Genomic DNA, 228745 nt, shown 5'->3' on the forward strand with positions numbered 1-228745 from the left:
ACTCCGCGCACCGCGCCTGGTGCGACCGGGGCGCCGCGTCCCGCTGACGCGGCGCCCCGGTCGCGGGGCTCAGCGCAGCGGCGGGACCGCGAGCTGGGCCAGCTGCAGCGCCTGCTGCGGGAACCAGGCACCCGCAGCCGGGTCGGTGATCCCGCCCCACTCCGGGTCGGTGGTGCTGCCCGGGACACCCCGGTTGCACTCGCCGTCGGACTGTCCCGGCGTCTTCACCCACAGGTAGGCGTCGACGAGCGGGAACGCCGGGTCCGGCACGGCCTTCGGGCGGGCACCCAGGCCCCGGCCGGGCGGGTTGCACCAGGTCTGCGGGTCCGGGTACGCGGCGCCCGGTGCCGGAGCCCACGGTCCCCGGCCGTTGCGGCTGGTGTCGATGACCACGTGGGCCGTGGGCTCAGCGCCGGCCAGCAGCGCCTCGTACCGCTGGGTGATCCCGAGGGTGTTCGCGGCGGGGTCGGTGGCGGTGTCGCTCCACTGCTGGAACGGGTCGAGCGCGACGCCGGTGAAGCCGTTCGCCGGCCCGCCGTTCCAGTACTGGTTGGGGCACGGGTCGGCGTCGACGCCGTGCACGTAGGTCGCCGGCAGGACGGCGAGGCAGGCGGAGATCCAGGTGCCGTAGTGGGACAGGTTCGGCGTGTACTGGTAGTTCGAGGTGTTCAGCGCCAGGCCCTGGAACTCCGCGACGGCGGCGTCCTGCAGCCGGTCGGCGATGCTGCCGACGTTGTGCCAGGCGGTGTGCCCGGCGTCCAGGTAGACCAGCGCGTTCGGGTTGGCCCGCTCGATGGCCCGCCCGGCGTGGGCGATGTCGGCGAGCCGGCCCTCGTCGGTGGGCGCCGTGCCCTCGGGGTAGGTGCCCGCGGGGCAGTCGCCGGGCATCAGCGCCAGGCCGTCGGGCTCGACGACCACCACGACCTGCTGGCCGCGCGTGAGGCCGGCGGCGAAGCCGTCGACCCACGCGCGGTAGGCCGCGTCGTCGGCCGCGCCGCCGGCGGAGTACTGGGAGCAGTCCCGGCCCGGCACGTTGTAGACGACGAACGTCGGCACGCTGCGGGTCGCCGCGGCCAGCGCCGAGGCCCGGCGCACCTCCTGCCGGACCTCCGCGGGCGTGCCGTCGGTGAACCACGACGCCTGCGGGGTGGCGACCTCGCGGGCGATCAGCCCGGCGTCGCCGAAGCGGTGCGCCCGGGTGAGGTCGACGGCCTGCTGGACAGCGCCGGAGTCGGGGACCGGGGTGGTGAAGCGGGTGCCGGGGGCCAGCGGCGGGGCCTGGGTGGTCGGAGGTGCTGCGGCGGCCGGGCTGCTCAGGGTGAGCTGCCCGAGGGTGAGCGCTGCGGTGACCGCCAGCAGTGCCGCGCGTCCGCGGCGAGGAGTCGAGAACATCGTCGTCCTGTCGTCGGTGGGACCCGTGCACGTCGCCGACGCACGGGCGGGAGCGCTCCCTGCGGTGCGCGTGCCGGTCCTCGGCGGCTGGTCGGTGGTGGATGTGAGAGCGCTTACACCGACCCTGCCCGGCGGATGCCGCGTCTGGCAAGACCCGGTCGTTCCGGAACGGCGTGGCGCGCTGGGAAGACAAGGCGTGTCCGGCGGCTTACAGTGCGCACGTAGTTGAGCCCTCAATCGAGATGAGGCAGCCATGCCCGCCGTGACCGTCGAGGACACCACCACCCTGGCCCGGGTCCCGGTGCCCGAGCCCCGCACGGTCCGCCGGCGAACCCGGTCGGTGACCACCGCGCCGGCGGGCTTCGAGGGCGAGGGCTTCCCGGTCCGCCGCGCCTTCGCCGGTGTCGACCTGCGCGACCTCGACCCGTTCATCCACATGGACCAGATGGGTGAGGTCGAGTACGCCCCGGGTGAGCCGAAGGGCACGTCCTGGCACCCGCACCGCGGCTTCGAGACCGTCACCTACATCATCGACGGCACCTTCGAGCACGCCGACAGCCACGGCGGTGGCGGCACGATCAGCAACGGCGACACCCAGTGGATGACCGCCGGCGGGGGCGTGCTGCACATCGAGCGGCCCCCGGAGGCGCTGGTGCTCTCCGGCGGGCTCTTCCACGGCCTGCAGCTGTGGGTGAACCTGCCCCGCGCGCAGAAGTGGGTCGAGCCGCGCTACCAGGACCTGCGGGCCCGCGAGTCGGTGCTGCTGGCCAGCCCGGACGGCGGCGCCCTGCTCCGGGTCATCGCCGGCGACGTCGGCGGACACCGAGGGCCGGGGTCGACGTACACGCCGATGGCGATGGTGCACGCGACCGTCTCCCCCGGCGCGACCCTCGACCTCCCGTGGCGGCCGGACTTCAACGCGCTGGTCTACGTGCTCTCCGGCAGCGGCGCGGTGGGCATCGACGGCTCCCCGGTGCGCACCGGGCAGCTCGCGGTGCTCGGCCCCGGTGACACCGTGACCCTGCGGGGCACCCGGCCCGGCGACCGGCACGCGCAGTCGCGCACCCCCGACCTGGACGTCGTCGTCCTCGGCGGGCTGCCCATCCGGGAGCCGATCGCCATGTACGGGCCGTTCGTGATGAACACCCGGCAGGAGGTGCTGGACGCCCTCACCGACGCCCAGGCCGGCCGGCTCGGCAGCATCCCGGCCAGCTACGTCGGCGCTGCCGCCGCGCACGGTGACCTGCGCGGCGAGAGCGAGTAGGAACACGCCATGAGCAACCTCGAGCCGCGTCCCGACGCGCACGAGCTCGGCGGGCTGGCGGCGGCCTCGGCCCGCCCCGCGCTGGAACTGCTGCCGGGCAAGGAGGTGCTGCTCGGCGAGGGCACCCGGGTCCGCCGGCTGCTGCCCACCCTCGGGCGGCGGCTGGTGGGCGCCTGGGCCTTCGTCGACCACTACGGCCCTGACGACGTCTGGACCTCGGCCGGCATGGAGGTGCTGCCGCACCCGCACACCGGGCTGCAGACGGTCTCCTGGCTGCTCGACGGCGAGGTGCACCACCGCGACTCGCTCGGCAGCGACGTCGTCGTCAAGCCGCGCGAGCTGGCGCTGATGACCGCGGGGCACGCCATCGCGCACGCCGAGCAGTCACCGGCCCAGCACCCGCGCTTCCTGCACGGCGCCCAGCTGTGGGTGGCCCTGCCGGACGCCGTCCGGGACACCGCCCCGGCGTTCGAGCACCACACGGCCCTGCCCGGTTTCAGCTCGGACGGCGTCAGCGCGACCGTGCTGATGGGCTCGCTCGGCGGTGCGACCTCCCCCGGGACGGCGCACACCCCGCTGGTCGGCGTCGACCTGGCGCTGGACGCCGGCGCCGACGTCGAGCTGCCGCTGGAGCCGGACTTCGAGTACGGGCTGCTGACCGCCTCGGGGTCCGCGGACGTCGAGGGCGTGCCGCTGACCCCGGGCGCGATGCTCTACCTGGGGTCGGGCCGGCGCACGGTGCGGCTGCGCACCGAGGCGCCGGCGGAGCTGCTGCTGCTCGGTGGCGAGCCGTTCGAGGAGCGGATCGTCATGTGGTGGAACTTCGTCGGCCGCTCGGGCGAGGAGATCGCCGAGTTCGCCGAGCAGTGGGCCGAGGGCGACCGGTTCGACGACGTCCCCGGGTTCGACGGCTACCGGCTCGGCGCCCCGGCCCTGCCCCCGCTGCCGCTCAAGCCCCGCGGCCGCGTGCGCTGACCCCCCTCACCCCGAAGATGGCCATCTCCGGGGTCCGCAGACCCCCGGAGATGGTCATCTCCGGGGCGAGCGGGGGCCGGCGGGTCAGCGCAGCGCGTTCCACTCCGCGCGGCGGCGGGCCTGCTCGTCGGGGTCGGGCACCGGCAGCGAGGCGAGCAGCCGCTGGGTGTACGGGTGCTGCGGGGCGCCGAGCACCTCCGCCCCGGTGCCCTCCTCGACCAGCTGCCCGCGGTAGAGGACGGCGATCTTGTCGGCCAGCAGGTCGACGACGGCGAGGTCGTGGCTGATGAACAGCGCCGCGAACCCCAGCTCCTTCTGCAGCTCGTCGAACAGCTCCAGCACCCGGGCCTGCACCGACACGTCGAGGGCCGAGGTCGGCTCGTCGGCGATCAGCAGCTCGGGCTGCAGGGCCAGGCCACGGGCCAGGCTGGCCCGCTGGCGCTGCCCACCGGAGAGCTCGTGCGGGTACCGGTCGCCGAAGGTCCTCGGCAGCTGCACCGCCTCGAGCAGCTCGTCGACCCGGGCGCGGGCGGCCTGCGCGTCCTTGGCCCGCTTGTGCACGATCAGCGGTTCGGCGACCGCCTCGGCGATGGTGAGCAGCGGGTTGAAGCTGGACGCCGGGTCCTGGAAGACGAAGCCGATCCGCTCGCGCACCGGGCGGAAGCTGCGCTCCTTGAAACCGTTCATCTCCGCGCCCAGCACCTGCAGCGAGCCGCCGGTGACCTTGGTCAGCCCGGCGATGGCCCGGCCGATGGTCGTCTTGCCGCTTCCGCTCTCCCCCACCAGGCCGAGCACCTCGCCCGGGCGGATCGCGAAGCTCACGCCGTCGACCGCGGTGAAGTCCGGCCGGCGCATCCGCCCGGGGTAGACGATCCGCAGGTCGCGGGCCTCCACCACCGGCGCTGCCTCGGCCCAGCCGGGCGCGCGGCGCGCCGCCCGCTCCCGGGTGAGCTCGACGCCCTGGCCGAGCCGCGGCACCGCCGCGAGCAGCCGCTGGGTGTACGGGTCCTGCGGGGAGCTGAACAGGGTGCGGACGTCGGCCTGCTCGACGATCTCGCCCTGGTACATGACCGCGACCCGGTCGGCCAGGTCGGCGACGACGCCCATGTTGTGGGTGATCAGCACGATGGCGGCGCCGAAGTCGTCGCGGCAGCGCCGCAGCAGCTCCAGGATCTCCGCCTGGACGGTGACGTCGAGGGCCGTCGTCGGCTCGTCGGCGATGATCACGCCGGGGTCGAGCACGAGCGCCTGGGCGATGACGATGCGCTGCTTCTGACCACCGGAGAACTGGTGCGGGTAGTGGTCGATCCGCTCCTCCGGGTCGGGGATGCCGACCCGGCGCAGCACGTCGATCGCCTTGGCCCGCGCCTCCTTGCGGCTGAGCTTCCCGTGCGCCCGGAGCCCCTCGATGATCTGCCAGCCCACCGGGTAGACGGGGTTGAGCGAGGTCGAGGGCTCCTGGAACACCATCGCGGCGTCCTCGCCGCGCACCTCGCGCAGCGCCGAGCCCCGCAGCGGGACGACGTCCTGCGAGCTGCTGCCGTCCTTGCTGGACAGCACCACGGCCCCGCGCACCCGGGCGGTCTCCGGCAGCAGGCCGAGGATGCTGCGGGCGGTGACGGTCTTGCCGCTGCCGCTCTCCCCGACGATGGCCAGCACCTCGCCGGCCTGCACCTGCAGGGTGACCCCGGTGACGGCGTCGACCGTGCCGGCGTCGGTGGCGAAGGAGATCTGCAGGTCGGTGATGTCGACGACGGCGCTCATGCCAGCGTCCCTTCCGTGTGCACGACCGCTCCACCGGGCTCGACGATGCCGGCCGGCGGCGGCGCGGTGTCCGCGGCCTTGCGGCGGCTGCGCAGCCGGGGGTCGGCGAGGTCGTTGAGGCTCTCCCCGACCAGGGTCAGGCCCAGCACCGTTGCCACGATCGCGGCACCCGGGAAGACCGAGGTCCACCAGATCCCGCTGGTCACGTCGGACAGCGAGCGGTTGAGGTCGAAGCCCCACTCCGCAGCCTCGGTCGGCTGGATGCCGAACCCGAGGAACCCGAGCCCGGCGAGGGTGAGGATCGCCTCGGAGGCGTTGAGCGTGAGGATCAACGGCAGCGTGCGGGTGGCGTTGCGCAGCACGTGCTTGCTCATGATCCGCCAGTTGCTGGCACCGATGACCCGGGCGGACTCGACGAAGGCCTCGGACTTGATCCGCAGCGTCTCGGCGCGCACCACCCGGAAGTACTGCGGGATGAAGACCACCGTGATCGAGATGGCCGCGGCGAAGATGCCGCCCCAGAGGCTGGACTGCCCGCCGCTGATGACGATGGCCACGATGATCGCGAGCAGCAGCGTCGGGAAGGCGTAGACGGCGTCGGCGATGACGACCAGCACCCGGTCCAGCCAGCCACCGAAGTAGCCGGACACCAGGCCGAGCAGGACGCCCAGCACGATCGACAGCAGCACCGCCACGACGATCACGTAGAGCGCCGTCCGGGAACCCCAGATGACCCGGGACAGCACGTCGTAACCGCCGACGGTGGTGCCCAGCAGGTGGTTGCCCGACGGGCTGGCCTGCGCACCGAAGGGACCGTTGGCGTCCCGCAGCTGGCCGTACTCGTAGGGCGCGAGCAGCGGCGCGAAGACGGCGGTGAGCACGAAGACGCCCATCAGCACCAGGCCGGCGACGAGCATGCCGCGCTGCAGGCCGACGCTCTGCCGCAGCTGGTTGACGACCGGCAGCTGGCGCCAGGTGCGGCGCCGCCGGGTGGCGGTGGGAGGGGTGGCAGCGGTGGCCATCTCAGTACCTCACCCGGGGGTCGATGAGCGCGGCGATGACGTCGACGATGAAGTTGGTGACGGCCACGATGACGGCGAGCAGGGCGACGATCCCCTGCACCGCCACGAAGTCGCGGGCCTGCAGGTACTCGGACAGCTGGAAGCCCAGGCCCTTCCACTCGAACGTGGTCTCGGTGAGCACGGCGCCGACCAGCAGCAGCGCGATCTGCAGGCCGATGACGGTGATGATCGGGATCAGCGCCGGGCGGTAGGCGTGCTTGCGCAGCAGCCGCGACTCGCTGACCCCGCGGGAGCGGGCGGCCTCGACGTAGCCGGTGCCCAGGGTGCCGATGACGTTGGTGCGCACCAGCCGGAGGAAGACCCCGGCGGTCAGCAGGCCCAGCGCCACGGCGGGCAGGATCGCGTGCTGCAGCACGTCGGAGATGACCCCGCCGTCACCGGTCTGGATCGCGTCGATGATGGCGATGTTGGTCTGGTGGTCGAGCTGCTGGAGCTGGATCTCCGACCCGGTGGACGAGCGGCCGGCCACCGGCAGCCAGTCCAGCCAGACCGAGAAGACCAGCTTGAGCAGCAGCCCGGCGAAGAAGACCGGGGTGGCGTAGCAGAGGATCGCGAAGACCCGCAGCACGGCGTCGGGGGTCCGGTCGCGGAAGTAGGCGGCGACCATGCCCAGCGGGATCCCCACGATGAACGCGACGACCAGCGCGTAGACGCTCAGCTCCAGGGTGGCGGCGCCGTAGGTCTTCAGCACGTCGGTGACCGGCTGCCGGTCGCTGATCGTGGTGCCGAAGTCGCCGCGCACGATGCCGCCGAGGTAGTCCAGGTACTGGCTGATCAGCGGCCGGTCGTAGCCGGCCTCGCGGATCCGCTCGGCCAGCTGGTCGGCCGGCAACCGGCCGCCGAGGGCGGCGGTGATCGGGTCACCGGTGGACCGCATCAGGAAGAAGACGGTCGTCACCAGGATGAAGATCGTCGGGAAGATCAGCAGGAAGCGGACCAGCAGGTAGCTGCCGAGGCCGCCACCGCCGCCGCGCTTCTTGGGCGCCTCGGGGGCGGTGCCCGCGGAGCCGGTGGCGGGCTCCGTCGTCGTCGTGGTGGTCATCGCTCCCAGTCCATCAGTACGGCTCCTGCGCTCCGTGGGCAGGGCCGGACGTGCGGAGCCCCGGGCGACCCGCGTCTCGCGGGCCGCCCGGGGCCGTGTGCCGTGTCGATCAGCCCGTCAGGGACCGATCAGCCCTTGGAGAGGGCGCCGTAGCGGAACTTGAACGAGGCGTCGAGGGTGTCCTCGGCGCCGGAGACGTCGGTGCCGGTGACGGCCACCTGGGCCCCCTGCAGGTAGGGCACCGTCGACAGGTCGTCGGCGACGAGGTCCTGGATCTGCTCGATCAGGGCCTGCCGGGCGGCGGGGTCGGGGGTGCTGGCCTGCTGCAGGATCAGGTCGTTGACCTGCTGGTCCTCGTAGTGGTTGGAGAGGAAGTTCTCCAGCAGGAAGAACGGCGTCAGGTAGTTGTCGGCGTCGGAGTAGTCCGGGAACCAGCCCAGCTGGTAGGCCGGGTACACGTCCGAGGTGCGGTCCTTGGAGTACTGCACCCACTCGGTGGTCTGCAGGTTCACCGTGAACAGGCCGGTGGCCTCCAGCTGGTCCTTGATCAGCGCGTACTCGTCACCCGAGGACGGGCCGTAGTGGTCGTTCGAGTACTGCAGGTTGAGCTCGACGGGGGTCTGCACCCCGGCCGCCTGCAGCCGCTGGGCCGCCTTGTCCGGGTCGGCGCCACCGGAGCCGTCGCCGTACTTCTCCTGCAGCGGCGTGGTCGCGCCGGTCAGGCCGTCGGGGACGTAGGAGTACAGCGGGGTGTAGGTGCCCTTGTAGACCTGGTCGGCGATCTCCTGGCGGTCGATCAGGTCGGCCACCGCCTGGCGGACGGCGAGCGCCTTGGCCGGGTCGGCCTCGGCCGTCGTCGCACCGTAGGGCTGGGTGTCGAAGTTGAACGTGATGTACCGGATCTCGCCACCGGGGCCGTCGACGACCTTGACCTCGTCGTTGCCGCGCAGGTCGTCGATGTCGGTCGAGGTCAGGCTGCGGAAGGCGACGTCGATGTTGCCCTCCTGCACGTCCAGCTTCAGGTTCGAGGCGTCGCTGTAGTACTTGACGTTGACCTCGTCGGTCTTCGGCGCGCCCAGCAGCCCCTGGTACTCGGGGTTGGCCTGGTAGGAGACCAGGTCGTTGAGCTCGTAGCCGGTGATCGTGTACGGGCCGGCGAAGGCCTCGCCGTCGACGATCTCCTGGTCCGGGGTCAGCGCGTCGGCCGCGAAGACGTCCTCGTCGACGATCGGGCCGGCCGGGCTGGACAGGATCTGCGGGAAGACCTGGTCCTCGGGGCTCTTCAGCGTGAAGACGACGGTGGTGTCGTCGGGGGCCGCGACGCTGTCCAGGTTGTAGAGCAGCGACGCCGGGCCGTTCTCGTCGTTGATGGCGACCATGCGGTCGAAGCTGAACTTGACGTCGGAGGAGGTCAGCTCGTTGCCGTTGGCGAAGGTCAGGCCGCTCTTCAGCGTCACCGTGTACTCGGTCGGCGAGGTGAACTCGGCCGACTCGGCGATGTCGGGCTCCACGTCCGGGCTGCCCAGCGGGGTGTTCATCAGGAACGGGTAGACCTGGTTCATGACGGCGAAGGAGCCGTTGTCGTACGAACCGGCCGGGTCGATCGTGGTGATCTTGTCGCTGGTCCCGATGGTCAGCGCACCACCGCCACCGCCGGACGAGCCGCCGTCACCGCTGTCGTCGCTGCCGCCGCACGCCGTCAGCGCGAGCGCCGCCGCCGTGATGCCCGCCGTCGTGACCAGCACGCGCCGGCCACTCCTGGACACGGAGTTCATCCGCTACCTCGTTCTCATGGGTGGCGGCTCGCGGGCGCCCACCGGCGCACCACCGCGGCCGCCTGTGGCCATTGGAGATGCATGACTAACACACCCTTCCCACGGTGTGAGAACCCGCGGGGAGGCTGTGATGGTGTTGTGACCCCAGCCGGCCGGTGGTGTGGCGCGGCCCTCAGAAGCGGCCGCCGCCTCCCCGGCGGCCCCGGCTCCCGGAGCCGCCGAAGCTGCCCCCGCCGCTGCGGCGGCCACCGCCCCCGCCGCGGGAGCCACCGAGCCCGCCGCCGAGGCCCCCGCCGCCGAAGCCGCCCCCGTACCCACCGCCGTACCCGCCGCCGTAGCCGCCGCCGTAGCCGCCGCGCGAGCCACCGCCGAGCAGGATGCCGCCGAGCACCAGGCTGCCGAGGTCGACGCCGGGGCGCCCGCCGTAGCCCGGGCCGCCGTACCCGGGCGCGCCGTAGCCCGGGGCCCCGGGGCCGCCGTAGCCGCTGGACCACTGGTCGACGTCGGCGCGCGCCTGGTCGAGCGCCTGCTGGGCCAGGGCGGCCGCCTGCTGGGCCTCCCGCAGCGCACCGACCGGGTCGGCGCTGCCGGCGGCCACCGCGGCGTCCAGCCGCCGCTGCGCCTCGGCCAGCCGGGTGCGCGCCTCCGGCCCGACGGCTCCCCGGCGGGTGCTGATGAAGTCACCGGCCGCGGCGATCGCCGACCGAGCGGTGAGCACCGTCTGGTCCAGCGCCGCGGCGGCGCGGCGGGCCTGGACGGCGGCGTCCCGGGCGCCGGCGAGCGCCTGGTCCAGCGCGGCGTCGGCCTCCTCGAGCTGCCGCAGGGCGGTCAGCGGGTCGGGTCGCTGCCCGGCCGGGACGGCGTCCGCGGCGGCCAGCGCGGTCTCGGCGCGGGCGACCAGCGGAGCCAGCCCGGCCGGGTCGCCCGGGGTGCCGGTGACCAGCGACCGGGCCTCGGCGAGGTCCTGCTCGGTCTCCGCGCGGACAGCGGCCAGCCGGGCCGGCGCGGCGTCGAGGTCGGCGGCCAGCCGGCCGATCCCGTCCAGCAGCGTGCCGCTCTGCGCCACGGCGTCCTCGGCGACCCGCAGCGAGCCCACGGCCTGCCCGGGCTGACCGCCCTGCAGGTGCCCGCGGGCCTCCTCGACCTCGGCGGCGGCGGCCTCCAGCCGGGCCCGGGCCTGGACGACGTTGTCGGCGACCGGCGCCAGCGCGGAGTCGGCGTACCGCTCGCGCAGCTCGGCCAGCCGCTGCTCCTCCTGCGGCAGCCGCTGCTGCAGCGCCGCCACCTGCGGGGTGAGCCGGTCCAGCGCCTGCGGTGCGGTGCGCTCCAGGTCGCGCAGCTGGTCGAAGGCCTCGGCCTGGGCGTCCAGCCGCTCGTCGGCAGCGCTGGTCAGCCGGAGGATCTCGGCGAGCATCCGGCGCCTGGTCGGCTCGTCCTCGGGGACCTCGTCGTCCAGCTGCTGGCGGAGGGTGAAGGCCTGCTGCAGCTCGGTCTGGGACAGGGCCAGCGCCTCGGCGAACCCGGCCACCGGCTCGTCGCCGTACTGGGCGCGGGCGAAGTCGAGCTCCAGGGAGGAGGTGCGGACCGCCTCGTCCAGCTCCAGCAGCGCGCCGCTGGCCCGGAAGGTGAGCTGCTCGGTGGTCTCGTCGGGGAACGGGTCGGCGGCCCGGGCGGCCGCCACCTGCTGCGCCTCGGTCTGCTTCCGGCGCCGGCGGCTGCGGGCGAGCGCGTACCCGCCCCCGCCCACCACCGCGACGGCCGCGATCACCCCGAGGGCCGCGCCGCCACCCCCAGAACCGCCGTCGTCGGCCAGCCCGTCGGCGAGGGCCACGACGGCACCGTCCCAGTCGTCGGCCGCCAGCTCGGGCTCGACGTCGGAGCTGATCACCTGGTCGATGTCGGAGTCGGAGATGCTCACCGCCTGGCCGGTGGAGACCCCGTAGGCCCGGTCCTCGACGGCGACGGCGAACAGCAGGTCGTTGCCGCCGAGGCCGCTGCGCTCCGCGGTCCGCTGGGCCCAGGCGGTGCCGTCCGCCGCCCCGTCGAACGTGTCGACGTAGACGACGAACAGCTGCACGTCCTGCTCGGTGCGCAGCCGCTCGATCGCCGCCTCGTCGCCCGACTGGTCGTCGAGCACCCCGGCGGTGTCGGTGACCTGGTCGGTGAGGGCGAGCGGCTCGTCGGCGGTCGCGGTGCCGGTGACCAGGAGGGGTGCGGCGAGCACGCCGAGGACGGCGGCCAGTCGGGGGAGGCGGCGCATGGCCCCATCGTCGCCGATCAGGCCGGGGCGGGGGCGGTCGAGCCCTCGGCGGCGTGCAGCCGGCGCTTGGCCAGCGCGATCGGCAGCTGCCCGACCAGGGCCGGGAGCAGCCAGGCGACCGGGTGGCCGGTCTCGGCGATCAGCACCCCGGTGACCAGCGCGATGTAGGAGCCCCCGAGCAGGTGCGGCTGCCAGCTGCGCCAGCCCGGCCAGTCCCGCCGCCGGGCCAGCGCCCCGGTGACCGCGAGCACCTCGGTGGCCACCGCGACCGGCAGCAGCCAGCCCAGCTGCGGGTCGGTGACCGCGAGCACCCCGGCGGACCCGGCGACGCCGGCCACCACGACCTGGTAGCCGGTGGCGAGCCCCACGGCCGGCCGGCCGCGCCGGCGGGCGAGCAGCCAGGCCGGCCCGAGCAGCAGACCGGCGGCGCCCAGCAGGACGTGCAGGAACAGGACGACGTCGCGCACCTGACCGCTCCCTCCGGCAGGCCGGCAGCGCCGGCTCCGGTCACCGGGCCGGCGTCGGCCGGCCCGGTGACCAGCCTGCCCGGCCGCAGGGACCCGGCACAGGTGCCAGATGTCAGGTCCTGCTCAGGCGGGGATCTCCGACATCACCGAGAACGACGCCCCCCAGGGGTCGGCGACCACGGCGAACCGGCCGAACTCGGTGTCCTCCGCGGCCATCAGCACCTTGCCGCCGCCGGACTCCACCGCCGCCACCGCGTCGTCGGTCGAGGCGACCGAGAAGCAGGTCGCCCAGCCGCGGGGCAGCCCCGGTGAGATGCCGCCGAGCCCGCCGAGCGGCTGCTCGCCGGAGCTGAAGACCGCGTAGCCGTCGAGCCCGGGCATCTCCTGCCAGGAGAAGCCGAACACGGCGCGGTAGAAGTCCCGCGCCGCCGCCGGGTCGTCGACGGCCGCCTCGTTCCAGACCAGCCCGCCGGGCTCGTTGTAGATCTCGGCGCCGGTGGTGGTGCCGGCCTGCCACAGGCCGAACGGGTTGCCCTGCGGGTCGGCGGCCATCGCCATCCGCCCGGCCGGGCCCACGTCCATCGGCGGGGCCAGCAACGAGCCGCCGACCTCGGTCACCCGCGCCGCGACGGTGTCGACGTCGTCGGCGGCGAAGTACGTCGTCCAGCGGGGCGGGTCGTCCGGGTCCTGCTGCGGGCCCATCCCGGCGGCCTTGCGGCCGTTGCGCAGGCACATGGTGTAGCCGTAGGACTCCGGCCCGCCGACGTCGTAGGTCCAGTCGAGGACCGTGGCGTAGAAGGCGCGGGCGGCGTCCGGTTCCGGCGTGCCGAGGTCGACCCAGCACGGCGTGCCGTTCGGCCAGGGAGTGGTGCGAGTGGGCATGACTCCTCCTCGGGTCGGGAGGTCGACCGTCCCACCGGGTACCGACAGGACCGCCGTCCCCGGGTACGAGGTCTGCACGTCGCTGCGCGGGGTAGGGCCCCGGGCACCGACCGAGACCAGGAGGCCCACCCGTGCCGAAGAGCGACCGCGTCCCCGCCGCCGACCTGCCCCCGGGTGCGGTGCGCCCCGCCGGGCACTGGGCGGTGGCCAACGACCGCGGCCGGCTGGCCGCGGTGTCCCGGCGCTGCCGGCACCAGCTCGCCGATCTGTCGGCGGGCAGCGTGGACGCCGAGGGCTGCCTGGTCTGCCCGTGGCACCAGGCCCGCTACGACCTGCACACCGGGGAGATGGTGTCCGGGCCGCGCGGCTTCCTCGGCTACCACGGGCCGGCCCCGGGCTACTCCGGCCTGGTCAAGCGGTTCGGCCAGGTGGTGCGCCTCCGCGTCCGCCGCGCCGTGCGCCGCGGAGACGACGTCGTAGTAGCCGACGGCTGAGCGAGCCGCCCGACGTCACCAGCCGCGGCCCCCGTGCAGGGGCCCGGCCGCGAGCCTGCGAGCGGTCGGGGGGCACGGGGGTCCTTGTTCACGCGTCGATGCGGCGGCGGCCCTCGAAGGCGCGGCCCAGGGTGACCTCGTCGGCGTACTCCAGGTCGCCGCCCACCGGCAGGCCGCTGGCCAACCGGGAGACGGCCAGCCCCAGCGGGCCGACCAGCCGGGCCAGGTAGGCCGCGGTGGCCTCGCCCTCCAGGTTCGGGTCGGTGGCGATGATCAGCTCGGTGACCTGGCCGTCCATCAGCCGGGTCATCAGCTCCTTGACCCGCAGGTCGTCGGGGCCGATGCCCTCGATCGGGCTGATCGCACCGCCGAGCACGTGGTAGCGGCCCTTGAACTCGCGGGTGCGCTCGATCGCCACGACGTCCTTGGGCTCCTCGACGACGCAGATGACGTCCAGGGTGCGCCGCGGGTCGCGGCAGATCCGGCACTGCTCGCCCTCGGCGACGTTGTAGCAGGTCACGCAGAAGCGGACCTCCGCCTGCACCCGCTGCAGCGCGGCGACCAGCCGCACGACGTCGGCCGACTCCGCGGCCAGCAGGTGGAAGGCGATGCGCTGCGCGCTCTTGGGACCGACGCCGGGCAGCCGCCCGAGCTCGTCGATGAGGTCCTGGACAGCGCCCTCGTACACGGTTCTCCTTCGAGGTGGGGCGACGGTGCGTCGCCCCGGTGGGTCAGAAGCCGGGCAGGCCGAGCCCGCCGCCGAGGCCCCCGGTCACCGGGCCCATCGTGGTGGCGGCGAGCTCGTTGGCGGCCCGCTGGGCGTCCCGGAAGGCCGCGACGACCAGGTCCTGGAGCGTCTCGACGTCGTCGGGGTCGACGGCGGCGGGGGCGATGGTCAGGCTGACCACGTCGCCGCTGCCGGTCAGCGTGACGGTGACCAGCTCACCGCCGGCCGAGCCGGTCACCTCCGCGTTGGCGAGCTCCTCCTGCGCGGCGGCGAGCGCCTGCTGCATCTGCTGCGCCTGCTTGAGCAACGCGCCCATGTCGGGCTGGCCTCCGGGTCCCATGACCCGAGAGTAGGTGCTGCCACCGACGATCGCGGCCGACGCGGCGTCCGGCCGCCTCGCAGGGTCCCGCGACGCGCGGAGCGTGCCGTGGGGGGCGAGGGGGTCCCTCAGCTGTCGATGGGGCGGGCGCCGAGCTGGGTGCGGAGCAGCTGCAGCGCCGCCGCCTCCGGGTCCAGCGCGGGCGGCGCGTCCGCACCGTCCGTGGAGACGTCGGCGGCCCGCTCGGCCATCAGCTCGTCGGCCTCGGCGGACTCCGCGGCCTGCGCAGCTGCCCGCGCCGCCTCCGGGGTCACCGACGGGCCGGCCGCCGGCTGGCCGGGGGTGTCGACGACCGCCTGCACCTTCCAGCGCACGCCGAGCAGCTCCTCCAGCGCCTGCCGGACGATGTCCTTGTTCAGGTCGTCGCCGAGCATCTTGGCCAGCGCCGGCGAGGTGGCCGCCAGCGTGAGCGTGCCGTTGGTCAGGTCGTGCACCTGCGCGCTCTTCAGCAGCGCCTCGGTGGTGCGCTTGTGCCGCTTGACCACCGAGAGCAGCTCGGGCCAGATCCGCCGGACGTCGGCGGTGGTCAGGGCACCGTCGTCGACGGCCGGCTCGGCCGGGGTCGCCGAGACCAGCGGGGTCGGCTCACCGCCGCGCGGGGCGGGGGCGGACTCCGCCGCGGCCCGCGGCGCGGGTGCGGCGGCCGGTGGCGGGGTGGCCGGGGCGGGGGTCGGGGCGGGACGGGGAGCCGCCGGGGCCGCGGCGCGGGTGGGCTGCGGCCAGTCCTCGTCGTCGGTCGGCTCGGGCGGCAGCGGGACGTCAGGCTCACCGGTGGCCAATGGCGGGCGGGCCCGCTCGGCCGGCGGGCCGGCGGGGGTCGGGGCCGGTGCGGGCTTCGCGGCCATGGCGCCCGGGCGGGCGGTGACCGGCCAGCCGTCGTCGCCCTCCGGTGCGGCGACGGGCGGGGCCGCAGGCGCGGACGCCGCCGGGGCTGCGGCCCGGGCCTGCGAGGGACGCACGTAGGCAGGCCGCGCCGCGGGCGGGACGGCTGCTGCGGCGGGTGCGGGCTCGGGCGCCGGGGCGGCGGCAGGGGCCGGAGCGGGGGCCGGAGCGACGGCCGCCGGTGCAGCGGGGGCGCGGACCACGGCCGGCGGGGCGACCGGCGCTGCGGCGACCGGCGCCTCGGGACGCCCCGCGTGCTCACCGGCGATGGACATCCGCCGCTCGAGCCGCTCCAGCCGCTGCAGCGTGGCCGCGGCCGAGCCGTCGACGCCGGGCAGCAGCATCCGGGCGCAGACCAGCTCCAGCAGCAGCCGGGGCGCCGTCGTCCCGCGCATCTCGGTCAGGCCCTCGTGCACGGTGTCGGCCAGCCGGGACAGCGTCGCGCCGCCCAGGGCCGCGGCCTGCCGGCTCATCAGGTCCAGCCGGTCGGGCGGGCAGTCGAGCAGGCCGTTGCCGCCGGCCTCGGGCACGGCGTCGAGCACGATCAGGTCGCGCAGCCGGTCGAGCAGGTCGGTGGCGAAGCGGCGCGGGTCGTGGCCGGCCTCGACCACCCGGTCGACGGCCTGGAAGACCCCGGGCGCGTCGGAGGCGGCCAGCGCGTCCACGGCCTCGTCGAGCAGCGCCTCGTCGGTGACCCCCAGCAGCCCGACCGCGGACTTGTAGGTGACGCCCTCGGGCCCGGCGCCGGCCAGCAGCTGGTCCAGGATCGACAGCGAGTCGCGGACCGACCCACCGCCGGCCCGCACCACCAGCGGGAAGACGGTCGGCTCGACGGTGACGCCCTCGGCCGTGCAGGTGCGCTCCAGCAGGCCGCGCAGGGTGCTCGGCGGCACCAGCCGGAACGGGTAGTGGTGGGTGCGCGAGCGGATGGTCGGGAGGACCTTCTCCGGCTCGGTCGTGGCGAAGACGAAGACGAGGAACTCCGGCGGCTCCTCGACCACCTTGAGCAGGGCGTTGAAGCCCTGCGTGGTGACCATGTGCGCCTCGTCGACGATGTAGACCTTGTAGCGGCTGTGCACCGGGGCGAAGAACGCCTTCTCGCGCAGGTCGCGGGCGTCGTCGACACCACCGTGGCTGGCCGCGTCGATCTCCATGACGTCGATCGAGCCGGGGCCGTCGGGGGCCAGCGAGATGCACGAGCCGCAGACGCCGCAGGGCGTCGAGGTCGGCCCCTGCTCGCAGTTCAGCGAGCGGGCCAGGATCCGCGCCGACGACGTCTTGCCGCACCCGCGCGGGCCGCTGAACAGGTAGGCGTGGTTGATCCGCCCGCTGTCCACGGCGTTCATCAGGGGCGCGGTGACGTGCTCCTGGCCGACCACCTCGGCGAAGGTCGCCGGGCGGTACTTGCGGTAGAGCGCCAGAGCCACGCCGCGAATCTACGTGCCCGGACCGACGCTCCGGTGCCACGCGGCACCGGAGCGTCCGGGATCACTGGGTGAGGTGCAGGAAGAACTCGACCTCGCCCTGGTCGTCCACCCGGACGAAGCCCAGGTTCGGCGCCTCGATGCCGTAGTCGCCGAAGGTCACCGGCACCGAGCCGGAGGCCTCGACGCCGTCCGCGGTCCGGACGACGGACAGCTGGGTCTGCACCTGCTGGGTCACCCCGGCCAGCGTCAGCTCGCCGGTCACCGGGATCTCGACCGGCGTGCCGGTCAGCTCGGGGAGGTCGGCCGGCTGGGTCACCGAGAAGGTGGCGGTGGGGTTGGCCGCGACGTCCATCACGTTGTCCCGGAAGTAGCCGTCCCGCCGGCCGCTGTCGGTGGTGATCGACGCCACGTCGACGGTCACGTCGGCATCGGCGAGGTCGCCGCCGGTGATGACGACGGTCCCGGTGACCTGGTCGGTCGTGCCGGCGACGGTGACGTCGGCGCCGTTGAGCACCTCGTGCACGCGGTAGCCCGCGGACGAGCCGGTCGTGATGGTCCAGGTGCCGTCGGTGTCGCTGACCAGCGCGGCGTCCGAGGGCTGCGCCTGCACGGTGGGCGCCGGCGGGGCGTCCTCCTCGAGGGCGGCGTAGACGAGCGGCCCCCCGATGGCGCCCGCGGCCACGACGGCCAGCGCTCCACCGGCGATGAACCAGGTACGACGACTCGGCATGTCGGCTCCCTTGTTTGAAGGTTCATGAAGTCAACCGCACGAACCTGGGAGCAGCATGTGAGACCGGGGGAGAAAAAGGGACCCCCCGCACACCCGTCAGAGCCCGCTTATCCTTGCTGCCTTCCGGCCCTGGGGAGGTTCACAGGGTGACGCCGCACGAGGGGTCGACGTCCACTGTAGAGGACGGACCGCCCGCGGAACCCCGGTGCCGCCCCTCCCGCGCACCGCTACGCTCCCCCGCCATGACCGGGCCCACCGTCGTCCTGCCGCCTCCGCGCCCCTGACCGGGGCGCCACCGGGCCGACCCGCCCTCCCCGCGCTCCGGACCGCGTCCCCCCGACCGGACCCACCCAGGAGCGTCATGACCACCCGCACGCCCCCGTCCCGCGGGTTCGCCCTCGTCGTCCTCGCCGCGCTGTGCTGGGGCACCTCCGGCATCACCGGCGACCTGGTCGCCGACCGCACCGGGCTGGACCCGCTGGACATCGCCTGGCACCGGATGGCCGTCGGCGCCGCCGTCCTGGTCGCCGTCCACCTCGCCGCCCACCGGGCACGCGGCCAGGGCCCGCGCGCGCCGCTCGCCCCCGGCCTGCGGTGGCGGCTGGTCACCGTCGGCGCGGGTCTGGCGGTCTACCAGAGCGCCTACTTCGCCGCCGTGGCCACCGCCGGGGTGAGCATCGCCACGCTGGTGTCGCTCGGGCTCGCCCCGCTGCTGGTGGCCGTGGGCTCCGCGGTCCTCGGGCACGGGCGCCCGGACCGGGCGACCGGCCTGGCCCTGGCCGTCGCGCTCGCCGGGCTGGTGCTGCTCGTCGGCGTGTCGGCCGGCGGGGACGACGGGGACGCCGTGCTGCTCGGTGCGGTGGCCGCCGTCGGCTGCGCGGTGGCCTACGCCGGGGTGGTGCTGCTGTCCTCGCGCGTGCCCGACGGCGTGCCGACGACGACGGTCGGTTTCGCCGCGGGCGCCGTGCTGCTGACCCCGGTCGCCCTGGCCGCGGGGCTGGACCTGACCACCGACCCGCTGTCGCTGGCCCTGCTGGTCTACCTGGGGCTGGTGCCGACCGCGCTGGCCTACGGGCTGTTCTTCACCGGGGTGCGGGCCGTCCCGGCCGCGGTGGCCTCGATCGTGACCCTGCTCGAGCCGCTGACCGCGACCGCGCTGGCGGCCGTCGTGCTCGGCGAGCGGCTCGCCCCCACCGCCCTGGTGGGGGGCCTGCTCATGCTCGGCGCCGTGACGGCGCTCTACCTGCGGAGGATGGGAGATTCGAACTCCCGAGGGCTTGCACCCAACCCGCTTTCCAAGCGAGCGCCATAGGCCACTAGGCGAATCCTCCAGTGCGGGGCCACTCTACCGGGCACCCCCTGCGCCGTCAGCCGCTCCCCCTCCACCCGAGCGGCCCGCGCGCCCCGGGGGTGGTTGAGTGATCACACCGGCGAACCCCGCCGGACCGAGGGACCGGAGGACTCCGACGATGAGCGGTACCGATGAGGTGCGCCCCGAGGTCGTCGCGGCGATCGTGACGGCGCTGCAGGAGACGGACCCCAGCAACCTCCCGGCGGACGCGACCCGGGCCGAGAAGGACGCGGCCAAGGACCAGTACCTGTCGGGCATGGTGGCCGACCGCGCGCAGCGTGACCGGCAGACCCGGGCGTGGGAGCTGCTGCTCACCCGCGCCCACGACGAGCCGCCGAGCTGGTCCCAGCTGTTCGACGAGCTGCCCCAGAGCTCGATCACCGAGCTCGGCGAGCTGTACGACGCACTGCCCGAGGGGGCCCAGACGGAGTACGCGCGCCGTTTCGGGGCCCCGGTCTCCGCCTGAGCGGCGGTCGGGCGGGCGTGCGAGCGGGGCAGGGGTGACCGCGCCGGGCTCCCGGGTCGCCGGGCGCTACCTGCTGCGCTCGCGGCTCGGGGGCGGGGCGATGGGCGCGGTCTGGCTGGCCCGCGACGAGCTGCTGGGCCGCGAGGTCGCCGTCAAGCAGGTGCTCATCCCGGTCGGCAGCGACCCCGAGGCGACCGCGGGGCACCGCGAGGCGGCGATGCGCGAGGGGCGGATCGCGGCCCGGCTGACGCACCCGCACGCGGTGTCGGTCTACGACATGGTGGACGACGGCGGCACCCCGTGGCTGGTGATGGAGTACCTGCCCTCCCGGAGCCTGGCCCAGGTGCTCGCCGACCGCGGGACGCTGCCGGTGCAGCAGGTGGCGCAGATCGGCGCGCAGGTCGCCGACGCGCTGATCGCCGTGCACGCGGCCGGCGTCATCCACCGCGACGTCAAGCCCGGCAACATCCTGATCGGCGAGGGCGAGCGCAGCGACGGCCTGGTGAAGATCACCGACTTCGGGATCTCCCGGGCCCGCGGTGACGTGTCGCTGACCCAGACCGGCGTGGTCAAGGGCACGCCGGCCTACCTGGCGCCCGAGGTGGCCCGCGGGCAGGAGCCCGACGAGGCCAGCGACGTCTTCTCCCTCGGTGCCACCGTCTACGCCTGCCTGGAGGGCACCCCGCCGTTCGGGATGACGGAGAACCCGCTGGAGATGCTCTACCGGGTGGCCGGCGGCGACTTCCAGCGGCCGCGCAACGCCGGCACGCTGACCCGGCCGCTGATGCGGATGCTGCACAACGACCCGGCGAAGCGGCCGTCGATGACCGAGGTCCGCGACCAGCTGGCGCAGCTGGCCGCCGGTCGCGACCGGGACGTCACCGAGGTGCTGACCGCCCGGACGCCGATCGCCCCGACGCTGACCGAGGTGCGCCCGGTGGGCGGCCGGGTGCTGCCGGCCGTCCCGCCGACCACCGAGCAGCCGGCGGCGCCGGCCGAGGCACCCGCCGAGGCAGCCGCAGCAGCACCGGCCCGGACCGCGGTCGACCCGGCGGCGGTCGACCCCGTGCCGGTGGTGGCCGCTCCCCCGGTCCTCCCCGCCGAGCCGACGGCCCCGACCCCCGAGGTGCCCGCCGCTCCGCCGCCCCGGGCACCGGCCGGGCGGGAGCCCCGGCCGGCCGCCGTCCGGGAGCCGGTGGCGCCCCCGCCCCCGCCGACGCGGCGCCGCGGCCGGCGGCTCGCGGTGCTGGCCGCGCTGCTCGTCGCCGGGCTGCTGGCCGCGCTCGTCGTCTGGCAGCTGGGCCGGGCCGACGGCCGGACGCCGTCCGCCGGTGCCAGCAGCAGCGCACCGGCCAGCTCGTCCTCGTCGCCCACGCCGACCGCGGAGGAGACCACCTCGGCTCCGCCACCGGCGACGACGCCGTCCACCCCGCCGTCCACGCCGGAGACGACGACCCCGACGACGCCCGCGGGGCCCGCACCGGGGAGCGCGGCCGAGGTGGAGCAGGCGATCACCGGCTACTACGCGCTGCTGCCGGGCAACCCGGAGCAGGCCTGGGCGCTGACCGGCCCCCGGCTGCGGGCCGAGATCGGCAGCCTGGAGGACTACATCGGGTTCTGGCAGGACTTCAGCGCCGTCACGCTCGGCCCGGTGTCGGCGCAGGACGGGTCGCTGGTGGCCACCGCCCCGGTCACCTTCGTCGACACCGACGGCGAGGTCGAGGACGAGCAGCACGAGATCAGCCTGGTCAGGGGTCAGGACGGCCGGCTGCTGATCGACTACGACCTGGCGGTCTGATCCACAGCCCCCGCTACGGTCCTGCCATGCGCAGTCACCGGCTCCGTGCCGCCCTCCTGCCCCTCCTGGTGGCCCCCGCCCTGCTCGCCGGCTGCGGCTCCGGCGACTCGGACACCTCCGCCAGCGACTCCGGCTCGGCCTCCCAGCCGGCTGCGGACGACTCCGCGAGCGAGGACGCCGAGGCATCGGCCGACGCCGACGCCGAGAAGAAGGAGACGTTCTGCACCGAGGTGCCGGCGCTGCTCAGCGACATCACCGACGACCTGCAGGGCTTCCAGAACGACCCGCAGCAGGCGCCGGCGCTGCTGGCCGAGGCCGTGGAGCGGATCTCCGCGGTCGAGCCGCCCTCGGACGCCGCACCGCAGTGGCAGCGGCTGGTGACGGCCTGGACCGGGATGCGCGACCTGCTGAACGAGGCCGACCTGACCAACCCCGCGGCCAACGCCGACCTCGCGCCGCGGCTCCAGGAGCTGCAGACCGAGCTCGTCGACTCCGGCACCGCGGTCGACGAGTACGGCAAGGCCAACTGTTGAGGCCCGGGAACGGCGACGGCGGCGCCTGATCCGGTGAGGATCGGGCGCCGCCGTCGGCACGCGGTGGCGGTGGGATTTGAACCCACGGAGGCTTGCACCTCACACGCTTTCGAGGCGTGCTCCTTCGGCCGCTCGGACACGCCACCGCCGGAGAGACTACAGGCCCCGCTTCGAGCGGAAGAAGGCACGTAGCAGCGCGCCGGACTCCTCGGCGCGCACCCCGGCCACCACCTCGGGCCGGTGGTTGAGCCGGCGGTCCCGGACGACGTCCCACAGCGAGCCGGCGGCCCCGGCCTTCGGGTCGTCGGCCCCGTAGACCACCCGGGCGACCCGGGACAGCACGCTCGCGCCGGCGCACATCGTGCACGGCTCCAGCGTGACGACGAGGGTGGCGCCGGTCAGCCGCCACCCGTCGCCGTGCACCCGGGCGGCCTCGCGCAGCGCCAGCACCTCGGCGTGCGCGGTGGGGTCGCCCCGCTTCTCCCGCTCGTTGGCCGCCTCGGCCAGCACGGCGCCGTCCGCCCCGAGGACGACGGCGCCGATCGGGGTGTCCCCCCACCCCTGCGCGGCGGCGGCCAGCTCGAGCGCCCGGAGCATCGCCTCGTCGTCGGTCACCGGAACACCTCCGCGGTGGGTCGAGCTCTGCCCACACCTGTGGGCAGAGCTCGACCCACGGCGCGGGTCATGCCAGCTCCAGCCCGGTCAGCGCCGACAGCTCGGCCAACGCGGCCGCCGGGTCCACCACCTTGACCGTGTGCATGCCCAGCGCCCGGGCGGGCTTGAGGTTGATGCCGAGGTCGTCCAGGTAGGCGCAGTCGCCGGGCGCCAGGTCACGGCCCACCGCGTCGGCGAGCCGCTGCAGGGCCAGCGCGTAGATCGCCGGCTCGGGCTTGCGCACGCCCTCGACGGAGGACTCGACCACCGCGTCGAACAGCCCGAGCAGCTCCCCCAGCCGCCCGGTGCGCGCCATCGGGGCGACGTTGTTCGACAGCAGCGCCAGCGGCAGCCCGGCGTCCCGCAGCCGCTGGACGGCGGTCACCATCGCCGGGCGCAGGTCGCCGTGCAGCGCGGCGAGCACCCGGCCGGCGTCCACGGTGTGCCCGGCCGCGGCGGCCTCGGCCTCGAACGCCGTCCGGAAGCCGGCCTCGTCGAGCTCCCGGCGCTCGTAGCGCGCCCAGGCGTTGGTGTCCGGGTCGGTGCTGTTGAGCCGGCGGACCAGCCCGTCGGGCAGCCCGGCCTCGCGCTCGTAGGCGGCGAAGGCGGCCATCGGGCTCTCGGTGAGGACGCCGCCCAGGTCGAAGACGACCGCGCGCACCGTCACGGCGCGGCCACCGCGGTCAGCTGGTCGGCGAAGCCCAGCCGCTCGGCGATCCGCAGCACCATCTCGTCGGCCCACAGCTCGTCGGAGTCCAGCAGCCGGGTGAGCTCCTCGGCCGGCAGCCCGGCGTCGGAGAAGACGTCCAGGTCGCCCCCCGGCCAGCCCTGCCCGTCCTCGTCGAACGCGTCGTCCACCGTCGTCCCCGTCGCGACCGGGATGCCGTAGCGCTCGACCACCTCGGCGGCGAGCACCCACTCCTGGAAGGTCGCGTCGGAGATCAGCGCCCGCACCATCCCGCCCGGCCCGAGCCGCAGCACGACGAAGTACAGCCGGCTGTCGACCACGATCACGAACGGGCCCGGCCAGCCCGCCGTCCCCGGGTCGCCCAGGGCGCGCTCCAGCACCGGCAGCTCGTCGTCGGCGTCCGCGGCCAGCAGCTCGCACAGCCAGCGGTCGTCGCTGCGGCTGACCCGCACCGCGAAGCTCTGCCGCAGCGCGGTGCCGTCGTCCGGCGGGGGCGTCATAGCCTCTGATCATGGCCGACGCCCCGGACGACGACAGCACACCCGTCGACCCGGCCCTCTTCGCCGCGCTGGCCGCCGACCCGCTCGCCGCCCACCTGGGCATCGAGCTGACCGACGTCCGGCCCGGCTACGCCCGCGCCACGATGACCGTCGGGCCGCAGCTGCTCAACGCGGTCGGCACCGCGCACGGCGGGGCGACCATGGCGCTGCTGGACGTCGTGCACGGCGCGGTGAGCAACAGCCACGGCACGGTCGCGGTGGCGCAGGACGTGCACACCGAGTTCCTCTCCCCCGGCCGTCCCGGTGACCGGCTGGTCGCCGAGGGCGTCGAGCTGCACCGCACCAGCCGGACGGCGGTCTACCGGATCGACGCCATGACCACCGACGGGCGGCGGGTGGCCACCGCGCTGGCCCGGGTGTTCCGGCTGGGCACGCCGTGGGAGACCGCCCCGTGACCGGCTTCCCGGTGCCGACCATGCCCGCGCCGCCGGTGTCGGTCGTCGGGCTCGGCCAGCTGGGCGGCTCGCTCGCCGCGGCGCTGGCCGCGGCCGGGCGCCCGGTGTCCGGCTGGGACGTCGACCCCGCCGCCCGCGAGGCCGCCGAGGCGCACGGCGTGCGGATCAGCCAGGAGCTCACCGGCGTCGTCGTCCTGGCCGTCCCGCTGCCGGTGATGGGCACCGCCCTGGCCGGGCTGCGGGTCGACCCCGGCGCCACCGTGACCGACCTCGGCTCGGTGAAGGTGCCGGTGCTCGCCGAGCTCGGGGCCGCGCTCGGCGACCGCTTCGTCGGCGGCCACCCGATGTGCGGCACCGAGCGGTCCGGGCACACCGCCGTCGACCCCGACCTGTTCACCGGCGCCCGTTGGGCGCTGTGCCTGGAGCCGGGGACCGACCTGCGCCGCTGGCTGCGGGTCGCCGAGATCGCGCTGGCCGTCGGCGCCGAGGTCGTGCCGGTCACCGCCGCCGAGCACGACGACGCGGTGGCCGCGATCAGCGCCGTCCCGCACCTGCTGGCCGCCGCGCTGGCCGCCGCCGCCGGGCAGGCCGGCCCGCTGGCCCTGTCGCTGGCCGCCGGCAGCTTCCGCGACGGCACCCGGGTGATCGCCAGCGACCCCGCCTTCGTGACCGCACTCGTGGAGGGCAACGCGGGCCCCACGACGGCGGCCCTCGAGCGGGTGCGCGCCCAGCTCGGGCGGCCCTGGGCGGAGCTGGTCGCCGACGGGCACGCCGTCCGGACGGCGACCGCGGGACGGCGTCCGGCACGGGTGCCGCTGGAGCGGGCCGCGCTGCTCGCGCTGGGCCGTTCCGGCGGTGCGGTCACCCGGCGGCTGGCCGCCTTCGTCGAGGGCTGGGTGCCCGGGCCCTGAGCCGCACGCGTGGGAGCCACGCCGAGCGGGCAAGCTGATCACGACGCACGAGGAGAGGGAGACATGGACGACAAGGACATCCGCAGCCAGATCCACGCGCTGGTCGAGGAGGAGCACGCGCTCCGGAACTCCGGCGAGCACACCGAGGAGCAGCGCGCCCGGGTCGCCCAGCTGGAGCAGGACCTCGACCAGCTGTGGGACCTGCTGCGCCAGCGCGACGCCAAGCGGCAGTACGGCAACGACCCCGACGAGGCGCAGCCGCGCCCCGAGCCGCAGGTCGAGAACTACCTGCAGTAAGGGCGTCAGGCCGGCGCCGGCCGCCGGTGGCCCGCCTCCAGCAACGCCAGCTGCCACAGCAGCCGGGAGCGGGGGTCGGCCACCGAGCGGCCGGTGACCTGCTCGATCCGCCGCAGCCGGTGCATCACGGTGTTGCGGTGGCAGTAGAGCTCCTCCGCGGCCCGGGTCGGTGAGCCGTCGGCGGCGAGGAACGCGGTCAGCGTGTCCAGCAGCACGTCGCGCTCGTCGGCGGGCAGCTCCAGCAGCCGGCCCAGCGACTGCTCGACCAGCCGCCGGGTGATCTCCGGCGAGCTGCTCAGCAGCGCCTCGGGCAGCCGGTCGTCGATGCTCACCACCCGGCACTGGCCGCCGGGCAGCGTGCGGGCCGCGGTGTCGGCCAGCCGCCACGCCGTCCCGACCGACGCCGCGCCCTCCACCACCGCGGAGACCCCGACCGGCCCCTCGGCCAGCTCGCCGAGCCAGGCCAGGACGTCGGTCACCCGCCGGCTGCCGAGCGCGACAATGCCGACCTGCGCCCCGCTGCGCCACCCCCAGACCGAGCGCACGCCCCGCTTGAGCAGCCGCGGCCCGGGGTCGGCGAGCGTCGGGCCGCCGTGGTCGTCGGGCGGCGCCACCGCGCACACCAGCCGGCCGTCCAGCGGCAGCGCGAGCAGCTCCGACGCCGTCCGGACGAACACCGGGTCGCCCCCGCGGCCGCCGAGCAGCCCGTCGAGGACCTGCTGCCGGGCCTGGTCGTCGATCCCGGCGAGCCGGCGCTCCTCGTTCCGGTAGGCCTCGGCCAGCGCGGCGCACTGCACGTCGTTGACGTGCCACACCGACCCGGCGACCTCTAGCAGGACGTCGCTGTCCCCGGGCGCCTCGGCCCCCCGCGCCGCCGCCCGCAGCGCCTCCCACGTCACCTGCCCGCCGAGCCGGTAGGCGCGCAGCACCGTCTCCAGCGGCACGCCCTGGACGGCCCGCCGCCGGCCCACCTCGCGCGCGGCGGTGAGCGCCGCGCGACCGCCGTCGTCGGCGTCGCCCATCAGCGTGCGCACCCCGCGCTCCAGGTTGGCCCGGGTCGACTCGAACAGCTCGGCGAGCACGACCGGCCCCTGGTCGGCGTAGGCGCCCTCGCTGCGCTCCAGGATGCTGATCATCCGGGAGGTCATCTCGTCGAGCTGGTCCAGCAGCGGCGGGGCGAGCTCCGCCAGCCGCGCGGACACCTCGGGCCGGAATGGCTGCACCGTGACACCCCCTTGTGACACACCGCACAGTGCACAAGCAACCTGGGTGATCGCTGTGCTCGGCGCCCATTGTGACGGCTCTCACCGCACTCCACGCTCACGGGGTCGGATGAGCCGACCCCCGTGCGCCGCGCCATGGCCGGTGGACGGGGAACCCGAGGCAAAGGAGCCGTGGGCCCGTTGGCGCAGCCGTCCCCGACTGCAGGCAGCACCGCGACCGGTCCGCGCCCGGCCGCACCCACGGCCCCCACCTCCCGGCTGGAGATGACCGGCATCTCGGTCGCCTTCGGCGGGGTGACGGCGCTCTCCGACGTCTCCCTGGTGGTCGAGCCGGGTCAGGTCCACGGGCTGATCGGCCCCAACGGCGCCGGCAAGACGACGCTGTTCAACGTCGCCTGCGGGCTGGTCCGGCCCTCCGCCGGTGAGATGGTCTGGCGCGGCCGCCCGGTGCGCCGGCTGCGCCCGCACCAGCTCGCCGGGCTGGGCATCTCCCGGACCCTGCAGGGCGTCGGGCTCTTCGCCGGGATGACCGTGCTGGAGAACGTGATGGTCGGCGCCCACCGGCACGCCCGGGCCGGCTTCGCCTCGGCGCTGCTGGCCCTGCCGCGGTCGGACGCCGACGAGCGCGCGCTGCGCGCACGGGCCACCGCGGCGCTGGCCGACCTCGGTGCCGAGCGGTACGCCGGCCGGTACCCCGGCGGCCTCCCCTACCCGGTGCAGAAGCGGGTCGCGCTGGCCCGGGCGCTGGTCTCCGAGCCCGACCTGCTGCTGCTCGACGAGCCGGCGAGCGGGCTCGGCGAGGACGAGATGCACGAGCTGGGCGAGCTGATCCGCACGCTGTCCGGGCGGATGAGCGTGCTGCTCGTCGAGCACCACATGGACCTGGTCATGCGGGTCTGCGACCGGATCACCGTGCTCGACTCGGGTCGGCAGATCTCCGCCGGCACCCCGGCCGAGGTGCAGGCCGACCCGGCGGTCACCGAGGCCTACCTGGGCGACGACGTCGACGTCGCGGCGGACGCCGCTGCGCTGTCGGCCACCGAGGGAGGACGCCACCATGGCTGACCCGCGCCCGCACGGCAGCACCGCGGTCACCGCCGCGGGCGGGACGGCGACGGCGCCGGCCCTCCTCGAGGTCGAGGACCTCACCAGCTCCTACGGCCCGGTCCGGGCCCTCGACGGGGTCACGCTGAGCGCCCGGGCCGGTCGGATCACCGCCGTCCTGGGGGCCAACGGCGCGGGCAAGACGACGCTGCTGCGCACGATCAGCGGCCTGGTCCGCAGCTCGTCGGGGCGGGTCCTGCTCGGCGGGGAGGACATCACCGCGGCACCGGTCGAGGCGATGGTCGGCAAGGGCATGGCGCACGTCCCCGAGGGGCGCGGCGTCATCGCCGAGCTGACCGTCGACGAGAACCTGCGGGTCGGCGCGCTGTTCCGCGGGAAGGTCGGCCGCGACGAGTTCGACCGGATCTACGACCTGTTCCCCCGGATCGCCGAGCGCCGCGACCAGCCGGCCCACGTGCTGTCCGGCGGTGAGCGGCAGATGCTCGTCATCGGCCGGGCGCTGCTGGCCAAGCCGCGGATCCTGCTGCTCGACGAGCCCTCGCTGGGCCTCGCGCCGCGGATCGTGGCCCAGATCTTCGGGCTGCTGCGCCAGCTGGTCGACACCGAGGGCCTCTCGGTCCTGCTGGTCGAGCAGAACGCGCGCAGCGCCCTGTCGGTCGCCGACGTCGGCGTCGTCCTGAACCTCGGCCGGGTGGTCGTCACCGACTCCGCCCGCACGCTGATGGACGACGAGGACCTGCGGCACGCCTACCTGGGCTTCTGACGCACCCGCCCCCAGGACTCCGCACCGCCAGGAAGGCACCCTCCCCGTGCAGTACTTCATCAACGTCACCCTCACCGGGCTGACCGAGGGCATGGTCTACGCGGCCTTCGCCCTCGCCCTGGTGCTGATCTGGCGGTCCACCCGGATCGTCAACTTCGCCCAGGGCTCGATGGCCGCCGCGACCACCTTCATCGCGCTGGCGCTGATCCAGAACGGGCAGTCCTACTGGCTCGCCCTGGTCGTGGCGCTGGCCTCCGGGTTCGTCCTCGGCGCCGTCATCGAGCGGGTGGTCATCCGGCCGGTCGAGGGCGGCCCCGAGCTGAACGCGGTGATCGTGGCGCTGGGCCTCTTCGTCGCCATCCAGGCCGCGATCGCGATCATCTTCGGCTCCTCGTTCCAGTCCTTCCCGACGCCGTTCGGGCTGGAGGGCTTCCAGGTCGGCGACAGCCGGATCGCGCTCACCCCGACCAGCCTCTACGTGATCGGCTCGGTGCTGGTCGTCATGGCGCTGCTGGTGGTGCTGTTCCGGTTCACCCGGGTCGGGCTGGCCATGCGGGCGTCGGCCTTCGGCCAGGAGGTGGCACGGCTGCTGGGCGTCAAGGTCGGCCGGATGCTCACCCTCGGCTGGGCGCTGGCCGCCGTCGTCGGCTCGCTGGCCGGGCTGCTCATCGCCGGCGGCGAGTTCGTCTACCCGGCCTACATGGACAGCCTGATCGTCTTCGGCTTCGTCGCCGCGATCCTCGGCGGGCTCGACTCCCCGGTGGGCGCCATCGTCGGCGGCCTGGTCCTGGGCCTCGCGCTCTCCTACGTCAGCGGCTACATCGAGCGCGGCAGCGCGCTGGTCAACGTCGCCGCCCTGGTGATCCTCATGGTGGTGCTGCTCGTCCGCCCCGGTGGGATCTTCGCCAGCAGCACGGCTCGGAGGGCATGACCGTGAGCGACCTGCAGAGCTCGGCACCCGTCGCCGGCCAGGCCACCGAGGAGGCGCCGACGACGGCGACCGCGGCGGCGAACGCGCCGTCCGCAGCCGCCGCCGGTGGCCGCACCTTCCTCCCCCGCTCCACCCTGCTGCGCCACCTGCTGCTGGTGCTCGTCGCCGCGGTGGCCGCAGTGGTGCTGCTGGAGATCACCGACCCGTTCACCAACTCGCAGCTGGCCACCCTGAGCTACTACGCCATCGCGGCCGGCGGGCTCACCGTGCTGACCGGCATGAACGGGCAGATCTCGCTCGGGCACGGCGCGCTGATGGCGGTGGGCGCGTACACGACCGCGCTGTTCCTGTCCGCGGACGAGCCGCTCCCCCTGCCGGCGATCCTGCTCGCCGCGGTCGTCGTGGCCACCGCGGTCGGCGCCCTCGTCGGCGTCGCGGCGGCCCGGCTGCACGGGCCGTACCTGGCCGGCGCCACCCTCGCGCTCGCCGTCGGCCTGCCCGGCCTGGCGATCTACTTCAACGAGTGGCTCGGCGGCGACCAGGGCCTGCGGGTCCGGGCGCCGCGGGCGCCGGAGTGGTTCGAGCAGTTCATCAGCACGGTGTCGGGCAACAGCGCCACCAACACCAAGTGGCTGGCCTACGTCGGCGCCATCTGCCTGCTGATCACCTACTTCCTGCTGGCCAACCTGGTGCGCAGCCGGATCGGCCGCACCTGGCGGGCGGTGCGCGACCAGGAGGTGGCCGCCGAGCTGGCCGGGATCAACCTGGGCGCCTGGCGGGTGCTGGCCTTCGTGGTCAGCGCCGCCGCGGCCGGGCTGGCCGGCGGCGTGCTCGCGCTCGTCGTCCGGCTGGCAGCGCCCAGCGGCTTCACGCTGGTGCTCTCGCTGTCGCTGCTGACCGCGATCGTCATCGGCGGCCTCGGCAGCCTGCTGGGCGCGCTGCTCGGCTCGGCCCTGCTGGTGTTCCTGCCGCCCTTCGTCACCGACCTGGGTGCCGGCTGGGGCCTGGACAACACCGAGGCGGCCCAGCTGGCCCCGTTCGTCTACGGCGTGGTGCTCGTCCTCGCGATGATCTTCGCCCCCGCCGGCTTCGTCGGCACCCTCCGCACGCGGTGGCTCACCAGCCGCGCGAAGCGGTCGGCCGCCCGCACGAGCAGGGGGTGAGGACGACCCGACCGGTACGCCGCTCCCGGCCCCTCGACCCCCCACCGACCCCCGGGCAAAGACGCCCGGGCCGCACCAGAGGAGAACCGTTGTCCACATCCTCCCGACGTCTCGTGACCGTCCTGGCCGCAGCCACCGTCGCCTCCACCCTCGCCGCCTGCGGCGGGGGCAGTGACGACGGCGGCGGTGGCGGTGGCGGTGACGCCGGCGGCGCCAACGAGGCGTCCGACATCGGCATCACCGAGGACTCCATCAAGCTCGGTGCCCACTTCCCCCTGACCGGCGTGGCCGCCCCCGGCTACAGCGAGATCCCGACCGGCGCCCAGGCGTACTACGACTACGTCAACGACGCCGGCGGGGTCAACGGTCGGCAGATCGAGTACATCTACCGCGACGACGCCTACAACCCCACCAACACCAGCCAGGTCGTCAACCAGCTGGTGCTCGAGGACGAGGTCTTCGCCATCGTCGGCGGCCTCGGCACCCCGACGCACAGCGCCGTCCTGGACTTCCTGAACAGCGAGGGCGTGCCCGACCTGTTCGTCTCCTCGGGGTCGCTGCTGTGGGGCGAGGACCCGGAGACCAACCCGTACACGTTCGGCTGGCAGACCGACTACGAGAGCGAGGGGAAGATCATCGGCCAGTACATCGCCGACGAGTTCCCGGACGCCAAGGTCGGTCTCTTCCTCCAGGACGACGACTTCGGCGAGGACGGCGAGTCCGGCATCCGCGAGTACATCGACGACCAGATCGTGGCCGCCGAGCGGTACACCCCGGGCAACACCCAGATCGGTCCGCAGATCGCCGCGCTGCAGGCCGCCGGGGCCGACTTCGTCGTCGGCTTCAACGTGCCCAGCTACACCGCGCTGTCGCAGCTGGCAGCGCTGCAGCTCGGCTACGACCCGCAGTGGTTCTACTCCAACGTCGGGTCCGACCCGACGCTGGTCGGCTCGCTGCTGAACAACTTCTCGCAGGGCAAGGTGACCGACGCCAGCGTCCTCGACGGCACGCTGACCACCGACTACCTCCCGACGGTCGACGAGCCGGACAACCCGTGGGTCCAGCTGTTCCAGGAGGTGTGGGACGCCTCCGGCCAGGAGGGGGAGCTCACCAACTACCGGATCTACGGCATGGCGCAGGCCTACACGACCGTGCAGGCCCTGCAGGCGGCCGGCCAGAACCCGACCCGCGACGGTCTGGTCGAGGCCATCGAGACCGCCGGCGGCGACTGGGAGGGTCCGGTCCTCGCACCGTTCCGCTACTCCGCCGACAGCCACATGGGCACCAGCGGCATGTCGATCAGCCGGATCACCGGCACCAGCACCGAGGAGGTGCTGCCGGTCCAGCTGACCGACATCGGTGACGCCGAGATCACCGAGTCCGACACCGAGGCGGCCACTCCCCCGGAGAGCGGCATCCCCGACGAGGAGCCGGTCGACTGAGAGGACGCTCCACCGGCTGGGCCGCCGGTCTCCGAGGAGACCGGCGGCCCAGCCGCGTTCCACCGTCCGGGGGGAAACTTCAGCTCCGAAGTGTTGGTTGTCGATCTTCCGGGTAGGTGTCCCGTCGGACCGCGGGCAGCGCGCGCGGCAGGGACGACGGGAGCAGGTCATGGCGGTGCACGGAGCGGTGCCCGAGGCGCGGGAGATCAAGCGGGCGGTGGTGACCGGCGGGGCCGGTTTCCTGGGCTCCCACCTCTGCGAGCACCTGCTCGACCGCGGCGTCGAGGTGGTCTGCCTGGACAACTTCCTCACCGGGTCGCCGACCAACGTGCTGCACCTGATGGAGCACCCCGGCTTCCGGCTGGTGCGCTGCGACATCACCGACTACGTGCACGTGCCCGGGCCGGTCGACCTGGTGCTGCACTTCGCCTCCCCCGCCAGCCCGCTCGACTACCTGAAGATGCCGATCGAGACCCTCAAGGTCGGCAGCCTGGGCACCCTGCACGCGCTGGGCCTGGCCAAGGACAAGGGCGCCCGCTTCCTGCTGGCCTCCACCTCCGAGGTCTACGGCGACCCGCTGGAGCACCCGCAGCGGGAGGACTACTGGGGCAACGTGAACCCGGTCGGGCCGCGCGGGGTGTACGACGAGGCGAAGCGGTTCAGCGAGGCGCTGACCACCGCCTACCGCACCTCGCAGGGCACCGACACCGCGATCGTCCGGATCTTCAACACGTACGGCCCGCGGATGCGCCCCGACGACGGGCGCGCGATCCCCGCCTTCGTCGGCCAGGCGCTCGCGGGCCGGCCGCTGACCGTCGCCGGCGACGGCTCGCAGACCCGGTCGATCAGCTACGTCGACGACACCGTGCGCGGCATCCTCGCGCTGGCCTTCTCGACCGAGACCGGTCCGATGAACATCGGCAACCCCGACGAGCTGTCCATGCTGGAGCTGGCCCGCCGGATCGTGGCGCTGACCGGGTCCAGCTCGGAGATCGGCTTCATCGACCTGCCGGTCGACGACCCGAAGGTGCGCCGGCCGGACACCACCCTGGCCGAGCAGGCGCTCGGCTGGCGTCCGACCGTCCCCTCGGAGGAGGGGCTGCGCCGCACCGTGGAGTGGTTCGCCGCGCAGCGGGAGGCAGCCGCCGCACAGGCGAGCTGAGGAGGCCCCACTGCGGCGGAGCGCGCACCGACGGTGACCGGGCCCACATCCGGGCCGGTCACGGCCATCCCCGGCGTGCGATTCTCTGGGTAGAGTTCCGGCCGACCGATGCCCGGTAGCTGCCTCCACGGCGCGCAGGGCACCAGCACGGGGCCTTGCACACAGACGGAGAACCCAGATGGGGCGCCACGCCTCCCAACGCGCGCACCGCCGCGCCCGGACCGGGCTCGCCGGTCGGCCTGCCCTGCTCGGGGGCCTGGCCGTCCTGCTCGTCGCGGTGCTCGCCGCCGGCCTCGTCTGGTGGACGTCGCGGGACGACGACGCGGTGGCCGACGCCCCTGGCTGCGCCGACGAGCAGACGGTCCGGGTGACCGTCGCGCCGGAGGTCGAGTCGCTGGTGCGGGAGCTGCTGGCCGAGCCGCCGTCGCTGGGCGGCGACTCCTGCGCGGTCGCCGAGCTCACCGCCGAGGAGCCGCTGCAGACGCTGGCCGACCTCGGGGCGCTGGGCTCCGACGCGCTCCCCCAGGTGTGGGTGCCCGACTCCTCGCTGTGGGCGGCGCGCGCCGGCGACGCCGGCCTGGTGCCGTCGGGTTCGCTGGCCACCTCCCCGCTCGTGCTGGCCACCAGCCGCGCGGTCGCCGAGGAGCTGGGCTGGCTCGAGACGCCGCCCAGCTGGGGCGAGGCGCTCACCACCGACCGGCCGCTCGCCGTGCCCGACCTGGCCGAGAGCGCCGAGGGGATCTCCGTGCTCGGCGCCGTCCGCCAGTCGCTGGGCGGGGGCGAGGCCGCGGACAACGCCGTGGTCGAGGCCGTGCTGGCCGCCGGCCGCGGCGACGTGCCGACCGTGGGCGACGCGATCACCGCCGGCACCGAGGGCGGCGCCGATGCCCCGCTGGTGCCGCTCAGCGAGCAGGAGGTGCTCACCGCCAACCGCGCGGCGGGCTCGGACTCCCTCGTCGCCGTCTACCCCCGCGACGGCTCGCCCTCGCTGGACTACCCGGTGCTGCGGGTGCCGACCCGCGAGGAGGACCAGGACGCGGCCAGCGCCGTCGCCGAGGTGCTCGTCGGCGCCCAGGTCAACGCCCGGGCGCGGGCGGCGGGGTTCCGCGACCACCAGGGCGCTGCGCCCGACGGGGCGGGCACCGGCACCGGCATCCAGGAGGCGGCCCCGCGCGCGCTGCAGCTGGACGGCGCGGCCGTGCAGGCGCTCCTCGGCCGGCTGTCCAGCCTCGCCACGCCGTCCCGGCTGCTGACCGTCATCGACGTCTCCACCTCGATGAACGCACCCGCCGGCGACGGCACCCGCGCCACGCTGGCCCGCGACGCGACGAAGAGCGCGCTGACCCTGCTGCCGGACTCCTACTCCGGCGGACTGTGGGCCTTCGCCTACCAGCTGGACGGCGAGCGCGACCACGTCGAGCTGGCCCCGATCCGCACCTTCGGCGCCGACGCCGGCGGGAAGAGCCAGCGGCAGCTGCTGAACGAGCAGTTCGACAGCGTGCCGAGCCTGCTGCAGCCGGGCGGCACCGGCCTCTACGACACCACGCTGGCCGCCGTCCGCGCCTCCCGCGACGCGTTCGACGCCCGGTCGGTCAACACCGTCGTGCTGATCACCGACGGCGAGAACGAGGACGACACCGGCATCCAGCTCGACGTCCTGCTCGACACCCTGCGCAGCGAAGCCGACCCGAACCGGCCGGTGAAGGTCGTCGGCATCGCGCTGGGCCCGGACGCCGACCTGGGCGCGCTGGAGGAGATCGCCGGCGCGACCGGCGGGGCGGCCTACCAGGCCCTGGACCCCGAGGACCTGCAGAGCGTGCTCTTCGACGCGATCCGCCGCCGCGGCTAGGCCAGCAGCTCGTCGAGGGCGCCGGTCACCTCGCCGACGGTGATCCTCGCCAGCGCGGGGTCCAGCTCGGTGCCCCACGGGTCGCCGGTGCCGTCGCCGTGCCACAGGACGACGTGCTGCGGGCGCGGCGGTGGCCCCCACAGCGCGGGGGACACCGGGCCGAACAGCACGACCGACGGCCGGCGGTAGGCGCTGGCCAGGTGGGCCACCCCGGTGTCACCGCAGACGACGACCCGGGCTGCGGCGACGACCGCGGCCAGCTCGAGCGACGTCGTCCGGCCGGCCAGCACGGCGTCCTCCCCCAGGCCCGCGCCGGCGGCGACCTCGACCGCGAGATCGCGCTCCGAGGGGCCGCCGGTGACGGCCACCTGCAGGCCGGCGGCGGCCAGGTGCCGGGCGACCGCGGAGAACCGGTCGGGTGGCCAGCGCCGCCCCGGGAACGCCGCCCCCGGGTGCACGACGGCGACCCCGGAGACCGGCGGGGTCACCGACGGCACCGCCAGGTCCAGCGCGTCGGGGTCGCACTCGACCTGCAGCCCCTCGGAGACCAGCCGGCACCAGCGCCGCACCTCGTGCTCGTCGGGGTACCAGGTGGGGCCGGGGTACCCGGGGCTGTCGAAGGTGAGCAGCCGCTGCGGGTGCAGATCGGCGACGACGACGTGCGACAGCGGGCCCTTGCCGTGCAGGTCGACGGCGAGCTCCGGCGGTGGGCCGGTCCAGTCCAGCGGCTCGAGCTCGACGGCGGGCAGCACCTCGTCGACGGCGTCGACCAGCGCCGCCAGCGGCTCGAGCGCCCGGGTGGTGGCGAGCACCAGCCGGTGGCCGGGCACGGCGGCGCGGATGCCGCGGATGGCCGGCACCCCGGTGAGCAGGTCCCCGAGCCCCAGCGGCCGCAGCACCACCGCCGTGGGCTGCCCGTCCTGCCCGGGTCTCGGCGCCGAAACCTGGGGGTGGGGGGCGACGGTCTCCGCCTTCACACGCGGGAGCGCTCGACCAGGGCGGTCGTTGAGTGGCCGTCGAGGTAGGGCAGGACGACGGCCTGGCCGCCCCAGGTCTGCAGCACCGCGGCCTCGGGGAGGTCCGCGCCGGCGTAGTCGCCGCCCTTGGCCCAGACGTCGGGCCGCAGCCGGTCGAGCACCTCCGCCGGGGTGTCCTCCTCGAAGACGACGACGGCGTCGACGAACTCCAGCGCCTCCAGCACCCGGGCGCGGTCCTCGGCGGTGACCAGCGGCCGCGACGGGCCCTTGAGCCGGCGCACCGAGTCGTCGGAGTTGATGCAGACGACCAGGCAGTCGCCGAGCCCGCGGGCGGCCCGCAGGGTGGCGACGTGCCCGGCGTGCAGCAGGTCGAAGCAGCCGCCGGTGGCGACCACGGTGCCGCCGGCGGCCCGCACCCGCGCCAGCAGGGCGTCGACCCCGGGCTCGGCCGTCCCGGCGGTGGGCTCGACGGCGTCCCAGGCGGTCGCCCCGCCGCGGGCCACGAACGCCCCGGCGGCGGCGACGGCAGCGGTGACCGCCTCGCCGGTGACCGCGCCTCCGGCGAGCGCCACGGTCACCGCGGCAGCGAAGGAGTCGCCCGCGCCGCACGGGTCGCCCCCGGTGACCGGGGTGGCGGGCACGACCATCGGCGCGCCCTCCCCGTAGGACAGCAGCGCGCCCCGGGCGCCGAGGGTCACCGCGACCGCGCCGACGCCCCAGTGCCGGATCAGCGCCTCGGCACGCGCGCCGACCGCGGCCAGCCCGGTGCCCGGCACGTCGCCGGCCACCCGCTCGGCCTCGGCGCCGTTGGGCGTGACCAGCCGGGTCGAGGGCACCGGGTCGGCCCCGCGCGGGTGCGGGTCCCAGACCACCGGGCCGCGGGCGGCGGACAGCGCGGCGCGCACGTCGGCGGCCGACGTCGTCCCCCGGCCGTAGTCGGCCACCAGGACGGCGGCGGCGGACTCGATGGCGGCGGCCGCCGCGGCGGGCAGCGCCCCGAACGTCGACACCGCTCCCCCGCTGTCCAGCCGGGCCACGGAGTGGTCGCCGACCCGGATCCGCTGCTTGACCGCGGTGCCGCCGGTCGCCGGGATCGGCAGCAGCGTGACCCGGCCGGCGAGCAGCGCACGCAGCCGCTGGGCACCGTCGTCGTCGGCGAGCGGGGTGACCAGCACGACCTCCCGGCCGCCGGCGAACTGCGCGGCCAGGACGGCGGCCAGCGCGGCACCGCCGGGCCGCTCGCGCCGCTCGACGTCCTCGACCACCGGCACCGGGGCGTCCGGGGTCAGCCGGGACGCCGAGCCGACCAGGTCGACGTCGAGCAGCGCGTCCCCGACGACGACGATCGGCGCCGTCACTGCACGACCTGCACGTGGTTGGTCGTCTGCACCCGGGCCGGCTCGGCGAGCACCGCCGCGTCGAACGACGCGCAGAGCAGGTGCAGGGCGACCAGGTGGCACTCCTGCACGGTCGCCGTCCACGGCGAGTCGATCGCCACCGTGCCGTCGGCGACGGCGGCGAGCGGGTTGGGCGCCGGGCCGGTCATCGCGAGCACGGTGATCCCGCAGTCGCGGGCCCGCCGGGCGGCGGCCACCGCGTTGGGGCTGCGCCCGCTGGTGGACAGCAGCACCAGCACGTCGCCGGGCCGGCCGTGCGCCTCGACCTGGCGGGCGAACAGCTCGTCGGCCGGGTAGTCGTTGGCGATCGCGGTGAGGCTCGAGGTCTCCGCGGTCAGGCAGATCGCGGAGAACGGCGGCCGGTCGGCCCGGTAGCGGCCGACCAGCTCGGCGGTCAGGTGCTGGGCCTGCGCGGCGCTGCCGCCGTTGCCCGCCGCCAGCAGCCGGCCGCGGGCCGGACCGGTCAGCACCTCGGCCAGCAGCCGCCCCCAGCGGTCGAGGGTGTCGACCTGGTCGGTGAGGCTGTGCAGCGCCGCGCTCAGCGAGGCGACGTGGTCCAGGCCGGTGAGGTGCGTGCAGGTGTCGGGCGAGACCACCTCGGTGGCGCGGTTCGGGGCGGTGGTCATCGGGACTCCTCCAGCAGGGCGGCGTTCTCGCGGGCTCGGGCCGCGAGCACCTGGCGGTAGACGGCGTCGGTGTCGGCGACGACACGCGACCAGCGGTAGCGGGTACGGGCGCGCTTGACGCCGGCGGCGCCGTAGGCGGCCCGCCGCTCGTCGTCGGCGAGCAGTGCGGCGAGCGCCTCACCGAGGGCGGCGGGGTCGCGCGGGGGCACCAGGACGCCGGTGCCGCCGTCGACGACGGTGTCGACCAGACCACCGACGGCGGTGGCCACGACCGGGCGCCCGCAGGCCATCGCCTCCAGCGGCGTGATGCCGAACGGCTCGTACCAGGGCACGGCCAGCACGACGTCGGCCGAGCGGATCCAGCCCGGCACGTCGGCCCGGGCGACGGCGCCGGCGAAGACCAGCCGGTCGGCGGCCCCGAGCTCGGCGGCGATCGCGCGCAGCCGCTGCACCTCCGGGTCGTCGTCCAGCTCGCCCGTGGGCGGCCCCCCGACGACGACCAGCTCGGCGTCGGGCACGGCGGCCAGCGCCCGGACGGCGTCCTCCTGGCCCTTGCGCTCGACCAGCCGGCCCAGCACCAGCAGCCGCGGGCGGCCGGAGCGGGCGGCGACCGGGCCGCGCGGGGTGAAGACGCCGGTGTCCACGCCGCACGGCACGATCGAGACCCGATCGCTGGACAGCCCGAGCCGACGCAGCTCGAACACCTCGTCGCTGCAGGTGGCGACGACGTGGTCGACCGAGGCGCAGAGCCCGCGCTCGAGGTCGATGCGCTGCTCGGGCGAGGTGTCGGCGTCGCCCTGGTGGCGGCGCTTGACCGAGCCCAGCGCGTGGAAGGTCTGCAGCACCGGGATGCCGAGACCGGCGGCGGCCTGCACGGAGGCCAGCCCGCTCATCCAGAAGTGGGCGTGCACGACGTCGGGCGGGTCGGCCGCCCACTGCGCGCGCAGCACGTCGGCGAAGGTGCCCATGTGCTGCAGCAGGTCGTCCTTGGGCAGCGCGGCGGCGGGGCCCGCGGTCACGTGGGCGACGTCGTAGCCGTCCGACGTGCGCACCCGGTCGGGCAGGTCGGGGTCGTCGCGGCGGGTGTGCACGGTGACCTCGTGGCCGCGGGTGGCGAGGCCCGCGGCGAGCGCGGCGACGTGCACGTTCTGCCCGCCCGCGTCGACGCCGCCGATCGCGGCGAGCGGCGAGGCGTGCTCGCTGACCAGGTCGATCTTCAGGCGGTACGCACCCAGCTGGTCGTTCGTCATCGGGTCACCTCTCCCAGCAGCCGGTCCCAGTCGGCGAGGAACCTCGCGAGCCCGTAGCGGTCCAGCGCCGCGGCGCGGGCGGCCTTGCCGGCCAGCCGGGCCGCGTCGGGGTCGTGCACGAACTCGCGGACCGCCTCGGCCAGCCGGGCCGGCCGGGTGGAGAGCACGCCGGCCTCGGCCGGCACCGCCTCGACGGCCTCCGTGGTGGCCAGGGCGACCACCGGCATGCCCAGGTGCATGGCCTCCAGCAGCGACAGGCCCAGCGACGTCCAGCGGACCGGGTGCACGTACACCCGGCGGCGGGCCAGCTCGGCGTGCATCGCGGCCTGCGGCGGGTCGTCGTGCAGCCCCACCCGCGACGGGTCGAGGTCGTAGCGCTCGTGGAGCCCGGTCAGGCCCATCCCGAAGACGTCGAGCGGCGCGGCACGGGCGAACAGCGGCAGCAGGTCGCCGCCGGTGTACCGCCCGCGGCGCACGGGCTCGTTGACCACGACGGCGGCGCGGGCCAGCTCGCCGGTGTAGCGCTCACCGGGGTCGACGATGCCGTGCTCGACGACCACCGTGGGCGCGGCGCCGTTGTCGTAGAACAGCTCGTTGAAGTACGTGACGTGGGCGATCGGGATCTCGGACTGGTCGGCCAGCGGGTGCCGGGTGTCCGGCACGGCGCCGTCGGGGGCGTTGTGCTCGAGGAAGACCGCCGGCAGGTCGCGGCCGGGCTCGCGGCCCAGCCACTCCCGGACGAGCTCGAGGTCGCGGGTGCGCTGCAGGACGACGACGTCGACGTCCTCCTCGCGCAGCTGCTCGGGGGTCACCTCCCGCACCGAGGCCGGCCAGTCCCAGGTGCGGGCGCGGCCGAGCCCGTCGGGCCCGCGGTCCGGCGTGACCGGGAGCAGGTACTCGTGCGGCCCCTGGACGAACGACGTCGTCCACGAGCCGTGGACGTGCCAGAGCAGGACCTTCATGCGGTCACCAGCTTCTCGACGGCGGCGACGACGTCGGCCGCGGTGACGGAGGACAGGCAGGGGTGCCCGGGCACGGGGCACTCGCGGGCGCGGGTGTCCCGGCAGGGGGCGGACTGGTCGCCGAGCAGCACGGTCGGGACGCCGTAGGGCGCCCACCGCACGGCCGGGACGACCGGGGAGAACAGCGACACGACCGGGGTGCCGACGGCGGCGGCCAGGTGCGCGGGGCCGGTGTTGCCGACGACGACGGCCGCGGCCCCGTCGAGCAGCGCCGCCATCTCGGCCAGCGACGTCTCCCCGCCGAGGTCGACCCCGCGGCTGCCGGCGACCGCGGCGGTCAGCTGCCGCTCGCCGGGCCCGCCGGTGACCAGCACCCGCCAGCCGGCGTCGGTGAGCTCGTCGACGGCCGCGGCGCAGCGCTCGGCCGGCCAGGCGCGGGCGGGCACCGAGGCGCCGGGGTGCAGCACGACGTAGCCCGGCGGCTGATCGATGGCCGGGAGCGGACGGCGGACGGCGAGCCGGCCGTCGTCGCCCGGCGGCAGCTCGAACCCGGCGGCGCGGGCCAGGGAGAGCGCCCGCTCGGGCTCGGGCAGGTCGTCGTCCACGCGGTGCCGGACGTCGAGCAGCGAGCCGGGGTAGTCGACGCTGATCGCGGAGACCCGGGCCACCCCGGCGGTGCGCAGCACCAGCGCGAGGGGCAGCGGTGACTGGTGGAACGAGGTGCTGATGACCGCCTCGTCGACGCCCTCGGCGCGGACCCGCTCGGTGAGCGCGGCGATGTCGGCGGCGTCGACCGGCTGGGGGGCGCCGTCGATCCAGGGGCAGTGCCAGGTGAGCACGCTGTCGACGCCGGGCAGCAGGCCCGCCGCCGAGGTGCCCTGCGGGCTGGCCAGGAAGACGACCCGCTCGGCCCCCGCCGCGACGGCCCGGACCAGCGGCCCCTGCAGCAGGACGTCGCCGGCGTTGTCCAGCCGGGCGACCAGGACGGTCCGGGTCACCAGGTGCCGGCCAGGACGTCGGCCACCGCCGCGGTGAGGGTGGGCGCGCGGTGCGGGGCGGCCGCGATCTCCTGCGGCCGGGTGACCGGGGTCGGCACGATGATCGAGGCGGCACCGGCGGCGGTGGCGGCACCGACGTCGGCCCCGATGTCGCCGATGACCAGGCAGCGCGCCGGGTCGACGTCGAGTTCGGCGCAGGCGGCCTTCACCATGCCGGGGGCCGGCTTGCGGCAGTCGCAGCCGTCCTCGGGGGTGTGCGGGCAGACCTGGACGGTGTCGAAGGGCCCGAGCAGCTCGGCCAGCCGGGCGTTGACCGCCGTCACCTGGTCGGGCGTGATCAGGCCGCGGCCGACGCCGGACTGGTTGCTCACCAGCCCGACCCGCACGCCCCGGGCGCGCAGCTCGTCGAGCGCCTCGCGAGCGCCGTCGACGGGCCGGACCAGGTCGGGGTCGCCGTTGTAGGGGACGTCGTGGACCAGGGTGCCGTCGCGGTCGAACAGCACCAGGTCGGGCAGCCCGCGCCAGCGGGTGACCCGGCGGTGCTGCACGGCGCCGCGGAGGAAGTGCCAGGTGGCCAGCGGCGGGATCAGGGCGCTGGTGGCGAGCATGGTGGTGACCTCGGCGCGGTCCCGCGGGCCCGGGGCGATCCGCGCCCAGGCGAACTCGGCGGTGCCCGCGGCCCAGCCCAGGGCGGCGAGCGCAGCGGCGCGCGGCCGGCCGGCGGCGAGCAGCCCGACCGCCCCGGCGGCGGCCGCGGTGACGGCGAGGTGGCGGGGACGGCGGCCCACGGCGGCGTCCGCGCGGTCACGCCAGGTCGGGCCGTGCAGCCGGCGCATCAGCACGTCGTCGGCGTTGCCGGCCTGCACGCGCACCGACACCCAGCGGTCGACCGGCCGCACCGGGTGGGTGATCCACCGCTGACCGCGGGTCAGCGTGGAGCCGGTGTCCATCACCCGCAGGGCGAGGTCGGAGTCCTCGCGGAAGGCACGGGGGAAGCGCTCGTCGAACCCGCCGACGGCGGCCAGCGCCGACCGGCGGTAGGCGAGGTCGGCGGTGATCCAGCTGCTGGTGGCCAGCCCGGCGGTGCCGCGCTCCCAGTCGGTGGGCCGGCGGTCCGCGGGCAGCGGGACCCGGACCCGGCCCTGGGTGCCGGCGACGTCGGCCGGCAGCGCGGCGAGGTCCTCGGCGAGCCGGTCGTACCAGTCGGGATCGGGGACGACGTCGTCGTCGAGGAAGGCGATCCAGTCGGTGCGGGCGGTGCGCCAGCCCAGGTTGCGGGCCGCCGCCGGGCCACCGCCGCCGGTGCGCACCACCCGGACCGGCGGCAGGCCCGGGCGGTCGGGCGCCAGCGGGGTGCCGGTGGGTCGGTCGTCGACCAGGACGAGCTCCGCGGGGCGCGGGCCGGTGCTGGCGGCGAGGGCGTCGAGCAGGACGTCGAGCGACGGCCGGCCGATCGTCGGCACGACGACCGTGCAGTTCCGCAGGACATCCGTCATGCCCGCTCCGTTCCCGACCGGCTGTGGCCGAAACACTACGGGCTTGAAGTTCTTCGTCGCCGATCGAGTCCGGTACCCGGACGAGTGACGCTCACGCAGCCCGTCTCACCGTGCGGGAAGGTCGCCCACGACCGATCCCAGGCACCGAGCGTCTCGGCAGAGGGTCGGCCCGTGGCCCTGCTGCAGGGGCCCACCGCGAGCTTGCGAGTGGTGGGGGGCAGCAGGCTCCTTCTTCAGTGCGGGCGGCGAGCCGCGGCGGAGACCCGGGCCAGGGCGTCGGTGACGACGGCGGCGTCGTCCCCGAGCATGGTGAGCAGGTGGGCGACGAGGTCGTCGTGGGTGGCACTGGCGGCCCGGACCCGCTCCCGGCCGACGTCGGTCAGGTTGGCGTGCAGCAGCCGGCGGTCACCGCCGTGCCGCTCGCGGGTGACCAGGCCCTCGTCGACCAGCCGGTTGACCGTGCTGGTGATGCCGGGCCGGCTCAGCCCGACGGCCTCGGCCAGGTCGCCCATCGAGGCGCGCTCGCCCGGCGACTCGGCGATCCGTCGGAGCACCTCGAACCCGGTGAGGGAGAGGCCGTGCTGGCGGTGCAGGGCGGAGTCCACCCGGCGGGTGATCCGGTCGTGCACCTGCACGATCCGCAGCCAGGTCTCCGGCGCGCTCGGTCCGGCCGCGGCGAGCCCCCGAACGTCGCGGGGCACGCCGCGCGGCGGCGCACCGTCGTGCAATCGGTTCACGTGCTGGTCCATGGGGTGTCCTCGTCGCCGGTGCCGTCAGCTGTCGCGCCCGCGTCAGCGGGGCGTGGTGGTGTGGGAGCCGCGCGACCGCCGGGCCGCCGTCAGGCCCAGCACCCCCGCGGCACCGATCAGGGCGACCCCGGCGGCGAGCACCGGGACCGACGTCGTCCGTGCCTCGACCGGGAGCTCCCGGGCGGCGACCTGCAGGTCCAGCCCGGCGGTGGCCGCCGAGCGCCCACCGACGAGCTGCACGGTGGCCGTGCCGAGCGCCGCACCGCGCGGGATCTGCACGACCGCCTCGACGCTGCCGTCACCGCCCGCGGTCACGGTGGTCAGCGGGTCGTCGACACCCAGCAGCGAGACGGTGACCGGCTCGCCGGGGGTGAACCCGGTGGCGCGCACCGTCACGACGCCGCCGGGTGACACCGAGGCAGCGGAGGCGCTGCCGGCCTGCGGCGCGGTGCCCGCGGGCGAGCTGCTGGAGGTGGACGCCGGCGGGGTGGAGCGCGGGGTGCCGGGGGCCGGGGCCGTGCTGCTGGGCTGCTGCGTCGGAGTGCCCGGGGCGGTGGGCGTGCCGGGCCGGCTCGGGGTGGAGCTGGTGGACGACGGGCTGCCGGGCGTCGTCGTCGCGGTGCTGCTCGGCGCCGGGGGCGGGGTCGAGCCGGGGGTCGTCTCCGGCGTGGGTGGCGTCACCGCGGCGCAGTCCTCGGCGCTGGGCCGGGTGTAGGTGCCGAACTCCAGCGGCTCGCCCACCGTCCCGTCGGGCGCGGTGACGGTGAGCGAGACGTCGACCGTCGTCCCCCACTCGACGTCGGCGCTGGTCAGCTCCGCCTGCTCGCCGATGCCCAGGTCGGCGGAGGCCTGCTCCCGGACGTCGTCGAAGACCAGCGCGACCCGGTGCGGCTCGGAGCCGTTGGTGACCGTGACCCGGACGACGCCCGGCCCGCAGCTGGGGCCGTGGGTGAGCTCGGCGGTCGGCCGCCGGGGGTCCTCGATGGCGGCGGCCGGACCGGCCAGCGCGACGGCACCGGTGAGCAGCGCGCACGCGGCGACGAGCACGACGAGGGCAGGGGGGAGCGCGGTGCGGGCAGACCGTGAGGTCGTCAGCACGTCGTTCCCCCGTTCTCGCGCGCCCAGCGGACGGCTGTCCTGCGGCGTCCACGTGCTCTGCCCAGGAACTCCGCCAATCATGTGCCGGGCCGGCCGGCAGATGCGGCTGCGTCACTCCTGCCACTTCCGTGTCGCAGGCGTGTCCGGACCGGCGTGTCGTGACCGGCCACCGGCGAGGAGGGGGTAACGGCAGCGGACCGCGGCGGTGCGGAGGAGAGGCAGGTCACTACGGTGACCGGCGTGAGCTCAGCGGCGGGGACCGGACGGCGGCGGCAGGACGCGATCTACCGGGCCGGCGTGTACGGCCGGCACCCGCGGGTGCCGACGGTCTACCGGGCGCTGGCCAGGGAGGCCCGGCGCCGGCTGGACGCCCGCGCCTACGGGTACGTGGCCGGTGGCGCCGGCGACGAGGACACCCAGCGGGCCGACCGCACCGCCTTCGACCGGTGGGCCGTGGTGCCCCGGGTGCTCCGGGACGTCAGCGCGCGGGACACCTCCGTCGAGCTGTTCGGACGGCGACTGCCGGCCCCGGTGCTGCTGGGCCCGGTGGGCGCCCTGGAGCTGGTGCACCCCGAGGCCGACCTCGCGGTGGCCCGGGCGGCCGCGGCCGTCGGCGTCCCGATGGTGTTCTCCAACCAGGCGTCGGTGCCGATGGAGACCACGGCCGCGGCGATGGGCGACAGCCCGCGCTGGATGCAGCTGTACTGGTCGACGTCCGACGAGCTGGTCGAGAGCCTGCTGGGCCGGGCCGAGGCCAGCGGCTGCGACGCGGTCGTCGTCACCCTGGACACCACGATGCTGGGGTGGCGCCCGCGCGACCTCGACCTGGGCCACCTGCCCTTCGCGCTCGGCAAGGGCATCGCGCAGTACACCTCCGACCCGGTGTTCCGCGGGCTGGTGGCCGAGCGGGCGGCCGCGGCCGCGGCGCCGGCCACCGGGACGGCCGCCGGGCCGGTCGACCGCCAGCCGCGCCCCACGCTGGCCGCGGTGCGGGCGCTGGTCGGGATGGCGCGGGCGTGGCCGGGGCCGCTGGTGGAGAACCTGCGCTCACCGCTGCCCCGCGCCGCGGTCGAGACCTTCCTGTCCATCTACTCCCGGCCCTCGATCACCTGGGCGGACCTGGCCTGGCTGCGCGAGCGCACCCGGCTGCCGATCGTGCTCAAGGGGGTGCTGCACCCCGACGACGCGCGGCGCGCGGTCGACGAGGGCGTCGACGGGCTGGTGGTGAGCACGCACGGTGGGCGCCAGGTGGACCGCTCGATCGCCGCGCTCGACGCGCTCCCGGACGTGGTGGACGCCGTGGCCGACCGGGTGCCGGTGCTCTTCGACAGCGGGGTGCGCAGCGGCGCCGACGTGCTGGTCGCCGTCGCGCTCGGGGCCCGGGCCGTGCTGCTGGGCCGCCCCTACGCGTGGGGGCTGGGGCTCGCCGGCGAGGCGGGGGTGCGCCAGGTGGTCGAGGACGTGCTCGGCGAGTTCGACCTGACGCTCGGGCTGACCGGGCACACCGCGGTCGACCAGCTGTCGCGCGAGGTCCTCCGCCGGCGCTGAGACGGCACGCCGGTGGCCTCTTGACTTCGCGTTGTGAGCGGAGTCACAGTGGATGCGGGCGGGGGAAGCCGGCACGAATGGCCCTCCACTGCTGGAGGGACCGACCAACGCGGCCAGACCGTCAGGGCCGGCCCCCCGCCCGCCAATTGCCCTCTCGTGCGCCGCGCGCGCAGACTCCCGGCATGCCCGAGGTCGAGTTCGACGTGCAGTGGCCCGACGGCAGCCGGCAGTGGGTCTACTCCCCCTCGACCGTCGTCGAGGACGTCTTCACCGTCGGCACGGCGTACCCGCTGGCCGAGTTCGTCGAGCTCACCCGGACGGCGATGACCGAGGCCAGCCGCCGGGTGCAGGAGCGCTACGGGTTCCCGTGCTCGCGGGCCGCCGCGACGCTGGCCGGCATCGAGGGCACCGCTGCCCGCTTCCCGGACGGCCAGGTGCGGGTCGCCGGCTTCCGCCGCTAGCCGCGGGCCAGCGCGACGGCGCGCTCGACCCGTCCGCGCCAGGGCTCGCCGTGCCCGGGCAGCACCAGGTCGGCGTCCAGGCCGGCCAGCGGGCCGAGGGCCGCCGCCGTCGCCGCCTCGTCGTGGTCGAAGAACGCGGGCAGCAGCTGCGGCCCGGTGCGGCGGGAGGTGGGGTGGCCGGTGACCAGACCGTCGCCGGTGAGCACCGCACCGGAGCCCGGCAGCAGGATCGCGCTGTGCCCGACCGTGTGCCCGGGCGTGGCCACCGGCACCGGCCCCCCGGGCAGGTCGAGCGGGCCGGCGCCGGGGAACGGCCGGGCGTGCGGGACGGCGGTGGGCCGGGTGCCGCCCAGCCGCAGCACGCGGACCGCCCAGGGCAGCACGCCCGGCCGCCAGGCGTTGGCCAGCACCTGCACCGGCGTGGCCTGCTGCAGGAACTCGCGGTGGGCGTGCGGCACCTCGGCGGCGCTGCAGTACGCGGGCGTGCCGTACCGCGCGTGCAGCGGACCGGCGGCACCGATGTGGTCCACGTGCGCGTGGGTGACCAGCAGCGCCCGCACGTCACCCGGGTCGTGCCCGAGCAGCCGGATCGAGGACTCGACGTCGTCGGCCTGGCCGGGGTAGCCGGCGTCGACCAGCGTGAGGTCGCGGCCGTCCCGCACCAGGTACCAGTTCACGATGCCGCCGTCGACGCGGAACACGTCGTCGGCGACCTGCTGGACGTCGCTGCGCTGCATGCCCGGCAGTCTGCCCGCGCTCGGGGACGGAGACGGCCCCGCACCCACCAGGGGTGCGGGGCCGCTGCTCGGCCGATCGTCAGTAGTAGCTGCACACCTCGTCACTCACGATCGCGGGCAGGGAACCATCCACGCAGAGCTGGTCCGGGTAGACCCACGTCCACACCCCGTCGACGTCCTCCAGGAGGGTCGGCGCAGCCTCCTCTCCCGCCGGTGCCAGCTCGCCGTGCAGGAGCAGGACGGGGAAGGTCACGGCCCACTGCGCCACGCAGACCGGCGCACGACTCGTGCTCAGGTCGAAGGTGTACCCACCGTCCAGCGGCGGGAGCGCGGCCCTGATCGACTCGTCGTCGAGGCAGGCCGAGACGGCGCTGCTCGTGGCTGACGGGGCGGCGGGGGACGAGGTCGCCGGCGCCTCGACCGGTGGGGTCACCACGACGCTCGGCGGCTGCGCCTGGACGGTCGTGGGGGCGGCCGGCGGAGGGGGGGCCGGGGTGCTGATCGACGGGGTCGGAGCCACCGGGTCGGTGGCCGGGCCGCCGTCGGAGCTGTTCATCAGCGCACCACCCAGCGGGATGCCGGCGGCGATCACCACCACGCCCAGGGTTGCGGCGAGCAGGCCGGCCCGCTGGCGCCGCTGGTGCTCCCGGCGCCTGGTCAGCTGCTCGAGCAGGTGCGGCGACGGGTCGCCGACCAGGTCGGCGTCACGGTGCAGGGCAGCGGTCAGGTCGGTGTCGTTCATCGTGCTCCCTCCGGGGCGGCGACGGTCGTGGTGGGCTGGTCGAGCAGTTGGCGCAGACGAGCGAGGCCGCGGGAGGCCTGGCTCTTCACCGAGCCGACCGAGCACCCGAGGGCCTCGGCGGTCTCGGCCTCGGTGAGGCCCTCGTACCAGCGGAGCACCACCACCGCGCGCATCCGCGGCGGGAGCTCCTCGAGCGCCTGCAGCGCCCGGCCCGCCTCGATCGCGGTCGGCTCGCCGACCGGCTGCTCGGGCAGCTGGTCGCTGAGCACCTCGTGCACGCGCCGCCGCCGTCGCCAGCTGGTGTGGGTGGTCACGAGCACCCGGCGCACGTACGGGTAGGCCGCCTCGCGGTCGACCAGCCGGCCCCAGTGACGGTGCGTCTTGAGCAGTGCCACCTGCAGCAGGTCCTCGGCCTCACCCCGGTCGGAGGTGAGCAGGAAGGCCACCCGCAGCAGCGCGGGTGACCATCGTGTGACGAACTCCGCGAAGTCGTCGTCCAGCTCTCGTGCCACCGCAGTCCCCCTCGAGCGACGGCCCCAGCGGCCTCGCACCACCCATCAACACGCTCGCCGGGTGGGCAGAGGTTGAGAGCGCGGTCGGGAGTCTGCAGCGGGCCCCCCGACCGGGTGAGCAGCGACGCGCGGGGAGGCCTGGGAACACGGACGGCCCCGCTCCTCACGAAGAGGAACGGGGCCGCGCGCTGTCTCAACCAGACGTGCACCCGAAGGGACTCGAACCCCTAACCTTCTGATCCGTAGTCAGATGCTCTATCCGTTGAGCTACGGGTGCGTGGAGCTGTTCAGTTGTGGTGCGCGGAGGCTCCGGGATTTGAACCCGGGATGGGGATTAACCCAAACCGCATTAGCAGTGCGGCGCCATAGACCGGACTAGGCGAAGCCTCCCGGGGACCGGGTTGCCCCGGAACCACCGAGGAAGAAGGTTACCAGCGCCTGTCGGCGGCTCCCAACGGGGGTGTGCCCGGTCGGGAGCCGCCGTCGATCTCAGGCGTGCACGACGTCCCGCTGCGTCGCCGTCGGCAGCGTCGGACGGCGCCCCGGCAGCAGCGTGACCAGCACAGCGAGCGCTCCGGCGGCGGTGGCCAGCACCAGTGCGCCGGCCACCCCGAACGACGTCTCGATCAGGGCCCCGCCGACCGCGGCACCGATCGCGGAAGCGCCGAAGGAGACCGTCGAGAGCCAGGTGAACGCCTCCGTGGTGGCCGACGCCGGGGCGATAGAGCCGACCAGCGAGCTCTGCACCGTCAGGGTCGGCGCGATGGCCGTCCCGCCCAGGAAGAGCAGCACGCCGAGCAGCCACGGGCTGGAGACCACGGCCAGCGGGGCGAGGCCGATGGTGACGCCGAGCAGGCCCCAGCGGTACTGCCGGGGCAGCGTGGTGCTGATCATGCGGGCGCCGAACCAGAGCCCACCGCCGGCCGAGCCCAGCGCCCAGACGGCGAGCAGCAGGCCGCTCATGCCCGGGGAGCCGGCGGCGTCGGCGAACGCGGGCACCGCCACCTCGAGCGCGCCGATGCCGAGCATCAGCGCGGTGCCGCTCAGCAGGATCCGCGGCATGCCAGGCGTGGTCACCGTGGCGAACAGCGGACGCCGTCCGGACGCCGCGGGCACCCAGGAGCGCATCGGGGCGCTGGTGGCCACGCCGAGGGCGCCGGCGACCCCGAGCACCCCGGCGATGGCGAGAGCGATCGACGGGCTGGCGACGAAGGCGAGCAGCGCGACCAGCATCGGCCCGGCGACGAAGACGAGCTCGGTGGCGGTGGCGTCCAGCGCGTACGCGGTCGGGCGCACGCGCGCGTCGACCCGCGACCACAGCGCGCGCACGGTGCCGGCGACCAGCGGGGTGCTGGCGCCCACGGCACCGGCCGCGGCGAGCATGGCCGGGACGGGGGCGTCGGCGATGACGACGGCGGCCACCAGGGCCAGCAGCAGCGGGTAGACCGCGGACTGCGACAGCAGGACGACCCGGGGGCTGCGGCGGTCGGCCAGCCGGCCCAACACGGGGGCGATGATCGCGGTCGCGATGCCGTAGGTGGCCGAGACACCGCCGGCCACCGCGTACGAACCGGTCTGCTCCTGCACCATGAGGAGCAGCGCGAGCGGCACCATGGACGACGGCAGACGGCCGGCGAAGCCGGAGAGCAGGAGCACCGGGGCGGACGGCAACCGCCACACGGTGAGGTACGAACGCATGACTGTGCTCACTTCGGTTGTGCGAGGAGGGAATCTGTAGGCGGTCAACACACGTTGAGTCCCTACAGATTCCGAAGGCTACGGACTGACGGGTAGGGAGTCAAATGAACTACGACACCTACGGGTCGAGTGCTGTCGAGTTGGCGATCGACCTGGCCAACGCCGACCGCGACGACCCGGCGTGGGTGCGGTCGTTCCTCGACTCGCACCACGAGTGGTTCACCGACGGCACCGACCTGTCGCTGACCCCACCGGACGCCGGGCGGGTCGCCGAGACCTCCGGCCTGGTGCGCGACGTCGCGCTGGCCGAGAGCGAGCCCGACGTCATGGCGCGGCTCAACGCCCTGCTCGCGCTGGCCTCACCCCGGCCCTACGCCACCGACCACGACGGTGAGCTGCACCTGCACTACGCCCGCCCGGACGCCGACGCCGTCGAGCAGCTGACGACGACGGTGGCCATGGGCCTGTCCCAGGTCGTCGTGCAGCACGGCTGGCAGCGATTGGGCGTCTGCTCGGCCGAGGGCTGCGGCAACGTCTACGTCGACACCTCGCGCAACGCCAGCCGCCGCTACTGCTCCAACACCTGCGCCAGCCGCTCGACGGTGGCCGCCTACCGGGCCCGCCAGCGCGCCTAGCTCGTCCGGTGGACGCGGTGGAGCCCGCTGCTCCACTAGCGTCCGCACGTGCCCTCCCCCCGTCGCTGGGACGCGATGCTCCTCGAGCGCGTCGGCCGGCTGCCCACGACGCGGGTCGACCGGTGGCTGCGCCGGCTGTCCACCGCCGCCGACCACGGCAAGCTGTGGGTGCTGATCGGCGCCGTCCTGGGGCTGCAGCGCGGCACGTTCCGCCGGGCCGCCGTCCGCGGGGTCGGGTCGCTGGCGGTGTCGAGCGCGCTGGTCAACGTCGTCCTCAAGCGGCTGTTCGGACGGGTCCGGCCCGACCTGGCGGCCGTGCAGAGCTCGCGAGCGCTGCGACGGTCACCGCACACGCTGTCCTTCCCCAGCGGGCACTCGGCGTCGGCCGCGGCGTTCGCGGCCGGGGTGGCGATGGAGAGCCCGGTGGCGGGTGCGCTGATCGCTCCCGTGGCCCTGGGCGTGGGCTACTCGCGGGTGCACGTCGGCGTGCACTACCCGGGGGACGTCGTCGCCGGGATGGCGGTCGGCGGGGCGGTGGCGCTGGCCACCCAGCACTGGTGGCGGGTGCGGCCGACCGACCCGGCGCGGGTGTGGAGCGCCTGGGACGCACCGGCCCTGCCGGACGGCGAGGGCTTGGTGATCGCGGTGAACCCCCGCTCGGGACGGGAGGACTACGACCCCGCCGCGGACATCGCCGAGCTGCTGCCGAAGGCCGAGGTGCTGGAGCTGCGCGAGGGCGCCGGGGTGAGCGAGCTGCTGAGCGAGGCGGCGCAGTCGGGGCGGGCTCGGGCGCTCGGGGTGGCCGGGGGTGACGGGAGCGTGGCAGCGGCCGCGGCGGTGGCGCTGGAGTTCGGGTTGCCGCTGGCCGTCGTCCCCGCCGGGACCCTGAACCACTTCGCGCGCGACCTCGGGGTGGCGACGCCGCCGGAGGCCGCGGACGCCGTCGTCCGCGGGGAGGCCGTGCAGGTCGACGTCGCCGAGGTCAACGGGGTGCCGTTCCTGAACACGGCGAGCATCGGCAGCTACCCGGAGATGGTGGAGCGCCGCGACCGGCTGAGCGGGCGGATGGGCAAGTGGGCGGCGTTGACCGTGGCGGCGGCTCAGGTGCTGCGGCACGGGTCACCGGTGGAGCTCGACCTGAACGGACGGCGCATCTCGGCGTGGATTCTGTTCGTCGGGAACGGCTGCTACGTGCCGCGCGGGTTGTCGCCGGCGTGGCGGCCGCGGCTGGAGGACAGGCTGCTCGACGTCCAGTACCTGCGGGCGGACCTGCGGTTCGGGCGGACCAGGGCGGTCATCGCGACGCTGCTGGGGATCAGCGAGCACAGCCGTTCGTACGTGGGCTTCCAGGCGCCGGCGCTGACCGTGCGGTCGCTGTCGGGGCCGCAGCAGGTGGCCTACGACGGGGAGACCGGGGAGTCGTCGACGGAGTTCGTGTTCGGCAAGCGCGAGCGGCTGACCGTGTACTGCTCTCGGTGACCTAGTGCTCTGCTCCCCACCAGTGAGCAGAGCACTACTGTCCACAGACCCCACTCAGGGGGACGCGGCGAGCCGCTGACCTGCGTAGTCTCCTGAGGACTTTCTGCGCGGGGGCCTCGGGAGGGCAGGCGGATGCGGCTGGTGCGGGTGGCTGCCGGGGCGGTCACGGTGATCGCCGTGCTGGCCGGGTGCTCGGACGGCGGGACGGCCAACGAGACCCTGCCGTCGGTCTCCAGCAGTGCAGCGGAGACCAGCGAGAGCCTCCCACCCCTCGGCCCGCCCGATCTGCCCATGCCGGACGAAGCCCGCAAGCAAACCGAGGCTGGCGCCCTGGCGGCCGGCAAATACTTCGCCCAATTGACTGAGTATTCGTACCAAAGCATGGACCCGTCCGGTCTAACAAATCTGAGCAGCGAGTGCTCCTATTGTCGAGAACTGGCAGCATCGATATCTGAAGATCGGACCGCCGGATACCGGTACGAAGGCGGCGGGATAACCTTTCGAGATGCTGGTCAGGTGGTATTGAGCGGCAGTGGAGCCGAAGTGGCTTTTAGCCTGACGCAAGGCTCTCTGCAGGTGATCGCTGAGGATGGCAACACGCTCGCGGACCGGAGTCAGCCGACGTACGACGTATTCACATCTTTCGTGATGCGCTGGGACGAGGCGTCCGAAGCCTGGCTCATCACGCAAGTCTCCAATTCATGAAGCGCTCAATCGTCGCCACGGTTGCCGCACTGCTCCTCACGCTGATTCCTACCCTCGCAAAGGCCGACTGCATCGGATTTTGCCCAGCGCCGCCTACAACCTCTGTTGGCGATGGCGCTGTATCCGTGGCGTACATGACTGGGGCACCTGGAGACACTGCCAGAACGGCGTTTGCGGCGCAGGCCGCCCCAGTGCCGTACCGGTGGCGGCTATTGACGCCTTGTCAGGTTGATGACACAAACCTTGGCGGCTGCCAGGGTGGTCAACCCATTTGCGCCCAGCTGCCTGGTCGGATCATTGTTCTGTACGAGGTTCAGCGTCAACGCGTAGTTCAACCGGACAGGGCTCCAGTCGACGGGATTGCCCCGGACCCGGCCGCACCGGTCGGCCAGGGGTACGGGGGTTGGGCTAACGAGGGCTCAAGTTGCGTCGATGTCACGGACCTCAATCCCCCGCCATCGCCGGACGAGGTGTTCCGCTACTTCCAGACGCTGCCGCTCCCCCAGCTGACCACCCGCCAGCAGCCACCCGGCGAGGCCCTCGTCGGCCTGCCGGTCATCTTCTTCACCGACAGCCCCACCGCCCAGACCTTCACCGTCGACATCCGCGGCTTCACCGTCGTCATCACCGCCACCGCCACCAGCTACGCCTGGGACACCGGCGACGGCACCGTCCTCACCACCACCGACCCGGGCGCGCCCTACCCCGACCAGACCATCACCCACGACTACTCCTCCGGCACCTACACCGCCTCCCTCACCACCACGTGGGGCGCGACCTACGCCGTCGACGGGGGCGTGCAGGCCGACGTCCCGGGCACCACCACCACCCAGGGCGCACCGGTCACCTTCACCGTCCTGCAGGCCCGCACCGTCCTCACCGACCCCTACGACTGACGCACCGCCGACCGTCCAGGCCGTGCGCGTTCACCACAGGCGCCGTCACGCAGGGTCCTGCCGCGCGGGACGCCACGCCTGGGCCGCGTACGGCAGCCGCCCCCGCTTGTCGGGTCAGCGGGGCGGGAGGACCGTCGGCCCCACCTTCAGCAGGGGGGTGGGGGCGTGTCCTGGTGGGCGTGGCTCGCCGTCTGCTGGGTCGTCCTCGCCACCCTCACCGCCCTGCTCCTCGGCCGGGCCGCCCGGGTCGTCAAGCGCATGGAACGTGGCGCCGCCAGCACCGACGACGACGCCGACGACGGCCACCGGCAGGACGGGAGCCAGACCGGCTGAGCGTCACGGCCGGCGCGGGACCGCCTGCAGCACCGCGGCCAGCAGCACCACCGCCGTCACCGCCTCGCCGCCCTCCTCCAGGTACACCGCGAAGGCCAGCAGCACCGGGTCGCGGAACAGCACGACCACCAGGCTCGTCACCTGGTCCAGCCCCAGCGCCGCCACCGCGTAGGCGGCCAGCGCCCCGGTGACCGGCGCCGCCCCGGCCACCGACCAGCGCAACCCGGCGACCAGCAGCACCGGCAGGCCGACCAGGCCGAGCGCCACCCCCGCCACCAGGGTCAGCACCTGGCTGTCCTGCTCCGCCGAGGAGTGCGCGCTCACCGCCTTCGCGAGCGCGAGCACCACCGCACCGGCAGCCACGGCCGACCACCACAGCTGCACCCGGCCGCCCGTGCGCCGGGCGGCCGCCCAGGCGAGCACCGCCACCAGCACGAACACCGCCGTGGTGAACAGCCGCGGCAGCGAACCGACCGCGTCCAGCCCGAACAGCCGCTGCACCGCGGGCGCGGGGCACCGCCCGACGGCGCACCGCGCCTGGACGAGGAGCCCCAGGGTGAACACCAGCCCGCCGGCCGCGCCCAGCACGACGACCCAGCCGGCCCGCCAGGGGCGGCCGGTGGGCACGGCCGGGGCCACGCCGAACGGTCCTCGCGTCACCCGGCCATCATCCCGTCCCAGCTGTGACAAGCAGATGACCAGACCAGCGCGATCCCTGCATGATCATCCAACGAGCGGGCAGGGGCTTCGTCAGCTTCTGCCCGCCGAAGTCCCAGCTGACACCAGGCCTGTGCCACTAGGAAGGGCACATGCTCGCTGTCGCGCTCCTCGCCGCCTGGATCGTCCTCGCCCTGGGTGTCGCTCTGGTCGTCGGCGCGGGCATCCGGGTCGCCGACCGCCGCGCCCCCTTCACCGACCACCTCGCCGGCCTCCCGGCCGAGCTCACGGTCGATGACGTCCTCGGCGCGCGGGTCACCCAGCCCAGCCGCTGACGAACGGGCACGACCGCTCGTACAGCGGTGATCGACACTTCTCACTACGGTCGCAAGGCAGGGTTGCCCTGGTCCTGACCAGGGCACGTCCCAGCTGACGTCACCGATGGGAAGAGGTCCTCCATGTTGGTCCGCCGGATCGCCCGGCCCATGCTCGCCGGCACGTTCATCTACGGGGGGATCCAGACCCTCCGCAACCCGCAGAGCCGGGTTCCCGGCGCCGCGCCGATCGTCGAGCAGCTCACCGAGATCGCCGAGAAGCAGCTGCCCGTCCACGTGTCGCACGACGTCGAGCAGTGGGTGAAGATCAACGCCGGCGTGCACGTCGGCGCCGGCGCCCTGCTCGCCCTGGGCCGGTTCCCCCGCTTCTCCGCGCTGGCCCTGGCCACCTCGCTGGTGCCCACGACGTTCGCCGGCCACCGCTTCTGGGAGCACACCGACCCCAAGGAGAAGTTCGGCCAGACCAGCAACTTCCTCAAGAACACCTCGATGCTGGGCGGGCTGCTGCTCGCCGCCGTCGACACCGAGGGGAAGCCGTCGGTCGGCTGGCGCGCGAAGAAGACCGCCGGCGCTGCGGCCGCCGCCGCCGAGGCCAGCTACGAGAAGGCCTCGAAGAAGGCCGCCAAGGCGCAGAAGCGGGCCAGCAAGCAGGCCAAGAAGCTCAAGCCCTGACCCGGGCAGCATGACCCCGGCACCACTCACCCCCGCGGGCGCGCTCCGGAGGATCGCCTTCCTCCTGGAGCGCGCCCGCGAGCCGTCGTACCGGGTGAAGGCCTTCCGCACCGCGGCCACGGTGATCAGCGCGCTGGACGACGCCGAGCTCGACCGCCGGGTGCGCACGAAGACGCTGAAGGACCTCAAGGGCGTCGGCGACAAGACCGCGGCCGTGGTCCTGGAGGCCCACCGCGGCGAGGTGCCCGAGTACCTGGTGAAGCTGGAGCAGGCCCACGCCGAGCTCACGCCGCTGGCCGACGACGCGGCCGCGCTGCGCGCCGCGCTGCGGGGTGACCTGCACGCCCACTCCGACTGGTCCGACGGCGGCAGCCCGATCCGGGAGATGGCCGAGGCCGCGATCGGCATCGGCCACGACTACCTGGCGCTCACCGACCACTCCCCCCGCCTGACCGTCGCCAACGGGCTGAGCCCGCAGCGGCTGGAGCAGCAGCTGGACGTGGTGGCCGCGCTGAACGAGGAGCTGGCGCCGTTCCGGATCCTCACCGGCATCGAGTGCGACATCAACGTCGACGGCTCGCTGGACCAGACCGACGAGCTGCTCGGCCGGCTGGACGTCGTCGTCGCCAGCGTGCACTCCGAGCTGCGCGCACCGCGGGCGCAGATGACCGAGCGGATGCTGGCCGCCGTCGAGAACCCGCACACCGACGTCCTCGGGCACTGCACCGGCCGCCTGGTCATCGGCCGGCAGCAGCGCAACGGCACGCAGCGCCCCCGGCCGGAGAGCGAGTTCGACGCCGAGGCGGTGTTCCGCGCCTGCATCGAGCACGGGACGGCGGTCGAGATCAACTCACGCCCGGAGCGGCTCGACCCGCCCCGGCGGCTGCTGGCCCTCGCCGCCGACCTGGGCTGCGACTTCTCCATCGACACCGACGCGCACGCCCCCGGCCAGCTCGACTGGCAGGACGCCGGCTGCGCCCGGGCCGTGGAGTGCGGCGTGCCGGCCGAGCGGGTGGTCAACACGCGGCCGGCCGACGAGCTGCTCGCCCGCACCCGCGGCTGACCGGCCGTCGCCGCCGCGGGGCGCCCCGGTCAGGGCGTCGTGGGCGGGAGCGCGTCCAGCCGGGCGTTGACCGCATCGGCGATCGCCGCGTGCCCGGTCGGGTCCGGGTGGATGCCGTCGTCGATGACCCACTCCGGGTGCTCCTGCAGCGGCTGGCCGACGTCCAGGTAGCTGCCGCCGGCCCCGGTGACACCGACCCGGACCGCCTCAGCGACGAGGGCGAGCTCGTCCGGGGGCGCTCCGTCGGACCACAGCGGTGAGATCGCGATGATCCGGGCAGCGGGCAGCTGCTCGCGGAGCGTGCGGAAGAACGCCGCCACGCCGTCCGCGTAGTCGGCGTCGTCGGCCACGTCGACCTCGTTCCGCCCGCCGGAGACCACGACCACGTCAGGGGCCACGGCCACGGCGTCGTCGATCATCTCGGTGTAGGTGGGGCAGCGGTCGAGCGAGCAGGCCGCCTGGGCGACGTCCCCCTCGAGGGCGGTGACGTACCCGGTGCCGCCGCGGCCGAGGTTCGCCTCCCGCCAGCCCTCGTGCGCGGCCACCCGGGCGGTGAAGGACTGCTCGGGGGCCTCCGTCCCGGCGCCGACCGTGTACGAGTCGCCGATGAAGGCAGCGACCGCCGGCGCGGCTCCGGCCTCCTCGGACGGGCTGGGCGCAGCGGCCGCCGCCAGCCGGGCGCGCTCGGCCTCCGGCAGCGGGTCCTGCAGGCGGCCGGTGGCCATCGGGTAGAGGAAGGCGAGCAGCGCGACCCCCACGAGGATGACACCGAGGGCCCACCAGGGGGCTCCGCCCGGGCCGGACGTCCAGTCGCGCTTCCCCATCCGGGCCATGGCGCGGGACGCTACCGGCGGCTGGGCCCCAGATGGCGGGCTTCTCGCCTTCCATGACTCACCGCGCCCGGTCGACCACGGGGAGCCGCCTCAACCGGCCAGATGGCTCCGGGCCGAGGGGTGCGGCGGCAGCCGCCAGGCCGCACCCAGCCGCTCGTCCAGGACCGGGTCGAAGGCGTCCAGCCCGCCGCCGGGGTAGGGCGTGAGCTCGCTGAACCACACCTCGCCGTCGACGTCGTAGAGGTCGACCCGCACGAAGTCGAACGCGGCGCCGAGCGTCGCGGCCACCTCGAGCATCCGCGGCAGGGACGCCGGCGGCGGCGTGACCGGACCGGCCGGCACCGCCTCGACGACGTCGACCGGCGTCCAGTCCGGGGTGTACAGCCGGCGCCGGTGGTCGCCGAACCGGCCGGTGTCGACCTGCACCAGCTCGACCCGGCCGTCGAAGACCAGGAACTTGTGGTCGGCGGGCGGGTCGCCGGCGCCGAGGAACTCCTCGGCCAGCAGCAGCCGGCGGGCCTGGCTGTAGACCCACTCGCCGCGGGTGCGGAACAGCGGCTCGTCCAGCCAGCCGGCGGTGACCCGGCGCAGCTCGGCGGCGTCGGGCCGGCCGGTGCCGACGTGCACCCGCATCGAGCCGTGGTTGGGCTTGAGCACCCACCTCGCGGGCAGGTCGGGAGCGGCGGCGAACGCCCCGACGTCGGTGCCGCTCCACAGCACGGCCGGGACCCGCAGCGACGGGCACACCGCGGTGGCGTACGCCTTCATCGCCAGCTTGTCGCCGAGCTGGCCGACCAGCGGCCGGCGGTCGTGCACCACCCGCCAGTTCACCTTGTCGGTGAACGTGGTCCGGCCGGGCCAGCGGCCGTGCGCCGCGCGGAAGAGCACGGCGCGCTTGAGCCGGAGCGGCAGCCGGGTCACGACGCCGTCCGGGAGCGACACGGCAGGCACCGGCCCAGTCTGCCGTGCACAACCGAACGGCGGATCGTAGGGTGCTGCGGTGAGCCAGGCGTGACCCCCCAGCCCCTGCCCGCCCGCGTCGGCTTCCTCGCCAAGGACCCCTGGAACCCGGCCATCCGCCGGGAGCACATGATCGCCCGGGAGCTGGTCCGCCGCGGGTCCGAGGTCGACTTCGTGCAGGCGCCGGCCGACGTCCGCCGAGTGCGCACCGACCCGGCCAACTGGGGGCGGCACCTGCGTCGCGCCCGCTTCGAGCCCGTGGCGCCGGGGGTCCGCGTCACCGAGCGGTCCACCCTGCAACCCGGCTTGCGCAACGGGCTCGCCGAGCGCGCCGACGCGGGGCTGCTCCGGTCGTTCCTGCGCCGGTCGGGGTGGGACCCGGCGCTGTCGGTCTTCATGCTGCCCTGGGAGTGGCGCGCCGCCCGGGGGCTGGGCGGCCGGGTGGTCTTCGACTGCACCGACGACTGGGCACGGCTGCTCCCCCAGGCCCGCGGGCTCGGCGACCAGCTCCGCCGGATCGCCGACGAGGCCGACGAGGTGGTCGTCGTCAACCAGGTGCTGGCCGACCTGTTCCCCGGCCGGACGCCGGTCGTCGTCCCCAACGGCGCCGACGAGACGCTGCTCACCGCGCCGCAGACAGTCGAGCGGCGGGCCCGGCACGCGGTCTACGTCGGCAGCATCTCCGACCGGTTCGACGTCGACCTGGTCAGGGCCGTGCTGACCGCGCTGCCGGACTGGACGCTCACCGTGCACGGCCAGCTGGTGTTCCCGCTGCGGGCGCAGGCGGCGCGGGAGCGGTTCCTGGCGTTGGAGCAGGACCTCGGCGGGCGGTTCCGCCACGCGGGGCTGCTGCCGCGCGAACGGCTGGCGGACGTGCTGGACGCCGCCACGGTGGCGCTGGTCCCCGACGTCGCCAGCATCGCGCTGGGCCAGTCGTCGATGAAGACCTACGACTACTGCGCGCGCGGCGTGCCGGTGGTGGCGACCGCCGGGCACCTCGAGCACTCCAGCGACGCTCCCCCGCACGCCACCGTCGTCCGGGGTGCGGCGGAGATGGCCGCGGCGATGGTCGCGGCCGCCGACGAGCCGGTGGGGCACGCCAAGGAGCGCATCGACTGGGCGGCGGAGCGGACCTGGGACCGGCGCACCGACGCCTGGCTGGACGCCGCGCTGGGCGATCGTCCGGTTCCCGTGACAGGAGTGGCTCCGTCGCGAAGTCGTCCGGTGCGCTGACCGTGTGTCGACCGTCCACGCACGGAGAGTGGCCCTAGCGTTCCGGCATGACGACGCGCAGCGCAGCCGCCACGGACTCCGCCGACCCCGCCATCGCCCTCGCCGACGCCCTGCAGTCCGGCTTCGCCGCCCAGCGCTCCGGCTGCCAGCGGGCCCGCACGACGACGGACCGCACCGTCCGCCGCTGACCGGTTCGGCCGGGGGCCGACCCACCGCCTGGCTCGGGGGAGCTGCGACCAGCGAGACTGCAGCCATGGCGCAGAACCGGATGCGGCTCACCCACGCCCAGCTCGCCGACCTGGCGCGGCACGCGTTCGGCCTGACGCCGGGCGCGCCCGACCTCCCGGCCGACACCGAGTTCGAGGACGCCGAGGGCGTCCTGGTCGCCGTGACCTCCGGCGACGGGCTGTCCGTCCGGGAGATCCCCCGCTGGCGCTCGCCGGACAGCGTCCGCGCCGAGCTGGCCCGGCGCGGCTGGGCGCAGCCCGCCACCTGGGTGGGGCAGCCCCCCGACGACGTCTCCGGCCTGCCCGACCGGTTGCTGGTGCTGCTGCCGGTGGCCGGCACCGCACCGGACTCCGTCGCCATCTCGCTGGGCGCCGCGGTCTGGGCCGACCGGGCGGTGGGCCGCGAGCTGGTCATCGTCCCGGTGCCGGTCACCGCCGGCGACCCCGAGCTGCCCTGGCTGGAGCTGGCCGCCGCGTACGGGGCCGGTCCGGTCGCCAGCCACGTCGACCCCCGGCCGCCGACCACCGGCGGGCGCGCGGTGATGTTCACCGGGCTGTCCGGCGCCGGGAAGTCCACCATCGCCAGCCGGCTGGTCGAGCTGCTGCTCGAGGGCGGGCACACCGTGACGCTGCTGGACGGCGACGAGGTGCGCACCCACCTGTCGGCCGGGCTGGGGTTCTCCAAGGCCGACCGGGACACCAACGTGCGGCGGATCGGCTGGGTCGCGGCCCAGATCGCCAAGCACGGCGGGCTGGCCGTCTGCGCACCGATCGCGCCCTACGCCGCGACCCGCGCCGACGCCCGGCGGCTGGTCGAGGAGCAGGCCGGCCCGGGGTCGTTCGTGCTGGTGCACGTGGCCACCCCGCTGGAGGAGTGCGAGGCCCGCGACCGGAAGGGCCTCTACGCGCGGGCCCGCCGCGGCGAGATCGCCGAGTTCACCGGGATCAGCGACCCGTACGAGGAGCCCACGGACGCGGAGCTGACCATCGACACCCGCTCGTCCAGCGTCGACGAGAGCGCCCGGCTGGTGCTGGCGCACCTCGCGGGCGGCTGAGCGCCCGCGCGGGTCAGCGGAACAGGTCGGTGATGCCGGCGGCGCGGTGCGGCCGGGCCGCGGGGGCGTCGATGGTCTCGGCGTCGGCCTGGCGGCGGAGCAGCCACTCGGCCGGGAGCACCAGCCGCGGGGCCACCCCGACCAGCACGGCGACGAGGACGGCGACCGCCCCGAACGCCTCGCCGGTCTCCTCGACGAAGGTCGCGGCCGAGGACCAGTACAGGCTGCCACCGGCCCGGCCGACCAGCGCCGAGACGCCGGACAGGCCGACCGAGGCGACGGCGTAGAGCCCGAGGGCGATGAGCACGCGGCGCCGGTCCCGGCGCTCGGTGCGGCTGAGCCACCACAGCGCGGCGAGCACGACCCCGACGACGGCGGCGCTGGCGGCCGCGGCGGCGAAGGGGTGGTACCGCAGGCCGACGGCGGCGAGCGCGTCGGTGTGCACGGTGCCGCCGGCCTTGACCTGGCCGATGACCACGGCGACCAGGGCGACCGCGGTCCACCACGGCCGCCGCCCGGTGCCGCGGACGGCGCCCATCAGCGCGGTCAGCGCGGCGGCGAGGAACAGCGCGGCGATGAACATCCGCGGGATGCCGAGCGGGGCGTCCATCGACCAGAGCGGGGCGTTGCGCTCGTTGCCCGAGGTGCGGACGACGAAGCCCACGGCCTCCAGCGTCACGCCGGTCAGCAGGAGGGCGACCGCCAGCGGCGGCACCGGGATGCGCCGGCGGCGCACGGCCGGGGTGACCGGCTCCGGGCCCCGGCCCAGCGAGCGGCGCTCGCGGGCGTCGGCCTCACGCAGCGCCAGGCCGAGCAGCGGCGCAGCCACCAGGGCCAGCCCCGTCCACCCGATCAGCGCCCAACCCCACCACGGCATGCAGTTCCCATCGGTCGCCCGGGCCCGGACCTTGAGCCCACCCGGCCAGCAACAGTGCCACGGGGCCCGGCCGGTGCCGGGGAGCGGCCGGGCGAACGGGGACGGTTCGTCCCAACCGTCGCTCCCGCCCCGCTAGGCGAGCGCGCCGATCGCGTCGAGCAGCCGCCCGGCGAGCTCGGGCCGGCAGACCAGCAGGTCGGGCAGGTAGGGGCTGGGCTGGTTGTAGCGCAGCGGGGAGCCGTCGAGCCGGCTGGTGTGCAGCCCGGCCGCCCGGGCGACGGCGACCGGGGCGGCGGAGTCCCACTCGTACTGCCCGCCGCCGTGCACGTAGGCGTCGGTGACGCCGCGGACCACCGACATCGCCTTCACCCCGGCCGACCCCATCGGCAACAGCTCGGCGTCCAGCCGCTGCGCCAGCGCGGTGACCAGCTCCGGCGGGCGGCTGCGGCTCACCGCCAGCCGCATCGGGCCGTCGGACCGGGACGGCGCCGCGTCGACCCCTCCGGTGCCCAGCGTGGTGGCCTCGGCGGGCAGCGCCACCGCGCCGGCGACCAGCTCGCCGCGCTCCCACAGCGCGACGTGCACCGCCCAGTCGGCGCGGTCGAGCTCGGCGAACTCGCGCGTGCCGTCGAGCGGGTCGACGATCCAGACCCGGTCGGCGGTGAGCCGGACCCGGTCGTCGGCGCCCTCCTCGGACAGCACGGCGTCGTCCGGGCGCACCGCGGCGAGCCGGTCCACCAGGAACCGGTGCGCCTCGGCGTCCCCGGCGGCCTTGCGGGCCGCCGCGTCGGGAAACTCGCGGGCGCGCACGCGGAGCAGCAGGTCACCGGCCTCGGTGGCGAGGGCGGCGGCGGTCTCGTGGTCGGAGGGGGTCACCGAGGCTCTTCCGTCGGGGGCGATGTCCCATCCAACCGCGTGGTCGGCGACCGGCGTCAGCCGGCGCGGCGCCCCAGCGCGCGGTACGACCAGCCGGCGGCGACCCAGGCGCTGCGGTCGAGGGCGTTGCGGCCGTCGAGCACCCGCTTCTGCTGCACGATCTCGCCGAAGGCCACCGGGTCGAGCGACCGGTACTGCTGCCACTCGGTGAGCACCAGCACGGCGTCGGCGCGCTCGGCGGCCTCCTCCGCGGTCGCCGCGTAGTCCAGCTGCGGCCACAGCCGCCGGCTGTTCTCCACCGCGGCCGGGTCGGTGACCCGCACGACGGCGCCCTGCAGCTGCAGCTGGGCGGCGACGTTGAGCGCCGGGGAGTCGCGGATGTCGTCGCTGTTGGGCTTGAACGCCGCCCCCAGGACGGCGACCCGCTTGCCGAGCAGCGAGCCGTCGCAGACCTCGCGGGCCAGCTCGACCATCCGGATCCGGCGCCGCATGTTGATGTTGTCGACCTCGCGCAGGAAGGTCAGCGCCTGGTCGGCGCCCAGCTCCCCGGCGCGGGCCATGAACGCGCGGATGTCCTTGGGCAGGCAGCCGCCGCCGAAGCCGAGGCCGGCGTTGAGGAACTTGCGGCCGATCCGGTCGTCGTGCCCGATGGCGTCGGCCAGCTGCTTGACGTCCGCGCCGGTGGCCTCGCAGAGCTCGGCCATCGCGTTGATGAAGGAGATCTTGGTGGCCAGGAACGAGTTGGCGGCGGTCTTGACCATCTCGGCGGTGGCGTAGTCGGTGATGACCTGCGGGGTGCCCACCGCGACGATCGAGGCGTACACCTCGTCGAGCAGCGCCCGCGCCGTCGCGCCGTCCGGGCCGACCGGGAGGCCGTAGACCAGCCGGTCGGGGTGCAGGGTGTCCTCGACGGCGAAGCCCTCGCGGAGGAACTCGGGGTTCCAGGCCAGCATCGCGCCGGGGACCTTGCCGGTGACCAGCTCGGCCAGCCGGGCGGCGGTGCCCACCGGCACGGTCGACTTCCCGGCCACGAGGTCACCGGGCTTGAGGGCCTCGATCAGCGACTCGACGGCCGCCTCGACGTAGCGCAGGTCGGCGGCGTACTCGCCGCGCTTCTGCGGCGTCCCGACGCAGACGAAGTGCACGACGGCCTCGCCGGCGTCGGCCATGTCGGTGCTGAAGCGCAGCCGGCCCGACGCGATGGACTTCCCCAGCAGGTCCTCGAACCCGGGCTCGTAGAATGGTGCCTTGCCGTTCTGCAGCGCCTCGACCTTGGGTGCGTCGACGTCGATGCCGACGACGTCGTGCCCGAGTTCCGCCATGGAGGCGGCGTGCACCGCTCCGAGGTAGCCGCAGCCGATGACCGAGATCTTCATGGACGTCGTTCTCTCCCTGGGTCGGGCAGGTGGGGGCGAACGGCACCGTTCCCGGCCAAACTATGGGAGGCCGGGAGACGGGCGCCAGACCGGGCACGCGACGGTCGTGTGAACAGTGTGGCCACCGGTGCGCAGCTCGCGCGCCGGGCGGCCGGGCTCGCGTGCACCGCCGGTCAGTAGGCGCCGGAACCGCGGAAGACCGCGCCCAGCGTCTTCCACAGGATCATGAAGTCGAAGGCCAGCGACCAGTTCTCCACGTACCGGACGTCGATCCGCACCGAGTCGTCCCAGGAGAGGTCGGACCGGCCGCTGACCTGCCACAGCCCGGTGATGCCGGGCTTGACCAGGAACCGGCGGTGCATGTCGAACCCGTAGCGCTCGACCTCGGTGGGCAGCGGGGGGCGCGGCCCGACCAGGGACATGTCGCCGCGGACCACGTTGAGCAGCTGGGGCAGCTCGTCCAGGGAGTAGCGGCGCAGCACCTTGCCGACCCGGGTGACCCGCGGGTCGCCCTTCATCTTGAACAGCACGCCGTTGCCGTCGGAGTCGCGCTCGAGGGCCTGCACCATCCGGTCGGCGCCGGCGACCATCGAGCGGAACTTCAGCATCCCGAAGGTCTGGCCGTCGCGGCCGACCCGCTCCTGCCGGTAGAAGACGCCGCCCTTGCTGGTCGCGCCGACGGCCAGCGCCAGCCCGAGCAGCACCGGCAGCAGCAGCAGGATGCCGAACGCGGCGGCCGACCGGTCGAAGGTCTCCTTGGTCACCCGGCGCACACCGCGCAGCTCGGGGCGCTCCAGGTGCAGCAGGGGCAGGCCGCACACCGGGCGGATCCGCACCCGCGGCCCGGCGATCTCGGTGACCGCGGGGGCCAGCAGCAGCTCGGCCTGCGTCTTCTCCAGGTCCCAGCCCAGGCGGCGCAGCGCCGGCCCGTCGAGCTCCGGGGAGGGCAGCACCGCGACGGTGTCGACCTCGTAGCGGCGGACGACGTCGACCACCTCGGCGAGGGTGCCGAGCACCGGCAGCCCGTCGAAGTCGGTCACCGACTCCCCGCCCGGGCCGGCCGGCAGGCAGCAGCCGATCACCCGGTAGCCGTGGTAGGCCTCCCGGTCGATCTGCTCGTGCAGCGCGACGACGCCGTTGCGGTGGCCGACGATGATCGCCGTCTGCAGGAACTGCCCGCGCTCCCGGCGGCGGTGCAGCCACTTCCGCTGCCCGTAGCGCTGCACCAGGGTCAGCACGGTGGCCAGCGGCAGCGCGACGACCACGAAGCCGCGGGCGAGCTCGACCCGGAACGCCCAGGAGATGGTGCCGACCGTGGCCAGCAGGGCGATCGCGGCCCCGAACACCCGGTGGAACTCGTCGGCCCCGACCCACAGGAACCGCTCCTCGTAGGACCGGGCCACCAGCATCGCCAGCACCCACAGCGCCGGCAGCACCCCGACCAGCCACGGCGAGACGACCGGGGCCGGCCCCACGCCGCCGTCGAGCCGGTCGAAGCGGACGAGGTAGCCGACGACGGCGGCGACCAGCGCGCACAGGCTGTCACCGAGGGCGATGCGGCGGACGTAGGCGCCGCGCCAGGCGCGCCGGGCCGCGGTGCCCTCCCCGCGGAGCCGGGAGACCGTGGGCAGCCGGCGCCGGCCGGACGTCGGGCGCCGCGGGCGGGCTGCCGCGGAGCGGGGCTCGGTGGTGGTCACAGGAGCACCTCCTGTTGCCGGGATGGGGGCGCGGGTCCGCGCAGCCACTGGGACGTCGCCATGTGTCAGATTCCGATGACCGCACTGTCCGACCGACGTCGGGAACCTAGCGAGATGCGCACCGGAAGAGCACCCACAGTCGCGTGATCGACTCGACACCCAAAGTGACTGAACACCGTGCGCGCGTGCTCAGTGGATCGAGTCGCGCGCACAGAGTCACGAGCAGTCGGCGCGTTGACGTGTCGGAGACTCCATTCGAATTCACCGTGATGTCTGCCACTCAGCGCGGAAAGGCATTTGCGCAACCGATGTGCAGCGGTGGTGTGCGCAGATTTCACATCCGCGTCACCTGCCCGTACGACCGTTCCGACAACGTGTGACAACGGCGCACCGCTGCGCCGGCACCCTCCCGGCCTCGGCGCAGAGCCCGGTCCCGTCCACTCGTCGACCACCGTGGCGTTCCTCCGTCGCCGCCCGACGGAATGCGAGGCCTTCGATGCACCTGCGCCCTCCCGCCGGGCCCCGCCGCGCGCTGCGCGCTGCGGCCGCGGTGGCGGTGCTGGCCGTCACGCTGGGTGCCTGCTCCTCCGGAGGAGAGCCGACCGAGCGGCTGGACGCCCAGTCGGCCGCCGGCACGCTCGAGGAGGGCCTCACGTACTGGTCGGGCGACGGCGTCGACCTGGCCCTGGACGCCTGCCTGCCGGAGGCGGCCGAGGAGCCGACCCGCGCGGTGGTGATCGTGCACGGCGGCGGCTTCACCGACGGCGACCGGGCGAGCGGCGGCAGCCGCGCGCTCTGCGAGGCCACCGCGGCGCTCGGCCAGGCCGCCTTCTCCATCGACTACCGGCTCGCCCCCGAGTTCGTGTACCCCGCGCAGGTCGACGACCTGGCCAACGCGGTGCGGTGGTTGCGCGAACCGGCCCAGGTGCAGCGGTTCGGCATCGACCCGGCGCGGATCGGCGTGCTGGGCAGCTCGGCCGGCGCGATCATCGCGCAGAGCCTGGCCACCCGCGGGCAGGGTCCGCTGGGCACCGGTGAGCGGGTCGCGGCCGTCGTGTCGCTGAGCGGGGTGTCGGTGATGAGCCCGGAGGGCTTCACGCTCGGCGACCCCAGCCCGGCGGCCGCCCAGCTGGTGCTGCGCTACCTCGGCTGCCGCTCGGCGACCGACTGCCCGCAGTCCGTGCCGGCCTCCCCCATCAGCTCGGTCGACGCGTCCGACCCGCCGATGCTGCTGGTGAACGGCACCGGCGAGCTCGTCCCCGCCGAGCAGGCGGAGGCGATGGACGCCGCCCTGACCGGCGCAGGGGTCGACTCCGAGCTCCTCGTCATCGACGCACCCGACCACGGTGCCGCCCTGCTGACCACCGACGTCCGGCAGCGGGCGCTCACCTTCCTGGAGGACCACCTGTGACCACCCTGAGCGAGCGGCCGCCCGCCGGCGCCACCCGATCGGACCAGCACGAGCTCCGCGCCGAGCCCGTCCGCCGGGCCGCGGAGCCGACGCCGCTGCGGGACGTGCTCGGCATCGTCCGGCGGAGCTGGCTGGTGCTGCTGGTCTGCGTGCTGGTCGCGCTGGGCGCCGGCTGGGGTCTGACGGCCGCCAGCCCGGTCAGCTACGAGACCGAGACGAAGGTGCTGGTGACGCCCACCGTCACCGCCGACGCCGGGGTCAACGTCTCGCAGGCCGCCGCGGTCGTCGCCGACCAGATCCCCACCTACGCGGCCCTCGCGGAGACCCCCTCCGTGCTCGACCCGGCGATCGAGGCGTCCGGCGTCGACGTGGCGTCCACCGAGCTGACCGACGACGTCACGGCCGCGCCCATCCCGGACACCTCCATCATCGTGCTGACGGTCACCGCGGACTCCGGCGAGGACGCCGCGGAGCTGGCCAACGCGATCAGCGCCAGCCTGATCGAGCAGATCCAGGGCCAGGGCGGCCCGGTCGGCGCCAGTGCCTCGGTGGTCGAGGCCCCGGAGATCCCCAACGCCCCGTCGTCGCCGCGGCTGCTGGTGAACCTGGGCATCGCCCTCGCCGTCGGTCTGCTGGTGGCCTTCCTGGTGATCGTGTTCCGGCAGGCCCTGTCCGCGGGGAGCAAGGCCCGCCGATGACGGCAGGGACCGCCACGCCGACGGAGACCCCGCCGCCCGGCCCGGGCCGCCCCGCCCGCCGGCCCCGCCGCGGCTCGGAACTCGCCTGGGCCGCGCTGGGGGCGCTGCTCACCGCGGCGCTGACCGGGTCGTCGCTGCTCGGGCCCGAGGTGCCGGTCGCCGTCCTGGGCGGGCTGGTGCTCGTGCTCGTCGCCGCCTCCCGGCCGAAGGCGTTCGCGCTGCTGACGATGGTGGCGATCATCCTGTCGACGCCGCTGCAGAACACCCTCGGCGCCGCCGGCAGCTACGCCGACGAGGGGCTGGTCGCGCTGGCCGCGGTCGCGTTCAGCACCCGCCGGCTGGTCACGGAGGGCCGGCTGGTCTGGCTCCCCGGGTCGGGCTGGTTCCTCGGCTACCTCGCCGCCGGCCTGCTCAGCGCCGCGCTGGCGGAGGTGCCCGCCGGGACCGCGGTGCCTGCGGCCTACATCGCGGTCAAGGGCGTCGTGTTCGCCTTCGCGCTGGCGCAGCTGCGCTGGACCCGCGAGGACCTGGTCTCCCTGGTCCGGGCCGGGATCACCGTGGTGGTCGTGGTCGCGCTGAGCGGCGCGGTGAACCTGGTCGCCCCGGGGCCCTGGGCGCAGCTCACCACCGGCAACCCGCCGATCAGCTTCCTCGGCCCCGTCCCGGCGCTCAACGGGATCTTCCAGCACCCGGCCGCGTTCAGCCGGTTCTGCGGCGTCCTCGCCGTCGGCGGGCTGGTCTACGGCCTGGTCGTGCGCCGCTCGCTGGGCAACACCGTGCTGGTGCTGCTCAGCGGTGGCCTGGCGTTCCTGACGCTGCAGGTGAAGTCGATCGTGGGCCTGCTGGCCACCCTCGGCATCGTCGGGGTGCGGTTCCTCCGTCCGGCCGGGGTCGCCGCGCTGGTCTGCACGCTGCCGCTCGCGGCGATCGTCGCCGTCCCGCCGCTGGTCTCGCTGATCGGTGGCGACCTGGACCTCTACCTCACCCAGGACTCGGCCCGCTCGCTGCTCACCCAGGGCGGGGTCACCGTCGCCGCGCAGTACTTCCCCTTCGGCGCGGGCTTCGGCCGGTACGGCAGCGCCACCGCGGCCACCGACTACAGCCCGCTGTACTACGCCCTGGGCTTCCCCGGCCGGTACGGGCTGGGCCCCGGACCGGACGGCGGTCAGTTCCTCAACGACACCCAGTGGCCGGCCGTCTTCGGCGAGGCCGGCTGGATCGGCGCGGCCTTCTTCGCCGCCGGCCTGGTCTGCCTCGCGGTCTCGCTGTGCCGGCGCACCCGCGCCGACGAGGACGTGCTGGTCCGCTGGCTGAGGGTCACCGGCCTCGGCTGGATGGTGCTGCTGCTGGTCGAGACGACGGCGGCGCCGGTGTTCGTGTCGACGCCGTCGTTCCCGTTCGTCTTCGCCGCCGCCGGGGTGGTCGCGTCCTTCCGGCGCACCGCCCGCGACGAGCAGGTGCCGGCGGTCGGCGTCCTCCCGGTGGAGGACGCCGAGCAGCGGCCCGGCGGGCGCCACCGCTGGACCGCCCCCGAGCCGGCCGGCCCGTCGCCGGAGCACTGACCCCGCAGCACTGACGCCCGCGGCCGGTGGCCGCGGGCGTCAGGTGGGGCGTCGGGGTGGGGTGGTGACCCGCCGTCAGGCCGCCATGTCCGGGTCGGCGGCGAGCCGGTTGACCGCGCAGCCCGCGGCGGCCAGGACCACGGTGCGGTCGAGGTCCTCGACCTCGACCGCGTGGCCGATGGCGGTGTCCCGCATGAGCTGGGCGAGCTGCTGCTGGTGGTCGTCGACGTGCTCGGCCCGCGACCGGCGCCGCACCACCGCGATGGGCGAGATCCCCAGGTCGAGCAGGCACATCACGGTGCCGACGCCGGCGTGCGTGATGACGACGTCGGCCTCGGTGGCGTAGCGCTCGAAGTCGGCGCCGGAGACCTCCCGGTGCACGGTGCCGGGCAGGTCGACGCGCGGCGTGGTGTCACCGAGCTGCCAGACGGTGTCCTCGCCGGCGATGCCGAGCTCGAGGACCCGGTCCAGCAGCGCGTGGAAGCCGTAACCCCGGATCGTGCCCAGGGTGACGAACAACCGCGGCCGCTCCGGCAGGCGCTCGCGGCGGGGGACGCTCTCGTAGGTGGAGAAGACGCTGGGGTGCACCCCCCACCGGCCACCGGACCAGGAGGGGTGCTGGGTCCGGGTCTGCGCCACCCGCAGCCCGGCGATGAGCCGCCCGCTGAGCGAGGGGCCCTGGGTGCGCGACACGCTCTCGATGTAGAGCGGCGGCACACCGGCCAGCCGGGCGGCCGGGAGCGCGGCCAGCGCCAGCGCCGAGCCGGTGCTCACGGCGGCCTCGAACCCCCCGGCGCGGACGGCCGGGACGATCTGCCGGAAGGCCTGCGCGACGGTGCGGGCGTCGCGGGGCTGGATGTAGGGCACGTAGAGCACGTTGCGACCGTCGAGCAGCGACTCGCTCTGGTTGTTGCGGAAGCTGATCCACAGCGAGTCGTCGGTGGCGCCCAGCCCGGGGGCGAGCCGGACCAGCTGCGCGAGGTGCCCTCCGGTGGAGGCGGCCAGCAGGAGCTTGCGGGGGGCGGCCGGTCGGAGGTCGGGCAGCGGCGGGGTCTTCACTCGCGGCTCCTCTCGGGTGGGGTGAACACGGGTGCCTCGGCCGGCGGCGGTGCCAGTGGGGACGGGAGCGGGGTGCCGGTCGGCGGGGCCAGGACGGCCTCCGGCGGTCCGGCGACGGGGGCGGGCACCGGGGCAGGGGTGCTCGGGCGGGCGGTGCCGAGGCGGGAGCGGCGGAGCCAGCCGGGCGGGGCGTAGAGCCAGCGCACCCGGCTGGTGAGCCGGGCGAGCAGGAGGGAGGCCACGAGGGTCGCGGCCGTGAGCGCCACCTGCACGCCGACGGCCACCGACCGCGGCCACGCGGCGGTGTCGGCCAGGCCGATCAGGGCGACCGCCGGCACGATGACGTAGAGGTGCAGCAGGTAGACCTTCAGGCTGTTGGTGCCCAGCGTGCTCAGCCGGGAGAACGCCCGGAAGCGCACCAGCTGGGCGCAGACCAGGATCCCGGTAGCGACGGCGACGGTCTGCCCGGCCAGGACGACGAAGGGCACCGAGCTCAGGCCGAGCACGATCAGCCCGGTCACCACCGCGAGGGCGACGAGCGCCAGCAGCAGGTGCACCGGCCGGGCGGCGGTGACCGCCCGGCGGATCCACTGCGCGCGGACCGCACCCAGGACGAAGAAGAAGAACAGCGCGCCGACGCGGTTCCAGCCGATGTTCCCGGTGTCGACGACCCCGGTGGTGAACAGCGTGGAGACGACGCCGGAGCCCGCCAGCTGGGCCCACACCGGCGCCCGGGCCACCAGGTGGCGCAGCAGGGTGAACAGGAACAGCGCGTAGAGGAACCAGTAGCTGCTGCTGGGCCAGAGCAGGATGAGCGGCAGCGCCAGCGGGTCGGTCGCGTCGATCTCGCCGAGCTCGCCGTTCAGGCCGGGGACGACCAGGTAGAAGACGGTGCGGACGACCGACCACAGCACGTAGAGGTAGAGCAGCGACAGCAGCCGTCGGCGCCAGAGGTCACCGAGCCGGAACTCACCGTGCCGGCCGGCGAAGATGCCGGCGATCAGGAAGAACGCCGGCATCGGGAACAGCTCGAAGACGGCCTTGGCCCGGCCGAGGACGGCGTCCACGTCGGCGCTCTGCAGGTAGAGGGTGACGTGGTAGGCGACGACCATGAACATCGCCAGGCCCTTGGTGGGGTCGGTCCAGCCGCCCCGCGCCGGCGGCGCAGTGCTCCCCGCGGTCATGGCCATCGCAGCGTTCCGTTCCTCGTGCCGACCGCCCGGTCCCGGGCGTCGAGCTCGTCGAGTGGCAGCACCGCCACGACAGGGAGGCCGCACCTCCACCCGCTGCGGACGTTAACGAGCCCCCGTGGGTCCTGTGGGGCAGCCGTGTGAAGTCCCGGTGAACTGACCTCGGCGACCGCCGGCCGGGTGCGTGCCCGTGGCCTCACCCGGGCAGCCGGCGGATCAGCCGGGCCGGCAGACCCCCGTAGACGGCGTCGGGCTCGGTGTCCTCGCTGACCACCGCGCCGGCGGCGACCACGCAGCCGGCACCGACGGTGACCCCGCCCAGCACGGTCACCCCGGCCCCCAGCCACGCGCCGTCGCCGATGGTGATGGGGGCGCTGGTGACCGCGCCGGCCCGCTGGTCGGGACCACCGAGCTCGTGGGTGGTCGGCAGCAGGCTGACGCCGGGCCCCAGGTGCACCCGCTCGCCGAGCACGACGGCCGCGTTGGCGCCGATGGTGACGTTGACGTTGAGGAAGCAGCCGCGGCCCAGCTCGAGGTGGTCGACGCCGCCGGTGAACCGGATCCACGGGTACACCCGCGCGCCGCCGCGCACCCGCACCCCGAGGAGACGGAGCAGCCGGGCCCGGGTCTTCGGCGTCCACACGGGGCTGCCGGCGAGGGAGCTGGCCAGCGCGCCCCGGACGGTGCCGGCCACTACGCGGCACCCCGGCTGAGCTCGACCGCCGGCAGGCCGTCGACGTTGCGCCGGGCGAGCTCGACCACCCGGGGCAGCGCGGCGCGGATCGACGTCCGGACGTCGGAGCCCTCGGGGAGCACCCGGTCGACGACGTCGAGCACGGTGGCGGCGAAGCCGGCGCGGGGGTCGACGCACAGCTCGGGCGCGGCGAACAGCTGCACGAGCCCCTCGACCTTGCCCTGGGTGGCCAGGGTGATCGCCGGGACGCCGTTCAGCAGCGACATGACCGCCAGGTGCATCCGCCCGGTCACGGTGACCGCGGCCCGCTCGGTGAGCCCGCGGACCTGCGCCGGGGTGAGCAGCCGGTGCACCTGGCTCACCCGGTCGGTGCCGACCCGGGCGGCGACGGCGGCGCAGGCGGTGACGTCGTCGCCGGGCCGGCGGGACACGTGCGGCAGCAGGACGACGTGCAGGCCGCGCTGGCGCAGGCCCTCGACGATGCGCACGTAGTCCTCGGTCTGGTCCAGCCGGCCGGCGAGCAGCCCGCTCGCGTTGACCAGCGCGACCGGTCCGGTGACGCCGGCGAGCAGCTCGTCGGCGGCCGACCGGTCGACCGACCGGGCGGCGAACACCACGTCGGCCACCTCCTCCACCGGGGCGATGCCGTCGCGGCGGGCCCGCTCGGCGGAGAGCGGGTCGCGCAGCAGCAGCCGCACGCCGCTGCGACCGGCCCGGGCGAGCGCGCGCCGGGCGGTGGGGCGGGCGCGGTCGCTCCAGCTGAACCCGACGACCCGGGTGGGCACGCCGGCCCGGGCCGCGGCGGTGGCCAGCGTGGACCGCCGCACCGACGCCGGCAGGGAGTACCGGCCGTCCATCACGTCGGCGCCGACCACCGACAGGTCGGTGGCCGACGCCAGCGCGCGGCCGAACCGGGCCACCGCGGCCAGGTGCGCCCGACCGGTGCCGTAGACCAGGTGCGGGATCACCAGGAGCTCGACCCGGTCCGCGAACTCCGCCGGGAGCTGCACCTGCGCGGCGTCGGGGACGACCAGCGACACCGGCCCGGCGGTGTTCTCCAGCAGCGCCTCCAGCAGCGCCTGGTCGCCGATGTTGCCGCCACCGGGGGCGGCGAGGACCAGGTGGGTCCCCGCCCCCGGCGCGCGGGCCGCACCGCGGGCGTTCCGGCTGACGACCAGCCGGTCGGTGCGGGCCGGGACGCCGGAGGCGACCACGGCGCGCCTGCCGACCCGGGCGAGCCGCGAGACGAGCTGCTTCATGCGCCGGCCTCTCGATCGGGCCGGCCGGAGCCGGCGACGGCACCGGCGGACGCGAGCGGCCCACCGGCCTCACGGGTGCTGGTCGGGGCGGCGCCGGCGGCGTGGCGGCCCCGGGCCTCCCCCCGCGCCGGGCGGCCGTGCCGGCCACGGCGGCGACCGAGGTGCTCGCGCAGCGACCACATCCGCCGCGCGTCGCGGCGGTAGGCGGGCCACAGCAGGACGAGGAGGCCGGCCACGGCGACCAGCACCAGCGCACCGACCAGCAGCCGGAGGACGTGCGCGTCGGCGGGCAGCTCCCGCGTGCTCAGCCAGGAGACCGCCGAGGCGGTGCCGAACACGACGAGGGCGCGCAGGCCGTTGCCGAACATCCGGCCGACCGGGGCGTCGGACGCGCGGCGGATCCACAGCAGGGCGGTCGGCCAGGACAGCGCCGCCCCGGCGGCGTAGGCGACCGCCACGCCGCGCAGGCCCCAGACCGACCCCGCGACGACCATGGCGGCCACGACCGGCCGGGTGACCAGGGCGTAGACGAACTGGGTCCGGGTGAGGCCCTTGGCCAGGAAGACCCAGTAGGTGGCGTAGCCGGCCGCCTGGAAGAAGCCGGCCACCAGCAGGATGCGCAGCAGCGGGACGACCTCCGGCCACTGCGGGCCCAGCGCCAGGTGTACGACGTCGGGCGCCTGGGCGACGAGGACGCCGAACACCGTGCCGATCAGGCTCAGCAGCACGACCTGGCCGAAGAGCAGGAAGTCGGCGAACCGCTCGCGCTGGTCCTGCAGCCGGGAGAGCACCGGCAGGGCGACCCGGGTCGAGGGCATCTGCACCTGCAGCAGCGGCATCATCACCAGCTGGAAGGCCCGGTTGTAGAGGCCGGCCGGCACGGCACCGAAGCGCGCGCCGATGGTCAGCGTGTCGACGTTGCTGGCCAGGTGGTTGAGCAGCTGGGCGCCGATGAGCTGGGCGCCGTAGCCGACGAAGGGCCGGATCGACTCGTCCCGGCGCGGGCGGCCGGGCAGCCAGCGGTTGGTGGCGACCAGCAGCACCTGGGTGACCACCAGCTGGCCGAGCTGCAGGACGACGAGCGCCCAGTAGCCGGCACCCAGCGCCGCCGCGGTGATGCCGAGCGCGACCCCGGCCAGCTGACCGGTGATCTCGGACAGGGCGAGCCGGCCGAAGCGGAGGTGGCGGGCGTGCATCGCCCGGTACTGCGTGGAGATGCCGTTGAGCAGGAAGGTGGCCGACAGCGCCATGGCCAGCGGCACCAGCCGGTCGTCGTCGAAGGCGGCGGCCAGCAGCGGCGCGGCCGCGCAGACCAGCACGGCCAGCACCCCGCCGATGCCGGTGTTCAGCCAGAAGAGGTTGTCCCGCTGGCCGTCGGTGAGCACCCGGGCCTGGATCGCGGCGGAGGAGAGCCCGAAGTCCCGGAAGATCTCGCCGAACCCGATGATCGCCGCGACGATCGCGACCAGCCCGTAGTCCTCCGGGGACAGCAGCCGGGCGAGGACGACGATGCCGGCCAGCTGCACCACGACCCGGACCGCCTGGCCGACCAGGGTGACCACGGCCCCGCGGGACGCCGACCCGGCCAGCCCCCTGCCGCCGCTCACGGGTGCACCGCTCACCGGTGGCCGCGGAGCGCCCGCGCCCGGCGGTAGGCCTCGGCGTGGCGCCGGCCGACCTCGTCCCAGTCCCGGTCGTCGAGCCGCGGGCCGCCGGCCGGCAGGTCGGTGGTTCGGTCGATGGCGTCGCGCAGCACCTCCGCGGTGAGCTCGCCCCGGTACTGCAGCACCCACCCCGGCCCGACCTCCTCGGCCAGCGCCTCGTTGGTCGGCGACGCCGGCACCAGCACCGGGCGGTCCAGGGACAGCGCGGCCAGCAGCGACCCCGAGTTGTGCATGACCCCGCGGTAGGGCAGCACGACCAGCTGCGCCCGGCGGATCTCCTCGACCAGGACGTCGTCGTCGACGTACCGGAGCAGGCTGCTGACCCGGGGGTCGCGGGCGGTGCCGGCCTCCACCATCTCCGCCTGGCCCTCGTGCGGCTTGCCGACCACGCGCAGCCGCAGGTCCTCCCCCGGCACCTCGGCGAAGGCGTCGATGAGGGTGTCGATGCCCTTGTAGGGCCGGATGATCCCGAAGTAGAGGACCCGGCCGGGCTCGGCGTCGGGCAGCGGGTACCGGGAGAACCGCTGGCGGTAGTGGCCGTGCGGGATGGTCACGTCGTCCCGCCCGGCGGTCACCGGGCTGGCCGGGTTGAGCCGCACCACCAGGTCGATCGCCCGGGTGAACCGGCGCAGCGACCGCTGCTCGGCCGCGGTGCCCGCCTCGTGCGGGTGCACGTTGTGCGCCGTCCAGACCAGCGGGATCCGCTGCAGCCGGAGCCGCAGCAGCAGCACGTCGAGCAGCCGTCGCCGGACCACCCGCAGGTAGGGCCGCCGGCTGTCCCGGATGAGCAGCTCGGGCCAGTGCACGTGCAGCACGTCGTAGCGCTCGCGCAGCGCGGTCCGCCAGGAGAAGAACCGGACGTCGACCTCCGGCGCGGCGCCGTCCACCATCTGGTCGACGTACTTGGTGGTGCCGTCCGGCGGCCGCAGCGAGTGCAGCACGACCAGCCGGGGCGCCGTCCCCGTCCGGCCGGCGTCCGGGCCGCCGGTCACAGCCAGGAGGCGAAGGTGGAGATCATGTCCTGCTGCGTCCAGCTCGGCACCACGTGCCCCTGGTCGTGCTGCTGGACGCGGACGTCGGTCGCCACCGGGCGCGCCAGGTCGGCCATCGCCAGCCCGTGCCGGGTGGGCGGGACGACGGGGTCGACCAGCGAGACGACGGCCTTGAACCGCTTGCCGGTCCAGGAGGCCTGCGGCAGCCGCGCCGGGTTGGTGGCCGCGATCAGCGCCGGGTCGTCGCCGTAGGGCGGGCCGATGCGACCGGGGTCGCGGGAGTACAGCTCCTCCATGTCGTAGGTGCCGTTGGCCAGGTAGATGCCCTTGAGCGCCGGCACCAGGTTCGTGGCGTAGGCGTAGGTCATCAGCGCGGCGCCCCCGGAGTTGGCCCGGGCGAACGCGACGCCGACGGTGAACACGCCGCTCACGTACTTCGACCAGTTCACCTGGTGGGTCAGCGCGGCCTGCGTCGTCCAGGTGCTGGGCCCGCCGAACAACGGGCAGATGCACACCGCGCCCTGGTCGACCGCCATCATCGCGCCGTAGTTGTAGGCGCCGTCCAGCGCGGTGTGGGTGCTGCCGTTGGAGTGGTAGAACCACACGACCCCGCCCTTGGCCCTCGCCTTCGGCGGCGTCGCCCACGGCACGTAGAGCCGGGCGGTGTCGGTGCCCCAGACGACGTCGATCGTCTCGAACGGCTTCTTGCCGAGCCGGGTCGTCCGGGTGTCGGTGCGGGACACCTCGCCGGGCAGCTTCGGGATCGGGGTGTACACCGGCGCGGCCTGCGCGGGCTGGGAGCCGATCGCGACGGCGGCCAGACCGGCGGCGGCGCCGGTCAGCACGGTCCGGCGGCTGAAGCCGGGCCGGGACGTCGGGGGCTCGTCGGCCTCGGGGCGCCAGGTGTTCACGTGTGTCCTCCCCGGCGGGGGCCACGACGGGGTGGACGCCCGCCCGTCGACCTCGTCGAGTGATGCGGTCGAAAGCTAACCGCGCGACCAGGCGGTGACAACGCAGGTCGCGCAACGTTCACCTGCCCGGTCACGGCCCGTAACACGCGCTGGCCCGGGGCCCGGGAACGCGCCGCCGGGGGCTTTGACAGGCCCCGGCGGCTCGCGCATCATCGGCCGCACCGGCCCCCACCGCGGCCACCCCGGACCCCCTCCGGTGGCCCCCGCGGACCGGCGGAGACTCCGACGACGCAGTCCCGGCACCCGCCCGATCCCGTCGCCCGAGCCCGTCGTGCCCAGAGGAGACCCGTGGCCTCCATCGCCGTGACCTCGCCGTCGGACGGCGACCGCGTCAGCGGCACGGTCGACGTCACCGTCCGGGTGTCCGGCGGCAGCGAGGTGGGCGAGGTGACCGTCGTCATCGGGCTCCCCGAGGCCGGCACCCGGACGGCCACCCGGGTGCGGGACCGGGAGTACCGGGTGCGCTGGGACACCACCCGCAAGCTCGTCGACCCCGACGTGGCGGCGCCCTCGGACGCGCTGTTCTGGATCACCGCGCGGGCCGAGGTGGACGGCGTCCAGGTCGACGCCCCCCACGTCGCGGTGACCACGGCGAACCGCTCGTCCGCCGCGGGCAGCCGGGCCGCGGCCGGTGGCTGGCGGCCGGAGCTGGCCTGGGCCGCGGACTACAGCGGGTCGACCGAGCGCTGGCGGGAGAGCCACGCCGTCGTGGTCGGCAGCGCCTACGCCGAGGTGCAGGACGACCCCGTGCTCGGCGCGGCCCGTCGGGTGGTCGCGGTCTCGGTGCCGAACTCCGCGAAGCGCGACGAGGACCAGCCGACGGACACCACGGTCCGCTTCCAGTCCTCCAGCCCGCGCACGGTCGTCGAGGGCGACGAGTTCTGCGTCGGTTTCGCCTTCCTGCCCCCGCCGGACTTCCCCACCGTCTTCCCCGACGACGACCCGACGAACCCGGGCGACCGGGCGACCGGCTACATCGCCCTGTTCCAGTTCTACGGCCCGCCCTACGAGCAGGGGTCGCCGTTCGTGCTGCACGCGAACCGGCGCACGGTCGACGACCCGGTCGACGAGTTCGCCGTCCGGGGCAACGAGCTCAACCCCGGCGACCCGGTGGCGTTCCTGGCGCTGCCCTACCGGCGTGGCCGGTGGACCGACGTGGTGTTCCGGGTGCGGGCGTCGTCGTCGATCGAGGAGGGCTGGGTCGAGACGTACGTCAACCAGGGCGAGTCGACCGCCGTGCGCCCGGTGCAGCTGACCACCGGCACGGTCCGGCTGCCCCGGGTGCTGCTGCGACCGGACTCCGAGCCGTTCCGCACCGACCTGCAGCTGTACCGGGTCAACGACCGGTTCGACCGGGTGTCGGTGCTCTTCACCGGTCACCGGATCGCGGAGACCGTCGAGGAGGCCGACCCGCGCTCCTACCGGGACGGCGTGCTCGCGTGACCCAGGACCTGACCGTCGAGGAGGCCGACCCGCGCTCCTACCGGGACGGCGTGCTCGCGTGACCCAGGACCTGACCGTCGAGGCCCGGGACGACGAGCTGCCCGCGGAGCCGCCGCACCGCCGGCCGCCGCTGTCCCGGCGGGCCTTCCTCGCGGCCGGCGCCGCGGCGCTGGCCGCCGGCGGCGCGGGGCTCGTCGTCGCGACCCGGACCGGAACCCCGACGTCGGGGCCGGCCGGCAGCACACCGCTGCCCCCGGCCGCTCCGCCCCCGGCACCGCCCGTCGTGGCGGGGACGCTGGACGCGGTCCTCGCGGCGGTGGAGCAGAGCACCGGCGGGCGGCTGCTCGGCAGCCCGTGGAGCGCCTGGTCCGGCGTGACCTCCGCCGCCTGGAGCAGCAGCTACGTGTGCTGGCTGCTGCGCGACAACGGCGTCCCGCCGACCGCCGACCCCGCCACCCTGCACGCCGCCCTCGCGCAGGCCGGCCGGGTCGGCCCGACCCCGCAACCCGGCGCGCTGGTCTTCTACCACCGCGGCGACGAGACCCGGCCGGTGCACGTCGGCCTCGTCACCTCGGTCACCGCCGGCGTGCCCCAGACCGTGGAGGGCGACCACCCGATGAACCTGCCCCACGCCGAGCGGTTCGTCCGCCGGTTCGCCCGGCCCTGGGACGAGCGGGTCACCTTCGCCCTCCCGGTGTACGCGTGACCGCGCTGGTCAGCGTCGTCCTGCCGGTGTTCGACGACGAGGCGCACCTCGAGGACGCGGTCGAGCGGGTGCTCGCCCAGCGGGGCGTCGACGTCGAGCTGGTGATCGTCGACGACGGCTCGTCCGACGGCTCCCGGGTTATCGCCCAGGCCGCCGCCGACCGCGACCCGCGGGTGGTCTTCCGGCCGCTCGCCGAGAACGGCGGCGTCGCGCGCGCCCGCCGGCACGGCGTCGAGGCGGCCAGCGGGACCTGGGTCTGGTTCGTCGACTCCGACGACGCCTGGCCCTCCGATGCCGCCGCCCGGCTGGTCGCCGCGGCCGCGCAGGGCGCCGACACCGACGTCGTGGTGGCCGCTGCCGACGTCACCCACGCGAGCGGCAGGGCCCCGAGCCGGCACCTCGCGCCCAGCAGCCCGCCGGTCGACGGGCGGGAGGCGTTCCGGCTGCTGCTCACCGGCGACGTCACCGGACACCTGTGGAACAAGCTGTTCCGCCGGGAGCTGCTGCTGGGCATCGAGTTCACGCCGGCCCGGGTGCAGTCCGACCTCGCGATGACCGCCCAGTCGCTGGCCGCCGCCCGACGGGTCGCCTTCCTGCCCGAGACCGTCTACGAGTACCGCATCCGCAGCAGCTCGATCATCACCTCGAGGTCGCGCCGGGCCGAGTCGCTGGAGCTCATCGCCGGCGTCGTCGACCGGGTGGCGGCCACCGTGCAGCCGCCGCTGACCGGGACCGACGAGCACCGCTACTTCGTCGTCCGCTACCTGACGCTGTCCGGCATCAAGGACGCCGTCACCGGCGCCTGGTCCGACGAGGAGCGGGCCGGGCTCCTGCGCCGGCTGCGGCCCCGGCTGGGCCCGCGCGAGTTCGCGCTGCTGGCCCGCCGGCGCGACGCGAAGCGGCTGGCGCTGGCCGCGACGGCCCGGACGTCGCTGCGCGCCTACCGGAAGGTGCTCGCCGCCGGGAACAGGTGAGCGGGCTCACCGCCGGCGTCCGCCCTGGTGAACGGTCGGTTACGTCTCCGGTCCAGCCGTGGGACGACGGCGTCCGCGCCCCTAGGGTCGGTCGCAGGATCGGCGAGACGGTGCTGAACGGCCAGCGCGTGCTCCCGCGACGTCCCATCCCCGACCCGAGAGGCGCTGCGGTGAAGGTGTTCGCGATCGGCCGTGGTCAGTACGAGAACATCGGCGACATCGTCCTGCGCCGCCAGCTGCTGGACTGGGTCCGGCCGGCCGGCGAGCTGCACGTCTACGTCGGCCCCTCCCCCGCCGGTTACGACGAGGGCCTGGGCCTGGGTCCCGACGACCGGGTCTACCGCTCGCTCGGGGAGTGGTACCGGGAGGCGCTGTCGGCCGCGCTGCGCGGCCGGGCCGCCTACGTGTTCAAGCCCGGCGAGATCCAGCTGACGCTGGTCGGGATGAAGGAGCACCTGTCGATGCTGCCGCTGCTGGTGGCCCTGCGGCTGCGTGGCGGCCGGGCCGTCCGGGCCGGGGTCGGCACCCGCAACTACGCCGCGGTCCCGCGGGCGCTGATGCGCCCGTCGATCGCGCTGTCCGACGTCACGCTGTGGCGCGACCTGACGACCGGCGAGTACATGGGCAGCGGGGCGGTGATGCCCGACCTCGCCTTCGGGGAGGGCGCGGACGACGCCGCGGTGGCCCGGTTCGCCACTGATGCCGCGACCCGCAGGGTGCTCGTCGTGTCGATGCGCGGCGACCAGCCCGACCGCCCGTACCCGAGCCCGGCGTGGATCGAGGGGGTGCGCCGCTACGCGGAACTGCACGGCCTGCAGGTCTGGGCGGTCACCCAGGTGGAGACCGACGACGCCCGCACCCGGCAGCTGGCCGCCGACCTCGGTGGGCAGGCGCTCACCTGGGACGGCACCGGGCACCTGGCGCAGGAGCAGCGGCTGCGCGAGCTCTACGCCCGCACCGCGATGGCGCTGTCGGACCGGCTGCACGTGGTCATCGGCGCCTTCACCGAGGGCGCGGTGCCGGTGGGCTCGCTGGTCGCGCCGTCGGACAAGATCGACCGGCACTTCCGCACCATCGGGATCGACGACGTGACGGTCGACGCCTCGGGCACCTCCCTCGATGCGCTGGTCGCCCGGCTCGAGGCGCTGGCAGCACGGCGGGCGGAGGTGTTCGGCAGCCTGCTCGAGGCGCGGGCCCGGCTGCGCGGCCACCGGGACGACGTGCTGCAGGTGCTCACCGGCCAGGCCCCACCGACGGCGCCGCGGCCGGTCGCCGACCCGATCGCGAGCTGACGGTGGGCGCCTCTCGGCCGACCGTGCACCACCTGGGCCGGGTCGGGGACATCGCCGGCGGGATGACCCAGGTGGTGAACGGCTACCTGGCGTGGCCGTTCCCCCGGGTCGACGTCGCGGTGATCACCTCGCGCGGCGACCCCGGCGACCACCGGGCCGCGGCGGGGAAGGCGGCCGGCGCGCTGCTGCGGGTGCTGCGGCTGCCGCGCGGGTCGTCGGTGGTGGTGGCGCACCTGTCCGAGCGCGGGTCGTTCTACCGCGAGGGGCTGCTGATGCGGATCGCGCACGCCCGCGGCGTCGCGACCGTCGCCCACCTGCACGGCAGCTCCTTCGCCCGGTTCGCCGCGGCGCACCCGCGGGTGACCGGGTGGACGCTGCGCGGTGCCGACCGGGTCATCACGCTCTCCGACGAGTCGACCGAGGTGGCCACCCGCTTCGTGCCGGCCGAGCGGGTGGTGCTGGTCCCGAACGCGATCCCGTCCAGCCGGCCGGCAGAGAAGCAGGACCTGGTGGTGTTCGGCGGCGTCGTGTCGCACCGCAAGGGCATCGACGTGCTCCAGGACGCCTGGGAGCAGGCGTCCGCCCCGGGCTGGGAGCTCGTGGTGGCCGGGCCCGTGCGGGACGAGCAGCTGGTGCGTGCCGGGATCCCCGGGGTGCGGATGGCCGGCTCGCTGGCGCACGAGGAGCTGATGGCGCTGCTGGACCGGTCCCGGATCGCGGTGCTGCCCTCGCGCGACGAGGCGATGCCGATGTTCATCCTGGAGGCGATGGCCCGGGGGAACTGCGTCATCTCCACCGACGTCGGGGGGATCGCCGCGGTGCTCGAGGGCGGCCGCGGGATCGTCGTCCCGCCGTCGGACGTCGAGGCCTTCCGGACGGCGCTGCAGTCGGTGCTCGACGACCCGGGACGGCGCGCGGAGCTGGCCGCCGCGGCGCTGACCACGTTCGAGCAGCGGTACAGCGCGGACGCCGTCTTCCCCCGGGTCGAGGACCTCTGGCTGGCCGCCCTCGCCGCCCGCCACCCGGGGACCGCGACCGCCCACCCGGCGGATCGGCGTGTCGTTGGCGACACGCCGTGAGTGTCTAGGCACTCACTGCCATACGAATTACCTTCCGGTAAGTCGGTTCGGGGACCGGCGCACACGGGGGGACACACAGTGCACAGCGCACAGCACGGCCCGGAGACAGCGGGCCGCCATCGCCGCGTCGAGGCATCGGCCGCGCTCACCGAGACCGGGCGCCACCGCGCCGTCGCCGCGCGCCCGGAGCCCGTCGCAGCACCTGCCGTCGTCGAACCGGTGCGCCGCCGGCACGCGGCCGACGCCGCGCCCGCCACCCATCCGGACGCCCGGGTGCGCACCCGCAGCCGCACCCCGCAGCGACTGGTCGCCGGCACGGCCCTCCTCGCCATCGCGATGGCCCCGGTGCTCGCCCGCTCCAGCAGCGCGCTCGGCCTGCACGACGCCGTCGCCGCGGAGGTCGCCGCCAACCCCGACCAGGCCGAGGACACCCTCGAGGCACTGAGCCGCGGCGGCGTCCTGGCCGCGTCCATCACGCCCAGCCCGACCGCGGAGCCCGATTCCGTCACGGCGGGAACCGGCGGCCCGAGCACCCCGTCCGGGAGCACCTCCGCCGGCACCGGCACCGCGGGCCCGGCCACGGCCGGCTCCGCCCCGTCCGGCTCCACCTCGTCCGGCTCCACCCCGTCCGGCTCCACCCCGTCCGGCTCGACCTCCTCCGGTCCCACCCCGGACGGCGGCACGCCGGGCGCCGGACCGTCGTCCACCGCGAGCGCCCCGCCGGTTGTCGGTGGGCAGAGCGCCCCGGGCGCACCACTGACGCCCGACGGCGGGTCGACCGTGCCCACCGCCGCCGGGAGCGCACCGAGCCCCGCCCCGGGCACCGGCCCGACCACCGATCCGACGACGCAGGCCGGCGGCTCTCCCACCGCCGGCACGCCGGAGGCGAGCGTGCCCGAGGACCAGGCCGCGCCCACTCGGACCACGGCGGAGCAGGAGGTCGCGCCGGTGACCACCGACGCGACCACCCCGACCAGCCGGGCCGCCGAGCCGACCGGCGACCCGATCGAGTCCGTGATCGCCAGCATCACCGCCGTCCTCGGCGGCTGAGCCGCCGGGCCTCAAACGTCGGGCGGTCCCGCTCTCCCCCGGGCGAGGGAGGGGATGGTCGCGGAGGTCAACCGATCCGCTGCCCGGGTCGACAACTCCTCCATGCCGACCGCCACCACCACGGTCGACCACGGGGACCTGCCACAGCTCACCTCCGCGGTCGTCACCGACGCCGTCACCCTGCTCCCCACCCGGGCCACGCTGCTCGACCACCTCGCCGAGCGTTCCCCGTCCTCGGACGTCGCACCTGCCGCGCTGGTCCTCGTCGGCCTGCTGCACCGCGACACCGGCTGGCCGATGCCGGGCAGCCACCTCGACCGGGTCGCGGGCGCGCTCTCCGCGGACCTGCGCAGCGACGACTGGATCGCCCGCTCGGGCCCCACGGAGTTCGCCGTCGTGCTCAACGGCGCCGCCCCGGACGCCGAGACCGCTGCCAACCGCCTGATCCGCACCGTGCTCGGGGTGGAGATCCCGGGCCTGACGGCCTGCGCCGGCATCGCCGGGCTCTCCCCTGACACGTCGGCCAGCGAGGTCCACCGCCGGGCCACGCTCTGCCTCGCCACCGCGCGCAGCGTCGGCAGCGGGCAGGTCATCCGCTACAGCGGCACCCGCCACTGAGGACCGCAGCGACGCGGCGCCCGGTGATCGGCGCGCCCGTCGCTGCCCCGCCCGGTGACGCCGGGTGGTCGCGCGCCCGGTCGAGGGCCGTCACCACCTCGCGGCCGGCGCGGGTTCCCGCTGCTCGAACGGGTGAGCCGACCTTCGCAGCCCGACAGACCGCGACCGCGCGCGCTTACTCTGCGTGTACTGCACCTGGAGCCCGGAGGACGACATGAGCGACCCCACCCCGGCCGACCCGGCCGACGTCGCCGTCGATCCCGCGCCCGGTGACCCGGCGTCGGACGAGACCGGCACGGACGAGCCCCGGCCCGGTCGCCGGCGGTGGCTGCGACGCACGCTGATCACCCTGGGCGCCCTGTCGCTGGTGCTCACGCTGGTCATCGGCGGCGGCCTCTGGTACCTGACCAACCGCTACGGCGGGAACATCGAGCGCGTCACCGACGTGTTCGACGGCCTGGACGACGCCTCCCGCCCCGCAGCCCCCTCCCCGACCGCCGTGAACGCGCCGGCGGCCGAGCCCGTCACCTTCCTGCTGGTCGGCTCGGACACCCGGGAGGACCTCGCCCCCGGCGAGCTGCCCGACGCCCGCTCCGACGCGATCATGATCGCGCGCTTCTCCGGCGACCGGCAGCACGCCCAGGTCATCTCCATCCCCCGCGACTCCTGGGTCGACATCCCCGGCCGCGGCCAGGCCAAGATCAACGCGGCGTACGCCTACGGCGGCCCGACGCTGCTGATCCAGACCGTCGAGCAGCTGACCGGCGTCCGCATCGACCACTACGCCGCGATCGACTTCGACGGGCTCACCCAGGTCACCGACGCCCTCGGCGGGCTGGACGTCGTCGTCCCGGAGACCACCACCTGGGGCCCGTACACCTTCACCGCCGGGGTCAACCACCTGGACGGCGAGGCGGCGCGCTGGTACGTCGGGCAGCGGCACGGCCTGCCCGGTGGCGACTTCGACCGGGTCAAGCGGCAGCAGAACTACCTGCGCGCCATGTTCACCCAGCTGTTCAGCCAGGACGTCTTCACCTCGCCCGGCAAGCTCGACGAGACGCTGCTGGCCGTCACGAGCGCCGTCGCGGTCGACGACGGCCTGAGCAACGCCGACCTGCTCTCCCTGGCCTACTCGCTGCGGGGGCTCACCCCGTCGACCGTCCAGTTCTTCACCGCGCCCGTGCTCGGCACCGGCACGGAGGGCACGGCCAGCGTGGTGTACCTGGACCGGACGACCGGCGAGCGCATGTGGGGCTACCTCAACACCGACTCGCTGAGCCAGAACGCCGACGAGTTCGCCGACGAGGCCCTGCCCGCCGTCACGAACTGACCGCTCGGCCTGCGGCCCGGCACTGCTCCGGCGGTGCCGGGCCGCGCGCACGTCCGCTGCCGTCACGGCCCTGCGGCGCGCACCCGTCGCGCGCCGTCGTCCGGCACGGCCCGGGGGACGACGGCGGGCGGCTGCCCTCCGGGGCACGGCCGGCGATCCGGGCCGCTCCCGGTGCCCGGTCGGCTGCCCCGTGCCCCCGCGGGGGCTCCCCCAGGACGGCGTGGGGACGAGGGCGCCGGCTCCCGGGCGGGCGCGTGCCCGGCCGGAGCGGTCCGGCGCAGGGCGTCCTGGCCCGGGCTCCTGACGCCCGGGACAGCTGCGCACCTCGCTCACCGCCGCCACCCGCGACAGCCGAGGTCACCGTGCGCGGGGAGGGCAGCCGGTGGCTCTCCACCCGCCGGCCACCGACAGCAGAGAGCACCGGCGACGGGTCGCCGGTGCTCTCTGCTGTCTGGCTCGGCCGTCCGAGCGGGGGGGTGCGTCGGGTCAGGACCGCGCGCTGGCGGGGCTCCGCTCCGCCGGCACCTCGTCCGTGGCGGACTCGTCCGTCTCGGCAGCCGCCTCCGCGTCCGCCGGCTCCTCGGCCTGGGCCGGAGCCTGGGCCTGGGCCTGGGCCTGGGCCGGAGCCTGGGCCGGAGCCTGGGCCGGAGCCTGGGCCGGAGCCTGGGCCGGGGCCGGAGCAGCCGGGGCCTGCGCCGGAGCTGAGTCCTGGGCAGCCACCGGGACAGCGGTCGCCCCGGCGGGCTCGTCACCCACCGGCTCCGGGTCGGCCGTGGCCTCCGCCGACGGCGCGGGGTCCGCGTCGTCGGTGTCGGTGGCGTCGTCAGTGGCGGCGTCGTCGGTGGCGGTGTCGTCGGTGGCGGTGTCGTCGGTGGCGGTGTCGGCGTCGTCGGTGGCGGCGTCGTCAGTGGCGGTCTCATCGACGGCCGCATCCGCAGTGGCCGTGTCGTCGGTGGCTGCGTCAGCACCGGCGGCGTCGTCCGCCACGTCGGCGGCGGCCACGTCCCTGGCCTCCACCGCGGGCACCGGGACCGGCGTCGGCACCGGCATCGCGACCGGCTCGTCGTCGCGCTCGACGGCGTCCGGACGTGCCGTGCCGGCCGGCTCCGCGCGGCGCTTGGCCGACCGGCGGCGCTTCGACGACTGCGCACCGGCGGGGGTGCGCCCGTAGGACGACACCAGGTCGGACTTGGCCGGGACCACGGTGAGCACGACGCCCAGCGTCGTGGCGCCCACCCGGTCGAGCAGGACGCCGGCCTGGTGCAGCTGCTCCTTGCTCGTGGTGCCGTAGCGCACCACGAGGAGCACCCCGTCGACCAGGACCGCGAGGTCGGTGGCGTCGGCGGAGGCGAGCACCGGCGGCGCGTCGATGATCACGAAGTCGTTGCGGTCGCGCAGCTCCTGAAGCAGCGTCCCCATCCGGGTGGACTCGAAGAGCTCGGTGTCCCCGCTCGGCACCGGTCCGGCGGGGAGCACCGACAGGTGGTCGCTGCCCCACGGCTGGAGCGCGGCGGCCAGGGCGACCTGGCCGCTGAGGACCGTGCTGAGACCGTCCTGCTCGCCCAGGCCCAGCTGGCCGGCCAGCCGCGGGCGGCCGAGGTCGGCCTCCACCACGGTGACCCGGCGACCGGCCTCGGCCAGCGCGCGACCGAGCTCGACGGCGACGCTGCTCGCGCCCTGCGCGGGGACCGGGCTGGCGACCATGAGCACGGTGGTCGGCCCGGTGCTCGGCAGCGACTGCACGATCGAGCGCAGCTGCCGGTAGCCCTCGGGCACCCGGCCGGGGGCCTGCTCGAGCACGTGGTCGGCGTCGCCGGCCGGCAGCCGCGGGATCACGCCGAGGACGGGAGCCCCGGTCAGCGCCGTGGCGACGTCCGCGTCGCTGACCGACCGGTCCCAGCTGGCCCGGGCGAGCGTCACGGCCAGCCCGAGCACCAGCCCGAGCAGGCCACCGAGGACGACGTTGCGGCTGGTCTGCGGCGAGCTGGGCGCGGTGGGCAGCTGGGGCGACTGCACGACGGTCACCTGGATCGGTGAGCCGGTGTCCTCGTCGTCGGCCTCCAGCTCGGCCACCATCTGGGGGAACTGGACGCCCAGCCCGTTGGCGATCTGCTGCGCCCGGGCGGGCGAGGGGTCGGTGACGGAGACGTCGATCAGGACGGTGTCGGTGACCGCGGTCGCCGTCACCTCCGCGGCCAGCTCGCCCGGCGTCATGTCCAGGTCCAGCTGGTCGATCACCCGCCCGGCGACCTCCTCACCGGTGAGGAGCTGGGTGTAGGAGCTCACCCGCTGCTGGGACAGCTGGCTGCCCTGCAGGGCGTCGGTGGCCGACTCCGACCCGGTGGTCGAGACGAACAGCTGCGACGTCGCGGTGTAGACGGGGGTGGTGGCCAGGCTCAGCCCCAGCGCCGCCATGGCGCCGAGCACGAGGCCGATGACGACGAGCCACCAGCCTGATCGCACTGCGGCCACGGCACTTCTGAGCTCCAACGTCGTCCTCCACCGGTTCTGCGGTCACGTTCGGTCACACGCGACGCGCGATGCAGATGACCATAGGAGCGGCCGACGGGGAATGGGACGGCCCCAACCCAAAAGGATGGGACCGGGGCGCCGACACCCACCCGGCGGGTGGACAGTGCTCGTGACGCACCGCTGTCGCGTGCATCATGGCCACCGTCCGCCCTGCTCCGAGTCCCCGAAGGCGAGGTCCTGCCGCCGTGCCCCGATCGATGGCCCGCGTGGCGGGAGCGCTGAGCGCCTCGCGGGTCGCCCGGACGACGGGTTCCAGGGCTCCGGCGAGCCGGCACTACGTGATCCTGCCGGGCGCCGTGCTGGCCCTCGCCCTCCCGTGGCTGTGGATGTTCGACAGCCTGCTGCAGGCGACGATCCTGACCGCGCAGCTGCTGCTGTGCGCCTGCGGGATCGTGAGCAGCTACGTGACCGGGCTGCGCCCGATGCGCATGGTGTTCTTCGTCTTCACGCTGTCCTGGCTGGGTGTCGGCCCGCTCTACCAGATCTCCCACCGCGCGCTCGCGTGGAACGACTCCGGTCTGCTGAACGACACCGACCGGGTCACCGCCGCGCTGGCCCTCACGCTGCTGGCGACGACGTCGACCGCGCTGGCCATGTGGCTCGGCGGCCGGCGCCGGGCGCGCCGCGCCGACCTCCCGGAGCCGGCCCCGGTCCGCTCCGTCCGGCCCCGCTCGTGGACGCCGTGGGGCTACCTCGGCCTCCTCGGCGTGCTCACCCCCTACGTCGTGCTCACCAACGGCGGGGTGGGCACCTTCTTCAGCTCCCGCGCCGACCGGGTGGAGGACCTGACGCAGGCCGGCGTCACGCTGGAGAGCAGCGGCGGGCTGCAGGTCGCGGTCGCCTCGATCCTGCCGGCGGCCCTGGCCGTGGTGGCCGCGCACCTGTTCATCTGGCGGATCCGCGAGGCGCGCGCCGCCGGTGGCTGGATGCACGCCAGCCTGTCCGACGCCGCCGGGCTGGTCGTGTCGCTCGGCGCGGTCGTGCTGTACGCCAACCCGATCAGCAACACCCGCTTCCTGAGCCTGGCCGCCTTCGGTTCCATCGCGCTGGCCATGGTGCGGCCCCGCGGTCGGACCGCCGGCCGCGGGCTCACCCTGGGCCTGCTCGTGGCGACCCTCGGCATCTACCCGCTGAGCAACGCCCTCGCCTCGGACACCGGCACCCAGCTGGGCGGGAGCGCCTCACCGCTGACGGTGTTCGCCAGCAAGGACTTCGACGGCTTCCAGCAGGTCGTCAACACCTTCATCTACGTCGAGGACCACGGCTACAGCCTCGGGTCCTACATCTCGTCGGCGCTGTTCTTCTTCGTCCCCCGGTCGCTCTGGACGACGAAGGCCACGCCTGCCTCGATCGACGTGGCGGAGAACCGCGACTACTGGTTCACCAACCTCTCCCTGCCGGTGCACGCCGAGTTCTACCTCGAGTTCGGCATCATCGGCATGCTGCTGCTGACCTTCGCCATGGGCCTGCTGTGGTCGCGCATCGACGAGGCGTGGCTGCGCCACCCCGGCAGCATGGGCGCCTGGCTCGCCCCGTTCCTCTGCCTGGCCCAGCTCGGCCTCATCCGCGGCCCGCTCGGCTCGCTGTCACCCATCTGGCTGACGGTCACCGTGCTGCTGCTGGTCGGGGTGACCCGCCAGGCCGCCTCGGTCACCGGCAATCGACCCGATGTGATGACGCAGCGTGATGGGTCCCCCGGGCTTGCGTCACCCGTTCCGGTGAACAGCTCCGCCACCTGACCGCACGGCGCGCCGAAAGTCCCCCGGAGGGGTGTCGCCGGTCGCCAAAGCGGTCCGCTTTCCGGTCCGGCGCCGTTACGCTCCGGTCTCGCCGATCTCCGGGACGGCTGAAAGCGCAGGTCCCGGCCCTGTTCCGAGGAGAGCTGTGCCCGCCAGCGAGTTGCATGTCCTGCACCTCCTGCCGCACGTCCAGGAGATCGGGAACGGCATCGTCGACGTCACCGTCGACCTGGCCATCGCCCAGGCCGCCGCAGGCTGCACGGTCACCGTGGCCTCGGCCGGCGGCGAGTACGTCGACCTGCTCACCCAACACAGCGTCACCTGCGTCCCGCTCACCCTGCGCCCGGGGAGCGTGCCGGCGGCCCGTCGCCTCGTCCGGCAGCTGCGCCCGTCGGTGGTGCACACCCACACCTTGAAGGGCCTGGCCGTGGCCCGGCTCGCGCGCCCGGGCGTGCCGGTGCTGAACAGCGCCCACCGCGACCTGGGGCGCTGGTCGCCCGGCCTGCGGATGGCCGACCGGGTGATCGCCGTCAGCGAGGGCATCGCCGGCATCCTCAGCTCGTCGGTCGACCCCCGCCGGATCGGCGTGGTCCGCAACGGCGTGCTCGGCGGTCCCCGCCGGCGCCCGCTGCTCGACCTGCCGCCGGCCGACCTCGCGCACCCGGCCGTCGTCTACGTCGGTGGCATGTACGAGCACAAGGGCGTGGCGGTGCTGCTGCGCGCCTTCGCCCGGCTCGTCAGCGAGCACCCCGAGCTCCCCGCGACCCTCCACCTGGTCGGCGACGGCCCCGACCGGCCGGCCCTCGAGGGCCTCGCCGCCGAGCTCGGCCTGGCCGGGCGGGCGGAGTGGGCCGGGTTCCGGCGCGACGCCTACGCGTACATGCGCAGCGCCGACGTCTTCGTCCTGCCGTCCCTGTCGGAGACCTTCGGCCTGGTGCTCGCCGAGGCCCGCGAGGCCGGGGCGGCCATCGTCGGCGCAGCCACCGGGGGCATCCCCGAGGTGCTCGAGGGCGGCGCCGCCGGCGTGCTGGTGCCGCCCGGGGACGACGCCGAGCTGGCGGCGGCCCTGCACCGCGTGCTCACCACCCCCGGCGAGCAGGCCCGGCTGCGGGCCGCTGCCGCGAGCGGCCTGGACTGGCTGACGGTGGAGCGGATGAGCGCCGACGTGCTCGGGGAGTACGACGCCCTGCTCTCCGCCGGTGCCCGGTCCGGTCGGGCCGCCCGATGACCCGCTGGCTGCAGCGCATCCCGGTGCCGCTCCGGCGGATGAGCGCCTTCGCCCTGCTGCCGGTGCTCTCGACGCTGTCCAACCTCGTCCTGCTCCCCACCGTCAGCAGCCTCTTCGGCCAGCCCGGGTGGACCAGCGTCGTGCTGGGGCAGGGCATCGGCGCCGCGGCGTCGGTCGTCTGCTCGCTGCAGTGGCCGACCGAGGGCCCGGCGCTGGTCGCGACCTCCCCGGCCGACCGGCGCCCGGCGATCCTGCGGGCGAGCATGCGCAGCCGGGGCGTCGTGGTGGCCGCCTGCCTCCCGCTCACCGCGCTGGTGGTCTGGCTGGTCCAGCCCGCCGACCCGCTCGTCTGCGTGCTCAGCGCCTTCTCGGTCACCGCGATCGGCCTCTCCCCCGCCTGGTACTTCATCGGCATCGGCCGCCCGGGTGCGCTCGTCTGGCTGGAGGGCGTGCCCCGGCTGGTCGGCAACGCCGTCTCCCTGGGCCTGCTGCTGCTCCTCGACGCGCCGCTGTGGACCTTCCCGCTGGTCATGCTGGTCGTCTCCTGCGGGACGGCGCTGGTGAGCTGGTCGGTGGTCGCGGGGCGCACGCGGCGCGGCCCGCACGTCTGGCGCAACCCGCAGGGCCGCCGCTCGCTGGGCTTCGCCACCTTCGCCCGCACGCTGGACGCCGGGTACAGCTTCATCGCCGGCCCGGTCGTCGCGCTGCTCGCCCCGGCGGCCTACCCGCTGTTCGGTGCCTGCGACCGGCTGGCCAAGGTGGTGCTCGGCGGCCTGGCCATCGTCCCGCAGGGCGCCGCGGGCTGGGTGTCCGAGCCGCCCACCGACCGCGAGCGCGCCCAGCGCGCCCGGCGGGCCAGCGTGCTGGTGCTGCCCCTCGCGCTGCTGGTCGCGGCCTTCCTGGCCGTCGCCACCCCCACGCTCGTCCGGCTGCTGTTCGCCGGCACCGTCTCGGTGGGACACCTCACCAGCGCCCTCGCCGGCGCGGTGGTGGCCCTCGCCTTCCTCGGCCACGCCCTCTTCCTCACCGGCCTGGCGCCGATCGGCTCGGCGTCCCAGGGCTACCGCTACCTGATCGCCGCCTTCACCGTCGGGCTGCCCGCGCTGGTGGTCGGCGCCCTGGTCGAAGGTGCCAACGGGGCGCTGATCGGCTCGATCTGCTCCGGCCTGGTGCTGACCACGCTCTCGCTCCGGCGCATCTGGTCGGTCACCGCGGCGACCGTGGCCGCAGCACCGGCACCCGCCCCCGTGCTCTGCACCACCGCTGTCCCCGGGCAGTCGGACAGGAAGGCCAGCTGATGCCCACCGTCATGTTCCTCGGACACTCCGCGGCCGCCTCCGGCGGGGAGATCGCCCTGCTCCGGCTCATCCCCGCGCTGCAGCCCGCCGTGCACCCGGTCGTCGTGCTCGGCGAGGACGGCGCGCTGGTCGAGCGGCTCACCGCGCTGGGCGTCGACGTCCGGGTGATGCCGCTGCCGGGCAGCACCAAGGACCTGCGGAAGGACACCCTGCGCAACCCGCTCGTCGCGCTCGGCCGGATCACCTCGGTCCTCCGCTACGCCGTGCAGCTGCGGCGGGTCATCCGCGAGCTGGACGTCGACCTGGTGCACACCAACTCGCTCAAGGCCGGCTTCTACGGCACCCTCGCCGCCCGGCTGGCCGGCGTGCCCAGCGTCTGGCACGTCCGCGACCGGATCGCCCCCGACTACCTGCCGGGAGCCGCCGTCGCCGCGACGCGCCTGGCCACCGCCGTGCTGCCCAGCCGGGTCATCAGCAACAGCCGCGCGACGGCGGGCACCCTGTCCCCCCGCCTCGCGGCGCTGCTGGGCCGCCGGGCCGCGCTGTCCCCCGCCCCGATCGGCGACCCGATCGACACCGCGCTGGTCCAGCGCGCGTCCCCGCGGACCGGCGACGGCCCGCTGCGGATCGGCATGGTCGGCCGGTTCTCGCCGTGGAAGGGCCAGCTGGTCGCGATCCGCGCCTTCGCGCAGGCCCACCTCGGCGACGACGCCCGCCTGGTGCTCATCGGCGCGGCGATGTTCGGCGAGCAGGACTACGAGCGCCAGGTGCACGAGGAGATCGACCGGCTGGGCCTGCGCGACCGGGTCGAGCTCACCGGCTTCGTGACGGACGTCTTCGGCGTGCTGTCCGGCCTCGACGTCCTGGTGCACGCCTCGACCATCCCCGAGCCCTTCGGCCAGGTCGTCCTCGAGGGCCTGGCCGCCGGCGTGCCCGTCGTCGCCACCCGCGAGGGCGGTCCCGGCGAGATCCTCACCGACCACGTCGACGGGCTCCTGCACGACGCCGGCGACGTCGACCAGCTGGCGGCGGCCCTGCGCGAGCTGCAGGCCGACCCGGCACTCCGAGCACGACTCACCCAGGCCGGCCTCGCACGCGTCCTCGACTTCTCTCCGCAGTCGATCGGCGCGCAGGTGCTCGCGGTCTACGCGGAGCTCATCAGCACGACCCGAGAGGTGCAGACGGCATGAAGACCACGATCGTCCACGACTACCTGACCCAGCGGGGCGGCGCCGAGCGCGTCGTGCTGGAGATGGCCCGCGCGTACTCCTCGGACGTCGTCCTCACGTCGGTGTACGACCCGGAGCGGACCTACCCCCAGTTCTCCGACATGCAGGTGTCCACCCTGCCGCTGAACCGGGTGCCGCTGCTCCGCCAGGACCCGCGGCTGGCCCTGCCGTTCCTGAGCGACTCCTTCAGCCACCACCGGATCACCGATGCCGACCTGGTGCTGGTCTCGTCGTCGGGCTTCGCCCACCAGGTCACGGCCGACGCGCCGAAGATCGTCTACTGCCACAACCCCCCGCGGTGGCTGCACCAGACGGCGGACTACCTCAAGGGCTCCGGGCCGCTGGTCAAGCTGGCGATCGCCATGCTGCGCCCGCACCTCACCACGCTGGACCGCCGCGGGGCGCTCTCCGCCGACGGCTACATCGCCAACTCGCGCAACGTGGCCAACCGGATCCGCCGCGTCTACGGGATCGAGGCCCAGGTCGTGCACCCGCCGCGCGGGCTGGAGCCGTTCGGCCCGGAGGAGCCGGTGCCCGGTCTGGACGCCGGCTTCCTGGTCACCGTCGGCCGGGCCCGCGGGTACAAGCGCACCGACCTGCTCATGTCGGCCGTCGCCGGGATGCCCGACCAGCGGCTGGTCGTCGTCGGCGGGCGGTCCGACGAGCCGTGGCCGGACAACATCGTGCAGCTCACCAACGTCTCCGACGCCCAGCTCCGGTGGCTCTACAAGAACGCCGCCGGGCTGCTGGCCTGCTCGTGGGAGGACTTCGGCCTGACCCCGGTCGAGGCCTTCGGCTTCGGCACGCCGGTCGGCGCCATCCAGGAGGGCGGCTACCTGGAGACCTGCGTCGACGGGCTGACCGGCACCTGGCTGGACGCCACCACAGACGACTCGCTGCGCGCGTCGATCCGCCGGCTGCTGTCCGGCACCTGGGACCGTGCCGCCATCCGCAGGCACGGCGCCCAGTGGTCGCCCGCGGCCTTCCACCGCCAGCTCATCGGGACCGTCGACGACGTTCTCGGCCACCGTTCCGCGACCAAGGCAGCGTGATGACCCGGATGACCACCACCGACGCCGAGACGACGACCGCCTCGGCCCTCCCTGACATCCCGGCGCTCGTCGTCCCCGGGCCGCACACCTCCGTGGGCGAGCGGCTGACCGAGCTGGCCCGCGCCGTCCCGGACCACCCGGCGCTGGTCGCCGCCGACGGCCGGGTCACCTACGCCGAGCTGGCCGACCGCGCCTGGGCCCTCGCGGCCGTGCTGCGGGAGACCGCCGCCCAGCTGCCGGACGCCGACGCCGAGCACCCGTGCCCGATCGGGGTGTTCGCCGAGCAGGGCGTCGACAGCGTGGTGGCGATGGTCGCCGTCATGGTCGCCGGCCACCCCTGCGTGGTGCTGGACGTGCAGCTGCCGGAGGCCCGGATCGCGCTGATCGCCGAGCGCGCCGGCATCCGCGTGGTCCTGGCCGACGCCGAGCGCCACCCGCTGGCCCTCGACGTCCCCGGGGTGACCGCCGTGCTCGGCGTGCACCAGGACCCCGCCGCCCCCGGGCCCGTCGAGCCGTGGCCGGCCCCCACGCTGGACACCCCCGCGTCGCTGATCTTCACCTCGGGCACGACGGGGCAGCCGAAGGGCGTCGTCTACACCCACCGCACGGTCCTGGCCTCGGGGTACACGACCGGCCGCTCGATGCGCTTCACGGCGGCCGACCGGGTCACCCTGGTCCTGCCCCAGGCATTCGCGGCGGGGCAGATCATCATCTTCGGCGCGCTGTTCAACGGCTCGACGCTGCACGTCCGCGACCCGCGGCAGCACGGCATGGCCGACCTGGTGCGCTGGCTGGACGAGGTGCAGGCGACCACGCTGCACCTCACGCCGTCGCTGCTGCGCGCCATCAAGGCGGCCCTGCCGTCCGGGGCGGTCCTCTCCTCCGTGCGCGTGGTCACCACCGCCGGGGAGAAGGTGTACGGCCGCGACGTGCACGACATCCGGCCGCACCTCGGCGCGCACGCCTCGTTCGTGAACTGGCTGGGCTCCTCGGAGACCGAGGCCATCTCGGCCTACGAGATCACCGCGACCGACCCCGTCCCCGAGGGGATCATCCCGGCCGGGCGCCCGGTGGAGCTGCGCGAGGTGTCCGTGCGCGACGACGAGGGCAGCGAGGTGCCGCGCGGCGAGGTCGGCGTCATGCACGTCATCTCGGCGTACATGTCGGCGGGCTACTGGCGCGACCCCGCCGAGACCGCCCGGGTGTTCACCGCGCTGCCCGACGGGCGCACGCTCTTCCGGAGCGGCGACCGGGCGCGCTTCGACGAGGCCGGCGACCTGCACGTGCTGGGCCGGACCGACGACGCGGTCAAGATCCGCGGCTACCTCGTCGCCCCCGAGGAGGTGGAGACGGCGCTGCGCCGGTACCCGGAGATCGCCGACGCCGCCGTCCGGGCCATCCCGGGCGCCGACGGGGAGCTGCGGCTCGTCGCCTGGGTCACCCCGGACCCCCAGCACCGGACGCCCTCGGCGGCCAGCGTGCGCACCGCGCTCACCCGCGTGCTGCCGGCCTGGATGGTGCCCAGCGACGTCGTGGTGCTGGGCCGCATCCCGCGCAACGAGCGCGGCAAGGTGGCGGCAGCCGAGCTCCCGGCTCCTCCGCCGCGCCCCGAGCCGGTGCCCCCGGCGACCGACGGGGAGGCCTCGATCGAGGCCATCTGGGCCCGGATCCTGCGGCTGGACCACGTCAGCCGGGACGAGAGCTTCACCGCGCTGGGCGGTGACTCGTTGGCGGTCGAGGAGATGCTGACCACCGTCGGCACCTCCTGCGGGGTGCAGGTCAGCACCGCGGACCTGGCCGAGCACCCGACGCTCGCCGAGTTCGCCGAGCTGGTCGGCGAGGCGCAGCGCGGGACGGCCGTGCGGCGCACCGGACCGCTGGTGCGGCTGCACCCGGGCGGCACCCGGCCGCCGGTGTTCTGCTTCGCCGGCGCGGGCGGCCATGCGGCGTTCTTCGAGCCCCTGGCCACGGCCCTCGGTGCCGACCAGCCGGTCTACGCCTTCCAGGTCAACGGCTTCGAGAACCCGGGCGTGCCGGACTGGACGGTCGGGCAGGCCGCCCGCCGGTACGTGCGGATGATCGAGGAGATCGCCCCGACCGGTCCCGTGGTCCTCGCCGGGCACTCCCTCGGGGGCCTGTTCGCCCTGCGGGTGGCCCAGCTGCTGGGTGCAGCCGGCCGGCAGGTGCCGCTGGTGACGCTGCTGGACACGGTGCTGCCGCCGGCCGCACGGGTCTCCGAGCAGGAGGGGTCGCCGCTGGCAGCGCTGCGCCGGTCGCGGGTCCGGATCGCCGCCTCGGTGCTGCTGGACTTCCTGACCCCGACGAGCGTCCGCCGCCGGCGACGCGAGCCCGGTGTCGAGACCGACCAAGCCGCTCGCCCGGAACGGGCGTACCTGCGCACGCGGCTGCGCATCCTGACCGCGGGCCTGGGCACGACCACCGACCTGGCCGCGCGCAAGGACATCTTCAACCTGCACGGCATCGGCATCGCCCAGGTGCACCGTCCCCGCCCGTGGCACGGCCGCACCATCGTGGTGCTCACCGACGAGAACCAGGACGACGCCCGCTGGTGGGGCCCGCTGCTGCGCGGCGAGCACGAGATCGTGCAGGTGCACTGCACGCACACGGCCGTGCTCCGGTGGCCGTACGTGACCGACATCGCGGCGCGGATGTCCGCGGTGATCGACGGTCTGCCGGGGCAGCAGCGAGACTGAGCCCACCATGCCGACCACCCGCCCCCGCCGCGGGGACCGACACCGGCCGCCCCGCCGGCTGCTCGTCCTCGCGGCGGCGGTGGTCGCCGTGCTGGTGGCCGTCGTGATCGTGGTCGTCGCGGGGGGCGACGACCGCGTCGAGCGCCCCGGGGACCACCCGCTGGCCTTCGACCTGCCGTCGGCCGGGGAGCTGGCCGGCTCGCCCCGCAAGGTCTTCGCGCACTACTTCCCGCCGTACCCGATCTCGCTGGACGACGAGCCGGCCGCCACCGACTACTACACCCGCGAGTACCTGGACCCCGACGGCGAGGGCGGGGTGCACGCCGCCTACGGCGGGTTCTTCCGCGACCGGCCGCTGCCCCGCGACCCCCACCGGTCGGGCGACTGGGAGCTGGCCGACATGGCCACCGACGTCCGCAACGCCTCGGCGGCCGGCATCGACGGGTTCACCGTCGACCTGCTGGGCCTGGCCGGCAGCGACTACTGGCCGACCGTGCTCCTGCTGCTGCAGGCGGCCGAGCAGGCCGACCCGGACTTCACCATCGTGCTCATGCCCGACGCCACCTCGCCGGCGGTCGACGACGTCGACGCCCTCGCCGACGCCGTGGCCGGGCTGGCCGCCGAGTTCACGTCGCTGTACCGCCTCGACGACGGCCGGCTGGTCGTCTCCCCGTTCTTCGCGGAGCGGGTCGGTGCGCCGTGGTGGACGCGGTGGCTGGAGGTGATGTCCACCGAGCACGACCTGGACGTCGCCCTGGTGCCCTGCTTCCTCACCTACGACGCCGGGACGGCGGACGCGTTCGCCCCGATCAGCCACGGGTTCTCCAACTGGGGCGACCGCAGCCCCGGCGCGCAGGGCGACCTGGTCGTGGCCGCCGCCGAGGCGCACGCCCGCGGGAAGATCTGGATGCAGCCGGTCTCGATGCAGGACCAGCGCCCCGCCCAGGGCCTCTACGACGAGGCGCTGAACACCGAGAACCTGCGGCTGACCTGGCAGGCGGCGGTCGACGCGGCCGACTGGGTGCAGCTGACGACGTGGAACGACTACTCGGAGGGCACCGAGTTCGCGCCGTCCACCAACATCGGCTGGGGCCCGCTGGACATCGGCGCCTGGTACCTGGCGCAGTTCAAGACCGGAGCGGAGCCCGACCTCGTCCGCGACGTCGTGTACGTGTCCCACCGCGTGCAGTTCGCCGGCGCCGTGCCGTCGGGGCAGACGCAGCTGATGCAGCTGCGGGAGGGCAGCAGCCCGCCGCGCGACGCGGTCGAGGTGCTGTCCTTCCTCACCGCGCCGGCGACCGTGCGGGTGGAGGTCGGCGACGAGGTGCACCGCTACGAGGCACCGGCCGGCGTGCACGCCGAGCTGCTGCCGCTCGCCGTCGGCCGGGTGGCCGCCGAGGTGGAGCGGGACGGCGACGTCGTCACCGAGGTCGCGTCACCGTTCGAGGTGCAGGCCGACCCGGTGGTCCAGGACGTGCAGTACCGCGTGGTGAGCAGCGGCCGCGGGACCGCCGATCAGCTCCCGTAGGCCAGCAGCTCGGCCAGCCCGACGCTCTCGGTGGTGCCGCTCACCGAGGTGATGGTGACCCGCAGCGTGCTGGTGGACCGGGCCGGGAAGGTCACCGTGACCGCTCCCCCGGCGTTGTCCAGCACCGGCACGGTGACCGAGGTGCCGTCGGAGAAGGTGATCGTGGCCCCGGTGACCTGGTCGTTGGGGTTCGGCCGGTCGTGCAGCACGACCCGGCCGACCCGCACCGGGGACGCCCAGCCGAGCTGCAGCCAGCTCCCGGCGCCGATGCCCTGGGTGGCCCACTCCGCGGTGTGCACGCCGGGGTACCCGTCCACGACACCGTCGACCGCCTTGCTGGCGAGCTGACCGGTCGCGGAGTTCTGCGAGGAGGCCGTCACCGTCGCCGACCGGGCCACGTTGGTGGTCGCGGGCACCGAGGTGGTGGGCGCCGTCGTGGTGGGCGGTGTCGTGGTGGTGGGCGCCGTCGTCGTGGGAGGCGTCGTGGTCGGCGGTGCGCTGGTCGTGGGCGCGGTGGTCGTCGGCGGTGCCGAGGTGGTGGGCGCCGTCGTCGTGGGAGCCGTGGTGGTCGGCGGTGCGCTGGTCGTCGGCGCGGTGGTCGTGGGTGCGCTGGTCGTCGGCGTACCGGCCACCGTCCACGCCTGCAGCTCGGCCAGGCCCACGTTCGACGTGGTCGTGCTGACCGCGGTGACGTCCAGGCGCAGCGACGTGGTGGAGCGTGCTGCGAAGGTGACGGTCAGGGCGGTGCCGTTGTCGGGCAGCGAGGGCACCGCGACGGTCGACCCGTCGGAGAAGGTCAGTCTGCCCCCGGTGATCCGGTCACTGGTGTTCGGCCGGTCGTGGAGCACGACGCGGTCCAGCGACCGGGGCTGCGCCCAGGCGAGCTGGAGCCAGCTCCCGGAGCCACCACCCTGGGTCGCCCACTCGGCGGTGTAGGTGCCGGGCCACCCGTCGACCACCCCGTCGACGGCCTTGCTCGCCAGCTGGCCGGTCTCGGTGTTCTGCGACGAGGCCGTCACCGTCGCCGCGCCGGCCACGTTGGCGGACGGGGTCGAGGTCGGCGGGGTCGTTGTCGGCGGGGTCGTGGTGGGCGGCGTGGTGGTGGGAGGCGTCGTGGTGGGGGGCGTGGTCGTCGGGGGCGGGGTCGTCGACCCGCCGCCGGTCCAGGCCTGGATCTCGGCGAGCCCCACGTTGGACGTGGTCGAGCTGACCGAGGTGATCGTCAACCGCACCGACGTCGTCGTGCGGGGCGTGAAGGTGACGGTGACCGCGGAGCCGTCGTCGGCCAGCGCGGGCACGGCGACGGTCGACCCGTCGGAGAAGGTGAGCGTGCCGCCGGTGATCCGGTCGCTGGTGTTCGGCCGGTCGAAGAGGGTGACGTGGTCGAGACCGATGCCCTCGCCCCAGTTCAGCTCCAGCCAGCTGCCCGCGCCGCCGCCCTGGGTCGCCCACTCGGCGGTGTGGTCACCCGGCCAGCCGTCGACGGTGCCGTCGACGGCCTTGGCCGCCAGCTGCCCGGTCTCGGTGTTCTGCGAGGACGCCGTCACCCGCGCCGCCGCGGCCGCGTTGCCGTCCTCGGTGCCCGGGTCGGGGGTGGTGTCGCTGCCGCCGTCGGTCAGGTAGCTGCGCAGCAGCCAGAGCGCGTCCGGCCGGCCGGCGGCCCGGCACTCCTCGAGGGTGGGGCACATCGCCGAGTCGTAGGGCGCGTACGCCTCGAAGGCGCTGAGCTTGGCCGCCCGGTCGGTGCCGGTGACGTTCTCCGGGAGGTAGCCACCGGGGTAGCCGAGGTAGCCGTTGAACCGGACGGAGGGCAGGTACTGCGCGCGGGCCTCCGCGGTGAGCCGGGCCACCGTGTAGTGGTCGCTGTGGTCGCCGTCGCCGTAGTCGTGGACGTCGTCCATGGTCCGGATCGCGGTGGGCGAGGCGGCGGTGAGCGCCGCGCCGAGCGTGGCCACCAGCGCCGACCGGGTGTAGGTCTGCTGCGGGGCGTCGATCGTCGACAGGCTGCTGACCTGGTTGCGGTACAGCTTCTCCAGGCTGCCGTAGCCGGCGCTGGCGAAGCCGCTGCCGTCGATGTTGCCGTCGGGCAGCCGGAGGTAGACCAGCTGCACGGTCGGCCGCGCGGTCAGGGTCATGACCGTGACGGCCTTGCCGGCGAAGGTCGGACGCGCCGCCGTCCAGGAGTTCGCGACGCCGGCCATGTCGGCGTAGGCCGCCTGCAGGCCCAGCTCGCGGCCCTGGGAGTACCCCGCACGGTCGCCACCGTCGCCCGAGGTGGCGAAGACGGTGGTGCTGCACCGGCCGGCGGTGACGTCCCGCGCGATCGCCGGGTTGATGAAGAAGAGGTCGTCGTCGGGGTGGGCCACGACGTTGACCGTGCTGCCGAGCGGGCAGTCCGCGGCCGAGGCAGCGGGTGCCAGCGCCAGCGCACCGGTGCCGAGCAGCACCGCCGACACGACCGCGACGGAGACGCGCCTGGCCGCCCGGCCGGGCACCGCCGACGACGACTGCAGGAGCCGCTGCGCGAGGCGCTGGCGGCGGGACGACGGAGAGGGGGCGCGCACGGTCGCACCGTAACCGCCCGACCCCCTCCCTGGCTACTCCCTGTGATGGCCAGATCGGTTGCCCTCGGCACCGACCGGTCCTGGACCTGCGGTTCCACCAGCACGGTCGCTCGACCGCCGCGGAGGTTCACCCGGGTGGGTGACCACCGGACAGTCCAGTTCCGATCACTGGCGGTGACATACCGGCGACGGGCCACGGACGACGCCGTCCCGGCCCACCGCGTGGTGGACCGGGACGGCGTCGCCGAGGACCGAGCGGGTCAGCCGGCGTAGACCTTCAGCGACGCGGTCGCGTAGTTGCGCAGCGTCCCGTCGACCCCGGTCACCGTGACCCGCAGCGAGGTCGTCGCCCGCGGGGCGAACACGAGGCTCGCCGTGCCGGCGGCGTCCACGGTCACCGTGCCGTCGATCGTCGTCCCGTCGGAGAGGGTCACCACGGCGCCGGTGATCCCGAGGCCCGCCCGGGAGCCGTCCACGAGGACGACCCGCCCGACCTGGACGCTCTTCGCCCAGCCGAGCTGGATCCAGGACCCGACGCCGTTGGCCTGCGGACCGACCGCCCCGGTGACCGTGGCGCCGGGCGCCAGGTCGGGGCCGACCGGGGTGCTCGGCACCGTGGTGGCGGGGGTGGTCGGCGACGACGGCGTCGTCGGCGTCGTCGTCGTCGTCGGGGCGGCCGGCGGCGTCGTCGTCGGGGCGGCCGGCGGCGTCGTCGTCGGGGCGGCCGGCGGCGTCGTCGGGGTCGCCGGGGTCGACGGCGTCGTCGGGGTGCTCGGCGTCGTCGGGGTGCTCGGCGTCGTCGGGGTGGACGGCGTCGTCGGGGTGGACGGCGTCGTCGGGGTGGACGGCGTCGTCGGGGTGGACGGCGTCGTCGGCGTCGGCGTCGCCGAGGTGCCCGTGGACGGTGTCCACGCCTCGATCTCGGCCAGCCCCACGTTGCCGGTCGTCGAGCTCACGCCGGTCACGGTCAGCCGCACGCTGCCGGTCACCCGGCTGCTGAAGTCGACCCGGGTGGCGCTGCCGTCGTTGGCCAGCGCGCCCACCGGGACGGTCGAGCCGTCGGAGAACGTCAGCGTGCCGGAGGTGATCTGGTCCGAGCCGTTGGGCCGGTCGTGCAGCACGACGTGGTCCAGGGTCACCCGCTCGGCCCAGGTCAGCTGCAGCCACGTGCCGGCTCCCCCGCCCGGCGCGGCCCACTCGGCCGTGTGGTTGCCGGGGTAGCCGTCGACGGTGCCGTCGACGGTCTTGACCGCGGTCTGCCCGTCCGCGGGGTTCTCCGCGGAGGCGGTGACCGTCGCGGTGGCGGCGACGTCGGTGGCGACGGCCGGGACCGGGGCCACCGGGACCGCGGTCCAGGCCTGCAGCTCGGCCAGGCCGACGTTGCCGGTGTCCGGGCCCACGCCGGTGACCGTGAAGCGCAGGCTGGTGGTGGCGCGGGCCGTGAAGGGCACCGCCACCGCCCCGCCGGCGTTCGCGAGTGCCGGGACCGCCACGGTGGAACCGTCGGAGAAGGTCAGCGTGCCACCGGTCACCCAGTCGCTGCCGTTGGGCCGGTCGTGCAGGACGACGTGGTCCAGCGTGGTCGGGGTGGTCCAGTCCAGCTGCACCCAGGTGCCCGTGCCGCCGGCGGCGGCCCACTCGGCGGTGTGGTTGCCGGGGTAGCCGTCGACCACGCCGTCCACCACCTTGCCGGCGGTCTGCCCGTCGGCGCGGTTCTCGGCGGAGGCGGTCACCGAGGCGGCGACGGCCACGTTGCCCGTGGTCACGGTCGGGTCGACCGGCGTGGTCGGCGTCGTGCCCGTCGGGGCGGTCGGCGTCGTCGGCGTCGTCGGCGTCGGCGTCGTCGGCGTGGTGGGGGTCGTCGGCGTCGTCGGGGTGGCCGGCGTGGTGGTCACCGGGGCGTCGGGGGTGGTCGGGACGGAGCCCGACGTCCACACCTGCATCTCGGCCAGGCCGACGCTCGTGGTGGCCGGGCCGACGGCGGTCACGGTGAACCGCACGCTGGTGACGGCCCGGGCGGGGAAGGTGACGACGGTGGCCGGGCCACCGTTGTCCAGCGCCGGCACCGCGACGGTCGACCCGTCGGAGAAGGTCAGCGTGCCGCCGGACACCCAGTCGTTGGCGTTGGGCCGGTCGTACAGGGTGACCGTGTCGATCTGGACCGGCTCGAGCCAGTTCAGCTGCAGCCAGCTGCCGGCCCCCTTGCCGTCGGTCGCCCACTCGGCGCTCGAGTCACCGGGGAAGCCGTCGATGACGCCGTCGACGGCGTTGTCGTCCTCCTGCCCGAGGAACCAGGCGTTCGACGACGAGGTCACGGCGGCCATCCGCGCGACGTTGCCCGGCACGATGGGCTTCTCGGTGTGCACCTCGGTCGCCAGGTGCTGGCGGGCCAGCCACGCGCTGTCGCCGCGGGCGGCGCAGGCGGCCAGCGTCTTGCACATCGAGGCGTCGAACGGGGCGTAGGCGAGGAAGGCGTTCTGCTTCGCGGTCAGGTCCTTGCCGGTGACGTTCGCGCTCAGCGCGGTGCCCGGGTAGCCGAGGTAGCCCACCAGGGTGGCCTTCGGCGCGTAGGTGGCGCGGGCGATCGAGGTGAAGCGGGCGACGCTGATGTGGTCGCTGTGGTCGCCCTGGTCGTAGTCGCCCAGGTGGTCCAGGGTGCGCACGGTGGCCGCGTTCGCCGAGCTCATGAGCGCGCCCAGGGTCGCGACCAGGCTCGAGGCGGTGTACGTCTGGCGGGGGGTGTCGACCGTGGTGAGCGACGTGACCTCGCCGGTGTAGAGCTTCTGCAGGCTGGTGCCGCCCGAGGTCGTCGTGCCGGCGCCGTCCGGATTGCCGTCCGGCAGCCGCAGGAACGTGAGGGTGATCTTCGACAGGAAGAGGCTGGACCGGGTCACGCTCTTGCCGTTCACCGTGGTGGTCGTCGTCACCCACAAGTTGGGGAGGCCGGCCATCGTGGCGTAGGCGGCCCGGACGCCCTTCTCCCGGTCGCGGGAGTAGGTGGTGCCCATGCCGGCGTCGCCGGAGGTGACGTACACGGTGCTGACGCACTTCCCGGCCTTGATGTCGGCGAGGATGGCGGGGTTCTGGAAGAACAGGTCGTCGTCCGGGTGCGCGACGACGACGACGGTGCACGCGGGGGCGGTGGCGGCCGCGGCCGGCGTCGCGCTGAGGCCGAAGCCGGCGAGCACGGCGACGACGGCGAGCACGCACACGGCGGCGGCGCTGCGCAGCGCACGGGGCGCGCGTCCGATGCCACGGGGCTCGGTCGGCGGCGGGGTCAAGGCCAGCTGGGTCACACGGTCCTCCATCTGCGAGACCGGACGTCCGGTCATCACTGACGGTAAGGAAGTTGGCCGCCGGTCGACAGCTCCTCCACCTGATGTGGTGAACGCCCAGGTCACCCGTCCGAGGACCCAGTGGAGCGAACCCCCCGGCGATCACCCTCCGTAGGGTGAGGCGGGGTCCGGAGTGGCGCCCACGGGTGCCCGAGAGCGGGGTCGAACCGGCCCGGGACCCCCGGACGCGCAGCGGGGCCGGGGGTCGTCTCCGACCACCGGCCCCGCCCTACGGACGCGTCAGCCCAGCAGCGCCGTGGCCAGCTGGGGCGCCAGCTTCGTCGAGTACTGCCGGGTCAGGTGCACGCCCTCGCTGAACACCGGGGTGCTGCCCACCACGGCCGGGCACCGGTTTCGGTAGCAGAACCACGGCGTGGGGTCGACGTAGGTCGCCCCGGCAGCGGTGGTCGCCGCCTCCTCCACCCGCATGCGGTCCTTCCACTCGTCCGACGGCGGCCCGGTGCAGTCGCTGGGGTCGCTGAGCGCGGTGACGCACTCCTGCAGGCTCTCGCCGCTCGGCGGCATGCCCAGGACGGCGGCCGCGGCCCCGGTGGCGGTGACCTGCCCGATGACCTGCTCGAGGCCGTCCCGCCACGCGGTGTCCACGTCGGCGTCCTCGTCCAGCAGCTGGGCGCCGTAGGAGTTGCTGAGGATCACCAGGTCGGGGCCGAGCTCGGCGATCCGCTCCAGGGCCCAGCTGCGGTGGTCGGTGCACTCGGGGTAGGCCGAGCTGCTCGTGCCGTGCCGCACCTCGGCGGTGATGTTCGGGCACTCCTCGTAGGTGAGCGACTGGATGGACCAGCCCAGCGGCGCCATGGCCGCGCGGAGCCCGGGCAGCCAGCTGATCGCCACCGAGTCGCCGAGCAGCACGGCGGTGCTCGCCGCCTCCTCGTCGCCGTACAGGCAGGACTCCTCGTTGTCGGGGGTGACGTTGAGGCACTGGTCCTCGACCCACTCGGGCGCGCGGGCCTGGTCGAGCTGGTCGAGCGCCGGGTCGAGGGCCGGCCAGATGTCGGCGCCGATCGACCGGCGGATCTCGGTGGTCAGCGGGTCCTCGGCCGGTGCGTCGGTCGTGGCGCCCACGGGCGCGACCTCCGCGGCCAGCTCGGCCGCGGCGATCTGCTCGGGGCTCAGCCGGCCCGGGGGGTTCAGCACGCCGAGGGTGATCGCCGGCACGCTGACCGCCAGCAGCGACCCGAAGGCCACCACCCGGGCCCGCCGGAACACCTGCTGCGACCCCCGGATCGGCTTCGCGCGCTCGGGGCCGGCCAGCAACCAGCGAGAGTGCAGCACCGGCTGCTCGATGACGTGGTGGGAGACGCTCGCCAGGAAGAGGGCGCCACCGATCGCCGCCAGGTGGTAGGCGGCCGTCGAGTCGTCCATGAGGTCGCGGAGCACGACCGACAGCGGCCAGTGCCACAGGTACAGCGAGTAGGAGATGCGGCCGAGGTAGCGCATGACGCCGCTGCCCAGAGCCCATCGGGTACCGGGACCCTGCCGCACGTGGCCGAAGGCGATGACGAGCGCGGTGGCCAGCACCGGGAGCCCGGCGGCCGAGCCCGGGAAGGGTGTGCTCTCGTCGATGACGAAGGCGGAAGCGACGACCCCGGCCAGGCCGACCCAGGCGCCGACCACCTGCGCCGCCCGCGGCAGCCGGTGCAGCCGGGTCGCAGCCAGGGCCACGGCGGCCCCGACCGCCAGCTCCCAGGCGCGGGCGAAGGTGGAGAAGTAGGCCGTGGTGGCCGAGACGTCGGTGGCGTGGACCGACCAGGCGAAGGAGACCGCGGCCGCGACGAGCACCACGCCACCGAGCAGCCGGGTGGCCGAGCGCCGGCGGCGGTCGGCGACCGCGAAGACGGCCAGGATCAGCAGCGGCCAGACGAGGTAGAACTGCTCCTCGACGGCCAGCGACCAGAAGTGCTGCACCGGCGACGGCGGCGACGTCGTCTGGAAGTAGTCGGTCCCCGCCTGCGCGAAGCGGATGTTGGCACCGAACAGCAGCGCCCAGATCGAGTCCTCGGTGACCTGGGCGGCGCGGAAGTGCAGGAACAGCGCCCACATCGTCAGGTTCGTGACGACCAGGGTCGCCACGGCGGCCGGCATCAGGCGGCGGGCGCGGCGTCGGTAGAAGTCGCGGAAGGAGATGCCGCCGGTGCGGCGGCGCTCGCGCACGAGCAGACCGGTGATCAGGAAGCCGGAGATGACGAAGAAGACGTCGACCCCGATGAAGCCGCCGGTCGGCCAGCCCAGCACGTGGTCGAGGACCACCAGGCCGACCGCCACGGCACGCAGGCCCTCGATGTCACCGCGGAAGTGGCTCGGTCGCCGTGCCGCGGGGGCATCCGGGGCGCGGCCCTGCGACTCGGCGACAGACGTGGTCCTCACGCGGCTCCTCCGTAGGTCCTCCTGCCCGCCCGGCCGTCGGGGCGCGTCGAGCAGCGCGGCGACGCGGCGACCGACGGCGGCCAGGGCCGCCGGATCGTCGCTCGCGTCGTGCTCGGAGGAGTCTCCGGTCGGTCGGCGCGCTTGTCGTCACCCGGAAGAGTTGGCAGGCCACCCCACGTCGCGGCCCCGGCCGGGCTCGGCCGGCGCCCGGGACGACGTCGACCCGGTGCAGGTCAGCCCGGCGGATCCGGACGAGCGGGCCGCCCGGTTCCGGTCGAACGCCGGTCCGAGGGGCGTGCAGGCGCGCGGGGTGCCGTCAGCGGACGACGGACCTGGCCACGTGCGGGTCGCCCTCGGCCGCCGCGGCCGCCGCCTGGCGGGCCTCCAGCCGCTCGCGCTGCGGGACGACGGTGTACTTCGGGTCCTTGGCGCTCTGCATGCCCGCCTCGAAGACGCCCATCCGGGTCAGCAGCGACCCGGCGGCCAGCAGCACGCCGCCGGCCACGGCACCGGCCCGGGTGCGGCCGGCCAGCGCGGTGAGCCCGGCGCCGGTGACGGTCGCCGTCTTGGCCGCCCGCAGCAGCTTCCCGGCCTTGCCCAGGTGGTAGGGCTCGCTGACGATCCCGTGCCCGTTCTCCACCCGGTGCATCGCCGCCAGCTCGACGGCCACGCCGGTCAGCGCGACCTTGCGGGACGGCCCGGCCTCGTCGACCGGCGTCAGCGCCATGGTGATCCCGCCGCCGGCGGCCATCGCCGAACCCGCGAAGACGAACGGCAGCTCGTCGTGCGGTGCGTGCCACGAGGGGACGGCGGTGTTGGCGATCAGCACCGCGGTGTAGGTGGCCATCGGCCCGCCGAAGGCAGCGGCGCCCACGGCCGACGTCCGGCGCAGCGCCGGGAACGCCCCGGCCATCCGCGGCAGGAAGGGCAGCACCCTGCTCGCCAGGCCGAGCACCGGCTTCAGCTCGAGCAGGCGCACCGCGGCGGCCGCCGAGGCGAGCGCGCTGAACGGCGACAGGATGTAGGAGCCGACCGACAGCGGCGAGGTCACCTTGAACACCCGCAGCATGTGCAGGAAGCGCTCCGGGCGCCCGAGGTCGTCGATCAGCAGCACGACCGAGGCGAGCGCGCCGACGCCGGCGGCGTACTCGGCGTTGCGGGCGAGCTTCGGCCGGCCGGTGAACTCGGCCAGCGCGGCGATGACCGACGAGGTGCCGGCCGCCCCGCCCATGAAGAAGTAGATCGGGACCTCGGGGTTCTTCCAGGTCGGCGACTTGATGATCTGCCGGCCGTAGTAGGAGCTGAACTCCGCCTCCGGCACCATCGCGGCCTCGCGGTTGCCGCTCCCCCAGCCACCGCCGCCACCGCGCCGGCGCTTGCGCCGGGGCTTGGTGAGGTCGGCTCCCCCGGCCCGGTGCCAGCCGGCGCCGGGGACGACGGGGGCCTCGCCCGCGGGCTGGTCGGTGCCGGTACCCGCCTCGGTCACGAGCGCCTCCTCCCCGCGAACGCCGACGCCACGACGCCCACGATCAGCGCCGCACCCGTGGCGGCCGCCTTCCACATCGAGGGCAGGTCGCGGGTGGTGACGATCGGGTCCGGCGGCAGGCCGTAGACCTCCGGCTCGTCGAGCAGCAGGAAGAAGGCGCCGTTGCCGCCCACGCCGTCGTCCTCGTCGCGGCCGTAGAGCCGGGCCGTCTCCACGCCCTGCGACTTCAGCGTCGCCAGCCGGGCGTCGGCCCGGGCCTGCAGCTCGTCGAGGTCACCGAACTGGATGGACTGCGTCGGGCAGGCGGTCGCGCACGCCGGCTGCAGCCCGTCGGTGAGCCGGTCGTAGCACATCGTGCACTTGAAGACCCGGCCGTCGTCCTCGCGCTTGTCGATGACGCCGTAGGGGCAGGCGGGCACGCAGTAGCCGCAGCCGTTGCAGATGTCCTGCTGCACCACGACGGTGCCGAACTCGGTGCGGAACAGCGCGCCGGTCGGGCAGACGTCCAGGCAGCCGGCGTGCGTGCAGTGCTTGCAGACGTCGGAGGACATCAGCCAGCGGATCTGCTTGTCCGCGCCGCTCTGACCGGTCTGCGGGTCGAACTCGCTGAGCGCCTCGGCGTTGAGCACGCTGGTCTGCGCGTTCAGCGAGCTGTCGGCCTGCGGGCTGATCGGGTTGACCGGCAGCCCGGAGTCCCGGCGGTCGTCGCCGGGGCGCCCGAAGGAGGGCATCGGCAGGTCGACGGCGCGGCTCTGCTCGATGAACGCCACGTGCCGCCACGAGTTGGCGCCGAGCATCCCGGTGTTGTCGTAGGACATGCCGGACAGGCCCAGGGCGTCGCGCTTGCCGTTCGAGTCGTCCATCGGGAGCGTGTTCCACTCCTTGCAGGCCACCTCGCACGCCTTGCAGCCGATGCAGACCGAGGTGTCGGTGAAGAAGCCCACCCGCGCCGGGTGGTCCTCCTCGTAGCCGGCCTCGCCCTGCACGTCGGGCAGCGGCCCGTAGAGCCGGTTCTTGGCCCCCGGCCCGTCCAGCCCCGGGCTCGCCGAGCTGACGGTGGTCATCGCGTTCTCCGCTCCGAGTGGGTCACGCGCCGCTCGCCTCCATCTTGCTGGGGTCCTCGTCCGGTGCCCGGCCGTTCACGCCGACCCGGCCGGACTCGACGCCTGCACGCATCCGGTAGGACTCGACGAACTCCAGCAGCTCCGGGCCGCGCGGACGGCGCCCGGGCCGGATGTCTGCGGTGCTGACCTTGTCCTCCTGGATGTGCGTGTTCGCGTCGAGCACGATGCCCAGCAGGTCGTTGGCCGAGTCGCCGGTGGACAGGCCCGCGTAGGACCAGTGGTAGGGCATGCCGATCTGGTGGACGACCTGCCCGTCGCGCAGCTTGATCGGGCGCACCCGCTCGGTCACCAGCACCTTGGCCTCGATCGCCGACCGGGCGCTGACCAGCGTGGCGAACTCGCCGTTGACCAGGCCGCGGAGCTCGGCGAGCTCCGGGCTCACCTCGACGAAGAACTCCGGCTGCAGCTCGGCGAGGTAGGGCAGCGTGCGGCTCATCCCGCCGGCGGTGTGGTGCTCGGTCAGCCGGTAGGTCGTCACCTGGAACGGGAAGACCTCGCTCAGCGATGGGTTCTCCCGGTTCCACGGCCCGGCGATCCGCTCGATCGTCGGGCTGGACTGCTGGTCGTAGAGGAAGTTCTCCACGACCGACTCGGACGGCTCGTAGTGCGTCGGCAGCGGGCCGTCGACCAGCCCGGCCGGCGCGTACAGCCAGGCCTTGCCGTCGCCCTGCATGACGAACGGGTCAGCGCCGCCGATGGCGTCCTGCGCCCGCGCGCCCTCCGGCGGCACGTAGTCCGGCCGCTTGGTGCCCTCGAAGTCCGGGACGTCGTTGCCGGTCCACCTCCCGGCCTCCTCGTCCCACCACACGTAGGCCTTGCGCTCGCTCCACGGCCTGCCCTCGGGGTCGGCCGAGGCGCGGTTGTAGAGCATCCGCCGGTTGAGCGGCCAGGCCCAGCCCCACTCGAGGGCCACCGGGCCCTGCTCGCGGCCGGGCTTGCGCCGGTCGGCCTGGTTGACCTCGTCGGCGAAGACGCCGCAGTAGATCCAGCAGCCACCGCTGGTCGAGCCGTCGTCCTTCATCTCCATGTAGGACGACAGCGCCCGGCCGTCGGGGCCCACGCCGTTGATCTCGCGCAGCACCGCCTCGGCGTCCGGGTCGGCGGTCTCGCCGATCGTCGGGTAGTCCCAGGTCATGTGCAGCAGCGCCTGGTCGCGGGGGTCGGTCGACCCGGCCAGCCGCTGCCGGAGGATCCGGCCCAGGTGGAAGTAGAACCACAGGTCGCTGCGGGCGTCGACCGGCGGCTCGACCGCCTTGTGCCGCCACTGCAGCAGCCGCTGCGTCTGGGTGAAGGTGCCTTCCTTCTCCGTGTGCGTGGCGGCCGGCATGAAGAAGACCTCGGTGCCGATCGTCTCCGGCGCCATCTCGCCGGACTCGATCTCCGGCCCTTCCTTCCAGAAGGTCGCCGACTCGATCATCTGCAGGTCGCGGACGACCAGCCAGTCGAGGTTGGCCAGCCCGAACCGGTTCATCTTCCCGTTGGGGTGCCCGACCGAGGGGTTCTCGCCGACCAGGAAGTAGCCGTGCACCTTGCCGGCGATCATGTCGGCGATCGTCCGGTAGGAGCTGTGGTCGCCGTTGATCTTCGGGATCCAGTCGAAGCGGAAGTCGTTCTCCGGCTGGGCGGCGTCGCCGAACCACGCCTTGAGCAGGCTGACGGTGTAGGCGCGCTTGTTCCCCCAGAAGCCGGCCTTGCCCGCGGCGTCGGCGACGTAGTCGTCCAGGGTCTGGTGCTGTGCCGCGTGCGGCATCGGCAGGTAGCCCGGGAGCAGGTTGTACAGCGTCGGGACGTCGGTCGAGCCCTGGATGCTGGCGTGCCCGCGCAGCGCCATGATCCCGCCGCCGGGCCGGCCGATGTTGCCCAGCAGCGTCTGCAGGATCGACGCGCTGCGGATGTACTGCGCGCCGACGCTGTGCTGCGTCCAGCCCACCGAGTACACCCACGCCGTCGTCCGGTCGCGACCGCTGTTGGCGGTGACCCACTTCGCGACCTGCTCGAACACCTCGGGCTCGATGCCGCAGACGTCGGCGACCATCTGCGGGGTGTAGCGGGCGAAGTGCCGCTTGAGCACCTGGAACACCGAGCGCGGGTGCTGCAGCGTCTCGTCGCGCAGCGGCTTCGCCGGGATCGGCGGGCCGCCGCTGCCCAGGGACTGCCCCTTGTCGACGGCCTTGATCTCGTGGTGGTCGTCGACGGCGTCCTGCGCGGCGGCCCCCGCGGGGTCGTCGGCGCCGGAGTGCGGCGCCTCCTCGAACTCGTACTTCCAGGTGTCGGTGTCGTACTGGCCGTGCTCCGGGTCGAACCCGGAGAACAGGCCGTCGAGCTCCTCGGTGTCGACGAAGTCCTCACCGACCAGCGCCGCCGCGTTGGTGTAGGCGACGACGTACTCCTTGAAGTACAGCTCGTTGTCCAGGACGTACTTGATCAGCCCACCGAGGAACGCGATGTCGGTGCCGATGCGCAGCGGGACGTGCAGGTCGGCGATCGCACTCGTCCGCGTGAACCGCGGGTCGATGTGGATGATCTTGGCGCCCTTGGCCTTCGCCTCGGACACCCACTGGAACCCGACCGGGTGGCACTCGGCCATGTTCGAACCCTCGATGACGATGCAGTCGGAGTTCGCCAGGTCTTCCAGGAAGTTGGTCGCGCCACCACGGCCGAACGAGGCTCCCAGACCGGGAACCGTCGAAGAGTGCTATATGCGGGCCTGGTTCTCGATCTGCACAGCGCCCAGCGCGCTGTACAGCTTCTTCATCAGGTAGTTCTCTTCGTTGTCCAGCGTCGCCCCGCCGAGGCTGGCCAGCCCCATCGTGCGGTTGACCCGCTTGCCGCCGTCGGACTCCTGCCAGCCCTTCTCGCGGGCCTCCAGGACGCGGTCGGCGATCATCTCCATCGCCGTGTCGAGGTCGAGGTCCTCCCAGTCCGTGGCGTACGGACGGCGGTACTTGACCGTCGTCACCCGGCTCGGGCTGGTGACCAGCGACTTGCTGGCGCTGCCCTTGGGGCAGAGCCGGCCGCGGCTGATCGGCGAGTCGGGGTCGCCCTCGATCTGGACGATCTTCTCGTCCTTGACGAACACCCGCTGGCCGCAGCCGACGGCGCAGTACGGGCACACCGACTTCACGACCTTGTCGGCCGTGGCGGTGCGGCTGACCGTCTGCTCCGTCGCCTTGCTGCGCGCGGCATGGCCGCGGCCGAGCGGATCGGAGCCAGTGAGCTGCCGGAACACCGGCCACGCGTCGAGCCACGTCTTCACATCCGGAACTCTGCCACCCGATTGCGCACCACGCGCGTCCAGCCCGCCGGCGGGTCGCCTTCCGCGCCTTGTCCGTGCCCGTGTCAGGGCACGCCCCAGGGACACTGGGCGCGTCGCTGCCGACCTGACTGGCTCCGGTCGGGGGCGCCAGCCGATGCGCGAGGACTGACGAACAGTCACGGCACCGGTCAACTGTCTCCACAGGGCCGCTTCATCACGGCCTTCACCACCGCCAGCACTGCGCAGCGGGCATCGATGGTCACATGGCAGCAGCCGATCGCGAGTAACCGACCACCGCTCCGGCGGGCGATGGCGGCTTGGGCATGTGAGGCCTCAGGCAAAGCTGGGCCGGACATGGCCGGACTCCAGCACTGCGAACGACCGGTAGGCGGTGTCGAGCGTCGCCCCCGACCTGCCGCACCACGAGCACCAGGCAGCAGAGCAAGCCGACGACCAGCACCTCAGCGAGGCCACCGGTGGAGCCAGCTCCGCGGCTCAACCGGCCGACGTCACCCCGAGCTCGTCGAGCACCTTCTCCGCGATCGCGGCGTGACCGGCGTCGTTGGGGTGGAACTCGTCGGTGACCCACCCGTCGGACCTCGTCACGCCGGCCGGGCCGTGCAGCGAGAGGTCCCGGTACAGCGCAGAGAGTGCTGTGAAGGAACCGTCCCGCTCGGCGCACTCCTGCGCCATGATCGCGTCCAGCTGCGCTGTGATGGCCGTGTCGTTCCAGTCTCCCAGGCACACCAGGACAGCGGACGGCGACTGGGCCCGGACCGCGTTGAGGAAGGCGGGGAAGTCGACGGCGAACTGGGCAGCGGTGCTCCGCAGCTCGTCGTTGGTGCCCACCTCCACCACGACGACGTCGGCCGGGCCCGCACCCGGCACCTCGGGCATCACCTGGGCGGCGGTCAGGCCAGGACCGCCGATGATGGTCGAGTCCACCGGGCCGTCCTGCTCGAGGCGCTCCGTGATCAGCGCGGGGAACGCGCCGGTGCCGGGCTCGATCGCGAACGCACCGTCGGTGATCGAGTCCCCGGCGAACAGCACCCTCAGCGGACGGCCGGCCGGCCGGGTCAGGGGCGGGTCCGCCGCGGTGAGGGAGGCCGGCGTTTCGCCCGCCGAGGCGCCGCCGGAGGAGCCGGGACCGCCCGACGACGTCACCACCAGGACCACCACGAGGACAAGACCGGCCACCACCGCGGCCGCCCACACCAGCGGATGGGACAGACGCCCAGACATGGCTGCCGACGATACCGGCGTCAGGACCGGGCCTCGGTCGGGACCCGCTGGACCACGGGCACCGGCACCTGGGGCAGCGGGCGCTCGGCGCGGCGGATGACCACGGTCGCGGGCTCGCGCACCGTCGGACGACGTGCCTCCGCGTGCCGAGGCCGCTCGATGCCGGCAGCAGCGGTGGACGAGCTACTCAGCCTGGCCGCGAGCTGCAGTGCGGGCCGCTCAACCCAGGCGTGGGTCAGCGGCACGAGCACTGACAGAGCCACGACCTGGACCGACAGCCAGACGAGCCGGTCACCCGGGAACAGCGCGGTGGCGAGGTAGAGGACGACGTAGTGCCAGAGGTACATGCCGTAGGAGTACCGCCTGCCGAAGGTGCTCACCGGCCGCCAGGCCAGCAGCCGGGCGGCCACCGACGTCCGATCCAGCGTCAGGCAGGCCAGCACGACCGCCGAGAGCAGGCTGATCGCGAGGAAGCCGCCGGTGTAGTACCAGCGGGACGTCCAGTGGTCTGCCCGCCCCATGGGGAGCCCGACAGCAATCAGCGCCAGAGCGGCGACAGCCGGCCAGAGCAGCGGCCGGGCGAAGCGCAGCACCGCTGCGGCCGGCACCCGGTTGAGCAGCAGGGCCAGCGCGGCGCCGATCAGCAACTCGTCGTACCGGGTCCACGGGGTGTTGTAGATCTGGAACGCCTCGGACGGCGCCCACTGCCGCACCCGGAGCACGGTCGGGAGGAGCAGGATCGCGGCGAACAGCGGCCACGCGATCCGGGGGCGCAACGACAGAGCGATCAGCAGCAGCGGCCAGAGCAGGTAGAACTGCTCTTCCATGCCCAGAGACCAGGCATGCCCCATGACGTCGAGCGAGCCCGGCGCCGCCCAGTCGTAGCTGCGGGCGAGGTTCATCGTGTAGCTGACCGCGGCGAGCGCGCCCGGTCCCTGCCCGACGAACAGGCCACGGGGCGTCAGGAGGGACAGCACGAGCACGGTGCCGCCGACCAACGCTAGGGCGGGCATCAGGCGCCACCACCGGCGGGCGTAGAAGGCCCTCAGCCGGATCCGCCCGGTCGCCGCCCGTTCCTGCAGGAGCGTCGTGGTGATGACCAGACCGCTGATCACGAAGAAGACGTCGACACCGACGGCACCGCCGACGAGCCGCTGCGGGAACATGTGGAACACCACGACCAGCGCGACGGCGACCGTGCGCAGCCCGTCGATCGCCGGGGAACGTTCATGCCCGGCCGCCGGAGCCGCGACGCCCCGCCCCGGTGTGCTCATCCTCGCGAGTATGTCCAGCGGGGTCCGACCGCGCGTGACGCCTGTGACCACGGGTGCCTCAGATCCCCCAGAGCACAGAAGAGGCGTGCCGGCCGAACCGTCCCCGCTGACCTGGAGCGGCGACCCGGGTCAGCCGGCGTCAGGGAACAGCCGGCGTGCGGGAGGTCAGCGGGTGGCGAGGACCCCGCGGACGAACTGCGCGGACCGCTCGCGCAGGCCCGTCGTCCGCTCGGCGACGAGCTGGTCGGCGATCGCCTCGGCGCCGGTGCCGGCCTCCGAGCTCGTCGGCGGCCGGCGCACGTGCTGGGAGCAGGTGAAGTCCTGGCAGATCAGCGTGCCCACGGTGTTGCCCGCGCGCCCGGAGGCGCCGGCGCGCCGCGCGACGTACAGGCTGGCCTCCACCGAGGAGAGGTCACGGCACCAGGAGCACAGCGCCTTGCGGTGCCGCCCGCTCGCGGCGGGCGTGCCGGCGCGCAGCAGGACGCCGGTGGGCTCGCCGTCCAGCTCGAGCACCACGTAGGCGGCCAACGGGGCCCGCCGGTCGCGCCAGCCCAGGTAGTCCAGGCGGTCCCACGGCACGTCGGTGAGGTCGGGCAGGGTCGCCGAGGCGACCTCGCGGCGGGTGGCGTTCACGAAGGACGCGCGGATCTGCTTCTCGGTCAGGGGGTTCACGAGGGGCTCTGCTTCCGGTCAGGGGAGGAGCCACCCGCCGGTGCGCGGGCCCGGGCAGGGCACGGCGCGTCACCTCGAGGGCGGGCAGCGGGGTCGGGACGTGCTGCGTCCACCCGCCACCCACCCGTGCCGGCGCGCACGCTCCCGCCGAGGCGGGGCGTGTGCTCAGTGCGGAGAGGTCAGGGGCGCCGGACGCGGGTCCGGCGCACGGTGATGCAGGCCTGCACGGCCACCTCGCATCCCGCGGCGGTGCTGCGCACCTGCCCGCTCCTCGTCACCCGTCGTCCGACCTCGCCGATGCTACGACGCCCTGTCCCCGCGGCGCCGACGACCGCTACCGCGTGCCGCGCTCGCGCAGCCGCACCCGCAGCTCGACCAGCCTCCGCCGGGCGTCCCAGAGCACCCGCCGGCGCAGCGTCCAGCACCGGCACTCGTCCTGCGGCTGCAGGCACCTCTCACACCACATCGAACCCCCCGTGAAGTGCGGAGATCATGAGCCGGTGCCCTGGGGTGCGCAAGGAATCGCCGCCCCGACCGGCGAGTCCACGGAAAACCGGTAGGTCACGATTGCGTCCGGTGACGGTCGGGGGCTGGTGCTGCTGAGTAGCGTCATGGGCAACACCCCAGGAGGCGCGCCATCGCGACTGACACCGCACGCTGCACCGAGTCCCACCTCGGCTGCCCCTGCGCCGGCGACCCCGCCGCGCACGCCGCCCGCGCCCAGCTGGTCGAGAGCACCCAGGCCGAGGCCACCGTCGACTGCCCGGAGTGCGGTGAGCCCAGCAGCCCGCTGCGCATCGTGACCTGGGGCCACTGCCGCGCCTGCCGCACCGCCGACTCCCGCGCGAAGAGCCCGCTGCGCTGGTGAGCCGACCCCTCCCCATGGGGTGAGGGCCGCACCGCACAGGTGCAGCGCGGACGGCGACGTCCCGACAACTGAGGCGTGACCTCCGGAACCCCCGCCGCACGGGCGCGGGCCGTGACCGCCCCAGCACCGGGCGGAACGGCCGTCCCTGCCCTGCGCCGCCCCCTGCTGCTGGCGGTCCTCGCCACCCTGGTCACCCTCGCCGTCGGGCTGCTGCCCGGCTCGGTCGCCGTCGGCACCATCGTCACGGTCAACTTCCTCGCGGTCGGCGCCGTCCTCGTCCTGCTGGCCCGCAGTGGCCGGAGCAGCGCGCACCCGAGCGGCTGGCGCTGGTACACGCTCTCCGTCGCCGTCGGTGCCGTCGGTGCCCTGGTCGCCGGCGCCGTGCTGCCCTGGGGGCAGACCGCGCTGGGCAGCGTGCCGGGTCAGCTGCTGGTCGTCGTCGCGATCGGCCGGATGATCGACCCGGCGCGGCTGCGTGCCGCCCGCGCCCAGGTGGCGACCATGTTCACGTTGTTCGTCGTCGCCGACCTGCTCACCGTGCACACCATCTACCGGCTGACCATCGGCGACGACGGCCTGCTGACCACCACCCAGACGGTCGCGCTCTTCGCCCTGCTGCTCAGCATCGCGCTGGGCACCGGTCTCTCCCTCGTCTTCATCGCCGTCGCCGGCGTGCACCAGCGCGCGGTCGGCTGGCTGCTCTTCGCCGCCCAGGTCGCCACCGCGCTGGCGGCCGCGTTCTCCTCCATCGCGACCGGGCCCGGTCCGGTCCAGTACCTGGCGTGCGCAGCCAGCGTGCTCGGCGTCGCCCTGCTCGCCGTCGCCTGCCGGCACGACCGCCCCGGCACCCGCACCGCGGCCACCGGCGATGACCAGCAGGGCTCGAACCTCGGCGCGATGCTGCCGCACGCCGTCGCGTTCGTCGGCGGTTCCCTGCTGCTGCTCAGCGTCCCGATCACCGGGCACCTGACCATCTTCGGGACGGCGCTCGGCGTGCTCGGCCTCGGCGCGCTGGTGGCCCACCAGTCGGCGTCCTGGAGCACCCAGCTGCAGCTCACCCGCGACCTGCAGCGCAGCGAGGCCTACTTCCGCACCCTGGTGCGCGGCAGCGCCGACCCGGTGCTGATCCTCGACGACCAGCTGCGCGTGGGGTGGGTCTCCCCGGCCATCACCGAGCTGCTCGGCCTGGACCCGCAGCGGATCATCGGCCTGCCCATCGCCGCCGCCGTCCACCCCGACGACGCCCCCGGCCTGGTGGCCGCGCTCAGCGCACCGCACGACGACGAGACCAAGACCCGGACCGCCCGGGTACGCCACCTCGACGGCCGCTGGCGGCTCATCCAGTCCCAGGTGCGCGACCTGCGCAGCGACCCCGACGTCGGCGCCCTGGTGCTCTACTGCCGCGACGTCACCGCCGCGGCGCCGCAGCCCGCCGGGCCCGAGGACCTCACCTTCAGCACCACCGACCCGGCCACCGGCCTGCCCAACCGCTCCGCGCTCACCCAGCGGCTGGCCGCCACCCTGCGCGGCCCGGCCGCGCACACCAGCTCGCTGGTCGTGCTGGGGGTCGACGGCCTGTCCGACGGCGACGACGCCGCGGTGCTCCGCGAGCTGACCACCCGCTTCAGCCGGGCGCTGCGCGGCGACGACTGGCTGGCCCGGGCCGGGGTGTGCGAGTTCGCCGTGGTCGTCGACGGCACGATCGCCGACGCCGAGGTGGTCGCCGCCCGGCTGGTCGCCGCGGTCGAGCCGGTCGCCACCGGCGCCGGCGCCACGTTCCGGCTCACCGCCGCGGCCGGCGTCACCGTGCTCGACCACGACGTCGACGCCGGGGAGGCGCTGCGCTGGGGCGACCTCGCGCTGCGCAGCGCCCGCGCCGCCGGTCCGGGCCGGGTGCGCCGGCACTCCGACGCGCTGCGGATCACCCAGGACCGCGAGGAGGCGCTGCGCGCCGACCTCGCCGAGGCCCTGCGCGCCGACCAGCTGCACCTGGTCTACCAGCCGGTCGTCGACCTGGCCCTGCACCGCACCGTCTCGGTCGAGGCCCTGCTGCGCTGGCAGCACCCGGTCTACGGCGCCGTCTCCCCGGTGGAGTTCATCCCGCTGGCCGAGGAGTCCTCGCTGATCACCGAGATCGGCCGCTGGGTGCTGGTGCACGCCACCGCGACCGTCGTGGCGCTGCCGCACCCCGACCTCGGTGTCGCGGTCAACGTCTCCGCCCGCCACGTGCGCAGCGGCGAGCTCGTCGACGACGTGCTGTCGGCGCTGGAGGCCAGCGGGCTGCCCGCCTCCCGGCTGGTCCTGGAGATCACCGAGTCGGTCCTGCTCGACGACGAGCACGTGGTCGCCGACCTGGAGCTGCTGCGCCGGCTGGGCGTGCGGATCGCCGTCGACGACTTCGGCACCGGCTGGTCCTCCCTCGCCTACCTGGTCGGCCTGCCGATCGACGTGCTCAAGATGGACCGGCAGTTCCTCGCCGACGTCGAGACCGACCCGCAGCGCCGGGCCCTGTGCGCCTCGGTTCTGCACCTGGGCAACAGCCTGGGGCTGGCCGTCGTCGTCGAGGGCGTCGAGACCCAGGCCGAGCTGCACCTGCTTCGCGACATGGGCCACCGGTTCATCCAGGGCTACCTGCTGGCCCGGCCGCTGGACGCCGCGGTGCTGAGCCGCCGGCTGCCCGGCATCGGCGAGGACGGCGTGCCGACCACCGCCGCCGGGCTCCCCTCCCCGCGGCTGGGCGACGCGGACGGCGACGTGCGCGAGGTCCCGGCATGACCGGCCCCGGGCGACGCCCGCTGCTGGTGCTCGTGCTGGCCGGGCTCGCCGGGCTGGCCGTCACCGTGCCGCTCAGCCCCGAGGGCACCTTCCCGCAGTGGGACAACCTGGTGCTCGCCGCCGTGGCGCTGACCTGCTCCTGGCGGGTCAGCCGCCGGGTGCGCCTGCTGGCTCCCGGCGACCGCCGTCCCTGGCAGGTGCTGGGCACCAGCGGCCTGGTGTTCGCCCTCGCCAGCCTGCTCACCGGCACCGGCCTCGGCGGCTCCTTCGGCGACCTCTCCCTCGGCGACGCGCTGCTGGTCGTCTCGGTGCTCGGCCCGACCGTCTCCTGCGCCCTGCTCGCCGGCCGGTCGCACGGCACCCGCTGGCCGGTGCTGGCCCTCGACGGCCTGGCGGTGACCGTCGCGCTGGTGGTCATCACCGACGTCCTGGTGCTCCACCGGGCGGTGGCCAGCGGCGCCGTCTCCGGGCCCCGCCAGCCCCTCGTGCTGGCCTACGGCCTGTACCCCGCGGTTGCCGTCGGTCTCGCCGGCGCGCTGTGCACCGTCTCCACCGTCGCGCTGCGCCGGTCGGCGAGCGCCATGCTGGTGATGACGACGCTGCTCGGGTCCGCCTCCGCGCTGCTCGCCGTCCTGATGGTCGTGCCCGACCCGCGGTGGGAGGCGGCGGCCGACGTCGCCACCGTGCTCGCGATGGTCGCCGGCGCCCTCGCCGTCGAGCTCGCCCCGACCCGCGACCGGCCCGGCCGGACGGAGACCGCCCCGGCGATCAACGCCGCCGGGCTGGCCATCACCCTCGGCGCCGTGTTCGGCGTGCCGGTCACCCTGGTCGTGGCCCTGCTGCTGGACGTGCGCGTGCCCGACGGCGCCATCGCCCTGTGCGCCCTGCTCCTGGTGCTGCTGCTGCTCCGCATGCTCGACCGGATCAAGGTCAGCGGCCGGATCCGGGAGGACCTGCTGCGCAGCGAGGAGGACTTCCGCGGCCTGGTCGAGGCCAGCTCCGACGGCGTCGCGATCGTGGACGCCGCCCTGCGGCTGGAGTTCACCTCCCCCGCGGCCCGCAGCCTGCTCGGCGTCCTGGACAGCCACCCCCACCCGGTGCTGCTGGACCTGTTGCACGAGGAGGACCGCCCCCGGGTGCGCCTGGAGCTCACCGGTGCCGTCGGCGAGGTCACCCCGGCCCTGCACCTGCGGGTGCCGAGCGCCGAGGGCGGCGACCCGCGCGAGCTGGAGGTCACCCACCACGAGCGGCCCGGCAGCGGCCGGCGGGTGCTGCACCTGCGCGACGTCACCACCCGCCGCCGCCGCGAGCGCGAGCTCGAGCGGATGGCCTTCACCGACCACCTGACCCGGTTGCCCAACCGGGCCATGCTCTTCCAGGAGATGGCCGCGCTCACCGCCGCCACCGGCGACCGCTGCCTGCTGGTGCTCGACCTCGACGGGTTCAAGGCGGTCAACGACTCCGCCGGGCACGAGGCCGGCGACCTGCTGCTGGTCGAGGTCGCCCGCCGGCTGCAGGGCCTGCTGCGCACCGACGACCTGGTCGCCCGCCTCGGCGGCGACGAGTTCGCCGTGCTGATGGCCGGCGACGAGGAGTCCGCGGTCGAGGCCGCGCAGCGCGTCGTCGAGGTGCTCGCCCAGCCCTACCGGGTCGGCGACCGCACGTTCTCCGTCGGCGCCAGCGTCGGCCTGTGCCGGGTGCACCCCGGCGGTGGCCAGCTCGCCTTCCGGCAGGCCGACGCCGCCCTCGGCTCGGCCAAGCAGGCCGGCAAGGGCTGCTGGCGGGTGCACACCGACGACCGGGTCGCCCAGGCCGCCGCGACCAGCGACGTCGCGGCCGCGATGGCCAGCGGCGAGGTGCAGCTGCGCTTCGACCTCATCGCCAACGGCGACACCGGCATCCTGTCCGCGGTGCACGCCGAGCCGGTGTGGGTGCACGGCGACCTGGGGGTGCTCCCGGCCCCCGAGCTCTGGGCCGCCGCCGAGCGCCAGGGGCAGACCTCCGCGCTGCAGCAGTGGCTGATCACCCAGGCCTGCACCGACGTCGCGGCCATCGACGACCGGCTGCTCGTCGCGGTCGACCTGCCCGCCGGGCTCGTGCACGCCGACGAGCTGCCCGGTGAGGTGGCCGCCGCGCTGGCCACCGCGGGCCTGGCTCCCCACCGGCTCACCCTCTGCTTCACCGAGGAGGTGCTGCAGACCTCGTCGGCGGCGCTCATCCCCGCGCTGCAGACGGTGCACGAGGCCGGCATCCGACTGGGCCTGGACGACTACGGCATGGGCTCGACCATGTGGTCGGTGCTCGCCCGGCTGCCCCTGGACGTCGTGATGGTCGACGTCCGCAACCTCGCCTCGCGGGGCACCACCGACCGCACCCTGCAGCTGCTGGGTGCCATCGCCCGCAGCGCGCGCACCTTCGACGTCGACACGGTGGCCAAGCAGGTGTCCAGCCAGGAGGTGCTCACCGAGCTGCGCACCCAGGGGCTGGTCGCCGTCTCCGGCCCGGTGCTTCCCACCGGGCTCGTCGCACCGCAGGTCGCCGCGCTGCTCCGGCACCCCTCCTCGGCCGTCGTGGCCCCGATCACGGTGCCACGCCCGCGCGCCGGAGTGTGATGACCGGGGCGGTGATCGGCACCGATACTGGGGCGGTGAGCTCCCCGTCCCTCCAGTTCCTCGGTCACTCGACGGTCCGGTTGGAACTGGCCGGGCGGACGGTGCTCACCGACCCGCTGCTCACCCCCCGGCTCGGCCCGCTCCGGCGGGTGGTCGCCCCGCTGGCGCCGGCCAGCTGGGCGGGGGTGGACCTGGTGGTCGTCTCGCACCTGCACAACGACCACCTGCACCTGCGCTCGCTGCGGCTGCTCGGCCGCAGCACGCCGATCGTCGTCCCGCGCGGGGCCGGCCGGTGGCTCACCCGGCAGGGCTTCAGCGCCGTCGAGGAGCTGGCCCCCGGGGACAGCCTCACCGACGGCGGGCTCACCGTCACCGCCACGCACGCCGACCACGCCGCGCACCGCTGGGGCCCGCGCCTCACCCACGGCCCGCACGCCCCCGCCGTCGGCCACCTGCTCTCCGGCGGGGGGACGACGGTCTACGCCGCCGGCGACACCGACCTGTTCCCCGGCATGGCCGACCTGGGCGCCGACGGCATCGACGTCGCGCTGGTGCCGGTGTGGGGCTGGGGCCCGTCGCTCGGCCCCGGGCACCTGGACCCGGACGGCGCCGCCGCCGCGGTGCAGCAGCTGCGGCCCTCGGTCGCCGTCCCGGTGCACTGGGGCACCTACGCCGTCGCCGGGCTCACCTCGCTGCCCAGCCCGTGGCGGGCCCGGATGCGCGCGCTGCTGAGCGAGCCACCGCGCCGGTTCGCCGAGGCCGTCGCGGCAGCCGGCTCGGGCACCCGCGTCGCCCTCACCGCCCCCGGCGCCCCCGTGGTGCTCCCGGTCGAGGTGGAGGAGCCGCCGTGAGCGCCGCGGTCGACGTGCTGGCCACCAGCTGGACCGACGGCAGCTCGCTGGGCTACCCGGTGCTGTTCGGCGGGGTGCTGCTGGGCTCCGTCGTCCCGGTCGTGCCCACCGGCGCGGTCGTCGGCGCCGCCGCGGCCGTCGCGCTCACCACCGACCACCTCGAGCTGCCGCTGGTGGTGCTGCTGGCCACCCTGGGCGCGTTCCTCGGCGACGTCGTCACCTTCACCCTCTGCCGGTTCGGCGGCCCCGCCGCGGTGCGCTGGGTCGCCCGCGGGCAGCACGCCGACCGCATCGACGAGGTGCGCGAGCAGTTCCGGGCGCACGGCTGGCAGATCGTCGTCATCGGCCGGCTGCTGCCCGCCGGCCGCATCCCGGTGCTGCTCGCCGCCGGCGCGCTGGCCTACCCGTGGCGCCGGCTGCTGCCCGCGTCGTTCGCCGCCGCGCTGGTCTGGGCGGTCGCGTACGCGCTGCTCGGCGTGGTCAGCGGCGGCGTCTTCGACTCCCCGCTGATCGCCACCCTCATCGCGACCCTGCTGGTGCTGCTGGTCGGGATCGTGCTGAACCTGGTCTCCTCGCACCGCCGCAAGCGCCAAGGCGCGTCGGCGCCGGACCCGGTCCAGCACTCGGCGCCGAGAGCCGGAGATGGCGATCCACTTCCCGCGCCGAGGGCCAAGGGCGAGGGCTCCCTCTCGGCGCCGAAGGTGAGCCCGGCGCCGTGCGAGCGGCCGTGAGCGAGGGCCACTCCCCCGGCCGGGTGCTGCGCACCGGGCGCACGCTGGCCCGGCTGCTGCTGGTCTGGGCGTTCGTCACCGGCGCGCTGATCGTGCTCGACGGCTGGCTGTCCGGGTTCGCCATGCGCTCGTGGTGGCAGCCGCCGGTCGCCGCCCTGCTGCTCGGCGTGCTCGCCGCGGTGGGCTGGCCGCTGGTCATGCGGATCGCGCTGCCGATCGCCTTCTTCACCTTCGGCCTGGGCAGCTTCCTGCTGATGGGCGCCGGGGTGCTCGCCGTCTTCTACGCGATCCCCGGGGTCGAGGTCACCTCGTTCCGCACCAGCGTCGTCGTCGCGGTCGCGATGTCCGGCATAGCGGCGGTGATCAGCAGCGTCCTGGCCATCAACGAGGACGAGGTGTTCTTCCGCCGCGTCCGCCGCCGCAGCGGGGGCGGGGACGCCGGTGACCGCCCGCCCGGGGTGCTGTTCCTGCAGATCGACGGGCTGGGGCACGCGGTCGCCCGGCGCGCCGTCCGCGACGGCTCGATGCCGACCCTGGCCGCCTGGCTCCGCTCGGGCAGCCACGTGCTGCGCTCCTGGCACACCGACTGGAGCTCGCAGACCGGCGCCAGCCAGTGCGGCATCCTGCAGGGCTCCAACGACGGCGTCGTCGGCTTCCGCTGGTACGACAAGGAGCGCGACCGGGTCGTCACCGTCTCCCGCCCCGAGGACGCCGCGGAGGTCGAGCGCCAGCACTCCGACGGGCGCGGCCTGCTGGCCGGCGACGGCGCCGGGCGCGGCAACCTGTTCACCGGGGACGCCGCGCACGTGTCGCTGACCATGAGCTCGCTGGCCGTCGTCGTCGCCCGCGGCTCGCGCCGCGAGCGCCGCAGCCGCGACCGGATCGGCGCCGGCTACTACGCCTACTTCGCCAACCCGGTGAACGCGCTGCGCACCCTCGCCGTCTCGCTGGTCGACGTGTACCGCGAGCTCACCGCCGCGGCCGCGCAGCGCCGGGCCGACGTGCGGCCGCGGGTGAAGCGCGGCGGGCTGTACCCGCTCGCGCGGCCGGGGACGACGGTGATCATCCGGGACGTCGTCGTCAACGCCCTGCTCGAGGACATGCTGGCCGGCCGGCCGGTGGTCTACGCCGACTTCGTGGGCTACGACGAGGTCGCCCACCACTCCGGCATCGAGCGGTTCGACACCCTCGAGGTGCTGCGCACCATCGACCAGCAGATCGGCCGGCTGTGGCGGGCGGCCCAGCTCGCGCCGCGGCAGTACCACCTGGTGTGCCTCTCCGACCACGGTCAGACCCAGGGGCAGACCTTCGCCGACCGGTTCGGTGAGACCGTCGAGCAGCTCATCGGCCGGCTCTGCGGCGGCCCGGTCGTCGCCGCGCCGCGCCGCCGGCTGCTCGGGCTGCTGCCACCGGCCCGGGTCGACGACAGCCGCCGCGCGGCCGAGCCCTGGCAGGTCACCTCCGCGCTGGCCGAGGGCAGCGGGCCCATCGCCCGGCGGCTGCGCGACCGGGTCGCCCGGGCCGGCGCCGACGAGCACGTGACCCCCGTCGGTGAGGCCGGGGCGGTCACCCGGGTCGCCCCCGGCGTCGTCGTCTCGGTGTCCGGGCACATGGCGCACGTGTCCTTCCCCGACGTGCCCGGCCGGGCGCCGCTGGAGACGATCGAGCGCCGCTGGCCGGACCTGCTGCCCTCGCTGGTCGACCACGGCGGCGTCGGGTTCCTGCTGGTGCACTCCGAGGAGTTCGGCCCGGTGGTGCTCGGCCGCGACGGGCTGCACCGGCTGCGCACCGGCCTGGTGATCGGCACCGACCCGCTCGTGCCCTACGGCCCGCACGCGGCGGCGCTGGTGGCCCGGGTGTCGGCGTTCCCCAACTGCCCGGACGTCGTGGTCAACAGCCGCTACGACCCGGAGACCGACGAGGCCTCCCCCTTCGAGCCGCACGTCGGGTCGCACGGCGGGCTGGGCGGACCCCAGCAGCACGGGTTCCTGGTGCACCCCCGGGGCTTCGGCGACCCGGGCGAGGTCGTCGGCGCCGAGCAGCTGCACCGGGTGTTCCGCGGCTGGCTGACCGACCTGGGCCACCCCGAGCCGACCGGCGAGCAGCCCACCACGGCCACGGTGCTCACCGCGCAGGCCTGACCAGGCAGCATGCGGCCGATCGGCCGTCCGACCGGACGGATCGTTGCCCGGTGCACCCTCGGGCTGACTTCCTCCGGCGGTTGCCTGCCGGAGCCGCAGACGTCACCCTGGCCCCGGGGGAACGTGAAGTTCATGTGAACGACGCCCCGCCGACGTGCAGGGGGTGGCTGGTGTGCTCGACAGTGGGCGGATGCGACCTGACGCCCGCGCCTGGTTCGAGCACCGCACCACGTCGGCCACCTCGCTGGCCGAGATCGACGTCGACGCCCTCCTGACGGCCAAGCGCCGCGGCGGGCACCGGATCAGCGTCGTCCTGCCCGCCCGGGACGAGGAGGCCACCGTCGGCATCCTGGTCCGGGACCTCGTCGACCGCTGGGTCGAGGGCGTCCCGCTCGTCGACGAGCTGGTCGTCATCGACTCCAACTCCAGCGACCGCACCGCCGAGGTGGCCCGCGCCGCCGGCGCCGAGGTCGTCGCCGCCGCCGACGTGCTGCCCACCCACGGTGACCGCCCCGGCAAGGGCGAGGCGCTGTGGAAGTCGCTGGCCGCCACCACCGGCGACCTGGTCGTGTTCATGGACTCCGACCTGCTCGGCGACGTGAGCCACTACGTACCGGGCCTGCTGACCCCGCTGCTGACCGACCCGCGGGTCGACTACGTCAAGGGCTGCTACACCCGCCCGCTCACCGTCGACGGCGTGCACCGCCCCGCCGGCGGTGGCCGGGTCACCGAGCTGACCGCCCGGCCGCTGCTCAACGCGCTGTGGCCCGAGCTCGCCGGGTTCGTCCAGCCGCTGGGCGGGGAGTACGCCGGCCGCCGCTCCGCGCTGGAGCAGGTGCCGTTCGTCTCCTCCTACGGCGTGGAGGTCGGGCTGCTCATCGACCTGCTGCAGGTCTGCGGGCTGCAGGGCCTCGCACAGGTCGACCTGGGCACCCGCACGCACTCCCACCAGACCGACGAGGCGCTGGGCAAGATGGCCGGCCAGATCGTGAACACCCTGCTGGCGCGTGCCGAGCGCGGCCGGCACGGCCGGCGGCTGGAGCCGGGTGGGCTGCTCACCCAGTTCAGCCACGACGGCGCCCGGTTCGTACCGACCAGCCACACGGTCGCGGTCGACCAGCGCCCGCCGATGGCGACGGTGGCGGAGTACGCCTCGCTCCGGGCCGGCGTCGTCGGCTGACGCCGCCGTTCACCTGGCCGGGTGGACCACGCGCCGTCGACTCCGGTGCGGTCGCCGCCCTGCTGGCGCCCCAGCCCGCCCGAGCCGGGGCGCCGGGCAGGCGCTCAGCCCGCGGGCAGCTCCACCCGGCGCAGGGCCTCGGAGAGCTGGGCGGCCAGCGTGACGGCGTGCTCGCGGCTGAGCATGTCGTGGTGCGCACCGGGGCTGTCCACGACGGTCAGGTCCGGGGCGACCCGCCGCCACGCGTACATGAAGTGCTCGAACACCGGGATGCGCTTGGCGACCCGGTAGAAGGTGACCGGCCCGGCGTACGGACCCCACCGGTACTGCTCGTAGCTGCCGGCCGCGGCCGCCTCCTCCGCCGCCTCGGCCGAGCGCGGCGTGTGCCGGAACAGGTCGGCGATGGCCTGCGCCGGGGTGCGCACCCGCAGGCCCGGGGTCAGCGTCGCGGCGACCGCCGCCAGCCGCTTGACCCGCTGCTCGGCCCGGGTCAGGCCGGGCGTGGGCGGCCGGACGTCCAGCAGGCCCAGGAACGCCACCTGCCGGCCCATCGCCGTGAGCTGGCGCGCCATCTCGTAGGCGACCAGCCCACCGAAGGAGAAGCCGGCCAGGCTCACCGGACCCGTCGGGTGGGCGGCCACGATCTCGGCGACGTGGTCGGCGGCGACCTCGGTGACCGGCCGCCGGGAGCCGTCCGGCGCGGCCAGCGACCCGCTCACCCCGTACACCCGGCAGCTCACGTCCAGGTGCTCGACGAGGTACTGGAAGCTGTCGACGTCGCCGAACGCGCCGTGCACGAGGTGCAGCGGCGGCTGGTCGGCGCGCCCCGGGCGCAGCGTGGTGATCGCCTGCTGCGGGGCGGCCGGCCGGGACAGGGCGACGAGCACCCCGGAGACGGTCGGGTCGGCCAGGAAGTCCTCCATCGGCAGCGGACGGCCCAGCTCCAGCCGCAGCCGGCGGAGCAGCGTCATCGACTGCCGGGAGGTGCCGCCGGCGTCGAAGAAGTGCTGGGAGTCGGAGACGGCGCTGCCGAGCACCTCCGCGAACACCCGGCGCACGACGTCCGCCGGCTCGTCGGAGCCGGCCGGCCGCGCCGCAGCGGTGGCCCGCTGCTGGGCCGCGGCCGCGATGGCCGCCAGCGAGCCCGGGTTGCGGAGGGCCGCGAGGTTCCGCGGGGCCACCCCGTTCAGGGCGTCGCGGGCGGCCCGCTCGGAGAACTTGCCGTTGTGGGTGGTCGGCAGCTCGTCGACGGCCAGGACGACGGACGGGACGTGCGCCGCCGAGCCCTCCCGCCGCAGCTCCGACCGGATCCGCTGCGCCAGGGCGTCGTCCATCACCGCACCGGGCTGCAGCACGACGAGCAGCACCAGGCGCGTGGAGCCCCGGTCGGCCGGGTCCTGCTGCTCTACCGCGAGGGCGCCCTGGACCTCGGGCAGCCGCCGCACGATCGTGTAGATCTCCGAGGGCCCGATCCGCACGCCGTCGATGTTCAGCACGCCGTCCGAGCGGCCCATCAGCCGCGCGGACCCGTCGTCGTCGATCTCGATCATGTCCCCGTGCGTCCAGACGCCGGGGTGCTGGCTGAAGTACGCCTCGCCGAACCGGGCGCCGTCCTCGTCGTCGAGGAAGCCGAGCGGGCGGGACGGGAAGGGGCGGCGGCACACCAGCTCACCGGGCTCGCCGAGGACGGCCGCGCCGTCCTCGTCCAGAGCCGCCACGTCGAGCCCCAGCCCCAGGGACTGCGAGCGACCGCGGCGGACGGGCTGCTCGGGGTGCCCGAGCACGAAGCAGCCGATGATGTCGGTGCCGCCGGAGATCGACTGGACGGGCAGCGGCCCCACCGCGTCGGCGAGCCAGTCGAACTGCCAGTCGTGCAGCACCGCCCCGGTGGACAGCACCGACCGCAGCGCCGGCAGCGCCACCGCGTCGCGGGGGCGGTAGCCCTCGTCCTGGCACAGCTGGAGGTAGGCGGGGCTGGTGCCGAAGACCGTCACGCCGTGCTCGGCGACCAGCTCCCACAGCGTCTCCGGCCCGGCCACCGGGCCGTCGTAGACGACGACGTGCGCTCCGACGGCGAGCGCCGAGAGCTGCCAGTTCCACATCATCCAGGCGGTCGTGGTGTGGAAGTACAGGACGTCGCCGGCGTGCAGGTCGCCGTGCAGGCGGTGCTCCTTCACGTGCTCCAACAGCGCGCCACCGGCGCCGTGCACGATGGCCTTCGGCGGACCGGTCGTGCCCGACGAGAACATCGTCCACAGCGGGTGGTCGAACGCCAGCCGCGGCCACTCCGGCACCTCGACCGGCTCGGCGAGGGCCGCCAGCAGCTCGGCCAGCCGGACGGCGGTGACGCCGGGGAACGCGGGGAGGGCGTCGCCGTCCAGCACGACCAGCAGCTCGACCTGCGGCAGCCCGGCCACCAGGGTGCGCAGGGCCTCCTCGGCTGGCACCCCGTCGCGGGCCATGCCGACGCGGTCGACGAGCAGCACCCGCGGCCGCACCTGGCCGAAGCGGCCGAGCAGCGCCGTGGGGCCCATGTCCGGGGTCGCGGTGGACAGGGTGGCGCCCAGCGCGGCGACCGCGAGGGCGGCGACCGCCACGCCGGCGTGGTTCGGCGCGATGGCGACGACCCGGTCGCCGACGCGCACGCCCAGCCCGTGCAGCACCGCGCTCGTGCGCTCGACGGCCGCCCGCAGCTCCCCGCGGGTGTACCGGTCCGCCGTCCCGTCGGCGTGGACGGAGGTCAGCGCGGCGGCGCAGTCGCCCGCGTCCGGGAGGGGGCGCAGCAGGTTCTCGGCGTAGTTCAGCCGCACCTCGGGGAAGAAGCGCGCGGTGCGGACGTCGTCGTCGGTGCAGACCGGGTTCGACCGGCCCGTCCACGCCAGCCCGGACCAGTCCAGGAAGGCACCCCAGAAGTCGCGGTACCGCTCGACGGAGAACGCGTGCAGCGCCGTCGCCGTCGGCAGCGGGTGCCCGGCGACGGCCTCGCACCGCTCGCGGAACGCCGCCAGCTGGTGGCCCGGGCCGCCGGCGCGGGCCTCCGGCAGGAGCAGGGCGGGGTCGGCGGTCATCGGGAACCTCCGGGGGTGAGCTGCAGGACGGGCAGGTCGGTGAGGGGGGTGGCCGACTCGACCGCGAGGGTGGCGGCGTAGCCGGCGGGGACGGGGACGGGTGCCAGCCACCAGGCGCCGGAGCGCCCGGTGGGGGTGCCCGGGACGACGACCGTGTCGGGGGCGACGTGCAGACCCACGCCCCGCCCCTTGAGCACGGCCTCCTTCTGGGTCCAGGACCGGGTGACGGCGGGCAGCCGGTCGGCCACCGGCAGCCGGGCGAGCGCCCGCTGCTCGGCGGCGGCCAGCCACCCCTCGTCCCAGGCCTGCCGGGCTTCGTCGTCCCGGTGGCGCTGCACGTCGACGCCGATGCGGAGGTCGGCCGCTGCGGCGATCAGACCGACGCCGTCGCTGGCCGAGCAGGAGATGCCCAGCGACCGGTCGGTGCCGGTCAGCACGTGCGGCCGCCCCGCGTCGGTCCGGATGGGCGCGGCCTCGGGCGGCACGCCCAGGATCCCGCCGACGACGGCGCGCAGCCCGGCCCGCAACAGGAGTCGCCGCCGGCGCACCGCGGGCACCGCGGACGCTGCGTGCGCCAGCTCAGGGGCGGTCAGGCAGCCGGCGGCCGCGGCGAGGTCCCAGCCGGGGTCGGTGAGGTCCAGGACCCACACGGCGGGGCCGGCCTGCCCCAGACGCGCCAGCAGACCCGTCGAGGACGCGGAGGTGACCGGCACGACAGCACCATAGGGACGCCGGGGGCCCTCGCCGGGGTGTCGCCTCGCCGGTGTCACCCGAAGGTGCTGTGCCCCGGCGGGGCGACCACAGCGCGCCGCCGGGCACCGGTGCGCGCGGGCGGGCTCAGGCGAGCGGGGTCTCGTCCAGCGCCGCCGCCAGGTCACCCGGGGTGTCGTGGATGCCGATCGCGCCGGCGTCCCGGAGCTCGTCGTCCCCGAACCCGCCCGACCGGACGCAGATGGCCGGCATCCCGGCGTTCTTCGCCGCCTCGACGTCCCACACCGAGTCGCCGACCATCACGCTGGACGTACCCGGGGCGGCCCCGAGCTTCGCCAGCGCCACCTGCAGCAGGTCCGGCGCCGGCTTGGTCTGCTCGGCGTCCTCGCTGGAGGTGATCGCGTCCGCGATGTCCCGGGCGTCGAGCAGGTCGACGGCGATGTCGACGTGCCGCGGCTGCCCGGAGCTGGCCAGCACCAGCCGGTGACCGCGCTCCTTGACCGCCAGCAGCAGGTCGCGGGCACCGGGCAGCGGGGCGACCTCGCCGATCAGCGCGTCGACCTCCTCGCCCTGCCGCTTGCGGGCCTCCTCGCCGACCCGGTCCTCCAGCTCCTGCCCGCCGAGGGAGAGCACCAGCTGGTCGCCGCCCATCCCGATCAGCCGGTGCAGCCGCCAGACCGGGAACGTCTCGCCCATCGAGCGCAGGGCCCGGTACCAGGCCAGGGCGTGCTGGTAGTTCGAGTCGATCAGGGTGCCGTCGACGTCCAGGACGGCGATCGTGGGTTCGGGCATGCGCAGGGCACTGCCCCGCAGCGCACCCGCTCACCCCTCCCGCCCCGAAGATCGGCCATCTCCGGGGTGCTCCCGGCCCCGGAGATGGCCATCGCCGGGGTCGGGGGCGGTCAGTGCTGGTGCTCGAGGACCCCGCGGATGATCGTGCCGTCGCGCTGGTCCTGGTAGCCCTCGTTGACCTGCTCCAGCGAGTACCGCTTGGTGATCAGCGAGTCGAGCTCGAGCTTGCCGTCCTCGTACAGGCGCAGCAGCCGCGGGACGTCGCGGTGGGCGTTGCACATGCCGTAGAGCGCGCCCTGCACCCGCTGCTCGTAGACCGTGGTGATGTTGCCCGGCAGCGCCACCGTGGTCTCCATCGTGTGGTCGCTCAGCCCGGTGAGCACCAGCGTGCCGCCCTTGCCCAGGCAGCTGTACGCGCCACCGGTGATCTCCGGGCTGGTGACGCCGGTGGTCAGGATGACGACGTCGGCCCCGGTGCCGCGGGACAGCTCCCGGGCCAGGCCCTGCGCCTCCGCGGCGGTCGCCACCGCGTGGGTGGCCCCGACCGTGCGGGCGAACTCGCGGCGGAACTCGACCGGGTCGACGGCGACCACGTGCCCGGCGCCGGCCATCGCCGCGCCCTGGACGGCGTTGCAGCCCACCCCGCCGGTGCCGACGACGACCACGACGTCCCCCTGGCGCACGGGGCCGGCGTTGACCGCCGAGCCCCAGCCGGTGGGGACGCTGCAGGCCATCAGCGCGGCCACCTCGAGCGGGTGGTGGGCGTCGATCTTCACGCACGAGTACCGGGAGACCAGCGTGGTCTGCGCGAACGCCCCGACGATGCAGAACCCGCCCAGCGGCTCGCCGTCGAGGGTGAAGGGGAACTGGCCGCCGGGCAGCAGCCCGCTGGTGATCGTGGCGCCGAGGTCGCAGAGGTTGGAGCGCCCGGAGGCGCACCAGCGGCAGTGCCCGCAGGCCGGCAGGAAGGTGGTGACGACGTGGTCGCCGGGGGCCAGGTCGCTGACGCCCTCCCCCACCGCCCGGACGACGCCCGCACCCTCGTGACCGCCGACGATCGGGTACCGCGCGCTCTCCACCCGCAGGTGCTCGTCGGAGTGGCAGAGCCCGGCGAAGGCCATGTCGACCAGCACCTCGCCCGGGCCGGGGTCGCGGACGTCGAGCTCCACGACCTCCCAGTCGCCAGGACCTCGCAGCACAGCACCGTGCGTCTTCATCGACAGCCTCCAGTCCAAGGGGTGACGCAGCACACGCTAGGTGGTCCCGCGCCGCGGGTGGCACCCGGTGCCAGCGGCCGGGACGGCGGCCCCCGCCCGGCACCCGACGGGCCCGTGCGGCACGATCGGCGTCCGTGGGACCCGTCGACGCCGCCCTGGAACCGGTCCCCGAGACCACCGTCTGCCCCGGCTGCGGCGCCGTGCTCGTCGTCGTCCCCGGGCTGGCGAGCACCCACCCCGGCGCCTCACCCAGCTGCGCGGGGCTGTTCGCGGTCACCGTGCGCGGGCTCCGCGAGGACGCCGACCAGGACGCGCGGACGGCGTCGCTGCTGCAGCTGGCATCCGACGCCTACGACGCCCAGCACCTGCGGGACGGCGACCAGGCCGGCGCCGCCGTCCGGCTGTGCCTGTGGCTGGAGCGAGACGTCGACCCGTCCCGGGCGGCCGGGCTGGCCGACCGGGTGGACGCCGCGGCGCCCCGGCTGACGACCCGACCGCACCGCTGGACGACGACCGTCGCCGACCTGGCCGCGGACCTGGACGTCGTCGACCTGCCCGCGCTGGTGCGCTCCTGGGCCGACGCGGTGTGGACCGACTGGGCCCCGGCCCACCCGGCGCTGCGCTCCGCCGCCGGTACCGCGCTGACCAGCTGAGCCGCAGCCCACGGGTGCGCCACTAGATTGACCACCGTGAGCGAGGCCACGGCGGGCCGGCGGGAGCTGCGCAAGGCGCGGACGAGAGCCGAGGTACGGGAGACCGCGCAGCGGCTGTTCGCCGAGCGCGGGTTCGACGCGGTCACCATCGCCGACGTCGCGGCCGCCGCCGACGTCGCCGTCCAGACGGTGTTCAACCACTTCGAGACCAAGGAGGCGCTGTTCTTCGACGGGCGCACCCCCTGGGTCGAGGGAGCGGCCGCCTCCGTCACCGAGCGCGCCTCCGGCAGCGACCCGGTGGCCGCGCTGCGCCGCTACCTGGAGGCCGACCTCACCCAGCTGCTGGTCGCGGAGTCCCGGCCGGAGAACCGCAGCTACCTGGAGGCACTGCACCGGACGACCGCCCTGCAGTCCCGCGAGCGGATGCTGGTCGAGCAGGCCGGGGAGAAGGTCGCCGCGGTGCTCGGCGTGGCCATCGCCGACGGCGCGTGGCCGGCCGCACCGGCGGCGGACCTGGCCACCGCGCAGCTGCTCAGCCGGATGATCGCCGACCTGTTCCTGGTCGCCGGCCGCGTGCTGGTGCTGGAGAACCGGCGGCTGGTCCTCGCCCCCGAGCCGGACGAGCGACGCCGGCTGTCGGTGCAGGCGACGACGGCGGCGACGCTGTCGGAGCTGGAGCAGTGCATGCGCGGGTTGGCCGCGCAGCTGCTCGGCCAGCCCGGCTGACTCAGCGACCGGGGCGCACGCCCCCCGGGTCGATGATGGGCAGCAGCACGTCGGAGACCAGCTGCTCGACCTGCGGGGTCGTCATCGGCGCGGTCGCGAAGGACGTGTACCGCTGCCACCACAGCGCCTGCAGCACCTGGCCGAGCAGGGCGACCCGCTCGTGCGGCAGCTCCCGGCCCCGGCCGGCCTCGCGGGCGGCGAGCTCGCGCACGGCGCCGGCCAGCGGGCGCACCAGCGACTCCTCCAGCCCGGCGCGCAGCTCCTCGTCGTGCCGAGCGGCGCCGACCAGGCTGGCGGCCGCGCGCTCGGCTCGGTCCAGCGGACGGGTCCAGGGCAGCAGCAGGGCGCAGAGGTCGGTGCTCAGCGAGCCCTGGTCCTCGGGCACCTGGACCAGGGTGGTGGTGCTGAGCGCGTGCCGGGCGAGCGCGGCCATGGTGGGCCACCGGCGGTAGATGCCCGCCTTGCCGGCCCGGGCCCGGGCGGCCACCCGGTCACTGTTGAGCCGGCCCCAGCCCTCGTCGGCCAGGATGTCCATCGCCACCGCCACCAGTTGCCCGGAGAGCTCGGTGGAGAGCGGCCGGCCAGGGGGGCGGGCACCGGCAGGGCGCGGCGGCAGATCCGTGGTGGTCACCGTGCAATCGTTCCCTAGAAAGTGGAGTGACCACAACAACCTGACGCATCCACAGTGCTTTCACATCACTCCGGTACCGCTTCCACGGCGTTTCGGAACAGATCAGGCAGATGCAGCGGGCTCCACGTGTACGTGGAGTGACGCCCCGTCGTCCGCGGTCCACCCGTCGGCCTCCGCCTGGGTGATCATCGCGTCGAACCGCTCCGCCCAGTCAGCGGCCGTGGCACGCGGCTCGGCGGCGGCCCGCAGCGCCGCGACGTCGACCAGCCCGGTGTCCGCGTCGAGCAGCCGGCCCATCCCGGCCTGGCGCAGCGCACCGTCGACGTCCTCGTCGGTCAGCGCCCCGACGGCCAGGTGCAGCCTCGTCAGGTCGTCGACGCCCTCGACCCGGACCTCCGGCACCTCGTCGGCGCCACCCACCACCTCGACGATCACGAAGGACCCCCTTCTCCCCAGCACTCGCAAGCTCGCGCCGGGGCCCTGAAGGGGGCCGCGACGTCGGTGCGGGCTGCTCGAACGCGCCGGTCGTCAAACATGCCAGGGGAAGCGGGAGAAGTCGGCGGGGCGCTTCTCCAGGAAGGAGTCGCGCCCCTCGACGGCCTCCTCGGCCATGTACGCCAACCGGGTCGTCTCCCCGGCGAAGAGCTGCTGGCCCACCAGGCCGTCGTCGATCAGGTTGAACGAGTACTTCAGCATCCGCTGGGCGGTGGGGCTCTTGGCCACGATCCGGCGCCCCCAGTCCAGCGCGGTCGCCTCCAGCTCGGCGTGCGGCACCACCCGGTTGACCATGCCCATCCGGTGCGCGTCCTCGGCGGAGTACTCCTCACCCAGGAAGAAGATCTCCCGGGCGAACTTCTGGCCGACCTGGCGGGCGAGGTAGGCCGACCCGAACCCGCCGTCGAAGCTGCCCACGTCGGCGTCGGTCTGCTTGAACCGGGCGTGCTCGGCGCTGGCCAGGGTGAGGTCGGCGACGACGTGCAGGCTGTGCCCGCCACCGGCCGCCCAGCCGGGGACGACGCAGACGACGACCTTCGGCATGAACCGGATGAGCCGCTGCACCTCCAGGATGTGCAGGCGCCCCTTGACCCCGTCGCCGGCCTCGTACCCGTACTTCCCGCGCACCCGCTGGTCGCCGCCGGAGCAGAAGGCCCAGCCGCCGTCCTTCTCGCTGGGCCCGTTGCCGGTGAGCAGCACGCAGCCGACGTCGGTGGACAGCCGCGCGTGCTCGAACACCGCGAGCAGCTGGTCGACCGTCTGCGGCCGGAAGGCGTTGCGCACCTCGGGCCGGTCCAGCGCGATCCGCACCACCCCGGCGTCCACGGCCCGGTGGTAGGTGACGTCGGTGAGCTGCTCGAAGCCCTCGACCGGCTCCCAGGCAGCGGGGTCGAAGATCTCCGAGACGTCGGCGCGCGCACTCACGTCCCCGAACCTAGTGCTCTGCTGCCCACCGGGCAGCAGAGCACGAGTGCCGGCGGACTGGTCTGATGGCGACGTGGAGCTCCGGGTCGGCACGCTGAACCTCGCCTCCGGCCGGGACGGCGGTGGTCGCTCGGTCGACGCCGCCGGGTTGCGCGCCGCCCTGGCCGACGTGGACGCCGACGTCCTCGCCGTCCAGGAGGTCGACGTGGGGCAGCCGCGGTCGCACGGGGTCGACCAGCCGGCCGAGGTGGCGGCCGCGCTGGGTGCGAGCGACTGGCGCTTCGCCGCCGCGGTCACCGGCACCCCCGACCCGTTCCGCAGCTGGACGCCGGTCGACCCGCCGGTGCTGCGCGCGTCCTGGGAGACGCTGACCGGTCCGCACTACGGGATCGCGCTGGTCAGCCGGCTGCCGGTGCGGCGCTGGTCGGTGCTCCCGCTGGGCGCCGGGCGGGCGAAGCTGCCCCTGCAGGCGCCGGACCCGCGGACCGGGGAGACCCGCTGGTGGTGGTTCCCCGACGAGCCGCGGCTGGCGATCGCCGCCGAGCTGGAGCACGCCACCGTGGTCTCCACCCACCTCTCCTTCGCCCCGCACACCGCGCTGCGCCAGCTGACCCGGCTGCGCCGCTGGTGCGCGCGGTTGCCCGGCCCGGTCGTGCTGGCCGGCGACCTGAACCTGGTCGGCCCGGTGCCGGCCCGGGTGTTCGGCGCCCCGCGGCTGGTCAGCGAGCCGAGCTACCCGGCACCCGGGCCGCGGGTGCAGTTCGACCACCTGCTCGGCCGGGTCGCCGCCAGCCGCCCGGAGGTGCGCCGGCTGACGATCGGCGACCACCGGCTGGTCACCGTGTCGGTGCACCCCGGGTGACCGGCGCCCGGGCAGGTGGCAGTGGACCCCGGCCCAGAGGTCACGCCAGCAGCGGGCGGAGCACCGGCAGCGAGGCCGCGAAGCCGGGGTGCAGGTCGGGGAGCCCGTCGAGGGGGAACCAGCCGACGCCGGTGCTCTCCTCGTTCAACGCCAGGTCGGCCGGCTCCAACGGACCGGCCGGGGTGGCGAGCACGGTGGTGTAGCTCCAGCCGCCGTGGTCGTCGACGGACTCCTCGCCCAGGACGACGTCGGACCGGGTGAGCCCGAGCTCCTCCCCCGCCTCCCGCAGCGCGCCGTCGGCCGCGGACTCCGCGGGGTGCAGCGCGCCGCCGGGCGTGCCCCAGGTGCCGCCGTGGTGCGACCACCCGACCCGCAGCTGCAGCAGCACCTCGACGCCGGCGGCCCCGGCCCGGTGCAGCAGCAGGCCCGCCGCGCCGGCCAGCCCCCAGTGGCGGTGGCCCAGCGCGCAGGTGGTCCAGCCGTCGGTCGGTGAGCGGTGCATCAGGCGGTGGGCAGACCGCGGGTGCGGCGGGAGGTGATCACCCCGGTGTCGAAGCCGGCCCAGTGCAGGCCGCCGGCGAACCGGGCGTGCTCGATCTTCAGGCAGCGGTCCATGACCACCTCGAGCCCGGCGTCCTGCGCGCGGCGGGCGACGTCCTCGTCCCACAGCCCGAGCTGCAGCCAGAGCGTCCGCGCGCCGGCGGCCAGCGTCTCGTCGAGCACCTCGGGGAGGTCGCTGGGCCGGCGGAAGACGTCGACGACGTCCGGGGTGCCCGGGACGTCGGCCAGCGACGGGTAGACCGGCCGGCCGAGGATCTCCGTGGCCCGCGGGTTGACGAACCACAGCTCGTACGGCGACGTCGACAGCAGGTAGGTGGCGACGAAGTAGCTGGCCCGGGACGGGTTGTCCGAGGCACCGACGATCGCGACCGTCTTCGTCCGCCGCAGCACCTCCTGCCGCTCACGGGCGCTCGGCCCCTCCCAGGTGCGGGTCACCTCAGGCCTCCTTCACGGCGGCGGCGAGCGCCTGGTCGAGGTCCCAGAGCACGTCCTCGACGTCCTCCAGGCCGACGGAGATGCGGATCAGGTCCGGCGAGACGCCACCGGTCTCCAGCTGCTCGACCGACAGCTGCCCGTGGGTGGTCGAGCCGGGGTGGATGACCAGGGTGCGGGCGTCGCCGATGTTGGCCAGGTGGCTGCACAGCTCGACCGACTCGATGAACCGCCGCCCGGCGTCCCGGCCGCCGACCACGCCGAAGCTGAACACCGCCCCGGGCCCCTCCGGCAGGTACCTCTCGGCCAGCGCGTGGTCGCGGTGGCCGGGCAGACCGGAGTACCGCACCCAGGCGACCCGGTCGTCGGCGTCCAGCCACTCGGCGACCTGCCGGGCGTTGGCGACGTGCTCGCGCATCCGCTGCGGCAGCGTCTCCACCCCGAGCAGGAGCAGGAAGGCGCTGTGCGGGGAGAGCGTGGCGCCGACGTCGCGCAGCTGCTCGCTGCGCAGCTTGGTCAGGAAGCCGTACTCGCCGAAGTTGTCCCACCAGCGGATCCCGCCGTAGGACTCGCTGGGCTCGGTCATCCCGGGGAACCGGCCGTTGCCCCAGTCGAAGGTGCCCGCGTCGACGACCACGCCGCCGACCGTCGTCCCGTGGCCGCCGATGAACTTCGTGGCCGAGTGGATGACGATGTCGGCGCCGTGCTCGATCGGCCGGCACAGGTACGGCGTCGCGGTGGTCGCGTCGACCACCAGCGGGACGCCGGCCGCGTGCGCCACCTCGGCCAGGCCGGCGATGTCGGCGACGTCGCTGCCCGGGTTGGCCACCACCTCGGCGAACACCAGCTTGGTGCGGTCGGTGATCGCCGCGGCGAAGTCGGCCGGGTCGTTGCCGCGCACGAACGTCGTGGTCACCCCGAACCGGCGCAGGGTGACGTCGAGCTGGGTGATCGTGCCGCCGTAGAGCGAGGCCGCCGCCACGATGTGGTCGCCCTGCCCGGCCAGGGCGGCGAAGGTGAGGAACTCCGCGGACTGCCCGGACGACGTGGCCACCGCCCCCAGGCCGCCCTCCAGGGAGGCCATCCGCTCCTCGAACGCGGCCACCGTCGGGTTGCCGATGCGGCTGTAGACGTTGCCGTACTTCTGCAGCGCGAAGAGGTTCGCCGCGTCGTCGGCGGACTCGAAGACGAAGGACGTCGTCTGGTAGATCGGCACCGCCCGCGCACCCGTGGTCGGGTCGGGAGCGCCACCGGCGTGCAGCGCTCGGGTGCGGAACCCCCAGGTGCGGTCGGCCATCGTGGTCCTCTCCTCGGTCGTGCTGCCGGGAGCGAGTGTGCCCTCCTCCGCCCACGGTCGCTCGGCCCGGAACCGCGGTTGCCCGGAGCGGTCGCTGGGCACGGGTGGTGCACAACCGGATGCGATGGAGGGACGACGACGTGGCGAGTGGCGTGGCGAGTGTGTGGGTGCCGGTCGAGGACATGGACCGGGCCCGGGCGTTCTACCGGGACACCCTGGGCCTGACCGAGCAGAAGACCACCGAGGACTGGAGCGAGTTCGACGCGAACGGCCTGATGATCGGGCTGAACGCGCGGGAGAGCGCCCAGCCCACCGACGGCGGCGCGGTCATCACCTTCCAGCCCGAGGGCGGCATCGAGGCCGAGGTCGAGGAGCTGAAGGGCAAGGGCGTGGAGTTCACCGGCGGGATCAGCGACCACCCGTGGGGCCGGATCGCGCCGTTCAAGGACTCCGAGGGCAACGACCTGCAGTTCTACGCACCGCCGTCCTGACCTCCCTTCCGTCCTGAGGTCACTGCCGGGTCCGGGGCACCCGGGCCCGGCAGGATGGCCGGATGGAGACCGTGCAGCTGCGCCGCTACGTGCTGGAGCCGGGCCGGATGGCCGACTTCACCGCCTGGTTCACCACCCTCGTGCCGCTGCGCGAGCAGTTCGGCTTCCGGGTGCTGTTCGCCCTCGCCGAGCACGAGCACCAGACGTTCACCTGGGCGGTCGCCCACGACGGTGACGAGGCCGCCTTCCTGGCCGCGGAGAAGGCCTGCAACGACAGCCCCGAGCGGGCGGCGGTGTTCGCGACCTTCCCGGCGGTCATCACCTCGTTCGAGGTCGGCTTCGCCCAGCCGGCGGTGTGACACCCGCTCCTCCCGCCGCCCGGGGGCGGCGGGAGGAGCGGGTCAGGTCAGTGGCCGCCGCAGCACAGGTGCGGGAACTCCACCTCGAACGGCTGGAAGACCCCGCCCGCGGCCTGCTCGACCACCAGCCGCAGCCGGCCGCCCTCCCACGTGGGCCGCAGGAAGCCGCCGGTCTCGATGACGGCGTCACCGGCGACCGGCCCGCCCAGCGCGGCGACCTCGTCGATCGCGGTGCCCGCCACCAGCTCAGCGGCGGTCACCCGGCCCTGGACGCCGTCCTGACCGGGGAACCGGACGCAGCGGCCGGCCAGCCCGCTGCTGGCCTGGCTCAGTGCGAGCAGCGCCGGCGCCGGGCCCTCGTCGGAGCCCGCCGTGACCACCGGGCTCCCGAGCGCGCCGGCGAGCGCCGCCCGGGTGGCGGCCGCGTCGGCCGGCTCGGCGGTCAGCCGCAGCGCCACGCCGGTGCGCGGTTCCGCGGCGGAGCGGTCCACCGTGGTGCAGACCAGCTCCGCCGCGGCACCGGACCCGGCCAGCGCCGAGTCGACCGCCGCCAGCAGGTGGGCGTCCGGGGCGAGGTCGGGCCCCGGGACGCCCGCCCACCAGCGGGCCGTCACGCGACGACGTCGACGAAGACCGGGTTGGCGTAGAACCAGAGGTCCTGCCACGGGTCGGCGTCGGTGACCACGTCGATGAGCGGGTTGCCGGCGGAGTCGAGCTGCTTGCCGTCGCTGCCGCGCACGCGCACGTAGAAGGGCTGCTGCACGTTCTTGAACGTGTGGGTGAAGGTCGCCAGGTTCCGCGCGTTCCGGCTGACCTCGAAGGTCTTGACGACCTTCGTCTGCGGCGCGGTGAAGGTGTCCTTGTCGCCCGCGGCACCGGTCACCGGCCCGCTGATCAGGTCGACCTTGGCCACCCGGGGGCGGTCGCCGACCGCGTTCTCGCCACCGGCGAGCTGCACGACCATCTGCACCTCGACGTCACCGCCGCGGCGCACCCAGGTGCGACCACCGAGGGTCACGCCGCGGGCGTCGCCGTTCTTGCTCCCGCGCACCCGGAGGAACAGGCCGTCGATGAGCCGGCCGTGCACCGCGATGACCTTGCCCGACTGCAGGGCCTTCATCAGGTCGACGTAGGTGCGGCCCAGCGACGCGACCAGGGTGGAGCTGTACTGACCGGGCCAGAAGTCGCCGTAGGTGCTGATCGGTGCGCCGGACTCGACCGCCGGGCCGCGGGTGCCGTTGGTCTCGTAGTCCAGCGGGCCCTGCACCCGGGTGTCCTGGAACACCTGGTGCGCGTCGGACGTGGCGGTGACCCACCACGGCCGGCCCTCGGCCAGCAGGGAGTCCCAGAGGCCGCCGACGGTCGCGGTCATCCAGTCGAACCCGCCGTAGGTGCGGTAGGACTCAAGCGGGTAGCCGGGGAAGCTGGCCTCGCCCGGGGCGCGGTCGTAGTAGCCGCGGGCCCGGCCGGGGCCACCGGAGGCCAGCGGGATGCCGGCGGCCTGGTGGCCCGGGGCGCCCTCCATGCCGACCGCGACGCGGGGGGCGGTGTCGCGCCAGTTGCGGATCTCGTGCGGGGAGTCGATGCCCTGGCGGCTCGGGTGGTTGGCGAACATCAGCGCGATCTCGGTGCGCTTGTTGCGGACCTGGCCGTCCAGGTAGCGCAGCGCCTCGATGGCGTAGGGCTCGTAGTCGCCGGTGACGCCGCGGTCGCGGAGCACCGAGCCGTCGTAGCCGGCCTCGAACGCCTTCAGGATGTCGACGGTCGACCGGCCCGGGGGCATGAACACCGTGGCGTGCTCGGCGCCCGGGATGTTCCACTCCAGGCCCTGGTAGATCAGCATGTCCTTGTGGGCCTTGCGGGAGGCCTCGATCTCCGGCGTGATCTTGTCGATCGAGAGCTTCTGGTGCGCGGTGCCGCCGTGGTCGGTGATGACCATCCAGTCCAGGCCGTACTTCTTGCCGTTGGCGACCTGCGTCTCGACCTCGTACTGCGCGTCGGGCGAGTACTGGGTGTGGATGTGGTGGTCGCCGGCGAGGAAGATCGACCGCCCGTCGTAGGGGTTGATCGACTCCAGCGGGTTGCCCGCCGCCGCGACGCCCTGGCCCAGGCCGGAGGCCGCGCCGCCGAGGCCGGCCGCGGCACCCGCGACGACGGCCGCGGTGGCCAGGAACCCGCGCCGGGACACCGACAACGGGTCGTCGGCCTCCGGGTCGGTCCAGCTGCCCTCGACGCCCTCGGGGGCGTGGTGGTGGTCGTGCCCGTGGCCGTGCCCGTGGTGGTGGTGCTCGTGGCTCATCGATAGCTCCCACATCGTCCGCGCTGCATCCGTCACAGGGACTCTGCTTCGACGGCGCCGACGTGCGGGTGACCCGCAGGAGAGCATCGGGCGAACAACGGGCTGACGCACCGGCGGCGCACAGCCGCCGCTCAGCCGGTCAGGTCCTGGCTGATCGTGCGGGCGGCGGCCAGCACCCCGGGGGCCATCGGCCGGACGGCGGCCGGGGAGTCGCCGGGGACGACGACGGACAGCGCGGCGACGACCGTGCCGGCGGCGGTGATCGGGGCGGCCAGCGAGACGGCGCCGTCGGTGACCTGCTGGTCGCTGACCGCCAGCCCGCTGCGCCGCACCTCGGCCAGCACCCGGCGCAGCCGCCCCGGGTCGGTGATCGTGTGGTGCGTGTACCGGTGCAGCGGGGCGGCGAGCACCTGCTCCTGGACCGCGGCCGGGGCGTGCGCGAGCAGCACCAGCCCGACGCCGGTGGGCGGCATCGCGAACCGGCCGCCGACCTCGGTGAGCACCGCCACGGCGTCCCGGGAGGACAGCCGTTCGACGAAGACCAGCTCGGCGCCGTCCCGCACCGCCAGCTGCACGTTCTGGTGGGTGGCCTCGTAGAGGTCCTCCATCGACGGCAGCGCAGCCTCCCGGAGCCCCGGGCCGCGCGGCGCCAGCGCACCGAGCTCCCACAACCGCAGCCCGACCCGGTAGCGCCCGTCGGCGTCGCGCTCGAGCCCGCCCCAGGTGCCCAGCTCGGCGATCAGCCGGTGGGCGGTCGACAGCGGGACGTCGATCTCGCGGGCGATCTCCGACAGCGTGAGGGCCCGGCGCTCGCGGGTGAAGGCGTCCAGCACCGCGAGCAGCTTGCTGCCCGCCGTCCGCCTGGCCGGCCTGCTGCGCGCCGCCGTCGGTGCCGGTGGTCGACCGTCCGCTCCAGGGCCCCCGTGTCGCACGCCAGCACTCCCCTCGCCGGACGAGGAGAGGACGACGGTGCCCGCTCCTCGCCGGCCAGCGTTCCACGTGCAACCTCCCCGACGGGACCCCGCGGGCACCGATTCCGGTGGGCCGGAGGACCGGGAGCGGCCTGGCCCGGCGGGCTGCCTAGGGTCGGCGGCGTGCGCATCGCCGTCTTCACCGGCTCCCAGGCCGGGCCGCCCTCCCACCAGGCCGCCGCCGCCACCTTCGCCACCGACCTGGCCCGTGCCGGGGTCGGCATCGTCTACGGCGGCGGCGACGTCGGCCTGATGGGCGTCGTCGCCGACGCGGCGCTGGCCGCCGGTGGCGAGGTGGTCGGCGTGATCCCGCAGCACCTGGTCGACGACGAGGTGGCGCACCGCGGCCTCCCCCGGCTCGAGGTCGTGCAGACGATGCACGAGCGCAAGGCGGTGATGGCCGACCTCGCCGACGCCTTCGTCGCCCTGCCCGGCGCCGCCGGCACGCTGGAGGAGCTCTTCGAGGCCTGGACCTGGGGGATGCTCGGGCTGCACGCCAAGCCGACGGCGTTCCTGGACGTCGAGGGCTTCTGGCAGCCGCAGCTCGACCAGCTGCGCCGGATGGTCGACGACGGCTACCTGGCCGCCAACCGGCTCGAGGCGCTCGGCGTGGTGCACGACGCCGCGGAGCTGCTCGCCTTCGTCGACGGCTATCAGCACCCGGCCCGGAAGTGGACGCCACCGGCCGCCTGATTGCCGGGCACCAGAGGTGGGCACCGGGTCCGCATGCGACTGAAGACCACCCTCGCCGCTCTCGCCATCGCCGGCACGACCGCGCTCACCGGCTGCGCCGGCAGCAACACCGACCTGCAGCGCGGCGAGACCAACTGCGACGGCGGCGACACCAACTCGCAGGACCAGAACTGCAGCCAGGACGGCGGCAGCAGCCCGGACCCGGCCGAGAACACCTGACCCGCCTACCGTTCGCGGCGTGGAGCACGCGGACGTCGTCGTGGTGGGTGGTGGCCCGGCGGGTGCCGCCTGCGCGGCCGCGGTCCGCCGGGCGCGGCCGGACGCCGACGTCCTGGTGCTCGACCGCGCCGGATTCCCGCGCGACAAGGTGTGCGGCGACGGCATCGCCCCCGAGGCGCTCGACGTCCTGGGCGGCCTGGGGATCGACGTCCCGGCGCTGACCGACGGCTTCCCGGCCGTGCCGCGGCTGCGCCTGCAGGGCCCGCGCGGGACGACGGTCGAGCGGACGACCCACCGGCCCTCCGTGGTGGTGCCCCGGGCGGTGCTGGACGGGCGGTTGCTGGCGCAGGTGCTGGCCGGCGGGGTGCGGTTCCAGCGGCACACCGTGCGCTCGATCGCCGTCCACCCCACGCACGTCGAGGTCGACGGCCGGTTCACGGCGCCGGTGCTGGTGGGTGCGGACGGCGCGGAGTCCGTCGTCCGGCGCGCGCTGGGCATCGCGCCCAACGCGCCGGACCGGCTGGCCGTCGCGATCCGCGGCTACGCGCCGGTGCCGGCGGGTGCCGAGGGCGTGCAGGTGGTGACGACGACCGAGCAGCGCTGGCCGGCCTACGCCTGGTCGTTCCCGCTGGGCGACGGCCGGGCCAACGTGGGCTACGGCGAGCTGGTGTCCGCCGGGGTGACTCGTGCGGAACTGGTCGCCGGGCTGCACCGGCTGCTGCCCGGCGTCGAGCCGGGCGATCTGCGGGCGCACCGGCTGCCGTTGTCGACCGGGCGGCCGAGGCTGCCCGACGGGCGGGTGCTGCTGGCCGGGGACGCGCAGTCGCTGATCAACCCGCTGACCGGCGAGGGCATCTTCTACGCCGTGCTGTCCGGCGCGCTGGCCGGTGCCGCGTCGGCGCACGGTGCGCAGGCCGGGCAGGTGCACCGGCGGCTGCTGCGCCGGCGCCTCGGGGCGCACCTGCGGTCGTCGGGGCTCGCCTCGCAGCTGAGCCGGTGGCCGGTGCTGATGGACGCCGCCGTCCGCGCGGCGACCGAGGACCAGCGGGTCTTCGACGACGTCGTGGCGCTGGGCCTGGCCGACGGCCGGCTGACCGCCCGCACGCTGGCTGCCACGGTGCGCCGGGTCCGCTAGGGCACGCGGGCGACCTCGACGCGGCCCCGGCCGGCGCGCTTGGCGGTGTAGAGGGCGGCGTCGGCCGCGGCGTACAGCTCCTCCAGGCCGACGGCGTGCGACGGGGCGTGCGCGACCCCGAGGCTGACCGAGATCGCCAGCAGGCTGCCGTCGGGCAGCACGAGCGGGGAGGACCGGACGGCGTCCAGCACCTCGGTGGCGCGCCGGACGGCGACGTCGGACGGGCAGTCGGGCAGCAGGACGGCGAGCTCGTCGCCGCCCATCCGGCTGAGCACGGCGTCCCCGGCGCGGACCACGGCGCGCAGCACGCCGGCGATGTGCGCCAGGGCGTCGTCGCCGACGGGGTGGCCGTGCTGGTCGTTGATGGCCTTGAAGGAGTCGACGTCCACCAGCACCAGGGCGGTGCCCAGCGGTGCGAGCTGGGTGGTGAGCGCCCGGCCCATCGCCTCGTCGAGCACCCGGCGGTTGACCAGGCCGGTGAGCGAGTCGGTGGTGGCCTGGGTCTGCAGCAGGACCACGAGGCGGTCGTGGGTCTCGGCGGAGCGGACCAGCATCACCGCCATGACGGCGAGCACGGCGCCGAAGAAGCTGAGGTCGCTGATCGCGTGGCCCAGGGGCTCGAGGTGGAACAGCACCACGGCGTCACCGGTGATCGCGACGGCGGTGACCAGCGCGACCGCGGACCGGCGGAGGTTCACCCCGGCCCAGAGCACGGGGAAGGCGAGGAACGCCTGGGCGCCGGCCGAGGGGTCCTCGGTGATCCAGTTCATCAGGCAGCACAGGAGCGCGCCGATGACGGCGATCAGCACGTAGCCGCCGCGGCGGTCGATCGTCTCCGGGGTGGACAGCTGGTAGGCCAGCGCGAGGAAGCCGAGCACGACGGCGGTGACCCAGGAGGCGATCGTGCCCGTCGTGGTGACGGCGTTCGGGCCGAACAGCGAGAAGACCAGCATCGTGACGGCGCAGACCAGCAGCACCAGGACGGCGGTCCTGGCTGCTGCTCGAGGGTCACGCGCCCTCATCGACCCGGTGATCTGCACCCACTGGTCTTCGGCATCCCCGGGAGATTGCTGGGGCGCAACCGAATCCGGACCGACCCCTACGGGTGAGACCCGGTCGATCGACTGCGGAGGGCGTGGGATTCGAACCCACGAGGAGCTGTGAACCCCTAGCGGTTTTCAAGACCGCCGCCATCGGCCACTAGGCGAGCCCTCCTGGCGCCCGAAAGGCTAGCGCCCCACGGGCCACCTGCTCCCCAGGACGGGGCACGAGGCCCAGACCACAGCGCCCCGAGGCCCCACTAGGGCATGATGGGGGCGCTGGCGGTGTTCCAACCGAGCGATGGTCCGCGCACGCGCGCGTCGACCTCCCACCGCCTGATCCCTCAGCGAAGGACACCCCCTGTCTGTGACAGTCCCGCAGCAAGGCCCCGCACGTCGCCGTGAGCGCAGCGCCGCACGCCAGACCGCCGCCCGCGACGCCGACCGGACCGCCGCCCGCGACGAGAAGCGCGCCCAGCAGATCTGGGTCGACGGCGCCGCCCCCGAGCTGCCCACCCGGGCGACCCGCCCCGAGAAGGTCTTCTTTCACCTCGGCCCCACCAACTCCGGCAAGACCTACGACTCGCTGCAGGCGCTGGCCGCCACCGGCTCGGGCGTCTACGCCGCGCCGCTGCGCCAGCTGGCGCACGAGGCCTACGCCAAGCTCTCCGCCCAGCTCCCGGCGGGCACCGTCGGCCTGTCGACCGGCGAGGAGGAGATCGACCCGTTCGCGCCGATCGTCTGCTGCACCGTCGAGAAGGCCCCCGACCGCGGCGAGCTGCTGGTCCTGGACGAGTCGCACTGGGTCACCGACCCCGACCGCGGCCACCACTGGGCCCGGCTGCTGCTCACCGGCGAGTACCGCGAGATGCACCTGATCTCGGCGGCCGAGGCCTACCTGGTGCTCCGGCCGCTGGTCGCCGACGCCGAGCACATCGAGGTCGTCAACCACAAGCGGCTGTCCCGGCTCGACGTCCTCAAGGGCCCGGTCCGGCCCGACGGCGTCCGCCCGCAGACCCTGGTCGTCGCGTTCTCCCGCAAGTCGGTCTACGCCGTCGCCGCCGAGCTCGACCAGCACCGCCCCGGCAAGGTCGGCGTCCTGTACGGCGCCCTGCCGCCGGCCACCCGCCGCGACGTGATCGAGCGGTTCACCACCGGTGAGCTCGACGTGCTGGTCACCACCGACGTCATCGGCCACGGCATCAACGTGCCGGCCACCACCGTGCTGTTCGCCGACACCACCAAGTTCGACGGCCAGGAGCTGCGGCCGCTGCGCACCTGGGAGGTCGCCCAGATCGCCGGCCGCGCCGGCCGGTACGGCCTCACCGGGCACGGCCAGGTCGGCATCCTCATCGGCATCAGCGGGATGAAGCCGGTCGGTGCGCTGGTCGGCGCCGGTGCCGCGGTGGCCCGCGGCGACGAGATGAGCGACCTGCCCAAGCGCGCGCCCCGGCTCCGCCCCGAGCTCGAGGACCTGGGTGCCCACGAGGCGGTCGACCTGCCCGAGGCGCTCACCCGCTGGATGGCGTGGGCCCGGGCCGCGACCCGCGACCAGGCGATGACCGCCGACGACGTCACCAGCCTCGTGCTGCGGGTGCACGCCCTGCTGCCGCTGCTGAAGGGCCCGCTCGGCGCGGCCGGCGACCTGGACACCGTCTGGCGGCTGGTCAACCTGGCCATCGACTACAACCCGCCGCGGCGCACCCGCTGGCTGGTGCTGGCCAAGGCCGCGCTGCAGCACGCGGTCGGCATCCCGGTGCCGCCGGAGACGGTCCTGCCCGACCTGCCGGTGGGCGGGAGCGTCGAGGAGTTCGAGCAGACCGCCGCCGCCGCGCGCGACGCGCAGACCCTGCTCCGCCAGTTCCCCGGCGTCGCCGGGCTGACCAGCGACGACGCCGCCTGGGTCGAGGAGGAGTGCTCCGAGACCATCACCGAGATGTTGCCGGGCGCGATCTCGCTCGGCCGGTCCGGCAAGTGCACCGACTGCGGGACGGCGATCGCCCCGTGGTTCACCACCTGCCGGCCGTGCAGCACCCGTGGCCCCGGCCGCGGCGCCGCACCGCGGGACGCCGCCGGCCGCGGCTCCCGGCGTCCGGGCTCCCGCTCCGGCGCCCGCCAGGGGCGCCGCCCCAGCCGCAGCGGTCGCTGACCGCGCACGCCCCGTCGAACGGCCCCGCTGCCCGGCGGCGGGGTCTCCTACTGGTCGACCGTCACGTCGTTGAACGGCAGCCGCGGCTCGACCCACGGGAAGACGACGAACAGCAGCAGCGCCACGACGGCGAGCACCAGCACGAGGGCCAGCGCGGCCCGGCTCGCGGTGTTGCCGGGCAGGTGCCGCCAGATCCAGCCGTACACGGGTCAGTCCTCCTGGAGTGCGGGCGGGCCGTCGGGCGCGTCGGCCTTGCTGACCGGTCCGCCCTCCAGGACGGCGTGCACGATGAGCCGCTGCCGGGCGGAGTACCGCGGGTGGCAGGTGGTCAGGGTCAGGTACGCGGTGCCGTCGGACACGGTCTCGGGGGCACCCGGCACCGGAGCGATGACCGAGACGTCGGTCGGCGTGACGATCTGCTGCCCCGGCACCCCGCTCGGGTCGGTCGTGTAGTCGCCGGTGGCCGGGTCGCCCAGCACCCGGTAGACGAACCAGCTGTCGGCGGTCTCGACCACGATCGGGTCACCGGGCACCAGGTCGTCGGCGTCCAGGAACGGTGAGCCCTTGCCCACCCGGTGCCCGGCGATCGCCAGGTTGCCCGGCTGGCCGGGCAGCGCCGTCCCGACGTAGTGCCCCGGGCCCTCGCGGAGCTGGCCCTCGTCGGTGCCCTCCAGCACGACCTTCGCGTAGTCGTCGCCCAGCCGCGGGATGTGCAGGACGGCGAGCGGCTCACCCACCGGCGGTGCGACCGGCGGGGGCAGCGGCTCGCCCACCGGTGCCGGCTCGGTGTCGGCCCACTGCTCCTGGATCTGGTCGGCGAGCTGGTCCTGCTTGCGGTCGTTGAGCAGGTCGGTGACGTAGAGCTCGTAGACGACGAACAGCAGCAGGATCAGCCCCGCGGTGACCATCAGCTCGCCGAGACCGCGCACCACCACCTGCCAGGCGGGGTCGCGCGGGCGCGCGGCCGGCTCCTGCACCGTCGGCGGTTCGTCCACCGCCACCTCCGCGGCCCGGTGGGCACCGGCCGGCCGCGGCGGCGGCACCTCGTCGGCCGGCACCCGCGCCCAGCGCTGGGTGGAGTCGGCGTCGTCCGGGTTGGTCATGCGCTCCCCCGGTGTCCTCGTGCCGCGCAGCCCCGCGCGGCGCTCCCGGCGATGCTAGGCGAGGGACGTGGGCGGCTGCGTGAGGTCAGCCGCGACGGACCGTGCCGACCAGGTGCTCGGTCGCGGTGCGCAGGTTGCGGACGGCGAGGTCCCAACCGTCCGGCCGGACCTCCGCGGTCGACAGGGTCACCGTCGAGGGCAGGAACAGCGGCTTGCGGAAGGCGACGTCCACGGTGACCGCGTCGGGCAGCCGGCCGGACAGCGCCGCCAGCGCGCGCGCCTTCACCCACATGCCGTGCGCGATGGCCCGCTTGAACCCGAACGCCTTGGCGGTCAGCCCGGACAGGTGGATCGGGTTCACGTCGCCGGAGACCTTGGCGTACCGGCGGCCGGCGTCGTCGGGCACCCGCCACTCCGCCGACACCCGGTCCACCTCGCCGACCCGCACGTCGACGTCGGACTCGGGGGCGCCGTCGGGGGCCTGGGCGCCGCGGGCCAGGTAGGTCGACCGGCCGCGCCACACCTCGGCGCCACCGGTGGAGACCGTTGCGCACAGGTCGACGGTGGCGCCGCTCCGGTGGGTCGCGAAGCGCTCGGCCCAGACCTCCAGGTCCAGCGCCTCGCCCGCCCCGATCGGCCGCTCCACCTCGATGCGGTTGCGCACGTGCACCAGCCCGGGCAGGGCGAGCGGGAACGAGCGGTCGGTCATCAGCGCGACCTGCAGCGGGAACGCCAGCACGTGCGGGAAGGTGACCGGCAGCGCATCGGTGAGCGGGAACCGGCAGACCCGGGCGTACCCGGCGAGGTCGGCCGGGTCGACCGCCACGGCCTCGCGGGCCAGCCGGGTGTCCGGCAGCGCACCACCCCGGCCGCGCGCGGTGAGCGCGGCCCGAGCGAACAGCGCCGGCATGGCCGGCGGCTCGGTGAGCACCGTCCTGGTCATCACGCCCCCAGCATCGACTGGCCGCACACCCGCACGACCTGGCCGTTCACGCCGCCGCTGCCCGGCTGGGAGAGCCAGGCGATCGTCTCGGCGACGTCGACCGGCAGCCCGCCCTGCTGCAGCGAGTTGATCCGGGAGCCCACCTCGCGGGTGCCGAACGGCATCTTCGCCGTCATCTCGGTGACGATGAACCCCGGGGCGACGGCGTTGATCGTGGCGCCGCGACCGGCGAACTCCGGCGCCCAGGAACGCACCATGCCGATGATCCCGGCCTTGGACGCCGCGTAGTTGGTCTGCCCGCGGTTGCCGGCGATCCCGGACTGCGAGCTCACGCAGACCACCCGGGCGTCGGCGTTCAGCACGCCGTCGGCGGCCAGCAGCGCCGCGGTGATGTCCAGCTGCGCCTGCAGGTTCACCGCCATCACCGAGTTCCAGCGGGCGGCGTCCATGTTGACCAGCAGCTTGTCCCGGGTGATGCCGGCGTTGTGCACCACGACGTCCACCCCGCCGTGCCGCTCGCGCAGGTGCGTGACCAGCCGCTGCGGCGCGTCGGCGGCGGTGATGTCCAGCTGCAGCGCCGTCCCGCCGACCTCGTTGGCGACCTCGGCCAGCGACTGACCGGCGGCCGGGACGTCGACGGCCACCACGTGGGCGCCGTCGCGGGCCAGCACCCGGGCGATGGCCGCGCCGATGCCGCGGGCCGCGCCGGTGACGACGGCGACCTTGCCGGCCAGCGGGCGGTCGACGTCCTCACCGCCGGGAAGGTCGGCCGGGGCGAGGGTGAGCACCTGGCCGTCGACGTAGGCCGAGCGGCCGGACAGGAAGAAGCGCAGCGGGCCGGCCAGCGAGCCCTCGGCGCCGACCGGCACGAGCACCAGGTTCGCCGTCGACCCGTCGAGCAGCTCCTTGCCGAGCGAGCGGACCAGTCCGTCCACCGCCTGGCGGGCGGCGGCCTGGGCCGGGGACGACGCCTCGGCGGGCGGGTCGGCCAGCACCAGCACCCGGCCGGAGGGCCGCAGCCGCTTGACCGCCGGGGCGAGGAAGTCGTGCGCGCTGGCCAGGTCGGCCGGGCCGGTGAGCCCGGTGGCGTCCAGCACCACGGCGCCGAACCGCTCGCCGTCGCCTCCCCCGTCGGCGGCCACCGGCGAGACCACGGTGACCCCGGCGTCGGAGAGCAGCTCGGTGACCTCGGTGCGCAACCGGCCCTCGCCCGCCGAGCCGACCACGACCGGGCCGGGCAGCAGCGGCTGGCCGGGCTCGTAGCGGCGCAGCACCGCGGGCCGGGGCAGGCCGAGGTTCTTGGTGATCGTCGTGCCGACGCCGGAGTTGGCGAAGTCGCGGTACCAGTCGCTCATGGGTGTCCTTCCAGGTGCACTTTCGCGCGCGAAACCGCGGGGGGTTGTGCGCGCGAAACCGCGGGGGGTTGTGCGCGGAGAAGTGCCGGGGGGTGGGTGGGGTCAGGACTCGAGGACGGCGACGACGCCCTGGCCGCCGGCGGCGCAGATGGAGATCAGCCCGCGCTTGCCCGGGCCCGCGGCGTGCAGCTGCTTGGCCAGGCTCGCCACGATCCGGCCGCCGGTCGCGGCGAACGGGTGGCCGGCCGCCAGCGACGAGCCGTTGACGTTGAGCTTCGACCGGTCGATCGAGCCCAGCGGCGCGTCCAGGCCCAGCTTCTCCTTGCAGTACGCGGCGTCCTCCCAGGCCTTCAACGTCGCGAGCACCGTGGAGGCGAAGGCCTCGTGGACCTCGTAGTAGTCGAAGTCCTGCAGGGTCAGGCCGTTGCGGGCCAGCAGCACCGGGACGGCGTAGACCGGGGCCATCAGCAGGCCCTCGCCGCCGTGCACGTAGTCGACGGCGGCGGTCTGCGCGTCGACGAGGTGGGCGAGCACCGGCAGGTCGTGCTCGGCGGCCCACTCGTCGGAGGCCAGCAGCACCGCGGAGGCGCCGTCGGTCAGCGGGGTGGAGTTGCCCGCCGTCATCGTGGCCCCCTCCCCCGTGCCGAACACCGGCTTGAGCTTCGCGAGCTTCTCCAGCGAGGAGTCCGGCCGCAGGTTGTTGTCCCGGGCCAGGCCCAGGTAGGGGGTGACCAGGTCGTCGAAGAAGCCCCGGTCGTAGGCGGCGGCCAGGTTCTGGTGCGAGCGGACGGCGAGCTCGTCCTGCTCCTCGCGGCCGATCTCCCACTCCTGCGCGGTGATCGCGGCGTGGTCGCCCATCGCCAGGCCGGTGCGCGGCTCGGCGTTGCGCGGGATCTCCGGCACCAGCTGGCCGGGGCGGATGCCGGCCAGCGCCTTGAGCCGCTGCTGCAGGGTCTTCGCGCCGTTCAGGCTGATCAGCACGCGCCGCAGGTCCTCGTTCACCGCGAGCGGGGCGTCGGAGGTGGTGTCGACGCCGCCGGCGATGCCCGACTCGATCTGGCCCAGCGCGATCTTGTTCGCGACCAGGACGGCGGCCTCCAGCCCGGTGCCGCAGGCCTGCTGGACGTCGTAGGCCGGCGTGCTGGCCGACAGCCGGGAGCCCAGCACGCTCTCCCGGGTCAGGTTGAAGTCGCGGGAGTGCTTGAGGACGGCGCCGGCCACGACCTCGCCGACCGCCTGGCCCTGCAGCCCGAAGCGGGCGACGAGCCCGTCGAGCGTGGCGGTGAGCATGTCCTGGTTGCTCGCGCGGGCGTAGGCGGTGCCGCTGCGGGCGAAGGGGATGCGGTTGCCGCCGACGATCGCGGCCTTGCGGGTCTGCGGTGCCATCGGGGTCCTCCGGTGGGGGTGGTCGCGTTGCTCGGTACTGAGAGTATCAGGTACCGTCGGTCACGTGAAAGCCGAGACGGTGACCCCGCGCGACCGGCGGGACTCCCGGTGGGACGAGCACCGCCGCGTCCGCCGGGAGCAGCTGGTCGACGCCACCCTCGCCGCGGTCGGCAAGCACGGGGCCGGGGTCGGGATGGAGGAGATCGCCGCCGAGGCCGGCACCAGCAAGACCGTCGTCTACCGGCACTTCGCCGACCGCAGCGAGCTCTACGTCGCCGTCTGCTCCCGGGTGGCCGAGCAGCTCACCCGCAAGCTCCGCGAGGCGATGGGCAGCAGCTCCGACCCGCGGCAGATGGTGGCGGCCGCCGTCGACACCTACCTGGCCTTCCTGGAGGCCGACCCGGCGGTCTACCGCTTCGTCGTCACCCACTCCCCCGCCGGTGACGACGGCAGCGACCCGATCAGCAGCCTGTCCGACCTGGTGGGCGCCGAGGTGGGCAGCCTGGTCGCCGGGTTCCTCACCCGCGCCGGGCAGGACCCCGCGCCGGCCGCCCCGTGGGGCCACGGCGTGATCGGCCTCGTCCGCGCCGCCGCCGACTGGTGGTTGCGGGCCGACCGCCCGATGCCGCGCGCCCAGCTCGCCACCCACCTCACCGACCTCGCCTGGGCAGGCCTGTCCGGCGTCGTGACCCCGGCACCACCGACCACCCCGGAGGAGAAGTCATGACCAGCACCCCCACGCCCCTGGGCCCGGTCGACCCCGCGCGCATCCAGGAGGTCCTCGACGGCCGCTGGGCGCACGTGCGCCGCGACGCCCGCGAGCAGCTCGGCGACCCGGAGTACGCCCCGGTCTACGGCGAGTCGGTGGCCGAGGCCCGCGAGCGGGTCACCGCGCTGTCGGCCAAGCTCGCCGCCACCGGCCGGGTGGCCCTCGGCTTCCCCGAGCAGTACGGCGGCTCCGCGGACGCCGGCGGGTCGGTCACCGCGATCGAGATGCTGGCGTTCGGCGACCTGTCGCTGATGGTGAAGGCCGGCGTCCAGTGGGGCCTGTTCGGCGGTGCGGTGCAGGCGCTGGGCAGCGAGCGGCAGCACGACGCCTACCTGCCCGACATCATGAGCTTCGCCCTGCCCGGCTGCTTCGCGATGACCGAGACCGGCCACGGTTCCGACGTCCAGCAGCTGCGCACGACGTGCACCTACGACCCGGCCACCGAGACCTTCGACCTGCACACCCCGCACCAGGCCGCCCGCAAGGACTACATCGGCAACGCGGCCAAGGACGGCCGGATGGCGGTCGTCTTCGCCCAGCTGGTCACCCAGGGCGAGGGCCGCGGCGTGCACGCCTTCCTGGTGCCGATCCGCGACGAGCAGGGGCGCCCGGTGCCCGGCGTCACCATCGGCGACGACGGCCCCAAGGCGGGGCTCAACGGCGTCGACAACGGCCGGCTGACCTTCGACCACGTCACCGTGCCGCGGGACATGCTGCTGGACCGCTACGGCCAGGTCGCCCCCGACGGCACGTACACCTCGTCCATCGAGAACGAGACCCGCCGCTTCTTCACCATGCTCGGCACGCTGGTCCGCGGCCGGGTGAGCGTCGGCGGCTCGGCCGGCTCGGCGACCAAGCTCGCGCTGGAGATCGCCGTCCGGTACGGCGACACCCGCCGCCAGTTCGCCGCCCCCGGTGAGGACCGGGAGATCGTGATCAACGACTACCTGGTGCACCAGCGCAAGCTGCTGCCCGCGTTGGCCAAGACCTACGCCCTGCACTTCGCGCAGGAGGAGCTTGTCTCGACCATGCACGACGTGCAGAGCACCGGGGACGTCGACGAGGCCGCGCAGCGCGAGCTGGAGTCCCGCGCCGCCGGGCTGAAGGTGGCCAACACCTGGCACGCCACCCGGACCATCCAGCTGGCCCGCGAGGCCTGCGGCGGGGCCGGCTACCTGGCGGAGAACCGGCTGCCCGCGCTCAAGGCCGACACCGACGTCTTCACCACCTTCGAGGGCGACAACACGGTGCTGCTGCAGCTGGTCGCCAAGGGCCTGCTCACCGGCTACCGCGACGCGTTCGGCTCGCTCGACGGCTGGGGCAAGGCCGCGTTCGTCGCCGAGCAGGTGCGGGAGACCGTGCTCGAGCGCACCGCCGCCCGCGGCCTGATCCAGCGGCTGGTCGACGCCGTCCCGGGCCGGGACGACGACGTCGCGTTCACCGACCGCGGCTGGCAGCTGAAGGCCTTCGAGGACCGCGAGAAGCACGTGCTGGACGGCGCGATCAAGCGGCTCCGCCGGGGCGCGGCGACCAAGGGCATCAAGCCGTTCGACATCTTCAACGACGTCCAGGACCACGTGCTCGCGACCGCCGAGGCGCACATCGACCGGATCGTGCTGGAGGCCTTCGTCGCCGGCATCGAGCGCACCACCGACCCGGCCGCCCGGGCGCTGCTGGGCCGGGTGTGCGACCTGTACGCGCTGTCGACGATCGAGGAGCACAAGGGCTGGTTCCTCGAGCACGGCCGGCTCACCCCGACCCGGGCCAAGGCGCTGACCGGTGCGGTGAACGACCTGCTCAAGGAGCTGCGCCCGCACATGCGCACGCTGGTCGACGCCTTCGCCATCCCGGAGGCGTGGCTGAACTGCGCGATCGTCGCCGAGGAGCCGGCCCGCCAGGAGGCCATGGCGGCGCACGACGCGACGCTGCGCGCCCGCGGCGCCGAGCCGCAGGCAACCGCGACCGCGACGGCCCTGGAGATGGCTCCCGCCCAGTAGTCGAAGGACCCCGTCCTCCTCACCCCTCGCAGGCTCGGGGCGAGCCTCTGGACGGGGCCGGGCGTCGGGCCCCTGCAGCAGGGCCGTTCCAGCACGTCACCAGGGTCCGGGATGATCTGCGGTCGTGGACGTCGTGGCGGTGGGCGAGGCGCTGAGGGTGCCCGGCGCGGTCGACCTGACCGCGATCGTGATCGGTGCGCTCACCGGTGGGCTGCTCGCCGCCCGGGAGGGCTTCGCCGTCTCCGGCGTGCTGCTGCTGGCGGTGAGCACCGGGCTGGGCGGCGGGCTGATCCGCGACGTGCTGCTCGCCGACGGCCCGCCGGTCGCGCTGACCAACCCCGCCTACCTGCCCACCGTGGCGGTGACCGCGGCGGTCACCTTCTACTTCTCCGGCTGGCTGTCCCGGCTGACCGGCCTGCTCGTGGTGCTGGACGCCGTCACCCTCGGCTTCTTCACCGTCATCGGCGCGCAGAAGGCCCAGCTGGCCGGGCTGCCCAGCGCCTCGGTCGTCTTCATCGGCACCCTGACCGCGGTCGGCGGCGCGGTGATCCGCGACGTGCTGCTCGCCCAGCGGGCCGACATCGTGCAGCCCGGGCCCTACAACGCGGTCGCCGCGCTGATCGGTGCGACGGTGCTCAGCGTCCTCGCCGGGCCGCTGGGCATGCCCCCGCTGCCGGTCGCGGCGATCACGATCGTGCTGGTCTCCGCGCTGCGGGTGCTGTCGGTGTGGCGCGGGTGGGAGGCCCCGGTCGCCGTCGACCTGCCGCAGCGGGCGCGCAGCCGGCTGGTGTCCCGCACCGTGCGGCGCCGCCGGCGGCGCTGACCGGCGTCAGGCCAGGTCGCGCCCGGCCCCGGGCACGACGTCGGGAGCCGGCTCGATGCCCGGCGGGACCCGCTGCGGCCCGGCCTCGGCGGGGCGGGGCAGGTCCTGCGGGTGCAGCCGCACGGCCAGCAGTGCGACGTCGTCCTCGGTGTCGGGCAGGTACATCAGCTCGAGCAGGCGGTCGCAGAGCTGCTGCAGGGGCAGGTCGGTGAGCCCGGCGAGCACCCGGCACAGCTCGGAGATCCCGGCGTCCAGGTCGCGGTCGCGCCGCTCGACCAGGCCGTCGGTGTAGAGCAGCAGCGTGCCGCCCCGCTCGATGGTGGCCACCCGGTCGGTGCGCGGGCGGTCGGGCTCCACGCCCAGCAGCAGGTCCGGCTCACCGCAGTCGAGCAGGGTGACCCGGCCGTGGCCGTCGATCAGCACCGGCGGGGGGTGACCAGCGCTCGACCAGCGCACCCGTGCCTCGGCGAGGGCCAGCCCCGGCTCGTCCTGCTCCAGGCGCGCCACCAGCGCGGTGGCCATGGTGTCCAGGTCCAGGCCGGCGCTGGCCCGGTCCAGCCCGCAGAGCACCTCCGCGGGCGTGCCGCCGGTGTGGTGCCCGATGCCGCGCAGCAGCCCGCGCAGCTGGCCCATCGCCGCGGCAGCACCGCTGTCGTGCCCCACGACGTCGCCGATCACCAGCATCGTGGCGCCGTCGGGCTGGACGAACGCGTCGTACCAGTCGCCGCCGACCTCCGCGCCGGCCGCCGCCGGGACGTAGCGGACGGCGATCTCGCAGTGGTCCGGCGCCGGCGGGGCGGTGAGCATGCTGCGCTGCAGCGTCTCCGCGAGCTGGCGCTGCTGCCCGAACAGCCGGGCCTGCTGCAGCGCCACCCCGGCCCGCCGGCCCAGCTCGAGGGCGGTGTCCAGCTCCACCTCGGTGTGCCGGCCGCGGTCGCCGGTCGTGTACAGGCCCAGCGCGCCCAGCGTCTGCCCGCGGGCGACCAGCGGGACGACGATGCCCGAGCGCGGGTCCAGCCGGGCCAGCGCGGCGCGGGCGTCCGGGTCGGGCAGCGCGCGCTCGACGTACCCGGCGTCCACCTCGGGGAGCACCAGCGGCCGCCCGGTGCGGGTGACCACCCGGGCTGCGGCGTGCTCGGTCATGCCGGCGGTCATGGCGCGGACGTAGTCGTCCAGCTGCCCCTCGCGCGCCGGGTCGCGGTGCGCGGACGCCAGCTGCCGCAGCCGGCCGCGCTCGTCGGCCACCACGACCCAGCACCAGTCGCCCAGCGCCGGGACGACGAGCTGCGTCAGCGCACCGATCTGCTCGGTGATGTCCAGCGACCCGGACAGCACCCGGCCCGTCTCCGCGAGCAGCTCGAGCCGGGCGTTGGCGGCAGCCATCTCGGCGACCGCGGCGTCGCGCGCCGCGTCGGCCTGCAGCCGGGACACGCTCAGCGCGATCTGCGCGGTGAGCGCCTCCAGCACCTCGACGTCGTCGTCGTCGAACCGGTGCTCGGTGCTCCACACCGCGACGAAGGAGCCGAGCAGGCGGCCCTCGACGCGCAGCGGCAGGGCGGCCAGCGCGTGCGCCTCGAGCACCCGGGTCAGCTCGGCCATCGCGGGGAAGCGGGCGGCCGCCTCCACGGGGTCGCCCAGCAGCACCCGCTCGCCGTGCCGGGCCACCCACTGCGTCGGGAGCTGGTCGTCCAGCGGGATCTCCAGGCCGTCGGGCGGTGGCGCGTCGACGCCCGCCTCGGCCGCGGCCACCTGGACGACGTCCATCAAGCGGCGGCCCATGTGCAGCTGCAGGGCGCCCGAACCGGGGTCGAAGACGGCCAGCGCGCCGGTCGAGGCCCCGAGCACCTCGGCGCCGCGGAGCGTGATGTGGGCGAGCTGGTCGATCCGGGTGGCAGCGGACAGCGCGGCGGCGACCTCCGCGATCGCCGTGGTGCGCTGCAGCGAGGCCAACCGCCGGTCGGCGGCGTGCCGGGCGTCGGTGACGTCGACCGTCGTGCCGAGGAACCGGACCGGCTCACCCGCCGGGTCGCGCACCACCCGGCCGCGGGAGACCGCCCAGCGCACCTCGCCGTCGGCCCGCAGCACCCGCATCTCGGTGACGAACTCGCCGGTGCCCTCGACGGCTGCGCGCATCGCCGCGGCGACGGTCGCGTGGTCGTCGGGGTGGATCTGGGCCATCAGCTCGATGTCGTCGCCGGCGTGCTCGACCGGGCCCTCCACGCCGAAGATGGCCGCGTTGCGCTCGTCCCAGTAGACGGTCCCGGTGCGCAGGTCCCGCTCCCACGTGCCGATGTCGCTGGCCTCCAGCGCGATGTCCAGCCGGGCCAGCGAGGCCCCGACCGCCGACCGCGCCGCCGACAGCTCGAGCTCGGCGACGACCGAGGCGGACAGCTGCTCCAGCAGCTCGGCGGCGTCGTCCGACCAGTCCCGCGGCCGGGCGTCGTAGACGGCGAGCACCCCGACGACGTGCCCGGAGGCGGCCACCAGCGGCGCACCCAGGTAGGCCCGGACCTGGCCCGACGTGACGGCGGGCAGGTCGACCAGACGCTCGTCCAGGCCGGCGTCGGGGACGTTGAGCGGGCCGCCCAGGCGCACGGTGAGCGCGGAGAGCGCGCCGGTGAGCAGCGCGGGGCCGCCGACGGTGCCCGCCGGCAGACCGTGCCCGCCCACGACGACGTCGTGGTCGGTGAACATGGTGACCTTCGCGTGGCCGGCGCCGACCAGCCGGGCCGCCAGGGCGGAGAGCCGGTCGAAGGCCGCGTGGCCGCCGACCTCGTCGAGGAGGCGGCGCGCCGCGGTCACCCGGTGCGGGTCGGTGAGCGGGTCGGGGGCGGCACCCGTGGCGTGCGTGGACACAGCCGACCGACCTCCCCCTGGCCCTGGCCCGGTGCGCACCGGACCCCGAACCGGCCGCCTGCAGCCGGGGCCCGCCGTCAGCGGACGCACCATGCTGGCACGTCCCGGGCCCGTGAACCGGCAGCCCGGGGCCCACGGGTGTCCCCCCTCGGGGTGGGGTGCTCAAGCCCGGGCCGGTCGCGACCGATCAGGAGGAGGTGACGTCGACCCTCCCCGACCGCTGGGACTGCCGCCCGCTGCTGGCCGGCGAGGACGACCTGACGGTCGTCTTCCAGCCGATCGTCGACCTGGCCTCGGCCGCGGTCGCCGGCTACGAGGCGCTGGCCCGGTTCCCCGGCACCGCCTCCCCCGAGGTCTGGTTCGCCGCCGCCCACGAGGCCGGCCTGGGCGCCGAGCTGGAGGCCCTGGCGCTGCGCAAGGCGCTGGCCGCGCTGCCCGACCTGCCGCCGAACACCTTCCTGACCGTCAACGTCAGCCCGCACCTGCTGGGCAGCGCCCCGGTCGCCGCCGCCCTCGCCGCCCCGGCGACGCTGCGCCGGGTCGTCGTCGAGCTCACCGAGCACATGCCCGCACCGGACCTGGCGGCGCTGCGCGCGCAGACCGCCGCGCTGCGCGGCCGCGGTGCCCTGATCGCCATCGACGACGCCGGCTCCGGGTACGCCGGGCTGCAGCAGCTCGCCGAGGTGCGCCCGCAGCTGGTCAAGCTCGACCGGGCGCTGGTCGCCGGCGCCGACACCGACCCGGTGAAGCTCGCGCTGGCCGAGATGGTCGGCACCTTCACCAGCCGGATCGACGCCTGGCTGCTCGCCGAGGGCATCGAGACCCCGGGCGAGCTGGCCGCGTTCGCCCGGCTCGGCGTCCCGCTCGCCCAGGGCTGGCTGTTCGGCCGTCCGTCACCGCACTTCGCCCCGCTGACCCCCGAGGTCACCCAGCTGGTGCGCACCCAGGTCGCCCGCGCCCAGCTGTCGGAGAGCGTGGCCAGCCTGCTCCGCCCCATCCGGCAGCGCGAGGCCTTCGACGGCGACGACGGCCCGCCGCCCTACGTCGTCCTCGACCCCGCCGAGGTGCCGGTCGAGCTGGTGCTCGCCGACCTCCGCACCGGCGCCCCCTACCGGGCTCCGGTGACCCTGCGGGTCCCGCCGTCGGCCGGCGTCACCGAGACCCTGCAGCGGGCGCTGACCCGCCCGCCCGTGCACCGCTTCGACCCCGTGCTCTGCACCGACCGCACCGGCGCCGTCCTCGGCCTGCTCCGCATCGAGGACCTCGCGTCGGCGGCAGCGGCCGGCACCTGACCCCCGGGGCGCCCTGACCCGCGCCCCGGTGCACCACCCGCCCGCACCACCGACCGAGCAATGGAGCCCGCGTGAAGACCTTCGCCTGCGGGGACGTCGTCCCCGGCTGCACCACCACGTTCACCGGCCCGGACGACGACGCCGTCCTCGCCCAGGTCGCGGCGCACGCCGCGGCCGACCACGGGCTGGGCACGGTCCCGCCCGAGCTGGTCGACCAGGTCCGGGCCTCGATCGTCCTGGTCTAGCGCCGCAAGGGCTCCCCGCGCGTGCCCAGCCGATGGCCCCCTCCAGGGCACCGCCCCGAGCGTGCGAGGGGTGGGGAGGAGGGGGTCCTTGCTCAGGCGCTGGCGTCGGTGAGCCGCTGGCGCTCGTCGTCGGTGAGCACCAGGTCCAGCATCGGCAGCAGGTCGGCGAGCTGCTCGACCGAGCGGCCGCTGGCGATCGGTGCGGTCACGGTCGGCTGGTCGGCCAGCCAGCGCAGCGCCACCGCGGCACCGGTGACGGCGTGGGCCTCGGCGACCTCCTGCAGCGCGGCGAGCACCCGGTCGCCCTTCTCCCCCACGTACTGCGAAGCGCCCTTGGCGCGCGGCGAGTCGATGGTCTCGCCGGCCCGGTACTTGCCGGTGAGGAAGCCGCGGGCGAGCCCGAAGTAGGGCATCGAGCCCAGGCCGTGCTCGGCGACGACGTCGCGCAGCTCGGCCTCGTAGGCCGGGCGCTCCATCAGGTTGTAGTGCGGCTGCAGCGCCACGTAGCTGGCGATGCCCAGCCGCTCCGAGGTCTCCAGCGCCTCCGTGAGCCGCTTGGCCGAGTAGTTGGACGCAGCGACGTGGCGCACCTTGCCCGAGGTCACCAGCTCGTCGAAGGCGGTGAGCGTCTCCTCCAGCGGCGTCGTCTCGTCGTCGTAGTGCGCGTAGTAGAGGTCGATGACGTCGGTCTGCAGGTTGCGCAGCGAGCGCTCCGCCGCGGCCCGGATCTCCGGCGCCGACAGCGGGTGCTCCTTCTCCCCCGGGCTGGCCTTGGTGGCCACGACGATCCGGTCGCGCAGCCCGCGCTCGGCCATCCAGTTGCCCAGGATCGTCTCGGAGACGCCGTTGCCGTACATCTCGGCGGTGTCGACGAAGGGCCGCTGGGTGCTGGGGACGGCGTCGTGGAAGCGGTCGAGCAGCGCGAAGGACGTCGGCTCGTCGGCCGTCCACCCGAACACGTTCCCGCCCAGGCAGAGGTCGCTGACGGTGAGGTCGGTCCCGGGGAGCTGTGGCATGACCGCCACGCTAGATGAAGGACCCTCCTGCCCCCCACCGCTCGCGAGCTCGCGGTGGGCCCCTGCAGGAGGGCCGTGAGGTGGCCGAACGCCCCGGAATACGTGACGGTTGTGACCTACGAGCAGGAAAACCCCGGAAATCCGGGGTCACGGCTGGCCAGGAACGATCTCGGCATGGCAACGTGCCCGCCGTTGCTGGTCGACGACGTGGTCGGCCAGATCCGCCCGCCGGACCCCCGCTGCGCACCTGGTGCACGGCGGGGAGGCACGGTGGAGGGCCCCGGAGTCCGCCTGGACGGCCGGGGGACGCGTCCGGTCCGACCGGACGCGACGCAGACTGCGTCCGCCCCGAACGGGGGCGGGCCGCTGAGACAACAGCGAGAGGAACACGATGAACAAGGCAGAACTCGTCTCCGCCATCGCCAAGCGCGCCGAGGTCCCCGCCTCGACCGTCGACTCCGTCATCAACGGGCTCCAGGAGGAGCTCGTCGAGGCGATCACCCGGGGCGAGAAGGTCGCCGTCCCCGGCCTGCTGACCGTCGAGCGCTCGCAGCGCTCCGCCCGCACCGGCCGCAACCCGCAGACCGGTGAGTCGATCGAGATCGCCGCGGCGCACACCGCCAAGGTGACCGCCGGCTCCAACCTCAAGAAGGCCGCTGCCGCCGTCCCGGTCAAGTAGCCGACCGAGGCCGACCGCCTCACGCACCACCCGACGCCCCCGTCGGGCTCCCGGCACCCCGTGCCAGGATGCCCGGCGGGGGCGTCGCTCATCGGGGAGCGGTCCACCGGCGAGCGGAGTCCGATGACCGCGGTGCAGACCGACCTGGAGATCACCACCGACCCCGCCGAGGTCGGCCTGGACGCCGCCCGGCTGCAGCGGGTCGACCGGCGGCTGGCCCGCTGGGTCGACGAGGGGCAGCTGCCCGGCTTCCTGGTGACGGTGGCCCGGCACGGGCGGCTCGTGCACGTCGGCCGGTACGGGCACCGCGACGTCGAGGCCGGGCTGCCGGTCACCGACGACACCCGCTGGCGGGTCTACTCGATGACCAAGCCGGTGACCTCGGTGGCGGCGATGTCGCTGTACGAGGAGGGCGCCTTCGAGCTGCGCGACCCGATCAGCCGCTGGCTGCCGGAGTTCGCCGAGACCCGGGTCTACGCCGCCGGGCCGGCCCAGAAGCCGGTGACCGTGCCGCTGATGGAGCCGATCCGGGTGCACCACCTGCTCTCGCACACCTCCGGGCTCACCTACGGCTTCCACCACGCCCACCCGGTCGACGCGCTCTACCGGCTGCGCGGCCACGAGTGGGGCACCCCGCCCGGCGCCGACTCCGCCGAGGTCACCCGCCAGTGGGCCGAGATGCCGCTGCTCTTCCAGCCGGGCAGCGAGTGGAACTACGGCGTCTCCACCGACGTGCTGGGCCGGCTGGTCGAGGTGGTCGCGGGCAAGCCGCTGGACGAGGTGTTCGCCGAGCGGGTGTTCGGGCCGCTGGGCATGACCGAGACGTCGTTCGGCCTGCGCCCGGACGACGACCCGGCGTCGCTGGCGCAGCTGTACGGCCCCGGCGTCGTCCCGATGCCCGCGCCGTTCGCGGACGCCGCGAAGCGCACCCCCGCGTTCCTGTCCGGCGGCGGCGGGCTGGTGTCCACGGCCGGTGACTACCTGCGGTTCGTCGAGATGCTGCGGGCCGGCGGGGTGGCACCGTCCGGCGAGCGGGTCCTCGGTTCGCGCACGCTGGCGCACATGGTGCGCAACCACCTGCCCGGGAACGCCGACCTGGAGACGTTCGGCCGCCCGCTCTACGCCGAGACCCCGCTGCGCGGCGTGGGCTTCGGGCTCGGCTTCTCGATGGTGCTCGACCCGGTGCGGTACGGCGGGGTGGCGAGCCCCGGCACGTTCAACTGGGGCGGCGCGGCGTCCACCGAGTTCTACGTCGACCCGGTCGAAGACCTCACGGTCAGCTTCTACACGCAGCTGCTGCCCTCGAGCAGCCTGCCGATGCGCACCTTCCTCCGCCCCCTGGTGCAGCAGGCGCTGATCTGAGGAAGGGCCCCGCCCTTCACCTCCCGCGCGGAAAGTGAAGATGGGGGCATGGAACCGAGCCACGTCCTGCTGCCCGACGAGCGCACCCTGCACGGGCACTGGGACCCGTCGCTGCCCCCGGCGCTGACGGTCGAGCCGGGGACGACGGTGCGCATCGGCACCCTGGACTCCGGCTGGTCGACCGGGCCCTACACCGGCGGCAACGACGCGGCCGACCTCGCCGCCCGGCCGCGGCACCCGGCGCACGACCCCGCGTACGGGCACGCGCTCACCGGGCCGGTCGCCGTCGCCGGGGCGCAGCCCGGTCAGGTGCTCAGCGTGCGGATCGACGACGTCGTCCCCGGGGCCTTCGGGACGACGTACTGCGGGCTGCGCTCGACCGCGCTGAACGAGCGGCTGGGCGTCACCGCGGACCCCGTCGTCCACCGCTGGGAGCTGGACGCGGTCGCCGGGACCGGCCGCAACCAGGCCGGGCACTCGGTGGCCCTGCGCCCGTTCCTCGGCGTGATGGGCGTGCCGCCGGCCGAGCCGGGCGAGCACTCCACCATCCCGCCGTACTGGCACGGCGGGAACATCGACTGCCGCGAGCTGGTGGCCGGCGCGACGCTCTACCTACCGGTGACCGTGCCCGGCGGGCTCCTGTCGGTCGGCGACGGGCACGCCGCGCAGGGTGACGGCGAGGTGAGCGGCACCGCCATCGAGTGCCCGATGGACCGCGTCGACCTGACCCTGGACGTGCTGCCCGACCTGTTCGGCGCCCCGCTGACCACGCCGGTCGCCCGGACCCCGGCCGGCTGGGTGACCATGGGCGTCGCCGACGACCTGGACGAGGCGATGGCGATCGCCCTGGACGCGATGCTCGACGTGATGGCCGCGCTGCACGGCATCGGCCGGTCCGACGCCCTCGCGCTGGCCAGCGTGGTGGTCGACCTGCGGGTCACCCAGGTGGTCAACCAGGTGGTCGGCGTGCACGCCGTCCTCCCCTGGGGCGCACTCCGCTGAGGCCCTCCGGGGCCTCAGCGGGTACGGCCCCGTCGCAGGGGCCCGCCGCGAGCTCGCGAGCGGTGGGGGGCGACGGGGTCCTTCTTCAGTCGCCGGTGGCGCCGTCGATGCGCTCGCGGAGCAGGTCGGCATGGCCGTTGTGCCGGGCGTACTCCTCGATCATGTGCAGGTAGATCCACCGCAGGGACACCTGCTGGCCGTGCCGCAGCCCGGCGCCGACGTCGTCCAGCGAGTCGTGCTCGGCGGCCAGCGCGCGGCTGGAGTCGCACTCGGCGGTGAAGGCCGCCAGCTCGCGGGTTACGGCGGTCTCGGTGTCGGGGTGGTCGGTGTCGCGGCCGATCGCGTCGAAGTCGCCGTCCTCGTCGTCCGGGCCGTAGTAGAGCGGGGCGGTCTGCTGCCCGGCGAGCACCCGGCGGAACCAGCTGCGCTCGACCTCCGTCATGTGCCGCAGCAGGCCGCGCAGGCTGAGCGACGACGGCGGGACCGACCGCTCGCCGAGCTGCTCGGGCGTCAGCCCGGCGCACTTGACCAGCAGGGTGGCCCGGTGGAACTCCAGCCACGCCTCCACGGCGGCGCGCTCGCCGTCTCGGTAGGGCGGGTCGGTGCGCTCGGGGGCGGGCGGGAACTCGGGCATGCGCCCCAGCATGCTTGGCTGGTCCAGTGCTGCGACTAGGGGCCCTCGACGTGCCGGACGGCGGGCTGGCCGTCATGGCGATCGTCAACCGGACGCCGGACTCCTTCTACGACCGCGGGTCGACCTACCAGCTCGACGCCGCGCTGGCCCGGGTCGAGCAGGTGGTGGCCGAGGGCGCGGACATGGTCGACGTCGGCGGGGTGAAGGCGGCCCCGGGGGCCGAGGTCTCCGCGACGGAAGAGGTCCGCCGGACGGTCGACCTGGTCGCGGCGATCCGGGCCGCCCACCCGCTGCTGCCGATCTCCATCGACACCTACCGGTCGGAGGTCGCGCGGGAGGCGCTGGCGGCCGGGGCGGACGTCGTCAACGACGCCTGGGGTGGCGTCGACCCGGAGCTGGCGGCCGTCGCCGCCGGGGCCGGTGCGGGGATCGTGTGCACGCACGCCGGCGGGCTCCCGCCGCGCACCCGCCCGCACCGGGTCAGCTACGACGACGTGGTGGCCGACATCGTGCGGCGGACGACGGCGCTGGCGGAGGCCGCCGTGCAGGCCGGCGTGGACCGGGAGCGCGTGCTGGTCGACCCCGGGCACGACTTCGGCAAGAACACCCGGCACTCGCTCGAGGCCACCCGCCGCCTCGACGAGCTGGTGGCCACCGGCTGGCCGGTGCTGGTGGCGCTGTCGAACAAGGACTTCGTCGGGGAGACCCTCGACGTGCCGGTCGAGGACCGGCTGACCGGCACCCTCGCGGCGACCGCGGTCAGCGCCTGGCTCGGGGCCCGGGTGTTCCGGGTGCACGACGTCGCGGCGACCCGGCAGACGCTGGACATGGTGGCCTCGATCCGCGGCGACCGGCAGCCGACCCGCACCACCCGCGGCCTGGCCTAGTAGAGGGGCCGCTCAGCTGGCTGCCTCCGCGGCGGCCTGCACCCGGGCGCGGTGGGCGGCCCACTGGGCGGGGTCCTCGGAGCCCATGTTGGACATCCCCTCCCGGGCACCCACCGCGCCGTCGACCAGCTCGCGGACGATGTCGGCGTGCCCGGCGTGCCGGTGGGTCTCCGCGGTCAGGTGCACCAGCACCCGGAACAGCGTCGGGCGTCGCCGCTCCTCCGGCCACCACGGCCCCAGGCCGGTCGCGTCCAGTTCGAGGGCGGCGACCGTCGCGTCGCCGTGCGCCCACACCCGCCGGTAGAGGGCGACCAGCTCGTCCCGGGACTCCTCGGCGGTGGCCCACATGTCCGAGTCGGGCTCGGCGTCCAGCTCGGCCCACGGCATCGGCTCCGGGAACGGCCGGCCGAAGACCTCGCCCAGGTACCCGGAGTCGACCGCGGCGAGGTGCTTCACCAGGCCGAGCAGGTTGGTGCCGGTGGGGGTCAGCGGCCGGCGGACGTCGAGCTCCGAGGCGCCCTCCAGCTTCCAGACCACCGCCTCGCGCGCCCGCTGCAGGTAGCCGAGCAGGTCGTCCTTGTGCTGGTCCACGCGGGGAGCATGCCGCGTCCGGCGGCGGGACGGGCACTGGATAGCTTTCCCGGCATGGCCGACACCGGGTTCCTCACCGCCGACGAGCTCAACGCGATGCTGCCGGGCACGCTGCCGGGGCTGCTCGGCATCGTCGTCGACAGCCACGAGCCGGGCCGGCTGACCAGCCACCTCGACGTCCGCCCCGACCTGCTCGCCCCCAACGGCTACCTGCACGCCGGCACGGTGGTGACGCTGGCCGACACCAGCTGCGGCCTGCCCACCCGGGCGCTGCTGCCCGAGGGCGCCAGCGGGTTCACCACCATCGAGCTCAAGAGCAACCACCTGGGCACCGCGCGGGAGGGCCGCATCGACGCCGTCGCCACCAACGTGCACGCCGGGCGGACGACGCAGGTCTGGGACGCCGTGGTCACGAACGCGGCGACCGGGCGGACGATCGCGCTGTTCCGCTGCACCCAGTCGGTGCTCTGGCCGCGCTGACCGCGGTCCTCACAGCTCGATCGAGCCCTCGCGGCGGAGCACGCACGCACCGTGCAGGTGCACCCGGTCCCCGACGAGCCGGCAGGTCAGCTCACCGCCGCGCGGTGACGCCTGGTGCGCGAGGAAGGTGTCCCGCCCGGTCCGGGCAGCCCAGAACGGCACCAGGGCGCAGTGCGCTCCCCCGGTCACCGGGTCCTCGGGGATGCCCTTCGCCGGGGCGAAGTACCGGCTGACGAAGTCGTGCTCCCCGTCGCCGGCGGCGGTGACCACCACCCCGGTCCGGTCGAGGCGGGCGATGGCGGCGAGGTCCGGCGCCAGGGCCCGGACGTCGGCGGCCCTGGGCAGCAGGGCGAGGTGGTTGCCGCCGTCGACGAAGGTCTCCAGCGGGGTGACGCCGAGTGCGGCAGCCAGCGCCGGCTGCAGCGGCACGGGTCGGACCGTGCGGACCGGCAGGTCGATCCGGTACCCGGCGCCCTCCCGGTCGACGGTCAACGGTCCGCTGGCGGTGTCGAAGACGACGCGTCGCCGTCCGGGCTCCAGCCGTTCGCAGACGACGGCGCCGGCGGCCAGCGTGGCGTGCCCGCACAGCGGCACCTCCACCGTGGGCGTGAACCAGCGCAGCCGGTACCGGTCGCCTGAGGGGACGACGAACGCCGTCTCGGGCAGCGCGTTCGCCGCGGCGACGGCCTGCAGCACCGCGTCGTCGGGGAACGCGGGGAGCACCACCACGGCGGCCGGGTTGCCCGCGAAACGGCTCGTGGCGAAGGCGTCGAGCTGGAGGACCGGGACCTGCACCGGCGCAGCGTAGGGGTCTGCCGCGCGGCCGGGAACGCGCAGGTCACGGTCCGCTTTTCGGACCTACTCGCTGGTAACCCGGGTGTGTCGCGCGCCACGCCTGGTGTGAGACTGGCGTCACCGCACCTGAGTCGAGGAGGACCCCGTGGCGCTGTCCAGCCGCTATCCCGATGTCGAGATCCCGGAGCTGTCGGTCCCGCAGTTCGTGCTGGCCGGCGCCGCCGAGCGGGCCGATCGCCCCGCCCTGGTCGACGGCCTCTCCGGCGAGACCATCACCCACGGCGAGCTGGCCTTCTACGTCGAGCGCCTCGCCGCCGCGCTGCACGCCCGCGGTCTGCGCAAGGGCGACGTCGTCGCCGTCTTCAGCCCGAACACGATCTGGTACCCGGTCGTCTTCCACGGCATCGCCGCCGCCGGCTGCGTCATCAGCCCGGTGAACGCCCTCTACACACCCGAGGAGATCGCCTTCCAGCTGAAGGACTCCGGGGCCAAGGTGCTGGTCACCGTCTCGCCGTTCCTCGACCGGGCACTGGCCGCGGTGGAGAAGGCGCCGGTCGACGAGGTCATCGTGATGGACGGCGCCGAGGGCCACGCCTCGCTGCGCGACCTGCTCACCGCCGACGCGCCCGCCGTCCAGGTGGACATCGACCCGGCCACCGACCTGATCACGCTGCCCTACTCCAGCGGCACCACCGGGCTGCCCAAGGGCGTCATGCTCACCCACCGCAACCTGGTGGCCAACGTCAGCCAGTCCCGCCCGCTGGCCGGTGTCGACGAGGGCAACGAGCGGATCATCGCCGTCCTGCCGTTCTTCCACATCTACGGGCTGACCGTGCTGATGAACCAGGGCCTGCAGTGGGGCGGCGCCGTCGTCACGCTCCCCCGGTTCGACCTCGAGCAGTTCCTCCGGGTCATCCAGGAGCACAAGATCACCCGGGCCTTCGTGGCGCCGCCGATCGTGCTCGCGCTGGCCAAGCACCCGCTGGTCGACTCCTTCGACCTCTCCTCGCTGCGCAGCGTCACCTCCGGGGCGGCCCCGCTCGACGAGTCGCTGGCCCAGCTCGCGCAGGACCGGCTGCGCAAGGGCGCGGCCGAGGGCACCTCGGTGGGCCAGGGCTACGGGATGACCGAGCTGTCACCGGTCTCGCACACCACCCCCGAGGTCGGCCTGGAGCCGGCCGGCGCCGGCCCGACCCCCAAGGGCACGGTCGGGTTCGCGCTGCCCAACACCGAGTGCCGGCTCATCGACCCGGCCACCGGTGAGGACGCCGCCCCGGGCGAGCGCGGCGAGCTGTGGGTGCGCGGGCCGCAGGTGATGAAGGGCTACCTGAACAACCCGCAGGCCACCGCCGAGACCCTGGACGACGAAGGCTGGCTGCACACCGGCGACGTGGCGGTCGTCGACGACGAGGGCCGCTACACCGTCGTCGACCGGGTCAAGGAGCTGATCAAGTACAAGGGCTACCAGGTGGCCCCGGCCGAGCTGGAGGCCGTGCTGCTGGGCAACCCGGAGATCGCCGACGCCGCGGTCATCGGCGTGCTGGACAAGGAGAGCGGCGAGGAGCTGCCCAAGGCCTTCGTCGTCCGGGCGCCCGGCTCGGAGATCACCGCCGAGGCCGTGCAGGCCTACGCCGCCGAGCACCTGGCCCCGCACAAGAAGATCCGGCTGGTCGAGTTCATCGACGCCGTGCCCAAGTCGATGGCCGGCAAGATCCTGCGCAAGGACCTCAAGAACCGCGCCTGACGGGCAGGGCCGCCCCTCGCGACGATCATGGGCTCAGCGCGCCGACACGCCGCTCGCCGGCGGTGTGTCCGCGCCCCAGCTCCATGATCGTCGGGGGCGTCGCCCTGGGGCCATAAGGTCGAGCACATGCGTGCGGTGACGATCAGCGAGCCCGGCGGTCCCGAGGTCCTCGGCTGGGGCGAGGTGCCCGACCCGGTCTGCGGGCCGGGCGAGGTGCTGGTCGACGTCGTGGCCGCGGCGGTGAACCGGGCGGACCTGCTGCAGCGCCAGGGCCACTACCCGCCGCCACCGGGGGCCAGCGAGGTGCTGGGCCTGGAGTGCAGCGGGGTGGTCAGCGAGGTGGGCGAGGGGGTCACCGGCTGGTCGGTCGGCGACGAGGTGTGCGCGCTGCTGTCCGGCGGCGGGTACGCCGAGCGGGTCGCCGTCCCGGCCGGGCAGGTGCTGCCCCGCCCCGCCGGCGTGGAGCTGGCCAGCGCGGCCGCACTCCCGGAGGTCACCTGCACCGTCTGGTCCAACGTCTTCATGCTCGCCGGGCTGCGCGCCGGTGAGGTGTTCCTGGTGCACGGCGGCGGCAGCGGGATCGGCACGATGGCCGTCCAGCTCGCGGTCCGCGCCGGCGCCCGGGTCGCGACCACGGCCGGCAGCGCCGAGAAGCTGGCGTTCTGCCGCGAGCTGGGCGCCGAGATCCTGGTCGACTACCGCGAGCAGGACTTCGTCGAGGTGGTGAAGGAGGCCACCGGCGGGCACGGCGCGGACGTCGTCCTGGACATCATGGGCGCTGCGTACCTGGCCCGGAACGTCGACGTGCTGGCCACCGGCGGACGGCTGGTCGGCATCGGCATGCAGGGCGGCACCAAGGCCGAGCTGGACCTCGGGAAGCTGATGCGCAAGCGGGCCTCGATCACCGCGACCACGCTGCGCTCCCGCCCGGCGACCGGACCGGGCGGCAAGGCCGAGATCGTCGCCGCGGTGCGGCACGACGTCTGGCCCGACGTCGAGCGGGGCACGGTCCGCCCGGTCATCGACCGCCGGCTGCCGATGTCCCGGGCCGGCGAGGCGCACGCCCTGCTGGAGGCCAGCGGCCACATCGGCAAGGTGCTGCTGGTGAGGTGACCCGCTGGAACGGCCTGGTCGCAGGGGCCCGCGACGAGCTGGCGAGTCGTGGGGGGCGATCAGGTCCTTCTTCATCGCAGGGCGGAGACGTGGTCGATCAGGTGGCCGACCTCCTCGGGCGTGTTGTAGTGCATCAGCCCGAGCCGCACCGCGCCGCCGTCCTCGTTCGCGCCGATCGCGTCGAACAGCTCGCGGGAGTAGAAGTCGCCGTCCCAGGCGCAGACGCCGCGGCGGGCCAGCTCCCGGGCGACCTGCCGCGGCCGCATCCGCGAGACGGTGAAGGAGATCGTCGGCGTCCGGTAGTGCGGTGAGCCGAGGACCTGCACGTGGGCCATCGAGCGCAGCGCGTCGTCCAGCCAGTCGAACAGCCGCGACTCGTAGTGGCTCACCGCCTCCATGGAGGTGACCAGCCGGTCCCGCCGCGTGCCGGTGGCCTCGGCGCAGAGCGCCGCCAGGTGGTCGACCGAGGCGGCCACCCCGGCGTAGAGCTCGAACGGCGGGGCGCCCTGCTCGAACCGGTCGGGCACCCGGTCGGGCGCGGGCACCAGCTTGTCCGGGCGCAGCTCCTCGAGCAGCCCGGGGTGCGCGACCACGGCGCCGACGTGCGGACCGCCCCACTTGTAGGCGCTCAGCGCGAGGAAGTCGGCCTCCAGCGTGGTCACGTCCAGCGGCATGTGCGCGGCGGCGTGCGCCGCGTCGACGTAGACCAGGGCACCCACCCGGTGCGCGCGCTCGCCGATGGCGGTGACGTCGGGGCAGGTGCCGATGGCGTTGCTGGCCGCGGTGACGGCCACCAGCCGGGTGCGGTCGGTCAGCAGTTCGTCGTACTGCCAGTCCGGCAGCTCACCGGTCTCGATGTCCACCTCGGCCCACTTGACGACCATCCCCAGCTCGTCGGCGACCTGCAGCCACGGCCGCACGTTCGCGTCGTGGTCCAGCCGGCTCACCACGAGCTCGTCGCCCCGGCGCCAGTGCTTGCCCAGCGCCCGCGCGAACGCGTACGTCAGCGACGTCGTGCTGGGGCCCAGCACCACCCCGCTCGGCACCCCGCCCACCAGGTCGGCGACCGCGGACCGCGCGCCGGAGACCAGCTGCTCGGCCCGCGCGGAGGAGGCGAAGACCCCGCCCCGGTTGGCGATCGGCACCCGCATGGCCTGGGAGACCGCGCGGACGACGCTCTCCGGCATCAGGGCACCGCCCGGGCCGTCGGCGTGCAGCAGCCCGTCGGACAGCCCGGGGAACAGCCCGCGGACGCGGGCGACGTCCAGCAGGCGCGCCCCCGACGACATGCGGCGAGCGTAGCCAGTCGTCCACCGGGAGCCCGGGGCGTGAGCGTGCGACCGGGCACCCCGGCGGCAGGTCGCGGGAGCGGGGCAGGATGGGGGCATGACTGCACCCGGACACGGTGAGCCGCACGCCCAGCAGGTCCTCGTCGTCGGTCCCGACGGGACGCCGGTCGGCGCGCTCGCGATGCCCCAGGACGGCGACGACGACGGCGCGGGCACGGCCGGTGTCGGCGACCTCGTCGAGCAGCCGGCCAAGGTGATGCGGATCGGCACGATGATCAAGCAGCTGCTGGAGGAGGTCCGGGCCGCGCCGCTGGACGACGCCAGCCGCAACCGGCTGCGCGACATCCACGCCTCGTCGATCCGCGAGCTCGAGCAGGGCCTGGCCCCCGAGCTGCGCGAGGAGCTCGAGCGGATCACGCTGCCGTTCAACGAGCAGGAGACGCCCTCGGACGCCGAGCTGCGGATCGCCCAGGCCCAGCTGGTGGGCTGGCTGGAGGGCGTCTTCCACGGCATCCAGACCGCGCTGTTCGCCCAGCAGATGGCCGCCCGGGCCCAGCTGGAGGAGATGCGCCGCAAGGCCCTCCCCGGCGGCGCCCCGGCGCACGAGCAGCGCCCGGGCGGCGGTCAGTACCTCTGACCCCGCCGGCCTGACCCGGGGCACCGGCCGGGCCCCGTGCCCCGGCCGGTGCCCCGGGTCAGGCCCCGACCAGCGGCCGGGCCGACTGCCCGGCCACCAGCGCCACGGCCGGGGCCCCGGCGGGCGGGCGCAGCCGCTGCGCCACCGCCCGCAGGTCCAGGTCCGGCAGGAGCCGGGAGTCCTCCCCCACGCGCACCAGCGGCGCCGAGCGCAGCGTGGCGCCCCGATCGCCCGCCGCACCCCGCACCGCCTGGTCGGCGTCGGTCCAGGTGAGCGGTGCGATGCTGCGCAGGGCGTCGACGGCGAAGGCGACCACCCCGTCGTCCACCTCGACCAGCAGCAGGCAGGTCGAGGGCCCGACCTCCCGCTGCTCGCGGCCGAGCAGGGTCGACAGGCACAGCACCGGCACCACGGCCCGCCGGTGCGAGACCAGCCCGAGCAGACCGGGCACCGACGTCCGGGTGAGGGTCTCCGGGTACGGCAGGATCTCGCTGACCTGCTCCAGCCGCGTCGCGAGGTCCAGCCCGACCGAGTACGTCAGGTAGGACGGCGCCCCGCTGGCCGCCGCGGCCGCGGCCGACACCGTGGACGGGTCACCGCTGCGGGTGGTCTCCAGCGCGGTGTTCACCGCCGCGAAGCCCGACAGCTGCGGGTCGGTGAGCAACGTCGACCCGTCCAGCAGCAGGCAGTCACCGACGCCCGCCACGGTCACCATCCCGGCCAGCAGGTCCGGCCGCGGGAGGGCGAAGGATGGGGTTGGCAGGACGTCGTCCGGGTCGACGTGGGCCAGCTCCAGCAGCTCGCTGAGCGCCAGCACCACGTAGCCCGACCCGAGGTCCAGGACGAGGCCGGCGCCGGTGTCCGCGCGCGGCAGGTCGCCCAGCCCGAGCAGGACCAGCGGGTCGACGACCGGCACCTCCCGGTCGTCGTACACGACGGTGCCGGGGCAGAGCCGGCTGGTCAGCACCGAGGCACCGAGCTCCGGGGTCGGGATGGTGGTGTGCACGTGCTCGGCGTCGATCGCCAGCCGGTAGGCCCCGCAGCGGAGCACGGTCAGCGTGCGCCGGCTGCGCCCCGGGACGCCGCCCCGCACCGCGGCGGCGTCCCGGGTGACGTCGGTGACGGTGGGCACGCCGGGCAGCTGCAGCACCGCCGCGGCATCCAGCACGCTGTACGCCCGGCCCGTGGCGGGGTGGCGGAAGGTGTGCGAGAAGAGCAGCCCGCCGCCCTCCGCGTGCGCGGCCACCAGGCTGTCGGCCGGGACCTCGCAGATGCCCTGCACCTGGTCGGCCAGCAGCCCGAGCACCCGGTTGCCCGAGGCCACGACTACGACGACCTGGTCCGCGCGCCGGTCCTCCGAGCGCCCGGTCACGGCCTGCAGGTCCAGCACCGGGAGGACCAGCCGGCGCAGCTCGACGGCACCGAGCAGACCCGGCGCCGTCGCGGGCAGCCCGGCCAGCTCGGCCGGGCACGGCACGACCTCGCGCAGCGCCGACAGCGGCAGGGCGACGTCCATCCCGGCCAGCCGCAGCAGGCCGTAGACGACGTCGGCGTCGGCGTCCACGGGCGGCAGCTCCTCCAGCGCGGTGGTCACGACCGTCAGTCCCCGGACGCGAGCTGGGAGATCAGCTCGTCGACCTCGCGGGAGGCCGCCTGCTGCAGCTGGGTGGACTCGGAGATGCCGCGGATCGTCTCGTTGGTGCGGGTGACGCTGTCGACGATCCGCTCGAACGCGTTCTCGGCCCGCTTGGAGACCTCCGAGCCCTGGGCGACCCGCTCGGCCGACTCCTCGATGAGCGTGCCGATCTGCTGCGAGGCCTCGAACGAGCGCTCGGCCAGCTTGCGCACCTCGCCGGCGACGATGGAGAACCCGACGCCGTGCTCGCCGGCCCGGGCGGCCTCGATCGAGGCGTTGAACGCCAGCAGGTTGGTCTGGTTGGCGATCTCGCCCATGACCCGGACGATCTGGGTGATCGAGTTCGACGACTTCTGGATCAGCGCGATGGCCTCCAGCGAGGCCCGCAGCGCCTCCACGCCCTGGCGCGCGTTGTCCTGGGTCTCGGCGGCCAGGCCGGTGGCGGTCTGGGAGCTGCGGGCGATGTCCTCGATGGAGACGGCCAGGTTCCGCACGGACGCGGTCATGTCCTTGGTGCCCAGCGCGATCCGCTGCTCCCGCTCCACCTCGGCGGTGACGTCGTAGGCGAACTTGACCACCTTGAACGGCGTGCCGGTCAGGTCGAGGATCGGGTTGTAGGTGGCCTGGATGTGCACGTCCCGGCCGTACTTGCCCTTGCGGTGGAACCGGCCGGCCAGCACCTCCCCCTCGCCGAGCCTGATCCAGAAGTCCCGGTACTCCGGGGAACGGATGTAGTCGTCGTCGCAGAACTCGCTGTGGTGGTGGCCGATGACCTCGCGCCGCGAGTAGCCCATGGTGCGCAGGAAGTTGTCGTTGGCGGCGAGCACGTTGCCCTCGAGGTCGAACTCGATGACCGCCTGCGCCCGGTCCACGGCGTTGACCCGTGCCTCGATCTCGGCGTTGCGGAGCTTGGCCCGGGTGACGTCGCTGGCGAACTTGACCACCTTGAACGGCCGGCCGGCGTCGTCCAGGATCGGGTTGTAGGTCGCCTGGATCCAGACGTCCTGACCGCCCTTGTGGATGCGCCGGTACTCCCCGGTGTGGAAGTCGCCGCTGGCCAGCTTCTCCCAGAACTCCCGGTACTCCTGGCCGGCCGTGTACTCCGGGTCGCAGAAGATCCGGTGGTGCTTGCCCTGCACCTCGGCGAGCGTGTAGCCCAGCGCCTGCAGGAAGTTCTGGTTCGCGGTGATGATCGTGCCGTCGAGGTCGAACTCGATCACCGCCTGGGCCCGGTCGATCGCCGTGACCTTGCCGGTGAACTCGGCGTTCTCGCGCTTGGCCCGGGTGACGTCGGTGGCGAACTTGACCACCCTCAGCACCCGGCCGGACTCGTCCAGGATCGGGTTGTAGGTGGCCTGCAGCCAGACCTCGCGCCCCTCCCTGTCCCGGCGCTTGAACTCCCCGCTGTCGTAGTGGCCCTGACCGAGGCGCTGCCAGAACTCGGCGTACTCGTCGGACGCGGCGTAGACGGGGTCGCAGAACATCCGGTGGTGCTTGCCGCGGATCTCGGCGAGCGGCCAGCCCATCGTGTCCACGAAGTTCTGGTTGGCCGTGAGCACCCGGCCGGTCAGGTCGAACTCGATCACCGCCTGGGCGCGCTCGATCGCCGCCACCTTGCCGCGTGCCTCCGCACCGGCGAACTTGGCCTCGGTGATGTCGCTGGCGAACTTGACGATCTTGAGGGGCTTGCCGGTGTCGTCGAGGATGGGGTTGTAGGTGGCCTGCAGCCACACCTCGCGCCCGTCCTTGGCCACCCGCTTGAACTCGCCCGCCTCGTAGCCGCCGCTGCTCAGCCGGACCCAGAACTCCTCGTACTCGGGGCTGCTCGCCACGCCTGGCTCGCAGAAGATGCGGTGGTGCTTGCCCTGGATCTCGTGCAGGGCGTAGCCCATCGTCTCCAGGAAGTTGGCGTTCGCGCCGATCACGGTGCCGTCGGTCCGGAACTCGACCACCGCCTGGGCCCGGTCGATGGCGGCGACCTTGCCGCGCGACTCGGCGTCGGCCAGGCGCGCGACGGTGATGTCGCTGGCGAACTTGACGACCTTGAGCGGCTTGCCCTCGTCGTCCAGGATCGGGTTGTAGGTGGCCTGCAGCCAGACCTCGCGGCCGCCCTTGGCCAGCCGCTTGTAGACCCCACCCTCGAACTGGCCGGTGCCCAGCCGCTGCCAGAAGTCGGCGTACTCGGCGCTGGCCGCGGTACCGGGCTCGACGAACATCCGGTGGTGCTTCCCGCGCACCTCGGCCAGCGTGTAGCCCATCGCGTCCAGGAAGTTGCGGTTGGCGGTCATGATCGTGCCGTCGAGGGCGAACTCGATGACGGCCTGCGAGCGGTCCAGGGCGACGGCCTGGCTCTGCCGCTCGAGGGCGGCGACCTTCCCCTCGGTGATGTCGGTGGCCAGCACGACCACCTTCACCGGCCGGCCGGAGGCGTCCGGGACGGGGATGTAGGTCGACCGCAGCCACACCTCCCGGCCGCCCTTGGCCAGCCGCTTGACCGCGATCCCGGCCTCGACCACCCCGTCGGCGAGCCCCGCCCAGAGGGCGGCGTACTCGTCGGACGCGGCGTAGGCGGGGTCGCAGAAGAGGCGGTGGTGCTGCCCGCGCACCTCGTCGAGGGAGTACCCGGTGACGTCCAGGAAGTTCTGGTTCGCGGTCACCAGGTGCCCGGTCAGGTCGAACTCGGCGACCGCCTGGGAGCGGTCCAGCGCGGCGATGATGCTGGCGTGCTCGAGCGGCTGGTCGGTGAGCGCGGCGGCGGGCTTGCTGGGGGCGGCGGGCATCGATGCCTCCGGGTGGTGACGTCCAGGACGTCGAGGACGGCCGACTGTTCGACCGGGTCGGTCCTGTCATCGGCAGGAACCGGTTGCGCTGGACCCGATGGCCCGCCATTCGGCAGGGTGAGACCAGAAAGGCCCCGGCGCACCGCACCGGGGCCCCTCAGCGAGGTGCGGTCGTCACACGGTGAAGCGCCGGACGGCGTCCTGCAGCTCGTCGCTCATCCGGGCCAGGTCCGCCGCCGAGCGCTGCGCCTCCGCGACGCCCTCGTTGGTCTGCTGGGTGCCGGCGGCCAGGCCGGCGATGGCCGTGGCGATGCTGCGCGAGCTGCCGGCCGCCTCGGCGACGTTCCGGTTCATCTCGTTGGTCGTGGCGGTCTGCTCCTCGACCGCGGCGGCGATCGTGGCCTGGTAGTCGTTGATCTGCCCGATCACCGAGCTGATCTCACCGATCGCGTCCACCGCGCCGGCGGTGTCGGCCTGGATGGCCTCGACCCGCTTGGAGATGTCCTCGGTCGCCCGCGCCGTCTCCTGCGCCAGCTCCTTCACCTCGCTGGCCACCACCGCGAAGCCCTTGCCCGCCTCACCGGCCCGCGCCGCCTCGATGGTCGCGTTGAGCGCCAGCAGGTTGGTCTGCTCGGCGATGCCGTTGATCAGCTTCACCACCGTGGCGATCTCCTGCGAGGAGTCACCCAGCTTGCCCACCGTCCGGGTGGTGTTCTCCGCGACCGCCACCGCCTGACCCGCCACCCGGCTGGCCTCGCTGGCGTTCTGGCTGATCTCCCGGATCGCCGCCTCCATCTGCTGCGAACCCGTCGCCACCGTGTCCACCGAGGACGCGACCTCACCGGCCGAGGCGACGACCACGTCGGCCTGCCCGGTCGCCGTCCGGGCGCTCTCGGCCATGCCCGCGGCGCCGGTGTTCAGCGCCTGGGAGGCCACGGCCAGCCGGCCGGCCGAGTCGTTGACCAGCCGGAGCACGGCGCTCAGGGCCTCCAGGGTGGTGTCCAGGGACTGCGCCACCTGGCCGAGCTCGGCGCCACCGGTCTCACCGGCCCGCACGCTGAGGTCACCGCCGGCGACCTGGTCCAGCACCTCCCGGATCCGGTCGACCGGCCGGGTCACCGAGCGGACGATCAGCAGCGCGAGGACGACGGAGACGACCAGGCCGATGACGATGATGACCAGCGTCAGCGTCCGCGCGGAGGTGTAGGCGTCGCCCGCCTCGGCCGCGGTCGCCCGGGCAGCCGCCGCGGCGGCACCCGTGGCGTCGGCGATGGAGCTCTCGATGACCGCCTCGGAGCTGTTCATCGTGGCCAGCAGCGCCTGGGTGTTGGCACCGCCGCCCTGCTGCAGCTGCCCGAGCGCGGTGAGGTAGGTGGCCACGGCGTCGGAGAACTGCCCGAAGGACTCGGCCGCGGCCGGGGACAGCGTCATGGCGGCGACGGCGGCCTGGTCCTCGGTCAGCTTCGCGGCCGCCGCGGCGGCGGACTGCTGCGCCTCCGCGATGGAGGCCGGCGGCAGGGCGGCGATCGCGGCGCGGGCGGTGTGGGCGCTGAGGGTCCACCAGTCGGCCTGCAGCGTGCGGAGCCCGTCCAGGGGGACGGCGCCCTCGGTGTACACCGCATCGGCCTGGTCGCTCAGCGCCGACATCCGCGAGATGCCGACCGCACCGACCGTCAGCGTGGTGAGCGCGACGATCACGATGGCGCCGAGCAGCCGGCCGCGGAGCCCGATCCGGCCGGCGACGCTGGTGAGCGGGTTGCCGCTGCTCTCGGGGGCGGTGCCGGCTACGACGTCCATGTGGGCCTCTCCTGGGAACGGGTCCCTGCGACCCACTGTGCTCAGTCATCGGCAGGGGGCGGCGGTGATCGACCCGAACCCCTCGGGGCCGGCACGACGGCGGGCCCCGGCGCAGCTGCGCCGGGGCCCGCCGTGGTGCGGTGCCGCCTCCTACACGGTGAAGCGGCTGACGGCGTGCTGCAGCTCGTCGCTCATCCGGGCCAGCTCGGCGGCGGACCGCTGGGCGTCCTCGACCCGCTGGTTGGTCTCCGCCGTGCCAGCGGCCAGGCCGGAGATGGCGGTGGCGATGCTGCGCGAGCTGCCGGCCGCCTCGGCGACGTTCCGGTTCATCTCGTTGGTCGTGGCGGTCTGCTCCTCCACGGCCGCGGCGATGGTCGCCTGGAAGTCGTTGATCTCGCCGATCACCGAGCTGATCTGGCCGATGGCCTCGACGGCCCCCGCCGTGTCGCCCTGGATGGCCTCCACCCGGCGGGAGATGTCCTCGGTCGCCCGGGCGGTCTCCTGGGCCAGCTCCTTGACCTCGCTGGCCACCACGGCGAAGCCCTTGCCCGCCTCGCCGGCCCGAGCCGCCTCGATCGTGGCGTTCAGCGCCAGCAGGTTCGTCTGCTCGGCGATGCCGTTGATCAGCTTCACCACCGTGGCGATCTCGGCCGAGGACTCGCCGAGCTTGCCCACCGTCCGGGTGGTGTTCTCCGCGACGTTGACGGCCTGGCCGGCGACCCGGCTGGCCTCGCTGGCGTTCTGGCTGATCTCCCGGATCGCCGCCTCCATCTGCTGCGAACCCGTCGCCACCGTGTCCACCGAGGAGGCCACCTCACCGGCCGAGGCCACGACCACGTCGGCCTGCCCGGCGGCGTTGTGGGCGTTCTGCGCCATCGACTCCGCGCCCGCGCTGAGCTGCAGCGAGGCGGTGGCCAGCCGGCCGGCCGAGTCGTTGACCAGGGTCAGCACCCCGCCGAGCGCGTCGAGGGTCTCGTCCAGCGAGGCCGCGACCTGGTCGAGCTCGGCGCCACCGGTCCGCCCGGCGCGCACCCGCAGGTCGCCGGCGGTGACCTGGCCCAGCACCTCGCGGATCCGCTCCACCGGCCGGGTGACGCTGCGGGCCATCAGGACGGCGAGGGCGACGGAGACCAGCAGCCCGAGGACGACGCCGGCGATGGTCAGCGTGCGGGCACTGGCGTAGGCGTCCCGGGCGTCCTGGACCGTGCTCTCGGCGACCGCGATCTGCGCGGCGGTGGCCTCGTTGAGCGCGTCGACGGCGTCGTTCTCCGCCTGGATGAGCGTCGGCAGCAACGAGAACGAGTCGCCACCGGAGGCGCCGATCGCGGCCATCTGGGCGCTGGTGTCGTCGTAGAGCTGGATGGCGGTCTGGAAGTCCGCGAAGCCCGCCGCGGTGCCCGGGGACAGCTCCGCCCCGGCCAGGCCGGCGCGCAGACCGTCGAGCGCCTCCCGGTCCTCGGCCGTCTGCTCCTGCAGCGACTGGATGAGCTCCGGCGTGAGGCCCACGCTCCGGCCACGGGAGATGTCGGCCTGCAGCTCCCAGTAGGTGGAGCGCAGCAGGAGGATGTCCCGCAGCGGGACGGCGCCCTGCTCGTAGACCGCCTCGGCCTGGTGGCTGAGCTCGCCCATCCGCGTCACGCCGAGCGTGCCGACCGCCAGCGTGGCGAGGGCGACGGTCAGGAAGGCGGCCAGCAGCCGGCTGCGCAGCCCGAACCGAGCCGCCCGGTCGTGCGCCGCGGCGTCGCCGACGTCGGTGGTGGGTGTCGCGTCGTCCATGAGCGTGCCTCTCTGCGCGGGCGCTCGCTGCGCCGTCTCGAGAGGGGTGATCGGCAGCACACCCGGGGACTCCAGGCGAGGACGTCAATCGAAACGAGATGGTCCGTTCCGACTGCTCAGCGCGGCAGCGAGGCCAGGAAGACCGCCACGCCGTCGGCGTCGTTGTCGTCGGTGACGTCGGTCGCCGCGGCCAGCACGTCGGGGTGCGCGTTGGCCATCGCCACAGCCCGGCCACCGCCCTCGCGGACCCAGTCGAAGGCGGCCAGGTCGTTGGGCATGTCGCCGAAGTAGACGACGTCGCCGGCCACCAGCCCCCGGTCGGCGGCGACGCGGGCCAGCCCGGTGGCCTTGGTGACCCCGCGCGCGGAGATCTCGGCCAGGGCGTCGGAGGAGGAGTTGGTGACCGTGGCGGTGTCCCCGACCACCTCGGCGACCAGGTCGACGAACTCGTCCCGCGGCAGGTCCTCGTGCCGCGCCAGCAGCTTGGCCACCGGCTGGGCCACCATCTCGGCCAGCGTCGCCACCTCGACGCCGGGCGCGTCGACGTCCCAGCGCGGCTGGTAGATCGGCTCGTGGCGGAACTGGTCGCCGTACTCGACGGCGAACCAGGTGCCCGGCTGGCGGCGGCGCAGCTCGCCGGTGATCGCCTGCAGGACGTCGGGGGTCAGCGGGTCCTCGTCGAGCACGGTGAAGGGACCGAGGTCCATCAGCACCGCGCCGTTGCAGCAGATGGCGGTGCCGCCACCGAGCCGCTCCCGGACGCCGAGCATCCAGCGCGGCGGGCGGCCGGTGGCGATGACCAGCGGGACGCCGACGCCGGCCCAGCGGCCCAGCTCGGCCAGGGTGGCGTCGCTGATGGTCTCGTCGCTGCGCAGCAGCGTGCCGTCCAGGTCGCTGACGATGAGCTTCGGGCGCCAGTCAGACACCGGCGCTCCCGAGTGCGAGCACGGCCTCGAGGTACCGGGCGACCCCGTCGGCGTCCGAGCCGCTGGTGCGGTCGGCGGCCGCGGCCAGCACCTCGGGGTGCGCGTTGGCCATCGCCACGGCGCGCCCACCGGCGGCGGTGACCGCCTGGATCATCGGCAGGTCGTTGGGCATGTCGCCGAAGACCAGCACGCGACCTAGGTCGACCCCGTGGTGCTCCAGCGCGACGGCGAGGCCGGTGGCCTTGGTGACCCCCGGGGGCAGCACCTCGATGAACCCGAGCCCGGCGTGGGTCAGCTCGGCGACCGCCGGGTCGACCACGTCGCGGGCCAGCCGCAGCAGCTCGTCCTCACCGTGCCGGGCCGAGCGGAGGAACACCTTGAGCACCGCGCCGACCGGGAGCACCTCGTGCCGGGGGAGCAGGTGCGCGGGCTCGGGGTAGGGCCAGTCGAAGCCGTGCTGCACCCGCAGCGGGCGGAGCGCCTCGGCCTGCTCGGCGGCGTCCTCCACCGCCACGATCAGCTCGCCGGCGACCCCCTCGATGGCGCCGATCACCGCGGTGGCGTCCTCGTTGGACATGCCCACGGTGCGCAGCACCTCGGTCCGGTCCAGGTCGACGACGTACCCGCCCTGGGCGAGCACCGCGATCCCGGTGCCGCCCAGCGCCGCGCGGACGCTGTCGAGCAGCCGGGGCCCGCGGCCGGTCACGCCGACGACCGGGATGCCCGCGGCCCGGCAGGCGTCGATCGCGGCGCGGGTGCGCGGGCTGACCACGCCGTCCGAGGTGAGCAGCGTGCCGTCGAGGTCGCTGGCGACCAGGGCCGGCCGCCAGCTGCCCAGCGACACCGCCAGGTCGGGCAGCTCGACGACGGTCCCGGCCCCCGACTCCGGCACGAACGCCGGCCGGACCGGGTGCGAGGACGTCATGCCGGGGGCCCGGCCACGGCGGCCAGCGACATGCCGGGGGTGAGCTCGGCGTGGCCGCCGAGCCAGGGGCGCAGCGCCGCCGGCACGTGCACCGAGCCGTCGGCCCGCTGGTGCACCTCGAGCAGGCAGGCGATCGTGCGGGCGATCGCGCAGAGCGTGCCGTTGAGGGTGGCGGCCGGCTGCGGCTTCCCGTCGGCGTCCCGGGTGCGGATCTGCAACCGGCGGGCCTGGAAGGTGGTGCAGTCCGAGGTGCTGGTCAGCTCGCGGAAGGTGCCCTGGCTGGGGAACCACGCCTCGATGTCGAACTTGCGCGCGGCGCTGGTGCCCAGGTCGCCGGCGGCGATGTCGACCACCCGGTAGGGCAGCTCGAGGGCCTGGAGGAACTCCTCCTCCCACTGCAGCAGCCGGCGGTGCTCGGCGGCGGCCTCCTCGGGGGCGCAGAAGCTGAACATCTCGACCTTGTCGAACCAGTGCACCCGGATGATGCCGCGGGTGTCCTTGCCGTAGGAGCCGGCCTCGCGGCGGAAGCAGGACGACCAGCCGGCGTAGCGGCGCGGACCCGCGGACAGGTCGAGCACCTCACGCGCGTGCATGCCGGCCAGCGCCACCTCCGACGTCCCGACGAGGTAGAGGTCGTCGCGCTCGATCCGGTACACCTCCTCGTCGTGCTCGCCGAGGAAGCCGGTGCCCTCCATCGCCTCCGGCTTGACCAGCGCCGGCGCGACCACCGGGGTGAAGCCGGCGGCCACCGCCCGGGTGATGGCCAGCTGGGCCAGCGCGAACTCGAGCATCGCGCCGGGGCCGGTGAGGAAGTAGAAGCGGGCACCGGAGACCTTGGCGCCGCGCTCCATGTCGATCGCGCCGAGCGCCTCGCCGATCTGCAGGTGGTCCTTGACCTCGAAGTCGTAGCTCGGCACCTCGCCGACGGTGCGCAGGGTCACCGCGTCGTCCTCGCCGCCCGGGGGCACGTCGGGGTGGACGACGTTCGGGATCCGCAGGTGCAGGGCGTGCAGCGTGGCGTCGGCGGCGCGCTCGGCCTCCTCGGCCTCCTTCACCGCGGCGGCGAGGGCCTTGGCCCGCTCCAGCACGGCGGGGCGCTCCTCGGGGCTGGCGCCGCGCACCGCCTGGGAGGCCGCCTTCTGCTCCCCGCGCAGGTCGTCGGCGGTCTTCACCGCGGCCCGCCGGTCGGCGTCCGCCGAGAGCAGGGCGTCGACCAGGGACTCGTCGGCACCCCGGGCACGCTGGCTGGCGCGGACGAGGTCGGGGTTCTCGCGGACGAGGCGCAGGTCGATCACGCCCTGATCGTAGGTGCCGCGCTGCGGGGCGCCCGGCAGTTCCCGCGGACGGGGCACCGCCGGCGACGATCATGGAGCTGCAGCAGCGCCACGCCCCGGGCCGCCCTCGTGTCGCGGCGCCCGCTCCATGATCGTCGGAGAGGGGGTCCGGGCACGAGGGGGCGAGGACACCCCGCCGTCACCGGAGCCTGGGACCATGGGCCCATGCGCTTCCTCGGCGACCGCCGCCCGGACCACGACCTGACCTACGCCGACGTCTTCATGGTGCCGGCTCACTCGACGGTCGGCTCCCGGCTCGAGGTCGACCTGACCACGCCGGACCGGGTCGGCACGACCATCCCGGTCGTCGTCGCCAACATGACCGCGATCTCCGGACGGCGGATGGCCGAGACCATCGCCCGGCGCGGCGGGCTGGCCGTGCTGCCGCAGGACATCCCGATCGACGTGATCGGCGAGGTGGTCCGCTGGGTCAAGTCCCGGCACCCGGTCTACGACACCCCGATCACCCTCTCCCCCACCTCGACGGTCTCCGAGGCGCTGTCGCTGATGGGCAAGCGGGCGCACGGCATCGTCGTGGTGGTCGAGAACGGCGCGCCCGTCGGCGTGGTCACCGACGGCGCCTGCCAGGACGTCGACCGGTTCACCCAGCTCGCCCAGGTCATGACCCCCGACCCGCTCACCATCCAGGCCGGCACCGACCTGCCCAAGGTGTTCGACGTCCTCTCCGACGAGCGGGTGAACGCCGCCCCCGTGGTCGAGGGCGACCGGCTGGTCGGCGTGATCACCCGCAAGGGCGCGCTGCGCTCGTCGATGTACCTGCCGGCGGTCAACGACTCCGGCCAGCTGCTCACCTCCGCCGCGGTCGGCATCAACGGGGACGTGGCCGGCAAGGCGGGCGCACTGCTGGCCCACGGCGTCGACGTGCTGGTCGTCGACACCGCGCACGGGCACCAGGAGAAGGCGATCGAGGCGGTCCGCGCCGTCCGCGCCGTCGCCGGCTCGACGCCGGTGGTGGCCGGCAACGTGGTCACCGCCGAGGGCACCCGCGACCTGGTCGAGGCCGGTGCGGACGTCGTCAAGGTCGGCGTCGGCCCCGGTGCCATGTGCACCACCCGGATGATGACCGGCGTCGGGCGCCCGCAGTTCTCCGCGGTCGAGGACTGCGCCGCGGCCGCCCGGTCGCTGGGCAAGCACGTCTGGGCCGACGGCGGGGTGCGCCACCCCCGCGACGTCGCGCTGGCGCTGGCCGCCGGCGCCGCCAACGTGATGGTCGGCTCCTGGTTCGCCGGCACCTACGAGAGCGCCGGTGACCTGTACGACGACGGCACCGGCCGCCGGTACAAGGAGAGCTTCGGGATGGCGTCGGCGCGCGCGGTCAAGGCCCGCACCGCGGCGCAGAGCGGGTTCGACCGGGCCCGCGCCGGGCTGTTCGAGGAGGGCATCAGCTCCTCGCGGATGTACCTCGACCCGGCCCGCCCGGGTGTCGAGGACCTGGTCGACGGGATCGTGGCCGGGGTGCGCTCCTCGTGCACCTACGCCGGCGCCCGCACGGTCGACGAGCTGCACGAGCGCGCGGTGCTGGGGGTGCAGAGCGCGGCCGGTTACGAGGAGGGCCGCCCGCTGCCGACCAGCTGGTGAGGCCCGTCCCGGTCCAGCGGTTCGAGGAGCTCGTCGCCGACGCGCTGGACGAGGTGCCGCCGGAGCTGATGGCGCTGCTGGACAACGTCGTCGTGCTGGTGGAGGACCGGAACCCCGACGAACCGGACCTGCTCGGGCTCTACGAGGGCTACGCGCTCACCGAGCGGGGCTGGGACCACTCGGGCGCCCTGCCGGACCGGATCATGATCTACCGCGAGGCGATCTGCGACGTCTGCGAGGACGAGGACCAGGTCGCCGAGGAGGTCACGGTCACCGTCGTCCACGAGATCGCGCACCACTTCGGCATCGACGACGACAAGCTGCACGCCCTCGGCTGGGGGTAGGTCTCCACTTTCAGCGCCGGAAGTGAAGCCCCGGGTAGCGTTGGCGGACGTGTCCGAGGACGTCCCCACCGGCGGTCTGCCGATCAAGATGCTGCACGACCGCCTGCTGGTGTCCCTGCGCAAGGAGGACGGCGACCGGCGGTCCAGCGGCGGCATCCTGATCCCGGCGACCGCGCAGGTGGCCAAGCGGCTGGTCTGGGGCGAGGCCCGCGGTGTCGGGCCCAGCGTGCGCCAGGTCAAGGTCGGCGACCAGGTGCTCTTCAGCCCCGAGGACCAGCACGAGGTCGAGGTGCACGGCGAGGACCTGATCATCCTGCGCGAGCGCGACGTGCACGCCGTCGCCGCCGAGCGGATCGAGGAGTCGACCGGCCTCTACCTCTGAGCAAGGACCCCCTCGCCCCCCGGCGAGGGGGCCGGGACAGCAGGGAGCGTCCTGGCCAGCAGCTCGTCGGTGCGCAGCTGGTCGAGCAGGTCGTCGGGCAGGTCGTCCTCGCAGTCGGCACCGCGGGCGATGAGCGCGCGGTAGGTCGCGATCTTGGCCTGGACGACGGCCAGGTCGTCCTGCAGCTCGAGCACCCGCTGCTCGATCGCGGCGCACTGCTGCTCCAGCAGGGCCATCCGCTCCGGGTGGTTGGCCAGCTCCCCGCCGCCGAGCTCGATGAACTGCCGGACGTCGGCCACCGGCATCCCGGTGCGGCGCAGCGCCTGCACCAGCCGGATGAACCGGAGCGCGGCGGGCGGGTACCGCCGCCGGCCGTCGGCGGTGCGCTCCACCAGCGGGAGCAGGCCCTCCCGCTCGTACCAGCGCAGCGTGTCGATGCTCAGCCCGGTCTCCTCGGAGACCTGGCGGATCCCGGGGGCCGGCTGACGGTTCGGGGCTGCCACCTGGTCCATGACGTCGAGGCTAGGCGCGCGCGCCACTGCTCGTCCCCGGCTCGATCACGGCCCGTCGGGTGATCGCGGCCATCGCCAGCACCGCGCGCCGGCGGGTCAGCAGGCGGACCCCGGTTGCCGCGACCCGGTTGCGCCGGCCGACCGCCACGCTCGGCGGGGGTGTGCGGCGGTCCAGGGCCCGCAGCGCGGTGGTCACCACCTGCTGCGGCGTCTGCCGGCCCCGGCCGCCGTCGGCGGCGTCGTTGCCCAGCACGTCGAAGAACTCGGTGTCGGTGGCGCCGGGCGACAGGGCGAGCACCCGCAACCCGCTGCCCAGCGACTCCTGCCACAGCGCCTCCGTGAAGCTGAGCACGAACGCCTTGCCCGCTGCGTAGACGGCCATGTTCGGGCTGGGCGTGTAGGCGGCCATGCTGGCCACGTTCACCAGCACCCCGGTGCCGGCCACCCGAAGCCGGTCGATGAAGGCGCGGCTGACGTCGACCAGCGCGGTGACGTCGACCGCGATCTCCTCGGCCAGCCGGTCGGCGTCCTCGCGGTGGAACGGGCCGTGCGTGCCGAAGCCGGCGCAGTTGACCACGCTGGTGACCTCGATCCCCCGCCGGTCGACCTCGGCGGCGAGCGCCCGCCCGGCCGCGGGCCGGCCCAGGTCCAGCGGGACGACGGCCACCGCGACGCCGTGCGCGGCGGTCAGCTCGGCGGCCAGCTCGGCCAGCCGGTCGGCGCGCCGGGCCACCAGCACCAGGTCCGAGCCGCGCGCCGCCAGCTGCCGGGCGAACTCCGCGCCGATGCCCGCGCTGGCGCCGGTGACCAGCGCCGTCCGCCCCTGGAACCCCACCCGGCTCACCCGGCCACCGCCAGCACGAACCGGTAGCGGACGTCGTTGCGGGCCAGCCGCTCGAACGCCGTGTTCACCTCGGCGAAGGGCAGCACCTCGACGTCGGCGGTGATCCCGTGCTCGCCGCAGAACTCCAGCATCTCCTGCGTCTCCGCGGTGCCCCCGGACCCGGAGACGGTCAGCGTGCGGCCGAGCAGGGCCATCGGTGAGACCTCGTACTTCTCGGGCAGGCCGAGCACGCACAGCGTGCCGTCCAGGCGGAGCGCCCCGAGGTAGGGAGCGAGGTCGTGGGCACCCGATGCGGTGTCCAGCACGAAGTCCAGCCGGCCGGCCACGGCGGCCATGGCCGCGGCGTCGGTGGAGACCACGACGTCGTGCGCGCCGAGGGCCCGGGCGTCGTCCGCCTTGGCCGCCGACGTGGTGAACACGGTGACCCGGGCACCGAGCGCGACGGCGAACTTCACCGCGAGGTGGCCCAGCCCGCCGAGGCCGACGACCCCGACGGACTGCCCCGGGCCCACGCCGGCGCGGCGGAGCGGTGCCCAGGTGGTCACCCCGGCGCACATCAGCGGTGCGACCGCTGCCGGGTCGAGCCCGGCGGGGAGGGCGTAGACGAAGGCGTCCCGGGCGACGTACTCGGTGGAGTAGGCGCCCTGGGTCGGGCTGCCGTCGTGCAGGTCGCGCCCGCCGTAGGTCGTCGAGGGGAACTCCCGGCAGTAGGGCTCCCGGTGGGCGAGGCAGTTGTCGCACCGGCCGCACGAGTCGACGATGTTGCCCACGGCGACCGGGTCACCGACCCGGAAGCGGGTCACCTCGGCCCCCACCGCGGTGACCTCGCCGGTGAACTCGTGGCCGGGCACCAGCGGCGGGCTCCCGGCGGCCAGTGCCTCGACGGCGTGCAGGTCGCTGTGGCAGACGCCGACGTGGGTCACCCGCACGGCGACGTCGTCCGGGCGCAGGTCCCGGCGGGTGAACTCCAGCGGCCGCAGCTGCTCGTGCGGCCCGTACGCCGCGTACCCGGTCACTGTTCTCATGCCGGCGACGCTAGGAGCTGGAGTGCACTCCAGGGCAAGTGCCGCACGACGTGGGTGTGACGGAACGGTTCGGCGCCAGGGGTTTGCACTGCGTCCCCGAAGCCGCACACTGGGTCACCATGGCGGAGAGCTCGGGGTGGACGGCGGCGTCAGACCGCCGACCCCTCCCGCACCCGGGCCAGCCAGGCCTGCGCGCCGGCGAACGCCGCGTCGCCGACCTTCTCCTCCACCGGCTTCCCGGCACCCGCGTCGGCACGGGGGTAGGAGCCCAGGAACCGGACCTCCTCGCACAGCCGGTGCAGCGCCGCCAGCGCGTCGCCCACCCGCGCGTCGGCCACGTGCCCCTCGCAGTCGATGGAGAACGAGTAGACGCCCAGCCGCTCCCGGGTCGGGCGCGACTCGATCCGGGTCAGGCTGATGCCGCGGACCGCGAACTCGGCGAGCAGGTCCAGCAGGGCGCCGGTGCGGTCGGTGATGACCGCGGTGATCGTGGTCTTGTCCGCACCGGTGGGCCCGGCCGGCGGCCCGGGGCGCTGCACCAGCACGAACCGGGTGACGGCGCCAGGGTGGTCGGCCAGGTCGGTGACGAGCGCGTCCAGCCCGTAGCGCTCGGCGGCGATGGCCGCGCAGACCGCGGCGTCGTACCCGCCCTCGGCGACCCGGCGGGCGGCGTCGGCCGTCGAGGCGGTCGGCACCACGTCGGCGGCGGGCAGCAGCTCGGCGATCCGCCCGCGGCACTGGGCGAGCGCGTGCGGGTGGCTGGCCACCGTGCGCACCCCGGCCGCGGTCGTGCCGGGGCGGACGGCGAGCACGAAGCCCACCTCGAGGAAAACCTCGCGGGTGATGACCAGCGGGTCGCCGACCACGAGCCCGTCCATGGTCGCGGGCACCGAGCCCTCGACGGAGTTCTCCATCGGCACCAGCGCCGCCTCGCGCTCACCGGCCCGGACCGCGGCCAGGGCGGTGGCGATGCTCGCCTCGGGGTGGGCGGAGACCCCGGGCGTCGTCCCCAGGGACCCGACGAGCCTGACGAGAGCGGCCTCGGCGAAGGTACCCTCGGGCCCCAGATAGGCGAACCTCGTCGGCGCTGCGCTGTGTCCTGCACTCGGCATCCGGTGAGGGTAGTGCGGCCGTCCCGGGCACCGGCTCCAGTCGGGCCCCCGGGGCGGGGGGAGCTGCCTCGTCACCGGCCGGGCACGCGCGCGTCGCGTCCCCCGACAGCTGAGTGGAGGGATGCGTGAGTCCCGGGACCATCGACGTCCAGCAGCTGGAGACCGCCCGGTGGCGGTTGCTGGCCGCCAGCGACGCCGCCGACTCCCGGGTCTTCTCCGCCGAGCTCGCCCTCGTCGCCGGTGACCTGAGCGGCACCGGCGAGCCGTGCTGGGACGCCTGGGCCGCGGCCTTCACCGCCCGCGCCGCGCTGCTGGACGGCGACGTCGACGCCGCGGCGGCCGCCGTCGCCACCGCCCGGGCCGCGCTCGAGCGCTGCCACCCCACCTCCGAGCGCGCGCTGACGCTGGCCTACCTGGCGCACGTCGAGGTCGCCGCCGACCGGTTCGACGCCGCCCTGCACCTCGCCGTCGACGCCAGCCTGCTCGCCGACCAGGTCGCCGCCGAGGACCCGAGCCGGCCGCTGCACCAGGCCCACCACTGGCTGTCCCTCGCGCTGACCCGGCTCGACCTCGAGGAGCTCGCGGTCGCCCAGGCGCTGCGCGGGGTGCAGGTCGCCGCCGCGCTCCCCGACCTCGGCGACCAGTGGCAGCTGCTCCGGCTGTGCGCCCAGCAGCACGCCGAGCTGGCCCAGACCGTGCACCGCCGCGGCGAGCACCGGCGCTGCGCCGAGCTGGCCGACGTGGCCGTGCGCTGCGCGACCGCCGCGCGCGAGCTGCCCTGGGAGCCCACCGACGCCGACAGCGACCTGCTCGACGTCGTCCAGGCCTGGGCGATGACGCTGCGCGGCGAGCTCGACGACGCCCTGCCGCCGCTGCGCCGGGTGCGCCGGCACCTGGGGTCCGGCGGAGCCGCGCTGTGGCTGGTCGGCTACGCGGACCTGGCGCTGGCCCGGCTGCTCGGCCGGCTGTGCGCCCGCGACGCGCTGCCCGGCCGCCCGCACGGCGAGGAGGCCGTCGAGCTGCTGGTCGCCGCCTCGGGCGCCTTCGCCGCAGCCGGCGACCGGCGCCGGTACCGGCAGTGCCTGCTGGAGCTGGGCCAGGCGACGGCGGCGATGGGGCTGACCACCGAGGCGCTGCACTGGCTGGAGGCCTACCGGTCGGAGACCACCTCGGCGCACCTGCGCCACCGCGAGCTGTGGGCGGAGATGTTCGTCCGCCGCAGCCGGCTGCGGGAGGCCGAGCGGCAGACGGCGGTGCTCCGCCGCCACGCGCTGGAGGACACCCTCACCGGGCTGGGCAACCGGCGCAGCGCCGAGCGCCGGATGGGCGACCTGCGGATGGACCGCGAGGCGGTCTCGGTGGCGGTCGTGGACGTCGACGGCTTCAAGTCGGTCAACGACGCGAACTCGCACCTGCACGGTGACGCGGTCCTGCGCCGGGTCGCCGAGCTGCTCCGCCAGCACAGCCGCACCGGCGACGAGGTGTTCCGCTGGGCCGGCGACGAGTTCGTGGTGGTGCTGCCGAACACCGGCGAGGCGCAGGCGGTCGTCGCCATGGAGCGGCTGCGCAGCGCGGTCGCCGACGCCGACTGGGCGGCCCTCGACGTGCCGGTCCCGGTCACCGTGAGCATCGGCGTCGCCACCGCCGGGCCCCCCGGCACGCCGGGCCCGCGGTCGTGGCGGGAGCTGTTCGACAGCGCCGACCTGCACCTGTTCGGGGCCAAGCGCAGCGGCCGCAACCGGGTGCGCGCCGCGGGCGGGCAGCTGCCCGCACCGCCGAACCGGACCGCCGTGCTGCCCGCCGCCTCGGTCGACGAGCTGGTGGCCGAGGTGCTGGGCGGCGCCCGCCGCCGTCCGGGCTGGGCGTTCGACGACGGCGAGGTCGCCTCGTGAGCCGGTCCAGGACGACCCCGAGCGCCGGCGAGGCCGCCTCGTGAGCCTCCGGCGCGCGCGGGGTTCCGGTGAACCGCCCGCGCTGCTCCGGCGTGCCAGCCCCCCGGTGCGTGACACGTCCGCGCCCACGGGGCAGAGTGCCCTCGTGCCACCCGGGGTCCTGCACCAGCAGGTGAGCTCCGCCCTGGCGAACTGGCAGCTCGACGCCGCCGAGGCGCTGCTCCAGCAGATCGACGGCGACCTGCCGGCGACCCCGCAGGCCGAGCGCGGCCCCGCCCCGCTCACCTCCCTCGCCCGGGCCTGGGCCGACACGCTCCGCGCGGAGCTGCTCGTCCGCCGGCTGCGGCTGGCCGGCTACTCCCTGCTCGGCGACCCGCTCGTCGAGGGAGGTCCGGAGCAGGACGGCCCGCTGGACCTCAACCCGGCACCCCGCACCGGCGAGGACCCGAGCGGCACGGGCGCCCCCGTGGACCGCGACTCGCGCACCCGGTCGGCCACCCACGCCGCGCACGCGATCGCCCTGGTCCGCTCGGCGCGGGCGGCCTTCGACGCCCAGGACGACGACCTGCAGCGCGCCGCCGGGCTGGCCCGGCACGCCCGGATCGAGCTGCTCTCCCGGCGGGTCGACGCGGCGATGGACGAGGCGGTCGAGGCGGCCAGCCTGCTGGACCCGGGTCTCCCGCCCAGCCCGCTGCTGGTGCACACGCTGAGCTCGCTGGCCGCCGTCCTCGCCGACCTGGAGCTCATGCCGCTCGCGCTGGACTACCAGCAGCGGGCCGCGGACGCCGCCGAGCACCTGGCCGGCGTCCCGGGCGAGCGGGCCACCGACGTCGACCGCGACGCCGCGCGCCGGCTCGCCGCCGAGGCCGGCACCCGGCTGGCCGCGCTCTGCGCCGAGCTGGGCGAGGGCCTGCTCGACGACGGCAGCGTCGAGGCCGCCGCACCGCACTTCGCGCAGGCCCGCGAGCTCTCCGAGCGCGCGCTGGACCAGCTGCCGGCCGGCGACCGCGGCGTGCTCGACGCCCAGGTGGTGCGCGGCTGGTCGCTGGTCGGGGCCGGGCAGCACGCCCCCGCGGCCGCCCTGCTCCGCAGCGTGGTCGCCGCCCCCGCCGCCGCCGACGACCGCGCCCTCCTCGCCTCGGCCGAGCTCGGCCTGGGCCGCGCGCTGCGCCGCTCCGGCGAGCCCCGCGCCGCCGACGACCACCTGGCCGCCGGGCTGGCGCTGGCCACCGAGCACGGCCTCTCCCGGCTGCGCCGGGCCGCCCTGCGCGAGCTCTGCACGCTGCACGCCGAGCTGGACGACGCCGCCCGCGCGCTGCCGTACCTGCAGGCCTACCTGGCCGACGAGCTGGACCGGGTCGACGAGCGGCGCACCCGCTGGGTCGAGCTGTTCGGCCGGCGCAAGAGCCTGCTGGAGACCGAGCGGGCCGCCGGGCAGCTGCGCCGGCAGGCCTACGAGGACCCGCTCACCCACCTGCCCAACCGCCGCTACGCCGAGGCGCGCCTGGACGGGCTGCTGTCCGCGGGCGCGGTGCCGGCGCTGGCGGTGGTCGACATCGACCGGTTCAAGGCGATCAACGACGCCGCCGGGCACCCCGGTGGCGACGCCGTGCTGCGCGCCGTCGGGCAGCTGCTGGTCGACGGCTGCCGGGACACCGACGAGGTGTGCCGCTGGGCCGGCGACGAGTTCGTCATCCTGCTGCCGGACACCACCGCCGAGCAGGCCGAGCGGGCGATGGAGCGGATCCGCCGCTCGATCTCCGCCCACGACTGGTCTGCGCTCGGCGTCGAGGTGCCGGTGCGGATCAGCGTCGGCATCGCCCAGGCCGCCCGGGGCGACGACCGGCGCACGCTGTTCGCCGCCGCCGACGGCGTCCTGTACGACGCCAAGCGGGCCGGCCGCGACCGGGTCGTGCGGCTGTCCGGCGTGACCCAGACCCGGGACGCCGACCCGGTCGACGGCGAGGCGCTCGACACGACCTCCGCCGAGGTCCCGGAGCCGACCTCCCCGGCGTTTATGGTCGGCGGCGTGAGCCCCTCCCCGCTGGACGACCTGCCCGACGACCAGCGCGACGCCGACCCGGCCGACGCCGCCGGCGGCTTCGCCGGCCTGCTGGTGGAGCCCGCCGAGGAGCCGGCCGACGAGCCCGCGCCCGAGCCCGTCGTCGAGGCCGTCCTGCCGGACGAGGACGAGGACCCCGACGAAGGCCCCGCCCCGGCCTACTCGCGCAGCCCGCTCGACGAGCTGTTCGGCGGCCCGGTGCGCCGGCCCAGCGGTCGCCGGATCGGACCGGCCCAGCCGGCTCCCGAGCCGATCGCGCCGCCCGCTCCCCCGGTCGCCCCGCCCGTCGCACCGGCGGCCACGATCAGCACCCCCGTCACCGGCACCCCGGTGCCCCGGGAGCCCGTGCTCGCCACCGGTCCTGACGTCATCTGGGGCACCGGCCGCAGCACCGAGCAGGTGCTCGCGCTGGTCCGCGAGGCGCGGCGCGAGCACCCCGACCACCCGGCGGTCGTCGTCCGGGCCAGCGCGGACACCCTGGTCGCCCTGGCCAGCGAGCACGACGCGTACACGACGATGGACCACGCGGCGATGTCCGCGGCGGTCGGTCCGATCCCCGAGCCGGTCGGCCGGGTGGGGGTGCTCTGCGCCAGCAGCGGCGACACCCCGATCGCCGCCGAGGCCGCGTTCGTCGCCCGGGTCGCCGGCACCGAGGTGGTCCGCGTCGACGACGTCGGGGGCAGCCGCATCCGCCCGCTGATCACCGACCGCTCGCTGCTCACCGACGTCGACTGCCTGGTCGTCGTCGCCGGCCTGGACGCCGCGCTGGCCAGCGTGGTGAGCGGGCTGACCGAGGTGCCGGTGGTCGCCGTCCCGACCTCGGCCGGGCAGGGCGCCAGCTCCTTCGGCGGGTTCAGCGCGCTGCTCACCATGCTGAACTCGGCCGCCCCGGGGGTCGTGGTCAGCAACATCGACAACGGCTGGTCGGCCGGCGTCTTCGCCGCCCGGATCGCCCGCCGCACCGCACGCTGACGCCGCGCGACCTGCAGCCCACGGGGCCGGCCTACAGGTTGTAGCCGCCGGAGACCTCGATGTCCTGGGCGGTGATCCAGCCGGCCTCGTCGGAGAGCAGGAAGGCGATCACCTGGCCGATGTCGTCGGGCTCCCCGACACGGCCCAGCGCCGTCCTCGCGGCCAGCGGCGCGATCACCTCGGGGTGCTTGGTGAAGGCGTCGTCACCCAGCCGGGTGCGGGTGGAGCCGGGCGAGACGGAGTTGACCCGGATGCCGCGCACGCTGAGCTCCTTGGCCAGGTACCGGGTGAGCACCACCAGACCGCCCTTCAGCGTCCCGTAGGCCGAGAAGCCGGGCTCCATCCCGGAGAACAGCGCCGCGTTGCTCGTAGTGCTGACGATCGCCCCGCCGTCGGCGAGCAGCGGCAGCAGCGCCTGGGTGAGGAAGTACGGCCCGCGCAGCACCACCCGCTCGATCTCGTCGAACACCTCCTCGGTGGTGTCGGCGTACATCGCCATCCGGGCGATGCCGGCGTTGTTCACCAGCCCGGTGATCTGCTCGGCCTGCCAGGTGTCGGCGAGGACACCGCGCAGCTCGTCCCGGAAGGCCGGGAAGGTCTCGCTGCGACCGACGTCCAGCGGCAGTGCGACCGCGGTCCCGCCGAGTGCCTGGATCCGGGCCACGGTCTCGTGGGCACCGTCCGCGTTCGCGTTGTAGGTCAGGACGACGCCCTGACCGCGGGCGGCGAGCTGGACGGCGGCGCTCTGGCCGATGCCGGAGCTGGCACCGGTGACGACGGCGATGTTCACGGGGTCTCCTCGGGGTGGCGGGGCGCGGCGACCGGTGGGCCCGGAGTGCCTGATCGCGCCCTCGCTGCCACCGAGCCAACCAGCGGGCGCAGGCTCAACCGAGCCCGTTCCTGGCCCGCTCTTGCCTGATCCTGCTCGGGGTCGCCGCCACCTCCCTCCCAGGGTGGTTGACTCACCGCGTGCTCCTGGACGAGTTGCGCACCCTGGTCACCCGGTACGCCCGCGACGGGGCGACCGCGGCGCTGGACGGCGTCCTGGTCTCCGCCGTGACCGAGCCGGGCCCACCGACCGTGTCCTCGACCTGCACGGTCATGGCGCTGATCGCCCAGGGTGCCAAGACGCTGGTGCTCGGCGACCGGGTGCACGAGTACCGGGCCGGGCAGTACCTGGTGGCCTCGCTGGACCTGCCGGTCACCGGCCAGTTCACCGCGGCGAGCCCGGCGGCCCCTGCACTCGGGGTCGGGCTGGCCCTCCGGCCGGAGGTGATCGCCGAGCTGCTGCTGCACCCCGCGGCCGGCCGGCTCCCGCGCACCGCTGCCGCCCCGCCTGCCGTCGCGGTCAGCGACGCCTCCCGCGAGCTGCTGGACGCCGTCGTGCGGATGCTGCGGCTGCTCGACCGCCCGCGCGACCTGCCGGTGCTCGCGCCGATGATCGAGCGGGAGGTGCTGTGGTTGCTGATGAGCGGCGAGCAGGGCGCCACGGTGCGCCAGCTGGGCCTGGCCGACAGCAGCCTGAGCCGGGTGGGCACCGCCGTCCGCTGGATCCGCGACCACCACGCCGAGCCGATCCGGGTGGAGGACCTCGCGTCGATGACGCACCTGAGCCCCTCGGCGTTCCACCGCAGCTTCCAGGCGGTGACCGCGATGAGCCCCATCCAGTTCCAGAAGCAGATCCGGCTGCAGGAGGCCCGGATGCTGCTGATGGCCCGGCCGGGCGACGTCGCCGGGGCCGGGCACGCGGTGGGCTACGAGAGCGCCTCCCAGTTCAGCCGTGAGTACCGCCGCCAGTTCGGCACCTCCCCCGGCCGGGACGCCGCGCGGCTGCGGGAGATGATCGCCCGGTGACGATCGGGTGGCTGGACCTCGCGGCCGGGGCCAGCGGCGACATGCTGCTCGGCGCGCTGGTCGACGCCGGGGTGCCGCTGGAGGTGCTGGCCGGCGCGGTGTCCGCGCTGCCGGTGGAGGCGGTCACCCTCTCCACCGAGGCGGTCACCCGGCACGGGCTGGGGGCCACCCGGGTGCACGTGCACGCACCGCCCAGCGAGGTGCACCGCACCTGGTCCGACGTCCGCGCCCTGCTGGCCACGGCGGCGCTGCCCGGCGCCGTCCGGGACGGTGCGCTGGCGGTCTTCGAGCGGCTGGCGGTCGCCGAGGGCCGGGTGCACCGGGTGCCCGCCGACGAGGTCCACTTCCACGAGGTGGGTGCGCTGGACGCCCTCGCCGACGTGGTGGGCGTCGTCGCCGGCTTCGAGCACCTCGGGCTGGAGCGGCTCAGCGCCTCCCCGGTCGCCCTGGGCAGCGGTTCCGCCCGCGGGGCCCACGGCGTCGTCCCGGTGCCCGGGCCCGCCGTGCTCGAGCTGCTGGCCGGCGTCCCCGTCCTCGCCGGGCCGGTGCCCGCCGAGACCTGCACCCCGACCGGCGCCGCCCTGCTGGCCGCCCGCGTGCAGGAGTGGACGACGCTGCCGCCGATGCGGGTGCGCCGGGTCGGCAGCGGCGCGGGCGGGCGCGACCCGGTCGAGCTGCCCAACGTCGTCCGGCTGGTGCTCGGCGACCCGGTCGAGGTGGACCCGGCGGCCGGGCTGCTGCTGGAGACCAACGTCGACGACCTCGACCCGCGGCTGTGGCCCGGCGTGCTCGGCGAGCTGCTCGCCGCCGGGGCGTCGGACGCCTGGCTGACGCCGGTCCTGATGAAGAAGGGCCGGCCCGCGCACACCCTGTCGGTGCTGTGCTCCCCCGCGTCCCGGGCCGCCGTGCAGGCGGTCGTGGTGTCGGCGACGTCCACGATCGGCATGCGGGTGCAGCCGGTGCAGAAGGTCGCCCTCGACCGCACGCAGGGCAGCGTCGAGGTGCTGGGCGGCCGGGTCGGGGTGAAGGTGGCCAGCTCCGGCGGGCAGGTGGTGAACGTCAGCGTCGAGTTCGAGGACGTCGCGGCGCTGGCCCGGTCGCTGGGGCTGCCGGTCAAGGAGGTGCTGCGCGCCGCCACGGCCGCGGCGCACCGGGAGCACCCGGGGGCGTCGGCTACCCTGGCCCCCGTAGAAGGGGAGTAGCCCCCCGACCGCTGGTCGACATGCTGGCGCGCTCGCGCGCCCGGTCAGCGGGCCCGCGTCGCCGCGGGTGGGCGAGACCTTCCGCCCAGCAGTCCACCCGATGGTGCGCTGCCGGTCGGAGGCGTCTGCACACCCGGCCGGTCGCGCGAGCGAGAAAGAGAAACCGTGGTCCTCTCCGTCGTCCTGGCCGCCTTCGTGCTGATCCTCCCCGTGGAGCTGCCGGACAAGACCCTCTTCGCGACCCTGGTGCTGGCCACCCGGTTCCCGCCGCTGCCGGTGTTCGTCGGCGTCGGCGCGGCGTTCGGCCTGCAGGTGGCGATCGCGGTCACCGCCGGCTCGCTGCTGTCGCTGCTGCCCGAGGCGGTGGTCAGCGCGGTGGTGGCGGTGCTGTTCCTGGCCGGCGCCGTCCTGCTGTGGCGGGAGGCCCGCAAGGGAGCCGAGGACGACGAGGCGGCGGCGGCCAAGCGGGAGAACACCTCCTTCGTCCGGGCTGCGGCGATCTCGTTCGGCGTGCTGTTCGCCGCCGAGTGGGGCGACCTCTCCCAGCTGGCCACCGCCGGCCTGGCCGCCCGCTACGCCGAGCCGCTGTCGGTCTTCGTCGGCGCCTGGGCGGCGCTGCTGGTCATCTCCGGCCTCGCCGCCTTCCTCGGCCGCAAGCTGGCCGACCGGCTGCCGATCGCGCTGCTGCACCGGATCGCCGCCGGGCTGTTCCTGGTCTTCGCCGTCGTGGCGGTCGTGGAGACCGTCCGCGCGCTGACCTGACCGCCGCCCCCCGTTCGGGGCAGGCCGCTCAAGCCGCCGCCCCGCGGTGCCGACTCCCTTCCCACGGCCGGGAGTCGGCCAGAGCGGGAGCGGAGAGGTCATGGACACGATCAGGCTCGAGGAGTCGCAGGACGTCTTGGTGCAGACGGCGGCGGTCATCGCCGCCCAGCGTCAGTTCGCGCAGCGGCTGCGGCAGCGGACCGTCCCCGACCCGCTGACCGGTCTGCCGGTGCGCAGCCTGCTCATCGACCGGCTCGAGCTCGCCCTCGCGGCGGCCGGCCCGGACAGCGGCCGGCTCGCCGTCGTCTGCTGCAACCTCGACGGCATCACCACGCTGGAGGAGCTGCACGGCGTCGCCGTCGCCGACTCGGCCCGCGCCGAGGCTGCCGGCCGGCTGGTCACCGCGGTGCGCCAGGGCGACGTCGTCGCCCGGATCAGCGCCCAGACCTTCGTCCTGCTGTGCCCCGGCATCCACTCGGTCGAGGACGCCCAGGGCATCGCCCAGCGGATCGACGCGGCGTTCGACGAGCCGCTGCACCCCCGTCCCGACGTCGACCACAAGGTCCGGCTCAGCGCCGGGGTGGCCCTGTCCGGGCGCGCCTCGACCCCCGAGTCGCTCATCGCGTCGGCCAACGAGGCGATGACCCAGATCCGGCACGAGCGCCAGGGCAGCGGCCGGCACGGCTGAGCCCGTTCAGCCCAGGGTCGGCAGCCAGTCCGCCAGGGCGCGGCCGATCTCGTCGGGCGCGTCCTCCGGCACGAAGTGCGCCGCCGGCACCGTGACCTCGGTGAGGGCCGGCCAGCGGCGCACCACGTTCCGCTGCCGACCGACCAGGATCGACCCGGGGTCGGCGTTCACGAACAGCTTCGGCACCGGCGAGTGCGCCAGCCACTGGCCGTAGCGGTCGACGACGTCGTGCACGTCCGGCGGCACGTGCTCCAGCGGGATCTGCCGGGGCCACTCCAGGGTGGGCCAGCGGTCCTCCCGCTCGCGGAACGGCGCCCGGTACCGCTCGTGCGCCTCCGCGGACAGCCCGCGCAGCACCGACGCCGGCAGCACCTTCTCGACGAACACGTTCTCGTCGAGCACCTTGCGCTCGCCGTCCGGGCCGCGCATGGCCTGGAACACCCGCTTGGCGTCCCGCGGCCAGTCGGCCCAGATCATCGGGGTGACGATCGCCTCCATGAAGGCGATGCCGCGCACCGCGCCCGGGTTGCGGGCCGCCCAGTCGAAGCCGAGGCCCGAGCCCCAGTCGTGCAGCACGAACGTGACCCGCCGGTCGGCCTCGACGTGCGCCAGGAACCGGGACAGGTACCCGGCGTGGGTGGCGAAGGAGTACGTGCCGCGCTCGGCGCCTGGCAGCTTCGACGACTCCCCCATGCCGATCAGGTCCGGGGCGATGCACCGGCCGAGGTGCTGCACGTGCGGGATGACGTTGCGCCACAGGTAGGACGACGTCGGGTTGCCGTGCAGGAAGACGATCGGGTCGCCGGTGCCGACGTCGACGTAGGCCATCTCCGCCTCGCCGATCCGCACGCGCGAGCGGGGGAAGGCATCGTCGGCGGGCACGGGGGAGGACATGCCCGGGGAGTGCCCGGTCCGGTCGGCGTCCGAAACGGCTTGACCCTGACGCGACGTCAGGCTGTTCCGTGGACCTCGTCAGAGAGGAGGGGCGATGAGCTGGACGGTGGGTGAGCTGGCCCGGCTGGCCGGTGTCACGGTGCGCACGCTGCACCACTACTCGAAGGACCCCGCTGCCCCCCACCACTCGCAGGCTCGCGGCGGGCCCCTGCAGCGGGGCCGACAAAGGGCGTGCCGCATCCGGGCGAGGCTGGTGTACTTGCGGCCCGCCTGCAGGGGCCCGAGCCGAGCCTGCGAGGCGCGGGGGGCAGTCGGGTCCTTTCGCTGCGCCGGCAGCACCGGCTGCTGCGGGACCGGCTCGAGCGCACCCAGGAGATGGTCGCGGCCGTCGAGGAGGAGATGGAGGCACGGCAGATGGGGATCTCCCTGACGCCCGAGGAACGGTTCGAGGTGTTCGGCGACTGGCTCCCGGAGGAGTACGCCGCCGAGGCCGAGGAGAGGTGGGGCGACACCGAGGCGTGGACCCAGTCCCAGCGGCGCACCGCGGCGATGTCCAAGGAGGACTGGCTGCGGGTCAAGGCCGAGTCGGACGACGTCGAGCGGCGGTTCGCCACCGCGATGGCGGCCGGGGTGGCGCCCGACTCGGCGCACGCGATGGACGTCGCCGAGGAGCACCGGCAGCACATCACCCGGTGGTCCTACGACTGCCCGCCGGCGATGCACGCCGGGCTCGGGCAGCTGTACGTCGACGACCCGCGGTTCACCGCCTACTACGAGCGGATCGCGCCGGGCCTGGCGCAGTACCTGAGCACCGCGGTCCAGGCCAACGCCGCCCGGCAGGGCTGACCACCCGGGTGCGGGCTCCGGCCGCGGAGCCCGCATCCTGGCGGGGTGCGGTGGGCGATCGGACGGCTGCAGCAGCCGTGGGTGCAGCGCGGGATCCGGGCGGCGCTGGCCGCGGGGCTGGCCTGGCAGGCGGCGCTGCTCCTGCCGCCCACGCTCTCCGACTACGCCTACTACGCCCCGCTCGGCGCGATCATCGCCGTCTCCCCCACCGTCGCCGACTCCGCCTCGGCCGCCTGGCGCACCGTGCTGGCGATCCTGCTCGGCTTCGCCCTCGCGGTGGTCGTCTACGAGGCCACCCGCGGGGTGCCGGACACCCTGACCATCGCGCTGATCGTGGCGCTGGCGATCGGCCTGGAGCAGTGGCCGCTGCTCCGGGAGCAGGCCAGCTGGGTGAGCTTCGCCGCCGTCCTGATGGTCACGGTGGGCACCAGCGACCCGGCCGAGTACGCGCTGCGGTACGCCGGGCTGACACTGCTCGGCGCGGCCGTCGGCGTGCTGGTGACGACGCTGCTGTTCCCGCCGCTGCAGCTGACCACCGCGGTGCGCCGGGTGGCCCTCGCCCGCGAGCTGCTGGCCGCGCACCTGGAGGAGATCGCCGGCGGGCTGCGCACCGGGCAGGTGCCCGAGCCAGGCGAGTGGACAGCGCGCACCGCGGTGCTCGGCCGGGCGCTGGACGGGATGCGCAGCGCCGAGGCCCAGGTCGAGCGGGCCCGGCGGGCCAACCCGCGGGCGCACCGGTGGCAGGGCACGGCCGGCAGCATCCGGGAGCAGTCCCGCGCGCTGGACCGGGTCGCCGTCCTGGTCGACGACCTGACCACGCTGGTGGTCGAGTTCCAGCCGCACCGCCGCGGGCTGGACCGGGTGGACGGCGCGACCGGGTGGGTGCTCGCCGACGCCCTCGAGGGGCTGGCCCGCGTCGTCCGCATCCCGTACCACGCGACCGACACCGAACCGGACGAGCGGGACGCCGCCATCGACGCCGCGGTCGCCGCGCTGGAGCGGCTGACCACGCTGCTGCGGACGTCGGCCATCGCCGACGACGAGGGCTTCTTCGCCCTGGGCGCGGTCACGGTCGGGATGCACCGCTCCCTGCAGACGCTGGAGGCGCACGTGCGCTTCCCCGCCACCGCCTGACGACGTTGCACGTGGAACCACGCCGTCAGCGAAACCGGACGACCCCGGTCCGGAGCCCGGCTAAGGTCCTGTCCTCGTGAGCCGCATCGCTGAGACCCTCGTCCCGGCGCGGCTGGGCACCGGCTTCCGGTGGCTGCTGGCGTCGTCCTGGATCTCCCAGCTCGGCGACGGGATCGCGCTGGCCGCCGGGCCGCTGCTGGTGGCCTCGCTGACCGGCGACGCCCTGCTGGTCGCCCTCGCCGCGACCGTGCAGTGGCTGCCGCCGCTGCTGTTCGGGCTGCTCGCCGGCGCGCTCACCGACCGGCTGGACCGGCGGCTGATCGTTGTCACCGTGGACGTCGCGCGCGCCGTCGTCCTGGCCGTGCTGACCCTCGCGGTGGCGACCGACCGGGTGTCCATCGTCGCCGTGCTGGCCGCGCTGTTCCTGCTGGCCACCGCCGAGGTGTTCGCCGACAACAGCTCGCAGACCCTGGTGCCGATGCTGGTGGCCCGGGACGACCTGGCGATCGCCAACTCCCGGCTGCAGACCGGCTTCATCACGGTCAACCAGCTCGCCGGGCCACCGCTCGGGGCGGCCCTGTTCACCGTCGGCGCCGCCTGGGCGCTGGGGGTGCAGGCGGTGGTCATCGCGCTCGGGGCGGTGCTGGTCACCCGGATCGTGCTGCCCGCCCGCGCGCCCAGCACCGGCCCGCGGCGCGCGCTGCGGCACGACATCGCCGAGGGGCTGCGCTGGGCGGTCGCGCACCCCGCCGTCCGCACCCTGGTGCTGACCATCACGATCTTCAACGTCACCTTCGGCGCGGCCTGGTCGGTGCTGGTGCTCTACGCCACCGAGCGGCTCGGCCTGGGCGAGGTCGGCTTCGGGCTGGTGACCACGGTCGGCGCCGTCGGGGGCATCGCCGGGAGCCTCGCCTACGGCTGGATCACCCGCCGGATCAGCCTCAGCGACCTGATGCGGGTCGGCCTGGTCGTCGAGACCCTCACCCACCTGGCGCTGGCGCTCACCTCCAGCCCGTGGGTCGCGCTGCCGGTCTTCTTCGTGTTCGGCGCGCACGCCTTCATCTGGGGGACGACGTCGGTCGCCGTCCGGCAGCGCGCCGTGCCGCAGGAGCTGCAGGGCCGGGTGGGCAGCGTCAACGTCGTCGGCGTCTACGGCGGCCTGGTCGTCGGGTCGGGCATCGGCGGGGTGCTGGCCCAGCACAGCGGGGTGACGGCGCCGTTCTGGTTCGCCTTCGCCGGCTCGGCGGTGTTCGTCGTGCTCATCTGGCGGTCGCTGCGGCACATCGCGCACGCCGACGAGCAGCCGGTGGCCGCCTGACCCTTGCCGACGGCGGAGGGATCGCGGGACGCTGCCGCATGGCCTACGACCAGGAGCTCGCCGACCGGCTGCGCGCCGCCCTCTCCACCGAGCCGGGCGTGACGGAGAAGGCGATGTTCGGCGGGCTGGCGTTCCTGGTCGGCGGTTCGATGGCGGTGGCCGTGAGCGGCAAGGGCGGGCTGATGGTGCGCTGCGACCGGGGCGCGACCGAGGAGCTGGTCGCCGCCGACGGGGTCGAGCGGATGGTCATGCGCGGCCGGGAGATGGACGGCTGGCTGCGGGTCTCCGCCGACGTCGTGGACGACGAGGACGCGCTGCGCCGCTGGGTCGCGATCGGCCGCGACGTCGCCCGGAGCCTCCCCGCCCGCTGATCGGCCGCCTGCTTCCCGCGTTGCACGCTCTCCGTCCGCATCGCACGTGCTGCTGCACGGGCAACGCGCACGGGGAGCGTGCACTGCACGCCCCGAAGATGGGCATCTTCGGGGCCCGGAGCACCCCAGAGATGGCCGTCTTCGGGCAGGAGCGGCGTCACACCTGGATGAGCAGCTCGCCGTGCAGCATGCCGAGCCAGCCGTCGTCCGCGGCGGCCCACTCCAGCCAGGCCGCGGCGATCGCGTCCAGCTCGGCCGCCGACGCCAGCCCGTAGGCCACCGCCTGCTCGGCGAACGCCGACCCGGTCGCCCGGCCGGCCCAGGAGGTGCCCCACCACTCGCGCTCGGCCGGGGAGGCGTAGCACCAGGCCGACGTCGTGGCGGTGAGGTCGCGCAGCCCGGCGGCGTGCGCCCAGGACACCAGCCGCCGGCCGGCGTCGGGCTCGGCGTCGTTGCGCCGGGCGACGCGGCCGTAGAGGTCCAGCCACCGGTCCAGGCCCGGGGACGTGGGGAACCAGGTGGTCGCGGCGTAGTCGACGTCGCGGACGGCGACCAGGCCACCGGGACGGCAGACCCGGGCCATCTCGCGCAGCGCGGCCACCGGGTCGGTCAGGTGCTGCAGCACCTGGTGGGCGTGCACGACGTCGAAGGAGTCGTCCGGGGCGTCCAGGGCGTAGACGTCACCCACGCCGAACTCGACGGCGACGCCCGAGCGCTCGGCCAGCTCGCGGGCCTCACCCAGCGGGGCCGCCGAGACATCCAGCCCGACGATCCGCCCGGGGGCTACCCGCGCCGCCAGGTCGACGGTGAGCGTGCCCGGCCCACAGCCCACGTCGAGCAGGTCGAGGCCGGGGCGCAGCTGCGGAGCCAGGTACCCGGCGGAGTTGGCGACGGTGCGCCAGCGGTGCGACTGCAGGACGGCGTCGGTGTGGCCGTGCGTGTAGGTGTCCACACCGACGATCATGGCCGACGAGTCCACTCAGTGGGAAGTCAGTCCCAAGCAGTGAGACCAGGGGTGTCGTCCGCGCCGCGCACGACGTGCCCGGAGGCCTCACCGAACGGCTCGACCAGGAAGCCGAACGCGGTGAGCACGCCGGCCACCGCGTGGTTCATCACCTGCTGGGCGGCCAGGTCGGCGGCGTGCCCGCGCACCCGGCCGAGCGCCATCCGGTCGTGCTGGGTCCAGGTGACGAGCACCCCCTGCTCGCCCGGCGCGGGTGTCAGGCAGACCCCGCCGAGCTGGCGGCTCGGGGTGCGCCCGGCGCAGTCGTGCAGCGGCAGCCCGGCCTCGGCCACCGCGGCGGCGATCTCGCAGACCAGCCCGGTGAGCGGGTCGGCGTCGTCGATCAGCGCGTCCCAGTCGTCGGCGAGCCGGTCCAGCTGCTCGGACAGGTGGGCCAGCCAGGCCCGGTCGTCCGGGGAGAAGCGCGGCGCCAGCGTGCCGTCGTCCCGGCGGGTGCCGTGCGCGGGGACGAGCACGTCCAGCTCGTCCCGCGGGGAGGAGGAGAGCTCGGCCAGGGCGGCGTCCACCCGGCTGCCGAAGGGCCCCGCCACCACGCGCGAGTCCACGTCGACCAGCCACCACGCCGTGCCGGCCGCCGCCGTCGCCGGGGCCGGTCCGTGCCCGCTCGGCAGGCTCATGCCGCCACCTCCCGCCCTCGTCCGGCAGCGGGTCATCGCCTTCGTCCCGCCGCCCAACTGTCTTCGGCAGCGGGGGCCGAAGGTCAACCCGGAACGCTCAGCCCCGGTGGGCGAGGACGGCCTCCGCGAGGCCGGTGGCGGCGGCCCGCTCGGCCGTCACCAGGCCGATCCTGGTCCGCCGGTCCAGCAGGTCGGCCACCGACCTCGCCCCCTCGGCGAGCACCGCGAACCTCAGCTCCCCCACCGTCTCCGGACGACCCTCGACCACCGGCTCCCCCCCGAGCCCCGCGACCACCGGCGCCTCCGTCCCGTACCGGTGCACCAGCCGCGCGGGGGCGTCGACCCGGGCCAGCGCGCGGGCCGGGGCGGCACCCACCAGCGGCAACCGGTCGGTGGGGGAACGGCGCGCGCCCCGGCCCAGCCGCGCGACGACGGCGTCCCCGGCCTCGGCGGCCATCGCCCGGTAGGTGGTCAGCTTCCCGCCGACCAGGGTCAGCACCGGCCCGTCCCAGCGGAGCAGGTGCCGGCGGGACAGGTCGGCGGTCGCGTCGCCGGGGACGGTGCCCGCCGACTCCGGCAGCACCAGCGGCCGCAGCCCGGCGTAGGCGCCGACCAGGTCACCCGGCACCAGCGGGACGCCGAGCACCTGGTTGACCGTGGCCAGCAGCTGCTCGACCTCCGCCGGGCTGGGCACCGGGTCGTCGTCGGGCACCGGCCCGGTCACCGGCTCGTCGGTGATGCCCAGGTACACCAGCCCGCGCCCCTGCGGCAGCGCGAAGACGTAGCGCGACCGCGACCCCGGCAGCGGCACGGTGAGCGCCGCGGCCGGCGACCCCAGCAGGGCGGCCGGCACCACCAGGTGCGACCCGCGGGAGGGCACCAGCCGGACGCCGGGCGCGAGCTGCTGCGCCCACACCCCGGCCGCGTTGACCACCACCCCCGCCCGCACGGTCACCGCGGCGCCGTCGACGTGCAGCGACACCTGCTCCCCGTCGACCCCGGTCACCGTCGCCCCGGTGAGCACCCGGGCACCGAAGGCGGCGGCGGTGCGCGCGAGGGTGACCACCAGCCGGGCGTCGTCCACCAGCTGGCCGTCCCAGAAGACGACGCCGCCCCGGCCCGGCCGCACGGCCGGCACCAGCCGGGACACCGTCTCCGCCGTGACCCGCGCCGTGCCCGGCAGCGACCGGCGCCCGCCCGGCACGGAGACCCGGACGGCGTCGCCCAGCCGGCCACCGAGCTCGGCCAGCGCGGTGACGTCGCGGCCGGCGACGTCCGGTACCAGGAACGGCAGCGGGCGGACCAGGTGCGGCGCGGTGACGCCCATCAGGACGGCGCGCTCGCGGGCGCTCTCCCGGGCCAGCCCGATCTCGCCGTGGGCGAGGTAGCGCAGCCCGCCGTGCACCAGCTTCGACGACCAGCGGCTGGTGCCGGCCGCGAGGTCGGTGCGCTCGCACAGCGCCACGGTCAGCCCGCGCGCGGCGGCGTCCAGCGCGACCCCGGCGCCGGTGACGCCCCCGCCGACGACCAGCACGTCGACGCCGTGCGCGGCGAGTGCCTCGAGGTCCCGGGCCCGCCGGCCGGCGTCGAGCACCCCGGGCAGGCGGAGGTCCGTCGAGCGGCGCTCGGGCACCGGCAGACTGTAGCCGTGGCAGAGCTCCCAGAACTCACGGTCCAGGGCTGGGGCCCCTCAGCGGCCCGGGTCGCGCGGGTGACCGCCGGGGAGGGCGGCGAGGACGGCGTCCTCGAGCTGACCCCCGACCCCGACCTGCGCGCGGTGCTGCCCAAGGCCGCCCGCAGGCACCTGGCGCGCGAGCTGGGCTGGACCCCCCGCGCGACCCCGCCGGTCCCGGTCCGGGAGATCCGGCTGGCGCCCTCCCGGCTGCCGGCGCTGACCCGCGCCCGGTTCGTCGCGCTGCTGGGCGAGGACGCGGTCGCCGACGACCGGCAGACCCGGCTCGCCCACGCCGGCGGCAAGAGCTACCTGGACCTGCTCCGCCGCCGGTCCGGGGACGCCAGCGACGCACCGGACGCCGTGCTCAGCCCGGGCAGCACCGAGGACGTCGTCGCCGTGCTGCGCACCTGCAGCGAGCACGGCGTGGTCGTCGTCCCGTTCGGCGGGGGCACCAGCGTGGTCGGCGGGCTGGCCGGCACCGACGTCGACGACCGCCCGGTGGTCGCGGTCGACCTCCGGCGGATGAGCGCCGTGCACGCGATCGACGTGCCGTCCTCGCTGGTCACCGTGGGGCCGGGGCTGCGCGGCCCGGCGCTGGAGGAGGCGCTGGCCGCCGAGGGCCTGACCTTCGGCCACCTGCCGCAGAGCTGGGAGTTCGCGACCATGGGCGGCTACGCGGCCACCCGCTCGGCCGGGCAGTCCTCGACCGGCGTCGGCCGCTTCGACGACCTGGTCGCCGGGCTCACGCTCGCCACGCCGTCCGGCGTGCTGGAGCTGGGGTCGCCGCCGGCGTCCGCGGCCGGTCCGGACCTGCTGGGCCTGGCGCTGGGCTCGGAGGGGACCCTCGGGGTGATCACCGAGCTGCGGCTCCGGGTACGGCCCGCCCCGCGCACGACGCGCTACGAGGGCTGGTCGTTCCGCAGCTGGGCCGGCGGGCTCGCCACCCTGCAGCGGCTGGCCCGGCACGACCTGCTGCCCGACGTCGTCCGGCTGTCCGACCCCGACGAGACCCGGGCCAACCTGCGCAACGCCGCCGGGGTGGGGGCCCGGGCGCTGCGCGGCTCGCTGCGGGCCCGCCGGCACGGTGACGGCTGCCTGCTGGTGGTCGGCTGGGAGGGCCTGCCCACGATCGTGCGCGCCCGCCGGTCGGCGGCCTACTCGGTGCTCCGCGACGGCGGTGCCGTGCGGCTGGGGCGGCGGGTCGGCGAGTCCTGGGTGCACCACCGGTTCGCCGCGCCCTACCTGCGCGACCGGCTGCTGGACACCGGCCTGCTGGTGGAGACGCTGGAGACCGCGGCCACCTGGACGGCGCTGCCCGCGGTGTACGACGCCGTCCGCAAGGCGCTGCGCGGGGCGCTCACCGCCCCCGGACGCCGGCCGCTGGTGATGACCCACGTCTCGCACGGCTACCCGACCGGCGCCTCGCTGTACGTCACGGTGCTGGCCGACCGGGACGACGACCTGCCCATCCAGCAGTGGCTGACCGCGAAGCGGGCGGCGACCGACGCGCTGCTGGCCGCGGGGGGCACGCTCACCCACCACCACGCCGTCGGCGTCGACCACCGGCCGTGGCTCGCCCAGGAGGTCGGGCCCCTCGGCGTGGACGTGCTGCGCACCGTCAAGCAGCGCCTGGACCCGCAGGGCATCTGCAACCCCGGGGTGCTGCTGCCCGACTGACCGGCGTTTCGGCAGCTCAGCTCGGGTACGGAAGTACCCATGTCCACCGGCACCGATCCTGCAGCCGGGGGCGCGATCGTCCGGGCGGAGGACGCCGACGGGCCGGTGCTCCGGTTCCACGGGTCCATCGACCGCGAGGCGGTCCGCCGCTTCCGGCGGCTCGTCCCACCGGCCTCCTGGCCGCCGCGGGCCGACCTGGGCGCGGTCACCACCCTGGACGCCGCCGGGCTCGAGCTGCTGGTGCACCTGGCCCGCAAGCCGCGCCGCCAGGGCGGTGAGCTCGCGCTGGTGGCCCTGCCCGAGCACCTGCGGCCGGTGCTGGTCCGCGCCGGGCTGTCCCAGCTGCTGCCCCGACCGGACGGCACGCCCACCACCGCCTGAGCCGGCGCCCCCGGGTCAGGCCCGCGGCGGCCGGCGCACGGCCGGCAACCGGGGGGCGAGCAGCCGCACCAGCCAGCCGCCGACCAGCGCCGCCACCACCAGGACGACGACGAACACCACCCCGTTGATCCGGTCCACCCCGACCACGCCCAGCAGCAGCACCAGCAGCGCCGCGACCAGCAGCGACAGCCCGGCGGCCAGCATCACGAGCAGCCAGCGCGGCGGACCGGCCGGGGTGTCGGGGCTCGGGGTGGGGTCAGGACGGCTCACGGCCGTAGTGGACCACGGGCGGCCGCAGCGGCCTGCCCCGCACCGGCCAGCCGGGCCGGCGTGGTGCTGCGGATCCAGTCGACGGTCCCGGCCAGCCCGTCGGCCAGCCCGATCGCCGGCGCCCAGCCCAGCAGCTGCCGGGCCAGGCCGGCGTCCAGCGCCGAGCGGTGCAGCTCACCGGCCCGCGCGGGCGCGGTGCGGGGCTGGTCCGGTGCGCCGCAGAGGCCGGCCAGCACCGTGTGCAGCTCGCGCACCGTCGTCTCCACGCCGGTGCCGATGTTGATCCGGCGGTCGTCGCCGACCGGGCCGCAGGCCACGCGGAAGGCCGCCGCCACGTCGGCGGCGTGCACGAAGTCGCGGGTCTGGCTGCCGTCGCCGTAGATCGTGGTCGGCTCCCCGGCGAGCAGCCGGTCGGCGAACAGCGAGATCACGCCGGCCTCCCCGGCCGGGTCCTGCCGCGGGCCGTAGACGTTGGCCAGCGCGAGCGCCGTCCAGCGCAGCCCGTGCAGCCGCCGGAAGGTGGCGAACCAGAGCTCGGCCGCCGCCTTGCTCGCCGCGTAGGGCGACTCCGGCGCGAGCGGGGCCGTCTCCGGCACCGGCGGCGGGGTCGCCGACCCGTAGACCGACCCGCCGGAGGAGGCGAACACGACCTTGCCGACCCCGGCGTCGACCGCCGCCTGCAGCACCGCCACGGTGCCCACCACGTTGCGCTGCGCGTCGGTGACCGGGTCGGCGACCGAGGCGCGGACGTCGATCGCGGCGGCCAGGTGGCAGACCACGGTCGCGCCGAACGCGCGCAGCTGCCGGGACAGGCCCGGGTCGGCGACGTCGGCCTCCAGCAGCTCCACCTCGTCGCGCACCCCGGCGAGGTTGGCCGCCCGCCCGGTGGACAGGTCGTCGACCACGAGCACCGGGTGGCCGGCGGCCACCAGGGCGGTGGTGACGTGCGAGCCGATGAAGCCCGCGCCGCCGGTGACCGCGACCGGCGGGCGCCCGCTCACGCCGCCACCTCGCCGACGAGCACGTGGTGCGGGTGGGCCCGGCCGCGGTCCAGCCGCCGGGCGCGCACACCGGTCAGGCCGGCGGCTCGCATCCAACGGGCCCGCTCGTCCGGCTCGACGAAGGCGAACTCCGCCGACCCGGCGGTGATCCGCAGCACCCGCACCGACACCGTCTCCTGCAGGCGGTTGACCCGCGCCTTCCACCGCGGTCGGGTGGACATGTCCTTGACCACGAGCACACCTCCGGGGGCCAGCAGCGCCGCGCACGACTCGAGCAGGGCCCGTTGGCCCGGTTCGTCCAGCAGGTACAGCACGTCGACCAGGACGACGGCGTCCCACGGCCCGGCCGGCAGCACGCCGGACTCGGCGACCGCGAACCCCAGCCGCGGCGAGGACCCGGCCGCGGCCGCCGCGACCGCCACCTTCTCCGCGTCGATGTCCACGCCGTGCACCGTCACGCCGGGCAGGCACTGGGCGGCGTAGGCGCTGAACAGCCCGTGCCCGCAGCCGACCTCCAGCACCCGGCCGGTCCGCGGCAGCACGTCGACGACCGGCGGGAAGGGGCAGCTCAGCCAGCGGACCAGCACGTGCAGCCGGTCGGCGGGCGGCGCGCCGCGGTAGCTCGCGAGCGCGGCGCGCGCGGCGCGGTCGGGCCAGCGGCTCACCGGGCACCCGCCAGGTCGGCGAAGGAGCCCAGCCGGTAGCCCAGCGCGGCGATCAGCTCGCGGGTGGCCGGCGCGGTCAGCATGGCCAGCTCGTCGCCCCACCGGAAGCCCCAGCCGAACCGCTCCAGCGCCGTCTCGCCGGGCTCGCCCGGGTGCGTGTTGACCTCGGCCGACGCGGCGCCGCTCGCCGCCAGCCGGCGCAGGGTCGCACCGAACCGGGCCTGGTCCAGCGCGCCGGACTCGTCGAGCCCGGCGTAGTCGGCGGTGGTGCCGAGCCCGGCCCGGCGCAACCGGGCCCCCAGCCGGCGGGAGAGCAGCCGCACGCCGACGCCCACCGGCCCCCGGCTGCGGCTGGTGGGCAGCCGCACGGCGGGCACCCCGGCCGCGGTGGCCAGCTCGACGACGACCTCGGCCACCGCCGGCCAGAGGTGCGTGTGCTGGTGGGTGTCCAGGTGGGTGACCGGGACACCGATCCCGCGCACCGCCTCCAGCTGGGCGGTGAACTCGCGGCGGACGTCGTCGGGGTCGATCCGGCCGGCCGCGCCGCGGGCCACGACCGTGCGGTAGCTGAGCGGGAAGTGCCCGGACCGGTCGACCAGCGTGGGCACCTCGGCGGCCGACAGCAGCGGCCGGTCCTCCCCCACGATCGCCAGGTGGGCACCGACGGCGAGCCCGGGGGCGTCGCGGAGCCGGGCCGCGGCGTCGTCGAAGGCGGCGCCCACGGCGAGCACCGACGTCGACGTCACGACCCCCTCGGTGTGCCCGCGCAGCACCGCGCGGCAGACGCCGGGGGTCAACCCCATGTCGTCGGCGTTGACCACCAGCAGCCGGCTCATCGCTCGGCCGGCCCCAGCGCGGCCAGGTCGGACCGCAGCTCCCGCATCTCGGTGAGCATCCGGCGGATGACCGCCGGGGAGGAGAGGGTGGAGATGCCGCGGGTGCGCGGGAAGTAGTCGACCCCGATCTGCACGATGTGGAACCCCATCCGCTGCGCCCGGATCACCAGCTCGGCGTCGATGAACGAGCCCTCGCTGACCGGCCGGGCCGCCTCCAGCACCTTCCGGCGGACCAGCTTGAAGGCGAAGTTGATGTCCCGCACCCGGGTGCCGAAGAGCACCTGCACCAGCGAGTTGTAGACGAAGGAGTACACCGCGCGGCGCGGCCCCTCGCCCGTCCGGTCCAGCCGGTAGGCGCTGACCATGTCCGCCTCGTAGTGGCGCAGCACGCGCAGCGCCCGGCCCAGCTCGAGCATCTCGAAGGGCAGGTCGGCGTCGGTGTAGAGCACGACGTCGCCGCGCACGGAGTCGAAGCCGGTCTTGATGCTGCCGCCCAGGCCCCGGTTGACCGGGTGGTGCACCACCCGCACGTGCGGGTCGGCGGCGGCGATGGCGTCGGCGATCTCCGGCGTCCGGTCGGTGGAGCAGTCGTCGACGATGACCAGCTCGTAGTCGGCGATCTCGCCGAGCCCGACGAGCCGCTGGCACTCGTCCTCCGCGGCCCGGATGGCGCGCTCGACGTAGTCCTCCTCGTTCCACATCGGGAAGAAGATCGACAGCAGCTCCACCTGCGGCGACACGTTCACGAGACCTCCACTCCACGGGCGAAGGCGATGGTCGCCACGCACAGACCGATCGATAGCACCACGAGGACGACCGGCAGCAGCCAGCGGGGGCGGCGGCCCTCGACCAGCACCACGGCGGCCGCCGCGACCACCGGGAAGGCCGACAGCACGTACCGGCCGGCGCCCATGAAGTCCTTGGTCCCGATGATGGGGATGGCCAGGGTGACCACGGCGAACGCCGCGTAGCCCCAGCCGAAGCGGCGCCACACCGTGCGCAGCAGCAGCACGGCGACCAGGCAGGCCAGGGCCTGGGGCACCAGCAGCGCGATGTTGGCCCACAGTCCCTTCACCAGCGTGCCCAGGAAGACCACCTTGAACCAGGTGTAAGGGCCGCTCCCCTGGTTCCAGCCCGGGGCCTCCTGGACGGCGACGAACGCCAGCGGGTCGCCGAAGCGCACCCCGAGGTAGACCATCCAGCCGGCCAGGCCCGCGCCGGACACCAGCAGCGCCGCCTGCCGCCAGCGCACGAAGGGCACCGCGGCCACCATGTCCCGCCACGGCACCGGTCCGCTCGGCCGGGTCTCGGCGGGCGGCCCGGACGCCGACCCGCCGGTGGCCAGCACCAGCGGCCGCTCGGCGCGGGCGGCGCGCTCCTCGGCGATCATCTCGACGGCACGGACGACGAGCCCGACCAGCACCGCGATCCCCACCGGCCGGCCACCGGTGGCCAGGATCCCCACCAGGCCGGCGAGCACGTAGTGCCGGCGCTCCAGCAGGGCGAACGAGCCGAGCGCGCTCAGCATGAACAGGGCGTCGCTGTAGCCGGTGCCGTAGAGGAAGAAGCTGTAGGGGTAGACCAGCAGCAGGACGACGGCGACCACGGCCGTGCGGGCCGGCAGCCGGGTGCGCACCCAGGCCGCGAACAGCGCCACCATCGCCGCGGCGGAGGCCAGCGTGACCAGCCCGGCGGCGGTGGACCAGTCCTCGCCCAGTAGCTGGCCGACCCCGTAGACCACGAGCGGGTACGCCGGGAAGAAGGCGATCGGCGACTGCGAGCCCGGGTCGTACCAGTAGCCGTCCGCAGCGATGCCGTAGTACCAGCCGGAGTCGCCGTGGAACCAGGCGTCCAGCCACCCCGGCCCGTCCAGAAACGGGAAGTCCGGCTCGGGCGAGTACGAGTGGAACGCCACCCAGGCGATCACCGAGGTCAGCAGGACCATCACGGCGAAGGCACCCACCGCGACGAGGGGCAGCCGACGCTGCACCGCGTCCCACCGCCCGGTGGTAGTCGACGTCACAGTGGCGCACCCTAGGGCGTCGAGGTGACCAGGAGGCCGGGGCCGGTCCCGTTCCGGTACACCTGGGGTTGGTGGTGCTCACGGCACCGGAGTGGTCGGCCGCGACTCCGAGCCGGCCCGCCGACCCCCCTGCCCGGGCCCTCCGTGGGGCACCATCGCCCGACGGACCGGCTGTCGGAGGAGGACCACGTGGTGCTCGCAGTGCTCGCCGTGGCAGGGGCTGCGCTCTGCTACGGCACCGCCGCGGTGCTGCAGGCCGCCGCGGTGGCCCGGGCCGCGCGCACCGGCCTCACCGGGCTGCTCGGCGGCCTGGCCCGCGACCCGCGCTACGTCGGCGGGCTCGCCCTGGTCGGCGGCGGGTTCCTGCTCTCCCTGGTCGCCGTCCGGGCGCTGCCGCTCTTCGTCGTCCAGGCCGGCCGCGCCTCGAGCCTCGGGGTCACGGCGGTGCTCGCCGCCGTCCTGCTCGGCACCCGGCTGCGCCGCCACGAGGTCGGCGCGCTCGGCGGGGTCGCCGTCGGGCTGGTCGCGGTGGCGCTCGCCGCCGCACCCCAGGGCCCGGCCGAGGTCCCCGACGGGGTGCGGTGGGCGGTGCTGGGCGCCGCCGTGCTGCTGGCCGCGGTCACCCTCGCCCTCGCCCGGTCCGGGACGGCGCCGACCGGCGCCGCCCTGGCCGTCCTCGCCGGCTGCGGGTTCGGGCTGCTGTCGCTGGGCGCGCGCGTGCTGCGCCCGATCACCGTGCCCGGCGTGCTGTCCGACCCCAGCGCCTACGCGATCGGCCTCGCCGGGGTGGTCGGCCTGGTGGCCGGGGCCCTGGCGCTGCAGCACGGGAGCGTGGTGACCGTCTCGACCACGATGGTCGCCACCGAGGCGGTGCTCGGCTCGCTGCTCGGCGTGGCCGTCGGCGACCGGCCGGCCGACGGCCTCGGCGGGCTGGCCGTCGCCGGGTTCGTGGTGACCGTGGGGAGCGCGCTGCTGCTCGCCCGCTTCGCCACACCCGAGGCCGTGGCCGCCGCGGAGGAGCCGGAGCCCGCGCTGCACGGCTGACCCCGGGCTGGCCGGTCCGGCCCGGATCCAGCAGGCTCGGTCCATGATCACCCCGACCGCCTGTGGCGTGACGAGCGAGGTCGGCCGGCTGCGGACGGTGCTGCTGCACCGCCCCGGCGCCGAGCTGCGCCGCCTCACCCCGCGCAACAACGACGAGCTGCTCTTCGACGGCGTGCCGTGGGTGGCCCGCGCGCAGGAGGAGCACGACGCGTTCGCCGCGGCGCTGACCGAGCGCGGCGTCGAGGTGCTGCACCTGGACCGGCTGCTCGCCGAGGTGATGGCCGTGCCGGCCGCGCGGGCCGAGGTGATCGCCGAGGCCGTCGACGACCCGCGGCTGGGCGCCACGCTCCGGCACGCCACGAGCGCGCACCTCGAGGGGCTCGCACCCGACGACCTCGCCGCGGCCCTGATCGCCGGGGTGGCCCACGACGAGCTGCGCGGCGGCCGCGGGCTGGCCTACGAGCTGATGGCCCGCGGGGAGTTCGTCGTCCCGCCACTGCCCAACCTGATGTTCACCCGGGACTCCTCGGTGTGGGTCGGTGGGCAGGTCGCCGTCACGTCGCTGGCCATGCCCGCCCGCGACCGGGAGAGCGCGCTGACCGCTGCCCTGTACGCCCACCACCCGCGATTCGCCGGGGTGGAGCAGCTGTACGGCGCGCACCTGGAGCACCTCGAGGGCGGCGACGTGCTGCTGCTCGCACCGGGTGTGCTGGCCGTCGGGGTCGGCGAGCGGACGACGGCCGGCGGTGCCGAGCGGCTGGCCCGGCGGGTCTTCGCCCGCGGCCTGGCGCACACGGTGCTCGTCGTCCCGATCGCCCAGGAGCGGGCCACCATGCACCTGGACACGATCTGCACGATGGTCGACGTCGACGCCCTGGTCATGTACCCCGCGGTCGCCGACCACCTGCAGGCCTGGACGGTGACCGCCGGCCCGGAGCTGCCCGACGCCGCCGACACCACCGAGCTGTCGGTGCAGGGGCCGCAGCCCTTCCTGATCGCGGCCGCCGCGGCGATGGGCATCGACCGGCTGCGGGTGATCGACACCGGGCTGGACCCGGTGACCGCGGAGCGGGAGCAGTGGGACGACGGCAACAACACCCTGGCCCTGGCCCCCCGGCTGGCCGTCGCCTACGAGCGGAACACCGTGACCAACGCCGCGCTGGAGGCCGCGGGGATCGAGGTCGTCGCGATCGCCGGCTCGGAGCTGGGCAGCGGGCGCGGCGGCCCGCGGTGCATGTCGTGCCCGGTGCTGCGGGACCCGCTGCCGACCGCGTGACGAAACGGTCCGGCCCTCGTTCTACCCGTCGGTAGGAGTGCACTCGCGCACCGTCGACGCCACTGGGGGCGCCATGTCCGGACCCACGAGAACATGTCTCACCCTGCTCGCCACGCTGGGGGTGCTGCTCGTCTGGTCCGGCCCGGCGGGCGCCGACCCGATCAGCGACGCGATCGGCGGGGTGACCGGCGGGGTGACCGACGCGCTCCCGCTGGAGCTGCCGCTCCCCCAGGACACCGCCGCACCGGCACCGGCCCCAGTGCAGACCCCCGCCGACCTGGTGCCGCCGCTCGTCGAGGGCCTCGCGGTCGTCCCGGTGCCGCAGCCGGGCTCCTCGCCGCAGCCGGCAGCGGAGCCCGAGCAGCCCGCGGACGGGCCGGCGGCCGCCGCTCCTCCGGCACTGGACCCGGTCACGCTCGGGGAGGCGTGCGGGGACGCTCTGGAGAAGGCCGGGCTGCCGGGCGGGGACGAGTGCCTGGCCATCGCGGAGTGCTTCACCCTGCTCCCGCAGCCCGAGGTGCCGGGGCTCCCGGACCTGACCGAGCTGGCATCGCTCGACCCCGGCCTGGTCACCGGCCTGCTCGACCCCACGGCGCTGCAGGGACTGCTCGACCCGGCGGTGCTGCCGGCCTTCCTGGCCTGCCTGGGGAACGCCATCGGCCTCCCGGCGCCGGGCGTCGGCCCGACGCCGGTCCCGACGCCGGGGACCCAGCCGGCGCTCCAGCCGGTCGGCTACCAGAACTGCGACGCCGCCCGCGCCGCCGGTGCGGCACCGGTGTACGCCGGCCAGCCGGGGTACCGGCCGGAGCTCGACGCGGACGGCGACGGCATCGGCTGCGAGGACGCCGCCGCGGTGGCGCTGGTGGACACGGCGACGTCGCCCACCGGCACCGGCGCCGGGCAGCTGGCCTACACCGGCGTCGAGCTGACCCCGCTGCTCGCCGGCGGGGCCGCGCTGCTCGCCGCCGGGAGCGGTCTGCTGCGGGCCGGACGCCGGCGCAGCTGAGTCAGGCGGCCGCGCGCTCCTCGGGCGCCTCGGCGCGCAGCACGGGCGGGACGGCGGTGGACCACTGCCGTCCCGCCGCGGCCGGACCGGCACCGGCCCGGTCCCGGACCGCCGTCCACCAGGCGCCCGGCGACTGCAGGCGCCCCCGGACAGGCCCGGTGCGGGGTGCCCGGTTGCGCAGCGCCAGCGCGCTGACCAGCAGCGCACCGCCGAGCAGCAGCAGGTGGCCCACGGCGCGGTCGGCGTGCACGTGCCCGGCGCCCAGGTCGCGCAGGGTGACCCAGCTGAGCACCGCGGTGAAGGAGAGCAGGAACGGCAGCGCGCCGGCCGCCAGCCGCGGCAGCACCGCCACCCCGAGGAAGCACGCGGCCAGCCCGAGGTTCCAGGCGCCGGTCTCGTGCGCGAGGTGCACCGGCGCGGGCATGCTGCCGCCGGCGAAGGCCGGCAGGCTCACCGCGAGCTGCCCGGCACCGACGGCCAGCAGCGCGACGCGCAGAACGGCGTCGACCCAGTGCCGGCGGCCGCGCACCTGGACCGCCGGCAGCCGGCCGAGCACGGCGGCCGTGACGTCGGGCACCTGCTGCGCCACCACCAGGCGGGCCCGCCGGGTCACCTCGGCCGCGGCCTCCGCCCAGCCGCGGCAGGCGAGGCACCCGTCGAGGTGCTCGTCGACCCAGCGCTGCGGCACCCCGGGCGACTCGCCGTCCAGGGTCGCCGAGACGGCCTCACGACATGTTGCACAGCCCACGCTGGCATAGTCGCCGCCGACAGACGCCGAGTTCCCGGAGGTTGGACGTGGGACAGCTGGAACGTCTCGCGGCCCGGGCAGCCGAGGGCGACCCCGCAGCGCAGGCCGCGCTGATCCGGGAGACGCAGACCGACGTCTGGCGGTTGTGCGCGCACCTGGCCGACCGGCAGGTCGCCGAGGACCTCACCCAGGAGACCTACCTGCGGGCGCTGCCGGCGCTGGCGGGGTTCGAGGGCCGGTCCTCGCTGCGCACCTGGCTGCTCTCCATCGCCCGCCGGGTCTGCGCCGACCACCTGCGCAGCCGCAAGCGCCGCGGCCTGGTGCTGGTGGGCGACGACAGCGAGCTGGGCGACCTGGTCCGCGACGTCCCGGCCGACGAGGTGGGGGGCACCGTCGCCGCGCAGGACGTGCTCGACCGGCTCGAGCCCGAGCGTCGGGAGGCGTTCGTGCTGACCCAGCTCATCGGGCTGCCGTACGCCGAGGCCGCGGAGGTGGTGGGCTGCCCGATCGGCACGATCCGCTCGCGCGTCGCCCGGGCCCGCGCCGACCTCGTCGAGGCGCTGGTGGCCGCCGACCACCCGAGGACCCGCCGCCCGTCGTCCCACCCCTGACCCCTGCTCCCAGCCCAGCCATCTCCGGGGTGGGTCAGCGGTTCTGGGCCGCCAGGCGGCGCAGCCGCTCGTTGTAGGCGGTCAGCTCCGGGTCCTCGCCGCTCTCGCCGCGGGCCACGGCCCGGTCGTGCGCGCGGTCGGCCGCCCGGTTGGCGCGCTCCTCGGAGCGGGTCCAGGAGAAGAACACCACCGCCAGCACCAGCACGGTCGGGAACTCCCCGAACGACCACGCGATGCCGCCGGCCGCGCCCTGGTCGTAGAGCGGGTCGATGCCCCAGGACTCCGGCGGGTTCGCGTAGCTGGTCAGCAGCACGGTGTTGCTCATCATCACGATCACGCCGAAGAAGGCGTGGAACGGCGCCGGCAGCAGCAGCTCGAGCATCCGGCCACCGTGCGTGGACTTCCGCGGCCAGGGGTCGACGGCGAGGATCGGGCCGAAGAACAGCAGCCCGGTGACCAGGAAGTGCAGCAGCATGAAGGTGTGCCCGGGCGTCGTCGACATCAGGTCGTCGAAGAGCGGGGTGAAGTAGACGCCGTACAGGCTGGCGATGAACAGCGGCACGGTGAACAGCGGCGAGGCCACCGCCTGGGCGAGCCGGCTGTGCAGCGCGCCGAGCAGCACCCGGCGCGGCATCCCGGCCGGGCCGGGGTCGGCGGGCAGCCCGCGCAGCGCCAGCGTGACCGGCGCACCCATGAGCAGCAGCAGCGGCGTGATCATGGTCAGCACCATGTGCTGGATCATGTGCAGGCTGAACAGGGCCATGCCGTAGGTCTGCAGACCGCTGGCGGTCACGTAGAACAGGCTCGCGCAGCCGGCCAGCCAGGCGATGGTGCGCCCGGTCGACCACCGCACACCGCGCTGGTGGAGCCGCCACAGGCCCAGCCCGTAGCCGACCGCCAGGACGACGCCGAGCCAGGCCACCGGCGAGGCGGCACCCAGGTCGAGCGCCAGCACCCGCCCGAGGGTCGGCGGCAGCTCCGGGAGGTGGTGCATGGAGCCCATGCCGCCGTGCTCGTGGTCCACCCGTCGTCCTCCCTCAGCCCAGCCGTGCGCCGTCCACGGTAGGCCGCTTCAGCGCAGCGTGACCTGGCGGGACAGCAGGCCGGCCCGGGCCCGGCGCTCGTCGGCGGTCAGCGGGTCGGTGACGGCCAGCGCGGCCTCCAGCCGCGACTGCAGCCCGGCCGACGGGCCGGCCCACTCCTCGCCGGCGGGCTCGGCCGGGACGTCCCACACCGGGACGACGAGGCCGTGGGCCCGGAAGGCGCCGGCGTAGCGGGTGCCCTCGCCCAGGGTGAGCTGCTCGGCGGCCGAGAGCCGGGCAAGCGCGTCCAGCAGCGGCTCCTCCGGCTCCGGGCGCACCCAGCGCACGTGCGCGCGCTCGGGGCTCGGCCGGCACCAGTAGGCGGCCTCCAGGCCCTCGAGGCGCACGGTCGGCATGACCATCTCGTTGGCGTGCTGCAGGCCGGCCCGCGCGGCCGGGTCGACGGCGGCGCCCTCCAGCCAGAAGTCGAAGTCGTCGTGCACCGTGACCTCGAACGGCGCGCTGGGGTCCAGCAGCTCCTGCAGCCGGGGCCCGGCGGACCCGGCGCCACCGATCGGGCCCGGGTCGACGGGCGCGCCGGCCGGGGCCTCGAGCGCGGCGGCCAGCGCCGTCCCCAGGTCGCGGCTCACGTCGTCGGAGGAGGTGGCGAGCTGCAGGCCGAGCAGGATCTCGCCGCTGGCGCGGACCAGGGCGGGGGTGCCGCCGGGGAGCACGCTGGCCAGCGTGACCTCCGTCCCGTCGGTGGTGCGCAGCGGCACCGTCGCCGCCGGCACCAGCTCGCGCAGCGCCACCCAGTCGGCCTCCGCCGTCAGACCCTCGAACGGCCGGCGCACCGGCGGGGCGTAGCCGGAGCCGTGGCAGTGCTTGTAGCGGCGGCCGGAGCCGCACGGGCACGGCGCCTTGGGGTTGACCTCCCCCGCGGCGGGAGTGGCGACGGCGGAGCGCTTGCGGGAGGCCATGCCCGCCAGCGTATGTGGCGGGCCGGCGGTGGCCGTCCACGAGGGCCGGGAGCGGGGTGGGGCGCTCAGTAGGCTGCTGCGGGTGACGCTGGCCGCCGTTCCGCTCGACCTGACCGACCCCGCCGTGGTCGCCGACCCCTACCCGGCCTTCTCGGCCGCCCGTGCGCAGGCGCCGGTGCAGTGGCACGAGGGGATGGGCATGTGGCTGGCCTTCAGCCACACCGAGGCGAACGCCGTGCTGCGGGACCGCCGGCTGGGCCGGATCTGGTCGGACAAGACCCCCGAGGAGCGGTTCGAGAGCTTCAACCTCATCCACCGCAACGCCATCCTGGAGATGGAGCCGCCGACCCACACGCGGCTGCGCCGGCTGATCAGCGCCGCGTTCGCCCGCGGCCACGTGGAGCGGCTGCGGCCGTGGGTGCAGGAGCTGGCCGACTCGCTGGTCGACGGGCTGGTCGAGCGCTCCGGCGGGCACGCTCCGGTCGACGTCCTGGCGGGCATGTCGGAAGAGCTGCCGGTGGCGGTCATCGCCGAGCTGCTGGGCGTGCCCGCTGCCGACCGGCCGCTGCTGCGGCCCTGGTCGAACGCGATCGTGAAGATGTACGAGTACGGCCGGACGGCGCAGGTCGAGGACGACGCCGAGCGGGCCGCCGACGAGTTCGTCGCCTACCTGCGCGAGCTGGCCGCCGAGCGCCGCCGCGCACCGGGCGAGGACCTGCTGACCCACCTGGTCACGGTCCGGGACTCCGAGGGCGACCGGCTCACCGAGGACGAGCTGGTCACCACCTGCATCCTGCTGCTCAACGCCGGCCACGAGGCGACGGTGAACGTCAGCGGCAACGGCCTGCTGGCGCTGCTGGAGCACCCCGACCAGCTCGCCCGGCTGCGGCAGGACCCCGCGCTGCTGCCCACCGCGATCGAGGAGCTCATGCGCTTCGACTCCCCGCTGCAGCTGTTCGAGCGCACCGCCACCGAGGACGTCGCGATCGGCGGGGTCACCGTCGAGCGGGGGCAGAAGATCGCCGCCCTGCTGGGCAGCGCGAACCGCGACCCGGGGGTCTTCGCCGACGCCGACACCCTGGACGTCGGCCGCACCGAGAACCCGCACATCTCCTTCGGGGCCGGGGTCCACTTCTGCATCGGGGCACCGCTCGCCCGGGTCGAGCTGCAGGCCTCGTTCGGCGCGCTGCTGTCCCGCACGTCCGGGCTGGAGCTCGGCGCACCCGCCCGCCGCCGTCCGGAGTTCGTCATGCGCGGCCTCTACGACCTGCCGGTGGTGCTGACCGCCCCCTGACCGGCCCGTTGCGCGCAGGAGCCCCCGTCCGCGGGGCGGACGGGGCTCCTGGGCGCAGTCGCCGGGCTAGAGGCGCTGGTTGAGCCGGTGGTAGGCCGCGCTCCAGCGCAGCTCCTTGGCCAGGCTGCGCCGCGTGGTGTCGGCGTCGATCAACACCAGCTCGGTGTCGAAGACCTCGGCGAGGTCGGTGAGCTCCTCGGCGCCCAGCTGGGTGGAGAGGACAGTGTGGTGCGGCCCGCCGGCGGTGAGCCAGCCCTCGGTCGCCGTCTCGAAGTCCGGCCGGGGCTCCCAGACAGCCCGGGCCACCGGCAGGTTCGGCAGCGGCTCGGAGGGCTCCACGACGTCGATCTCGTTGGCCACCCAGCGGAACCGGTCGCCCAGGTCGCACCAGCCGAGCGTGATGCCGGCGCCCGGGGCGGCGTTGAACACCAGCCGGGCCGGGTCCTCGCGGCCGCCGATGCCGAGCGGGTGCACCTCCAGCCGCGGCTTCTCCCCCGCGATCGTCGGGCACACCTCGAGCATGTGGGCGCCGAGGATCTTCGGGGTGTCCGACGCCAGGTCGTAGGTGTAGTCCTCCATGAAGGAGGTGCCACCCGGCAGGCCCTGGGCCGCGACCTTGAGCGTGTGCAGCAGCGCGGAGGTCTTCCAGTCGCCCTCGCCGCCGAAGCCGTAGCCGTCGGCCATCAGCCGCTGGACGGCGAGACCGGGCAGCTGCCGCAGGCCGCCGAGGTCCTCGAAGTTGGTGGTGAACGCGCCGAACCCGCCGTCGGTGAGGAACTGGCGCAGCGCCACCTCGATGCGGGCCTGGTAGCGGACGCTGTGGTGCCGGTCGCCGCCCGGTCGCAGGTCGGCGTCCATGTCGTAGAGGTCGCCGTACTCGGCGACGACGGCGTCGACCGCGGAGTCGGGCACCCGCTCGACGACGGCGACGAGGTCGTTGACGCCCCAGGTGTTGACCGACATGCCGAAGCGGATCTCCGCCTCGACCTTGTCGCTCTCGGTCACCGCGACGTTCCGCATGTTGTCGCCGAAGCGGGCGAGCTTCAGACCGCGGGCCGCGGCGGCACCGGCCGCGGCGCGGGCCCACGAGCCGACCCGGGCCTGCACCCGCGGGTTCGACGCGTGCCCGGACACGGTGGTCCGCGGGGTGCGCAGCCGGGTGAGGATGAACCCGTACTCCCGGTCGCCGTGGGCGGCCTGGTTGAGGTTCATGAAGTCCATGTCGATCGTCGCCCACGGGAGGGCGGCATCGGCCTGGGTGTGCAGGTGCAGCAGCGGCTTGCGCAGCGCGTCCAGCCCGGAGATCCACATCTTCGCCGGGGAGAAGGTGTGCATCCAGGTGATCACGCCGAGGCACGCCGGGTCCTCGTTGGCCTCGCCCATCACCCGGCGGATGGCGCCGGCGTCGGTGAGCACCGGCTTCCACACGACGCGCACCGGCACGTCCGCGGCGCCGTCCAGCGTCGCCGCGACCCGCTGCGACTGCTCGGCGACCTGCTGGAGGGTCTCCTCGCCGTACAGCCCCTGGCTGCCGGTGAGGAACCAGATCTCCTGACCTTCGAATGCCACCTGCTGCTCCTTCATCGCTGTCCGTAGACGTTCTGGTAGCGCGCGTACAGCGAGTCGATGTCCGCCTGCGCGATCGGGATGGGCTCACCCAGCTGGCGGGAGAGGTGCACGGTGCGGGCGACGTCCTCGGTCATGACGGCGGCCTTGACCGCGGCCTTCGCCGAGGGCCCGATGGTGAAGACGCCGTGGTTCTTCATGAGCACCGCCGGGGAGCGGTGGCCCTTCAGCGTCTCGACGATGCCCTGGCCGATCGAGTCGTCGCCGATCAGCGCGAACGGCCCGACCGGGATGGGGCCGCCGAACTCGTCGGCCATCGCCGTCAGCACGCAGGGGATCTCCTCGTGCCGGGCGGCCCAGGCCGCGGCGTAGGTGCTGTGCGTGTGCACCTGGCCGTTGACCTCGGGCATGTTCCGGTAGACGTAGGCGTGCGCCGCCGTGTCCGACGATGGCGCCCGGACGCCGTCGACGGGGTTCCCGTCCAGGTCGCAGACGGTGATGCCCTCCCAGGTCAGCTGGTCGTACTCGACCCCGCTGCCCTTGATGACGAACAGGTCCTCGCCGGGCACCCGCTCGGAGACGTTGCCCGAGGTCCAGGTGACCAGCTCGTAGCGGGTGAGGTGGGCGTGCAGCGCCGCGACGTGCTCGCGCTGCGGGCGGTGGGTGCCCTGCTCGGTGGTCATGCCGGCTCCTCGCTCGGTGCGACGGGGGTGATCTGGGGGTGGGCGGCCCGCTGCTGGCCGACCCGCACGTGCTCCACGGCGGCCCGCTCGACCGGCAGGCCGGCGACGTAGCGCTCCATGAACGCGTCGAAGCCGGCGACGTCGGCCGGGTCGGGCCGGTGGGTCCGCAGGCTCGCTGCGGCGAAGACCGCGGTCTCCAGGTAGTCGGCCAGGCCCTGCTCCGGTGTGCGCCGGGTGGCGAAGGCGGCCAGGACGGCGATGCCCCAGGCGCCGCCCTCCGCGGCGACGTCCCCGACGGCGACCGGGGTGTCGATCGCGGCGGCCAGGTAGCGCTGCGCCACGCCCTCGGTCTTGAACAGGCCGCCGTGGGCGAACATCCGGTCCAGCCGCACGCCCTCGGCCTTCTGCAGCACGTCCATGCCGATGCGCAGGGTGGCCAGCGAGGAGTACAGCTGCGTGCGCATGAAGGAGCCCAGGTCCAGCGGGCTGTCCGGGGAGCGCAGGAACAGCGGCCGCCCCTCCTCGAGCCCGGTGATCGGCTCGCCGGAGAGGTAGTTGTAGGCCAGCATCCCGCCGCCGTCGCCCGCGCCGTCCAGGGCGGCGGTGAAGAGCGTCTCGAAGACCCGCGCGGAGTCGGCCTCGGCGCCCAGCGCCCGGGCGAACTGGCCGAAGAGACCGGCCCAGGCGTCGAGCTCGCTGGCGCCGTTGTTGCAGTGCACCATCGCCACCGGGTCGCCGGCCGGGGTGGTCACCAGGTCCAGCTCGCGGTGCACCGCGCCGAGCGCCCGCTCGAGCACGACCATCGCGAAGATGCTGGTGCCCGCGGACACGTTGCCGGTGCGCGGGGCGACCGAGTTGGTGGCGACCATCCCCGTGCCCGCGTCGCCCTCCGGCGGGCAGAGCGGGGCGCCCGGGCGCACCCGGCCGCTCGGGTCGAGCAGCGCCGCGCCCGCCTCGGTCAGCGTGCCGGCCGGCTGGCCGGCGACGGCGACGGCCGGCAGCAGCCCGGCCAGGTGCAGGTCGGCCCCGGCCTCGGCGGCGAGCTGGTCGAACCGGGCCAGCATGGTGGCGTCGTACCCGCCGGTGGCGCTGTCGATGGGGAACATGCCGCTGGCGTCGCCGACGCCGAGCACCTGCTCGCCGGTGAGCCGCCAGTGCACGTAGCCGGCCAGCGTGGTCAGGTGCGCGATCCGGCCGACGTGCTCCTCGCCGTCCAGCACGGCCTGGTACAGGTGCGCGACGCTCCAGCGGTGCGGGATGTTGCAGCCGAACTCGGCGCTGAGCCGCTCGGCGGCGCGGCCGGTGTTCGTGTTGCGCCAGGTGCGGAAGGGCGCGAGCAGCTCGCCGTCGGCGTCGAGGGCCAGGTAGCCGTGCATCATCGCCGACACACCGAGCGCGCCGACCGTGGTCAGCTCCACGCCGTGCCGGCGGCGCACGTCCTCGGCGAGGGCGGCGACGCTCTGCTGCACCCCGGCCCAGACCGCCTCCAGCGAGTACGTCCACAGCCGGTCCACGAGCTGGTTCTCCCAGTCGTGGGTGCCGACGGCGAGCGGCGCGTGGTCCGAGCCGATGAGCACGGCCTTGATCCGGGTCGAGCCGAACTCGATCCCGACGGCCGTGCGGCCTGCGGTGATGTCTGCGACGGCGTCCGTCGTCATGCCGGGAGCTCCTTCCGCCCACCGATGACGGGCCTGGGTCGAGCGGGCCTGCGCACCGCAGGACGCGGAGCAGGCGCGGATGTTAACGCTAACAAGGGCCGGGTCAGGCCGCCGGTGGCGGGCCGGTGCTGGCCCGCACGACGAGCTGCGGCATGACCGGCTCGGCGTGGAAGGCCTCGCCGCGGAGCCGGGCGAGCACCGACTGCACGCCCCGCCGCCCCAGCTCGGCGAAGTCCTGCCGCACCGTGGTCAGCGGTGGCGTGTAGTACGCGGCCTCCGGGACGTCGTCGAAGCCGACGACGCTCACGTCGCCGGGCACCGAGAGCCCCTCGTCGTGCAGGGCGTTGATGACCCCGAGGGCCATCTGGTCGTTGGCGACGAAGACCGCCGTGACCGGTTCGCCACTGCGGCGCCCGGCCCGCACCCGGGCGGCCAGCTGCCGGCCGGCCGCGTGCCCGGACGACGGCCACCAGTTGCCGTAGGCGACGTCCGGGACCGGGGCGCCGGCGGAGACGAGCTCGCGGCGCCAGCCCACCACGCGGCCGCGGGCCTCGAGCGAGTCGCCCGGCCCGGTCACGTGCTGCACCGTGCGGTGCCCCAGCCCGAGCAGGTGCCGGGTGGCCAGCGCGGCACCGACCTCCTGGTCGACCCAGACCGTGGGGTGCACCGGGTCGTGGCCCACCTGCACGGCGATCAGCGGGACCGGCGCCCGGAAGCGACCGAGCGCCTCGACCGCCTGCCCGTAGGTGGACAGCGCCACGACGGCGTCGACCGACTGCGCGACGAACCGGTCGACGGCCTCGCGCATCGCCCCCTCGCTGTCGTCGTCGAGGATGGCGACACCGAGGGAGTAGCCGGCCGCCCGCGCGGCCTTCTCCAACCCGAGCAGGGTCTGCGCCGGGCCGTACTGGTTGATGTGCGAGGTGACCAGGCCGATCGTCCGGGTCGAGCCGGTGACCAGGGCGCGGGCCGCCGTGTTGGGCCGGTAGCCCAGCTCGGCGATCGACCGCAGGACCCGCTCCCTGGTCGTCGGTGCGACGTTGGGGTGGCCGTTGACCACCCGTGACACGGTCTGGTGCGAGACGCCCGCGTGTGCCGCGACGTCGGACATGCCCAGTGCGCGCGGCGCCCCCTCGGGCAGCACGGTCACTCCTCACTGGGGGCGGCCTCTTTGCCGCCCCCCGTCAGTGGCCCTGCGGGACCGTCAGCGCGAGGAG

Annotated in this window: 205 protein-coding genes, 5 tRNA genes, 1 other RNA gene and 2 pseudogenes (2 of these 213 only partly in view); 97 read left to right on the plus strand and 116 right to left on the minus strand. The window is 75.0% G+C overall.

The window, feature by feature from the left end; translation table 11 throughout:
- On the plus strand, positions 1-47 hold the end of the coding sequence (locus FHX36_RS13250) for a glycoside hydrolase family 88 protein (protein WP_183513812.1). 916 nt of this gene lie to the left of the window's left edge; 47 of the gene's 963 nt are visible here — the last part of the coding sequence; its start codon lies off the left edge, out of view; its stop codon occupies positions 45-47.
- A gap of 22 nt (positions 48-69) precedes the next feature.
- On the opposite strand, the gene FHX36_RS13255 is transcribed toward FHX36_RS13250, so the two are convergent.
- Positions 70-1392 (minus strand): glycoside hydrolase family 6 protein, encoded by a 1323-nt coding sequence (locus FHX36_RS13255; protein ID WP_110552885.1) that lies wholly within the window; start codon positions 1390-1392, stop codon positions 70-72.
- A 253-nt stretch (positions 1393-1645) separates the two neighbouring features.
- Between FHX36_RS13255 and FHX36_RS13260 the strand changes: the two genes are divergently transcribed.
- Positions 1646-2656, plus strand: coding sequence for a pirin family protein (locus FHX36_RS13260; RefSeq protein WP_110552886.1), 1011 nt, complete (start codon positions 1646-1648; stop codon positions 2654-2656).
- Between the two features lie 9 nt (positions 2657-2665).
- Entirely contained in the window at positions 2666-3631 is a 966-nt protein-coding gene (locus FHX36_RS13265; protein WP_110552887.1) for a pirin family protein, read from the plus strand.
- 84 nt (positions 3632-3715) lie between these two features.
- Here the strand turns inward: FHX36_RS13265 and FHX36_RS13270 are convergent, their stop codons facing one another.
- The 7 genes from FHX36_RS13270 to FHX36_RS13300 all read right to left on the minus strand — a co-directional run bounded on the left by FHX36_RS13270 (position 3716) and on the right by FHX36_RS13300 (position 12903).
- Positions 3716-5395 carry a dipeptide ABC transporter ATP-binding protein gene (locus FHX36_RS13270; RefSeq protein WP_110552888.1) on the minus strand — a complete coding sequence of 560 codons (1680 nt, stop codon included), beginning with the start codon at positions 5393-5395 and terminating at the stop codon, positions 3716-3718.
- Positions 5392-6417, minus strand: a complete 1026-nt coding sequence (locus tag FHX36_RS13275) for an ABC transporter permease (protein WP_110552889.1) — start codon at positions 6415-6417, stop codon at positions 5392-5394. The genes FHX36_RS13270 and FHX36_RS13275 overlap by 4 nt, the downstream gene beginning before the upstream one ends.
- 1 nt (position 6418) lies before the next feature.
- Positions 6419-7519, minus strand: coding sequence for an ABC transporter permease (locus FHX36_RS13280; protein ID WP_110552890.1), 1101 nt, complete (start codon positions 7517-7519; stop codon positions 6419-6421).
- A 128-nt stretch (positions 7520-7647) separates the two neighbouring features.
- The gene (locus FHX36_RS13285) at positions 7648-9264 is read right to left on the minus strand and encodes an ABC transporter substrate-binding protein (protein ID WP_343056612.1); all 1617 of its coding nucleotides are present in this window, start codon (positions 9262-9264) and stop codon (positions 7648-7650) included.
- Between the two features lie 202 nt (positions 9265-9466).
- Positions 9467-11554: a TPM domain-containing protein gene (locus FHX36_RS13290; RefSeq protein ID WP_183513813.1), complete on the minus strand. Its 2088-nt coding sequence runs from the start codon at positions 11552-11554 to the stop codon at positions 9467-9469.
- 17 nt (positions 11555-11571) lie between these two features.
- Positions 11572-12021 (minus strand): hypothetical protein, encoded by a 450-nt coding sequence (locus FHX36_RS13295; RefSeq protein ID WP_258373059.1) that lies wholly within the window; start codon positions 12019-12021, stop codon positions 11572-11574.
- 123 nt (positions 12022-12144) lie between these two features.
- A complete protein-coding gene (locus FHX36_RS13300) occupies positions 12145-12903 on the minus strand; it encodes a VOC family protein (RefSeq protein WP_110554237.1) in 759 nt (252 codons plus the stop codon).
- Positions 12904-13034: 131 nt separating this feature from the next.
- Between FHX36_RS13300 and FHX36_RS13305 the strand changes: the two genes are divergently transcribed.
- The gene (locus tag FHX36_RS13305; RefSeq protein ID WP_183513814.1) at positions 13035-13397 is read left to right on the plus strand and encodes a Rieske 2Fe-2S domain-containing protein; all 363 of its coding nucleotides are present in this window, start codon (positions 13035-13037) and stop codon (positions 13395-13397) included.
- A gap of 88 nt (positions 13398-13485) precedes the next feature.
- On the opposite strand, the gene recR is transcribed toward FHX36_RS13305, so the two are convergent.
- The 5 genes from recR to ffs form a co-directional block, all read right to left on the minus strand.
- Positions 13486-14085 (minus strand): recombination mediator RecR, encoded by a 600-nt coding sequence (recR, locus tag FHX36_RS13310; RefSeq protein ID WP_110550319.1) that lies wholly within the window; start codon positions 14083-14085, stop codon positions 13486-13488.
- 43 nt (positions 14086-14128) lie between these two features.
- Positions 14129-14464, minus strand: a complete 336-nt coding sequence (locus tag FHX36_RS13315; protein WP_110550318.1) for a YbaB/EbfC family nucleoid-associated protein — start codon at positions 14462-14464, stop codon at positions 14129-14131.
- A gap of 107 nt (positions 14465-14571) precedes the next feature.
- Positions 14572-16812, minus strand: a complete 2241-nt coding sequence (locus tag FHX36_RS13320) for a DNA polymerase III subunit gamma and tau (RefSeq protein ID WP_183513815.1) — start codon at positions 16810-16812, stop codon at positions 14572-14574.
- A gap of 61 nt (positions 16813-16873) precedes the next feature.
- The gene (locus FHX36_RS13325) at positions 16874-17542 is read right to left on the minus strand and encodes a YceI family protein (RefSeq protein WP_110553983.1); all 669 of its coding nucleotides are present in this window, start codon (positions 17540-17542) and stop codon (positions 16874-16876) included.
- A 73-nt stretch (positions 17543-17615) separates the two neighbouring features.
- Positions 17616-17711, minus strand: an RNA gene (gene ffs / locus FHX36_RS13330) — signal recognition particle sRNA small type.
- Positions 17712-17903: 192 nt separating this feature from the next.
- Between ffs and FHX36_RS13335 the strand changes: the two are divergent.
- Positions 17904-18722: pseudogene (locus FHX36_RS13335) on the plus strand (DMT family transporter); the annotation flags it as partial.
- A gap of 66 nt (positions 18723-18788) precedes the next feature.
- Here the strand turns inward: FHX36_RS13335 and FHX36_RS13340 are convergent.
- A tRNA-Ser gene (locus FHX36_RS13340) sits at positions 18789-18873 on the minus strand.
- Between the two features lie 138 nt (positions 18874-19011).
- Between FHX36_RS13340 and FHX36_RS13345 the strand changes: the two genes are divergently transcribed.
- From FHX36_RS13345 to FHX36_RS13355, 3 genes are read left to right on the plus strand one after another with little or no spacing between them, the layout of a single operon-like run.
- A complete protein-coding gene (locus tag FHX36_RS13345; protein ID WP_110553984.1) occupies positions 19012-19359 on the plus strand; it encodes a hypothetical protein in 348 nt (115 codons plus the stop codon).
- Between the two features lie 34 nt (positions 19360-19393).
- The gene (locus FHX36_RS23565; protein WP_183513816.1) at positions 19394-21157 is read left to right on the plus strand and encodes a protein kinase domain-containing protein; all 1764 of its coding nucleotides are present in this window, start codon (positions 19394-19396) and stop codon (positions 21155-21157) included.
- A 26-nt stretch (positions 21158-21183) separates the two neighbouring features.
- Entirely contained in the window at positions 21184-21690 is a 507-nt protein-coding gene (locus FHX36_RS13355) for a hypothetical protein (RefSeq protein WP_110554171.1), read from the plus strand.
- Positions 21691-21751: 61 nt separating this feature from the next.
- Here FHX36_RS13355 and FHX36_RS13360 read toward each other — a convergent pair.
- The 4 genes from FHX36_RS13360 to FHX36_RS13375 all read right to left on the minus strand — a co-directional run bounded on the left by FHX36_RS13360 (position 21752) and on the right by FHX36_RS13375 (position 23532).
- Positions 21752-21836: transfer RNA gene (locus tag FHX36_RS13360), tRNA-Ser, on the minus strand.
- Positions 21837-21846: 10 nt separating this feature from the next.
- Positions 21847-22305 carry a nucleoside deaminase gene (locus FHX36_RS13365; RefSeq protein ID WP_220036091.1) on the minus strand — a complete coding sequence of 153 codons (459 nt, stop codon included), beginning with the start codon at positions 22303-22305 and terminating at the stop codon, positions 21847-21849.
- A gap of 67 nt (positions 22306-22372) precedes the next feature.
- A complete protein-coding gene (locus tag FHX36_RS13370) occupies positions 22373-23011 on the minus strand; it encodes an HAD-IA family hydrolase (protein WP_110554170.1) in 639 nt (212 codons plus the stop codon).
- Positions 23008-23532, minus strand: coding sequence for a tRNA adenosine deaminase-associated protein (locus FHX36_RS13375; RefSeq protein WP_110554169.1), 525 nt, complete (start codon positions 23530-23532; stop codon positions 23008-23010). The genes FHX36_RS13370 and FHX36_RS13375 overlap by 4 nt, the downstream gene beginning before the upstream one ends.
- Before the next feature lie 11 nt (positions 23533-23543).
- On the opposite strand from FHX36_RS13375, the gene FHX36_RS13380 reads away from it, so the two are divergent.
- The 3 genes from FHX36_RS13380 to FHX36_RS13390 all read left to right on the plus strand — a co-directional run bounded on the left by FHX36_RS13380 (position 23544) and on the right by FHX36_RS13390 (position 25195).
- A complete protein-coding gene (locus FHX36_RS13380) occupies positions 23544-23987 on the plus strand; it encodes a PaaI family thioesterase (protein ID WP_110554168.1) in 444 nt (147 codons plus the stop codon).
- On the plus strand, positions 23984-24898 hold the full coding sequence (locus FHX36_RS13385; RefSeq protein WP_183513817.1) for a prephenate dehydrogenase/arogenate dehydrogenase family protein: 915 nt from the start codon (positions 23984-23986) through the stop codon (positions 24896-24898). The genes FHX36_RS13380 and FHX36_RS13385 overlap by 4 nt, the downstream gene beginning before the upstream one ends.
- Before the next feature lie 63 nt (positions 24899-24961).
- Positions 24962-25195, plus strand: coding sequence for a DUF2630 family protein (locus tag FHX36_RS13390; RefSeq protein ID WP_110552601.1), 234 nt, complete (start codon positions 24962-24964; stop codon positions 25193-25195).
- A 5-nt stretch (positions 25196-25200) separates the two neighbouring features.
- On the opposite strand, the gene FHX36_RS13395 is transcribed toward FHX36_RS13390, so the two are convergent.
- On the minus strand, positions 25201-26418 hold the full coding sequence (locus tag FHX36_RS13395) for a PucR family transcriptional regulator (RefSeq protein WP_110552600.1): 1218 nt from the start codon (positions 26416-26418) through the stop codon (positions 25201-25203).
- A 171-nt stretch (positions 26419-26589) separates the two neighbouring features.
- On the opposite strand from FHX36_RS13395, the gene FHX36_RS13400 reads away from it, so the two are divergent.
- From FHX36_RS13400 to FHX36_RS13430, 7 genes are all read left to right on the plus strand, one after another.
- Positions 26590-27483 (plus strand): ABC transporter ATP-binding protein, encoded by an 894-nt coding sequence (locus tag FHX36_RS13400; protein WP_220035969.1) that lies wholly within the window; start codon positions 26590-26592, stop codon positions 27481-27483.
- Positions 27476-28246 carry an ABC transporter ATP-binding protein gene (locus FHX36_RS13405; protein WP_110552599.1) on the plus strand — a complete coding sequence of 257 codons (771 nt, stop codon included), beginning with the start codon at positions 27476-27478 and terminating at the stop codon, positions 28244-28246. Before FHX36_RS13400 ends, FHX36_RS13405 begins: the two co-directional genes overlap by 8 nt.
- 46 nt (positions 28247-28292) lie before the next feature.
- Entirely contained in the window at positions 28293-29177 is an 885-nt protein-coding gene (locus FHX36_RS13410) for a branched-chain amino acid ABC transporter permease (protein WP_110552598.1), read from the plus strand.
- Positions 29174-30340 carry a branched-chain amino acid ABC transporter permease gene (locus FHX36_RS13415; protein ID WP_110552597.1) on the plus strand — a complete coding sequence of 389 codons (1167 nt, stop codon included), beginning with the start codon at positions 29174-29176 and terminating at the stop codon, positions 30338-30340. Before FHX36_RS13410 ends, FHX36_RS13415 begins: the two co-directional genes overlap by 4 nt.
- Positions 30341-30429: 89 nt before the next feature.
- A complete protein-coding gene (locus FHX36_RS13420) occupies positions 30430-31782 on the plus strand; it encodes an ABC transporter substrate-binding protein (protein WP_110552596.1) in 1353 nt (450 codons plus the stop codon).
- A 169-nt stretch (positions 31783-31951) separates the two neighbouring features.
- Positions 31952-32944 carry a UDP-glucuronic acid decarboxylase family protein gene (locus FHX36_RS13425; protein WP_110552595.1) on the plus strand — a complete coding sequence of 331 codons (993 nt, stop codon included), beginning with the start codon at positions 31952-31954 and terminating at the stop codon, positions 32942-32944.
- A 178-nt stretch (positions 32945-33122) separates the two neighbouring features.
- Positions 33123-34793 carry a substrate-binding domain-containing protein gene (locus FHX36_RS13430; protein WP_110552594.1) on the plus strand — a complete coding sequence of 557 codons (1671 nt, stop codon included), beginning with the start codon at positions 33123-33125 and terminating at the stop codon, positions 34791-34793.
- On the opposite strand, the gene FHX36_RS13435 is transcribed toward FHX36_RS13430, so the two are convergent.
- The 9 genes from FHX36_RS13435 to FHX36_RS13475 all read right to left on the minus strand — a co-directional run bounded on the left by FHX36_RS13435 (position 34790) and on the right by FHX36_RS13475 (position 44346).
- Positions 34790-35695, minus strand: a complete 906-nt coding sequence (locus FHX36_RS13435) for a glycosyltransferase family 9 protein (RefSeq protein ID WP_183513818.1) — start codon at positions 35693-35695, stop codon at positions 34790-34792. The genes FHX36_RS13430 and FHX36_RS13435 overlap by 4 nt on opposite strands.
- A 71-nt stretch (positions 35696-35766) precedes the next feature.
- On the minus strand, positions 35767-37128 hold the full coding sequence (gene rfaE2, locus FHX36_RS13440) for a D-glycero-beta-D-manno-heptose 1-phosphate adenylyltransferase (RefSeq protein WP_183513820.1): 1362 nt from the start codon (positions 37126-37128) through the stop codon (positions 35767-35769).
- Positions 37125-37793, minus strand: coding sequence for a D-sedoheptulose-7-phosphate isomerase (locus FHX36_RS13445; RefSeq protein ID WP_181428900.1), 669 nt, complete (start codon positions 37791-37793; stop codon positions 37125-37127). The genes rfaE2 and FHX36_RS13445 overlap by 4 nt, the downstream gene beginning before the upstream one ends.
- Positions 37790-39043 carry a glycosyltransferase gene (locus FHX36_RS13450; RefSeq protein ID WP_110553773.1) on the minus strand — a complete coding sequence of 418 codons (1254 nt, stop codon included), beginning with the start codon at positions 39041-39043 and terminating at the stop codon, positions 37790-37792. The genes FHX36_RS13445 and FHX36_RS13450 overlap by 4 nt, the downstream gene beginning before the upstream one ends.
- Positions 39040-40005 carry a glycosyltransferase gene (locus tag FHX36_RS13455; RefSeq protein ID WP_110553771.1) on the minus strand — a complete coding sequence of 322 codons (966 nt, stop codon included), beginning with the start codon at positions 40003-40005 and terminating at the stop codon, positions 39040-39042. Before FHX36_RS13455 ends, FHX36_RS13450 begins: the two co-directional genes overlap by 4 nt.
- Positions 40002-41003, minus strand: a complete 1002-nt coding sequence (locus FHX36_RS13460; protein ID WP_183513821.1) for a glycosyltransferase family 9 protein — start codon at positions 41001-41003, stop codon at positions 40002-40004. The genes FHX36_RS13455 and FHX36_RS13460 overlap by 4 nt, the downstream gene beginning before the upstream one ends.
- Positions 41000-42499, minus strand: coding sequence for an HAD-IIIA family hydrolase (locus FHX36_RS13465; protein WP_183513822.1), 1500 nt, complete (start codon positions 42497-42499; stop codon positions 41000-41002). The genes FHX36_RS13460 and FHX36_RS13465 overlap by 4 nt, the downstream gene beginning before the upstream one ends.
- Before the next feature lie 233 nt (positions 42500-42732).
- Positions 42733-43248 (minus strand): MarR family winged helix-turn-helix transcriptional regulator, encoded by a 516-nt coding sequence (locus FHX36_RS13470; RefSeq protein WP_221202883.1) that lies wholly within the window; start codon positions 43246-43248, stop codon positions 42733-42735.
- A gap of 42 nt (positions 43249-43290) precedes the next feature.
- A complete protein-coding gene (locus FHX36_RS13475; protein ID WP_183513823.1) occupies positions 43291-44346 on the minus strand; it encodes a hypothetical protein in 1056 nt (351 codons plus the stop codon).
- 240 nt (positions 44347-44586) lie between these two features.
- Here FHX36_RS13475 and FHX36_RS13480 point away from each other — a divergent pair, with 240 nt between their 5' ends.
- Positions 44587-45894 (plus strand): alpha-hydroxy-acid oxidizing protein, encoded by a 1308-nt coding sequence (locus tag FHX36_RS13480; RefSeq protein WP_110550840.1) that lies wholly within the window; start codon positions 44587-44589, stop codon positions 45892-45894.
- Between the two features lie 182 nt (positions 45895-46076).
- The gene (locus tag FHX36_RS13485; protein WP_110550806.1) at positions 46077-46355 is read left to right on the plus strand and encodes an MSMEG_0570 family nitrogen starvation response protein; all 279 of its coding nucleotides are present in this window, start codon (positions 46077-46079) and stop codon (positions 46353-46355) included.
- Here the strand turns inward: FHX36_RS13485 and FHX36_RS13490 are convergent.
- From FHX36_RS13490 to FHX36_RS13515, 6 genes are all read right to left on the minus strand, one after another.
- Positions 46352-47092 (minus strand): MBL fold metallo-hydrolase, encoded by a 741-nt coding sequence (locus tag FHX36_RS13490; RefSeq protein ID WP_110550807.1) that lies wholly within the window; start codon positions 47090-47092, stop codon positions 46352-46354. The genes FHX36_RS13485 and FHX36_RS13490 overlap by 4 nt on opposite strands.
- Positions 47093-47171: 79 nt before the next feature.
- Complete coding sequence (locus FHX36_RS13495; RefSeq protein ID WP_110550808.1) at positions 47172-47834, minus strand: hypothetical protein; 663 nt, start codon at positions 47832-47834, stop codon at positions 47172-47174.
- The gene (locus FHX36_RS13500) at positions 47831-48346 is read right to left on the minus strand and encodes a SigE family RNA polymerase sigma factor (RefSeq protein WP_110550809.1); all 516 of its coding nucleotides are present in this window, start codon (positions 48344-48346) and stop codon (positions 47831-47833) included. Before FHX36_RS13500 ends, FHX36_RS13495 begins: the two co-directional genes overlap by 4 nt.
- Positions 48347-48550: 204 nt before the next feature.
- A tRNA-Arg gene (locus FHX36_RS13505) sits at positions 48551-48623 on the minus strand.
- Positions 48624-48647: 24 nt separating this feature from the next.
- Positions 48648-48736 (minus strand) — tRNA-Ser (locus tag FHX36_RS13510).
- Positions 48737-48835: 99 nt separating this feature from the next.
- Positions 48836-50044, minus strand: a complete 1209-nt coding sequence (locus FHX36_RS13515) for an MFS transporter (protein ID WP_181428626.1) — start codon at positions 50042-50044, stop codon at positions 48836-48838.
- A gap of 104 nt (positions 50045-50148) precedes the next feature.
- Between FHX36_RS13515 and FHX36_RS13520 the strand changes: the two genes are divergently transcribed.
- The 5 genes from FHX36_RS13520 (at position 50149) to FHX36_RS13540 (ending at position 54092) form a co-directional block, all read left to right on the plus strand.
- Entirely contained in the window at positions 50149-50679 is a 531-nt protein-coding gene (locus tag FHX36_RS13520) for a CGNR zinc finger domain-containing protein (protein ID WP_110550811.1), read from the plus strand.
- Positions 50680-50727: 48 nt separating this feature from the next.
- The gene (locus FHX36_RS13525; protein WP_146251511.1) at positions 50728-52158 is read left to right on the plus strand and encodes a bifunctional phosphatase PAP2/diacylglycerol kinase family protein; all 1431 of its coding nucleotides are present in this window, start codon (positions 50728-50730) and stop codon (positions 52156-52158) included.
- A 132-nt stretch (positions 52159-52290) separates the two neighbouring features.
- Positions 52291-52863 (plus strand): DUF6318 family protein, encoded by a 573-nt coding sequence (locus FHX36_RS13530; RefSeq protein WP_110550813.1) that lies wholly within the window; start codon positions 52291-52293, stop codon positions 52861-52863.
- Between the two features lie 470 nt (positions 52864-53333).
- Positions 53334-53759 carry a hypothetical protein gene (locus tag FHX36_RS23005; protein ID WP_246405474.1) on the plus strand — a complete coding sequence of 142 codons (426 nt, stop codon included), beginning with the start codon at positions 53334-53336 and terminating at the stop codon, positions 53757-53759.
- Positions 53760-53924: 165 nt separating this feature from the next.
- Complete coding sequence (locus FHX36_RS13540; RefSeq protein WP_181428627.1) at positions 53925-54092, plus strand: hypothetical protein; 168 nt, start codon at positions 53925-53927, stop codon at positions 54090-54092.
- Between the two features lie 3 nt (positions 54093-54095).
- Here the strand turns inward: FHX36_RS13540 and FHX36_RS13545 are convergent, their stop codons facing one another.
- Entirely contained in the window at positions 54096-54752 is a 657-nt protein-coding gene (locus tag FHX36_RS13545; RefSeq protein WP_146251512.1) for a hypothetical protein, read from the minus strand.
- Positions 54753-54901: 149 nt separating this feature from the next.
- Between FHX36_RS13545 and FHX36_RS13550 the strand changes: the two genes are divergently transcribed.
- The 3 genes from FHX36_RS13550 to FHX36_RS13560 all read left to right on the plus strand — a co-directional run bounded on the left by FHX36_RS13550 (position 54902) and on the right by FHX36_RS13560 (position 56819).
- The gene (locus FHX36_RS13550) at positions 54902-55084 is read left to right on the plus strand and encodes a hypothetical protein (RefSeq protein ID WP_110550816.1); all 183 of its coding nucleotides are present in this window, start codon (positions 54902-54904) and stop codon (positions 55082-55084) included.
- A 123-nt stretch (positions 55085-55207) separates the two neighbouring features.
- Positions 55208-55756, plus strand: a complete 549-nt coding sequence (locus tag FHX36_RS13555; protein ID WP_110550817.1) for a DoxX family protein — start codon at positions 55208-55210, stop codon at positions 55754-55756.
- 10 nt (positions 55757-55766) lie between these two features.
- Positions 55767-56819, plus strand: a complete 1053-nt coding sequence (locus FHX36_RS13560) for a PHP domain-containing protein (protein ID WP_110550818.1) — start codon at positions 55767-55769, stop codon at positions 56817-56819.
- 29 nt (positions 56820-56848) lie between these two features.
- On the opposite strand, the gene FHX36_RS13565 is transcribed toward FHX36_RS13560, so the two are convergent.
- Together FHX36_RS13565 and FHX36_RS13570 are read right to left on the minus strand one after the other, a co-directional pair.
- Positions 56849-57652: an SGNH/GDSL hydrolase family protein gene (locus FHX36_RS13565; RefSeq protein WP_110550819.1), complete on the minus strand. Its 804-nt coding sequence runs from the start codon at positions 57650-57652 to the stop codon at positions 56849-56851.
- Between the two features lie 90 nt (positions 57653-57742).
- Positions 57743-58603 carry an ATP-grasp fold amidoligase family protein gene (locus FHX36_RS13570; RefSeq protein WP_181428628.1) on the minus strand — a complete coding sequence of 287 codons (861 nt, stop codon included), beginning with the start codon at positions 58601-58603 and terminating at the stop codon, positions 57743-57745.
- Positions 58604-58663: 60 nt separating this feature from the next.
- Here FHX36_RS13570 and FHX36_RS13575 point away from each other — a divergent pair, with 60 nt between their 5' ends.
- The 3 genes from FHX36_RS13575 (at position 58664) to cysC (ending at position 61127) form a co-directional block, all read left to right on the plus strand.
- A complete protein-coding gene (locus tag FHX36_RS13575) occupies positions 58664-59845 on the plus strand; it encodes a glycosyltransferase family protein (RefSeq protein WP_181428629.1) in 1182 nt (393 codons plus the stop codon).
- A gap of 47 nt (positions 59846-59892) precedes the next feature.
- Positions 59893-60033 (plus strand): hypothetical protein, encoded by a 141-nt coding sequence (locus FHX36_RS13580; RefSeq protein WP_181428630.1) that lies wholly within the window; start codon positions 59893-59895, stop codon positions 60031-60033.
- A gap of 65 nt (positions 60034-60098) precedes the next feature.
- Positions 60099-61127: an adenylyl-sulfate kinase gene (gene cysC / locus FHX36_RS23010; RefSeq protein WP_110550822.1), complete on the plus strand. Its 1029-nt coding sequence runs from the start codon at positions 60099-60101 to the stop codon at positions 61125-61127.
- Positions 61128-61140: 13 nt separating this feature from the next.
- Here cysC and FHX36_RS13590 read toward each other — a convergent pair whose 3' ends face one another.
- From FHX36_RS13590 to FHX36_RS13605, 4 genes are all read right to left on the minus strand, one after another.
- Complete coding sequence (locus FHX36_RS13590) at positions 61141-62004, minus strand: hypothetical protein (RefSeq protein ID WP_110550823.1); 864 nt, start codon at positions 62002-62004, stop codon at positions 61141-61143.
- Between the two features lie 132 nt (positions 62005-62136).
- A complete protein-coding gene (locus tag FHX36_RS13595) occupies positions 62137-62880 on the minus strand; it encodes a 3'(2'),5'-bisphosphate nucleotidase CysQ (protein ID WP_110550824.1) in 744 nt (247 codons plus the stop codon).
- Between the two features lie 56 nt (positions 62881-62936).
- Positions 62937-64256 carry a UDP-glucose dehydrogenase family protein gene (locus tag FHX36_RS13600; RefSeq protein ID WP_110550825.1) on the minus strand — a complete coding sequence of 440 codons (1320 nt, stop codon included), beginning with the start codon at positions 64254-64256 and terminating at the stop codon, positions 62937-62939.
- Between the two features lie 173 nt (positions 64257-64429).
- Entirely contained in the window at positions 64430-65953 is a 1524-nt protein-coding gene (locus FHX36_RS13605; RefSeq protein WP_110550826.1) for a sugar transferase, read from the minus strand.
- Positions 65954-66449: 496 nt separating this feature from the next.
- On the opposite strand from FHX36_RS13605, the gene FHX36_RS13610 reads away from it, so the two are divergent.
- Genes FHX36_RS13610 through FHX36_RS13620 form a run of 3 tightly spaced genes read left to right on the plus strand, consistent with a single transcriptional unit; the run spans position 66450 to position 69624 of the window.
- Positions 66450-67364 (plus strand): alpha/beta hydrolase, encoded by a 915-nt coding sequence (locus FHX36_RS13610; RefSeq protein ID WP_110550827.1) that lies wholly within the window; start codon positions 66450-66452, stop codon positions 67362-67364.
- Positions 67361-68062, plus strand: a complete 702-nt coding sequence (locus tag FHX36_RS13615) for a YveK family protein (RefSeq protein WP_110550828.1) — start codon at positions 67361-67363, stop codon at positions 68060-68062. Before FHX36_RS13610 ends, FHX36_RS13615 begins: the two co-directional genes overlap by 4 nt.
- The gene (locus tag FHX36_RS13620; RefSeq protein ID WP_110550829.1) at positions 68059-69624 is read left to right on the plus strand and encodes a hypothetical protein; all 1566 of its coding nucleotides are present in this window, start codon (positions 68059-68061) and stop codon (positions 69622-69624) included. Before FHX36_RS13615 ends, FHX36_RS13620 begins: the two co-directional genes overlap by 4 nt.
- Positions 69625-69699: 75 nt before the next feature.
- Here FHX36_RS13620 and FHX36_RS23965 read toward each other — a convergent pair whose 3' ends face one another.
- The 7 genes from FHX36_RS23965 to FHX36_RS13655 all read right to left on the minus strand — a co-directional run bounded on the left by FHX36_RS23965 (position 69700) and on the right by FHX36_RS13655 (position 77393).
- A complete protein-coding gene (locus FHX36_RS23965) occupies positions 69700-70683 on the minus strand; it encodes a glycosyltransferase (RefSeq protein WP_110550830.1) in 984 nt (327 codons plus the stop codon).
- Positions 70680-71873 carry an acyltransferase family protein gene (locus tag FHX36_RS13630; protein WP_110550831.1) on the minus strand — a complete coding sequence of 398 codons (1194 nt, stop codon included), beginning with the start codon at positions 71871-71873 and terminating at the stop codon, positions 70680-70682. Before FHX36_RS13630 ends, FHX36_RS23965 begins: the two co-directional genes overlap by 4 nt.
- Positions 71874-72069: 196 nt before the next feature.
- Complete coding sequence (locus tag FHX36_RS23970) at positions 72070-72567, minus strand: acyltransferase (protein WP_181428632.1); 498 nt, start codon at positions 72565-72567, stop codon at positions 72070-72072.
- Complete coding sequence (locus FHX36_RS13640; RefSeq protein WP_110550833.1) at positions 72567-73826, minus strand: polysaccharide pyruvyl transferase family protein; 1260 nt, start codon at positions 73824-73826, stop codon at positions 72567-72569. The genes FHX36_RS23970 and FHX36_RS13640 overlap by 1 nt, the downstream gene beginning before the upstream one ends.
- Complete coding sequence (locus FHX36_RS13645) at positions 73823-75433, minus strand: lipopolysaccharide biosynthesis protein (protein WP_220035807.1); 1611 nt, start codon at positions 75431-75433, stop codon at positions 73823-73825. Before FHX36_RS13645 ends, FHX36_RS13640 begins: the two co-directional genes overlap by 4 nt.
- Before the next feature lie 11 nt (positions 75434-75444).
- The gene (locus FHX36_RS13650; RefSeq protein ID WP_220035808.1) at positions 75445-76482 is read right to left on the minus strand and encodes a glycosyltransferase; all 1038 of its coding nucleotides are present in this window, start codon (positions 76480-76482) and stop codon (positions 75445-75447) included.
- Positions 76479-77393, minus strand: coding sequence for a hypothetical protein (locus FHX36_RS13655; protein ID WP_110550835.1), 915 nt, complete (start codon positions 77391-77393; stop codon positions 76479-76481). The genes FHX36_RS13650 and FHX36_RS13655 overlap by 4 nt, the downstream gene beginning before the upstream one ends.
- Before the next feature lie 348 nt (positions 77394-77741).
- Between FHX36_RS13655 and FHX36_RS13660 the strand changes: the two genes are divergently transcribed.
- The 8 genes from FHX36_RS13660 (at position 77742) to FHX36_RS13695 (ending at position 85945) form a co-directional block, all read left to right on the plus strand.
- Positions 77742-78896, plus strand: a complete 1155-nt coding sequence (locus tag FHX36_RS13660; RefSeq protein ID WP_110550836.1) for an Ig-like domain-containing protein — start codon at positions 77742-77744, stop codon at positions 78894-78896.
- Positions 78897-78954: 58 nt separating this feature from the next.
- On the plus strand, positions 78955-79602 hold the full coding sequence (locus FHX36_RS13665; protein ID WP_181428633.1) for a C40 family peptidase: 648 nt from the start codon (positions 78955-78957) through the stop codon (positions 79600-79602).
- A complete protein-coding gene (locus FHX36_RS13670; protein ID WP_181428634.1) occupies positions 79599-80576 on the plus strand; it encodes a glycosyltransferase family 2 protein in 978 nt (325 codons plus the stop codon). Before FHX36_RS13665 ends, FHX36_RS13670 begins: the two co-directional genes overlap by 4 nt.
- A 170-nt stretch (positions 80577-80746) precedes the next feature.
- Positions 80747-81868 carry a hypothetical protein gene (locus FHX36_RS13675; protein WP_110550838.1) on the plus strand — a complete coding sequence of 374 codons (1122 nt, stop codon included), beginning with the start codon at positions 80747-80749 and terminating at the stop codon, positions 81866-81868.
- A 2-nt stretch (positions 81869-81870) separates the two neighbouring features.
- On the plus strand, positions 81871-82947 hold the full coding sequence (locus FHX36_RS13680) for a glycosyltransferase family 4 protein (protein ID WP_110550839.1): 1077 nt from the start codon (positions 81871-81873) through the stop codon (positions 82945-82947).
- 219 nt (positions 82948-83166) lie between these two features.
- Entirely contained in the window at positions 83167-83997 is an 831-nt protein-coding gene (locus FHX36_RS13685; protein ID WP_110550758.1) for a hypothetical protein, read from the plus strand.
- A 102-nt stretch (positions 83998-84099) separates the two neighbouring features.
- Complete coding sequence (locus tag FHX36_RS13690; RefSeq protein WP_181428623.1) at positions 84100-84615, plus strand: GGDEF domain-containing protein; 516 nt, start codon at positions 84100-84102, stop codon at positions 84613-84615.
- Between the two features lie 214 nt (positions 84616-84829).
- Positions 84830-85945, plus strand: coding sequence for an LCP family protein (locus FHX36_RS13695; RefSeq protein ID WP_110550756.1), 1116 nt, complete (start codon positions 84830-84832; stop codon positions 85943-85945).
- Positions 85946-86431: 486 nt separating this feature from the next.
- Here FHX36_RS13695 and FHX36_RS13700 read toward each other — a convergent pair whose 3' ends face one another.
- On the minus strand, positions 86432-88435 hold the full coding sequence (locus FHX36_RS13700; RefSeq protein WP_110550755.1) for a tyrosine-protein kinase domain-containing protein: 2004 nt from the start codon (positions 88433-88435) through the stop codon (positions 86432-86434).
- 227 nt (positions 88436-88662) lie between these two features.
- Here FHX36_RS13700 and FHX36_RS13705 point away from each other — a divergent pair, with 227 nt between their 5' ends.
- From FHX36_RS13705 to FHX36_RS13735, 7 genes are all read left to right on the plus strand, one after another.
- The gene (locus tag FHX36_RS13705; RefSeq protein WP_146251508.1) at positions 88663-90216 is read left to right on the plus strand and encodes an O-antigen polymerase; all 1554 of its coding nucleotides are present in this window, start codon (positions 88663-88665) and stop codon (positions 90214-90216) included.
- A 145-nt stretch (positions 90217-90361) separates the two neighbouring features.
- Entirely contained in the window at positions 90362-91444 is a 1083-nt protein-coding gene (locus FHX36_RS13710; RefSeq protein ID WP_181428621.1) for a glycosyltransferase, read from the plus strand.
- On the plus strand, positions 91441-92742 hold the full coding sequence (locus tag FHX36_RS13715) for a hypothetical protein (protein ID WP_110550752.1): 1302 nt from the start codon (positions 91441-91443) through the stop codon (positions 92740-92742). The genes FHX36_RS13710 and FHX36_RS13715 overlap by 4 nt, the downstream gene beginning before the upstream one ends.
- Positions 92742-93932, plus strand: coding sequence for a glycosyltransferase family 4 protein (locus FHX36_RS13720; protein ID WP_110550751.1), 1191 nt, complete (start codon positions 92742-92744; stop codon positions 93930-93932). The genes FHX36_RS13715 and FHX36_RS13720 overlap by 1 nt, the downstream gene beginning before the upstream one ends.
- Positions 93929-95023, plus strand: a complete 1095-nt coding sequence (locus FHX36_RS13725) for a glycosyltransferase (protein WP_110550750.1) — start codon at positions 93929-93931, stop codon at positions 95021-95023. Before FHX36_RS13720 ends, FHX36_RS13725 begins: the two co-directional genes overlap by 4 nt.
- Positions 95024-95031: 8 nt before the next feature.
- Entirely contained in the window at positions 95032-97737 is a 2706-nt protein-coding gene (locus tag FHX36_RS13730; RefSeq protein WP_181428620.1) for an alpha/beta fold hydrolase, read from the plus strand.
- A gap of 7 nt (positions 97738-97744) precedes the next feature.
- Positions 97745-99265, plus strand: coding sequence for a glycoside hydrolase family 71 protein (locus FHX36_RS13735; RefSeq protein ID WP_110550748.1), 1521 nt, complete (start codon positions 97745-97747; stop codon positions 99263-99265).
- On the opposite strand, the gene FHX36_RS13740 is transcribed toward FHX36_RS13735, so the two are convergent.
- From FHX36_RS13740 to FHX36_RS23580, 11 genes and pseudogenes are all read right to left on the minus strand, one after another.
- Entirely contained in the window at positions 99253-101829 is a 2577-nt protein-coding gene (locus FHX36_RS13740) for a DUF7402 domain-containing protein (protein WP_110550747.1), read from the minus strand. The genes FHX36_RS13735 and FHX36_RS13740 overlap by 13 nt on opposite strands.
- A gap of 260 nt (positions 101830-102089) precedes the next feature.
- On the minus strand, positions 102090-105125 hold the full coding sequence (locus tag FHX36_RS13745; RefSeq protein WP_181428619.1) for a DUF7402 domain-containing protein: 3036 nt from the start codon (positions 105123-105125) through the stop codon (positions 102090-102092).
- A gap of 279 nt (positions 105126-105404) precedes the next feature.
- Positions 105405-107549 carry an acyltransferase family protein gene (locus FHX36_RS13750; protein ID WP_181428618.1) on the minus strand — a complete coding sequence of 715 codons (2145 nt, stop codon included), beginning with the start codon at positions 107547-107549 and terminating at the stop codon, positions 105405-105407.
- 316 nt (positions 107550-107865) lie between these two features.
- Positions 107866-109035 carry an NrfD/PsrC family molybdoenzyme membrane anchor subunit gene (gene nrfD / locus FHX36_RS13755; protein WP_110550744.1) on the minus strand — a complete coding sequence of 390 codons (1170 nt, stop codon included), beginning with the start codon at positions 109033-109035 and terminating at the stop codon, positions 107866-107868.
- Positions 109032-110099: a 4Fe-4S dicluster domain-containing protein gene (locus FHX36_RS13760; protein WP_110550743.1), complete on the minus strand. Its 1068-nt coding sequence runs from the start codon at positions 110097-110099 to the stop codon at positions 109032-109034. The genes nrfD and FHX36_RS13760 overlap by 4 nt, the downstream gene beginning before the upstream one ends.
- Before the next feature lie 22 nt (positions 110100-110121).
- Positions 110122-112842 (minus strand): annotated as a pseudogene (fdh, locus tag FHX36_RS13765) (formate dehydrogenase); the annotation flags it as partial.
- 12 nt (positions 112843-112854) lie between these two features.
- Complete coding sequence (locus FHX36_RS24190; RefSeq protein WP_110550741.1) at positions 112855-113415, minus strand: dehydrogenase; 561 nt, start codon at positions 113413-113415, stop codon at positions 112855-112857.
- A gap of 495 nt (positions 113416-113910) precedes the next feature.
- On the minus strand, positions 113911-114657 hold the full coding sequence (locus tag FHX36_RS13775; protein ID WP_110550740.1) for an SGNH/GDSL hydrolase family protein: 747 nt from the start codon (positions 114655-114657) through the stop codon (positions 113911-113913).
- A gap of 20 nt (positions 114658-114677) precedes the next feature.
- Positions 114678-115931, minus strand: coding sequence for an acyltransferase family protein (locus tag FHX36_RS13780; protein ID WP_110550739.1), 1254 nt, complete (start codon positions 115929-115931; stop codon positions 114678-114680).
- Between the two features lie 165 nt (positions 115932-116096).
- Positions 116097-116603 carry an FBP domain-containing protein gene (locus FHX36_RS13785; RefSeq protein WP_110550738.1) on the minus strand — a complete coding sequence of 169 codons (507 nt, stop codon included), beginning with the start codon at positions 116601-116603 and terminating at the stop codon, positions 116097-116099.
- Positions 116604-116937: 334 nt separating this feature from the next.
- Positions 116938-117069 carry a hypothetical protein gene (locus FHX36_RS23580; RefSeq protein WP_258372576.1) on the minus strand — a complete coding sequence of 44 codons (132 nt, stop codon included), beginning with the start codon at positions 117067-117069 and terminating at the stop codon, positions 116938-116940.
- Between the two features lie 513 nt (positions 117070-117582).
- Between FHX36_RS23580 and FHX36_RS13790 the strand changes: the two genes are divergently transcribed.
- The 6 genes from FHX36_RS13790 (at position 117583) to FHX36_RS13815 (ending at position 127761) form a co-directional block, all read left to right on the plus strand.
- Positions 117583-120246 carry an EAL domain-containing protein gene (locus FHX36_RS13790; protein WP_183513824.1) on the plus strand — a complete coding sequence of 888 codons (2664 nt, stop codon included), beginning with the start codon at positions 117583-117585 and terminating at the stop codon, positions 120244-120246.
- Complete coding sequence (locus FHX36_RS13795) at positions 120243-122858, plus strand: diguanylate cyclase domain-containing protein (protein WP_110550735.1); 2616 nt, start codon at positions 120243-120245, stop codon at positions 122856-122858. Before FHX36_RS13790 ends, FHX36_RS13795 begins: the two co-directional genes overlap by 4 nt.
- Positions 122859-122893: 35 nt before the next feature.
- The gene (locus tag FHX36_RS13800) at positions 122894-123709 is read left to right on the plus strand and encodes an MBL fold metallo-hydrolase (RefSeq protein ID WP_181428617.1); all 816 of its coding nucleotides are present in this window, start codon (positions 122894-122896) and stop codon (positions 123707-123709) included.
- Positions 123706-124440: a DedA family protein gene (locus tag FHX36_RS13805; RefSeq protein WP_258372575.1), complete on the plus strand. Its 735-nt coding sequence runs from the start codon at positions 123706-123708 to the stop codon at positions 124438-124440. Before FHX36_RS13800 ends, FHX36_RS13805 begins: the two co-directional genes overlap by 4 nt.
- Positions 124425-126581: a phage holin family protein gene (locus tag FHX36_RS13810; RefSeq protein WP_343056614.1), complete on the plus strand. Its 2157-nt coding sequence runs from the start codon at positions 124425-124427 to the stop codon at positions 126579-126581. Before FHX36_RS13805 ends, FHX36_RS13810 begins: the two co-directional genes overlap by 16 nt.
- 190 nt (positions 126582-126771) lie before the next feature.
- Positions 126772-127761 (plus strand): glucosyl-3-phosphoglycerate synthase, encoded by a 990-nt coding sequence (locus FHX36_RS13815; RefSeq protein WP_110553832.1) that lies wholly within the window; start codon positions 126772-126774, stop codon positions 127759-127761.
- Positions 127762-127865: 104 nt separating this feature from the next.
- Here the strand turns inward: FHX36_RS13815 and FHX36_RS13820 are convergent, their stop codons facing one another.
- The 4 genes from FHX36_RS13820 to FHX36_RS13835 all read right to left on the minus strand — a co-directional run bounded on the left by FHX36_RS13820 (position 127866) and on the right by FHX36_RS13835 (position 133549).
- Positions 127866-130829, minus strand: coding sequence for an acetoacetate--CoA ligase (locus FHX36_RS13820; RefSeq protein WP_110553830.1), 2964 nt, complete (start codon positions 130827-130829; stop codon positions 127866-127868).
- Positions 130826-131542: a 4'-phosphopantetheinyl transferase family protein gene (locus FHX36_RS13825; RefSeq protein ID WP_343056615.1), complete on the minus strand. Its 717-nt coding sequence runs from the start codon at positions 131540-131542 to the stop codon at positions 130826-130828. The genes FHX36_RS13820 and FHX36_RS13825 overlap by 4 nt, the downstream gene beginning before the upstream one ends.
- Before the next feature lie 124 nt (positions 131543-131666).
- The gene (locus tag FHX36_RS13830) at positions 131667-132332 is read right to left on the minus strand and encodes an HAD family hydrolase (protein WP_110551496.1); all 666 of its coding nucleotides are present in this window, start codon (positions 132330-132332) and stop codon (positions 131667-131669) included.
- A gap of 110 nt (positions 132333-132442) precedes the next feature.
- Positions 132443-133549 (minus strand): NDMA-dependent alcohol dehydrogenase, encoded by a 1107-nt coding sequence (locus tag FHX36_RS13835; protein WP_110551497.1) that lies wholly within the window; start codon positions 133547-133549, stop codon positions 132443-132445.
- 134 nt (positions 133550-133683) lie between these two features.
- Between FHX36_RS13835 and FHX36_RS13840 the strand changes: the two genes are divergently transcribed.
- Together FHX36_RS13840 and FHX36_RS13845 are read left to right on the plus strand one after the other, a co-directional pair.
- On the plus strand, positions 133684-134202 hold the full coding sequence (locus tag FHX36_RS13840) for a DUF5946 family protein (RefSeq protein WP_110551498.1): 519 nt from the start codon (positions 133684-133686) through the stop codon (positions 134200-134202).
- A 36-nt stretch (positions 134203-134238) separates the two neighbouring features.
- Entirely contained in the window at positions 134239-134928 is a 690-nt protein-coding gene (locus FHX36_RS13845; protein ID WP_181428696.1) for a TetR family transcriptional regulator, read from the plus strand.
- Position 134929: 1 nt separating this feature from the next.
- Here FHX36_RS13845 and FHX36_RS13850 read toward each other — a convergent pair whose 3' ends face one another.
- The 3 genes from FHX36_RS13850 to FHX36_RS13860 all read right to left on the minus strand — a co-directional run bounded on the left by FHX36_RS13850 (position 134930) and on the right by FHX36_RS13860 (position 136978).
- Positions 134930-135559, minus strand: coding sequence for a TetR-like C-terminal domain-containing protein (locus FHX36_RS13850; protein WP_258372635.1), 630 nt, complete (start codon positions 135557-135559; stop codon positions 134930-134932).
- A gap of 102 nt (positions 135560-135661) precedes the next feature.
- Complete coding sequence (locus FHX36_RS13855) at positions 135662-135994, minus strand: hypothetical protein (protein ID WP_110551501.1); 333 nt, start codon at positions 135992-135994, stop codon at positions 135662-135664.
- A gap of 93 nt (positions 135995-136087) precedes the next feature.
- Positions 136088-136978, minus strand: a complete 891-nt coding sequence (locus FHX36_RS13860) for a 1,4-dihydroxy-2-naphthoyl-CoA synthase (RefSeq protein ID WP_110551502.1) — start codon at positions 136976-136978, stop codon at positions 136088-136090.
- Positions 136979-137051: 73 nt separating this feature from the next.
- On the opposite strand from FHX36_RS13860, the gene FHX36_RS13865 reads away from it, so the two are divergent.
- Positions 137052-137840, plus strand: a complete 789-nt coding sequence (locus FHX36_RS13865; protein ID WP_110551503.1) for an endonuclease/exonuclease/phosphatase family protein — start codon at positions 137052-137054, stop codon at positions 137838-137840.
- A 40-nt stretch (positions 137841-137880) separates the two neighbouring features.
- Here FHX36_RS13865 and FHX36_RS13870 read toward each other — a convergent pair whose 3' ends face one another.
- The 3 genes from FHX36_RS13870 to FHX36_RS13880 are packed head-to-tail and all read right to left on the minus strand — an operon-like array spanning position 137881 to position 140130.
- Positions 137881-138342 (minus strand): NUDIX domain-containing protein, encoded by a 462-nt coding sequence (locus FHX36_RS13870; RefSeq protein ID WP_181428697.1) that lies wholly within the window; start codon positions 138340-138342, stop codon positions 137881-137883.
- A complete protein-coding gene (locus FHX36_RS13875; RefSeq protein ID WP_110551504.1) occupies positions 138342-138836 on the minus strand; it encodes a CoA-binding protein in 495 nt (164 codons plus the stop codon). Before FHX36_RS13875 ends, FHX36_RS13870 begins: the two co-directional genes overlap by 1 nt.
- Before the next feature lies 1 nt (position 138837).
- On the minus strand, positions 138838-140130 hold the full coding sequence (locus FHX36_RS13880) for an O-acetylhomoserine aminocarboxypropyltransferase/cysteine synthase family protein (RefSeq protein WP_110551505.1): 1293 nt from the start codon (positions 140128-140130) through the stop codon (positions 138838-138840).
- A 152-nt stretch (positions 140131-140282) separates the two neighbouring features.
- Here FHX36_RS13880 and FHX36_RS13885 point away from each other — a divergent pair, with 152 nt between their 5' ends.
- Positions 140283-140621, plus strand: a complete 339-nt coding sequence (locus tag FHX36_RS13885; protein ID WP_258372636.1) for a VOC family protein — start codon at positions 140283-140285, stop codon at positions 140619-140621.
- 62 nt (positions 140622-140683) lie between these two features.
- Complete coding sequence (locus FHX36_RS13890; RefSeq protein ID WP_110551507.1) at positions 140684-140980, plus strand: hypothetical protein; 297 nt, start codon at positions 140684-140686, stop codon at positions 140978-140980.
- A 47-nt stretch (positions 140981-141027) separates the two neighbouring features.
- Here FHX36_RS13890 and FHX36_RS13895 read toward each other — a convergent pair whose 3' ends face one another.
- The 3 genes from FHX36_RS13895 to FHX36_RS13905 form a co-directional block, all read right to left on the minus strand.
- Positions 141028-141594 carry a hypothetical protein gene (locus FHX36_RS13895; RefSeq protein WP_181428699.1) on the minus strand — a complete coding sequence of 189 codons (567 nt, stop codon included), beginning with the start codon at positions 141592-141594 and terminating at the stop codon, positions 141028-141030.
- Positions 141591-143279, minus strand: coding sequence for a PHP domain-containing protein (locus FHX36_RS13900; RefSeq protein WP_110551508.1), 1689 nt, complete (start codon positions 143277-143279; stop codon positions 141591-141593). The genes FHX36_RS13895 and FHX36_RS13900 overlap by 4 nt, the downstream gene beginning before the upstream one ends.
- A 131-nt stretch (positions 143280-143410) precedes the next feature.
- Positions 143411-144112 carry an IclR family transcriptional regulator gene (locus tag FHX36_RS13905; RefSeq protein WP_110551509.1) on the minus strand — a complete coding sequence of 234 codons (702 nt, stop codon included), beginning with the start codon at positions 144110-144112 and terminating at the stop codon, positions 143411-143413.
- 261 nt (positions 144113-144373) lie between these two features.
- Between FHX36_RS13905 and FHX36_RS13910 the strand changes: the two genes are divergently transcribed.
- Genes FHX36_RS13910 through FHX36_RS13920 form a run of 3 tightly spaced genes read left to right on the plus strand, consistent with a single transcriptional unit; the run spans position 144374 to position 146297 of the window.
- Entirely contained in the window at positions 144374-144943 is a 570-nt protein-coding gene (locus FHX36_RS13910; RefSeq protein WP_110551510.1) for an LOG family protein, read from the plus strand.
- Between the two features lie 33 nt (positions 144944-144976).
- Positions 144977-145162, plus strand: coding sequence for a hypothetical protein (locus FHX36_RS13915; RefSeq protein WP_110551511.1), 186 nt, complete (start codon positions 144977-144979; stop codon positions 145160-145162).
- A gap of 19 nt (positions 145163-145181) precedes the next feature.
- On the plus strand, positions 145182-146297 hold the full coding sequence (locus FHX36_RS13920) for an NAD(P)/FAD-dependent oxidoreductase (protein WP_110551512.1): 1116 nt from the start codon (positions 145182-145184) through the stop codon (positions 146295-146297).
- Here the strand turns inward: FHX36_RS13920 and FHX36_RS13925 are convergent.
- Together FHX36_RS13925 and FHX36_RS13930 are read right to left on the minus strand one after the other, a co-directional pair.
- Positions 146294-147319 carry a GGDEF domain-containing protein gene (locus FHX36_RS13925; RefSeq protein ID WP_221202886.1) on the minus strand — a complete coding sequence of 342 codons (1026 nt, stop codon included), beginning with the start codon at positions 147317-147319 and terminating at the stop codon, positions 146294-146296. The two genes, FHX36_RS13920 and FHX36_RS13925, sit on opposite strands and share 4 nt — an antisense overlap.
- Before the next feature lie 105 nt (positions 147320-147424).
- Positions 147425-147512: transfer RNA gene (locus FHX36_RS13930), tRNA-Ser, on the minus strand.
- Positions 147513-147704: 192 nt separating this feature from the next.
- On the opposite strand from FHX36_RS13930, the gene FHX36_RS13935 reads away from it, so the two are divergent.
- Complete coding sequence (locus FHX36_RS13935; protein WP_110551514.1) at positions 147705-149486, plus strand: helicase-related protein; 1782 nt, start codon at positions 147705-147707, stop codon at positions 149484-149486.
- Positions 149487-149533: 47 nt separating this feature from the next.
- Here FHX36_RS13935 and FHX36_RS13940 read toward each other — a convergent pair whose 3' ends face one another.
- The 5 genes from FHX36_RS13940 to FHX36_RS13960 all read right to left on the minus strand — a co-directional run bounded on the left by FHX36_RS13940 (position 149534) and on the right by FHX36_RS13960 (position 154273).
- Positions 149534-149692: a hypothetical protein gene (locus tag FHX36_RS13940; RefSeq protein ID WP_181428700.1), complete on the minus strand. Its 159-nt coding sequence runs from the start codon at positions 149690-149692 to the stop codon at positions 149534-149536.
- A gap of 3 nt (positions 149693-149695) precedes the next feature.
- The gene (locus FHX36_RS13945; RefSeq protein ID WP_181428701.1) at positions 149696-150589 is read right to left on the minus strand and encodes a class E sortase; all 894 of its coding nucleotides are present in this window, start codon (positions 150587-150589) and stop codon (positions 149696-149698) included.
- A gap of 85 nt (positions 150590-150674) precedes the next feature.
- Positions 150675-151532: a MaoC/PaaZ C-terminal domain-containing protein gene (locus FHX36_RS13950; protein WP_110551517.1), complete on the minus strand. Its 858-nt coding sequence runs from the start codon at positions 151530-151532 to the stop codon at positions 150675-150677.
- Positions 151532-152887, minus strand: a complete 1356-nt coding sequence (locus tag FHX36_RS13955) for a 3-oxoacyl-ACP reductase (protein WP_183513826.1) — start codon at positions 152885-152887, stop codon at positions 151532-151534. The genes FHX36_RS13950 and FHX36_RS13955 overlap by 1 nt, the downstream gene beginning before the upstream one ends.
- 102 nt (positions 152888-152989) lie before the next feature.
- Positions 152990-154273 (minus strand): acetyl-CoA C-acetyltransferase, encoded by a 1284-nt coding sequence (locus tag FHX36_RS13960; RefSeq protein ID WP_110551051.1) that lies wholly within the window; start codon positions 154271-154273, stop codon positions 152990-152992.
- A 64-nt stretch (positions 154274-154337) separates the two neighbouring features.
- Between FHX36_RS13960 and FHX36_RS13965 the strand changes: the two genes are divergently transcribed.
- The 3 genes from FHX36_RS13965 (at position 154338) to FHX36_RS13975 (ending at position 157862) form a co-directional block, all read left to right on the plus strand.
- The gene (locus FHX36_RS13965) at positions 154338-155000 is read left to right on the plus strand and encodes a TetR/AcrR family transcriptional regulator (protein WP_258372609.1); all 663 of its coding nucleotides are present in this window, start codon (positions 154338-154340) and stop codon (positions 154998-155000) included.
- Positions 154997-157039, plus strand: coding sequence for an acyl-CoA dehydrogenase family protein (locus tag FHX36_RS13970; RefSeq protein ID WP_110551052.1), 2043 nt, complete (start codon positions 154997-154999; stop codon positions 157037-157039). Before FHX36_RS13965 ends, FHX36_RS13970 begins: the two co-directional genes overlap by 4 nt.
- Before the next feature lie 124 nt (positions 157040-157163).
- Positions 157164-157862: a trimeric intracellular cation channel family protein gene (locus tag FHX36_RS13975; RefSeq protein WP_110551053.1), complete on the plus strand. Its 699-nt coding sequence runs from the start codon at positions 157164-157166 to the stop codon at positions 157860-157862.
- A gap of 6 nt (positions 157863-157868) precedes the next feature.
- Here FHX36_RS13975 and FHX36_RS13980 read toward each other — a convergent pair whose 3' ends face one another.
- Entirely contained in the window at positions 157869-160718 is a 2850-nt protein-coding gene (locus FHX36_RS13980) for a SpoIIE family protein phosphatase (protein ID WP_258372610.1), read from the minus strand.
- 197 nt (positions 160719-160915) lie between these two features.
- Between FHX36_RS13980 and FHX36_RS13985 the strand changes: the two genes are divergently transcribed.
- Positions 160916-162010, plus strand: a complete 1095-nt coding sequence (locus FHX36_RS13985) for an EAL domain-containing protein (RefSeq protein ID WP_110551069.1) — start codon at positions 160916-160918, stop codon at positions 162008-162010.
- Positions 162011-162081: 71 nt separating this feature from the next.
- Positions 162082-162255, plus strand: a complete 174-nt coding sequence (locus FHX36_RS23025) for a DUF1059 domain-containing protein (RefSeq protein WP_110551055.1) — start codon at positions 162082-162084, stop codon at positions 162253-162255.
- Between the two features lie 92 nt (positions 162256-162347).
- Here the strand turns inward: FHX36_RS23025 and FHX36_RS13995 are convergent, their stop codons facing one another.
- The gene (locus tag FHX36_RS13995) at positions 162348-163271 is read right to left on the minus strand and encodes an aldo/keto reductase (protein WP_110551070.1); all 924 of its coding nucleotides are present in this window, start codon (positions 163269-163271) and stop codon (positions 162348-162350) included.
- Positions 163272-163662: 391 nt separating this feature from the next.
- Between FHX36_RS13995 and FHX36_RS14000 the strand changes: the two genes are divergently transcribed.
- The 3 genes from FHX36_RS14000 to FHX36_RS14010 all read left to right on the plus strand — a co-directional run bounded on the left by FHX36_RS14000 (position 163663) and on the right by FHX36_RS14010 (position 166314).
- Positions 163663-163950: an HU family DNA-binding protein gene (locus tag FHX36_RS14000; RefSeq protein WP_110551056.1), complete on the plus strand. Its 288-nt coding sequence runs from the start codon at positions 163663-163665 to the stop codon at positions 163948-163950.
- A gap of 123 nt (positions 163951-164073) precedes the next feature.
- Entirely contained in the window at positions 164074-165312 is a 1239-nt protein-coding gene (locus FHX36_RS14005) for a serine hydrolase domain-containing protein (RefSeq protein WP_181428656.1), read from the plus strand.
- A 48-nt stretch (positions 165313-165360) separates the two neighbouring features.
- Positions 165361-166314, plus strand: a complete 954-nt coding sequence (locus tag FHX36_RS14010) for an acetamidase/formamidase family protein (protein ID WP_110551057.1) — start codon at positions 165361-165363, stop codon at positions 166312-166314.
- A gap of 85 nt (positions 166315-166399) precedes the next feature.
- Here the strand turns inward: FHX36_RS14010 and FHX36_RS14015 are convergent, their stop codons facing one another.
- On the minus strand, positions 166400-166948 hold the full coding sequence (locus FHX36_RS14015) for a DinB family protein (RefSeq protein WP_110551072.1): 549 nt from the start codon (positions 166946-166948) through the stop codon (positions 166400-166402).
- Positions 166949-166974: 26 nt separating this feature from the next.
- Here FHX36_RS14015 and folP point away from each other — a divergent pair, with 26 nt between their 5' ends.
- A complete protein-coding gene (gene folP / locus FHX36_RS14020) occupies positions 166975-167835 on the plus strand; it encodes a dihydropteroate synthase (protein ID WP_110551058.1) in 861 nt (286 codons plus the stop codon).
- 12 nt (positions 167836-167847) lie between these two features.
- Here the strand turns inward: folP and FHX36_RS14025 are convergent, their stop codons facing one another.
- Positions 167848-168426 carry a DinB family protein gene (locus FHX36_RS14025; protein ID WP_110551059.1) on the minus strand — a complete coding sequence of 193 codons (579 nt, stop codon included), beginning with the start codon at positions 168424-168426 and terminating at the stop codon, positions 167848-167850.
- Between the two features lie 54 nt (positions 168427-168480).
- On the opposite strand from FHX36_RS14025, the gene FHX36_RS14030 reads away from it, so the two are divergent.
- Positions 168481-168906 (plus strand): PaaI family thioesterase, encoded by a 426-nt coding sequence (locus FHX36_RS14030; RefSeq protein WP_110551060.1) that lies wholly within the window; start codon positions 168481-168483, stop codon positions 168904-168906.
- A 9-nt stretch (positions 168907-168915) separates the two neighbouring features.
- On the opposite strand, the gene FHX36_RS14035 is transcribed toward FHX36_RS14030, so the two are convergent.
- Positions 168916-169701 carry a PhzF family phenazine biosynthesis protein gene (locus FHX36_RS14035; RefSeq protein WP_110551061.1) on the minus strand — a complete coding sequence of 262 codons (786 nt, stop codon included), beginning with the start codon at positions 169699-169701 and terminating at the stop codon, positions 168916-168918.
- Between the two features lie 145 nt (positions 169702-169846).
- Here FHX36_RS14035 and FHX36_RS14040 point away from each other — a divergent pair, with 145 nt between their 5' ends.
- Together FHX36_RS14040 and FHX36_RS14045 are read left to right on the plus strand one after the other, a co-directional pair.
- Positions 169847-171445, plus strand: a complete 1599-nt coding sequence (locus tag FHX36_RS14040; RefSeq protein WP_110551062.1) for a 4-coumarate--CoA ligase family protein — start codon at positions 169847-169849, stop codon at positions 171443-171445.
- A 126-nt stretch (positions 171446-171571) separates the two neighbouring features.
- Complete coding sequence (locus FHX36_RS14045; RefSeq protein ID WP_110551063.1) at positions 171572-172558, plus strand: NAD(P)H-quinone oxidoreductase; 987 nt, start codon at positions 171572-171574, stop codon at positions 172556-172558.
- 71 nt (positions 172559-172629) lie between these two features.
- Here FHX36_RS14045 and FHX36_RS14050 read toward each other — a convergent pair whose 3' ends face one another.
- Positions 172630-173847 (minus strand): cysteine desulfurase-like protein, encoded by a 1218-nt coding sequence (locus FHX36_RS14050; RefSeq protein ID WP_110551064.1) that lies wholly within the window; start codon positions 173845-173847, stop codon positions 172630-172632.
- Between the two features lie 97 nt (positions 173848-173944).
- On the opposite strand from FHX36_RS14050, the gene FHX36_RS14055 reads away from it, so the two are divergent.
- The gene (locus FHX36_RS14055) at positions 173945-174484 is read left to right on the plus strand and encodes a bacterial proteasome activator family protein (RefSeq protein WP_110551065.1); all 540 of its coding nucleotides are present in this window, start codon (positions 173945-173947) and stop codon (positions 174482-174484) included.
- A 58-nt stretch (positions 174485-174542) separates the two neighbouring features.
- Here the strand turns inward: FHX36_RS14055 and FHX36_RS14060 are convergent, their stop codons facing one another.
- From FHX36_RS14060 to serS, 7 genes are all read right to left on the minus strand, one after another.
- Complete coding sequence (locus tag FHX36_RS14060) at positions 174543-176078, minus strand: chemotaxis protein CheW (RefSeq protein WP_258372611.1); 1536 nt, start codon at positions 176076-176078, stop codon at positions 174543-174545.
- A 5-nt stretch (positions 176079-176083) separates the two neighbouring features.
- Positions 176084-178900 (minus strand): methyl-accepting chemotaxis protein, encoded by a 2817-nt coding sequence (locus FHX36_RS14065; protein ID WP_110551066.1) that lies wholly within the window; start codon positions 178898-178900, stop codon positions 176084-176086.
- A gap of 174 nt (positions 178901-179074) precedes the next feature.
- The gene (locus FHX36_RS14070; protein ID WP_110551067.1) at positions 179075-180697 is read right to left on the minus strand and encodes a methyl-accepting chemotaxis protein; all 1623 of its coding nucleotides are present in this window, start codon (positions 180695-180697) and stop codon (positions 179075-179077) included.
- Positions 180698-180847: 150 nt separating this feature from the next.
- A complete protein-coding gene (locus tag FHX36_RS14075; RefSeq protein WP_110553129.1) occupies positions 180848-182473 on the minus strand; it encodes a methyl-accepting chemotaxis protein in 1626 nt (541 codons plus the stop codon).
- A gap of 116 nt (positions 182474-182589) precedes the next feature.
- Entirely contained in the window at positions 182590-183399 is an 810-nt protein-coding gene (locus tag FHX36_RS14080) for an HAD family hydrolase (protein WP_110553130.1), read from the minus strand.
- Complete coding sequence (locus FHX36_RS14085; protein ID WP_110553131.1) at positions 183392-184324, minus strand: HAD family hydrolase; 933 nt, start codon at positions 184322-184324, stop codon at positions 183392-183394. Before FHX36_RS14085 ends, FHX36_RS14080 begins: the two co-directional genes overlap by 8 nt.
- A complete protein-coding gene (serS, locus tag FHX36_RS14090; RefSeq protein WP_110553132.1) occupies positions 184321-185619 on the minus strand; it encodes a serine--tRNA ligase in 1299 nt (432 codons plus the stop codon). Before serS ends, FHX36_RS14085 begins: the two co-directional genes overlap by 4 nt.
- Positions 185620-185823: 204 nt before the next feature.
- On the opposite strand from serS, the gene FHX36_RS14095 reads away from it, so the two are divergent.
- The 3 genes from FHX36_RS14095 to FHX36_RS14105 are packed head-to-tail and all read left to right on the plus strand — an operon-like array spanning position 185824 to position 187983.
- Positions 185824-187257: a GuaB1 family IMP dehydrogenase-related protein gene (locus FHX36_RS14095; RefSeq protein WP_110553133.1), complete on the plus strand. Its 1434-nt coding sequence runs from the start codon at positions 185824-185826 to the stop codon at positions 187255-187257.
- The gene (locus FHX36_RS14100; RefSeq protein WP_110553134.1) at positions 187254-187601 is read left to right on the plus strand and encodes a metallopeptidase family protein; all 348 of its coding nucleotides are present in this window, start codon (positions 187254-187256) and stop codon (positions 187599-187601) included. Before FHX36_RS14095 ends, FHX36_RS14100 begins: the two co-directional genes overlap by 4 nt.
- 49 nt (positions 187602-187650) lie before the next feature.
- A complete protein-coding gene (locus FHX36_RS14105) occupies positions 187651-187983 on the plus strand; it encodes a GroES family chaperonin (protein WP_258372883.1) in 333 nt (110 codons plus the stop codon).
- Here FHX36_RS14105 and FHX36_RS14110 read toward each other — a convergent pair.
- The 4 genes from FHX36_RS14110 to pheA form a co-directional block, all read right to left on the minus strand.
- Positions 187974-188495: a MerR family transcriptional regulator gene (locus FHX36_RS14110; protein WP_110553135.1), complete on the minus strand. Its 522-nt coding sequence runs from the start codon at positions 188493-188495 to the stop codon at positions 187974-187976. The genes FHX36_RS14105 and FHX36_RS14110 overlap by 10 nt on opposite strands.
- 10 nt (positions 188496-188505) lie before the next feature.
- Positions 188506-189339, minus strand: coding sequence for an SDR family NAD(P)-dependent oxidoreductase (locus tag FHX36_RS14115; RefSeq protein WP_183513827.1), 834 nt, complete (start codon positions 189337-189339; stop codon positions 188506-188508).
- Positions 189336-190364, minus strand: a complete 1029-nt coding sequence (locus tag FHX36_RS14120; RefSeq protein ID WP_110550249.1) for an NAD(P)-dependent alcohol dehydrogenase — start codon at positions 190362-190364, stop codon at positions 189336-189338. Before FHX36_RS14120 ends, FHX36_RS14115 begins: the two co-directional genes overlap by 4 nt.
- A gap of 149 nt (positions 190365-190513) precedes the next feature.
- Complete coding sequence (pheA, locus tag FHX36_RS14125; protein WP_110550248.1) at positions 190514-191476, minus strand: prephenate dehydratase; 963 nt, start codon at positions 191474-191476, stop codon at positions 190514-190516.
- Positions 191477-191601: 125 nt separating this feature from the next.
- Between pheA and FHX36_RS14130 the strand changes: the two genes are divergently transcribed.
- Positions 191602-193368: a diguanylate cyclase gene (locus FHX36_RS14130; RefSeq protein ID WP_183513828.1), complete on the plus strand. Its 1767-nt coding sequence runs from the start codon at positions 191602-191604 to the stop codon at positions 193366-193368.
- Between the two features lie 145 nt (positions 193369-193513).
- Positions 193514-196402, plus strand: a complete 2889-nt coding sequence (locus FHX36_RS14135; protein WP_343056617.1) for a diguanylate cyclase domain-containing protein — start codon at positions 193514-193516, stop codon at positions 196400-196402.
- 31 nt (positions 196403-196433) lie between these two features.
- Here the strand turns inward: FHX36_RS14135 and FHX36_RS14140 are convergent, their stop codons facing one another.
- Positions 196434-197192 carry an SDR family NAD(P)-dependent oxidoreductase gene (locus FHX36_RS14140; RefSeq protein WP_110554229.1) on the minus strand — a complete coding sequence of 253 codons (759 nt, stop codon included), beginning with the start codon at positions 197190-197192 and terminating at the stop codon, positions 196434-196436.
- A gap of 179 nt (positions 197193-197371) precedes the next feature.
- On the opposite strand from FHX36_RS14140, the gene FHX36_RS14145 reads away from it, so the two are divergent.
- The 4 genes from FHX36_RS14145 (at position 197372) to FHX36_RS14160 (ending at position 200908) form a co-directional block, all read left to right on the plus strand.
- Positions 197372-198256: an AraC family transcriptional regulator gene (locus FHX36_RS14145; protein ID WP_110554230.1), complete on the plus strand. Its 885-nt coding sequence runs from the start codon at positions 197372-197374 to the stop codon at positions 198254-198256.
- Positions 198253-199458: a nickel pincer cofactor biosynthesis protein LarC gene (larC, locus tag FHX36_RS14150; protein ID WP_183513831.1), complete on the plus strand. Its 1206-nt coding sequence runs from the start codon at positions 198253-198255 to the stop codon at positions 199456-199458. The genes FHX36_RS14145 and larC overlap by 4 nt, the downstream gene beginning before the upstream one ends.
- 165 nt (positions 199459-199623) lie before the next feature.
- Positions 199624-200220, plus strand: a complete 597-nt coding sequence (locus tag FHX36_RS14155; protein ID WP_110553033.1) for a TMEM165/GDT1 family protein — start codon at positions 199624-199626, stop codon at positions 200218-200220.
- A 100-nt stretch (positions 200221-200320) separates the two neighbouring features.
- On the plus strand, positions 200321-200908 hold the full coding sequence (locus FHX36_RS14160) for a GGDEF domain-containing protein (protein ID WP_110553032.1): 588 nt from the start codon (positions 200321-200323) through the stop codon (positions 200906-200908).
- 6 nt (positions 200909-200914) lie between these two features.
- On the opposite strand, the gene FHX36_RS14165 is transcribed toward FHX36_RS14160, so the two are convergent.
- Positions 200915-201802, minus strand: a complete 888-nt coding sequence (locus FHX36_RS14165) for a haloalkane dehalogenase (protein ID WP_110553031.1) — start codon at positions 201800-201802, stop codon at positions 200915-200917.
- A 414-nt stretch (positions 201803-202216) separates the two neighbouring features.
- On the opposite strand from FHX36_RS14165, the gene FHX36_RS14170 reads away from it, so the two are divergent.
- From FHX36_RS14170 to FHX36_RS14185, 4 genes are all read left to right on the plus strand, one after another.
- Positions 202217-202648 (plus strand): TipAS antibiotic-recognition domain-containing protein, encoded by a 432-nt coding sequence (locus FHX36_RS14170; RefSeq protein WP_246405482.1) that lies wholly within the window; start codon positions 202217-202219, stop codon positions 202646-202648.
- Positions 202649-202693: 45 nt separating this feature from the next.
- Positions 202694-203782, plus strand: a complete 1089-nt coding sequence (locus FHX36_RS14175; RefSeq protein WP_110553029.1) for an FUSC family protein — start codon at positions 202694-202696, stop codon at positions 203780-203782.
- 76 nt (positions 203783-203858) lie between these two features.
- A complete protein-coding gene (locus FHX36_RS14180; RefSeq protein ID WP_110553028.1) occupies positions 203859-205100 on the plus strand; it encodes an MFS transporter in 1242 nt (413 codons plus the stop codon).
- A gap of 38 nt (positions 205101-205138) precedes the next feature.
- Complete coding sequence (locus FHX36_RS14185) at positions 205139-205471, plus strand: TfoX/Sxy family protein (RefSeq protein WP_110553027.1); 333 nt, start codon at positions 205139-205141, stop codon at positions 205469-205471.
- A gap of 157 nt (positions 205472-205628) precedes the next feature.
- On the opposite strand, the gene FHX36_RS14190 is transcribed toward FHX36_RS14185, so the two are convergent.
- The 3 genes from FHX36_RS14190 to FHX36_RS14200 form a co-directional block, all read right to left on the minus strand.
- Entirely contained in the window at positions 205629-206435 is an 807-nt protein-coding gene (locus tag FHX36_RS14190) for a methyltransferase domain-containing protein (RefSeq protein ID WP_110553026.1), read from the minus strand.
- 26 nt (positions 206436-206461) lie between these two features.
- Positions 206462-207112: a hypothetical protein gene (locus tag FHX36_RS14195; RefSeq protein ID WP_110553025.1), complete on the minus strand. Its 651-nt coding sequence runs from the start codon at positions 207110-207112 to the stop codon at positions 206462-206464.
- Between the two features lie 97 nt (positions 207113-207209).
- Entirely contained in the window at positions 207210-208745 is a 1536-nt protein-coding gene (locus FHX36_RS14200) for a glycerol-3-phosphate dehydrogenase/oxidase (protein ID WP_343056618.1), read from the minus strand.
- A gap of 15 nt (positions 208746-208760) precedes the next feature.
- Here FHX36_RS14200 and FHX36_RS14205 point away from each other — a divergent pair, with 15 nt between their 5' ends.
- Together FHX36_RS14205 and FHX36_RS14210 are read left to right on the plus strand one after the other, a co-directional pair.
- Positions 208761-210464 carry an FAD-linked oxidase C-terminal domain-containing protein gene (locus FHX36_RS14205; protein WP_183513832.1) on the plus strand — a complete coding sequence of 568 codons (1704 nt, stop codon included), beginning with the start codon at positions 208761-208763 and terminating at the stop codon, positions 210462-210464.
- 39 nt (positions 210465-210503) lie between these two features.
- Complete coding sequence (locus FHX36_RS14210) at positions 210504-210845, plus strand: STAS domain-containing protein (RefSeq protein WP_110554445.1); 342 nt, start codon at positions 210504-210506, stop codon at positions 210843-210845.
- A 15-nt stretch (positions 210846-210860) separates the two neighbouring features.
- Here the strand turns inward: FHX36_RS14210 and FHX36_RS14215 are convergent, their stop codons facing one another.
- The 6 genes from FHX36_RS14215 to FHX36_RS14240 are packed head-to-tail and all read right to left on the minus strand — an operon-like array spanning position 210861 to position 215640.
- The gene (locus FHX36_RS14215) at positions 210861-211115 is read right to left on the minus strand and encodes a hypothetical protein (RefSeq protein ID WP_110554446.1); all 255 of its coding nucleotides are present in this window, start codon (positions 211113-211115) and stop codon (positions 210861-210863) included.
- Positions 211112-212116 carry an NAD-dependent epimerase/dehydratase family protein gene (locus FHX36_RS14220; RefSeq protein ID WP_183513833.1) on the minus strand — a complete coding sequence of 335 codons (1005 nt, stop codon included), beginning with the start codon at positions 212114-212116 and terminating at the stop codon, positions 211112-211114. Before FHX36_RS14220 ends, FHX36_RS14215 begins: the two co-directional genes overlap by 4 nt.
- On the minus strand, positions 212113-212781 hold the full coding sequence (locus tag FHX36_RS14225) for a methyltransferase domain-containing protein (RefSeq protein WP_183513834.1): 669 nt from the start codon (positions 212779-212781) through the stop codon (positions 212113-212115). Before FHX36_RS14225 ends, FHX36_RS14220 begins: the two co-directional genes overlap by 4 nt.
- Positions 212778-213617, minus strand: a complete 840-nt coding sequence (locus FHX36_RS14230) for a ChbG/HpnK family deacetylase (protein WP_183513836.1) — start codon at positions 213615-213617, stop codon at positions 212778-212780. Before FHX36_RS14230 ends, FHX36_RS14225 begins: the two co-directional genes overlap by 4 nt.
- The gene (locus FHX36_RS14235) at positions 213614-214363 is read right to left on the minus strand and encodes a glycosyltransferase family 2 protein (RefSeq protein WP_220036103.1); all 750 of its coding nucleotides are present in this window, start codon (positions 214361-214363) and stop codon (positions 213614-213616) included. The genes FHX36_RS14230 and FHX36_RS14235 overlap by 4 nt, the downstream gene beginning before the upstream one ends.
- A complete protein-coding gene (locus FHX36_RS14240; RefSeq protein WP_146251730.1) occupies positions 214360-215640 on the minus strand; it encodes a hypothetical protein in 1281 nt (426 codons plus the stop codon). The genes FHX36_RS14235 and FHX36_RS14240 overlap by 4 nt, the downstream gene beginning before the upstream one ends.
- A 189-nt stretch (positions 215641-215829) precedes the next feature.
- On the opposite strand from FHX36_RS14240, the gene FHX36_RS14245 reads away from it, so the two are divergent.
- The 3 genes from FHX36_RS14245 to FHX36_RS14255 all read left to right on the plus strand — a co-directional run bounded on the left by FHX36_RS14245 (position 215830) and on the right by FHX36_RS14255 (position 218966).
- Positions 215830-216684: a hypothetical protein gene (locus FHX36_RS14245; RefSeq protein WP_183513837.1), complete on the plus strand. Its 855-nt coding sequence runs from the start codon at positions 215830-215832 to the stop codon at positions 216682-216684.
- Between the two features lie 43 nt (positions 216685-216727).
- Positions 216728-217960: an arginine deiminase gene (locus FHX36_RS14250; RefSeq protein WP_110554306.1), complete on the plus strand. Its 1233-nt coding sequence runs from the start codon at positions 216728-216730 to the stop codon at positions 217958-217960.
- Positions 217961-218033: 73 nt separating this feature from the next.
- Complete coding sequence (locus FHX36_RS14255; RefSeq protein ID WP_183513838.1) at positions 218034-218966, plus strand: excalibur calcium-binding domain-containing protein; 933 nt, start codon at positions 218034-218036, stop codon at positions 218964-218966.
- Between the two features lies 1 nt (position 218967).
- Here FHX36_RS14255 and FHX36_RS14260 read toward each other — a convergent pair whose 3' ends face one another.
- A complete protein-coding gene (locus FHX36_RS14260; protein ID WP_183513840.1) occupies positions 218968-219714 on the minus strand; it encodes a zf-HC2 domain-containing protein in 747 nt (248 codons plus the stop codon).
- A 47-nt stretch (positions 219715-219761) separates the two neighbouring features.
- Here FHX36_RS14260 and FHX36_RS14265 point away from each other — a divergent pair, with 47 nt between their 5' ends.
- Positions 219762-220325, plus strand: coding sequence for a sigma-70 family RNA polymerase sigma factor (locus FHX36_RS14265; protein WP_110552075.1), 564 nt, complete (start codon positions 219762-219764; stop codon positions 220323-220325).
- A 34-nt stretch (positions 220326-220359) separates the two neighbouring features.
- Here FHX36_RS14265 and FHX36_RS14270 read toward each other — a convergent pair whose 3' ends face one another.
- Together FHX36_RS14270 and FHX36_RS14275 are read right to left on the minus strand one after the other, a co-directional pair.
- Positions 220360-221349 carry a cytochrome c oxidase assembly protein gene (locus tag FHX36_RS14270; RefSeq protein WP_110552076.1) on the minus strand — a complete coding sequence of 330 codons (990 nt, stop codon included), beginning with the start codon at positions 221347-221349 and terminating at the stop codon, positions 220360-220362.
- Between the two features lie 48 nt (positions 221350-221397).
- Positions 221398-222327 carry a DUF5926 family protein gene (locus FHX36_RS14275; protein ID WP_110552077.1) on the minus strand — a complete coding sequence of 310 codons (930 nt, stop codon included), beginning with the start codon at positions 222325-222327 and terminating at the stop codon, positions 221398-221400.
- An 82-nt stretch (positions 222328-222409) separates the two neighbouring features.
- Here FHX36_RS14275 and FHX36_RS14280 point away from each other — a divergent pair, with 82 nt between their 5' ends.
- Positions 222410-223621, plus strand: coding sequence for a cytochrome P450 (locus FHX36_RS14280; RefSeq protein WP_110552078.1), 1212 nt, complete (start codon positions 222410-222412; stop codon positions 223619-223621).
- A gap of 66 nt (positions 223622-223687) precedes the next feature.
- Here FHX36_RS14280 and araA read toward each other — a convergent pair whose 3' ends face one another.
- From araA to mmsB, 5 genes are all read right to left on the minus strand, one after another.
- Positions 223688-225190 carry an L-arabinose isomerase gene (araA, locus tag FHX36_RS14285; protein WP_258372705.1) on the minus strand — a complete coding sequence of 501 codons (1503 nt, stop codon included), beginning with the start codon at positions 225188-225190 and terminating at the stop codon, positions 223688-223690.
- A gap of 11 nt (positions 225191-225201) precedes the next feature.
- Positions 225202-225870, minus strand: coding sequence for an L-ribulose-5-phosphate 4-epimerase (locus FHX36_RS14290; protein WP_110552080.1), 669 nt, complete (start codon positions 225868-225870; stop codon positions 225202-225204).
- Entirely contained in the window at positions 225867-227528 is a 1662-nt protein-coding gene (locus FHX36_RS14295) for a xylulokinase (protein ID WP_110552081.1), read from the minus strand. Before FHX36_RS14295 ends, FHX36_RS14290 begins: the two co-directional genes overlap by 4 nt.
- Positions 227529-227631: 103 nt before the next feature.
- A complete protein-coding gene (locus tag FHX36_RS14300; protein WP_258372706.1) occupies positions 227632-228672 on the minus strand; it encodes a LacI family DNA-binding transcriptional regulator in 1041 nt (346 codons plus the stop codon).
- 60 nt (positions 228673-228732) lie between these two features.
- On the minus strand, positions 228733-228745 hold the final stretch of the coding sequence (gene mmsB / locus FHX36_RS14305; protein ID WP_110552082.1) for a multiple monosaccharide ABC transporter permease. Its footprint extends 1241 nt past the window's final position; 13 of the gene's 1254 nt are visible here — the last part of the coding sequence; its start codon lies beyond the right edge, outside the window; its stop codon occupies positions 228733-228735.

Source organism: Modestobacter versicolor (assembly GCF_014195485.1).
Classification (GTDB): domain Bacteria; phylum Actinomycetota; class Actinomycetes; order Mycobacteriales; family Geodermatophilaceae; genus Modestobacter; species Modestobacter versicolor.

Excerpts from the sequence above, each read along its gene's own strand:
- FHX36_RS13255 (WP_110552885.1), bottom strand. The coding sequence starts at position 1,392 with ATGTTCTCGACTCCTCGCCGCGGACGCGCGGCACTGCTGGCGGTCACC.
- FHX36_RS13260 (WP_110552886.1), top strand. The coding sequence starts at position 1,646 with ATGCCCGCCGTGACCGTCGAGGACACCACCACCCTGGCCCGGGTCCCG.
- FHX36_RS13265 (WP_110552887.1), top strand. The coding sequence starts at position 2,666 with ATGAGCAACCTCGAGCCGCGTCCCGACGCGCACGAGCTCGGCGGGCTG.
- FHX36_RS13270 (WP_110552888.1), bottom strand. The coding sequence starts at position 5,395 with ATGAGCGCCGTCGTCGACATCACCGACCTGCAGATCTCCTTCGCCACC.
- FHX36_RS13275 (WP_110552889.1), bottom strand. The coding sequence starts at position 6,417 with ATGGCCACCGCTGCCACCCCTCCCACCGCCACCCGGCGGCGCCGCACC.
- FHX36_RS13280 (WP_110552890.1), bottom strand. The coding sequence starts at position 7,519 with ATGACCACCACGACGACGACGGAGCCCGCCACCGGCTCCGCGGGCACC.
- FHX36_RS13290 (WP_183513813.1), bottom strand. The coding sequence starts at position 11,554 with ATGCGCCGCCTCCCCCGACTGGCCGCCGTCCTCGGCGTGCTCGCCGCA.
- FHX36_RS13300 (WP_110554237.1), bottom strand. The coding sequence starts at position 12,903 with ATGCCCACTCGCACCACTCCCTGGCCGAACGGCACGCCGTGCTGGGTC.
- FHX36_RS13315 (WP_110550318.1), bottom strand. The coding sequence starts at position 14,464 with ATGGGACCCGGAGGCCAGCCCGACATGGGCGCGTTGCTCAAGCAGGCG.
- FHX36_RS13325 (WP_110553983.1), bottom strand. The coding sequence starts at position 17,542 with ATGCCGAGTCGTCGTACCTGGTTCATCGCCGGTGGAGCGCTGGCCGTC.
- FHX36_RS13345 (WP_110553984.1), top strand. The coding sequence starts at position 19,012 with ATGAGCGGTACCGATGAGGTGCGCCCCGAGGTCGTCGCGGCGATCGTG.
- FHX36_RS13355 (WP_110554171.1), top strand. The coding sequence starts at position 21,184 with ATGCGCAGTCACCGGCTCCGTGCCGCCCTCCTGCCCCTCCTGGTGGCC.
- FHX36_RS13375 (WP_110554169.1), bottom strand. The coding sequence starts at position 23,532 with ATGACGCCCCCGCCGGACGACGGCACCGCGCTGCGGCAGAGCTTCGCG.
- FHX36_RS13380 (WP_110554168.1), top strand. The coding sequence starts at position 23,544 with ATGGCCGACGCCCCGGACGACGACAGCACACCCGTCGACCCGGCCCTC.
- FHX36_RS13390 (WP_110552601.1), top strand. The coding sequence starts at position 24,962 with ATGGACGACAAGGACATCCGCAGCCAGATCCACGCGCTGGTCGAGGAG.
- FHX36_RS13405 (WP_110552599.1), top strand. The coding sequence starts at position 27,476 with ATGGCTGACCCGCGCCCGCACGGCAGCACCGCGGTCACCGCCGCGGGC.
- FHX36_RS13415 (WP_110552597.1), top strand. The coding sequence starts at position 29,174 with ATGACCGTGAGCGACCTGCAGAGCTCGGCACCCGTCGCCGGCCAGGCC.
- FHX36_RS13425 (WP_110552595.1), top strand. The coding sequence starts at position 31,952 with ATGGCGGTGCACGGAGCGGTGCCCGAGGCGCGGGAGATCAAGCGGGCG.
- FHX36_RS13430 (WP_110552594.1), top strand. The coding sequence starts at position 33,123 with ATGGGGCGCCACGCCTCCCAACGCGCGCACCGCCGCGCCCGGACCGGG.
- FHX36_RS13445 (WP_181428900.1), bottom strand. The coding sequence starts at position 37,793 with ATGACCACCGCCCCGAACCGCGCCACCGAGGTGGTCTCGCCCGACACC.
- FHX36_RS13450 (WP_110553773.1), bottom strand. The coding sequence starts at position 39,043 with ATGACGAACGACCAGCTGGGTGCGTACCGCCTGAAGATCGACCTGGTC.
- FHX36_RS13455 (WP_110553771.1), bottom strand. The coding sequence starts at position 40,005 with ATGAAGGTCCTGCTCTGGCACGTCCACGGCTCGTGGACGACGTCGTTC.
- FHX36_RS13465 (WP_183513822.1), bottom strand. The coding sequence starts at position 42,499 with ATGACGGATGTCCTGCGGAACTGCACGGTCGTCGTGCCGACGATCGGC.
- FHX36_RS13470 (WP_221202883.1), bottom strand. The coding sequence starts at position 43,248 with ATGGACCAGCACGTGAACCGATTGCACGACGGTGCGCCGCCGCGCGGC.
- FHX36_RS13485 (WP_110550806.1), top strand. The coding sequence starts at position 46,077 with ATGCCCGAGGTCGAGTTCGACGTGCAGTGGCCCGACGGCAGCCGGCAG.
- FHX36_RS13490 (WP_110550807.1), bottom strand. The coding sequence starts at position 47,092 with ATGCAGCGCAGCGACGTCCAGCAGGTCGCCGACGACGTGTTCCGCGTC.
- FHX36_RS13495 (WP_110550808.1), bottom strand. The coding sequence starts at position 47,834 with ATGAACGACACCGACCTGACCGCTGCCCTGCACCGTGACGCCGACCTG.
- FHX36_RS13515 (WP_181428626.1), bottom strand. The coding sequence starts at position 50,044 with ATGCGTTCGTACCTCACCGTGTGGCGGTTGCCGTCCGCCCCGGTGCTC.
- FHX36_RS13520 (WP_110550811.1), top strand. The coding sequence starts at position 50,149 with ATGAACTACGACACCTACGGGTCGAGTGCTGTCGAGTTGGCGATCGAC.
- FHX36_RS13530 (WP_110550813.1), top strand. The coding sequence starts at position 52,291 with ATGCGGCTGGTGCGGGTGGCTGCCGGGGCGGTCACGGTGATCGCCGTG.
- FHX36_RS13550 (WP_110550816.1), top strand. The coding sequence starts at position 54,902 with ATGCTCGCTGTCGCGCTCCTCGCCGCCTGGATCGTCCTCGCCCTGGGT.
- FHX36_RS13555 (WP_110550817.1), top strand. The coding sequence starts at position 55,208 with ATGTTGGTCCGCCGGATCGCCCGGCCCATGCTCGCCGGCACGTTCATC.
- FHX36_RS13560 (WP_110550818.1), top strand. The coding sequence starts at position 55,767 with ATGACCCCGGCACCACTCACCCCCGCGGGCGCGCTCCGGAGGATCGCC.
- FHX36_RS13565 (WP_110550819.1), bottom strand. The coding sequence starts at position 57,652 with ATGGCCCGGATGGGGAAGCGCGACTGGACGTCCGGCCCGGGCGGAGCC.
- FHX36_RS13580 (WP_181428630.1), top strand. The coding sequence starts at position 59,893 with ATGACGACGCGCAGCGCAGCCGCCACGGACTCCGCCGACCCCGCCATC.
- cysC (WP_110550822.1), top strand. The coding sequence starts at position 60,099 with ATGGCGCAGAACCGGATGCGGCTCACCCACGCCCAGCTCGCCGACCTG.
- FHX36_RS13590 (WP_110550823.1), bottom strand. The coding sequence starts at position 62,004 with ATGCCGTGGTGGGGTTGGGCGCTGATCGGGTGGACGGGGCTGGCCCTG.
- FHX36_RS13600 (WP_110550825.1), bottom strand. The coding sequence starts at position 64,256 with ATGAAGATCTCGGTCATCGGCTGCGGCTACCTCGGAGCGGTGCACGCC.
- FHX36_RS13610 (WP_110550827.1), top strand. The coding sequence starts at position 66,450 with ATGCACCTGCGCCCTCCCGCCGGGCCCCGCCGCGCGCTGCGCGCTGCG.
- FHX36_RS13620 (WP_110550829.1), top strand. The coding sequence starts at position 68,059 with ATGACGGCAGGGACCGCCACGCCGACGGAGACCCCGCCGCCCGGCCCG.
- FHX36_RS13630 (WP_110550831.1), bottom strand. The coding sequence starts at position 71,873 with ATGGCCATGACCGCGGGGAGCACTGCGCCGCCGGCGCGGGGCGGCTGG.
- FHX36_RS13640 (WP_110550833.1), bottom strand. The coding sequence starts at position 73,826 with ATGAAGCAGCTCGTCTCGCGGCTCGCCCGGGTCGGCAGGCGCGCCGTG.
- FHX36_RS13690 (WP_181428623.1), top strand. The coding sequence starts at position 84,100 with ATGCCGACCGCCACCACCACGGTCGACCACGGGGACCTGCCACAGCTC.
- FHX36_RS13695 (WP_110550756.1), top strand. The coding sequence starts at position 84,830 with ATGAGCGACCCCACCCCGGCCGACCCGGCCGACGTCGCCGTCGATCCC.
- FHX36_RS13715 (WP_110550752.1), top strand. The coding sequence starts at position 91,441 with ATGACCCGCTGGCTGCAGCGCATCCCGGTGCCGCTCCGGCGGATGAGC.
- FHX36_RS13720 (WP_110550751.1), top strand. The coding sequence starts at position 92,742 with ATGCCCACCGTCATGTTCCTCGGACACTCCGCGGCCGCCTCCGGCGGG.
- FHX36_RS13725 (WP_110550750.1), top strand. The coding sequence starts at position 93,929 with ATGAAGACCACGATCGTCCACGACTACCTGACCCAGCGGGGCGGCGCC.
- FHX36_RS13730 (WP_181428620.1), top strand. The coding sequence starts at position 95,032 with ATGACCACCACCGACGCCGAGACGACGACCGCCTCGGCCCTCCCTGAC.
- FHX36_RS13735 (WP_110550748.1), top strand. The coding sequence starts at position 97,745 with ATGCCGACCACCCGCCCCCGCCGCGGGGACCGACACCGGCCGCCCCGC.
- FHX36_RS13760 (WP_110550743.1), bottom strand. The coding sequence starts at position 110,099 with ATGACCACCGTCAGCTCGGCGAGCCCGGGGCTGGACGGGCCGGGGGCC.
- FHX36_RS13775 (WP_110550740.1), bottom strand. The coding sequence starts at position 114,657 with ATGTCTGGGCGTCTGTCCCATCCGCTGGTGTGGGCGGCCGCGGTGGTG.
- FHX36_RS13780 (WP_110550739.1), bottom strand. The coding sequence starts at position 115,931 with ATGAGCACACCGGGGCGGGGCGTCGCGGCTCCGGCGGCCGGGCATGAA.
- FHX36_RS23580 (WP_258372576.1), bottom strand. The coding sequence starts at position 117,069 with ATGTGGTGTGAGAGGTGCCTGCAGCCGCAGGACGAGTGCCGGTGCTGG.
- FHX36_RS13795 (WP_110550735.1), top strand. The coding sequence starts at position 120,243 with ATGACCGGCCCCGGGCGACGCCCGCTGCTGGTGCTCGTGCTGGCCGGG.
- FHX36_RS13815 (WP_110553832.1), top strand. The coding sequence starts at position 126,772 with ATGCGACCTGACGCCCGCGCCTGGTTCGAGCACCGCACCACGTCGGCC.
- FHX36_RS13820 (WP_110553830.1), bottom strand. The coding sequence starts at position 130,829 with ATGACCGCCGACCCCGCCCTGCTCCTGCCGGAGGCCCGCGCCGGCGGC.
- FHX36_RS13830 (WP_110551496.1), bottom strand. The coding sequence starts at position 132,332 with ATGCCCGAACCCACGATCGCCGTCCTGGACGTCGACGGCACCCTGATC.
- FHX36_RS13835 (WP_110551497.1), bottom strand. The coding sequence starts at position 133,549 with ATGAAGACGCACGGTGCTGTGCTGCGAGGTCCTGGCGACTGGGAGGTC.
- FHX36_RS13870 (WP_181428697.1), bottom strand. The coding sequence starts at position 138,342 with ATGCACCGCTCACCGACCGACGGCTGGACCACCTGCGCGCTGGGCCAC.
- FHX36_RS13880 (WP_110551505.1), bottom strand. The coding sequence starts at position 140,130 with ATGGCCGACCGCACCTGGGGGTTCCGCACCCGAGCGCTGCACGCCGGT.
- FHX36_RS13890 (WP_110551507.1), top strand. The coding sequence starts at position 140,684 with ATGGAGACCGTGCAGCTGCGCCGCTACGTGCTGGAGCCGGGCCGGATG.
- FHX36_RS13900 (WP_110551508.1), bottom strand. The coding sequence starts at position 143,279 with ATGAGCCACGAGCACCACCACCACGGGCACGGCCACGGGCACGACCAC.
- FHX36_RS13915 (WP_110551511.1), top strand. The coding sequence starts at position 144,977 with ATGCGACTGAAGACCACCCTCGCCGCTCTCGCCATCGCCGGCACGACC.
- FHX36_RS13925 (WP_221202886.1), bottom strand. The coding sequence starts at position 147,319 with ATGAGGGCGCGTGACCCTCGAGCAGCAGCCAGGACCGCCGTCCTGGTG.
- FHX36_RS13945 (WP_181428701.1), bottom strand. The coding sequence starts at position 150,589 with ATGACCAACCCGGACGACGCCGACTCCACCCAGCGCTGGGCGCGGGTG.
- FHX36_RS13950 (WP_110551517.1), bottom strand. The coding sequence starts at position 151,532 with ATGACCAGGACGGTGCTCACCGAGCCGCCGGCCATGCCGGCGCTGTTC.
- FHX36_RS13955 (WP_183513826.1), bottom strand. The coding sequence starts at position 152,887 with ATGAGCGACTGGTACCGCGACTTCGCCAACTCCGGCGTCGGCACGACG.
- FHX36_RS13960 (WP_110551051.1), bottom strand. The coding sequence starts at position 154,273 with ATGGCACCGCAGACCCGCAAGGCCGCGATCGTCGGCGGCAACCGCATC.
- FHX36_RS13970 (WP_110551052.1), top strand. The coding sequence starts at position 154,997 with ATGACCAGCACCCCCACGCCCCTGGGCCCGGTCGACCCCGCGCGCATC.
- FHX36_RS13995 (WP_110551070.1), bottom strand. The coding sequence starts at position 163,271 with ATGCCACAGCTCCCCGGGACCGACCTCACCGTCAGCGACCTCTGCCTG.
- FHX36_RS14000 (WP_110551056.1), top strand. The coding sequence starts at position 163,663 with ATGAACAAGGCAGAACTCGTCTCCGCCATCGCCAAGCGCGCCGAGGTC.
- FHX36_RS14005 (WP_181428656.1), top strand. The coding sequence starts at position 164,074 with ATGACCGCGGTGCAGACCGACCTGGAGATCACCACCGACCCCGCCGAG.
- FHX36_RS14010 (WP_110551057.1), top strand. The coding sequence starts at position 165,361 with ATGGAACCGAGCCACGTCCTGCTGCCCGACGAGCGCACCCTGCACGGG.
- FHX36_RS14015 (WP_110551072.1), bottom strand. The coding sequence starts at position 166,948 with ATGCCCGAGTTCCCGCCCGCCCCCGAGCGCACCGACCCGCCCTACCGA.
- FHX36_RS14030 (WP_110551060.1), top strand. The coding sequence starts at position 168,481 with ATGGCCGACACCGGGTTCCTCACCGCCGACGAGCTCAACGCGATGCTG.
- FHX36_RS14045 (WP_110551063.1), top strand. The coding sequence starts at position 171,572 with ATGCGTGCGGTGACGATCAGCGAGCCCGGCGGTCCCGAGGTCCTCGGC.
- FHX36_RS14050 (WP_110551064.1), bottom strand. The coding sequence starts at position 173,847 with ATGTCGTCGGGGGCGCGCCTGCTGGACGTCGCCCGCGTCCGCGGGCTG.
- FHX36_RS14055 (WP_110551065.1), top strand. The coding sequence starts at position 173,945 with ATGACTGCACCCGGACACGGTGAGCCGCACGCCCAGCAGGTCCTCGTC.
- FHX36_RS14065 (WP_110551066.1), bottom strand. The coding sequence starts at position 178,900 with ATGCCCGCCGCCCCCAGCAAGCCCGCCGCCGCGCTCACCGACCAGCCG.
- FHX36_RS14070 (WP_110551067.1), bottom strand. The coding sequence starts at position 180,697 with ATGGACGTCGTAGCCGGCACCGCCCCCGAGAGCAGCGGCAACCCGCTC.
- FHX36_RS14075 (WP_110553129.1), bottom strand. The coding sequence starts at position 182,473 with ATGGACGACGCGACACCCACCACCGACGTCGGCGACGCCGCGGCGCAC.
- FHX36_RS14085 (WP_110553131.1), bottom strand. The coding sequence starts at position 184,324 with ATGACGTCCTCGCACCCGGTCCGGCCGGCGTTCGTGCCGGAGTCGGGG.
- FHX36_RS14095 (WP_110553133.1), top strand. The coding sequence starts at position 185,824 with ATGCGCTTCCTCGGCGACCGCCGCCCGGACCACGACCTGACCTACGCC.
- FHX36_RS14110 (WP_110553135.1), bottom strand. The coding sequence starts at position 188,495 with ATGGACCAGGTGGCAGCCCCGAACCGTCAGCCGGCCCCCGGGATCCGC.
- FHX36_RS14120 (WP_110550249.1), bottom strand. The coding sequence starts at position 190,364 with ATGAGAACAGTGACCGGGTACGCGGCGTACGGGCCGCACGAGCAGCTG.
- pheA (WP_110550248.1), bottom strand. The coding sequence starts at position 191,476 with ATGCCGAGTGCAGGACACAGCGCAGCGCCGACGAGGTTCGCCTATCTG.
- FHX36_RS14160 (WP_110553032.1), top strand. The coding sequence starts at position 200,321 with ATGGACACGATCAGGCTCGAGGAGTCGCAGGACGTCTTGGTGCAGACG.
- FHX36_RS14165 (WP_110553031.1), bottom strand. The coding sequence starts at position 201,802 with ATGTCCTCCCCCGTGCCCGCCGACGATGCCTTCCCCCGCTCGCGCGTG.
- FHX36_RS14170 (WP_246405482.1), top strand. The coding sequence starts at position 202,217 with ATGGGGATCTCCCTGACGCCCGAGGAACGGTTCGAGGTGTTCGGCGAC.
- FHX36_RS14185 (WP_110553027.1), top strand. The coding sequence starts at position 205,139 with ATGGCCTACGACCAGGAGCTCGCCGACCGGCTGCGCGCCGCCCTCTCC.
- FHX36_RS14190 (WP_110553026.1), bottom strand. The coding sequence starts at position 206,435 with ATGATCGTCGGTGTGGACACCTACACGCACGGCCACACCGACGCCGTC.
- FHX36_RS14195 (WP_110553025.1), bottom strand. The coding sequence starts at position 207,112 with ATGAGCCTGCCGAGCGGGCACGGACCGGCCCCGGCGACGGCGGCGGCC.
- FHX36_RS14210 (WP_110554445.1), top strand. The coding sequence starts at position 210,504 with ATGTCCACCGGCACCGATCCTGCAGCCGGGGGCGCGATCGTCCGGGCG.
- FHX36_RS14230 (WP_183513836.1), bottom strand. The coding sequence starts at position 213,617 with ATGAGCCGGCTGCTGGTGGTCAACGCCGACGACATGGGGTTGACCCCC.
- FHX36_RS14250 (WP_110554306.1), top strand. The coding sequence starts at position 216,728 with ATGATCACCCCGACCGCCTGTGGCGTGACGAGCGAGGTCGGCCGGCTG.
- FHX36_RS14255 (WP_183513838.1), top strand. The coding sequence starts at position 218,034 with ATGTCCGGACCCACGAGAACATGTCTCACCCTGCTCGCCACGCTGGGG.
- FHX36_RS14275 (WP_110552077.1), bottom strand. The coding sequence starts at position 222,327 with ATGGCCTCCCGCAAGCGCTCCGCCGTCGCCACTCCCGCCGCGGGGGAG.
- FHX36_RS14290 (WP_110552080.1), bottom strand. The coding sequence starts at position 225,870 with ATGACCACCGAGCAGGGCACCCACCGCCCGCAGCGCGAGCACGTCGCG.
- FHX36_RS14295 (WP_110552081.1), bottom strand. The coding sequence starts at position 227,528 with ATGACGACGGACGCCGTCGCAGACATCACCGCAGGCCGCACGGCCGTC.